Below are 181,282 nucleotides of genomic sequence, written 5' to 3'. Positions count from 1 at the left end.
ACGCTTCTTCACCTGGAGAGTGCTTCTTTCCGTGCAGCCAACAGGACCCTCGACAAGTCCCATCGTTGCAGGTCAGGAGCACTCTCCGCTTATTTAATCAAGCATCGGACACCCACCTCGCGAAAGCGCGAGGCTAGTGACGCCCTTCGTCTCCAGCTCGCCGGCGTCCCCCACGCTTCTCTTGAGCAGGACCTTGACCAGCTCCTTGTCCTTGCCCACAGCTGCTGCGACGCCCTGAAGCAACATTCCCGGCTGCTCAGTGACGGCGTGCACCACCGATAGGCGCTCCTCCTCGAACTGGTCCGCCGGACTCATCACACCGAGCTGGTCAATGACGATGCTCTCCACTTCCCGCACCAGGTCGTCCAGGTCTTGATACTGGAAGCGGTCCCATCCCTCAACATCGCTGGGCACGTTCTTTGCCGGAGTCACAGCCGGGTTGAACCCTATGAAGGCCCTGCGCCCCATCCCGAGGGCGAGGCCATACTCCAAGGTCACATTCGGATTCCAGCCAGTGAAGTCGTAGATCCCGAACGCCGCAGAAGCGATCATCCCCCTGATCTTGTCCAGCACCGTTCCTGACGACAAGGACACCTCGGCGAACTGGAACTTCACCTGGAACCCTTTTTCAACCTCCTTGAGAGCCCTCTTGTACTCTGGTCGGCTCGGTCGAACCAAGGTCCACGGGTACGCCACGAAAATCGTCCGATGTGTTGGTGCCTCCACCATGGCTCCTCCTGTGCCGGCACCCCGATCACCAGTACGCCACGCCAGGCATGCCCGCGCACGCTGGGGGGCGTGCCGCAGGTCAGCAGCTCGTATTGAACGCCAGCGCTGAGGAAATGGCACGGAAGCTGAGATAGCTGACGGGTGCCACGGCGCGAGACGCCAGACAGAACCGCAGGTCACAGCGTCGCCGTATGACACGCGGCTTGAGAACCTACAACAGCGAAGTTAGTCGGGGGCGACTCTCTGATCTGCGGCGACTGGATTGGATGTCAAACGCCGTGGTCAGGTTCGCGCACGCGGGAGCAGGCGATCCAGCTCTTCACGGGCCCAGCGGCAGTGGTCCACACCGCAGGGGGTCAGACCACGCGCCTCTGCTTCGGACTCGAACTGCGTGTGGAACGAGTCAGGATGCCGCCCGGCACCGGAGACGCGGCCGCAGCTCATGCTGTAGTGGTAGATCTTGAGGGCAGCGCCGATGGTGGTCCGGGTCCAGACAACGGGGTCGTTCCAATGGGCCCTTAAGCTTGCCTCCCGCGCTTCGAGGGCTTGACGTTCACTGGGGATCGGGTCGAGGGCGGTAGCGAAGTCCGCGCGTGCCAGTCCTCGAACGCGCTGGCTCTCTCCGCTGTCTTGGAACAGGAGGCGGTCGGCGTCGGTCTCGTGAGTCATGCACCGCTCGCGGATAGCTTGCGCTGCCTGACTGCGCCGCCGCTCGTAGGCTTCCCGATCCGCGAGAAGCTGCTTGAGCTGGCGCCCTCGGTGTTCGTTACGCCAGACGAGTAGGTCCGAAGTACTGATGACGTCCACGGTGCTTATCCCCCTGATGCGCGTTGTGCGCGCGAGCGTACATCGCGAGCCGAGGACGGGGCCGGGAACGTCCAGGTCACAGCGTCGGTATCTGACACCGAGAACGAGAATCCACAACATGGCTGTGGGATCTCAGATGGCGTGGCCAAATCTCGCGGCCAATGGCCACCTCGTGGCCGATTGGCCACGGAACTGAGCTTTCCGGCCACTCTGTTCGCTCTGGGGATGAACGCGAGGTGGCGCAGCCGTTGCTGGAGAGTCGCTCGGCAGGGCCGAGACCATCCACGCAGTTACGAATGGCCCGGGCGGTGAGCACGGGTCCTCGCGTTTTTCAGCCGGAGCAGCGCCCGCCGGACAACCACGTGACCGCTCACTCATGAATGCCGGCACCTACTGGCCGGGCTGAACCTTCACGATGTTGATGTCGCGGTTCTACGCGCTGGGCAGGTCGTGGCTCACCGCCGACGTGCGCTTCTTACCGTCCTGTACCCACTGGACCGGGAAGTTGCTCCCCTCGCCAGCTTGGTGTGCGACGACCAGCCGCGGTTCCGCAACCTCGCATCCAGGGCTGAATGCGTGGCCCTGCCCTGGTCAGAATGGGCCGGGCACCGCGGCAGCGGCGGTGGGGCCAGACCGTCGCAGGGCTCCGAAAATCAAAGTGATCACTTCCTTGTCCCCCCTACTCTGCCGGACACCGACAGCCCCTGCTTACGAGGACGCCCCAATGACGAGCAACCCCACCGTGCGCCCTGAGATCATCGACTTCTACACCCGGTCCGACGAAGCGGCACGACTGCAGACCACCGCCACAGGCGCCCTGGAGTTCGCGCGCACCCGCGAGTTACTGCGCCGCCACCTCCCACCGGCACCGGCCCGCGTGCTCGATGTCGGCGGTGGTCCCGGAACGCACGCCCGGTGGTTGGCCGGCGACGGCTACACGGTGCATGTCGTGGACCCGTCCGCAAGCACGTCACCCAGGCAGCCGCCATCGACGGCGTGACGGCCGAGGTGGGCGACGCCGGCCGCCTCACCGCCGCGGACCGGACGTACGACGTCGTTCTGCTTCTCGGCCCGCTCTACCACCTCCACGACAAGACCGACCGGATCTCCGCGCTGACGGAGGCGGCCCGCGTGGCCCGGCCTGGCGGACTCATCGCCGCAGCGGCGATCTCCCGCTATTCACCCCTTCTCGACTACATCGCGACCACCGGTATCACCGAGTCCGCGATCCAGGACGGGGTCCGTGCCACCCTGCCCGAGGGCCGCTACGCCGGACAGCGCGGCTTCACTGTCGCCTACTTCCAGACCTCCTCCGAGCTGCGCGCGGAGGTCGCGGAGGCCGGTCTTACCGATCCCATCCTCTACGGAATCGAAGGACCCGGCTGGGTGGCGGTCAAGGCCATCGAGAAGTACACCAGCGCCAACCTCATGGGCACGGACATATACGAAGCGGCCCTCGCCGCGGCGCGCATCGCGGAACCGCACGCGGCCCTCACCGACGCCTCCGCCCACTTTCTCGCCATCACCGGGCCCTGACCGGTCTGGGGTGTCGCCTCATGACGCTGCTGAATCATGGGTGGGTCCGGGTTCCTGGGCACCGAGCTGGTCCGGCAAGCGGTATAGGCGGGGCGCACGACGGCCGCGACCTATACGACCATCCGCGGCGGTGCTCCGGATCACAGTACGCAGGCGCAGCCGAGCCAACGACGAGCCCCTCCAACTAGGTAATTCGCCACCACCTGCAGAAGGGTGGCTCCGAAGGCGGTAAGCTGAGAGTGGCCGTACGGGAGTGTTCTTGGTCACACTTGAATCGCATCCGTGCGGCCTTTTGCATGCCCTGCACCTTGTCGATCTTGAGGCGAAAAGCCAGGCAAGTGTAGGGACGCCGGGCCCATAGAATGGCCGTCGTGACCGACAACACTCAGCGCCCCGACAGCGGGCCGAACAGCGCCCCCGAACTGCCGACCCAGTACACGCCGGCCGAAGTAGAGGAGACGCTGTACGAGCGCTGGGTAGAGCGCGGTTACTTCGAGGCTGACGCGAAGAGCGACAAGCCCGCGTACACCATCGTCATCCCGCCGCCGAACGTCACCGGTTCCCTCCACCTCGGCCACGCCTTCGAGCACACGCTGATCGACGCCCTCACCCGCCGCAAGCGCATGCAGGGCTACGAGACGCTGTGGCAGCCCGGCATGGATCACGCCGGTATCGCCACCCAGAACGTCGTCGAGCGGGAGCTCGCCAAGGAAGGCAAGTCGCGCCACGACCTGGGCCGTGAGGCGTTCGTCGAGCGGGTCTGGCAGTGGAAGGCCGAGTCCGGCGGTCAGATCGCCGGGCAGATGCGGCGCCTGGGCAGCGGCGTCGCGTGGAGCCGCGACCGGTTCACCATGGACGAGGGCCTGTCCCGTGCCGTCCAGACCGTCTTCAAGAAGATGTTCGACGACGGCCTGATCTACCGCGCCGAGCGCATCATCAACTGGTGCCCGCGCTGCCTGACGGCGATCTCGGACATCGAGGTCGACTACCAGGACGACGACGGCGAGCTCGTCTCCATCAAGTACGGCGAGGGGGACGACACGGTCGTCGTCGCCACCACGCGTGCGGAGACCATGCTCGGTGACACCGCCGTCGCCGTTCACCCGGATGACGAGCGCTACAAGCACCTCGTCGGCCGGCGCATCGCGCTGCCGCTGACGGGCCGCACGATTCCCGTCGTCGCCGACACCCACGTCGACCCGGAGTTCGGCACCGGTGCCGTCAAGGTCACTCCCGCCCATGACCCCAACGACTTCGCCATCGGCCAGCGCCACGGCCTGGAGTCGCTGACCGTCATGGACGAGCGCGGAGTCATCACGGTCCACGGGCCCTTCGAGGGGCTTGACCGCTTCGAGGCGCGTTCCGCGATCGTCGCCGCGCTGCGCGCCGACGGCCGGATCGTCGCCGAGAAGCGGCCGTACGTCCACTCGGTGGGCCACTGCTCTCGCTGCAAGACGACCCTTGAGCCCCGACTGTCCCTGCAGTGGTGGGTGAAGGTCGAGACGCTCGCCAAGGCCGCCGGTGACGCGGTCCGCGACGGCCGGGTGGACATCCACCCCGCCGACCTGTCGCAGCGGTACTTCGACTGGGTCGACAACCTCAACGACTGGTGCATCTCACGGCAGTTGTGGTGGGGCCACCGCATCCCGGTCTGGCACGGCCCGAACGGCGAGACCGTGTGCGTCGGCCCCGACGAGCAGCCGCCGAGCGGCGAGGGCTGGGAGCAGGACACCGACGTCCTGGACACCTGGTTCTCGTCCGGCCTGTGGCCCTTCTCCACCCTGGGCTGGCCCGAGAAGACCGCGGACCTGGCCAAGTTCTATCCGAACTCGGCCATGGTCACCGGCTACGACCTGATGTTCTTCTGGGTCGCCCGGATGATGATGTTCGGCCTGTACGCGATGGACGGCGAGATCCCCTTCCACACCATCGCCTTCCACGGCATGGTCCGTGACGAGCACGGCAAGAAGATGTCGAAGTCGTTCGGCAACACGGTCAATCCGCTCGACTGGATGGACAAGTACGGCTCCGACGCCCTGCGCTTCACGCTCGCGCGCGGCGCCAACCCCGGCACCGACGTGCCGATCGGCGAGGACTGGGTCCAGGCGTCCCGGAACTTCGCCAACAAGATCTGGAACGCGACGCGGTTCGCGCTGATGAAGGGCGCTACGGTCGAGGGCGAGCTGCCCCCGGCCGAGCAGCTGTCGGCCACGGACCGCTGGATCCTGTCCCGGCTGAACACCGTCGTGGCCGAGGCGGACGCGCACTACGACGACTACCAATTCGCGAAGCTCGCTGATGCCCTGTACCACTTCGCGTGGGACGAAGTCTTCGACTGGTACGTCGAGCTGTCCAAGACGACGTTCATGGCCGGCGGCGACGCGGCCAGGGTCTCGGCACGCGTCCTGGGCGAGGTCCTGGACGTGACGCTGCGCCTGCTGCATCCCATCGTTCCGTTCGTGACGGAGACGCTGTGGACCACGCTCACCGGACGTGAGTCCGTTGTGATCGCCGACTGGCCGACGGACAGCGGGTTCCGCGATGCCGCGGCCGAGGCGGAGATCGAGAGCCTCCAGCAGGTGATCACCGAGGTTCGGCGCTTCCGCTCGGACCAGGGGCTGCAGCCCGGTCAGAAGGTCCCGGCTCGCCTGGACCTGTCGGGTACGCAGCTCGCTGCCCACGAGGCCGCCATCCGTCAGCTGCTGCGACTCCAGCCGGAAGGCGACGGCTTCAGTGCCACCGCGACCCTCCCGGTCGCCGGCGCCACGGTCGCGCTCGATCTGTCCGGCACGATCGACGTCGCGGCCGAGCGCAAGCGGCTGGCCAAGGATCTTGCCGCGGCCGAGAAGGAAAAGACCCAGGCGGAGGCCAAGCTCGGCAACGAGGCGTTCTTGGCGAAGGCGCCGGACAACGTGGTCGAGAAGATTCGGACCCGTCTCGCGAAAGCCGAAGGGGACATCGTCCGGCTGCAGAACCAGATCAGCAACCTGCCGCCGGCGTAGTAGCCAGAGCAGTGAAGGAAGCCCCGGACGATCGTCCGGGGCTTCCTTCATACGTTGGGCACTGCTACGGAATTCCCAAGCCCTCGAAGGGGCTCGACAGCGAGAACTGCCGCTGGCAGGCGACCTTCAGGGCCTGTTCGAGGTCGAACTCGGCCATCCGGATCAGGTCGACGAGCCGGGAAGGCTTCGAGGCGAGGACGAGACGCGTGATGTCCTCGGCCGTGTCATCGCGGTTGAAGTGGTGCCGGAACAGGTCGAGGTTCTTCGCCACCACCAGCAGGGTCATGTCGAACTCGGAGATCTCGGCGTTGGAGACCCGTCGTGTGCGCGAGTGGACCCGGTATTCGTGCAGCGGGCCGGCGATGCACACGATGTGGTTGGCCTCGCCTCTGCGGAATCGTCCGGCGAGGAGGTTCACGGCGAACGCCCAGTCCCCCCACTTCCGTACGTCCGGGTCGTAGAGACCGCCGTGAACGGCGTCATCGCGGCGGTAGACGATCGACGTGGGCACGTGATGCTTGCGCAAGACCAGTTCTTCGCGGCACGGGTAGGAGGAGATGGTGAGCCCGTCGAAGTCGCCGATCATCCGCGACATGGTGTGGACGAAGGCCACGTGCTGGTGCGTCTTGAGGAGCTTGACGGCTCGGTCCGGGTAGCTGCCGGCCTTCAGCAGCTCGGGTTCAGTGGCGAGCCGGTCGTCGGCGTCGAGCTGCATCACGTACGCGAAGGACGCGGCGTCGATGCCGGCGTTCCTGGCGGCATGGTGCCCGCTGTGCTCCTGGCGAACGATACGGACCCCGGCGCGCTCAGCGTACTGCGCGACAGCACGAAGCGTGGGCTGGTCGTCGGAGCCGTCATCAACGATCACGACTTCGTACGGGAACGTGTGGGGCTGCTGGATCAAAGACTCGACGGCCTCCAGGAGGTAGCCCCCCGAGTTGAAGCAGGGGATGACGAAGCTGATCCCCTCGGGCATGCTCGACTTCACGGCATTCTCCCTGTCCATGATCAGGCTGTCCGGTTGGCGGCGATGACGGTGGCCCGGGTCGCCTCGAAGCAGTTGCGTCCGGTTCGGCTGTCCTGTTCGGCGTGCTCGGACCACAGCACCGTGAGGTCCCAGCCGTCGTAGATCCGCTCGATGACCTGTCGGAAGGCGTCCGGTGAGTAGTCGGCCTCCCCTTCGATACGCAGCAGTCGACCGTCCGCGGACCTGCGGGTGATCCCCGTGAAGACTTCGAGGTAGTGGTAGTTCGCCCCGCGCGCGTGAGCGATCGCGCTGGCGAGGAGGGACTCGACGTCGCGTCTCGTGAGGTAATGCAGGACGTCCTTGGCGACGACGACTCCGAAGTCCTCATCGAAGGCGAAGTGTTCGGCGAGGCATTCCCGTGCTTCGATCCGGTGTGCCCAATCACTTCCGCCGTCGATCCGCTGAAGAAGCGAGTTGCTGGGGATCTGATCGACGGCTACGACTCGGAATCCTGCGCGCGCTAAGGCGATGGTGTAGGTGCCAGCCCCGTACCCCAGATCCAGCGCGGTACGTGGGGTCCCGTCTCCGATGGATTCCAGGAGCGTGTTGAACCGCTCCGAGGTGGCGGCCTGGAGGTTCTCCGCGGTGTTCCGGCCGCGTCGGATCGCGTCCGCGTAGAAGGCATGCACGGATGCCCTCGAAACTGGCTGATTCATGGGTAACTCCTCTGTGAGCTGGTTGGTTTGGAGCAGCCGGTGCCTAGAAGGGCACCGCAACCAGGCGCCCCGGGGTGAGCACCGACGAGGCGAGGGCCTCGGTGACCTGCATGGGCCGCAGATGGCTCGCGAGAGAGCTGCGCTGCTCGGAGCCGCGCAGCCAGTGCTCCATCAGCTGGCGGTTGCTGTCGCTGTGGAACAGCCCGTCGAACGACTCCTCCGACACGTACTGCTCCTCGGGGAGAAGCGCGGCGTTAGCGCGTGTGGTGACGCGGGCGAAGGCGTCGATCCCGTCCGCGCTGACGCCGCGGGGGATGTCGTAGCAGTGGACGTGAGTGGAGAACAGCGTCGAGAGCTGGGCCTCCAGATCGACGCTCGACGTGCGGCCGTTGACGTTGTAGAGGCTGTCCGGGAGTTCGCCCCAGCTCCGGATGGAGGGGGTGGTCTGCTCAAAGGACAAAGTCCCGAGCGAGATGGTCCTACCCGTCGCCGCATCCACAAGGCGGAACGCGGAGGTCACATCGGTCTCACCGAAGCGGAAGCCCGCATCCGAGTCCGCCGACCACCGCGCACCGTCGTCCTGGAACCCGCTGGCGATCGGCTGCGAGATACGCTGGTATTGGTCGATCGGAAACGCGCCGAAGGAGCTGACTTCCAGCTTGAGTTGGCGCTCGGGGAACACTTCCGCGTTGAGCGACAGGATCTGGGTCGCGAGATCCACGTAGTGGTACGCGCCGTGCATCATCATCCCGTAGCCGTACTTGTACGGGTGATCATCGCGGCTCTCGAACTCCCGCTGGAGGTTCCACACACCGCCGGCGGCCCGGAGATGGAAGGAAGTCAGGGGCGCTTCCCACCGCTCCATCCGCTCCCTGAGCGACGCAACGACCTTCTCGTTGTAGATCTGGTGGTACCGGCTCAGCGTCATCACCGAGTGCTCCGCGGGGGAGTCGGCAGCAACACCGATGAGCTCCTCCATGGTCTTCGTGATGTACGACGGCTTGAACCGGCCGTCGACAACCGGAGCCAGTACGGGTTTCTCGACCAGCGAACTGATGTGGTTCTCCACGCAGAACCGGAGGTATGCCTCGTGAGCCCGTACCTCCGTGGCGATGTACACCTTCGTCGGCACGCCGGGTACTCGCAGGCGTTGGACGGCGGCCGCAATGAGCTCTTGCGGTGTCTCCCGTACGCGGTCGCCGGAATCCGGCAGGTAGACGACTCCACGCGGCTTCACACTCGCCGCCTGTATTCGCCTGTCAATTTCCGTCCGCTGCGACTCCAGGTCGATGATGGAATAGGAGTCGATGTGGCCAGACTTGATGGCATCGCGAATGCACGGCAGGTACTTGTTGGCGACGATCTCATCGAAACCGATCACGATGAGATGATGTATGGGTATCACGGGAACACCTTCCTGCTGGTCGAATTGGATGGATGCTGTGGCCGCTTTTTGGGCGCACACCAGTAGGGGTTGAATTGCGCGATGCGTAACTGGCCCGAGCTCAACGGCTGGGTATTCTCTGCCTGCCGCCCCGTCTCCTCCGGAGCTGCTCCTCAGGGGATGACGACTTGGGGTTCCTGTGGCTGCACCAACTGCCGAGGCTGCGACGACTTCACGTGCGGATCGACGAGGTAGGGCGGCTTGGCCGCTACGAGCCCGAGGATCCCGTCCTGCGCCACTGCCTCAGGGACACAGGCAGCGTGCTCACAGCCTCAGCCCCGACAGGAACTTTGCGAGGGACGCCGTGACGTCCTGCACGAACGGCCCGACGCTGTGGGTGCCAGCGAGGTAGAGGCCGAAGACCGTACACACCACGGCGTGACCAGCTTTGAGCCCACCGCCCCGGCATGAGAAGACGATCACGATGCCGAGGATCAGCAGGACAGCAACTTCGACAGCCATCACGGAGCCCTCTTCGATCTCGTACGGATACTGGAGACCGAGGCGGGTATTCGACGACCGCGTCGGTGTGACCATGACAGCGGTCCGGACGCGCTCGGAGTATCACGAGCCGTTGCCGGAGCTGCTCATCATCGGCTCATGGTTTGTTGGTCTGACTTTTCAACATCCGCTTATACGCGCGCTCATGAGAGGCTGACCTAGGCTCCGGATCATGACCAGAGATGGGCAGGCGGTAGGCGCGGTGGGGAAGAGTCGGCCGGGCTGGCGCCCGGACAGATTGAGGCAGCAACGCGAAGCCCACGGCCTGACGTTGGAGGGCGCGGGCGAGCAGCTGCGCGAGGTGGCGCGGGCCGCCGGTCTCGCGGTGCCGGCCGCCAACTTCCAGACGCTGTGGCAGCACGAGCAGGGTGAGATCTATCCCGGGCCGCACTACCGTCGCGCGTACTGCCTGTTGTATCGCGCGACCGAGCCCGAACTCGGCTTCCGCAATGCGCTGCCCGACGAGGCCAGAAAGCTAAAGTTCACCGCGTCGGACGAGCCGCACAACGGGGCCCACGTGCTGGCCGTGGAGCGCGCGTTGCTCCAGCTCTCGCCGGGTACGGAGGAAGCCGACGGGCAGGGCGTACAGCAGCGAATCCTCGACGCCTGGAAACGCCGTCACACCGGCGGCGACCCGAACAAGCCGACACTGCTGATGGTCGGCGGCTACGCAGGCAGCGGGAAATCAGAGTTCGCCCGCTTCATATCCCAGCTCACTGGGTGGCCCGTCCTCGACAAGGATCCGATCACGCGTCCACTCGTCGAGCGCCTTCTCATAGAGATGGGCAGTGACCCCAACGACCGGCACACCGACCTCTACCGGGAGAAGGTTCGCCCGCTGGAGTATCAGTGCCTGCTGGAGACCGCGTACGCGAACGTCGACTGCGCAATCAGCACGGTCCTCAGTGCGCCATTCATCACCGAGAGCACCGACCCTCGGTGGATGGGCCGCCTGATCAATCGCTGCGAGGCGCGCGGCGTCACCGTGGCCGTCGTCTGGATTCAGTGCGACCTGGACACGATGCACGAGTACATCACCTTCCGGTCCGCCGCCCGGGACAGCTGGAAACTCCAGAACTGGGACACGTACGCCGCCGGAGTCGACCCCGAACTGCGGCCCGTCGTACCGCACTTGGTTGTCGACAACCGGCTCGGCGCCGCGATATCGCTCACGGACCAGGTGCGCCAGGTCTTCGGCACGGTGTTCCAGTGAGGCAGGGCATCCTGCTGTACGGGCCGCCGGCGGCAGGCAAGGACACGATCACGGCAGCACTGACCGAACTCGACGAGCGATACGTGCCGTTCACCCGTCTGAAGATCGGAACCGGAAAGACCCAGGGCTACCGTATGGGCACACCGGAGCAGCTGGCCGCCCTGGAAGCACTCGGCGACGTCATCTACCGCAACGACCGATACGGCAACGTCTACGTCGTCGACCGCCCCGGCCTCGACGAGGCCATGGAGGGCGGCAGGACTCCCGTCGTTCACCTCGGCCAGATGGCGGGGATGGAGCAGGTGACCGCCCTTTTCCCGGCGCATTGGGTGCGCGTTCTGTTGTGGTGCTCCAAGGAGACCACCGCCCGACGCTCACCGCAGCGGGGGGACTCAGACACGGCGGCGCGGCTGGCCGCTTGGGATGCCACTCGGGCCGACCTTGCGGATCACCCGCGGGCTCAGTGGGAACTGCGCGTGGACACGGATGCGATGGCACCAGGTGAAGCCGCACTGGGGATCGACGCCATAGTCCGCACCACGTCACCTCGCTCCTGACGGCAAAGACGTCAGCAACCCAGCCGGATGCCACCCGCTCAACTCGGGTTGTTCAGGCCCCCCTCGACGCGCAGGGCTTCCAAAGCCTCGGCGACATCCAGCCGCTCGTCTCTGTTGCCGTCCCACCGGGCGAGGGTCACGGCAGCGGCGCGCATGAGTTCGTCGGGCAACCCGGCATCAGCGAGCAGTGCCGCCGCATCCTCAAGCTCTGGGCCCCAACGCCAGGCTCGGGCAGCGGTCTTGGGGATGTAGTCGGTCTCCACGAGGTAGCTGCGGGTGCGCTTGGCCGCGATCTCCAGTAGCTCGTCCGCGACACCGTACGAGTCCGCCGCCCCGTACGCGACGGCTGCCAGCACGCGGGAGACCTTTTGGTAGCTGGAGTATGCGAGCTTGAGTGCGGAGGCTTTCCCAATGCTGTCGCCCAGGACGTGAGGCCGCACATCGGTGCCGGCGAAGAGTTCGGCGATCCGGTCGGCTTGCTTGCCTGGGCCGGACAGATAGAGCGTCGGGTACTTGCCGCCCACCGGAGGCGATCCGACCACGGCGGCGTCGACGAATGCCAACGGGGCCAGGCCGTCGGCGATACGCTGCACGCGCGATGGCGAGACGGCGTTCGCTTCAACGTAGATCGTGCCCCCGCCGGACATACAAAGCTCGGCAACCTGGGCGGCGGTCTCCTCCGCTGCGGCGGGAGGGCACAGGGAGAGCAGCACGTCGGAGCGAGAAACGAGCTCAGGCAGTGCCTCGGCTTCGAGGCCCGCATGTTCGGCCCGGCGACGGGTCGTGTCGCTGCGTCCGACGGGGCACCACAGCACGATGTGGCCGCGGGCGCGCAGCTGGGCGCCGAAGGCTGATCCCATGCTGCCGGGGTGCAGCAGCCCGATGGTGTACGTCATGTCGTGGTCCTCGTGTGGCCGGCGGAGTGCAAAAGCAGCAGGTCGACGGCGGCGCGCGCATGCGGCACCGTGTGATCCGGCCCGGGATCGTTCGGCGGCCAGGAGCGGTCGTGGCCGATCCAGATAGTGCTCAGCCCCGCGGTGCGTCCGCCGCCGATGTCGTTGACGGGGTTGTCGCCGACCATCCAGCCACCGTCGCCCAGCTCGGTGCCGCAGCGGGCCGCAGCCAGGGCGAAGTGCCGGGTCTGCGGCTTGCGCGCATCGGCCTCCCCGGAGACGAAGACACCGTCCACACGCTCGGCGATACCGGCAGCCCGCAGCTTGGCGCGCTGGATGTCCACCGCGCCGTTGGTCGCCACCCCCACTCGCCAGCCGGCCGCACGCAGCTCGTCCAAGCCGTCGAGGACCTCGGCCTGGCAAGACACCAAGGCCGCGATGTCGGTGCAGTACGCACGCCACAACTCCGCAGTCGAAATAGGTAGCCGGTACCGAGTGCGGATCACGTCAAAGGTAGACGGATAGGCCCGCTCGGCCACCATGTCTAGGACGTTCGCCTGATCTTCGTCCCCCAGTCCGTGCTGGGCGGTGAACCCTGCGGTCCAGTCGGCGAGCGCTCCCCGCCGGTCCACGAGGGTGTTGTCGAGGTCGAAGAGAACCAGAGGCGGCTGCACATCCCGCACCCTAATGCGCGGCGGTCAGCTGTGTGCTCGGGCTACAGGGAGGATCGAGTGATCCTCCCCGCTGCACTCCGCGCCGCGCATCGTTCCTCCATGCTGCCAAAGTGATCGATCTAGACCAACGGCGCCTACGCCTGCGCCGAGCCCAGGGCGGCATCCCTGTCCCGGCCGGCCCAGCTGTTGTGGGTGCGCCAGAGGAGGTGGACACCGTAGACGGCGAGCAGAGTTTCGGCGGCCCAGTCCTCGGCCGGTGGCTCGGTGAGGACCAGGTAGAGACGGTCTGCGGGGGCGGCCAGGGTGTGGTTGATCTCCAGGAGGCGGGCGGCACCCGAGCGGAGGTCGGTGTAGGCGGAGTGACCGGCGCCGAGGATCTCGTATAGGAAGTCGCCATCTTCGGCCGTGCGGCTGACGTCTACGACTTGGGATGACGTCGCCTGTTCGTCGGCCTCGAACAAGGCCGACATCAGGGCGTGGCGCACCGCTTCGTGCTTCTTGCACGTGCGGTCGGCGGCCGCGGTGGTCTCCAGCGTGTGCAGAAGATTCGTCGCGGACGGTGTCGTTACGGCGGTGTCCTCGGCGGATGCCATGGGCTCGGCTGCTTCCTGCTCGGGCTGCGGTGCGGAGGGTGTGGGTGCAGTCTCGGCTGTCGGCTCGGTCAAGGTGGTCATGCGGTGCTGAAGCGTCTCCCGGGCCTGGGCCAGAGAGGGGGACCAGTCCGTTCGCGCCAGGTTCTCGCGGAGACGACTCACGTCCAGGCTGTCGTCCTTGAGAGCGCGATTAGTTTCGGCGGCGAGGTCACGCAAGAGGTTCAGACGCTGTCTGTCGGGTGAGCCAAGCACTCGTCTTACGTCCACCCAGTCCGCCTGGTCGCGGCGGAGTACGCGGTTGGCCATGCCCTTGAGCTCGGAGAGCCGTTCACGGGCGTTCTCCGGTAGGGCGACGCCGTCGGCGGTCAGTTCGTCGAACACGCCGAGCGCCGCCAGGTAGCGCTCGGCCATCTTCGCCGAGATGGGCTGGCGTCCACGCTGGTCCGTCGTGAGCAGGCAGTGGTTCCTCTCCTGCGCGAAGACCCAGCAGTCCAGCTTCTCGCCGGGGCGGGGCGGAGTCGATCCGTGGCGAACGGTCAGGATCAGCGGGACCTTGACCGGCGGGGAGAGCGCTTTGACCTTGTAGCGGCCGCCTGTACCCCGGTCGAGAACGCGGACACGAATGTCGGTGCCGATCTCGGGGACGTCAGCGGCCGGCATCGACGGCTCGGTGGGGGTCATTCCAGGCCCGGGAGTATCGGTGGTGTCCATGAGGGCATCCGGGAGCGGGGAGGCGTGCAGGACGGTCAGGCTCTGGGTACTTCGGGTGAGGGCGACGTAGAGCTGGCGCAGCCCAGCCGGTCCGCGGTCGGCGATGGTGGCGGGTTCGACGACGAGGACGTGGTCGTACTCCATGCCCTTCGCGTGGGCGGCGGCGAGAACGGACACGGTGGCACGGTGCTCTTCGGTGAGGCCGGCGGTCTGGTCGAGATGACGATTGATCTCGTCGAGCCAGCCGGAGTCGTCGGGGACGATGACGGCCACGCGACGCAGGGTGTGTCCGTCGCTGGTGCCTACGAGCCGGATCGTCTGAGTGACGGTCTCGTCGAGCAGCGTCCACGGTTCGGCCGCCAGAGTCCGGACGCTGTCGGCGCCCGCTTCGCGCACCGCCCGCGGGTAGGGGAGCGAGGGGGAGATCGTGCGAGCCAGAGGTGCGACGAACTCCATGATTTCCGCCGGTACGCGGTAACTGGTGTTCAGTTCGGCGACGTGCCAGTCGCCGTGGTCGGACAGCAGAGTGCCGAGGCGGTCCCAGTCGGCGTAGGCATGCGGACCCGTGGCCTGGGCGAGATCGCCGAGTACGGTCATGGAGCCGTTGACCGCGATGCGTCGGCGTAGTGAGCGTGCCTGCATGGGGGTCAGGTCCTGGGCCTCGTCGATGACGATGTGCCCGTAGCGTTGTGGAGTCTCTCCGGTGATGAGGTAGCGCAGCTCCTCCAGGCAGACGCGGTCGTCGAGGGTCCAGAGGTCGGCGTCCGCCGTGGCTGCCCTCGGACGGCGAAGGGCTGCCTGCTCCTCCGGGTCGAGGACGCCGTCGGCGCAGGTGCGCAGGAGTTCGGGGGAGTCGTAGAGGCTTCGGAGGGCTTCCCTGTCACCGGGCGACTGCCAGACGCGTTCGATCAGCCGCTCGACCTGGCGGTTGCGTTCCAGGTCCCGGCGGATCGTGTCTCCTTGACTGCGGCGTGGGGCCAGAGCAACGAGTTCCTGCAGCAGTCGGTCCACGAGCAGACTGCGGAAGCGGTTGCGGCGCTCCCGGTAGGAGCCGTCGCCCTCGCGTGCCTCCTGGAGAAGGACGAGAACCTCGGAACGCGGGATACGCAGAGTGGTACTGCCAGCAGTGACCGCGAGTTCGGGCTTGGCGTCCTTGTACGTGGGCGTACTGGTGAATTCGTCGATCGCGTCGGGGCGACACTCGTGTTCCACGCGTCGGCGCAGGACGGCGGCCATGCGGTCGTCGGACTTGACCAGTCGCGCGCGTGGGGCGTCGGTGCCGAGGACATCGCCGTCCCAGAGGCGGTTCATCTGAACCGCGTTGATGTTCCGGGTGCCGAGCGTCGGGAGGACCTGGCCGACGTAGTCGAGGAAGCGCTCGTGCGGGCCGATGACCAGGACGTCCTGCGCCTTGAAGTGGTCGTTGTTGACGAGCCACGTCACGCGGTGCAGGCCGACCGCGGACTTTCCGGTGCCCGGGCCGCCCTGCACGACAAGGATGTCGGCGGGAGAACCGGTGACGAGATCCATCTGATCGCGGCGGATGGTCTCGACGATGTCCCGCATGCTGCCACTGCGGGAGCGCTGGAGCTCTCGCAGGAGGAAGTCATCGGGCGGCTGTTGTCTCTGCCGATGGAGCTGGGCGACATCGGACGGGGTAGGAGCCGGCGGGACCGCTGGCGTCTCGGACGCCGCGACCTTGGAATCGTCCTGGACCCCCACTTCGGGCACAGTGCCATCGATGACAGACGGCGTGGTGGGAGAAACGACGGAGATTTCATCGACGTACGCTTCGACGACGTTCTTCGCGCAGCGCAACTGTCTCCGCAGGAGCACTTCACCTGGCGCCTCGGGCAGGGCCTTCGCCCACTTCTCCGCCACCGGGGCGGTCCACAGCACTACGACGGTCTCGCGGGTCTCGACGTCGGAAACGGCACGGCGGCCGATGTAGAAGGTGTCCGACTCTTCGCCCAGCTGGACCTTGACGCGGCTGACGACCAGCGACGCGTCCCCGAGGCCGGCGTATTCTGCGGCCTTCTCCTCGGCGTCCTTCCGGTTGGCGACGCTGTCCTTGCCGCTGGCGGAGGCCGCGGCGATCGAGCCGCCGCTCAGTTCGGCCAGTCGCTTCTCATAGCAGTCGTAGGCGCGGTCCACCGCCTTCTGCTCTTCGGCGATGATCTCGTCGCGCATGGTGGTGCTCATGTACGTCCCCTCCCCCTGCGGCGCCCCAAGAGACGCCGCGCGCCGGGAATATGCCCGGCCCCCGGCAAAAGACTTATCAGACGCATGGGCCAACTGTGAATATTCGGTCAACGAGGCAATTCCCGTACCAGTTCGCTGACTTCCGCACGCCATGAGTGGACCTGGTCTCGGGTAGGGCCGATCTCGTACTGGTGGTAGTGGCACCCGAGGCAGAGGTGCGACCAGACGGCGTTGGCCCTGCGGGCGGTGGTCGCGGCGGTGTAGCAGCGCAGGCAGAGCATCTTCGCCCGCGTGGTGATGCCGGCCAGTCCCGGCATCGCGGCGTCGAGCGTGCGGTCGACCGCGATCTCCAGGGCGGTCCGCAGCGCTAGGGAGGCTCCACGGTGCCGACCGGCTGCCGAGGCTTCGACGCTGGGGTCGGAGAGCAACTGGTCGGCTGTCAGCAGCAGCTCGTCGATCGAAGTACTTGCGGCGCCGGTCACTTTGCCACCTCCGTCTTGCGCACCTTCTGCGTGAGCTCGCTGATCTCGGTCACGAAGCGGTGCGCGTCGGCGATGCGGGTTCCCGTGGCGTGGGCACCGCTCTGACACTGCTTGAGGAGGTCCACCGCACGCGGGCCGCAACGGGTGCGGAGCTCCCGGTAGACATCGCCGGTGCGGCCGATGTCCCCGAAGAAGGCCAGCGCGGCCATCTTCATGAGCTTGTCCGCGTCGGCCATGGCGGACTGCAGATCGTGCTCGGAGCCCCCGGAGCGGAGGTGCTGGACCCAGGCCGCCTCGACGAAGGCGTTCTCCAGCGCGATCCGGCACAGTGCGGGGAGCACGTGGGTGCGGGCCGCCTCCGGAAGACTCTCGGTACTGGCGAGAGCCCTGGCATCCGCGATCGCCTGGCGGACCGGATCGGTCACCGCCTTGACGTTCACCTTGGACGCCTTGCCCCGCTCGACCTCGAACACCGTGACCGGCAGCTCCTGGGTCGTGAAAGCGCGCTGAAGCCGGGTGTCGTGGGTGAACACGACCACCTGCCGGTGCTCGCCGAGCTCGTGCAGGACCTGGGCGAGCCCGTTGACCTTGGCCGGGTCCATGGACTGCACGGGGTCATCAATGACGATGAAGCCGAACGGGCTGTCGGCGGTGGCCGCACGGGGCAGGAACAAGGACAGCGCGAGAGAGTGCTGCTCTCCCTGGCTCATGACGCTCAGCGCCGAAGCCTCCTCCCCGTCGACGGTGACGTCCATGACAAGCTTGCGGACGTTGGCCCTTTCGCTGCCCTGGAGGCTCACCGACTGGAGGTCAATGTCGCCCTCCTGGCGAAGCTTCTCCCAGATGCGCTGGGAGTGGCCGGTGAAGCCCTCCATACGTCTCTCCCGCAGCTCCGCGGTGAGCGTCTTGACCCAGGTGCGGGCCTTCCTGACAAGGCCGAGTCGAGGCTCGGCGTCTGCCGCGGTGCGGGCCATTTCCGTCCAGCTCGCCAGGCGCGTGACGAGCTGACGCCACCGTTCGTCCCGCTTCTCCAGCTCCCGGACGGCGTTGTCCTTCACGGCGGCGCAGGCGTCGGCCAGGGTCAAGGCGGTGTCGTGGAAGCGCTGCACGAGCTGTGCCGGATCGCTGATCGCACGGCAGGCAAGCCATTCGTTCCAGGGATCGGTCAGGGCGACCGGCATCCGCTGAGGCGTCTCGATGAGGTTCTGAGCCGCCCGTGCCGCCGACCGCAGTTCGCTGCGCGCGTCCTCGGCGGTCTTCGCCTCCTGCCGGAGCAGGGCGATCTGGGCACCGGCGTCGGCGGCCCACGCGGCGTCGAGGACCCGTTCCGTGCCGCAGACCGGGCAGGACCCTTCGTCGGGATGACGGTTGCTGTGGGCCAGAGCCTTCTCCAGCAGGCCGGCGCGCTGCAACGCGTCCTCGGCCCCGCTCAGACGCACGTCCTCGACTCCGGCGAGTGCCTCGCGCAGCCGGTCCACCGCTGCTCCGACCTGCTCCAGGTCAGGTCCCCGCATGTCGACCGCGGCACGCAGTTCGGCGAGGAGACCGTCATCGTCGGAGGGCAGGCCCGCCACGAGTCCGTCCAGCGCCTCGAAGTCAGGCCGGCCCTTCGTCTCAATGGCGACGAGCGCCTGGACCGCACGCTCGTCGTCCTCGAGTGCGTATAGCGCGGCCGTGATCTCCGGCAGCTCGTTCTTCGCCGCCTTGACCGCGTCGCCCAGCGCCTTCTCCTGCAGCCCAAGGTGGTTGTACGCAGCGCTCAGATGCCCGAGTCCGAGGATTGTCGCGATGGAGTCATACATCTGGGAGGGCTTGCCGCTGATCATGCGGCCGAGGTCGACATACGACAGAAAGGGACGGTAGTCCGTCAGGGCCTGCTTCCACGCCGCCTGGTCGAGGGGGACTGAGCCGTGTCCTGGACGCCGGAACGTGCCCACGCAGTCGGTGATGTCGTGGCCGGTCCAGGCGCGAGTGAGCGTGCTCCGGCCGGAGTCGCCCTCGACCGTCAGCTTGACCTCGATCTCCGTCTTGGCGCCATCGTGCAGGTTGCGCCAGTTGCTGGTGCGCGTCGCATCCTGCCCGAGCCAGCGCATGTTCGTGCCGGTGAATGCCGTCTCGATGGCTTCGGCGATGCTGGACTTTCCCGAGCCGTTGCGGCCCACGACGAGCGTGACACCCGGGCGGGGGCTGAGGTTCAGCCAGGTCCGGGGGCCGATGCCGCGGAATCCTTCCACAGAGACGGAGTCGAGGAAGATCCGGCCGATGGGCGAGTTCCCCGGGGTCTGCGCGCTGCCGAGTGCCTCGGTCAGGAGCGCCTTCACGGGTTCGCCGAGGGGTGCAGTGGCCAGACGTGTCTCCACCAGGTCTGCGAGCGGCACGGACTCGGCGGCAGGGGCCTGTGGGGCGGGGGGCGTGGAAGGGGACGCGGCAGGCTCGTTCTGTTCCGAACTGGTCATGGGAGTGCTCCTTGATCCGGTACTTGACTGGGGAGTGGCGCAACAGCTGTGCTGCGGGGGCGCCGGGCTATCCGCTTGCGTCGGTTCCGATGAACTCGACCCCCAGAGATGTCGGAGATGACGAAGTCGACAGGGGCGGCGGTCGGTCGCCGATGACGTGCGCGCGTCGCACTTACGCCGGTGGGCGGTTCCCCGTCAGCGGTCAGCCGCCGAGGGTGTACTCGAGGCCGTCTGTTCGAAGGGCGGCCTCCGTCCGCGTGAGAGCGCCGTGACGGGACACCTCTCAGGCGGCCGGGGAGGGAGACTCCTCGACGTCAGCCGACCTTCTGCCAGTCCTGGCAGCCGCTGGTCTTGAAGTACTCGCCCTTGTTGACGGTGACGCGGCCCTGCCCCTGGATGTTGTCGTTGGCGATGATCGCGTCGAACTCGCCGGAGGCGTTCTTCAGTCGGGCCCAGTAGCAGTTGGGGACGATGCTGTCCTTCTCCGGGCCAGAGGTCCGGTAAGTGCCGGCCTGGATGTCCTCGCCCACGAGGTACTGGCCTTCGCCCGAGAAGCTGCTCGGGGGGCCGGACTTCTTCACCGGCTTCGGCTTGGCGGTGACCGTCGCCTTGACCGTCTCGGTGACAGTCACGGCCGGCTTCGGTTCACCCGCGGCGGCCTTGGTGACCGTGACGGCCGGGGCGGGACCCGAGGAGCCCGCCGTAGCGCCGGCCTCTCCGCCGCCACCGATCGCGGCACCGAAGATCAGCGCGACGAGCGCCGTCGCGCCGTGGGTGAGCCAGACCTTGCGCCGCGAAGGCGTGCGCCCGGCGGGCGGCAGGCCCGGCACCGGCGGCTGGGTGAACGTGTGCGGCGTCGCCTGCGGAGGCACCGTTGCCCAGCCGGGGCCGGGGCCCATGCCTTCCGAAGGCTGGTGGGCGGGCGGCATCGAGGACATGTCAGTCATGGGGAGACCTCCGGATCGCGACTGCGGCGAGCACCGGGTGTCGGTGCGCCGAACGAGCACCAGAGTGGGACCGGAAGGCCCGGAAATTTGTTGGAGATGCTGATAACCGGGGTTATCAGCTTTCCTCTCTTGACCTTTTCCCCTTCGCTGTAGGGTTCTGCCTGCCTCGTGGCCCGCTGATCGGCCGGTGAGGATGCCCGAACAGGACTGGTACGGAAGGGGGAGTGGAGCGAGTGACCAGCACACGCGAAGGGACCGTGTCGCCCATCGTGCCCGAGCCGTCGGCCTGGCGGATCACATATGCGGAAATCGCCACCCTCGCCCAGGTGCGTCGACCCGTCCCCACCACCTGGAGCCGCAGGCACCCCGACTTTCCCGCTCCCGTAGCCCACGAAGAAGGGCGGCCCCTGTTCGACGCCCGCGCGGTCGTCGATTGGCTGATGACGACGGGTCGCGGCAACGCCGAACCCCGCCGCCTGCAGGCCGAACTGGCCCTGTACACCCTCGCCGCCTGGCGGACGCCTGCCCTTTCCGCCTCCGTCCTGGTGGGGGCACTGACCGCGCTGATCTGCCTGCGCCAACAACTTGACGTTCCTCTCTCGGGCCAGAGCTGGGACGCGGTCCTCACCCAGGCCGACGAGCTCGATCCCGAGAACACGTACATGTCGGCCGAGTTGAAGGCCGTCCCGCAGCCGGACCGCCTCGGTCCCGAGCTGGCCGCGTTGGCCGACGAGCTGACCGAGGCCGCCTACACCCCCGCCGAGGCTTTCGACTGGGTCCTGGAGGCCCGCCGCCGCCTCGGCTCCCACGACCTGGCGGCCGACGAGCCCACCCCGGCCGTGGTACGCGCCCTCGCTGCCCTGTCCGGCGTCGACACCCTCGACGAAGGCTCCGTCGTCGCCACCCCGCACGCGCGCTCCGGCGACCTGCTCGCCGCCCTGCACGCCCGGGCCGCCGAGGACTCCGGCCACACCTACCTCGCCGCCGACCCCGACCCGGTGCGGGCTCGCCTGGTCCGCCGCCGGATGCTCGTCCGAGGCGTGAACGAGTTCGACCTCGGCGTTACCGAAGGGGAGGACCTGCCCGTCGACGACTGGGGATATCCCCATCTGCTGGTCTCCGTCCTCCCCTACGAGTCGGGGGAGAACCGCAGCCCACAGGTCGTCCTGGAACAGGTGCAGGCACTCACCGACTACCTCGACGAAGGCTCGACAGCCGTCGTTCTCGGCCCCGCCGACGTGCTCGTACGCCCGTTCCCCCGGCACAGCGAGGCCGACCGTCTACGCCGGTCCTTCCTCCGGGACGGTTTACTCAAGGCCGCGGTGAGCCTGCCCGACGGCGCGTTCCCCTACCGTCCCGGCTACCGCACCGCCCTCTGGGTGCTGGCCCGCACCTCGGCGGAACACCGCACGGGCCTGGTCCTCCTCGCCGATTACTCCGCGCAGCCGCTCACCGACACGGTCCTTGACGTGCTTGCCGAGGACATCGCCATCTGGCGCGCCGCCCCCTGGCGCGGCGACCGCCGCCACGAACCCCGCCACGCGGTGATCGTCCCCGCGAAGGACCTCGATGACCGGCCGGGCGCTGCCTTCACCACCCAGCACCGCCCGCCCATGGCCCGCTACACCCGGGGTGTCATCGAGCGTCCGGTCCGCATCAGCGCCCTGGAGCAGCGCCTGACGGAGCTGCACGAGCAAGCCCGGCAGCGCGCCGACCTGCGCACGGCACTGAGCGCCCAGGTCGTGCTGCGCCCCGACGACCAGCCCGTGCGGCGCACCACCGTCCGCCGGCTCCTCGACGACCGGCGCCTGCGCCGACGCCCCGGGCACCGTTTCGCCGACGAACACCTCACGGCGGACGGCCACTACACGGTGCTCACGCCCGACGAGGTCCTCGGCATCGCCCGCCCGGGCGGACGCCGTATCGACCGCGGGGTGCTCCTCACCGGCTACGAACACGCCCTGTTCACCGAGCCGGGCGACATCGTGGTCACCACGAGCCCTCGCTTCGGCACCTACGTCGACGAGGCGGGCCTGTCCCTGGTGGCAGCCCCGGCCCGCATCCTCCGCGTCCACCCCGACGCCGACCCGCCGGTGCTGCCGCGGGTGCTCGCGGCTCTGCTGCGGGCGGCCGCCGCCGAGTACGCGCGCACCAGTGGCGCAGTGCGGGCCTCGCGAGGCGTCGAAGACCTCCTCATCCCCGACCTGAGTAGGCACGAGGCCGAGCGCTTCGACGCCGTGCTCGCGGAGATCGAGACCCGCGCGCACCTCCTGCGGGAGCAGTCCGCCGCCCTCGACGACCTGGTCCGCCTCACCGCCGCCGGCATCGCCGACGGCACGCTCACCCTCCAGAACCTCCCCGGAACCGACGACTGAAGGAGACGGTCTGCCTCATGGCTACCGCTGCGAAGAAACCCACTGAACAGGCGGAGTTGTTCAGCGCCTCCACCGCCAAAGAGATCCAGGCGATCCTGTGGAAGGCCGCTGACAAGCTGCGCGGATCTATCGACGCCGCGCAGTACAAGGAGTTCGTCCTTGGTTTGATCTTCCTGAAGTACGTCTCCGACGCCTTCGACGAGCGCCGCTCCGAGCTCGCCGCGGAACTCGCCGATGACGGCATCACCGAGGACCGGATGGACGACTTCCTGGAGGACCGGGACGAGTACACCGGTGCCCACGTCTTCTGGGTTCCGGAGACCGCCCGTTGGACGTGGATCGCCACCCACGCCAAGAGCCAGGGCGTCGGCAAACTCCTCGACGACGCGATGGACGCCGTCATGCGCGAGAACGCCTCGCTCACGGGCGTCCTGCCGAAGATCTTCAACCGCGACAACGTCGACCAGAAGCGTCTCGGTGAACTCGTCGACCTCATCAGCGACGCCCGCTTCGGCGGCAGCGGCGACAAGCCCGCGCAGGACGTGCTGGGCGAGGTGTATGAATACTTCCTCGGCAACTTCGCGCGGGCCGAGGGCAAGCGGGGCGGCGAGTTCTACACCCCGCAGTCCGTCGTCCGGCTGATCGTGGAGATCCTGGAGCCTTACGAGGGACGGGTCTACGACCCGGCGTGCGGCTCGGGCGGCATGTTCGTCCAGGCGGCCAAGTTCATCGAGGCCCACGCCGGGCGCGCCCACAAGGCCGACATCTCCGTCTTCGGCCAGGAACTCAACGAGCGCACCTGGCGCCTGGGCAAGATGAACCTCGCCATCCACGGCATCGACGGCAACCTCGCCCCCCGCTGGGGCGACACCTTCGCCGACGACAAGCACCCCGACCTCAAGGCCGACTTCGTCATGGCCAACCCTCCGTTCAACATCAAGGACTGGGCGAGGGACGAGAGCGACCCGAGGTGGCGGTACGGGGTACCGCCGAAGAGCAACGCCAACTACGCCTGGCTCCAGCACATGATCGCCAAGCTGGGCGAGCGGGGAACCGCCGGCATCGTCCTGGCCAACGGCTCCATGAGCTCCCAGCAGAGCGGAGAGGGAGAGATCCGCCAGGCGCTGGTGGAGGCCGACCTGGTGGCCTGCATGGTCGCGATGCCCTCCCAGCTGTTCCGCACGACGCAGATCCCGGCCTGCCTGTGGTTCCTGGCCAAGGACAAGACCCCGCAGGGCGCGAAGCGCCTGGACGACCGGCGCGGCGAGATCCTGTTCATCGACGCCCGGAACATGGGCGAGATGGTGGACCGGACGGAGCGTGTGCTGACGGAGGTCGACCTCGCGAAGATCGCCGGTGTCTATCACGCGTGGCGGGGAACGGCGTCGGCCCGCGAGGCGGGGCTTACATACGCGGATGAGGCTGGGTTCTGCTTCTCGGCCGACCTCGCGATGGTCCGGGAGTACGGGTACGTGCTGACGCCGGGGCGGTACGTGGGAGCTGTTGAGGCGGAGGAAGAAGGCGCAGAGGCGGTAGCGGAGCGGATCGCTGCGCTGACGGAGGAGTTGTACGGGCTGTTCGACAGGTCGGCGGAGCTGGAGAAGACGGTCCGAGTGCAGTTGGGGAGGGTCGATGTCTGAGTGGAACAGGGTCCCACTCGAATCCTTGTTGAAGAGTGGGGTCTCGTACGGAATTGTGCAGCCGGGATCGGCTGAGGCGACCGGGGTGCCGATCGTACGTGTCAAGGATGTACGCAATGGAAGAATCGATACAAGTGATCCCCTGCGCGTATCTCCTGACGTTGAGGTCAAATATTCGAGAACCCGTCTACAAGGCGGTGAGGTCCTCTTGACCCTGGTTGGGTCTACGGGGCAGGTGGCAGTCGCTTCAGATCGGCTTGCCGGGTGGAACGTAGCTAGGGCAATCGGAGTACTGCGGCCCATCTCGGACATTTCTCCTCGATGGCTGCAGTATTTTATTGAATCCGAGGTTGCTCAGCAGTACATTCGGGAACACCTGAACACAACAGTGCAGGCCACGCTCAATCTCAAAGACGTGCGTGTACTCCCGGTACCCCTTCCGCCGCGTCAAGAACGTGAAGGAATTATTTCCGTAATTGGGGCGCTGGATGACAAGATCGCCGTCAACGAGCGCATCGCGAACACCGCCAGCGAGCTGGCCAGTGCACACTTCAGGAGGCAGTTTGCTCTGGCCCTCAAGCACGTTTCCGACGGCACGCCCCCACCGCCTGAGTGGACTCTCTCGACTATCGGTGCTTCCGCTTCAATTGTCGAGACAGGGACACGTCCCAAAGGTGGCGTAGCGCAGTACACCTCTGGAGTGCCGAGCATTGGGGCTGAAAGCGTCATCGGGCTCGGAAAATTTGACTTCAGTAAGACCAAGTTCATTCCCGAAGAATTCTTCACTGCAATGCGTAGGGGAATTGTACAGGATCGGGACATCCTCGTTTACAAAGATGGTGGCAAGCCGGGAGACTTTAAGCCCCACGTCACTCTGTTCGGTAATGGTTTTCCGTTCCCTAAGATGTGTATCAATGAGCATGTCTATCGTGTGCGCTTGATGCCTAGCATCGGTCAGGAATTCTGCTACTATTGGTTGTCTTCCGAGCCACTTATGACGGAGATGCGTCGACGGGGCACGGGTGCGGCTATCCCTGGGATGAATTCGACAGCCTTCAAGAACTTGCCGTTGGTTATCCCAGCCCCCGAAATCATCGAGTCATTTACGCGTGTCGCTGCTCCTCTGGTGGACAGAGCGTTGATGTCGGCCGCTGAGTCCCGCACCCTCGCCGCCCTCCGTGACACCCTCCTCCCCCAGCTCATGTCCGGCCGCCTTCGCGTCAAAGACGCCGAGAAGATTGTCGAGGATCACACATGACGCACGACGGTGAGAGCGCAAGCAGAAGAAGCCAGAACCACCGCCCCCTGGAAGCCGACTGGGAGTTGCTCGCCCTCGATGAACTCGCCGAGCTGGCCTGGCGGCCTGCCTCCGGCAACGAGTTCGCGCCCGGATCCGGGCACCGCAAGTCGTGGGACGACCTGATCCTCTACCCCGACCTCCGTGAGGCGATCGAGCGGCTCAACCCCGAGCTGCCCCCGGACGCCGTGCGCGACGCCATCGCTGCTGCGGCGACCCCGGAGTCGCAGGACACGTACGAGGAGAACCGCACCGCCCACGGATACTTGACCACCGGCATCCGCTCCGTCGTCTACACCGACGCGTTCGGCGCCGAGCACAACCCGACCGTCCGTCTCGTCGACCTGACGAACCCGGACGGGAACACGTACCGCGCGCTGAACCAGGTCACCGTCGTCGACGGCGAGAAGCGGCGCCGCTTCGACATCGTCCTGTACGTCAACGGACTCCCGCTCGCCGTACTGGAGTTGAAGCGCGCCGGCGACGAGAACGCCACGCTCCAGGACGCGCACTCCCAGGTCTCCCGGTACGTAAAGGAGTTCCCGACCGCCTTCCGCTACAACGCGGTGGTGCTGCTCTCCGACGGCGTCACGGCGAAGTACGGCACGCCTTTCACCCCGTACGAGCACTTCGCGCCGTGGAACACGGATGAGTCCGGGGCCCGCGTCGACCCGTTCACCGCGGACGGCGATGGGGTGGCTGATTCGGGCCAGAACCTGGCGCTGCACGGGCTGTTCACCCAGCCCCGATTCCTCTCCCTCTGCCGGTCCTTCATCAACTTCGTGCCGTCCAAGCAGATGAAGCGCATCGCGAAGCCGCACCAGTACTTCGCGGTGACCCGGGCCGCGGAGAAGGTGCGCGAAGCGGCAGCTGGTGATGGGAAGGCCGGTGTTGTCTGGCACACGCAGGGCTCGGGCAAGTCCGAGGAGATGGTGCTCACCACGGCGATGGTGATGAGCGACCCGGCCCTGCTGAACCCGACCGTCGTCGTCATCACCGACCGCAACGACCTCGACGACCAGCTGTACTCCACCTTCCTGGAGAGCGAGATCCTCCCGGGTACTCCTCTCCAGGTCGCGACCCGGGCCAAGCTGCGGGAGGAGCTCGCGGCCAAGCGGACCGGCGGCATCCTCTTCACCACCCTGCAGAAGTTCGGCAAGACCAAGGAGGAGAAAGAAGCGGGGTCCGACCACCCGCTGCTCTCCGACCGGCGCAACATCGTGGTCGTCGTCGACGAGGCCCACCGCAGCCACTACGACAACCTCGACGGCTACGCCCGCCACCTGCGCGATGCCCTCCCGCACGCCACGCTTCTCGCCTTCACCGGAACGCCGATCTCCGAGGCCGACCGGAACACCCGCCAGGTCTTCGGCGGCTACATCGACATCTACGACCTCAAGAGGGCCGCCGACGACGGCGCGACGGTCAAGGTCTTCCACGAGGGCCGGGTCATCAAGCTCGTCCTCGGCAAGGACGTCGACCCGACGAAGATCGACGAGGAGGCCGACCGCATCACCGACGGCCTCGACGACACCGAGCGCCGACGGGTCGAGACGGCCGTCGCCACGATGAATGCCATGTACGGCTTGCCGGCCCGTGTCAGGGATCTCGCCGAGGACCTGGTGGCGCACTGGGAGGAGCGGCGCGAGCGGATGCGACCGTTCGTCGGCGTCTCCGAGAAGGGCGGGGCGGCCGGCAAGGCGATGGTCGTCTGCGCGACCCGCGAAATCTGTGTCCGGGTCTACGACGCCCTGCGCGAGCTGCGGCCGGAGTGGCACAGCGACGAGCCGTCCAAGGGCGCGATGAAGATCGTCTTCTCCTCGAACTCCCGCAAGGACGAGGACCACCTGCTCGACCACGCGCTGCCCGACGGCCAGCGCAAGGCGGTCATCAACCGGGCCAAGGACCCCGACGACGAGCTGGAGCTGCTCATCGTCAACAACATGCTGCTGACCGGCTTCGACGCCCCGCCGGTCCACACCATGTATCTGGACCGTCCGCTCAAGGGCGCCAACCTGATGCAGGCCCTCGCCCGGGTCAACCGCCGCTTCCGCGGTAAGGAGGATGGTCTGCTCGTCGGCTACGCGCCGCTGACGGAGAACCTGCAGAAGGCGATCGCCGAGTACACGGACGCCGACCAGGAGGACCGCACCCTCGGCCAGGACCTCGACCGCGCACTGGACGAGCTGCGCAACGAGTACGACATCCTCAGCGACATCCTGCGCGGCTTCAACTGGCGTGCGCGTCTTGAACAGCCGACGGCGAAGGCGTTCGTCAACGCCGCCGGCGGGGCCGCCGAGTACCTCCGGAACCCGCGTACCCCCGGCAACGACCCGGAGAAGCTCGACGACCCCCGCCAGACCGTCGGCCGGCGTTTCCGCGACCACTCCCACCGCCTGGAGCGCTTCTACGCGCTGTCCGCCAGCGCCACGAACATCGGCGAGCGTTTCCCGGACCACCCGACCTGGCGTCGGGACATCCAGTTCTTCGTCGAGGTCCGCGCCTACATGGCCAAGCTCGACGCCGCGGACCGCGAGGCGCGCGGCCTGCCCGTCGCCCGCGACGTCGAGCTGTACCTTGCCCAGCTGACCTCGTCCGTGGTCGAGACCGGCGGGATATCGGACCTGTTCGCCGAGGCCGGCCTGGAGATGGCCGACCTGACGCACCTCAACGACGCGCTCGTCGCCAAACTCCAGGGCAGCGACACCCCTCACCTCGCGGCGGAGGCGCTGCGTCGGCTCATCGAGCAGAAGATGCGCGAGGTCACGCGTCACAACATCGTCCGCCGCACGGCCTTCTCCGACCGTCTGCAGGACCTGATGGTCCGGTACACGCGGCAGCAGTACACGAGCGCCGAACTCATCGCCAAGCTGGTCGAGATGGCCAAGGAGGTGGTCGAAGACGCTCGGCGCGGCGAGAAGTTCGATCCGCCGCTGAACTGGCGCGAGCTCGCCTTCTACGACGCAGTGGCCGAGCACGACTCGGCGCAGGAACTCATGGGCGATGAGATCCTGGCGAGCATAGCCCGCGACCTCGTCGCGGAGGTCCAGAAGAAACTCAAGCCCGACTGGATCGCCCGTGAACCGGTCCGCGCCGGTCTCCGCAGCGCCATCAAGCGCCTGCTGGCCCGCCACGGCTACCCGCCGGACCGTCGTGCGGAGGCGGTGAACCTGGTCCTGAAGCAGATGGAGCACTTCGCCGACGAGTGGGCCACCACCGGTATGCCGGACAGCTGAGCCCGCGCGGCCGCGTTGGTGCAAGAGCAGTGCACCCACATCCCGACCGGGTCGGGGCCGAGGTCTCCCGCCTTTGGAAGACCCCGCCCGCGGACCGGCGATCACTCTGCGAACTCCGACCACCTTCGACGGCGAGAAGCCACTTCAGGAGCGGACCATGGACAACGAGATTCAGCTGATCAGCGACGGGGACGGGCTGACAGTCATGGGGAGCGCGAAGGATGTCGAAAACTTCCTCGCTTCGGAGGGACTGCCGTCCAAGAGCCTCGGACCGCGATGGTACAAGTCCGTCTTCGCCACGGGTGCTGCAGTCGCCGAGGCAGGATCGGAGATCGCCGCCAACTCCGCTCACTGGGTGAAGCTGACCCCGAAATCGGCGCTGCTTCTCAAGAAGTATGGCCTGAGGGAGAGCGCGAAGACGGGGCTCAGCACGGGTGTGCTGAAGGGGCAGAAGGGTCAGATCAAGGGATTCCTCGAGTTCGCGCACGCGCCCCGATCGCTCCTGTCCAACCCGGCGACTCTTGCCAACGCCGGAAAGTTCATGGCGCAGGTTGCGATGCAACAGACCATGGACGAGATCACTGACTATCTCGCCGCGATCGACAAGAAGGTCGACGACGTACTGCGTGCCCAGAAGGACGCTGTGTTGGCCCGCATGATCGGAGTGGGCTTCGTGATCGAGGAGGCCATGACCATCCGAGAGAAGCGGGGCAGGGTCGACGAGGTCACTTGGTCGAAGGTGCACGCCGCGCCGGCGACGATCGCGGAGACGCAGGCGTACGCGCTGCGTCAACTCGACGCGCTCGCGGAGAACATGGAGCGTCAGACCAAGATCGGCGATCTCGCCACGATGGTCAAGGAGGCTGAGGGCATCGTTCGAGAATGGCTCGCCGTTCTGGCTCGCTGTTTCCAGTTGCAGGACGCGATCGCCGTACTCGAACTCGACAGGGTGCTGGACGCGTCCCCCGATGAGCTCAACGGGCATCGCCTCGGCCTGAAGGCCGCCCGGCAGGGCCGTCTGGAGCACATCTCGCGGAGCACCGAAACCCTGCTGGCCAGGATGGACTCCGCTGCTGGCGTGGCCAACGCGAAGGTGTTGCTGCACCCGACCACATCCCCGGCTGTGGTCCAGTTGAGCAACCAGGTCGCGACCGGCGTCCATGACTTTCACGTGCGGCTCGGAATCGAGTCCGGTGGCGACTCATCTGAGGCGAGGAGATGGACGGAAGCTGCCCTGGAGGTGAGGGACAGAGCGTTGGAAAAAGGAGTAAATGGTGTTGGTGCTGCCCGAAGCCTTGGCAACGAGACCCTCGACCGGGCCAACTCGGTGAAAAACAAGCTCTCCAGCGGTATCGCCGAGCGAGCGCGTCGTCTGCGCGGGAACGACGAGCAAGGCGACAAGAAGACTGAGTGAGCGTCGACCATCCCGGTATGCAAAGGCGATGACCTCCTCGTCCGGCTCCAGCAGCGCTGGCATGGTGGCGACGATGGCCTCGGTCGCGCCGGCGGTAACCAGGACCTCGGTGTCGGGGTCGATGGAGAGGTCGTAGAAGCGCCGTTGGTCGTCGGAGATCGCGGCGCGCACTTCCGGGAACGCCCGGGCCGGGCGGGAACTGGTTGCCCTTCCCCTCCCGCAGGGCGCGGGCGGCGGCCTCGCGGATCTCCTCAGGTCCATCGGCGTTCTCACGCGAGTGCCTGTGGGCGGGAGCAGGAGTGCCCTACTCTTCCCGCTCGGCTGTCGGTTCCCGGAGGACACCGGCCTTCGCTGAGATGTCGTGCAGGAGCGCGTCCCGCAGAGTGTGCAGCGTCGCGATCTTGGCGACCAGGAGTCGCGTCACGGCGTGCAGGGGATCGGCCATAGTGTGGAATTCGGTGCGCGTGAACTGGTCCGGCCAGGTGACCTCCAGGCGCTTGAGGGCGCCGGCGGAAATTTCCCGGCCGTTCTGGCCCTGCGCCAGCCGTGCGATGTCGCTGCTCCTGCTCCTGAGTTCGTGGAGCAGCCACCAACCGTCCTCGTCCTCAATCGGTCGTACGGCCACGACGCCTCTGAGAGGTGTTGCTGGTCGGCGCGGAACAGCGATGTGTGCGCCGTCGGAACGGGTGCTCAGCATCAAGGTGCCGGGAGGATGTGCCTCGCCGTCGTTCCCCGGACTGTTCAGACGGAACCTCTGGACGTGGGGCACGGGGAGGTCGTACAGATCTTTAGGGGCGATTACATCGGTTACATCGGTGATGGGTTCTGTGGGCAACGGCGGAAGCGAGCGTTCGGACCCTTTGCCCGTCTTCGGTTTGGCGACCTTCGCAAGCGGTCGTGTCTCCCACGGTGGCATCGTCGAGGCCCAGTCGTCATGGAGCGCGTCGGCCAGTTCCACCGCCTTGCGCGCGGTCTCTTTGTAGAGGGCGGTCATCTCCTCGATGAGGCCAAAGGCCCGGTGGTATGCGCTGATGACGTCTGGCGGGGGCAGCGGAAACGGCATGCGGTGGAGGGTGTCGAGGCTGATGGTGGGCTCGACATGTGCCGTCACGTCCTCGTCGATGCGGGCCTTCGCCGTGGGTGTCTGTAGCCAGATACGCAGCCACCGCACTATGTGCGGGTCAGCGCGAATGATGCCGATCGACCTGGTCGCTGTACTTCCCGCGTGCTCGGCGGTGACAAGTGCGGAATCGCCCACCCGTCGGACGAGTACGACAGCCAGGTCGCCCTCCCTGAGGGTTGCCCGGTTGGGCGGGGACGCGCCCGGCCGACACTCGTTGGCCCTGGGCGAGAGGATCCTGCCGTCCTGGACGAACGTCGAGCTGACGACTCCCGCAGCCTGATCAGCAGCCGCGTCGTCGAGGAAACCGGAAGTGGTGTAGATGCGCCTGCGGATCCGCTCGACTTTGATGGAGGTCGTCTGCCAAGCCGCTCTACCCGAGGCGACCTGGTCGGCATTGGCTTCCATCAGATCTCCTCCAAGATGTCCAGCAGTCGGAGTTCCAGGTCGCGCATCTGGTCGAACTGATCGGCCAGTTCGAGCTTGAGCTGCTCGACCCGGCTCCGTGTGTCCCGCTCGGGGCTGGGAGGCTCCACAGCGTACGAAGTCGGCATCAGGCTGGACTCGCGGTCGGCGATCTCCTTGGTGGAGCAGCTTCGGGACCAGCCAGCTGCGTCGTTGTACGGCGCGGCCGTGGCACCGTCCTCGAAGAGGCCACGCCAAGCCGCCAGGGTGGCCAGGATCGCTGCCGTGTTCTTGTCGCCCAGCCTCCGTGCTCTCGAATTCGGTACCGGTTCGAAGGCTCGCCGCGCGTTGATGAAAAGCACCTGCTCGCGACGGTCCCGGACACCCCAGCCGGGGCGCGCGCTCTTGTCCTTGTTGAGCACCCACAGACAGGCGGGGGCTTTGGTGTGACCGAACACGCGTGGTGGCAGAGCGATTACGCACTCGACGAGATCGTCACGCAGGAGGCGTTCGCGGAGCCTTCGGGTGACGGGTTGTCTGCTGTTGGCCACGCTGTCGGCCATCAGGAAGACGGCACGTCCGGCCGGAGCCAGCGCGTGTGCGATGTGCTGGATCCAGGCGGAGTTGGCGGACCCTCGGGACGGCGGTTCCTCCGTCCACCGGGGATCGACAGGGAGCGTGGGAGCCGACAGGCGGGTACTCTGCTCCGTCTTGTCCTCCGGTGCCCAGTCGCGCTGGTTGAAGGGAAGGTTAGCCAGGACGATGTCGTGGGGCTCGAGTTCGGGCTCCGCGAGGCTGTCCCCGGGCGGGAAGACGTGAGCCGTGATCCCCCGTACCGCGAAGTTCATGCGGGCCACCTGTGAGGTGTGGGCGTGCTGTTCCTTCCCCTGCAAGGACATAGTCGGGTGCAGCTCGACGCGTTCGCGGACATAGCAGTAACTCTCGACGAGCAGTCCCCCTGAACCGCAGACCGGGTCCAGCACTCTGTGCCCGTCGCGGGGGACAGCCGCACCGACCATGAGACGCGCCATGTCACCCGGCGTGAAGTAGTGACTGCCGTCAGCCTGGGTCTGGTTCGCCGAGAGGTCACTGAGGCACTGTTCAAGCAGGGACCCGACTCGCTGGGTGGAGCCGATGGTCTGGATGAGAGCGTGCAGTGATCCTTCGGAACCGGAGGGCGGAACGGGCATCAGGCTCCCCGTGCCCGCGTCGGCGCCCTGTTCGTCGGCTGCGGGAAGCCAGTGGCTCAGACACTTGCTCACGGCAGCGCGGATTCCCGAACCGCGCCCTGCCGACTGACCCAGCAACCACGACCATGTCGGTACGCCGGTGCCGTGAGCGGCGTGCGCGGTCCGGCTCAGGTACAGGAGCCCGAGGACTAGGCGAGTCGCGTCATGGGCGTTCATCAGCCGCGAGAGGTGCGTGCGGTGTCGGCGCACCTTCGCAAGCACCTCATCCAGCGAGGAGTCACCCTCGGTCTGCACGTGTCCTCCAAGGGCACTCATGTCACTCACGAGCCCACCACACCCAGGGCGCCCATGACCACGATGAGGAGCGTCAGGGAGCCGCCAAAGGTCAGTGCTCCGGTCTTGAAGGCCGCCGTGGGACGCCCTCCCTCGACGACGGTCACGACGCTGCCGGCCAGAGCGGCGACAAGCGCAGTGAGGACCGCGATGATCACGTACATCAGCCTCAGTTGCACGTGGTTCCTTCCTGAGGTCGGGGGATCTCCCAGTGGACGAGTGAGCCGGTGATCCCTGGCTTCAGGAAGGACAGTAGAAGACGTAGGCCGCGCGCTGCTGGGTGCACGCCATTTGGGATTTCTTTAGGCGCGCGCCCAAGATACAAGCACTTCAGGCAAGTGCACGTCGTTTGGGAGTCAAGACAACGAGTCGGCGAGGAGGCGTATCCGGGCCTTCGACTCACGATCCGAATGGGTAGGCGAAAAGCCTTGACCCAGATCAGTGGACGCTCTGCGCAGGTACTGCGTCCAGGACACCTCGACGATGCCGTCCCATGACCACCAAAGCGGCCTGGTGCGAGCCGGATCTCGCCTGCGCCGCCTACGCCGCGTCAGCTGCCTCCGTCGCATCCGCAATCTGAAGCAGCCGGGCCAACTCTTCCCGCCCGCGCCTGATCAATTCGAAGGCCACCACCGGATCCATGTCCGACGGCAGCGGAGTATCGGTGAGGAGATCCGTAAAGGTGTACCTGCCGAGCAGCCACCGCTGCAGCGCCCGCCAGTCGGCACCCCGGTCAAGCGGTAGGCCGTCCGCCCACGGCAATGCCTCGTACTGGGTACCGTCGATGCCGTTGGCGTGGAGTAGCCCGGAGCGGCGCACGAGGCACGGAAAGCAGACGCCGCAGTTGGCGATGGGAGGGCCGCCGCTTCGGCGGGTTGGCGGCTTGCCGCAGCTCAGGGTGGACTCCAGGTCGGACGGCGTGAGCCCCGCATCACGTCCGGCCTTGCACACCTCGCCTTTCGTAAGCTGCGCCAAGGGGTTGATCACCTGCACCGCATTCTCCGTGTCACTCACGGCAGTCACCAAGGCGTTGAGACTGGCCAGCGTCCGCGGGTGTACGGAGCGCGTGGAGCAAGCGGCCGAACGTGCTGGTGTCAGCGGCGGATTGAGGGCGAGTTGGCCGTTCTCGGGGATGTGGACGGTACCCACCCCGTGCGCGGTGGCCGCGCGGATCGCGCCCGCCGCGTACAGCAGACCACGTGTACGGGAGGAGGTCTCCAGCCGCGACCCCGAGCCGTCGCCCGCCGGTGTCTGGCTCATCGGTAACAGCAGCACCGGCCGTGCTCCGTCCAATTGCTCGACAGCCTTGTATACCCGCTGCTGGAGACGCAGCAGGCCGATCTCGCGGAACATCACGAGCAGCAGCGGTCGGGAGTCGTCGGCGCGCGAACGGGTAGCGGCCCAGCTGAGGGAATCCAGTCCGCCGGAGAACAACGCGACTTCCGAGGCACGCGGGTCGTCGGGAGAGACCATCGCCTCCTCGACGTAGTGACCGGTGAGGGGACGGAAGTCCACGTTCCAGAGGTCCCCGGTGAGGACTTGGAGAAGCGCAGTGAGGTGGGTACGGACCGCTGCGCTTGCCCACCGCTCGTGTTCCGTGACGGGCACGGCGAGACTGATGCGGCGGGTCCACCTGTCCCGTACTCCGGTCCGGCGTACGTACTTGTCGGCGATGAAGGCAGCCCTGGCGACGCGGAACAGATCCTCGGCCCAGTCGGGGACGGAACCGGGCAGATGGTGCCGACCGGTGATGCGGCGCTCCTTTTCCTGGAAGGCTTCCTCGCCGATCTCCGTCCAACGGTCGCCACGAGGTCGGTCGCCCCGGGTGCCGCGCCACCACAGGAAGTCGTCGGAATCGGTCACGCTGCAGCTCCCTCTTCTCCGATGATCTCCTCAGTGATCAGGCCAAGCACCTTTCCGACCGCCCGCGGTACCAGCAGCTCGGCAATCTTGGGCAGTACGGCCGACGGATCCTGCACAGCGCCCACCACTGACTGCGCGGTATCCACAGCCTGTGCAAGGCCCGTCGCTTCGGCGGACTCCTCACAGGGACTCGGCACCAGGTCCACCACCTTGTCCGCGACCCAGCCGGCAATCCTTCCTTCCGGATCGGTCGCGATGAGCACCGGGACCGCCAGCTTGACGTGCTCGGCGACAACGGACCTGAGGAACTCCCCCACCATGTCGGCGAAGAACACCTGGTAGAGGTCGCACAGGATGTCCCAGGTGAAGCCGCCGCCGACGGCACCTCCGCCCATGGCGTCGTCCAGCTCGGGATGTCTGCTCCGAACATCGCGGACCGCCGCGGCCATCCCCCTGCGCGCCGCGGCGTCGGCGAGTGTGCCACCGTCCCCACCGACCTCCGAGACGAGACGCGCGACAAGCGCGTCCTCCGACTCCGCGCCCTCTACGGCCAGCGACCCCAGGGCTCCGGCGAGCCGTTCACCGGCCGCGCAAGCCGTGTCGTACAACCCGAAAGCCGATCGATCGGCACGGAGCGTCTCGTGCAGGGCGCTCAGGTGGTCCGCCGCGATCTCCTCCAGCCGCTGATCCGCGTTCCGCGAGTCATCCCGCCAGCGCGCCAGCCGCCTCCCTGCGGAGCCCCACTGATCGCCGTTCGGTCCCTTCCACCGCGTGGATGTCCCCACATCGCCCCCAACGATGGTGTCCGAACCAGCACTTCGTCCATGGCATCAGACCGGACGATCCCCAGGTAGGGCGGGACTCGGCCAGGGCGCCGCGCACCAACCAGGTGCTGAAACAGCCAGGGATATCACTTCCCGTGACGCCCACACCTAGAGGCGTGACGAGCCGTAGCGCTGAGTCACATACACCACGCAAGTCCCCATTCAGGGCAGGTCACGGGCTGGCAAGATTGGCCCTTGCGTCGCATGTCCTGTTGTTCATCCCCTCTGCAGAGGGGCTCACTGACGGCGTATCAAATCAGCAATCACTGACTGCCCACACCAGACGACATCAGTCGCTTGAAAACCGCTTGCGGTCCAAGTCCGGTCACAAGTCGTCATCGGGCACACGGGCAGCCGGCAGACGGGGCGACCACGCCAGCATGGATTCCACGGTCGTGCACGAGAACACGGTGCAGCGAAGGGTGGAGCCCATGGCCAAGCTCACGGAGGAGCAGAAGCGCCAACGAGCGGCCAAGCGTGCTCTGCGCTCGGCCCTCGAAGCCGAAACGGATGACCGTCGTCGCCGCGAGCGGGATGAGCGGTGGAAGCGAGAAGGTACGTGCCTCAGCTGGGCGGACTACATGGCCGGTGAGCCCTGTCGGGGCTGCGGAGACCCCATGTACGACGGACTGGGGGACTGGTATCCCCTCATGAAGCTGTCCGAGTCGGAGAAGCGCGAGTACGAGGAAGCCAACCAGAGGTTCCGCGAGCGGCACGCCGACTGCCGGGATGCTCGGTGGTCCGTCAGCGGTTCTCGGGTGACGCACTGCTGTTTTTGTTGCCCGCCACCGCCGATGGGGCCGAAGCAGATGGAGAAGCTCGCCAGGCTGTTCTCGTCCTGGCCCTCACGGGAGGAGAGCAAGAAAGACCTCGATACTTGGGACCTCACTCTCCGTTGCGACCATGTGGTGCCCCACATTCAGCATCGCGAGCACAGCCACGTTTCCACCCGCGTCGTCGACTGCCCGGAATGCGGAGAGCGTCGCGGAGTAGTGAGCACTGAGCGGGTAGGGCCCGCGTACCGCGACGACGGGACCATCCGTGAGCGCTCGGCAGCTGATCGAGAGCGGATCGCCCGGGAACTGGCAGCCGCCGAGGCGAAGATGACCCGTCAGCAGAAGAGCGCGGCGGCAACCCAACGGCGCATCGCCGAGCTCCAGGTTGAGCTCGGCAGCGAGTCTTGATGAGACGAAGCGCAGTTGGCGGCGCCGCGTCATTTCTCGGCATCGCTTCCCATGGGCTGCCGGCCGGGAGCCCTCGTGTACCGCGGTGTCAGGACTCAGCGGCCGAATCACGCCCCGGCCAGTGCTTCGGCGGGGCGACGGCCGGGTCCGTGATCCGGAGCCGGTTCTGCCGGGTCGGGTCGATCGATGTCAGGGCGACGAGACGTTGGCCGTCGGCTGTTTCGAGTTCGGACAGGGCGTGGGGAAGGGCAGCGCAGACGGTGGCGATCGCCGTGCCCAGGCCGACCAGGCCACCGTGCTTGTTGTTCTGGCGGTACTCGATGCGATGCAGGCCCGACTATGCGATGGCCGCCACTTCGAGTGGTCGGCTGAGTTGCTTGGTGTCGTTGGTGATGACGACGTCGAAGTCCTCGGCCTGGGCCCTGGCGTACAGCTCGATGTCCTTCGTGCCCTTCCAGCCCTTGAGGTCATGGACGTGGACGACGTCGTGTGCCTTCAGCAGGATCCGGACGATCTCGGTCATGGGGCGGGGCACGTTCTCGTCGAGCAGCAGTTTCAAGCGACGACCTGCCTGGGCTCGCTGCTGCCGTAGCTGTCGACGTACTCGCTGAAGTCGGCCGCGTCGCGGGCGGCCTCGGCCGTCACCCCTGGGTAGAACTCACCGATCTGGTCCGGTGGGACGCCGTCCCTCACGAGGGCTGCGACATCTGACGCGGGGATCCTGGTGCCTTGGATGACCGGTTCGCCGCCTCTGACCGACTCGTCGACCGCGACGTGCTCACGGGGGGCGAGCAGAGCGGGAATGCTGCGGCCGTCCTTGTAGAAGGGAGCGAGCACATCCACCATCTGGTGGATGACCACGTTGCCCCCCTTGATCAGGTCTACGGCGTGGTCAGGCTCGGCCAGATAGATGGTGTCCGGGCCCGCGACGAGTTTGTACGAGGAGAGGTGCTCCCACTCGCCGAGGTCTTCCCGGAGCGTGTTCAACGCACGGCGGATCTTCTGCAGCGAAGCCTCTTCGCGCAGCTGCACACAGATGCGGAGTGCGACAACGTCGCGGAACGAGTAGAGGATCGGCCTCTCGCTGGAGATCTCGGGCACGAGCACGGCGCCCTTGGGCCCGGAGGCTCGGCGCCAGTGGGACAGCTGGCGCAGCGTGGCACCGGAAAGAGCCGCGGCGAGTTTGGGCTCGTACGACACCGCGTGCCTCCTTCCGCCCCCATCGATATCGGCCTGAACGTACCCCATTCTCCTGGAGGCCACTCGGTACAGAAACCGAAGGGCCCATTCAGGGTGAGCCTGGCACGCTCCCTGCCATGACCGCCCTCGGCGTCGCGCTCCGTGAAGAGGCGACCCTCGAACTCCTGGTGGACGACCTGTCACGCTAGGCATAGGAACGTCGACGCCTCCGTGCCGGGCTTGGGAGCCATCTGGGAGCCGACCCGCTCCCGAAGCCCCCTCCACACCACCCGAGACCAACCGGGACCACCACCCTGACCTGTGCGAACACAATCCAGGCAGGCAAGATCACCAACCGAACCTCATTCGGGACGAAGAGGTCGTGGGTTCAAATCCCGCCACCCCGACAGTGAAGTACCAGGTCAGGGGCCTGATCCACCAAGTGGATCAGGCCCCTGACGGGTTTCTGGAGATCGTTTGGGAGAAATCTGGGAGAAGATCTTGGTCGGGCTCTCCCAGGGGGTGACTGGTGAGGCCGTCTCAAGTGCGACGGCTGAGGGCACTCGGACCTGCGCGTTCGCGAATCCAGCCTCGCGGTCGGCCGGGAACGCCATGCCAGCCCACCTCAACCGCCCCTGAGGATCACGACACATGGCATGCCATCACTCAGCGCGTCCCCACGACCACGCCCGCGCGCTCGCCCCTCGCGTGCGGGCCTGCGGGGAACGCTGACCCGGCTTGAGAGCGAGGGAGCGATCCAGCCGGGTTTCTTCACCGTCGGAGCGGTCGCCGAGGCACTTAAGATCTCCCTCGATGAGCGCTTCCGCGAATCCAAGGTCCCTCCCAGCCCCTGGTTCGCTGGATACGAAGGCCGGGACATCGACTCGTTCGTCGCCTCTCTCCTCGACAGCCGCATCGCTGTCGCGGCGGATGTACGACTCACGCCGATCAGCCGCAAGAGGTCGTGTCCCTCTTCGTGGTGTAAGCGACCTTGCTCGACGAGTTCCGGTAACCGCGCGTCGGCCACGCCATGGGACATGGCTCCGGGGTCGCGCAGCGGCTGACCTGCCGTCAGCGCCATGCGCGGCCCCGAACCGCACCGATGCGGCGATGACCTGCGGATTCCGGCGCCTTGATCCGCTACACCACCTGGCGGGACGCCACCCCGCAAGAAGGGCTTCAGTGCCCCCGGCCACCGAAATACGAAGAACTCGCTACGACTTCGATGAGCCCGAACGCTGTCACCGAGCTTGCCGCGGAGAAGCATCTCGCACTCCCATGCCGAAGCAGCGGCCCACGGAGCCTCGTGCCGACATGGGCATCCGCAGCACTGAGCCATGCCGCCCAAGGGGCGCCCGGCAGTGACGCGGGATGGCCATCGACCGCGCGCCTGTGAGGCTCGGATGCACCTTGTGAGGCCACAGACTCGCCGTCCCCTGCGGCGTGTCTGGTGTACCGGGTGGCGGAGACATCTCCGCCACCCGGTTGCGGCGATGCTGCGTCAACAACACCCCGCCGAGGGGTCCTGGTCCGGGTCGAGGCACAAGAAGCCCTGGTGCGCCGCGTGTTGTTCACACTCCACCGACGCTAGGGAAACGATGGTCTGCGGCGGGCTAACTACGCAACGGCTCCGTGGACACAGAGGGGCAGAGAAAGGCACCTGACCAGCCGATTTATACGAAGACCGAGTTCTTCAATTTGGGCTTCACGCTCCATTTCTCGAAGAACCAGGGTGCCGATTCTTCATCTTTCGTCTGAAGGGCTACCCCCTGTTGCCCTCGCCGGTAAAGATGTTCGTGGCAGGGCGTCCAGCGTCAACTGGCCCCTGTTGGCTCAACTTTGTCCGGGTCGTGGAGCTGGTCGTCGCTGACGCGAGGGCCTAGCTCCGTTTTAGGAATCGAGATCTCATGGCCATCATCCGTTCCCGAGCTCTCTCTCACGGGGAGCCTGCCTTCGGGCGCTATGTCCGTCAGGGTTCAGTGGCTACCGCCCTATGTATACGCAAGCCGCCAGCCTCCGCAGCCATTCTGGCTTTGGTGCTTGCGGGAGTGAACTTGCTGGTCATGGTCGGCTGCACACCTCACGTCGCTGTCGCGACGGTGGCCGCCAGCGGAATCGTCGCAGCCGACCTTCGCCTGCGCCTGTCCTGACCACGGTGGGCGCCGGGTACGCCCGGCGCCCCATCTCCAACGAAGGGAGGATGACCAGCCTTGGCACGTCCCAACAAAGAACTGCCCGATGAGCCAAGTTTTCCGTGTGTGGCGCTCGCTGTCGAACTGCGAGCGGTGCGGAAGCGCGCCGGCCTGAGCCTCAGCCGCCTATCACAGTTGTCGGGACTGTCGACCGGCACACTGTCAATGGCGCAAGGCGGAGTCAGCGTGCCCAGCGAAAAGACACTCAAGGCGTTCGTCGAAGCCTGTGGCGAGACGGACACGACTCCGTGGCTCGTCCGACGCGAGTCCGCCCTGCGTGGGGGACGTCCGGCATCGGCAGGCCCAAGCACCAAGCGCATGGCCCACGAGGACCGCATCCGTCCCGCGTGGCGGGGAACATGGCTGCGATGGGATAAGACCGGCAAACTGACCCCTCCTTCGCAGGCCACAGGTCCTCGAGCACTGCCCTTCTGGCTGTCGGGGCTGCGCGCTTACCGGTCGGTGTCGTTCCGCGCGATGGCCCGAGAGTGCGGCTACGCACACTCCACACTTGCCGCGATGGCTGGTGGACATCAGCCGGTGACGGTGCGTGGGCTGCTGGCCTTTCTCGACGCGTGCCGGGTGACAAGCTTCACGGAGAGGGTCGAGTGGCTGGATCTTTTGGAACGCACCTGTACGAGCCCTCGTCGCCGCCTTGATGCTGCGCGCGAACAAGTGCGTTTGCGTACTCTGATGTCCGGAAGAATCCCGGGTGCCTCCGACACTGTGGCTCCCGGCCAGCAGGAAGAGGGCGACGGCAGTGCGCGCGACTGGCCGGAGCTGCCGAGGCCCGCGTGGCCGAGGCAAAGGGCCGTACACGTCGACCGGCACCTTCTCAAGGTCGACTTGCAAGCGCTGAACCGTTACTACGGTGCGCAGTTCGTTCCCCTGCTCGCACGCCATACGGGCATCACTGTCACGACTCTGCAGCGCTACCTGCACAATGAAGTGGGCTTTCTCAGTGCCGACCAGATGAACCGGCTGGCAGCTGCCTTGGTGAGGCTGGGAAACACGCCACCGCCCCGAGATCGCCTTCATTCCGTCCTACTGCCCTTGGCCGACTGGAATCGGCGCCCCGCGCAACCTCGCCGCAGGCTCATCCCCTCACAGGCATAGGCCAGAGAGTCCGGCTGCCCTGGGAGCCGCTTGGGAGCCAACCCGCTAACGAATCCCCCGCCACGCCAACCGAGAGCAATCGAGACCTTGCCTCTGACCAGCGCAAACTCCACCCGCGCTGGCAGCTCGACCTGCACTTCCCGCCTTCACTCGACGGCGACCTGTGCGAAGCCGTCGGCCTGGAGCTGGAGCCGGCGGAGACAGGACAGCTCTCGGCCGCCGTGCGGAGGCGGCGGGATCCGCGGATGCGGGAACAGGTCCTGACAGCCTACGAGTATCAGTGCGCCTCCTGCGGCTACGACGGCAGAATCGGCACGGTGCCGGTCGGGCTGGAGGCCGCGCACGTGCGCTGGTGGGCGTTCGACGGACCGGACGACGTCGACAACGGACTGTGCCTGTGCTCGCTGCACCACAAGCTCTTCGACATGGGTGTCCTCGGTGTCGGCGAGGGCCACCGAATCCTGGTCTCCCAGCGCTTCGTCGGCCACAGCCCCGCCGCCCGCGAACACGTCATCGCGCTCGCCGACCGACCACTCATCGGACCTCAACCAGGCGCCCACCCCGTCGCGGCGATCCACCGCTCCTGGCATACCAGCCAGGTCTTCCACGGCAGTCCACGCCCCGCCACAGCCGCCTGATCGCTGAGCATCGATCACGCGCCCCACTGGTAAGAAGTACGATACCGAGAGTATGGTCTCTTGTATGGCGACGAAGAAGGTAACCGTGACGATCCCCGAGGATCTCCTGGACGAGATCCGCGCGGACGCGGCAGAGCGGGGCCTGTCGGCATACGTCGCCGAGGCACTGCGCTTCAAGCGCGACCGGGACCGACTCCGGGAACTGGCCGACTGGCTGCAGGAAGAACACGGACCCGTCACTGACGACGAGCATGCGGCTGCGCTCGACGAGCTCGAGGAACTCGACGCCGAACACGAGCGGCGCCGCGCCTCCGGACAGCACAACGCCGGAGAGGCTGCGTGAAGAAGCGCGCGGGTGAGCACCGACCGCGACCGCTCCGTGTCTTTGTACTGGACTGTGAAGCCCTGTCCCTCGCGGTACGCGGCGATCGGAAGATGATCGCCTGGCTCGACCTCGCGGCACGCGGAGAGGCCGAAGTGGTGACGTCGCCAATGACCCTGGTCGAGGCGTACGACGGCAGAACCACCGAACAACGCTGGGACTGGGTACTGTCCCGACTCCAGGTCGCCGACATCGGCAAGGACGAGGCTCGCCAGGCACGCCGACTCCTGGCCGACGCCAAGTTGCACGGCCACAAGTACGCGATCGACGCCGTGCTCGCCGTCATTGCGCAACAGCAGAAGGGACAGGTCACCGTCTTCACCTCGGACGTCGACGACCTGGAGAAGCTGGTCCCGGACACCATCGTCGTCAAGAAGGTGTGACCCGACCCGCGCCCCCTCCAGCACCCGCTCCGTCGCAAGCCGGAACGGCCCTGTCCCACCTCGCCCCCAGACGAATCGGTCATGTCCCCTGCGGTGGTGTAGCCGGGTGGTCGCGGGAGCGGCTCGCCAAGGAAGCCGGCATCGCTGTAGGAACGCTGGCCCGTCTGGAGAGCGAGCGATCCAGCCAGGTTTCCTGACCGTCGGAGCGGTCGCCGAGGCACTTGAGATCTCTCTCGATGAGCTCTTCCGGGAGACCAAGATCGCTCCCGGCCTCTGGTCCGCTGGATACGAAGGCCGGGACATCGACTCGTTCGTCGCCTCTCTCCTCGACAGCCGTATTGATGTCGTGGCGGACGTACGACCTACGCCGATCAGCCGCAAGAAGGGCTTCAGCAGGACCCGGCTCGGCAGGCGCTGGCCGAGGCCGGCACCGAAGCCCAGGGGCGCGAGCATGTCGGATTCGGTCATGGCGTGTGCGCCGGTCTGCGGGATTCGGTGTCGCCGCCGAACGCGGGATCTCGCCCTCTCAGTCGTCCTCTCACCGTAAGTCGTATGCCGCCGCACCGGCTGCGCTCGCTCACGAGCACGTCCCGGACCTCGGAGCGGCGTAGAGTGACGGCACCGGGAGTACTTCGCACACCGGCCGCCACGTCGGTGTTGTTCCCGGCGAGCAACAACACCGGCCTCCGGGGGGAGGCTCGGGGACAGGTCCGTGTCATGACCGCGACCATCGAACCTACGATCATCAAAGAGCGGCTGCCTTCGGCGTCGGCCCGGCTGTCCCTGACCCCGACCGGCTCGGTTCCAGGTCTCCTGGACGGTGCCTGGTGGCCCCGCTCCCGTGATCTCCTCCGGGAGATCCCCGCTCTGACGGACGCGCTGGACGTGTGCTGGGGCCGGATCACCCAGGTCACCGTGAACCCGGCCCACTGGCCCGTCATCCCGCGTAGGGTCCCCGTCACGGGGCACACAGTGCATGTCGGCTGGTTCACCGACGAGCAGGACCCGAACAAAGTGATCCTCTTCTCCTACACGGTGGGCCGCCTGGACCTGCTGGTGATCCCTCCGGAGACGGAGCCGGCCGCCGCCGCCCGGCTGATGGCAGCAGCAACCGTTCCGGGAGGTGTCCGCACGGCCAGCGGTCTGATGGCCGACGAGGCCATGAGCCACGACGCGGCGGAGACTCGGAGCCGGGAAGAGGAGTGGGAGACCGACGGCGGAGCCGCGACCGGGATCCTGAGTTCCGCCCCGAGGAGGTGAGGACGTGGAGGCAGCCGTCACCGTCGCCGTGATCACCATCGTGATCATCGTGGGAATGTTCCTGATCCACCGGCTCAACGCGCAGCATGACGAGAGGATCGGGGCGTTCCGCTACAGCGATGCCCTTCCGGGAATCGGTCGGCGGAACCGTAAGAGCCCACGTGGGACCGCGCCGAAGAGTCCTCCTGGCGACGCCACACGCCGTGAGCATCGAGACGGGAGCCGCTGATGACGCAGAGTCTGTATGAGCAAGGGGTCACCATGAAGGCACCGGAACTGCCGTCGGCCGGGCACGCGGAGTTCGTATCGTCGCCGCGGACCCGGAGGCGGCTCGCCCTGCCGCGGAGACTCTCCGCCGTTGTCTCACCGCCACCGAAGCACGCAGCTACCCCGCAGGCGCTGACGGCGGAACACGTCTCCACCTCACCGTGGACACCACGCGCATGGCGGCGCCGGTGCGCTCCTGGCTGTTGACCAGCCCGTCCTCCCCAGACGTACGGGTTTCCGTCGGTGTCGGCACGAGAGGCAGGCGACCATGGCGACACTGCACGAGCGGCAGCATTACCGCCAGGCGATCATGAAGCGCCTGTACGAGGCCATCGAAGGCAATCGCCTCCTCGGCCTCACCGGGGCGCAGCTGCGGGAGGGCCTTGCCATGCCCGAGGAGGACCTGGCCGCCGCCTGCACGTATCTGGCGGCCGAGGGACTGATCCAGGTCGACTGGGCGCGAGGAAACACACCCGCGATGGTCACACTGCTCCACAAGGGGATCCAGCTCATGGAGACCGAGGAGAAGGACAGTGACTGACACGGCCCAGGCCGCCCTCAGGGCTCCGGCCGGGCACATGACGGCCATGTCCTCCCATATGCGTGAAACGGCGCCCCGGGCCTATCCTGGTGAGTGGGTCTGCGCACTCTCACGTGCAACGACCCGGAAGGGCGGCCCCGGTGTGTATACGCCGGGGCCGTTGCGCACCACCTGCACATGACGCGGTGCTGTTTCTTCTGCTGCTCATCGGGGTGATGTCGTCGGCTTCGGCGCGTTCTTGCTGCTGGCAGCACTGGGTGCCACCGGTCGTCGCTGGACGGTTCGCCGGCGGTGACCGAGAACTCGGCGACCTCTTCCACACCCGCGAGCACGGCAACGTGAGCCGACGTCCAGGAGCGGTCCGTTCGGCCTCTTCGGGGAGTAGCGTGAATTCATCGGGAGCATTTCGCACACCGGCTCCGATGCCGGTTTCGTTCCCGGTGAGCAATCGACACCGGGCAGCTGCCCTCGCGCAGAGGTCCGGAGACGGGTTCGCGCGATGTCCGCGACCACCTCTCATCCCCCACTACGGGCCGTTCCCTTCAGGGCACCGACCGCACGAATCGCCCTGAAGGCCGTGAGTCCTTCACCAGGCCACGTCGAACTGGACGGTGCCTGGTGGCCTCGGTCACGTGACCTGACACACGAACTCTCCGCTCTGGCGGACGTGCTGGATCCGCTGTGGGGACGGATCACCCATATCGCCGTCAACCCGCGCCACTGGCCGATCCTCCCGCGCAAGATCCTCGTCAACGGCCATGTGGTGGAGGTCGGTTGGTTCACGTCGGAGCAGGATCCGCACAAGATCCTGCTGCTGTCCTATACGGCAGGCCGCTGGGCCCTCCTGGTGATACCCCCGGAGACCAGCGTCCCCTCCGCCGCCCGGCTGATGGCCGCCGCGAGCGCGAACACCGGCCCGCCGACGACCGCGACCGCCCTCCTGACGGCGGAACAGGCCGGCGAGACCTCCTCCTCGTACGAGGCCACCAGCGGCCGGCCCGGCCGGCTGGCGGTGGGGGTGTGACGGTCGCCGTCGCCGCCCCGGCCGTCGGTGCCTGATGATTCGCCGAGCAGTCCGTGGTGGGCCGGATCACACGTGACCACCTGCCGCGGCCGCCATGAGCGGTTCCGCTGTCTCCTCGGTCGTATCCGGAGGCACGACCAGCAGGTCCCAGCGCCCCCGGCCGGGGGCGAGCAGGACGATCGTGTGCGGGGCGGATGCCGCCACGGTCCTGCGCAGGCGTACGACCTGGTTGACGACGAGCATCCGGCCGGGCACCGCGGACCACGTCGCCCCGTTGACGGTGACGCTGGTGATGTGACCCCACGCACGCGGCAACCCGGCGAGCAGCCGGGGGAGTTCGGCGAGCAGGTCGTACGAACGGGGCCACCACGCTCCGTCGATGGGTCGGGGCATGCCGCTGCGGGCGGCGAGACGCAGCCGGAGGACGGGGTGGGAGGGAAGCGGGGACCGCAGTGCGGTGATCATGAAGGCTCCTGCCAACTGCCGTAAGTGATTGAGCGGTTGACGTCAGGCACGGCGGGCCGCGACCCGCTCCGCCGTCGGCCAGCGCACGTCGGACACCCAGCCGAGGCGTTCGAGGAGACGGATCACGGCAGCCGACGGGTCGAGCTGGCCGCGGTCGACGCCGTGCCGGGCGCTGGTGGGGTCGGCGTGGTGGAGGTTGTGCCAGCTCTCGCCGAACGAGAGCAGGGCGAGAGGCCACAGGTTGGTGGCCCGGTCGTGGCGCCGGGTGCGGAAGGGGCGCTCACCGATCAGGTGGCAGAGGGAGTTCACGCTCCAGGTGACGTGGTGCAGCAGGGCGATGCGGACAAGTCCCGCCCACAGCAGGGCGGTCACGCCGTGCACCCAGGTACCGCCGATGAGCCAGCCCGCCGCGAAGGGCAGGGCGAGGGTGAGGACGCACAGCACCGGGAAGGCGCGGGCGACGGCGCGGATGTCGCGGTCGGCGAGGAGGTCGGGGGCGTAACGCTCGGGCGGAGTACGGTCGTTGCCGAACAGCCAACCGACGTGCGCGTGCAGCAACCCGCGCAACTGGCCGCGTAGATGTGTGCCGTAGCGGTAGGGGGAGTGCGGGTCCCCCGGCCGGTCGGTGAAGGCGTGGTGGCGGCGGTGGGTGGCGACCCAGCCGATGACATCGCCCTGGAAGCTCATCGAACCGGCCACCGCGAGCGCGATCCGCACAGGACGGACGGCCCGGTAGCCGCCGTGGGTGAGACCGCGGTGGAAGCCGACGGTGACGCCAAGACCTGTGATCGTGTAGAGGACCAGGGCGATCACGATGTCGGCGGGATGGATGAGACTCCCCCACAGCAGCCAGCCGGCGAGACCGATCGCCATGAACGGCAGGACAACGATCACCGCGGTCACCGTGACGTACAGGCGTTCACCGCCGCCGCGCGCGGGCGCCGGGCCCTCGGGCGGGAACGGGGACGTCCCGTCGTAGCCCTGGGGCGGCGGGGCGGGGTCCGACGGTGTGACCGTCGTGGACGTGGTCGGACTGAGTGGCATACGTGCTCCTCGGCCTGGATGCGGATGGCGCGGCCGGGGTCACGGGCTGCCCATGAGATGGGAGTCGCGAGGGCGGAGCCGGTTCGGACACCGGCATACGAAGAGTCCCCGCTACCTCCACCGTACTCCCGCACGCTCCGGGACGAAGCGGGCCGGATCGCGTGGCCACCGCGTTGACACGAACCGTTGCCGGACGTTGACTGGCAGCACGGTGCCGGGCCGTGCAACTCCGGAACACACGGCGAAGCATTTCCGCCTTCCCGCCTCGCCCAGACCCCGCGGGAACCCATCTATCGGACAGCAGCGAGGCCGCCATGACCGTTTCACGGAGCATGAGGAACAAGGCGCAGACGATGAAGGGCAGGATCGCGGAAGAACTCGGCCGAGTCACCCACGACAGGCGACTGCAGCGCCGAGGCAGGACCGACCGGATCTCCGGAAGCCTGAAGCAGGCCGCGGAGAAGGCCAGGGTCGCCTTCAGGCGGAACAGAAGCGGTCCCCGGTGATGTACGACCAGACACGCGCCCAGCAGCCCGTGGGCAAGACCCGGGTCCCCGCCGAGCGCCGTACCCCAGGCCCTGAGCCGCTGCTCCCGTCGGCCGAGCAGGACAAGATCGTCCAGCGCCTCCGGCACGCCCTCAACACCTTCGCCGACACCCCGCTCAAGGCCCTGGAAGAGGCCGAGAGCGCCTATGACGAAGCGACCGCCCAGCTCGTGAACGCCCTCGCGGAACGGCGGCGTCTCCTGCGCGCCGGCTGGCAGGACCGGGATCCCGGGACGCAGTCCGAGGAACTCCGGCTCGCGCTGAGGCAGTACCGGGAGATCACCCAGAGACTGCTCCACATCTAGGCGGCCGGCACTCCGCGTCGCGGCCGAGCGCGGAGTAGTGTCGACAGTACCGAGGGCATTTCGCACACCGGCTTCCACGCCGGGTCGTTCTCGGCGAGAGATGAAACCCGGGCCGCCGCAGAGGCGGCCCGGAGACGGGTCCGCATCATGTCGGCGACCTTGCTTCCACCCCTGTCGCATCCCGAGCCCGTCACAGCCCCGGCCGCGCGTCTGGCACTGAAGACCGACGGCGCCTCCCGTGGCCTCCTGGACGGAGCCTGGTGGCCCCGCTCCCGGGATCTGCTGAGCGAACTTCCGGCGCTCACCGCCGTGTTGGACCCCTTGTGGGGCCGCATCACCCGCATCGCCGTCAACCCGGAACACTGGCCGGTCATCCCGCGCAAGGTTCCCGTGGACGGTCACATCGTCAAGGTCGGCTGGTTCACCCCGGAGATCGACCCGCACAAGCTGCTGCTGCTCTCCTACGGCACCGGCCGCTGGGACCTGCTGATCATCCCACCCGAGACCGGGGCGGAGTCGGCGGCCCGGCTGATGGCTGCCGCGTCCGACTACGACGGCCCGCCGCTGACCGCGAGCGCACTCATCGCCGCGGACGAGGCATGGGAGTACGAGGGCGGCGCCTCCGCGGTGTCAGCTGCCGTTCCCCACCAGACCGGTCCGCCCGACCGGGCCAGCCGACTGATCATCGGTATGTGACGTGGCCGCCATGAACACCTTCCTGACGGCCGCCGCCTTCGTGGTCCTCATCGCAGCGGCGGCATACGTGATCCACCGGCTCAACATCCAGCACGCCGACAGAATCGCCGTGCACCAGTACAGCTCCCCCCTGCCCGGCCGCCGCGGCCTGGGCACGCCGCAGCCCCCGGTGGGGCCGGACCGGTCCGAGTCGCCGACCGCCGGCGAACGACGGGACCACCGCGACGGGGGCCGGGGCCGCTTCCCGCCGCGCCGCCGCCGTAGCCGTACCACTCATCACAGGTGACCAGCCAGCTTCCGTCAGCGGCCTCGCGGACGGACCATCGACTTCACTCGTACCCACGCGTGTGCACTCGGGCCATGGACCGCATGAGGAGCGGCCGGGCCCCATGAACCGAGGCATCCGAACCGAGGCGTCATGACTCTTCCGCAGCTGAACATCTACCGGCACGACCGGGGCAGGCGAGCACTGATCACCCTGGCCGGTGAGATCGACCCGGCCACCGCACCCCAGGTACACGCCGCGCTGGAGCGATGCCTGTATGACGGCATCACCACCATCGACGTGGATCTGACTACCGTCGGCCGCTGCGACAGCAGCGGTCTGCGCGTCTTCCTCGACGCGTCGCGGCACGCCGCCGGGACCCACGCGTCCCTGCGGCTGCACCACCCGTCCCCCCAGACCGCGCGGCTCCTCGCGGACACCGGCTCCGATCTTCTGCTCCTGTGACGGCTCCGGGAGAGATGAGGTGCACAGCGGCACGGAGAGCCATCTCTTCTGATCATGTGTGACATGCCGTTCTCTGGCGTAATGGGCTGTTCGGGGTGATCGGCCACGTCACTCTGTGCGGGTTGATCACGGTCGTGTCAGGAGCCCGTGTGTCGGTGCGGGGCGCTGGACTCGCGGTACGAGGTGAGCATGGACACGGCAGCCGAAGCTTTGACGACGCCGGTGCGGGAGTGCGGTTATGGCGGGAGGTGAGCGCCGACCCGACGAGGGCGTGCTGGACAGGTCGGAAGGGTTCGGTGAGCGGCTGCTGGGGGTGCTGCTGGACCGGGCGCACGAGATGCCGCCGCAGCTGATCGCCCCGCTCATCGCGGAAGAGGTGGCCAGGGTCGGTGGCCGCGACGTCTCGATCCTGCTGCAGGACTACGGCCAGCTGGTGTTGGTGCCGTTGCCGGGCCGGCGGCTGATGGTCGGCGAGCCCGAGCCGATCGATGACTCTCCCGCCGGCACGGCCTTTCTGCACGCGACCACGGTCGAGGTGCCGAGGACCGACGGCGTCCGGATGTACCTGCCGTTGCTGGACGGCAGCGACCAGGTGGGCGTGATGGCCCTCACCATGGACACCGTCGATGACGACGACCGGCGACTGCTGCGCAGACTCGCCGGCCTGGTCGCCGACATGCTGGTCACCAAGCACAGCTACACCGATCAGTTCTTCCGCGCCCGGCGCCGTGAACCGATGAGCGTGGCCGCGGAGATCCAGTGGTCCCTGCTGCCGCCGCTGGCGATGTCCGTCCCGCAGGTCGCGGTGGCCGGAATCCTGGAGCCCGCCTACGACGTCGCGGGCGACAGCTTCGACTACGCCCTCAACGAGGACATCCTGCACGTGGCCATGGTCGATGCGATGGGCCACGGCCTGGACGCCGCCACGATGGCGACCGTCGCCGTCGGGGCCTACCGGCACGCCAGACGTGCCGACATCGGCCTGTCCGAGATCTACGCGTTCATGGACCGGGCCATCGCCGAGCAGTTCGGGCCCGACCACTTCGTCACCGCCCAGATGATGCGTCTGAACATCGCGACGGGCCACCTGCAGTGGGTCAACGCGGGCCACCCCGCACCGCTGCTGATCCGCGACCACCAGGTCGTCCGGCAACTGGCAGGCCCTACCACCCTGCCCGTCGGCTTCGGCGGTGAAGAACCTCGGATCAGCGGGCAGATGCTCCAACGCGGCGACCGAGTGCTGTGCTTCACCGACGGCCTGATCGAGGAACACGAAGCCGGCGAAGAACAATTCGGCGAAGAACAACTCATCCACTGGGTCAACCGCATCGAACACACCGAGAAGGGAGTACGAGCGGTGGTGCGCTCACTCTCCCACGCCCTCAAACAGCAACGGGGCGGCCGCACCACCGACGACGCGACCCTGTTCCTGATCGAATGGCGCGGGGGCGCCGCCGAACACCTCGCCCTCCTGGAATGAGCCGACCACCGCACCACCGAAGACAGGGCCGACGCCACAGAGACCCGCTGCCTGCCCAACCCCGGTACGCACTCGCCCCTGGCCGTCCGCCGGTGCGCCCCTGACCACGGCCACACACGGAACTTTCTCCACCGCCCCGTCCCCGACGGTCGCACCGTCCATATCTTGAGATCGGGCTGCTTCGGACGGTCCGTCACACGACGCGAGGACTAAGCTGCCGGCTAGACGTCCCAGACCCCGGCGGCACGCTGTTACTGAACACGGATGGCTGCCTGGTACGGACTCCTCGTCTGCCACCCGGCGCATCCCTGGAGGGAACTGGGTAGGTCCTCTGTCCTGCCGCGCAGGCTGTCGGACCGGACGTTGCTCTGCCTCCGCCGAAAGTACGCCCCTGCCGGAGCGCGCCCAGGAGCCGGAACCCCGCCCACCGTGCCCGCTGCCGGATGATCTTCCGAACCGAGGCGTCATGCCCCTCTCACAGCTCACCGTCCACCGCCATGACCGAAGGACACGAGCGCTGATCACCCTGGCCGGTGAGATCGACCTCGAATCCGCGCCGTTGGTGCGCGCATCCCTGGAACGGTGCCTGCGGGACGGTATCCGCGCCATCGACGTCGACCTCACCGCCGTCACCTTCTGCGACTGCAGCGGACTCAACGCATTCCTCCACGCCGCGCAGCAGACCACCGTGGTCGGCGGGACCCTGCGACTGCACTACCCGCCGAAGACGCTGGCTCGGATTCTCGACCTCGCCGGCTGCGGATTCCTGCTCCTCGGCCCTCCGCTCGGCCACCTGCCACCTCCTCTCGGCGACACCCCGGCCGCGCCCCGTCCAGCCCCACCGCACCGGTCCGTCCCACTTGCGCCTGTTCTCCGGGGCGATGCGCGATGACGGCCGAAACCGAGCGGGGACAGTCACGGCAGCCTGAGGACGGCGAGCCCTCCGCCATGGTTCCGGCGCGGTTGCGTCGGCTGAACCGCTGGCTGGTGGAGGACCTGCGTGATGATCTGGCTGACCTGTATGCCGAGTCCCGTACAACGGCGCCGGGTGATGCGTACCGCAGTCCCAGCCGCCAGAACTTACTGAACCGTCTCACCGCGGACATGCGCCGACCGGGATTCGCCATGGTGATCGCCGAGACGGACAGCCTGATGGGATGCGCCTTCGGATTCCCGGTTCGCGGCGACGGCTCGTGGTGGCTCGGCTTCGACGGGGCATTGCCGCGCGGCATCGAGCAACTCACCGTGTCCGGCAACGTCTTCGCGTTCGCCGACATCCTGATCCGGCCGCACCCGCAGGACCGGGAACTCGCCCGTCGTGTGCAGGAGCGGCTACTGACCGACCATCAGGCAACGCTCGGCGCCACCCTGGTGGACCGGGCCGATCACCCAACCCTCGCTGTCCTCCGCTCCTGGGGGTGGCTGGACATCGGAGAGCTTCGCAGGCCACTGGGCGCCACCACGTTCCGCGCGCTGGTGCTTACCCTCGGGGAACGCACCACGGCGAGGCTGGAGGGCCTTGTCACGATGCCTGGAGGCGGTGGCCCGGGTGGGGCCTGACAGGCGGTCGGCCCGCATTCGGATGCTGGTGGCCGAGCAGGCGGTCCGACGAGGTGCCCGGGTGAGTGTGGTGGACGTGTGCACCGCGGCCGTGGCCGCGCTGCCGGTCGGCGGGGCCGGGCTGTCGGCGATGTCCAAGGCCGCGGCGAGCCATCCGTTGTGCAGCACCGACGACATCAGCGAGCAACTGGAGGAACTCCAGCTCACGCTGGGCGAGGGGCCCTGCGTGGACGCCTTTGTACGCGGCTCGGCCGTCCTGACACCCGATCTGCTCGCCACCGGACTTCAGGATCACTGGGCCGTGTTCGCCGACGCGGCCCTGGAAGCCGGAGCCCGCGCGGTGTTCTCGCTCCCCCTGCAGAAGGGGGCGATCAGCCCGGGGGTTCTGGACCTGTACGCCAACATCCCGACCGTACTGGACACGGAGGAACTGGCCGACGCCTGGGCGTTCGCCGATCTCGCGACGCTGCTCCTGCTCGACACGAGGATCGACGAGACGGGCACGCCGACCGGCGAGCTTCCGACGCCGGACCGCAGCTTGGAGAACCTGGGCGCATACCGAGCGGAGATCGACCAGGCCAGCGGGATGCTCACGGTTCAGCTCGGAGTCGGCATCGAAGAAGCCTTCGTCCGGCTCCGCGGCTACGCCTATGCGCAGGGACGCCGGCTCGCCGACGTGGCCGCCGACGTGGTGGCCCGACGGCTTCGTTTCTCCCGGGACGCGGAGCCGGATCAGGCCGAGGAGGAACCCTGACGCATCGGTCCCGGCCAAGGAATGTGCCCTACTTCCCGTCCCCTCGGGCAGGGACTAGTCTCAATCGAGGGTGCCCACGATGGATCAACAGCTTCTGGCCACGACCTTCGTCGAGCTGGCCGACAACCTGGTCGCCGACTTCGACCTCATCGATTTCCTGCGCCTGCTGACCGACCGCTGCGTCGGCATGCTCGACGTAAGCGCCGCCGGGGTACTGCTCGCCGACCGGGACGGCAAACTCCGCGTCATGGCCGCCTCCGACGAACAGGTGCGCCTGCTGGAGCTCTTCCAGCTGCAGAACGACGAGGGCCCCTGTCTCGAGTGCTTCCGCACCGGCGTACCGGTGATCGTCTCCGACCTCGGTACGGTGACCGCCCGCTGGCCGCGCTTCGCGGTGGCGGCCCAGCGCAGCGGGTTCGGGGCGGTCCAGGCCCTGCCGATGCGTCTGCGGGACGAGGTCGTCGGCGCCCTGAACCTCTTCCGCACCGCACCCGGACCTTTCGACCCGGCCGCCGCACCCGTCGCCCAGGCCCTGGCCGACGTCGCCACCATCAGCCTGCTGCAACAACGCACCGCTCAGCGCAGCACGGTGCTCAACGAACAACTCCAGACGGCGCTGAACAGCCGGGTACTGATCGAACAGGCCAAGGGGAAACTCGCCGAACGCCAGGGCATCGACATGGAGCAGGCGTTCACCGCGCTGCGCGGTTACGCCCGCTCCCACAACCGACGCCTGGCCGATGTGGCCCGCGCCCTCATCGACGGCTCGGAACCCCTCGCCGGTCTGGGGTCCTGACCCACGCCCTTGCCGGGGCCCGCTCCGGCGCCGCCCGTGCCCCCGAGCGTCGTCACACTGCCCTCCTGCGATCGTGGGCCATCACCTGGTCGCGCAGGAGCGCACAGGTGCGGATGATCAGCCGGGAGACGTGCATCTGCGAGAGACCGAGCTGCAGGGCGATGCGGTCCTGCGTCATCTCGCAGAAGAACCGCATGTAGAGGATCTGCCGTTCGCGTTCTGGCAGGGCCCTCAGCAGCGGGCGGAGCGCTTCACGGTTGACGAGCATGTCGAAGCCTGGCTCCGTGCCACCGAGCGTGTGGGGTCAGGGGGTGACTGCGCTCGGAGCGGCCGACTACGGCGTCCAAGGACAGGGAGGTGAAGCTCCGCAGCACCTCCTGGCCCAGCCGCACCTCCGCCTCGGTGAGGCCGGTGTGCACGGCGATGTCGTGGACGGAGGGTTCGCGGCCGTAGAGCGAAGCGCACTCACGGCCGGCGGAGCGGACCTGGATACTCAACTCCTGTACGCGTCGCGGTACGTGCACACCCCAGAGGTGGTCACGGAAGTGCCGTTTCACTTCGCCCAGGATCGTCGGTACGGCAAAGCTCGGGAAGGCGTTGCCAAGGCTCGGGTCGAAACGAGTCACCGCCTTGATCAGACCGAGTTGGGCGACCTGCTCGAGGTCTTCGAAGGACTCGCCTCGATGACGGAAGCGCTGGGCGAGCCGTACGGCCATCGGCGCCCAGGCGCACACCACCTCCTGCCGCAGCGCGGTCCTCTCATGGCCGTCCGGCAGGGCTGCGATACGGCGGAACGCGGCATCGGTGTCCGGGGCGTCGTCATAGGGGTGTGCGCCTCGTGGCCTCTGGGTGCGTGCGTACGGCATGGGCACGCGACTCCTCATCGGTGGCGTCGCTCACCGTGGGAGCCGTCGGACCGCAGCGCACTGGGGAGCGGCGACAGCTGCTCCCACGGGCGTGCCTCCGGTCTGAAGCACATCGGACGAGTTCCCGGGCAGCCCGCTTCAAGCAGGGCGTCAGGAACGGACGAGGAACCGCACGACCGGTGTTCGAGATCCACGGGGCGGGCTACACAACACAGGCGTCCTACGGCCGTACTGGGCGAAGGCAACGGAGAGTTGAGTTCTCCGCTCCCGGTGCAGTCCGCCGGCCGCGTGCGCCGTCATCTCGGGTCCGCCTCGTGGAGGCGCCTCAGTGCTCGGCGCAGCTCCCGCTGTATCGGTTCCGGGAGCGCCTCGTCCGTCATCGTGGCGACCAGGGCGGCGGCCACGTCCCGGAGCTTGGTGTTGCAGTGCTGCGACGACACGTCCACCAGCAAGTCCCAGGCCCTGTCGCTGGAACACGGGGCCAAGGCCATCACCATGCCGCGTGCCTGGTCGATCGCCGCACGGCTCGCCAGCACCCGGCCCAACTGCGCCTTCCTGGTGCGCAGTTCAACGCCGCTGTTCCTCACGAGGCGGGGTCACCTGGTTAATGGTCCGTACCTCACAGGGCAGTCATCCCGTCCACAGGTCGTCAGCGGCGCGCCAGTTGCCGTTCGCCGGCCGCACCAGGCTTGTAGGGCAGTCCGTAGTGCTTGAAAACCGCTTCCTCCGACTCGGCAGGCAGCACATCGTCGGTGCCGATCGAAGGGGCCTGTGCCGCCCCTGCCCCCGGCAGCGTCGCACCGCCGGCACGCTTCCCAGAGGGCGCACCCTGCGCATCGGTGCCGGAACCTGCCACGTCGCGAGCGAGGCCGTTCCCGTACGCGCCCCTCGTCACGCGATCCCGGTCGCACCCCGATGTGCCCTGGGCAGGCACCGATCTGCTGCCCGCCGTGTCGCACGCATCCCACACCAGGCGGTACACATGTACGCGCTGATCCTTCCCGCTTCAACTCCCTTCGTCCTGCTCGCCACCGTGATGGCCCTGTCCTGGTGGGAGGACCACATCCTGCCGGCGCCGCCGCCCGAGCCGGTCGAAGCCGCCGCCGAGGGGCCGTTCCGGAACTCGGCGAGCGCCTCAAGCAGCACGGCTCCCTGACGAACAGCCGCTGTCGCCCGCGTTCCGCGAGCGTTACATGACATAAAGGGTTGTCATCCAGGAGCAGTTCGTCGCATCACCGCGGCAGGCCGTCACCGGCGGCAGACGCACTGCTGGCGCGCCTGGCAAGAGGCCGCGGCTTGCCCGGCGGAGAGCCGTTCGAGGACCGGATCGCCGCCCTCTCCCTCCGCCACGCCGAGGAAAAGCGCACCCCGATGCGCCCCGGGCAGGCACCGGTCTGCTGCCCGCCGTGTCGCGTGCGGCGGCACGATTGCCGATGCTCCGAGCGGCAGCCCCACGATGACGAACCCGCGGCCCAGGCGAAATGGCCGGTCGCAGGGCCGCATCCCCCTGATGCGCGGTCTCCTCCGGAACGACCCGGATCTCCTCGGCAGACTCGCCGGTTCAACAGACACCGCCCGCGACGACCGGCACGCCACCATGACGCACCGCTACTTCGAACTGCTCACCGGGCACGGCCTGTTGCGCGACGACATGTCTCTCGACGAACTCGCTCACGCATACCAGGCCACCTTCGAGGGCTTCCTCCGCGCCGAGAACCCGGCATTCAGCCCCGACCAGCGTGCGGAGCTTCTCGCCCAGACCACCCGACGAGCCTTCGAGCATCAGCAGATGCCACCCGACAGCACCCTCCACACCATCGCCGCCGCGACTGCGGCCCTACTCGACGAGCTGATCGCCGCCGACCGTGCGGAGTACGGAATCCCCGCGCCCTGACGAGCCGTGCGGGGAGCCCACGCGGCCTGCAGCAGCCCGTACGACAGCCTGCCGGTCACCCGGCGGGGCCTGTACGACAGCAGTCCGATCGCGGTCCAGACGCTGAAGTTGAGCCGCTGCCTCGTCCCCCAGACGTGTCACCCCGGCCGGTACGGCACACCTCGGCGCTGGCCGGCAACGCGGTCGGACATACAGTCGGCGGTCCCGTCCTGGAGGCCGGGCCGCCGCGTCGGGAACAGTCGGTCCGGTCGGTGCGGTTGCATCGAGCGAGGGACCGGTGCCGACCGGAGCGCGATACGCCCACCGCACCCTCGGATCACGACCTATTTCCGCAGGAGGACTTCTTCATGACTGACCGGCCCCTGACCCTCATGGCAGTGCACGCCCACCCCGACGACGAGGCCACCGGAACCGGAGGGGTCCTCGCGCGGTATGCGGCGGAAGGCATTCGCACGGTGCTCGTGACCTGTACCGACGGCGGTTGCGGTGACGGGCCGGGGGGTGTCAAGCCGGGCGATCCCGGGCACGATCCGGCGGCGGTCGCGCTGATGCGTCGGCAGGAGCTCGAGGCGAGCTGTGAGGTGCTGAAGATCAGCGATCTGGAGATGCTGGACTACGCCGACTCCGGGATGATGGGCTGGCCGAGCAACGACGCCCCCGGATCCTTCTGGCAGACCCCCGTGCAGGAGGGCGCGGCCCGGCTCGCCGAACTCATGCGGCACTACCGACCCGATGTGGTCGTCACCTATGACGAGAACGGCTTCTACGGCCACCCCGACCACATCCAGGCCCACCGCATCACGATGGCGGCGCTGGAGATGACCGCGCTGACACCGAAGGTGTACTGGACCACGATGCCCCGCTCGATGATGGGGCGGTTCGGCGAGATCATGCGCGAGTTCGGTGAGGACATGCCGGAGCCGGATCCTGCCGAGGCCGCCGCGCTGGCCGAGATCGGCCTCCCCGACGACGAGATCACCACGTGGGTGGACACCACCGCGTTCAGCGGGCAGAAGTTCGACGCGCTGGCCGCGCACGCCAGTCAGGGCGAGAACATCTTCTTTCTCAAGATGGGCAAGGAGAGGTTCGGCGAGCTGATGGGTGTGGAGACCTTCGTACGTGTCCAGGACGCCACCGGCGCGGCCGTACCCGAGAAGGATCTCTTCGCCGGGCTGCGCTGATCGGCCCGCCCGGCCAATGCGTCGAGACGCCGGTCACAAGATTGCGCAAGCTTTAAACTGTCCGCGTGGAAGCGGTGGAAGCAGTGGAAGCAGCGCAGACAGTGGAGACGGCGGACGTGACCGGGTGGGAAGTCGCCGTTCTCGATGGTGGGCCGGCCGACGGGATGCGGGTCAAGGTCACCGACCGGCCTCGGGTGGTGCAGGTCACGTATCCCTGCCAGGCGGACGGGGCGGCGGCGGGCGTGCGGGTCGAGGGGGTCTATGTCTATCGGCTCGATCACGGGGTGACGGAGGAACCACTTCGGTACGGGTTCGACATCGCCTGCCCCTGACCCCGTCACCCCCCTACCCACTCAACCCCCTGATCCCCTGACCCCCTGCCCCGTCAGTTCTCAGGTTGCGCAACTGTCCCCGCCCCGCCCCGGCGCTCGTAGCGTTTCCTCGCCGCCGTCAGGGCCACCGCGTACAGGGCCAGTACGGCAGCCAGCAGTGCGTAGTACACGGCGGGCAGGGCGGTCAGGCCCAGGGCCGCGCCCGGCGGGGTCGCGGGCAGGAGCAGGGCGGTCGCGGTGAGGCCGGCGGCGGACCACGTCACCGGGCCCGGCCGCCCGCCGCGTCCGGCGGGGCCGACCGACAGCAGGATCATCACCAGCGCCTGCGTCAGCAGGTTCTCCGTGAACCAGCCCGAGTGGAACAGCGCCTCGTCGTCCCCGGGACCCCGTAGCGCGAACGCCAGGACGCCGAACGTCGCCAGGTCGGCCACGGCGTTCAGCGCGCCGAATCCGACGAGGAAGCGGAGGAGCTCCCGGGGGTCCAGGACGCGCGGCCGGCGCAGGGCCGACGGGTGGGGACGGTCGTACGCGAAGGCCAGTTGGGCCGCGTCGAAGCACAGGTTCTGCACCAGGACCTGGGCCGGGAGCATCGGCAGGAAGGGCAGGAGGAGGCCCGCGGAGAGCATCGCGATCACGTTGCCGAGGTTGGAGGAGAGCGTGATGCGCAGATACGTGGCGATGTTGCCGCCCGCGTGACGGCCCGCGGCGACCGCGTGGCCGATCGCGGTGAGGTCCTTCCCGGCGAGGACGACGTCGGCGTTCGCGCGGGTCACGCCGGCCGCGTCGCGCGGGGCGATGCCGACGTCGGCGGTGCGCAGGGCGGGCAGGTCGTTGACGCCGTCGCCGAGGAAGCCGACGGTGTGGCCGCCGGTCTGGAGGGCCCGGGTGATGCGGGTCTTGTGCTCGGGGGTGCAGTGGGCGAAGACGGTCGTACGGCGGGCCAGTTCGGTGAGCTCGGGGCCGGTGAGGGTGTCGAGGCGGTCCGCGGTGACCACGCCGGCGGGCTCCGGCACCAGGCCCAGCTCGCGGCAGGCGCGGACCGCGGTGCCGGGGTGGTCGCCGGTGAGGACCTTGACGGTGACTCCCCCGGCGGCGAGTGCGGCCAGTGCGTCCGCGGCGGTGGGGGCGAGGTCGTCCCGGAGGGTGACCAGGCCGCGGAACCTGAGATCGCGCTCCGCCCCACGGCTCCCGGCGGGGCGTTCGGCCGTGGCGAGGGCCAGTACCCGCAGACCGTCCGCCGCCTGCGCGTCGGCCAGGTCGCGGACGCGGGAGCGTTCGTCGTCGGGCAGGACGCAGCGTCGTAGTACGGCGTCCACGGCGCCCTTGGTGATCAGGGTGTGCGTGCCGAGCCGGCCGGGGGTGCGGACCGCGACGGTGGCCAGGCGGCGGGCCGGGTCGAAGGGGAGGGCCGTGATGCCGTCGTACGACGTCAAGGCGTCCTCGTCCGCCGCGGCGAGCAGTGCCTCGTCCAGGGCGTCGGGGGCCGGGAGCTCGGCGAGTTGCAGCGACCACCAGGCGGCCGCCGCCGCGAGGCGCAGTACCTCGGGGTCGTCGTGGCCCTCGGCGTCCAGTGCGCGGTGGACGACCGGGCGGTCCTGGGTGAGGGTGCCGGTCTTGTCCACGCACAGGACGTCCATGGCGCCGAGGTCGTGCAGGGCGGGGAGCCTTCTGACGATGACGCCGTGGGTGCGGGCGAGGAGGGCGGCGCCGCGGGCCAGGCAGGCGGTGACGAGGACCGGCAGCATCTCCGGGGTCAGACCGACCGCCACCGCGACGGCGAAGGGGAGGGTCTCCAGGCCACGGCCGCGCAGGGCGGCGTTGGCCATGAGCACCAGGGGCGGGGTCAGCAGGGCGAAGCGGATCAGGATCCAGGAGACGCCCTGGACGGAGCGTTCGAAGGTGGTCGCCGGGGGTTTGCCGGTACGGCGGTGAGCTGCGGCGACACGGGTGTGGCCGCCGGTCCCGGTGACCACGGCGGTGGCGCTGCCGGAGGCGACGCTGCTGCCCAGGAAGCAGAGCCGGGGGTTCTGGAGGACACCCGTGCCGGCGTCCCTGTCGTCGGACACGGACTTCTCCACCGGCGCCGACTCCCCGGTGAGCGCGCCCTGGTGGACCGTCAGGCCGGTCGAGCGCAGCAGCCGTACGTCCGCGGGGACCAGGTCGCCCGGGCCCAGTCGTACGACGTCGCCGGGGACGAGTTCCTCGACGGGGATCTCCCGGGTGGCGGGTGCCTCGTCCTCGTGGGTCCGGCGCTGGACCGTGACCGTGGTGGCCACCAGGCGGCGCAGTCCTGCCGTGGAGCGGTCGGCGCGGTGTTCGCCGGAGGCGCGCAGGAGGCAGCTCACGACGACCAGGAGGAGGATCACCGAGGCGGTGCCCCAGGCGAGGACCGCCGCCGACACCAGGCCCAGACAGAGCAGCACCGCGGTGAACGGATCACGCAGGCTGCGGGCGAACAGCCGCGGCCAGGAGGGGTCGCGGTCGTCCGGGACGACGTTCTCCCCGAACCGCTCCAGCCGCTCCTCGGCCTGCGCCTCGGTCAGCCCGCGCGGGCCGCTGTCGAGCCGGCGGAAGACCTCTAGGAGGGTCGGGGTGGGGGTGCCGGCGGAGCGGTTGGGGGCGGAAGCGGAGGGGTCGGGGGCGGAAAGGGTGGCCGGGATGGTCTCTGGGGTGCCCGCCTCCGGTTCCTCAGACACCGGCCTCGCGCAGTCGGGCCGTCGGTGTGGAGGTGGAGAAGGCGGAGCTCTCGCGGGCCGTCAGTTGGCCGACCATGACCCGGACCACCGTCACGATGTCGGGGTCGTCGACGTAGTAGACCTGCCTGCGACCCTCGCGGCGGGCCCGGACCAGCCCGGCGAGCTTCAGTTTCGCCAGGTGCTGGCTGACCGCGGGCAGCGCCCCGCCGACCCGGTCGGCGAGGTGGGTGACATCGCTCTCGCCCTGGGACAGCGCCCACATGATGTGCAGCCGGGCGGAGGAGGCGAGCAGTCCGAACGCGGCGGCCGCCTCGGCGAGCACCTCCGCCGACGGGTCCTGCAAAGCGCCGACGACCTTCGCCACAGCCCTCTCCGTCCTCCGCCGCGTATGTCCGGCCCAGTGTAGGGGCGGGACGGTGATCGTCCCGCTTCGTCCGGTACCGGTCCCTCCCCTCGTGGGGACCGGTACCGGAGGAAGCGGGTGGCCGTGGGCGGAATGCGACCGGGGTACGGCGCGCTGGTGGGAGCGTGGGGCGCCGGGCCGGTGGGCTGTCAGGGCGTCGTCCGATGACTGCGCCGCAGGGTCGTGATCCTGCCAGCCGAGGGGCCGACAGAGGAGGTTCCGGTGCTGGAGGAAGTGCGTTACCGCAGGTCAGCCATATAAAGTGAGTTTTCCGGTCCGGATTCACCGCGAGGGAAGTAAGGGGTGGAACCTTGAGTTCCGACTCAGGGGCACGCACGGCCTTCGCGGAGCGTCTCGCGCTGTTGTACAAGGAGGCGGGAAACCCGCCCCTGAAGCGCGTGTCCGAGGGCGTCGGCCGACTCCAGCGTGTCGACGAGCGGGGGCGGCCCGTCCGGGTGTCCGCGCAGCGGATCAGCGACTGGCGGCGGGCCCGGAACGTACCCGCTCAGTTCACCGCGCTCGCGGCCGTCCTGCACATCCTCATTCCCGAGGCCCGGCGGATCAGTCCCACCCCCGTCTCGGCCGGACTGTACGACCTCGGCCAGTGGCAGCGGCTGTGGGAGCGCGCGGTGGCACCGGAAGAGGACGAGGGGCCCCAGCCGGAGACCCCCGCCGGGGTCTGCCCGTACCGCGGTCTGGCCTCCTACCGGCAGGAGGACGCCCGCTGGTTCTTCGGCCGGGAGCGGAGCACGGAGGCGCTCGTCAAGCTGCTGCGCTCGACGGCCGACTCCGGCACCGGCGGTCTGGTGATGCTCGTGGGCGCCTCGGGCGCGGGCAAGTCCTCGCTGCTCAACGCGGGTCTGGTGACCGCGCTGGAGGGGGGCGCACTGGACGGTGACGGCGAGACCGGCGGCCGTACGATCCTCCAGCTCGTGCCGGGCGCCGATCCGCTCGCGGAACTGACGGGTCGCATACCCGAGCTGGAGACCGTGGTTTCCGGCACTGAAACCGACCAAACCGACGAAACCGACCATCCTCCTCCGGAGTTCGCGTCCGCCGTGCGGGCAGCGGTCGCCTCGTGGGCTCAGCGCGAGGCCGCCGCCCGGCCGGTGGTGATCGTGGACCAATTCGAGGAGGCGTTCACGCTCTGCTCGGACGAGACGGCCCGGCACACCTTCGTACGGCTGCTGCACGCCGCCTGTACGCCCGCCGGACCGGACGAGAGCGCCCCCGCCCTCGTCATTCTCGGCGTCCGCGCCGACTTCTACGAGCGCTGCCTCGGCCACCCCGAGCTGGCCGACGCGCTCCAGCACCGGCACATGGTGCTCGGGCCGCTGACCAGCGCGGAGCTGCGCGAGGCCGTGACCGGTCCGGCCCGGGCCGTGGGACTGGAGCTGGACCCGGGGCTCGCGGAGCTGATCGTGCGCGAGGTGAGCGCCGACGGCCCGCGCGGGGCCCATGACGCGGGCGTGCTGCCGCTGCTCTCGCACGCCCTGCTCGCGACCTGGCAGCGCCGCAAGGCGGGCCGGCTGACGCTGGCCGGCTATCGCGCGGCCGGCGGTATCCAGGGCGCGGTGGCGGCGACCGCCGAGCGGGCCTGGTCGGGTCTGGACCCGGCGGCGCGTACGGCGGCCCGGCTGCTGCTGCTCCGCCTGGTGCGCCTCGGCGAGGACACCCAGGCCACCCGCAGGCGCGGCACCCGGCGTCAGCTGGCCGCCGAGGCGGCGGACCCCGGCAAGACGCAGGAGTCCCTGGAGGCGCTGGTGCGGGCCCGGCTTGTGACCCTGGACGCGGAGACCGTGGAGATCACCCACGAGGCGCTCCTCACCGCGTGGCCGCGGCTGCGCGAGTGGATCGACGAGGACCGCGGCGACCATCTGCTGCGCCAGCGCATCGAGGAGGACGGCCGGTCCTGGGAGGGCGCCAACCGCGACTCCTCGCTGCTGTACCGGGGCTCGCGACTCGAACAGGCACGCACCTGGGCGAAGTCCGCCGGGGACACCTATCTGACCCGCAGCGCGGTGGAGTTCCTGGCCGCCTCGGTCCGGCTGCGCCGGCGTACCGTCCTGATCGCCCGGGGCGCGGTGGCCACCCTGGTCGTCCTCGCGATGGTGGCCGTCGGTTCGGCGGTGGTCGCCTGGCAGCAGCGCAACGACGCCGTGTTCGAGCAGGTCGTCGCGGAGGCCGACCGCGTCCAGTCCACGGACCCCTCGCTGTCCGCCCGGATCGACCTGGTGGCGCACGGCCTCAGGCCCGACGACGAGGGCACCAACACCCGGCTGATCTCCATCGTCAACGCACCCCTGGCCACCCCCCTCACCGGCCATACCGGTGCCGTCTACCTCACCTCGTTCAGCCCGGACGGCAGGCTCCTCGCCACCGCCGGCTACGACCGGACCGTCCGCCTGTGGGACGTCGGCGACCGCAGTCACCCCAAGGCGCTGGGCCAACCGCTCACCGGCGGCACGAGCTGGGTGAGCAGCGCGGTCTTCAGCCCCGACGGCAGGACCCTGGCCAGTGCCGGGGACGACGGCGGGATCCGGCTGTGGGACATCCGGGACCCGCGTCACCCGAAGCCCCTCGGCGCTCCCCTGACCGGGCATCGCGGCACGATCTACCTGATCGCCTTCAGCCCGGACGGGCGCACGCTGGCCTCCGCCGGTGAGGACAGGACCGTACGGCTGTGGAACATGCGTGACCGGGAACAGCCTCCGACCGAGCTCACCGGTGCCGGGGCCGCCGTGCGGTCCGTGGCGTGGAGCCCCGACGGACACACGCTGGCCGCCGGTGGTGACGACGACACGATCTTGCTGTGGAACGTCACCGACCCGCGTCGTCCGAAGCCGTACGGGACACCGCTGAGCGGCCACACCGCCCTGGTGCACTCCGTCGCCTTCAGCCCGGACGGCCGGACCCTGGCCAGTGGCAGCGCCGACGACACCGTCCGGCTGTGGGACGTGGCCGACCCCGGGCGGCCGAGCGCGATCGGCTCGGCCCTCACCGGTCACACCGGACCCATCTGGTCCGTGGCCTTCAACTCCGCCGGGACCATGCTCGCCGCCGCCAGCGCGGACAGCACGGCGAGCCTGTGGAACGTGACCGACCCGGCGTACCCCTCGCAGATCGGCGAGCCCCTCGCCGGCAGCAGCGGTGAGATGTACGCGCTGGGCTTCAGCCCCGACGGCCGGACCCTCGTCACCGGCAGTGGCGACAGCAAGGTGCGTCTGTGGTCGATCCCGGCGGGGGACCTGGTGGGCAGGAGCGGGGCGTTCCGGCGGGACGGCGAGGTGCTCGCCACGGCCGGGCGGGACGGGCGGATCCGGATGTGGAACGTGACGGACCCGGCCGGGCCCGTGGCCCTGGGCGAGCCGTTCACACCCGTGGTGCGCGACCCCGACTCCCAGGTGCTGTTCTCCCCCGACGGCCGCACCCTCGCGGTGCTCACCACCGGCCGGGTCCAGCTGTGGAACGTCACCGATCCGGCCCACCCCGTCCCCTACGGTCCGGCGCTCGTCCTGCGCTCCCGGTTCATGGGTCCGGCCGCACTGGCGTTCAGCCCGGACGGACGCACCCTGGCCACCGCCTACGACGGCCGCAGACTCCAGCTGTGGGACGTCACCGACCCGGCCCACCCGGTCTCCCACGGGCCGATCGCCGGCCACAAGGGGTACATCGACGGCCTTGCCTTCAGCCCGGACGGCCGGACCCTGGCCAGTGGCAGCGCGGACGGCACGATCCGGCTGTGGAGGGTGACGGACCCGGCCCGTCCGACCCCGCTCGGCAAGCCGCTCACCGGCCACACCGGCCCCGTCAACGTGGTGGTCTTCAGCCCGGACGGGCACACCCTGGCCAGCGGCGGCAACGACGACACGGTCCGGCTGTGGAACGTGGCCGACCCCGCGCACGCCGAGCGGACGGGCACCGCGCTCACCGGGCACACCGAGGCGGTCGTGTCGCTGACGTACAGCCGTGACGGTTCCACGCTGGCCAGCGGCGGCAACGACAACACGGTCCGGCTCTGGGACGTGGCCGACCCGGCCGCGGCCGGCCCCATCGGGCAGTCGATGAGCCCCAGCGCCAAGACCGGCAGCTTCCTCTCCTTCAGCCCCGACAGCCGCATGCTCGGGGTCTCCAGCGGCGCGGACACCGTCCGGCTGTGGGACCTGGACGTCGACGACGCGATCAGGCGTGTCTGCGCCACGACTGCGAACGTGCTGACCCGCCAGGCCTGGGAGGAGTACCTGCCGCGGCTCTCGTACGATCCGCCGTGCGACTGAAGCGCATCACGTGATCCCGATCACAACTCCTCACCACAGCCGAGCCGTCCGCTCCCGCTGTTCCTGCGGCCTTGTTAGTGTTGGCCATAGCCCGACCGCTGGTGCATCCCCCGTCGCCAGCGGTCGGGTCTTTTCGTGCACGGCTCCCGCGAGGTGCACCCACGGGCCGGGCGTCACCCGAACCATCGCGCTCGCGCACCCGACGGGGCCGTACGTGAAGGTCCTGGACGCCGACGACCTGCTCACCCCGGGTGCGGTCGCCCGGGGCCTGACCGTGCTGGGGGCCGGTCCCGCGCTCGGCCGGGCGCCTTCCCGCGCCTTGGGGCTCCCCCGCGGCCCGGACGAGGGCCTCCTGGCACCCGGCGCGCTGTTCGCCCTCGGCGGCTGGATGGCCCTGCCCGCCGCCAAGGACACCGGCCTGCTGCCGGCCGTGACTGAAGCGCGAGCGCCGGACGCCCTCGGCCGGAGCCGCTGACAGGGCTGTCGGGCTACCGGTCGAAGTCGAGGTCCAGCATCCGGATCGCGTTCCCCCGCAGCAGCTTGTAGGTCACGTCCTCAGACAGGCCGGCCACGTGCTCCTCGGCGACCTTCTTGGTGTGCGGCCAGGTCGAGTCGACGTGCGGATAGTCGGTCTCGAAGGTGGCGTTGTCGACGCCGACGGTCTCAATGGCCTCGATGCCGTGCTTGTCCCGGAAGAAGCAGCAGAAGATCTGCCGGTAGTAGTACGTCGACGGCGGCTCCGGGATCAGGTCCTTGACCCCGCCCCAGGCCCGGTGCTCCTCCCAGACGTCGTCGGCGCGTTCGAGGGCGTACGGGATCCAGCCCATCTGGCCCTCGCTGTACGCCAGTTTGAGCCGCGGGAACTTCACCAGGACCCCGGAGAACAGGAAGTCCATCATCGAGGCCATGGCGTTGTTGAAGGACAGGGAGGCCTGCACGGCGGGCGGGGCGTCGGGGGACGCGGCCGGCATCTGCGAGCTGCTGCCGATGTGCATGTTGACGACCGTCCCGGTCTCCTCGCACGCGGCGAAGAACGGGTCCCAGTAGCCGGAGTGGATCGACGGCAGCCCCAGATGGGTCGGGATCTCGCTGAAGGTGACGGCCCGTACGCCCCGCTCGGCGTTGCGCCGGATCTCCTGAACCGCCAGCTCGACGTCCCACAGCGGGATCAGGCACAGCGGGATCAGCCGGCCCCCGCTGTCCCCGCACCACTCCTCGACCATCCAGTCGTTGTAGGCGCGCACACAGGCGAGCCCGACCTCCTTGTCCTTGGCCTCGGCGAAGGTCTGCCCGCAGAAGCGGGGGAAGGTGGGAAAGCACAGGGAGGCCTCGACATGGTTCATCTCCATGTCCTCCACCCGGGCCTTCGGGTCCCAGCAGCCGCGCCGCATCTGCTCACGGGTGATCCCGTCAAGGGTCATCTCGTCCCGTGAGAAACCGACGGCCGCGATGATCCGCTTGTACGGGAACAGGTCGCCCTCGTACTCCCACCAGTCCGTGAGCTGCCCTTCCGGATCGGTGGTGAAGCGGTACTTCCCCCCGACGTACGCGAGGTCCCCGATGCCGGCGGTGAGCGGCTTCGGCCCCCGGTCCCGGTACTTGGCGGGAAGCCAGGTCTCGAAGAGGTGCGCGGGCTCGATCACGTGATCGTCCACGCTGATGACTTTGGGGATGTCCCGGGTGCCCGGTCCGGTTCCGCTCTCGGTGGTGACGGCCATTGCCTGCCCCCTAGCCGGTATCTGATGGATCGTCAGATTCAGGCTAGAGGGGGGAAGTTGCGACGGCAAGTGACGGAAGCCCTCCAGGGACGACACCCCGCCCGGAAGGGGTCGGCTCGGCGGCGTGCGCGTCCTGGCCTGCGTGGTGAGGGCCTGCGACGGCGAATGGGGCTTCGGCGAGTCCCGCGAACCGGGCGGCGGCACCCGGATGTCGGCGGTGCTGTCGCGAGCCGGCGGCTGTGCCTACCTGGACGCGCACGTATGAGTGAAGGCGCTCGCAAACATGGACGGCCACTTCTCGGGACGTCCTACGTTCGCGGAGTGATCGAACCGTACGTGATCGAACTCGAGCCAGAAGTGAGGGCCTGGCTGGAGAGCCTGCCCCCACAGCACTATCGCCTCGTGGAAGAGAAGGCCGAACTTCTTGCCCGGTCTCCGACGACTCTGGGCGAACCCCATGCTCGTAACCTGGGAGAAGGCGTGCGTGAGCTGCGATTCATTCTGCGTGGTAATGCCATGCGGGTGACCTACTGGCTCGCGCCAGGCCGACGGATCGTCCTGCTCACGGTCTTCCGGAAGACCAGAATGCAGGAAGAGACGGAGGTCAAGCGCGCCAAACTGGCGAAAGAGCTGTGCGAGGCTGAGCATGGTCCCGCGCATGACGAGTTCACTCGCGAGTTCCGGGAGGAGCTGTGAACCACACCCGCTGGAAGCTGTCGCGGGAACGCAAGACCAACGAGGGCTACGTCGAGCCTCCCGATGTGGTCGCTGAGCGTGAGCAGATCCGGCTGGCGCTCGCACTCGGACAGCTGGTGTACGACCGTCGGGTGACTCTGGGGCTGACGCAGGCGACGCTCGGTGAGCGCCTGGGAATGAGCTCCGACGACGTAGAAGCCGTTGAACTGGGCGGAATGCTGCCCATCACCGCGGATCTCCTCGTCAGGCTGGCGGCGGCCCTCGACGTCACCGTGGAGTTGCATGTGGTGGCCGACGGCCGCAACAGCGTGGCGTTCGAAGAACACGCCGCATGAGCTGACGGGCCGCCCGCGACGCTGTGCGACGGGCGGGTCGACATCAAGGTCCGACCGGGCAATCCGCCGGGACCACCGAGCGGGCGTGATGCCTGGTCGCATCACGCCCGCTGGGGGCCTGGGCTGCATCCGGCTGGCTACTGCTGGGGCGGCCACTGGCCGTGGGGCGGGGTGGGCGGCTGCTGGTACGGATTTTGCTGCGGCGATACGGGCTGCTGCTGGTACGGGTACTGCTGCGGCGGGACGGGCTGCTGGCTGTACTGCGGGTAGCCGACCGGGCCGCCGGGGCCGCCGTTGTTGTTCTTGTCGCGCCGGGAACGCTTGACGATCAGGAACACGACGAGGGCGAGCACAGCCAAGGCCACGACGCCGGCGATAGCGAGAAAGAGCATCTGCTTCTGGTCTGCCTGTTCGGCCTCTGCGGCGTAGTCGGCGTCGGACTTGCTACCGGCGCTCGGAGCGGCGGAGGGGCTCGCTGTCGCAGACGCCGACGTCGGAGCCTTGAGGGGCCCGTACTTCGAGCCTGCGGCGATGTCTTCCGTCAGCGCGGCGAGCGGGCGGATTTCTCCGTAGCCGTACTTCTCATCGGGGAGGGAAAGTCCCTTGGCGGAGTCTGGCAGCACGGCCGTCTTTGTGAGGCGGTTGGCGATCTGGCCTGCGGCGAGGTCGGGGAACTTTGATCGGAGCAAGGCGGCAGCTGCAGACACGTTTGCAGTGGAGTTTGAGGTTCCGTCGGAGATGCGAAGCTTATCGCCAGGCCATCCAGTACTTACGATGCGGGTGGCCGGGGCCGTCAACAAAACTTCAGGGCCAGAGTTCGACCCTTTCCAGAATTCTCCATCCTGCGTCACCCCGCCAACAGCCAGAACACCTGGATACTTTGCGGGATAGAGAATTTCCGGGGCTTTATTCTGATTTCCGGCGCCAGCCACGATCAACGCATTGTGCTTCAGGGCATACGCGACTGCTTCGCGATCCGCAGCGCTATCCTCGCTGACATATGCCGAAATATTGATGACGGACGCACCCTGATCCACTGCGTATCGGATCTCGTCCGCAAAACTGAAATCACTCGAGGTGTTGTCACGGATCGGAAGGATCTTGGCTTCCGGCGCCAAACCCATCACTCCATCGGCGGCACCTGCGCCATGTCCGTGCCCTGCGATGATTCCGGCCATTTCCGTACCGTGGGTGGACTGCTCCTCTCCAGTTGCAGGCGAAGCATCGTCGTCCCCGTCGACGAAATCCTTGCCCTTCAGGACATTACCCGTGACCCATCTTCGCTCACGCCCTGCCCACGCCACCAGTCACTCAGGACCCGTCCGCCCGCCCCGGCCAGGGAGTTCACGGCGCATCAAGTGATCATCTCAGCCCTCGGCCACGTGTGATTCCGGGGGACAGGACATCGACAAGGCGGAGCCCGGTGGGGTCGGCACGCCGATGCCCCACCGGCGCCCGGAAAAGAACCTCAGTTGTTCCAGGTTTCGTCGTAAGGGTCGTGCGGGGTCGGGACCGGCTTGGACTCCGTGATCTCCAAGTACGGGATCGGGCCGCCGTTCACGGCGTCCTTGGTCCGCTTGGGCGTGTACGTGCCGGTGACCTGGAGCCAGCCGTCCGGCTTGAGGACCGGCGGGATCTCGCCGGTCAGGGCGACCTTGACCGGCTGGGCGTCCGCCGCACAGCAGTTGAGGGCCATGCGGACCAGGTAGGGCGCCCCGGAGTGGTCCAGGGCGACGAACCCGGTGATGGTGATCTGCCGTCCGGCGAGGCCCCGGCCGTGCTCGTAGACCGCGCGGCCCGCGTAGTCGGCGAGGCCGAGCCGCAGGGGTCCGCTCTCCGGGAGCTTCGTATAGCCGTACGCCTGCTGCAGGGCCGTACCCGTGCGCATGGCGCTGTAGGAGCCGAGGGCGGGCGGGGCGACCAGGATCAGGGCGAAGAGCGGGAGGACCAGGAGCCAGGAGACGCGGGGTTCGGGGTGGTTGTGCTCCTGCTGGTGCTTCCTGGACCGCCACTCGTACCAGGCCGTCGCCAGCGCCGTGACGACCAGGACGACCCCGGCCGCAAGCACCAGTGGGCGCAGGCCCGCCTTGACGTAGCGCAGGTAGAGGTCGGTCGAGCCCGCGTGCAGCAGGGCCGAACCGAGGAGGAACAGGACCGCCGACTGTGCCTGCCGGTTCACAGCATCACCAGCCCGGTCAGGACCGACAGCACGATCGCCAGGGCGAGGGTGGCGGGGGCGAAGCGCAGGGCGAAGGCTCGGCCGAAGGTGCCGGTCTGCATCGCGAACAGCTTCAGATCGATCATCGGGCCGACGACCAGGAAGGTCAGCCGCGCGGTCAGCGAGAACTGGGTGAGCGAGGCCGCCACGAACGCGTCCGCCTCCGAGCAGATCGACAGCACCACGGCCAGCGCGGCGAGCGCGAGCACGGCGATCACCGGGTTCTCCGCCGCCGTCCGCAGCCAGGTCTGCGGGACCACGGCCTTCAGGGTCGCCGCCGCCATCGCGCCGACGACCAGGAAGCCGCCCGCGTGCATCACGTCGTGCCGCACCGAGCCCCAGAAGGCGGCGCCCTTGCCCTGACCCTCGTACGCGTGCCGGGCCGGCGGCTTCAGCAGGTCGGTACGGCCGAGGCGCAGCCACAGCCAGCCCATCGCGCACGCCACCAGCAGGCTCGCGACGAGACGGGCCACGACCATCTCCGGGTTGCGCGGGAAGGCCACGGCGGTCGCGGTCAGCACGATCGGGTTGATCGCCGGGGCGGAGAGCAGGAAGGCGAGGGCCGCGGCCGGCGTGACGCCCCTGCGCACCAGCGCCCCGGCCACCGGCACGGACGCGCACTCGCAGCCCGGCAGCACCACGCCCGCCACCCCGGCCACCGGCACCGCGAGGGTGGGGTTCCTCGGCAGCGCGCGGGCGAAGAACGACGGCGGCACGAACACCGCGATCGCCGCCGACAGCAGCACCCCGAGCACCAGGAAGGGCAGCGCCTGGACGAGCACGGCGACGAACACCGTCATCCAGCTCTGCATGACCGGCGCGCCCAGCGCCGCCCGGATCGGGCCCTGCGCCAGCACCACCAGGAGCATCAACAGGGTCAGCACGAGGGGGGAGTTGAGGCGCCGGTCGGCCTGGACCGGTGGCGCCGGGCGCCGGTCCTCGCCGGTGTCCCGCGTGGGCGGAGGTGCTTTGGTGACGGCCACGGCCGGGATCCCTCCGGTGGTGAGGTGCTGGTTTCCCCGCTGATGCGTACGGCGGCGCAGGTCCGTTTGTTCAGTGTGCGCGGGGGTTTGGGGATTTCTTGGGGAAGGCTGGCCACCACATGACACCACCCCGGACCCCGGCCGTGGCACCACTCGTCCCGGTGAGGCAGTCTTCTCCCTCGTGGGGAGCGTTCCGAACCAGAGTCCCGGACTGCCGGGCGACACGGCCGCGCACATGGTGGTGTGCGGGGACGACGGGCTCGCACACCGGCTGGCGGCCGAGCTCAGACATGTCTACGGCGAGCAGGTCACGCTGGTCGTCCCGGCCTCCGAACGCTCGGTGCGGACACCGGTCGTCGGACGGGCCCGGGCCGCGTCCGCGCTGCTCGACCGGATGGTGACCGCGGCCGTCGGCCTGACCGGCAACGGCACCGCCACCACCGTCAGCGAACCCCCGGGCGGGATACGGCTGATGGAGGCCTCCGAGCCCAACGAGGCCGCGTTCACCGAGGCGGGCGTGGAACGGGCCCACGCGCTCGCGCTCGTGTACGACGACGACGAGACCAACATCCGCGCCGCCCTCACCGCCCGCCGCCTCAACCCCCGGCTGCGACTGGTCCTGCGGCTCTACAACCGGCGGCTCGGCCAGCACATCGAGGAACTCCTCGACCAGGCCGCCGCACTGGCCTCCGGCGACCCGGCCGACGGCACCGGCTTCGACGCCTCCACAACCGTGCTCTCCGACGCCGACACCGCCGCGCCCGCACTGGCCGCCACCGCCCTCACCGGCACCAGCAAGGTGCTTCAGACCGGCGGTCTGCTGCTGCGTGCGGTCGAACGGCCCCCGGCGCGGACCGGGGTGAGCGCGCCTCCCGGGCTGGCCACACTGGCCCTGCTCTCGCCGACCGAAGCCGCCGGTCCCGGCGGGGACCGCGGGGACCGCGGGGACCAGGGACCCACACTGCTGCCGGACGCGGCGGCGGTACGGGACGGCGGCGACCGCGGGACCGTGGTCCTTGAGCAGGTGTCGTACGCCGGGCCGTCGTTGCCCGACGGACGGGGTGTGATGCCGTGGTTCACCTCGCTGTTCTCCCGCCGGCTGCGGTGGTCGCTGGCCGGGATGGTGGGGTGTGTGGTCGCGCTCGCCGTCGCGTTGTGGCTGGTGACCGGGATTCATCCGCTCCGCGCCTTCTATCTGACCCTGTTGGACCTGTTCGCCATCGACGACCCCGCCATCGGCGAGTCCGTCGGCCGCCAGATCCTCCAACTCCTCTCCGGACTGGCCGGGCTGCTCCTCCTTCCGGTACTTCTCGCCGCGGTCCTCGAGGCGCTCGGCACTTTCCGCACCGCGTCCTCCCTGCGCAAGCCGCCCCGGGGCCTGGGCGGACATGTCGTGCTGCTCGGACTCGGCAAGATCGGCACCCGGGTGCTGACCCGGCTTCGGGAGCTGAACATCCCCGTGGTGTGCGTCGAGTCCGACCCCGAGGCCCGCGGACTCGCCACGGCCCGGCGGCTGCGGGTGCCGGTGGTGCTCGGCGACGTCACCCAGGAGGGGGTCCTGGAGGCCGCCAAGATCCACCGCGCGCACGCGCTGATGGCGGTGACCAGCGCGGACACGACGAACCTCGAGAGCGTGCTGTACGCGCGGGCCGTGCGGCCCGATCTGCGGGTGGTGCTGCGGCTGTACGACGACGACTTCGCGACGGCGGTGTACCGCACCCTGCGGGCGGCACATCCCCGTGCGTCCACACGCAGCCGAAGCGTCTCCCACCTGGCCGCCCCCGCGTTCGCCGGAGCGATGATGGGGCGGCAGATCCTGGGGGCGTTCCCGGTCGAGCGGCGGGTGCTGCTGTTCGCGGCGGTGGATGTGGGCGGGCATCCCCAACTGGAGGGGAAGACGGTGGGCGAAGCCTTCCGAGCAGGGTCCTGGCGGGTCCTTGCGCGGGAGGAGTCCGGGGACGCGCCGGGACTGGCGTGGGATCTGCCCGACACGTATGTGTTGCAGGGGTCGGATCGGGTGGTGTTGGCGGCTACTCGGCGGGGGTTGGCGGAGTTGCTGGGGCGGCGGGGGCGGGTGGGGATGTAGCCGTGCCTGAGGGTCGGGTCGGGTCGTTGTGCGGCTGCGGGCGGGTCGCGCAGTTCCGCGCGCCCCTAAAAGACATGGCCTGATCGCTCCTTCAGGGGCGCGGGGAACTGCGCGACCCGCCACAACGAACCCGCAGCCGACAACGCTCCCGCCTACCCCAAATACCTCGCCGCGAAGTCCAGTTCCAGCTTCACCTGCTTGATCCGCTCGTCCACCACCAACGACCCGTGACCCGCGTCGTACCGGTACACCTCGTGCACCGCCCCCCGCCCCTCCAGCCGCTTCACGTAGTTGTCGACCTGCCGGATCGGGCACCGTGGGTCGTTCACCCCAGCCGAGATGTACACCGGTGCCTTGACCTGGTCGACGTACGTCAGCGGTGACGACGCCTCGAACCGCTCCGGCACCTCCTCCGGCGTGCCGCCCAGCAGCGTGCGGTCCATCGCCTTCAGCGCCTCCATCTCGTCGTGGAACGCCGTGACGTAGTCCGCGACCGGCACCGCCGCGATCCCCAGGGTCCACGCGTCCGGCTGGGTGCCCAGACCGAGGAGGGTGAGGTACCCGCCCCAGGAACCGCCGGTGAGAACGAGACGCGCGGGATCGGCGAGACCCGAGCTCACCGCCCACTCCCGTACCGCCGCGATGTCCTCCAGCTCGATCAGCCCGACCCGGTGCTTCAGCGCGTCGGTCCAGGCCCGCCCGTACCCCGTCGAACCGCGGTAGTTGACCCGGACGACCGCGTACCCGTGGTCCACCCAGGCCGCGGGACCCGCCGCGAACGCGTCGCTGTCGTGCCAGGTCGGACCGCCGTGGATGTCGAAGACCGTCGGCAACGGCCCCGTCGCCCCCGCCGGCTTCTGGACCAGGGCGTGGATCCGGCCGCCCGGGCCCTCCACCCACACGTCCTCCACCGGCACCGAACCGGGGGACTTCATGCCCGGCGGATCGAGCACGACCTCACCCGTCGTCGAGCGCACCACGGACGGCTCGGCGGCCGACGACCACAGGTACTCCACGCTGCCGTCGGGGCGGGCCGTCGCCCCGGAGACCGAGCCGGGCGGGGTGAGGACCTTCTCCAGCTTGCCGCTCTCCAGGTCGTACCGGAAGAGCTCGCTGCGTGCCTCGAAGCTGTGCGCGATCAGCAGTCCGGTGCCGTCCGGGTACCACTCGGCGCCCACGTCACCGGGCAGGTCCAGGGCGAGGTCGGTCTCCTCGCCGGTGGCCACGTCCCACACCAGCGGCTCCCAGCGACCGCGCCGCTGGTGGCCGATGAGCAGCCGGGTGTCGCCGTCGACGGGCGCGAAGCCCAGGACCTCCAGGCCCAGTTCCTCGGTACCGCCCCGGGTGTCGTCGAGCTCGGCGACCGCGGTGCCGTCGGGGCGTACGACCCTCAGCGCCGAGTGCATCGCGTCGCCGTGCTCGGTGTGCTCGACCGCGATCAGCGAGCCGTCGTGGGAGAGGTCGCCGACCCCGGCCGACTCGCGGTGCCGGTAGATCTCCACCGGCTCCTCGCCGGTGCGCACGAGGTGGATGGAGGTGCCCTCGTCGTCGGTCGAACGGCCCACGACCGCCGTACGGCCGTCCCGGCCCAGGGCCACGCCCGCCGGGTAGGAGGCGTCCAGGCCCGGTGCGGCGGGCTCGTCCGCGCCGCCCTCGAAGGGCTGGCGGCGCCAGACACCGAACTCGTCGCCGTCCTTGTCGTCGAACCACCAGATCCAGGCGCCGTCCGGGGAGAGCACGCCGTCCGTGGTGCCGTTGGGCCGGTCCGTCACCTGGCGCTGCTTGCCCGTCGCCCGGTCCCAGGCGTACAGCTCGTACGTCCCCGTGGCGTTGGAGACGAACAGGGAGCGGTCGGGCGCATCCTCCGCCCAGTCGGGCAGGGACACCCGGGGCGCCCGGAAGCGCTTCTCCCAGTCCGGCATCTCGTCGTTCCGCTCGGCCGCGGCGGACCCGTTGCTCTCAGTCATGACCCCATACTGCCTGCCTTCACAGACAATCCGCAGACGAGGTCCCCAGCCTGTGGAAAACTTCTACCGGCCGCTTACCCGAACCCCTTCCCACCAGGGCGGAAGGCCAGGCCCGGGCCGATTGTCAGTGGCGGGGTGCAGACTCGTCCCCATGACCGATCTGCGCAAGACCGTCGAGAGTTTCTGGGCCGCGGCCGAGGCCCGCGACTGGAGTGCGTTCGCGGACACCCTCGCCGAGGACGTCGTCTACACGCTCCCGCAGACCCGCGAGCGCATCCGCGGCCGGGACCGGTACGTCGAGTTCAACCGGGAGTACCCGGGCGACTGGCACCTGCGGATCGAGCGGATCGTCGCCGAGCCGGAACAGGTCGTCACCTGGGCCCACTTCACGGTGGGTCTCGAGGAGATGTACGCCATCACGTTCTTCACCGGGGACGAAAGCGGCCGTATATCCACCGTCACCGACTTCTGGCCGGAGCCGTACGAGCCCCCGGCGGGCCGGGACCACCTCACCGAGCGGTACTGACCGTTCCCCCGCTGCCGGTGTTGGGCACCCCACCGGGAGGTGCAGGCCGGATCAACGGCGCCGACGGGAATCCCGAGCTCGGCCGCCTGAGCAGCTTCTCGTCCCCGGGCGGGCACCGCACGCAACGAGCACCCGCCGTAGAGGTCACGCAGTCGACGCAGCAGTTCCCAACCCCGCGCCCCTGTGCCCGGGAGCGGCCCCGTACCGTGGGAGTGTGTACCGGTTTCTGCTCACACCCCGCTGGTTTGGCATCAACGTCTTCGTGCTGCTCGCCATCCCGTTCTGCATCTTCATGGGGTCGTGGCAGCTGAGCCGGTTCGAGGACCGTATGACGGAGAGCCGGGACGCCAAGCAGGCGGTCGTCAGCGACGAGCGGGAGGCCGCGCGGCCGCTGACCCAGCTGCTGCCGGTGGACAAGGCGACCTCGGGCAAACAGGTCACCGCGACCGGCCGGTACGCCGAACAACTGCTGGTCCCCGACCGGCAACTCGACGACCGCGAGGGCTACTACGTCCTGACGCTGCTGCGCACCGACGGCGGCAAGGCGCTGCCCGTGGTCCGGGGCTGGCTGCCGGGCTCCGCCGACCCGGCGAAGGCCCCGGCCCCGCCGAAGGGCGAGGTCACCGTCACCGGCGCGCTCCAGGCCTCCGAGACTCCGGGGGACAACGGCGTCAGTGCGCAGGGCGGGCTTCCGGCCGGGCAGACCGCGGCGATCAGCGCGGCCTCACTGATCAACCTCGTGCCGTACGGCGTGTACGACGCGTGGATCACCCTCAACACCGGTGACTCCGGGATGAAGGCCGTACCGGCGACCGCGCCCGCCGACAGCGGTCTTGACCTCAAGGCGTTCCAGAACCTCGGCTACACCGGCGAGTGGTTCGTCTTCGCCGGCTTCGTGGTCTTCATGTGGTTCCGTCTGATGCGCCGCGAGGTGGAGTTCATCCGGGACGCGGAGCTGGGGATCCTCCCGGACGACGAGCAGCGGGAGCGGGAGCAGCCCCAGGAGAAGGCGACCGCCTGAGGCCAGCGCGAGCGGGACACCGGCACGCCGCGGCCCCGGCCGCCGTCATGACGAGGTCAGCAGGCCCGTCCAGTACACCGTCCCCGCGCAGGCGTTGGACACCGTCGTCGACACCGACGGGGTGCCGCCCTCCGCGCTGTACGTCACCAGGACGCTTCCGTCGGTGGAGCCGTCCTCCGTGACCAGCTGGGTGGAGATGCCGGTGTCGCCGCCGGTGGAGGAGCCCTCGCCGGTGGAGGCGTCCGGGGAGGTCGAGGGATCAGGGGTGGGGTCGGTCGAGGGGTCCGAGGTGGGGCAGGTTTCGGACGGCACCCAGGCGAACTTCACGTCGTAGGAGGACCCCGGCTGCAGCAGCAGCTGGGCGACCTCCGTGGACGGGTCGGGCAGGCCGGCCGCCACATCGCCGGAGACATGCCGGACGGTGCCGATCTTGCTGCTGTCGGCGGCGCCCTGCGCGGTCGGGGTCACGGTACCGGGACCGGTGACCGTACAGCCGGCGGTGGAGCCGTTGGTGATGCGGAAGGTGCCGTAGACCGTCCCCGTGGAGTCGGCCGCGTCGGCGGTGGCCGTGGGCGTGCCCAGCTGTGCGGCCGTACAGACCGGGGCGCTCGCGGCGGTCGAGGCGGACGGGTCGGCGCCGCTGCTGGAGCCGCTGGTGGCACCGGCGGTCTTGCCCTTGTCCTCCTCCTTCGACTCGCCCTTGCCCTTGTCCTCGACCTTGCCCCCGGAGCCGCCGGAGGTGGACTCGCCGCCCTCCGCCTCCTTGCCCTGACCGGCGCCGCCCTGCGTCTGGGAGGCGTGCCCGGCGTTGGAGGTGTTGGCGCTGGTGTTGGTGGTGGACACATGCACCACCGCGGGGATCGCGGTGCCGATGAAGAGGGCCGCGGCCGCCATGCCCACGGCGGCCTGTCGCTTGCGCGCCCGCCGGGCGGGGACCGCCTTGCGCAGATGGTCCAGGGTGCCGTCGCGAGGCTCCACGTCCTGGACCGCCTGCTGCAGCATCCGTCGCAGTGCCAGCTCGTCCGAGTCGAACTCCCCCGTGGAGCTCTGATCGTCGGGGCCGTGGTTCACAGTTCCGTTCCCAGCGTGCGATTGCTTCGGCTCTTGCTTGCCGACCCATGTCGGCTCATGCCACTCGTACGGTTCATGGCGCCGTTCCCCGGAGTCTTCGGACCCGCTCATACCGGCTCCTCCATGGCGACCCGCAGCGCGGCGATCCCCCGGGAGCCGTACGCCTTCACGGAACCGAGCGAGATGCCGAGCGTATCGGCGACCTGGGCCTCGGTCATGTCCGCGAAGTAGCGCAGGACCAGGACCTCGCGCTGGCGGCGCTGGAGGCCCTTCATCGCCTTGATGAGCGAGTCGCGCTCCAGCTGGTCGTAGGCCCCCTCCTCGGCGCTCGCCATGTCGGGCATCGGCTTGGACAGCAGCTTGAGTCCGAGGATGCGCCGGCGCAGGGCCGAGCGGGAGAGGTTGACGACCGTCTGGCGCAGGTAGGCGAGGGTCTTCTCCGGGTCGCGGACGCGTTTGCGCGCGGAGTGGACGCGGATGAAAGCCTCCTGGACGACGTCCTCGCAGGAGGCGGTGTCGTCGAGCAGGAGGGCGGCGAGCCCGAGGAGCGAGCGGTAGTGCGCCCGGTAGGTCTCGGTGAGGTGGTCGACGGTGGTCCCGGCCGCCGCGGCTTCCTCGGCGCCGTCACGCTGACTGGGTATGCGGGCGGGCCGCGCTGCGGGCATCGGCGCGATCACCGGCATGCCACCGGGCACCCCGGGCCTGCGGGGCCGGAGGACAGCCGCGCCGCTCGGCGCGGCAGGGAAGTCGAGTACCTGAGCCACGCAAGTTGGACTGCCTCACCCCCATAAGGGTTGTACGCGAACGTCCGTCTTCTCTCAGGCAGCACAACTGACCGTGCGTCAAACGCGCTCATGCCCTACCCGCTCTTCCCCTGTGTCCCGAATGCCCGGAACGTCCCCACGCTCCGTAAATGCGACCCGCGCCCCCTGAATGGGCGTCCGCAAAGACGCTCCCCGCCCACCGCGCGGTTGCGGAGGACGGGGAGTGAAATTTTCGGACGCCGAAGCGCAAGGTTCAAGTGGTCCGGACCATCGTCCCGATCACACCTGCTCCGTAGATCGTACAAACGAATCGGGCAATGGCCGGGAAAATTTTCGGTAAGCACACCTACGCGGAGAGCTCGGCCGCGACCAGCTCCGCGATCTGCGCGGTGTTGAGCGCCGCGCCCTTGCGCAGGTTGTCCCCGCACACGAAGAGTTCGAGCGCCGTGGGGTCGTCGAGCGCGCGCCGGACCCGCCCGACCCAGGTGGGGTCGGTGCCGACGACATCGGCGGGGGTGGGGAACTCCCCGGCCGCCGGGTCGTCGAAGAGGACGACCCCGGGAGCGGTGGCGAGGATCTCGCGTGCCTTGCGGACGGTGACCTCGCCCTCGAAGCGGGCGTGGACGGTGAGGGAGTGCACGGTGACCACCGGGACCCGTACACAGGTCACGGCGACCGGCAGCGTGGGAAGACCCAGGATCTTGCGGGACTCGTCCCGCACCTTCATCTCCTCCGAGGACCAGCCGTCCTCGCGCAGCGAACCGGCCCACGGTACGACGTTCAGCGCGACCGGCTCCGGGAACGGCCCGGTGTTGTCGCCGACGGCCCGCCGTACGTCACCGGGATGCGTCCCGAGCTCGGTGCCCGCGACCAGGGACAGCTGCTGGCGCAGCGTGTCGACGCCGGCCCGCCCGGCCCCGCTCACGGCCTGGTAGCTCGACACCACCAGCTCCCGCAGCCCGAACTCGGCGTGCAGCGCGCCCAGGGCCACGATCATGGAGAGGGTCGTGCAGTTGGGGTTGGCGATGATCCCGCGCGGCCGCATCCGGGCCGCGTGCGGATTGACCTCGGGCACCACGAGGGGCACGTCGGAGTCCATCCGGAAGGCACCGGAGTTGTCCACGACGACAGCGCCCCGCGCGGCGGCGACCGGCGCCCACTGCGCGGCCACCTCGTCGGGTACGTCGAACATGGCGACGTCGACCCCGTCGAAGGCCTCCTCCGCCAGGGCCACCACCTCGACCTGCTCCCCGCGCACGGCCAGCTTGCGGCCGGCCGAGCGCGGAGAGGCGATCAGTCGGATCTCGCCCCAGATGTCCGCGTGCTGGGACAGGATCTGGAGCATGACCGTGCCGACGGCTCCGGTCGCTCCTACGACCGCGAGCGTCGGACGTACGGTCATCGGCCGGTGCCCCCGTAGACCACGGCCTCGTCGCTGTCGGAGTCGAGTCCGAAGGCGCTGTGGACGGCGCGAACGGCCTCGTTGACGTCGTCGGCGCGGGTGACGACCGAGATGCGGATCTCGGAGGTCGAGATCAGCTCGATGTTCACGCCGGCGTCGGAGAGGGCCTGGAAGAAGTCGGCCGTGACACCCGGGTTGGTCTTCATGCCCGCGCCCACGAGGGAGATCTTGCCGATCTGGTCGTCGTAGCGCAGCGAGTCGAAGCCGATGCCGGACTTGTTCTTCTCCAGTGCGTCGATGGCCTTGCGGCCCTCGGACTTGGGGAGCGTGAAGGAGATGTCCGTCAGCCCGGTGGAGGCGGCGGAGACGTTCTGCACGATCATGTCGATGTTGATCTCGGCGTCCGCGATCGTGCGGAAGATCACCGCGGCCTCACCCGGCTTGTCCGGCACGCCGACGACCGTGACCTTGGCCTCGGAGGTGTCGTGCGCGACACCGGAGATGATGGCCTGCTCCACCTGCTTGTCCCCTTGCTCGATCGGCTCACTGCTGACCCAGGTGCCCTGCAGCCCGCTGAAGCTGGACCGGACGTGGATCGGGATGTTGTAGCGGCGCGCGTACTCCACACAGCGGTGGAGCAGCACCTTCGAACCGGAGGCGGCGAGCTCCAGCATGTCCTCGAAGGAGATCCAGTCGATCTTCTTCGCCTTCTTCACCACACGCGGGTCGGCGGTGAACACGCCGTCGACGTCGGTGTAGATCTCGCACACCTCGGCGTCGAGCGCGGCGGCCAGCGCGACGGCGGTCGTGTCGGAACCACCGCGCCCCAGCGTGGTGATGTCCTTCTTGTCCTGGCTGACGCCCTGGAAGCCGGCGACGATGGCGATGTTGCCCTTGTCCAGCGACTCCCGGATACGGCCGGGCGTGACGTCGATGATCCGGGCTTTGTTGTGGACCGAGTCGGTGATGACGCCGGCCTGGCTGCCGGTGAAGGACTGGGCCTCGTGGCCCAGGTTTTTGATCGCCATGGCCAGCAGCGCCATGGAGATCCGCTCCCCGGCGGTCAGCAGCATGTCGAACTCACGCCCGGCAGGCATCGGCGATACCTGCTCGGCGAGATCGATCAGCTCGTCCGTCGTGTCGCCCATCGCGGAAACGACGACGACCACCTGGTGGCCGTTCTTCTTCGCTTCGACGATTCGCTTGGCGACGCGCTTGATGCCCTCGGCATCGGCTACGGAGGAGCCTCCGTACTTCTGCACGACAAGGCCCACGTGCGCTCCTCGCTCAGTCCGTGTGTGTCGGCTCAGTTTAACGAGCGCCCGATTTTCACCTCCGCGATATCGCATGGTGAGACATCGCGGGGTTCGGACACCCAGGTCAGCGCATGCCCAATTCGGTCCCTCCGGAAAAGTGCACCGCGTCACACGGGCGCGTGGGGCCCGTGTGGCAGCTGTGAATTAAGTTTCAAGGATTAGGGTGCGGCTGTGCGCGTACTTCTGGTGGAAGACGATGAGCCGGTCGCCCAGTCCCTGAGACGAGGCCTGATCCGGTACGGCTTCGAGGTCGAGTGGGTCTCCACCGGCGGGGCCGCGCTGAGCCACGAGGGCCCCTACGACGTCGTACTCCTCGATCTCGGTCTGCCCGACACCGACGGCCTCGACGTGTGCAGGGCGCTGCGCGAGCGCGGGGACGTGCCGATCATCGTGATCAGCGCCCGCAGCGACGAGACGGACCGGGTGGTCGGCCTGGAGCTCGGCGCCGACGACTACGTGTCCAAGCCGTTCGGGGTCCGGGAGGTCATCGCGCGGATACGAGCCGTGATGCGGCGCGCGCAGCCCCGTACCGAAGCGGTCGCGGGCCCCGACACCTACGGCTCGCGCCTCACCGTCGACCGCAAGGCGGCCCGGGTCCGGCTCGACGGCGAGGAGGTGCCCCTCGCGCCCAAGGAGTACGACCTGCTGGCCTTCCTCACCGAGGAGCCCGGGGCGCTGATGTCGCGCGAGCAGATCATGGAGGCGGTCTGGGACGCGAACTGGTTCGGGCCGACCAAGACGCTGGACGTGCATGTGGCGGCACTGCGGCGCAAGCTCGCCGGGGCGGTCGTCATCGAGGCGGTCCGAGGTGTGGGCTTCCGGCTGGAGATCGCCAAGGACGACGGGGCTTCATGAACCGGCAGCTCATCCGGAGCTACATCCTGCTGGTGGCGGTGGCCATCCTGCTGTTCACGGTGCCGGTCGCGTTCACGCTCACCGACCAGCTGCGCGACGACACGGAGTCCTCCGTCAAGCGCGAGGCGAACACCATGGCCCTGCTGCTGGGCAACGGGGACAGGGCGTCGTGTGAGGCGCTGGCCAGGGTGGCCAAGGCGTACGGCAACGTGCAGGCGACCCCGACCGCCAGCTGCGACCCGCACCTGAAGACGCCCGCCAAGGACGCGGCACTGACCCGGGCCGTGGCGGAGAACGAGCCGACGACCGACTGGGGTTCGCACTTCGTCTGGGGCAAGCACCTGACGGTCACCGTCCCCGCCGACGGTGACGCGGCCGTGCGGATCGTCTACTCGACGTCGGACATGACCACGCGGCTCTGGCAGATCTGGGGCTTCCGGGCCGGACTCGCCGTGCTGGTCCTGGGCGCGGCCGCCGCGATCGGCGCGTATGCCGCCCGCCGGATCACCGCACCCCTGCGCGAACTCAACTCCATGGCCAGCAAGTTCAGCGACGGCGACCTTACCGCGCGCTCCCCGGTGACCGGACCGCCGGAGACGCAGACCCTCGCGCGCACCCTGAACCAGGGCGCGGAACGGCTGGACACGCTGGTCGCCTCGCAGCGGATCTTCGTGGCGGACGCGTCCCACCAGTTGCGGACGCCTCTGACCGCGTTGCGGCTGTCGCTGGACAACATCGCGGACGGCGTGGACGACGAGTTCGTACGGGAGGACGTCGAGCAGGCGACGGCGGAGGTGGTCCGGATGAGCCGCCTGGTCAACGGCCTGCTGGTGCTGGCGCGGGCCGAGGCGAAGGTGACGGCGGCGGAGCCCCTGCCGTTGCGGGACATCGTGGACGAACGGCTGACGGTGTGGAGGCCGGCCGCCGACGAGCGCGGGGTCACCATCGCGCTCAGGGGGAGTGTTGTCGACGACCGGCCGTCTGTGCTGGCCAGCCCCGGTCACCTGGACCAGGTGCTGGACAACGTGCTCTCGAACGCCCTGGAGGTCTCGCCGGACGGCGGGAGGATCACCGTCGAGGTCGAGTCCCGGGCGGATTCGGTGGTGCTGTCGGTGCGGGACGAGGGACCCGGTATGTCGGACGCCGAGAAGTCCCGTGCCTTCGACCGCTTCTGGCGCGGTCAGGGCCTGACCGGGCGCTCCGGCTCGGGTCTCGGCCTCGCCGTCGTCAAGCAGTTGGTGACCGACGACGGCGGGACCGTGACACTGGCGGACGCGCCGGGAGGCGGGCTGAAGGTGCAGATCAGCCTTCGGGCATCGCCGAGGAGTGGTGGTTGACGATCTTCCACACGCCGTTCTCCTTCTCGTACGTGTACGAGTAGCGGGCCTCGACGACACGCTTGTCGCCGCTCTTCGGGTCGGTGAGCGTGAACTCGTAGACGCCGGTGTCGATGGCGGAGTCGCTGTCGAGGACGTTGACGACCGTCTGGACCTTCTTGCCGACCGGCTTGTTCTGCAGGAAGTGCTCGAAGTAGTCGACGATCTCCGCGTGGTCGGTGCGGACCTTGTTGGAGACGGTGGGCAGAAGCACCGCGTCCTTCGCGTACAGCTTCGCGACCTTGTCGGCGTCGCCGGTCTGCAGGGTCGCGTTCCAGGTGTCGAAGAGGGTTGCGATCTGCTTCTGGGAGGGCTTCTTCGCCTGCTCGGGACCCGCGGTGGCGACGACGGTACCGACGGTGCCGAGCGCGACCACGGCGGTGGCGGCGACGATGGCTGCGCGCTTGGTTATGGAACGACGGGTCATCGCTGTCTCCAGTGCGGTGAGAGGCTGGGCTGTGAACTGACTCCAGCCTCTCTTTGCGCTGGTTAGGGCCCGTGCAGCCGAGATACAGGGCAGAGACAGCGGATGCCCAATTCACGCCGTGCGACGGCCCGGTCGCTGTCCGCGCAGCAGTCCGACCCCGGCCCCCACGGAGACCACACCCATCCCCACGGCGGTCATCACACCCTGCGCCCGTCCACGACGAACGGCGCGGCCGCGGCGACGACGAGGTTGAACAGGAAGAGGAACCACAGGACGGGGGTGGAGGAGAGCAGGGACTTCATGGCGGTCTTCCTTCGGTGCGGGGTGGGTGACCTGGCTTCGCTTGCGAGATCAACGATCCCGTTTCGTGGGGGCCGTCACGAGGGGGTGCTCTCCCGGACCGGGGGTGTAGTGGGGTACACCCTGACCGTGATGGCAGATGCGCTTCTGACGGCGATCGTGCTGCTCGGTTCCTCCGTGCAGTGGCTCACGGGTATGGGTTTCGCCCTGGTCGCCGTACCCGCGCTGATCCTGCTGCTCGGCCCTGCGCAGGGAGTCGTCCTGGCCAACTGCGCGGCCGGAGCGATCTGTCTCGTGGGCCTGGCCGGCGGGTGGCGACTGGTGCGGCCGCGGGCGATGGTGCCCCTGTGCCTGGCAGCGGCCTGCACGGTCCCGGCCGGCACCTGGATGACCCGTCAACTCCCCCAGCCCTGGCTGCTGTTGGCCATGGGCGGCCTGGTGACTGTGGCGGTGCTCCTCGTCATGCGGGGCGCGCGGGTGGCCACTCTGCGCGGCACGCGGGGTGCGGTGTTCGCGGGCGCGGCGGGCGGGTTCATGAACTCCGCGGCGGGGGTCGGCGGACCGCCGTTCTCCCTCTACGCCCTCAACGCGGGCTGGACGGTACGCGAGTTCGTCCCGAACGCCATGTGCTACGGCGTGATCGTGAACGCGTTCTCGGTGGCGTCGAACGGGGTGCCGCGGCTGACCGGGACGCAGTGGGTCCTGGTGATCGCGGCGATGGGGGCGGGCGGACTGATCGGCAGGGGGCTCACCTCCCGGATACCGGAGGGGCGGGCCCGACTGCTGGTGTTGTCGCTGGCCCTGATGGGCGGGGTCACGGCTGTGGGCAAGGGGCTGTGGGGGCTGTGATCGCAGGAATCCTCGACCGCGTCGATGATCAGCCGCTCCGTGATGCCGGGTCCCGGCCCCAGTGAGATCCAGTGGCGCTTGTCGAGGTAGCGGTGACGATCAGGAGGCGGTCACCGGCCGCGCTCACCGGGCCCCCTCGTGCCGGTGCCGTAGGTGTGCGGGTCGACGGGCCGCTCGGCCTTGGGCAGGTGGGCGACGACGAGCCGGTAGGAGTCGGTGACGAGCTCCGTGACGAGCTCCTTGTCGACGCCCTTTCCGCCCTCCAGGGTGATCCAGTGCCTCTTGTTCATGTGATAGCCGGGGGTGATCTGGCTGTACTGCTCCCGCAGGGCGTGGGCCTCTCCGGGGTCCGCCTTGAGGATCACGACGGGCCGCCCCGGGACTTCGGTCATGAGCATGAACACCTTGCCGCGCACCTTGTAGACCTCCCAGTCGGGGCCGAAGGGGTGCTCCAGCCGGGCTCCGGGGAGTTCCTCCGCGCAGTCCGCGGCGGTCTTGTGCAGGGCCGATCCGTTCATGGGGCGTTGCCTTCCTCAGGTGGTGACGGGCTGCGGCATCGAAGGACGCGGAGGTCGCGCCGAGCGGGCGCGGTGGCACGTCCCATCCTTTCGCCGCAGCCGACCGGAAGGGCGGTAGGCTGCGGACACGTGATGGTCGACAAGCGACACTCCGGGCCGAGCAGGCAGGCCGGGCCGGCTGCGGTTCCGCTGTTCGGTTTCCAGCCCCCGGTCGGTACCCCGTACGGCCTTGAGGTGAGTACGGTCGAGGATTTCTTCGTCCAGCACGACGACTGGCCGTGGAACCCGCCCCGTCCAGGCCGTGCGACCTTCCACTACCTGATCGCGGTCACCGAGGGTGAGCTGCGGCACGATGTCGACCACGTCACGCGGACCGTCTCCCCCGGCCAGTGGCTGTGGGTGCGACCCGGGCACGTGCAGTGCTGGCATCCGCCCGGCGCGGCCCGCGGCCCGTTCATCCTGTTCGAACCGGACGTGCTGCGGCCCGACCTCGCCCGTCTCCTGGCCCCGCTCACCGCGCACGAGGCCCCTGCCGTGCTCAGCCCGCACCCCGAGGACGCCGCCTGGCTCCATCGGACGGCACTCCAGCTCCTGGACGAACACCGGGCACTGGGGCGCCGCCCCCTCGACATCCACCACGCCCTGCGGCGAAGCCTGCTCGAATCGCTGCTGCTGCGCCTGGCCAACTCCCCGGGGATCACACCCATCGGCACAGCCACGGTCGGCACGGGCCGCGCCGACCGGTACGGGCGCTTCCTGGACGCCTTGGAGCTGCACTTTCGCGAGCTGCACCAGGCCGCGGACTACGCCGAGTTGCTCGGCTGCTCGGTCCGCACCCTCAGCCGTGCCGCCCGGGACGCCACCGGCAAGGGAGTACGCGAGCTCATCGACGAGCGGCGTCTCCTGGAAGCCCGGCGCCTGCTGGGAGTTGCCCGGTGGGATGCCCGGACTGTGGCCCTCCACCTCGGTTTCACCGATCCCGCGAACTTCGGCCGCTTCTTCCGCGACCGCACCGGTCTCACCCCCGCAGCCTTCGCTGCCGACGAGGCCGTCGGAACTGGGTGACTCGCGCGATCGACGAGCGGCGCCTCCTGGAAGCCCGGTGTCGTTTCTCAGTCGCCCATCTCAGTCGCCCAGGACGACGACGTGCTTGCCCGGCGTGGTGCCGGACTCGACATCGGCCTGGGCGTCACGGACCTGTTCCAGGCCGTGGTAGACCTTCGCGACCGGGACTTTGAGACGCCCAGCGGCGATGGCCTGGAGCTGGCGGGCGAAGACGTCGGCCGGGAGGTCGGCGGCCTGACCGCCGTAGGACGTCAGCCGCACCCCGCCCGGGATCATGAACGGGGTGAAATCGGGGATCGTCCACTGGCCCGCGAGGGCTCCGGTGAAGCAGACCGTGCCGTGCCGGCGGACGGTGCGGAGGGTGTCGGCGAGGACCGAGCAGCCGACCAGTTCCAGTACGGCGTCGACGCCGTCCGGCATCAGCTCGCTCACCTGGTCGGCGATCGTGCCGCTGTCGACGAGGGGATGGTCGACGCCCGCGGCCCGCAGATCCCCGGCTCGTTCCGGGCTGCGGGTGGTGGACAGCACGGTGGCTCCGAGGTCCTTCGCGATCGTGGCCGCGCTCAGCCCGACCGTGGAGGTGCCGCCGCGGATCAGCAGCGTCTGCCCGGCCTTGAGGTCCAGGCCGGTGGTCAGTGATCCGTAGGCGGTCTGGAACATCTCCGGAAGCGCGCCGGCCACTTCCCACGGGAGACCGGTCTCGAACGGGATGACCTGTCCCGCGGGGACGGTCACGTACTGCGCGTACGAGCCGTCGAAGGACCGGCCCATGCCGCCCATCATGGTCGCCACCTGCTGTCCCGGCCGCAGCCCGCCGTCCTCGTCGGCCTCCTCGACCATGCCGACACCCTCGATGCCGGGTACACGCGGGTAGGTGACCTCCGCGTCCGACTCGCCCTTGCGGGTGGTGACTTCGGACTCGTTGACGCCGAACGCCTTCACTCTGATCCGCACCCAGCCGGGCCTGCGTGCGGGCACCGGCACATCCTTGATCTCCAGTGCGTCGAGGCCGCCGGGCCGGGCGACGACGACGGCCCGCATCGTCCCCGGTGCGGCGTCGCCGGCTGCTGGCTGTCGGCTCATGTCCAGTTCCTTACTCTGTTGTGTCCGACACCCGTCAGGGGCGGGCAATGCTCTCGAACAGGTCGAGGACCGCCTGGTGGTGGGCGCTGGGCTCGTGGGGAGGGTTGCCAACGCTTCCCGAGGTGGGCCGGTCCGAGACGGCGGGCCACAGACGGGTCTGCTCGCCGGTGACGAAGTCGAGGACGATGTCGCGGATACGCGTGTCACGGGCGGCCTGTTCGGGGCTGCGACCCGGCCGTTCCTGGCCGACCAGCGCGTACATCTCGGTGCCGTGCACGGCCGGCGCGCCCTCGGCGGGCCCGATCGCGAGGAGACGGGCGGTGCCGCCCGCGGCGGCGTGGGCCAGCGCACCGCGGGCTGCGGGGAGCGTGAAGATGTAGTCCGTCAGGGACGCGGCGCGGACCTCGGCAGGGGTGCGGCCGCCCTGGTCGTAGAGGTCGACGATCTTCCTGGCGCGGGAGCGGGGAATGCGCCACCCCGCGAATTCGTCGGTGACGCGGTCGACGGTGTGCGGGTCGAACCGGTCGAGGTCGTTCGCCACCCACCAGCCCATCTCGTCACTGGCCGTGCTCAGCAGCACGTCGATGTCCCGGTGCGAGCCCGAGGCCAGGACATCCAGGGGGTGGGCGTGCACCACCGAGCCGGGCTGTCCGGCGTCCAGGACGACCCCGAGACTCTTGTTGTCCATCCCGCCACGGACCCCGAGATCCGTCGGACAGACCTTGCGCAGAGCGGCCACCAGAGAGGCCGCGTCGAGATCGATCAGCTTGTCGGGGTTGCCCGCGACACCGAGTTCGGTGACGAACCGCTCCGCGAGCTCCTCGGCCCACCAGGCCGGGACGAGACGCGAGGGCGCACCGGAGAACCCGGCCAGCCGCCGGTACAGGCCGTCAGCGGAGGAGGCCCCGAGCAGGCCGAGAGTGGAGTAGGCGCCTGCGCTGTGGCCGAAGACGGTGACGTTGTCGGGATCGCCGCCGAAGTGGGCGATGTTCCGCTGGATCCAGGTGAGCGCGGCGATGACGTCCTGGAGGAAGAGGTTGCTGGCCTCAGCCAGGGCGCCGCCATACTGGGAGAGCGAGAGCGCGCCCAGCGCACCGAGCCGGTAGTTGACCGACACACCCACCACGCGCCCTGTCGTGGCGAGTCCGGCGGCGTTCGAGGTGATCTGTGTGTTCGCTCCGTATTCGAATCCGCCGCCATGGATGTACACGGCCACCGGAAGCGCCTTCCCGGCCGGCTGCTCGGGAGCCCACACGTTCAGGTTCAGGCAGTCCTCGCCCATCCCGCTGTCCGCTTCGAGCCAGTCGCCGCTGTCGGGCTGGACAGCGACGACGCCCTTGCGGTCGTAGGGGCGGTCCGGATCGAAATCCGCGACCAGAGGGCGGCAGTACCGCTCGGCGGTGGCGTACGGGATTCCCCACCAGGACCGCACCCCTGGTGCAGTCGGAGCCTTGGGCGCGGTCGCGTTCATGGCGTGGGATTCCTTCCGGTCGGTGGGGGTGGGTTCGCGCGGCGTGTCGGCGGCTGATCGCTCGCGGTGACGCTGTCCAAGCATTCCCTGGACTCCGACAAAGTGCCGTGCGGACAGCGGTCACCTGGTGGTCAGCAGGTGACACCTCTGAGGGGCTGCTGGTGTTGTCATTTGCCCTGACGGGCGGGGTGACAGCCGTCGGCAAAGGCCTTTGGGGTCTCTGATCAGCCCGCGAACTCCGACGGTGGCGCCGAACGGCAGCTTCTCCTCGTGCCGGTACCGGCCGTCCTCGGGTTGGTTGTAGACCACGACCGAGCAGTCGTCGCGGTCGATGAGGAGGTAGACGGGGATGCCGGCGGCGGCGTAGCCGTCGGGTTTGACCATCCTCATGAACCAGTCCGTATCCGGATCACGCGCAGTGACTTCGACGACCATGAGGACCCCCGCGGAGTCGCTCAATCACCGTGCGCGACGAAGTGCCGCATGGGTGCGAGTACACCGTCCGGGCGGGCTCGCCCCGCATCATCGGCTTCCGTACGCAAGCCCCGGTGCGCGTAGAGCCACGGCCCCGCTGCTCGCCCCGCCCACAAGCGCTGCAACCAGGCGATGATCTCGCTCCGGTTGCCGTCCGGCCCGCGTTTCACCGTCAACCGACCTCCGACGAACTCCAGCCACACCGTCTCCGGCGCCCGGTGAGCAAGCTCCTCGAACTCCTCGACGGACATCTGGGGCTGCCGCCCCGTCACGGTCTCTCGACGCGGATGCGCCTGCGGTTCGCGCAGTCGGCCAGAGCGCGGATGTCGCCCAGGTCGTCGGTCAGGATCGGGGCCTCGTCGTACGCGATGGAGGCGAGCACGACGCTCGCGTCGATGACATCGGACGTCTTGTTCTCCTGGCAGAGCACTGCGGCCGCTTTCGCGCCAGTCTCCGTCAGCGGCACCACCAGGCAACCGCTCAGCACCCAGTGCAGTATCGCCGCAGAGGCACGCACGTCCCAGCACTGCGCCAGCACGCCCGCGGGGACGATCGGAATTCCGCCGCTCCGCAACAGCGCCTTGTGGCGGCCCAGGAACCGCCGGTCGTTTTTAGCGGCAGCAATGAGCACGCCACTGTCGTACACGACATGACTCATGCGCTGCGCCGTTCCCGTCGCGTTTCCCCGAAGAGGTCGTCGACCCAGGCATCTGCTTCAGCCATCTCCTCCGCGGAGAACGACCCGTACTCCGCCTCGTACTCGTCCATCGCCCGCAGCCCCTCACGAATGAGGCGACGATGGCTCAGATACTGCTCCAGCGCCCGGCTGACCACAGCCGAGATCTGCTCGTCCTCAGCCTCGGCGCACTGCCGCAGCGCCTCGCCGAGCTCGGCATCAAGACTCACGCTGAACTTCACCTTCTCTGCCATATTACGAATGTAATCCGGGAAGGTCGTAGTCACCAGTTCCAGCGCCTCGTCGAGAGCCCGTTCGCGATGCGGTCGCGGTTGTCGCGGAAGTGGTAGAAGACGAGGTCCTCGATGGGCACGGGGCGGAACGTGTCGGGCACCGGGCCGCCCGTTTTCCGTTCCAGCTTCCGCTTGAGGAAGTAGGCCGACTTGATGCCCAGGTGGGCGATCTCCTCGAAGCCCTTCGCGATGTCCTCGTCGCTCGTCGGGTTCTCCGCCTCCTCCTTGCGGCAGTCCTCGCAGATACCCCGGTCGATCTTCACAGTGCGTTCGTCCTGGTCACAGGTGGCGCAGGCCATGATCACGCGGGTGACTCGACCACGGAGGGGGCGGGTCTCGGCCTGGACGGTGTCGGTGTCGCTGTGCTGCGGGGGCATCTTGGCCTCCAGTCGTTTGCGGGCGAACCCGCCCGGGTTGGTGACAGTGGGTGGGAGCCCGTCGGTCAGGGCTCGGGTGATGCCGTTCGGCGTCGCACCGCGGGACAGCCACTCCGCGGCGAGGGGTTCGAGGGATCGGCAGTCCGCCTCGGACAGGGGCAAACGGGAGTCGGCGGCGCGAAGCCCGGCGAGGGTGCGGTAGGCGGCGCTGGGCCCGTCGGGAGCCGGCTCGTCCTGCGCGGCTTCGGGAGCCGGCTTTGACGCCGGGTCCTCGACGCGGGCGAGACCCGGCCGGTAGTCCGTCACGTCCTTGCCGTCACGCTCTCGCGCGAAGTCCGCCCACCACTGCGGCGACCTGGGGGTACGCGACCAATACGTCCGGGTTACCCACCGCATCGAGTTGTCCTCGACAGTGATGTGCTCCTTGATCCAGCGCAGGTGGCCGGCTTCGGTGAGGCGGTTCAACGACGAACGCATCGACTGCTGGCCGTAGCGGGGGTGTTCCGCCGCGAGCACCTTGTGGCCCATTGCGTGGCCGTTGTCGAGGTGGTCGATGAAGACGGCAACGTCGGCGTCTCGCGGGAGCAGGTGTGCGAAGTCCGGGTCGGCGTGCGGGTCTTCGTCACCGGCGGAGCGTTTGCCGTAACCCGTTTTGGCCATGGGGTGGGACGGGGACGGCAGGGCAGGACTAGGCTGGGTGCAAGCCACGATCGAGTCGCTTTCGATCTGTAGGTCAGGCCCCGGAGCCGGTGTTGGCGCACCGACCGGGGCCGAACTATTTGGTCGTTTGCCGCGAACCTAGAGCGGCTTTACGTTCCGACGCAAGCCGATCACGGAACGTCACCCTTTCGAGCTACGACGCCCCAACTCACCTTCAGACTCGGTTGGTTGGGTTGGATTTCACCCAGCCCAGAACCCAAATGGAAGAGCTCGGAGCCCGAGGCTCAAGCCCCGGGCCGACCTGCGGAAACGAAGGCCTTCCAGGCGGGGGCGGTGAGGTGGAGTTCGGGGCTGGAGGAGAGCTTTGAGTCGCGGATGTGGATGTGGGTGTCGAACGCGACTTCGACGCAGTCGCCGCCTTCGTTGTCGCTGTAGCTCGACTTGAACCACGTCAGCTGGTCACTCGTCACTGATCCACCATCCGCTCGATGAAACGGGCTGACTCAACAGGGCTGAGCGCTTGCGCGCGGATCATGTTAAGCCGCCCGTCGACACGGCTGACAACGTCAGGATCGGCCGACAGTTCACTGGCGAACGGGCCCTCGGTGAAGGCGAACCGCTCGTGATCACGGGTTTCCAGCAACACCATGGGCCCGATGAGGGCATCGCTGAAGGCCCGTTCGAAGGGGAGCACCTGCAACACGACGTTCCGCAGGTGGGAAACTGCCAGCAGGCGGCGCAGTTGCTCGTTGTCCACCTGCGGGCTGCGCAGCACCGCCTCGTAGAGGACGAAACTCAGACCCACCGGCGGCTTCGGCTCGGTGAGAATGGCCTGCCGCTCCATGCGTGCCGCGATCCGCTGCTCCACGGTCTCCTCGTCCAGAGGCGGGTAGCGGTTCTCGATCAGTACCCGCGCATACCCCGGTGTCTGCAACAACCCGGGGATCAGGGTGACTTCGTAGGACCAGCGGCTGATCGCCTCCTTCTCCCGCTCCATGAAGTCCTGCGCCCGCGCCGGAAACTTCTCCCGCTGCAAGTACTCCTTGGCCGCGCTCAGCAACCCCTCCGCCCGGCACAACTCGTCCGCCACATCCAGCACACGCGGCGTCGGCATCCGTACGCCCTGTTCCATGGACTTGATCGTGTCCGGGGAGTAGTTGGAGGCGGCGGCCAGCTCCTCGCGGGTCACGTTGGCCTTCATGCGCCACCGCTTCATCTGGTTGCCGCCGTAGCGCCAGTTCACCGGCGTCTGGGACACAGAGCGCACCTCCGACCGATACAGCCCGGCATGTACCACCTCAGTCACTACCGAGCGTAGCCCGGTACACGCCACCGTGTGACCATGACGAACGCAATCGACCCATTCCACTGGGTCCCGGCCTCGGGCCACCAACTCCGCCTCGCAGGCGTGCACTTCGACGCCGTACGGATCGAGGGGGTACGTGGGGAGCTGGCCGCCGCCCGGCTCATCGAGGCGGCCGACGGGGACGCGGGGCCCGTCGTGTGCGAGGTGACCGGATACCGGTGGATGTACTTCCTGCTGGCGCCGGGTGAGGTGCGCAGGCACAACTGGCCGCTGGGCGTGCAGCGGTTCGGCGAGCGACGTTCACGCGCCGTGACGTACATCGGGATCCCGGCGCTGGACGGCAACACCTGGCCCCTGCGCTGGTACAGCGAGCCGACGCTCACGGCGCCTCACGTCGAGGCGGGGCTCTTGCGCAAGGCCCTGGCTCCGGCCGCGCTCGGGTGACCCGCGTCACGCCGACACGGCATGTCACAGGCAGACAAGCTCGTACACGTGGGACCGGTGGCGGACGCGTGGGCGCTCGACCGCGAGTTCAGGCTCCGGCGATGAACGCCCACCGCCGCCCACCGCCGTGCACCGACCCTACGTCGGCCCTGAGGTGCTGATCCCCCCCATCGCGCTGCGCTCAGCGGCGTAGGGCCTCCGCGGGCTGGATGCGGGAGGCCCGCCAGGCCGGGTAGAGGCCGGCGAGTACGCCGGTGACCAGGCCGATGAGGGGGGCGGCCAGGACCGTGGCCGGGTGGACGACAGGGGTCCAGGTGCGCGCCGCGGCCACCCCCACCACCGTGATCACGCCGAGCGAGGTGCCGACCAGTCCGCCGAGCGCTCCGAGCGCTCCGGACTCGGCCAGGAACTGGGCCGTGACGTGACGGCCCCGGGCACCGAGCGCGCGCCGTAGGCCGATCTCCCCGGTGCGTTCCAGTACGGCGACGAGGGTGGTGTTGGCGATCCCTACGGCGCCGATGACCAGGCAGATCGCGGCGAGCAGGAGGAAGAGCCGGTTCAGGTCGCCGCTCACACCGGAGCGCAGGGCCTTGGGGGCGGGTGGCGGTACGGCCTTCAGGTACTCGGGGTGGTCGGGCCGCAACGCGGTCGGGGCCAGCCGGGCGACCTGCTGCGCCGCGCCGAGTTCGGTGGCCACCAGCATCGACGCGTCCCCGGCGTCGGGCTCGCCCCACACCTTCTCGGCGGTGGTGCGCGGTACGACGACCGAGAGGAGCAGGTCGGCCTTGCGCTCGGTGTCCTTGATGATGCCGGTCACGGTGAACGGCTGGTCGCCGATGAAGACCGCGGGCCGGGTCTCCAGCGTGGTGATACCGAGCCTGGACGCGGTGCCCTCGCCGATCACGGCGACGAACTCGGCCTCGTCGCTCATCCGTCGGTCGTAGAGGCGCCCCTGGGCGAGCGTGGGCTCGGCGGCCTCCAGCACCCCCGGGGAGGCGGCGACGACGTCGGTGTCGGTGCCCTGCGCGGCGCTGCCGACCGGGGCGGCGCGCACGACGGTGCTGCTGTCGGTCCGCACCGACCAGTAGACGCCCGCCGCTCGGACCCCGCTCAGCGCGGTCACCCGCTGGTCGGCGTCGGCGGGGAACGCCATCGTGGCGTACTCGTTCTGCTCGGCGGCCACGTCCTCGACGGTCACCTCCGTCGCGGTCAGCGCGTTGAAGCGCGCGTCGATCTGCGAGGAGGTCGTCGCGGTCAGGCCGAGGATGGCGACGAAGGTGCCGACGCCGAGCACGGTGCCCAGCGCGGTGAGCGCCGAGCGGCCGGGGCGTTGGAGCATTCCGGCGAGTGCCTCGGCGAGCAGGTCGCGCAGGGGGAAGACGGACAGCCGTACCGCCGCCGTCGTACGCACCCGGCGCTTCGCCCTGATCATCGCTTCTCCCCCTTCCCCGCCGCGATCTGCTCCCGCAGCACGCCGTCCCTGATCGCGACGGTGCGGGCGCCCAGTTCGGCCACGCCCGGGTCGTGGGTGATGACGAGGACCGTCATGCCGTCGGTGTGCAGCTCCTCCAACAGGGCAAGCACGGAACGGGCGTTGACGGTGTCGAGGTTGCCGGTCGGCTCGTCGCACAGGAGCAGGGAGGGGCGGGCCACCAGGGCGCGGGCGATGGCGACCCGCTGCCGCTCGCCGCCGGAGAGGCGGGTGGGTACGGAGGCGGCACGGTGGCCGAGTCCCACGCGTTCCAGGGCTTCCAGCGCGTCGGCCCTGCGTCGGCCCCGCGGGGTGCCGTTGTAGACGAGCGCGAGGGCCACGTTCTCCAGGGCGCTGCGGTGCGGCAGGAGGTGGAAGGACTGGAAGACGAAGCCGATCCGCCGTCCCCGCAGGGCCGTGCGCTCGGCGTCCCGCAGTGCGGAGGTGTCCAGTCCGTCCAGCAGGTAGTTGCCCGAGGTCGGGCTGTCCAGCAGACCGACGATGTTCAGGAACGTCGACTTTCCGGACCCCGACGGCCCGACCACGGTGACGAACTCCCCCCGCCCGACGGTCAGATCGCACGGTTTGAGGGCGGGCACCGGAGGCGGGCCCGGGTAGGTGAGACCGACCTGCCGGAACTCGATGACAGGTTCGTCGTTCACCGGGACGCCCCGCCCGTCGCCGCCGTGTCCTCATCGACGCCGGTGACGACCTTGTCGCCCGCCTTGAGGGACCGCTTGTCCACCGGCTCGACGGCGACGTACCCGTCGCCGCTGGTCCCCGGCCGGACCTCCACCCGCCGCTGCGCGCCGCCGACCGCCACCACCGTGACGACGGTACGGCCGTCCGCGCCGGACGTGATCGCGGTGACCGGCACCACCAGCGCCTTGCCCCCGGTGGACGCCGCCTCGATGGTGAGCCGGACGTCCTGACCGGTCAGCTGGGGGTCAAGTGCTTTGTCGGGGGTGATGCGCACCAGGTAGCCGGCCGCACCGCCGGCGGCGTCGCCGTCCCCACCCGCCGCGGAGGTGTCGCCGGATGTCTCGTCGGCCGTACTCATGGTCTCGGCGACCGAGGTCACCTCGCCCTCGGCGGTCACCCCGCTCACCTCGGAGTGGATCTCCACGCGCCGACCGGCACGCAGCAGCCCCTTCTGGTACTCCGGCACATAGGCCTCCGCCAGCAGACGTCCCGCCGAGACGGTCATGACCGTGCCCGACACCTGGTCGCCGACCCGGCCCTGCACCCCGCCGACCCGGGCCGGGAAGCTCTCCAGGAACACCGCCTCGCCCGCCGGCAGCATCGGCCCGGACTCCGCCTGCGCCTCGGCATACGCGGTCCGTGCCTTGGTGAGGTCCTCCTTCGCCCGGTCAACGGCCTTGCCGAGCGCGCCGTCGGGGTCGCTGTCGGCCGCGTCCCGGGAGTCCTCGGCGTCCTCCACGGCCCGTTCCGCGCCGGTCACCGCTTCGGCGGCGGCGTCGAGGGCGGCACCGTCGTCGTCCTGGGCGGGGCGCGGGTCGTAGCCGATCGCCGCGTAGAACGCGGTCAGCGCCGCCTTCGTACCCGCCCCGAAGGTACCGTCCGGGTCACTGCCGGTGCCGTGTCCGAGTCCGCGCAGGGCGCGCTGGAGCTGGGTGACGTCCTTGCCGGTGGCACCGGGGCGCAGATCGCGGTAGACCGGCAGCTTGCCGCGCAGCGCGAACACCGGGCGGCCGGAGATCTCCAGCAGGACCTGGCCGTTCCTGACCCCGGATCCGGCGGTCGCCGCGATCTTCGTGATGACGGCGCCGGAGCCGCCCTCTCCGTCCGAGATCTGCGGCGCCACCCGCACGGTCTGCCCGGCCACCACCTCGCCCCGCGTGATGATCGAGGACACCAGGACCCGGTGCTCCACCTCGGCCGTCAGCACGTCCTGCGCCGGAGCCTCGGCCTCCGCCGCCACCTGGGCGGGCGACTTGATGACGAGCGAGGCGCCGAGCCCGCCGAGCGCGAGCAGCGCGGACCCGACCGCCACGGCGAGCGCCCAACGCCGACGGCGCCCCATGCCGTCCGGATTCCGCGGGGACGTTCCGGAACTCTCGACGCTGTCGCGGTCGTCGGAACTCTCCACGGTGTCGCGGTCGTCGGAGCTGATGGCCACGCTGTTCCCTTCTCCGCCCTGTTCCCGTGCCGCCCGCTCAGCCCTCGCTCACGCCGTCATTGGTGCCACTGCCGGGGGTGCACTCCTGGAGGGCCGCCAGCAGGTCGGGGTCGCTCTTGGCCGCGGCAGCGGCGTCCTGTGGAACCTCGCCGGTCGTCGGGTTGGGGTCGGGGTAGTCGGCGATCCCCTTCTCCCTTACGCACGCGCTCAGTTCGCGAGCCGCGGCCAGCTCCTTGTCGGAGATGGCGGACGCGGCCGGGGCCGGGGCCGGCAGGAGATCCTTGCACTTCCGCTCCGCCGCGGGGACGGCGGACTCGTCGTTCTTGTCCTTGTCGACGCGGGGTTCGCCCGCGTCGGTGGTTTCGAGGGTCAGGCCGTTCTTCTCCAGACAGGAGTAGTACGCCACTATGTCGGCGCTTACCGTGGCCTTCGAAGACGCCTTCCCCGAGGCCGAGTCGCTGTCGCCGCCGGAACAGCCCGTCAGGGCCAGGGCCGCCAGAGCGCACAGGGCCACGGCGGCGCGGGGGACGGCAGGGGCAGTACGCATGTGGGGGCTCCTGGAGACAACTCGGCTGCACGATAAGCGACTTGGCCGACGGAACCTATCCCTGCTCCTCCGCTACGTCTACTGTCCCCGAGGACAGTAGACACCGCACGCCCCCGTTGTTTGGATCACGATCGGCGCACACCTCGGTGCGCGCATCCAGCCAACGGGAGGAATCGACATGTCTCACACCTCTGGGAAGCGAAGAGTCGTTACGGTCGCCGCCGCGGCCCTCGCCGCCACGAGCCTGGCCCTCGCCGCCGCGCCGGTCGCCTCCGCCGCGACCGGTAAGAACGGCGCCCTGGAGTCCAGGGAGTTCGGCCTCTACTACAACACGAACCGCGGCGGCTGCGTCTTCGACCTGCTGGTCGAGGACACGAACTTCTCGGGCGACTACTTCAAGGGCAGCGGCTGCAACGGCCTGGGCCAGTCGACCAACGACAACGCGGCGTCGTATTGGAACCGCGACACGTACACCTGGTACGTGTACACAGACAAGAGCGCGGGCGGCGTCGAGGGCTGGCTGGACGGCAACACCTACAGCAACGCCTCGGAAGACTTCAAGAACGAGGTCTCCTCGTCCTACTACTGGGACGCGAACTGACACTCCATCACGCAATATCTGAGTGAGTAAGCAGCCGCTGTTCCGCCCGTAAGCGCCGGGCGGAACAGCGGCTGCCCCATCGTACCCGCGCGCGAAGGACCCCCCATGCGACCGCTTCACGGCCGGCGGACCGGCACCCTGCTCTCGGCACTAGCACTCAGCACCTGTGCACTGCTGCTCACCGCGTGCTCCGGTGAAAGCACAACGGACGAGTCCGGCAGCGAGCCGGAACTGGGCGAGATTCCCCTGATGCTGGAGACCGCCGGGCTGGAGTTCCCCCTGGACGGATACGAAGCCACGGTCGCGGAGCGCTCGGCACTCGTCCAGGCCCGGAAGAAACTCACGGTCCAGTGCATGGCGCGCTACGGCTTCACCTACACGCCCCCGGCGGAGCCGGAGACGGGCAGCGGTAAGGCCAACGCCCGCCTCTACGGCGTGGTCAGCGCCAAGGTCGCCGCCCAGTACGGATACCAGAACCCAGGCGCCGCCTCCGCCCCGCAGAAGACGGCGACAGCGCCGCTCACCGAGGCCGAGGAACTCGCGTTGAACGGTGAAGACCTGTTGGACCCGGCCGACCTTCCGGCGAGTCAGGAAGACGCCGAACGCAAGGGCGGCAGCAAGCAGAAGATCGGCGGAAAGGCCGTACCAGTGGGCGGCTGCGGCACTGAGGCGTCCCTCAAGCTCTACCGGCCGAAGGCGAACGCCGTAGACATGCTGTACGTCTTCAACCTCAAGAGCAAAGCACAGTCCCTGTCCCGCGCCGACTCCCGCGTCCGCGAGAACACCGAGAAGTGGTCGGCGTGCATGCGCAAGGCCGGATACTCCGCCACCGACCCGATGGATGCCGCCGACGAACTCGGCTACACGGATGACGAGTTGTCCTCTTCAGCCGCGATCACAGCTGCCAAGGCGGACGTCGCGTGCAAGAAGGAGGTCAACCTGGTCGGCGTGCGCTACACGGTTGAAACCGCGTACCAGAAGCGCCTGATCGACAAGAACGCCGAGACGCTGAACCTGGCCCAGCAGCAGCTGGAGGACCGCCTCAAGCTCGCCGCCCGGCTGAACGGATGAGCCGCCGCACACCGGTCCTCACGGGTTCAAAATCATTGAACGAATGAATCATCAACGCTTTACCATGTGAGGAGAAAGGGTTTTCCAACTCCGTCCCCACTGTCGCGGATGGTGCCTGAGCAGTGCCTGTCTCTGGGGGGAGATGCATGCCGACCACCGACCCGATCACCACGGCCATGACCCGAATCGGCTTACTGACCGGGCGTGAGCGCGAGATCTTCGACCTCCTGGGCCGCTCCCAGTCCACCGCGGAGATCGCCGGGCGGCTCGGCATCAGCGCCCGCACCGTGAAGTTCCACATCGCGAACATCCGCACAAAGCTGGGCGGCCTCAGCCTCCACCTGCTGTGCGCCGCGTCCTACCTGCACGCCACCGGACCGGCGGAAGCACCCGCCGAACCCTGCGCCGCCCAGATCTAGCCGGGCGGCGCCCACTTCGACGGGTTGCCCGCTACTTCAGTTCCAGTCCCAACGGCCCCGCGATCTCCTCCGACATCACCTTGCCCGCCTCGAACTCCAGCGTCTCGTCGCCGATCGCCTGGTCCGTGTCGAGGCCGTCCAGCTCCTCCAGGGGCTGGTTCAGGCGGACGTGGGCCACCACCGACTGCAGGGCGCGCAGGGTCGCGGACGCCGTGGAGCCCCAGTTGGAGAAGTACGAGAACTGCCACCACCACAGGGCCTCCGTGGTGCGGCCCGAGCGGTAGTGGGCCATGCCGTGGCGCAGGTCCGCCATGACGTCGGCGAGGTCGTCGGAGATCCGGGCCGGCACGGGGGCCTTGCGGGGCTCGTAGGGGTCGAAGACCTCGGAGTAGACGTCGATCGGCTCCAGCAGGCGCGCGAGGTTCTCGCGGAGCTCGTCCACGTCGGCCTCCGGGCCCAGGTCGGGCTCGTAGCGCTCGTCGGGAACGATGTCCTCGTGCGCGCCGAGGCGTCCGCCTGCAAGGAGGAGCTGGGAGACCTCCAGGAGCAGGAAGGGGACGGCCGAGTCGGGCTCGTCGCCCTTCGCCACCTCTGTGACGGCCACCAGGAAGCTCTCGACCTGGTCGGCGATCTGGACCGCGAAGTCGTCCGGGTCCTGGGCGCTCGCGTGCAGTGTGGCGTCAGACATCTAGGAGTCGTCTCCCCTCGAAGGCGCGGCCGAGGGTCACCTCGTCCGCGTATTCCAGGTCGCCACCCACCGGGAGGCCGCTGGCCAGGCGGGTGACCTTGAGGCCCATGGGCTTGATCATGCGGGCGAGGTAGGTCGCCGTGGCCTCGCCCTCCAGGTTCGGGTCGGTGGCCAGGATCAGCTCCGTGACCGTCCCGTCGGCCAACCGCGCGAGGAGTTCTCTTATCCGCAGGTCGTCCGGACCGACACCCTCGATGGGGCTGATCGCGCCGCCGAGCACGTGGTACTTGCCACGGAACTCACGGGTGCGCTCGATCGCGACGACGTCCTTCGGCTCCTCCACCACACAGATGACGGAGGGGTCGCGGCGGGGGTCACGGCAGATGTTGCACAGCTCTTCCTGGGCGACGTTGCCACAGGTGGCGCAGAAGCGGACCTTCGCCTTGACCTCCATCAGGCACTGCGCGAGACGCCGTACGTCCGTCGGCTCGGCCTGCAGGATGTGGAAGGCGATCCGCTGGGCGCTCTTGGGACCGACGCCGGGCAGCCGCCCCAGTTCGTCGATGAGGTCCTGCACCACGCCTTCGTACAACGGACTGCCGTCCTTCCTGGGGTTCCTTGCACTGCATACGCTAGTTGGCCGACGCCCGTCTTAGAAGGGCAGCCCGGGGATGCCGCTGCCGCCGAGTCCCTGGGCGAGCGGGCCGAGCTTCTGCTGCTGGAGGGCCTGGGCGTTCTCGTTGGCCGCCTGGACGGCCGCCACGATCAGGTCGGCGAGGGTCTCGGTGTCCTCGGGGTCCACCGCCTTCGGGTCGATCTTCAGCGCGCGCAGCTCGCCGGCGCCGGTGACGGTGGCCTTCACGAGACCGCCGCCCGCCTGACCGTCGACCTCGGTCCTGGCGAGTTCCTCCTGCGCGTCCGCCAGGTCCTGCTGCATCTTCTGGGCCTGCTGGAGCAGCTGCTGCATGTTGGGCTGGCCACCACCGGGGATCACGATCAGCTCCTGTGCTTTCCGCCTTGAGACTTCCGTCTGTCCCGAGCCTACGTGTTCCACGCACCCGTCGCCCCGGCACTCTTTCGAGTGAGTCCATGGAGAGGCCTATACCTGATCAAGGCCCCCTTCCGAGCGGAAAAGAGAGCAAAGCGCCCCCTTCGCCACCCATTGGGCGGTAGGAAGGGTCCGGCACATCAGCATCAGGCGTCACGCAGGGTGACCGATCAGTAGGGAGCGCCGGTGGGTCAGCCGGAGATGCAGCCCGAGGGTCCGCCGCAGGACGGGCGGGCCGATCTGGCCGGGCGGACGTTTCCGCTCGGGGACTGGGGCGAGCCCGCCGTACGGCTGGACGAGCTGTACCGGTGGGTGGAGTGCGGGGCGCTGGAGACGGCGGCCTGGTATCTCACGGACCGGGTGTGGAAGCGGCGCGGCGCGCGGGCCCTGCGGGGCGGGGCCGCGGCGGGGGCGGTGACCGGGGCCCTGTTGCCGTTGCTGGACCTGACCGGCGTGGCGGATGCCGGCCTCGCGCCCTGGGGGTATCTCGCGCTGCTGCTCGCGGTGGCCTGTGTGGCCGTGGACCGGTACTTCGGGGTGACGGCCGGCTGGATAAGGGACGTGGCCACCGCGCAGGCCGTGCAGCGGCGGCTCCAGGTGCTGCAGTTCGACTGGGCCTCGGAGAGTGTGCGGGAGGTGCTCGGGCCGACGGAAGGGACGGCCGCGGAGGCCACGGAGCGCTGTCTGGGGGTGCTGCGGCGCTTCTCGGAGGACGTGACCGAGCTGATCCGGGTCGAGACGGCGGACTGGATCGTGGAGTTCCGCAACGGTTCGACTCCCATGGGGATCCAGGGGGCGGTGACGTCCGGGGGGCGGCAGGATCCAGGGGCCGCGCAAGGCCGTTTTCCGCTGCCTCCGGGTCCGCCCGCCCGGCCGAACATGCCTCGGCAGCGGCCGCCGGAGCCGAGGTGAGCTGGTGGTCCTCACACGCCGGACGGGCTGAATGAACCCGGCAGGTGCCCCTGTTCGCGGATCACGTCGGTGGGACTTCAGGGCGTGATCGCCGTCGGGGGAGCGGTCGGTGCCACCCGGGGAGCGTCGTCGTCCAGGACGGCGTGGACCGTACCGCCGGCGCCTATCGCCACCACCAGCGCGACGGCGACGAGGGCGGCCGTGACGGGACGGCTGCGGCCCGACTCCCCTTCGGGGTCCGGGGCGTACGGCGTCATGTACGTGCCCGGCGAGGAGCGTTCCCGCGAGTGGTGGTGTTCGGGCCCGGCAGAGGCGTGTTCCTCGGGACTCTCCATCGCGGGCCCTCCCCCGGGACCGAGACCGCACCTGCACGGCAGAAGTCCAGTGTCTACGTCCGTCCGCCACCCGTCGAGAGCTGGTCGAGCACCTTGGACAGCCGCTCCAACGCCCCTACGGCCTCGGCGAGTTCGGCCTCTCCGAAAGCCTCCGCGAGCCGGTCGGCGAAGGCCGCGTGGCCGGGGTCGATCCGGTGCACGGCGGCCAGCCCCTCCTGCGTCGGCGCGAGGAGCTTGGCGCGGCGGTGGGCGGGGTTGGGCCGGTACTCGGCCAGGCCCCGCTCCACCAGCAGATCGGCGATCCGCTGCACGCTCTGCCGGGTGATGCCCATCTCCCGGGCGATTCCGGCGACCGGAAGCGGCTCCCGGCGCACCGCGCCGAGCACCTGCCACCAGGCGGCGGTGAGTCCGGAGGGCCCGGCCAACTCCTCGGCCACGCCCAGGAACTGCCCGTTGAGCCGGAACACCCCGAGCGCGCCGCGGCTGAGCAGGTCCTGCCGCTCCCGGCTCACTCTCCGGCCGCCTTCTGCAGCACGGCGTACGCCTGCGGGTCGGAGTCGTGGAACAGCCGGTACCAGGCGTCCAGCACCTCACCGTCGTACACCCCGAGCAGCCGGAAGATCTCCCGGGCGAACGCGACGGGCTCGGTGGGCCCGGCGGTGATCAGCGGGCCGTCGGTCACGGCGTCCGCGTCGACGTACCGCTCGCCGCCGCCGTATCCCGTGGCCGCGAGATAGAAGGACACGGCACTGGTGTGCGCCCGGTCGTCGAGCAGCCCCTCGCGCGCGAGCCCCACGGTGGCCCCGCAGATCGCGGCGACGGGCACCCCGGCGTCGAGGAACTCCCGCGCCTTGCGGGCGAAGGGGGCGAGGTCGTCGCCCGCGTCCCAGAGATCGGCGCCCGGGAGGATCAGCAGGGAGCTGTCGGAGGGTCGTACGTCGTCCAGGGCGCACGCGGGCTGGACCCGCAGCCCGCCGACGGAGGTCACCGCCTCCCCCGAGGGCCCGACCGTCCGGATCTCGTACCCGGCGCGGGCGAGATAGGCCGTGGCGTGGCCCGTCTCCCAGTCGGCGTAGGTGTCGTACACGGCGAGATGCACGGGTTTGGTATTCATGACAACATGCTGTCATTTCGACAGTGTGCTGTCAATGGCTCCGGGCTGGACAACCTGTCGCGGAAAGCCGCCTTCCACAGACAGGACGCCGATACCGCTTCCGTATCGCGGACACCTACGCTCGGGCGCATGACCCCTCAGCCAGACCCCCAGGTCGGCGCCGCCGTAAAGGCCGCGGACCGTGCTCATGTGTTCCACTCCTGGTCCGCGCAGGAACTCATCGACCCGCTCGCCGTCGCCGGTGCGGAGGGGTCGTACTTCTGGGACTACGACGGGAACCGCTATCTCGACTTCACCAGCGGGCTCGTCTACACCAACATCGGCTACCAGCACCCGAAGGTCGTCGCCGCGATACAGGAGCAGGCCGCACACCTGACCACCTTCGCGCCCGCCTTCGCCATCGAGGCGCGGTCGGAGGCGGCCCGGCTGATCGCCGAGCGGACGCCGGGGGACCTGGACAAGATCTTCTTCACCAACGGTGGCGCGGACGCGGTCGAGCACGCCGTGCGCATGGCCCGGCTGCACACCGGGCGGGCCAAGGTGCTCTCCGCCTACCGGTCGTACCACGGGGGTACTCAGCAGGCCGTGAACATCACCGGCGACCCTCGCCGCTGGGCCTCCGACAGCGCCTCCGCCGGGGTCGTGCACTTCTGGGCGCCCTTCCTGTACCGGTCCCGCTTCTACGCCGAGACGGAGGAGCAGGAGACCGCGCGGGCCCTGGAGCACCTGGAGACGACCATCGCCTTCGAGGGGCCCGCCACCGTCGCCGCGATCATCCTGGAGACCATCCCCGGCACCGCCGGGATCATGGTGCCGCCGCCCGGCTACCTCGCAGGGGTCCGTGAGATCTGCGACAAGTACGGGATCGTCTTCGTCCTGGACGAGGTCATGGCCGGGTTCGGGCGCACCGGTGAGTGGTTCGCCGCCGACCTGTCCGGGGTCGTACCCGACCTCATGACCTTCGCCAAGGGCGTCAACAGCGGATACGTGCCGCTCGGCGGTGTCGCCATCTCCGGCGCCATCGCCGAGACCTTCGGCAAGCGGCCGTACCCCGGCGGGCTCACCTACTCCGGGCACCCCCTCGCCTGTGCCGCCGCCGTCGCGACGATCAACGTCATGGCGGAGGAGGGCGTCGTCGACAACGCCAGGCACCTCGGTACGGCCGTCCTGGAGCCGGCGCTCAAGGAACTCGCCGAGCGGCACCCGAGCGTCGGCGAGGTGCGCGGCGTGGGCATGTTCTGGGCCCTGGAGCTCGTGAAGAACAAGGAGACCCGCGAGCCGCTGGTGCCGTACAACGCGGCCGGTGAGGCGAACGCCCCGATGGCCGCGTTCGGGGCCGCCGCGAAGAAGCAGGGCATCTGGCCGTTCGTCAACATGAACCGGACGCATGTGGTGCCGCCGTGCAACGTCAGCGAGGCCGAACTGAAGGAAGGGCTGGCCGCGCTGGACACCGCGCTCTCCGTGGCGGACGAATACACGGAGTAAGCCCTTGCGGCTTTCGAACGCGTAAGGTGGCGTGCTCGTAGACATGTACGAGCACGCCATTTGCACACGCGCGAGGGAGGCGCCCCGACGATGCCCGGCAGCAGTGGCAACGGCGCCGTCACCCGCAGCACGCTGCGGCAGCAGATCGCGGACGCGCTGCGCGACGAGGTACTGGCCGGGCGGCTCCAGCCGGGGCAGGAGTTCACGGTGAAGGAGATCGCCGAGCAGTACGGCGTCTCCGCGACCCCGGTCCGCGAGGCCCTCGTGGACCTGTCCGCGCAGGGGCTCCTGGAGGCCGACCAGCACCGCGGCTTCCATGTGCACGAGTACTCGCTCGACGACTTCCGGGGCATGATCGAGGCCCGCAGCCTGGTCACCGAGGGCATGTTCCAGTCCCTCGACGCCGGGCACCGCGTCCTCCAGGAGCTCGAAGAGCCCCGTACCGCCGCGGCCGTGGCGGGCGTGCGGCGGCGCGGCGAGGAGGCGCAGCGGGCCGCCGTCGCGGGCGACCTGACCGTACTGATCGGCTACGACCTGCGCTTCTGGCGCGAACTGAGCGTCCTGTTCGGCAACCCCTATCTCGCCGACTTCCTGCACCGGCTGCGGGTGCAGACCTGGGTGTGCACGGTCCAGCACCTGCGCCGGCTCACCGATCTGCGCGGGCGCCTGTGGGCCGGGCACACCGAGGTCTACGACGCCCTCTACCAGCGGGACACCACGACCGCCCGCAAGCTCCTCATCGCCTACAACGGCCACTATCTGACCCTCATCGAGGGCCTCAGCACCGACTGAGCGCGCCGGGCACGGGTACAACGTGCACTACAGGAGCCACCCGGGCGCCCCAGCGACTACCCTGCCTTGACCACCGTACGAAGACATCCGCGCACCGCGAGTATCCGAGGAGTTGTCTTTTGGCCTGTGACCTGTGGCTGGTGCCTCTCGTCGACGTGTTGTGCCACACCCCGGACAACCCGTTCGCCGAGGAACTCGCGCAATACAACAAGGTGCTCGCCGAGGCCGGGTTGCCGCCGGTGCCGGTGTACCAGTACATGCCGGGCCTGTCCGGCGACGTCGCCCCGGTCGCCGGCTTCGACTACGACGCCCTGCACTTCCTGCGCCGCGCCTATCTGCTCCAGGTGTGCGGGCTGCCGGTCACCCCGGTCGACGAACTCGGCGGTGACTACGAGCAGTTGCTGGAGATGTTCGAGACGACGGCCCAGCAGTCGCACCTGGTCTGGCATTACGACCACGCGGGCGCGTATGTCCCCGTCGACTTCCCGCACCCCCTCGCCAACGACGAACTGCTCGCGGGCGGCGGCCCGTTGGGCTCCGCACAGACCCTGCTGCGGGAACTGGAGTTCGTGGCCCCGGTGATCGGCATCGATCCGGCCAATCCCCCGGCACCCCCGGAACCGCCGCGTGCCCCCACGGAGCTGGAGGAGCCGGCCGTCCCCGCGCCGTACGACCCCAGCCCCTTCGCCCGCGAACGCCATGTCTGGCTGGGGCTGCACGCGGCGGCGACCCGGAGCCTCGCACAGGGCTCGATGATCATCTTCAGCTGAGGGTCAGCGACCCAGCTGGGAGAGGCCCTTCTGGACGTCCTCGTAGTTCATCACCGGGGTGTAGGTGATCTTCGCCCCGAGGTGCATGAAGAACGGCTCAGCGATCACCGGCATCTGTGAGCTGTCCTGCATGTCGAAGACCAGGTAGGCGGTGCGCTGACCGTTCTCGGCGGTGAAGTAGGCCGCTTCGGGCTTGAGCTGTTCCAGCGACGCCTCGATCAGCTTCGGCAGGGTGCCGTTGCTGATGGCCTCGTTCGCCTTCTCGGTGTCCATGGACGCTTTGAGCAGTACGCGCATCGCACTCACCTTCTCCGGATCGACAGACGCCGATGCACGCTCCCAGCGTATTCCCATATGCGGCATTTCTCCCTTCCTGGACCTCCTCCACCGACAGCCTGGGTATCCGGCTCGGCGAGGTTGAGTACGGCTACTCACGCGGCCGTCGGCGCGCTCGCGGCATCGTGGTGAATCACAGACAGACGACCTTCTGGGGGCTCCCGATGGACCGCGTGCGCCACTTCCTCAACCCGCTCTCCCTCGGCTACCTGCTCGTCGTGGCCGCGGTCGTCGTATGGGTGGGCGTGGACGCGCTGTTCGTCGAGCACGCGGACGCGAGCCTCGCCGGTGTCTGGGCGTTCCTGGTCACGGCCCCGGCGTCGCTGCTGTTCGTGATGCTGCCGGGCGCCCTGGCGTGGGCCGGGATCGTCGCCGGGGCCGTCGTGAACGCGGCGGTGCTCGGGGCGGCGTACCGCAGCGTCACCGGCCGCCGCCCGCGCCCCGCGGCCTGAGGTCCTACGGCCCCGGTGGCCGCCCAGCAGTCAACTGCCGGGCGGCCACCGGGGTTTTGTGCGTCCGTGGCACCGGCAGACGTTGATCCACTGAACGGGTGAATACCCTCATACGCCCACAAAAGCCTGGGCATGCAGCGCGCATGCGCTCCGCCTTGATCACGACGGTCCTGCTCGCCGCCCTCGCTCCCCTCGCCGCCCCGCCCGCCCAAGCCGCCGCTGCCGTACCGCCGGGGCATGTCCACTTCTGGGCGGAGCCCGGGCAGATGGGACCGGGCGGTGCCTGGGACTACGCGCCGCCGGGGTACCAGGAGGCGGAGCCGCGGGTGAAGCGGCACGCGTACTCTTCGACTCGCACGCCCCCGTCACCGTCTACGCGATCGGCTTCCAGGGCGGCGGCGCCTGTGTGTACCGGGCGATCCGGCCGGACGACTACTCCGACAACTGGGAGTGGGCCACGAAGTTCGACGGGGTCAGTGACACCACGATGGGCTGCCAGGCCGGCTGATCCGCTCATGCGCGCCCATACGGCGACGGCCCTGGCCGTCCTCACTCTCCTCACCGGATCCGCCTGCGCCGCGGGGGCCGCCCGCCCGGCACTCCCGGCCGACGACGTCATCAAGGCGGCCACCCGCGAACTCACCGACGACTGTCTGACCCGGCGGGGCCTCACCCCGGAGTCGGACCAACAGCGGGTGTCCGAGGCCCTGTTCGGCGCAGGTCGGCCCGAGCTGTCACTCCGGCTGCCCACCGGCTACACGGTCCGCGCCCACACCGACGGCTGCCTCGCGGCCGCGCAACGGCGGCTCTACGGCGACCAGGACCGCTGGTTCCGTACCTCGGTCGTCGTCAACAACCTGAAGCCCGAGGCCGCCAGGACCGGCCGCCCGCTCTCCGAGGTCCGTGCCACGCACCGCGCGGAGATCGCGGAGTGGCGGCGGCTGCGCGCCCACGCCCTCACCACAGCGACCGCCCTGCTGGAGGGCGGCGGGATCACCCGGTCAAGCACCACCCACCCGAAGGGAAACCAGTGAAGCGCTTCATCGCCGTCCTGTCCGCCGGACTGCTCGCCACCGGACCGTCCTCGCCACCTCGGCCTCGGCCCAGGCGGCGGCCTGCGGCAGCGGGAACTTCTGCGCGTGGACGGACGCCAACTACCAGGGCCAGAAGATCGAGTGGACCGGCGACGACGGCTGGTGGGAGAGCAACATCGCCGACCAGGACTCGTCCTGGGCCAACCACGGCATCTCCGGCCCCGGCATCAAGGACTACGTCCGGGTGTACGCCTCCGCCAACCAGCTCGGCCCGATGACCATCTGCCTCGCGCCCGGCCAGGAGGCCGGCTACAACGGCGTGGCCAACGACCGCGGCGACTCCCACACCTGGGCGACCGGCTGCTGACACGCCGGCCGCCCGTGCGGCGGGGCTCCGGTCAGAAGACCGGGGTCCCGTCCTGCGTCAGCCTCCAGTTGGTGACCGCGAAGTCCTTCGGGTCGAGGGCACCCTTGGACGTCACGTAGTCGATCATCAGCTGGCGGATCTCGTTGGTGGAGCTGTAGGCGATGTCGGCGGCGGCGATGTGCGGGTAGCCGGAGCCGCCGTTGGCCCGGTAGTTGTTGACGGCGACGACGAAGACCTGGTCGTCGGTGACCGAAGTGCCGTTGTAGGACAGGTTCTTGATGCGGGAGCCCTCGGCCGCCGCGATGTCGATGTCGTACGAGACGCCGGCCGCCGTGTCGTACATGTAGTCCCAGAAGCTGTTGGCGTTGGTCAGCGTGGCGGTGTCCACGGCCGTGCCCGCCGGCACCCGGTGGTAGTACTTCGCCGCGTACTCCAGGTAGTCCTTGAGCTGGGCGCCGGTGAGCTTCTTGCCGTACAGGGTGTTGTCGTAGATGTAGAGCCCGGCGATGTCCTTGATGGTGACGCTGCCCGCGGGGATGTCGGCGGTGCGGGAGAAGGGCGCGGCGACCGAGATCAGCGGGAGGGCCGCGTCGGAGGTGGACAGCCCTGCCTTGACCGTGTCCATCTGGACCTGGTGGATGAAGTCCATGATCGGGACGTCCTTCCAGCAGGAGTCCGCCGCGGAGAGGTCCTCGGTGCAGGTGCCGACGGCCGTGTTGACGTACTTCACCACCAGCTCGTGGTCGGCCTCCAGGAGCTTCCTGATCTCCGGGTCCTCGTCGACCGTGTTGGGGTTCAGGGTCTGGGCGGTCTTCTTGGTGACCTTCCACTGCCCGCGCACGAGTACCAGCTCGAAGTCGAAGACGCTCAGGCGGTAGCCCCAGCAGTACGGCTCGGAGAGCAGCACGTCCTCGCCGGTCTCGTCGTTCTTCACCGTGTACGACGGCACCTCGACGTGGGTGTGGCCGACCAGGATCGCGTCGATGCCGGGGACCTGCTGGGCGACGAGGTTGGAGGCGTTCTCGACGTACGGGAGCTCGTCGCCGTACGACGAACTGCCGTCCAGGCCCGAGTGGTCGGTGAGGAAGACGACGTCACAGCCGAGGGCGCGCAGCCGGGGCACGTACTTCTTCGCCTGCTCGACCAGGCCCGGGAAGACCATCTTGCCGCTGACGTTGTCCTTGTCCCACAGGGCGATGCCGGGGTTGGTCAGGCCGAGGATGCCGACCTTGATGTCGGGGGCGCCGGGGACGCAGATGCGCTTCACGGTGTACGGCTGGAAGGCGGGCTTCAGTGTCTTCGCGTCCAGCGCGTTGGCGCCGAGCAGCGGGAAGCGGCACTGGCTCTCGAACTTCCTGAGCACCTCGATGCCGTAGTTGAACTCGTGGTTGCCGAGGGCGGCGGCGTCGTAGCGCATGTGGTTCATGGCGACGGCCATCGGGTGCTTGGGCGCGCCCTTGTCGGTGATGGGCTGCACGCGCGCGAAGTAGTAGGCGAGGGAGGTGCCCTGGATGATGTCGCCGGCGTCGACGAGCAGGACGTGCTCCTCGCCCTTGGCCGCGCGCTGCTGCTTGATGAGGGTGGCGACTCTGGCGACGCCGACGGAGTTGCCCTTGGCGTCGGAGTAGGCCTTGTCGAGGTAGTAGTCCCAGTCGAAGACGTGGCTGTGCAGGTCGGTGGTGCCGAGGATGGAGAACGTCCACGTCCTGTTGCCCTTGGCGGGCTTGTGCTCGGCGGCCTGGGCGGCGGGTGCGCCCGCCGCCCCCGCGACGGCCACGGCGGCACCGGTGACGGCCGACTTCTTCACGAAATCCCGGCGGTTGAGGGGGCTGACGGACATGGGCGGACTCCTGGGGAGGGCGGGAGCGAGCGTGAGCCGGCTGTGACTACACGCGTAGATCGTGACTGCCGGCCACTGCCGTCGAAACCAGGAGTTATCCAACTCTGGGTCAAGTAAAGGAAATGAGCGGGGTTCCGAAAAGGAGAGGGCCCGGTGTCCTCGGACCCTCACTTTTCAGCCGAGGACTTCTCCGGCGACCTTCGACTGCCGGAGCTGGAGGCTCTTCCAGCCGGGCAGTACCTCGGGGTTCTCCGTCAACCACTTCGACTGCGCCGCGGCCAGTCTGGCATAGGAAATGGCCAGATAATCCGTTTCGCCCTTGCACCGCAGATCCGCCAGTGCCGCCGGGTGCTTACGGAGGTCCGTGTCGGCGGGCAGGGACTTCACCAGGGTCACCGGGTCCGTCGTCTCGACACCGGCCCGTAGCACGCATTCCCGCCACCGTTCGTTGACCGCGCGGAACTGCTTGTCATGGTCCAGCCGTTCCAGCGACTCGTTCTGCCCGTCGTGGAGCTGAAGCCGCAGCCGCAGATAGCTGAGCCGCCCTTCCGTGCCCCCGAGCAGCCGCCGCTCCGCCTCGGCCTGGCAGCCGTTCGCCGGCCGGGACACCTGGAGAGACGCGCCCTTCGCGGAGATCTTGTCGTCGGGATCGCCGTAGAGCGCACGCGTGAACGCCTCGCTCCGGGGCTGCTCCGGGGGCAGCGTCTGCGACGGCTCGGCCCGGCGCGGGGGAAGGGACTCCAGGCCGAACGGTGACGGCCGCTCGGCGGTCCCGTCGGTCACCTCGGCCACCGGGGCGGGTTCATAGCGGAAACCGTGCTTCGCCATGCACCCGACGATGAGACGCTGCTTGGCCAGCGCGACCCGGCGCTGCGGTTCGGTCCACCGGTAGAAGACTCCGTTGATCGCCGGCCGCAGGGCCAGGCGGGCCGCCGACTCCTTCGACCGGTCCGGCACCGGCGCCGGCTCTCCCGGCCGTGCCGCGTACGCCCAGGCCGCCGCGCCCAGGACGAGGACGACCACCAGCGGCGCGACGAAACGACGTATTCGTGCGGGCACTGCCTCTCCCCTCCTTCTCGTCCTTCTCGTCCTTCTCGCCAGTTCTTCGAGCAGGTCCGGCCCGGTGGTGCACCGGGCCGGACCGGGTTCGTCGATCCGTGGCCGCTGTTACCAGCAGTCGATGGACGTCGTCCCGCGCAACTGGAGGGAGCTCGCCCGCTGGCGCAGGCTGCTGGTCAGTCCGCTGCCGTTCGTGGTGCTGGTGTTTCCGCCGTTGCTGGCGGTGGAGGCGATGTAGTCACCGGGATTCACACAGAACAGGAATCCCGAGTAGCTCGCACCGTCGTAGTAGTGGCTCTCGTAGCCACCGGTGCTGGAGTTGCTGGCGGACCACACGTTGTTGTTCACGGCCGCGCCGTAACCGGCACCCCCGCTCACCTGGTTGAAGGTGTCGCCGCTGAAGTTCGAGTCGCTGTTGAAGTACGAGTGCCGGGCGGAGTCGATCGTGGTGTAGAAGACGCAGTGGTAGCCGGAGGCGCAGTTGGGTCCCGCCGAGGCCGGAGCCGCGACGACCGCACCGCCGACGGCCACCATGGCGGTCAGACCGGCGAGGAGCCCGAGCCGCCGGCGCACACGTGACGTCCCATTCCGTACAGGCATTTGCCTTTCCGTCCTTCCGTTGATTCGACCCGTTAACCGGGCTGCCCGAACCGCATTCGAGATATCGGCGCCGGAATTCAGGGCCGCTGTCTCGAAGTGGTCCGTGAGATCAACGGAACTATTGCCGAGCAAGTCGGGCTCGGCCATGCTGTGTCGCCCGGTGGCAAACACCAAGGCCTTGGGGGAGAACGAGATGCTCCGTATCCACTTCACCGACCGGGATCTCGCCCGGATCCGCGTGGCCACCAATCCGGATCCACTGTGGGAGATCGCCACGAGCCTGCACCGCTTCCAGAGCCGCCGTGGCCGCTGGGCCTACGCGGCCTGGCATCGCGTCAGCAGGGCCCGGCTGCGCGAGAGACGGCTGGACCGTGTCCTGCGGACCGGGCTGCTGCCGCTGTTTCCTAGAGCCGCGTACTACCCGGACTTCCTGAATCCCGCCGAGTCCGCCGACGGGCTCGGCCCCGGCCTTGAAGCCATCCTGGCCACACCGCCGCACCGGGTCCTGCACGAGATGTCGATCCTCGACCGCCGCGTCGGTGCGCCGTCCTGGGCTCCGCGGCTGGCCGACACCGAGACCCGCAAGGAGCTGGTCGAGGCGATCCGCGGCTATCACGAAGCCGTCATCGCCCCGCACACCGACCACATGCGGGCCCGTTTCGAGGCCGACCGGTCGGCCCGCTGCCGGGGGCTTCTCGACGGCGGCGTCGAGGGCATGCTCGCCGGGCTCGCGCCCACGATGAGATGGCGCCGCCCCGTCCTGTACGTCGACTACCCCGCCGACGAACGGGACCTGCGCCTGAACGGCCGCGGGCTGGTGCTCGTCCCCTCGTACTTCTGCTGGCACACCCCGATCGGTCTCGCCGACCCCACGCTGTCGCCGGTCCTGGTCTACCCGATCCTGCACAAACCGGCCTCCACGCCGGACGCCCTACCGGCCTCCTTGCGGGCCGAGGCCTTACCGGACGGCTCGGTACCGGCCCCGCTGAGCACCCTCCTCGGGCGCACCCGGGCCACCGTCCTCTGTGTCACCGCCACCGGTGCCACCACCGGCGAGATCGCCCGTGCCGCCGGGGTGTCCAGCTCCTCCGCCAGCAAGCACACCACCGCCCTGCGCGACGCCGGGCTGATCACCAGCATCCGCCACGCCACCAGCGTCCTGCACACCCTCACCCCGGCCGGGATCTCGGTGCTGCGCGCCACCCGCCGCTGACTCCGCGCCGGCGACGCCGACAGCTCCGAGAAGCCGTCGGCGTCGCGAAAGCGGGTACTACAGGAACGAGTTGATCTCGATCGTCTCGTCCCGGCCCGGGCCCACGCCGATCGCGGAGATCGGGGCGCCGGACATCTCCTCCAGCGCCTTCACGTAGTCCTGGGCGTTCTTCGGGAGGTCAGCGAAGGTCTTGGCCTTCGTGATGTCCTCGCTCCAGCCCGGCAGGTACTCGTAGATCGGCTTCGCGTGGTGGAAGTCGGTCTGGGAGTACGGGAGTTCCTCGACGCGCTTGCCGTCGATCTCGTAGGCCACACAGACCGGGATCTGCTCCCAGCCGGTGAGGACGTCGAGCTTGGTGAGGAAGAAGTCGGTGAGGCCGTTGACGCGGGTCGCGTAACGGGCGATCACCGCGTCGAACCAGCCGCAGCGACGGTCACGGCCGGTGGTGACACCCCGCTCACCGCCGATGCGGCGCAGCGCCTCGCCGTCCTCGTCGAACAGCTCGGTCGGGAACGGGCCCGAGCCGACCCGGGTCGTGTAGGCCTTCAGGATGCCGATGACCCGGCTGATCTTCGTCGGACCGACACCGGCGCCGGTGCAGGCACCGCCCGCGGTGGGGTTCGACGAGGTGACGAACGGATACGTGCCGTGGTCGATGTCCAGGAGCGTGCCCTGGCCGCCCTCGAAGAGGACGACCTTGTCCTGCTCCAGGGCCTGGTTGAGCACCAGGACGGTGTCGGCGACGTACGGCTTCAGCCGGTCCGCGTAGCCCAGCAGCTCCTCGACGACCTGCTCCACCTCGATGGCGCGGCGGTTGAAGACCTTGGTCAGGAGCTGGTTCTTGCCGTCGAGGGCCGCCTCGACCTTCTGGGTCAGGATCGACTCGTCGTACAGATCCTGGATCCGGATGCCGACGCGGTTGATCTTGTCCGCGTACGTCGGCCCGATGCCGCGACCGGTGGTGCCGATCTTGCGCTTTCCGAGGAAGCGTTCCGTCACCTTGTCGACGGTGACGTTGTACGGCGTGATGATGTGGGCGTTACCGCTGATCAGGAGCTTGGAGGTGTCGACGCCGCGGTCGTTCAGTCCGTTCAGCTCGGAGAACAGGACCGACGGATCGACGACGACACCGTTGCCGATGACCGGGGTGCACCCCGGAGACAGGATTCCGGAAGGGAGGAGGTGGAGGGCGTACTTCTGATCGCCCACGACTACCGTGTGGCCGGCGTTGTTGCCGCCCTGGTAGCGCACCACATAGTCAACGGATCCGCCTAGCAGGTCCGTCGCCTTTCCCTTGCCTTCGTCACCCCACTGAGCACCGAGCAGCACAAGTGCGGGCACGCGCGTACACCCCTTCCGGGCGGGGCATGTCCAAGGTCAGGGGTGTACGCGTACGGTTTGCCGTCGCGTGCACCAACGGCCGTCGTCGGCCGCTGCCCGTCGGACCCGGATGCCCCGGAATAGACGAAGCCCCTGGCGCAATAGCGCAAGGGGCTCTTGCACAAAGATGCTACCCGAGGAAGCGAGGCATGGCCGAGGTGGCGACTTCCGCGACTTCCGATCAGCTGCTCGTGGTGATCGATCCGGTCGCCCGGAGGACGGACGGCGAGTCCGTACGGATCGTGAAAGACGTGCTCAGCGCGGGTGCGGCGACGAAGGTGTGTCTGCCGGAGGGGCCCGAGGAATTCGCCCGGGCACTGGCCCGGCGGGGCTCCCGGCGGCCGGTGGTGGTCGGTGACGACCGGGCGCTGATGCGGGCGGTGGTGCAGTTGCACCGGCAGCGGGAGCTGGCCGAATGTGTGCTGTCGGTGGTGCCGGTGGGCCCTGCCCTGGGCGTCGCCCGCGCGCTCGGGGTGCCCACGGGGCCGGTGGCGGCCGCGCGGGCGGTCCTGGACGGCGCCGAGCGACGCCTGGACATGCTGGTGGACGACAGCGACGGGGTGGTGCTCGGTGCGCTGCGGATTCCCGCCCTCGTCGCCCGCGAGGAGCCGGTGGAGGCGGCGCGGCCCTGGCTGCGGACCTGCCAGTCCCTCGTACGGACCCTGGTGCCGGCCCGTCCCGGCCGGGAGACCGCGCTCGCCGTTCCCGGGCCCTCGCGGCTGCGGGTAGTGGTCGACGGGGTGACCCTGGTGGACCTGGACCAGCCCCTGGAGGCGGTCTCGGTGACCCCGGGCCACGGCGGCGGCCTCGCCTCGGTGGAGGTGCGCCCGCTGTCGGTGGGTGCGGAGGCGTCCCCGCTGCTGGCCACGGGGAGGACGGTGACCGTGACGGGCGCGGATTTCCGGTACCGGGGGGACACGGGGGTGGCGGGGCCGGTGCGCAGGCGGACGTGGACGGTGCGGGAGGGGGCGTTGCGGCTCACTGTGCCGCGGTGAGCCCCTCGGCGCGCGCGGAGTCACCACCGGGTAAGCCCCTCGGAACGCCCGGAGCCACCACCGGGTGAGCCCCCCCGGAACGCCCGGAGCCACCACCGCGTAAGCCCCCCGGAACGCCCGGAGCCACCACCGCGTAAGCCCCCCGGAACGCCCGGAGCCACCACCGCGTAAGCCCCCCGGAACGCCCGAGGTTACCGCGCCGCGGTGGGCCCTTCGGGGCGCTCGGGGTTACCCTGCGGTCACTTCCTCGTGGTCGCGGTCGTCCTTGAGTTCCACCCCGGTCCGCCCCAGCTCCCGCGCCCGCCCCATCAGCCCCGCCAGCTTCCCCGCCGCCCCTTCGTACGACAGCCCCAGCGGCGGGCGGATGTTGGACAGGCAGTTGCGGTCGGCGTCGGTCGTCACGCCCGGCTTCGGACCGTACGTCAGGTACGCGCCCAGCGAGTCCGCCGCCGACATACCGGGCCGTTCACCGATCAGCACCACCACGATCGCCGCGCCCATCGCCGCCGCCACGTCGTCGCCGAGGGCCACGCGGGCCTGTTCGGCGAGGACGACCGGGGCGATCCGCCAGCCCTCCAGCCGTGCCGTCGTCCCGCGCACCACCGCCGCCGCGTGCTCGTGCACCGCCCGGCTGGAGAGCCCGTCGGCGACGACGAAGACCACGTCCCAGTCCCCCGTGGGCAGATGGGCCCGGTCCGTGGGATCGAGACGGCGGCCCAGGTCGGGGCGCTGGAGGTAGGTGAGCCGGTCACCCGCCGCGCTGCGGACCCGTATCGTCGCCGTGCCGGGCAGCCCCGCCGCGATCACGTCCGGTTCGAACGGCGAGTGCACCGCGTCCCGGGCCGCCGCGTGGGCCGCCTGGAGTTCGAGGCGGTGCCGGGTGGGAAGGGCGGAGCCGGCGCGGCCGAGACCGATGCGGGCCTGGGTGCGCTGCCGCAGCGCCGACCACAACTCACCTGTCTGCACGGTCACTTCAGTCATGCCGCGAGCTCCTTCCCGATCGCCGTCAGCGGATGTGAGGCCACTTCGCGGATCCCGCCGCGCTCGTCCAGCAGCCCGATCGAGTCGAGCCATGCCTCGAACTCCGGTGCCGGGCGCAGCCCGAGGACCTCCCGCAGGTACAACGCGTCGTGGTACGAGGCGGACTGGTAGTTGAGCATGATGTCGTCGCCGCCCGGAGTGCAGATCACGAAGGACGCGCCGGCCACGCCGAGCATGGTCAGCATGGTGGCGATGTCGTCGTCGTCGGCGTCCGCGTGGTTGGTGTAGCAGATGTCCAACCCCATGGGCAGGCCGAGGAGTTTGCCGCAGAAGTGGTCCTCCAGCGCGGCCCGCAGGATCTGCCGGCCGTCGTAGAGGTACTCCGGGCCGATGAAGCCGACGACCGTGTTCACCAGCAGCGGGTCGTAGCGCCGGGCCACCGCGTACGCCCGTGTCTCCACCGTCTGCTGGTCCACCCCGTGGTGCGCGCCCGCCGAGAGGGCGCTGCCCTGGCCGGTCTCGAAGTACATGACGTTCCGGCCGACCGTCCCCCGGTCGAGCGCGAGTGCCGCCTCGTACGCCTCGTCCAGCAGGCCGAGCGTCACGCCGAAGGAGGCGTTGGCCGCCTGCGTGCCCGCGATCGACTGGAAGACCAGGTCGACGGGGGCACCCTTCGCCATCAGGTCCACGCTCGTCGTGACATGGCACAGCACACAGGACTGGGTGGGGATCGCGTACCGCTGGATCACCCCGTCGAGCAGCTCCAGCAGGTCCCGTACGGCCTTGGGGCTGTCCGTCGCCGGGTTGATGCCGATCACCGCGTCGCCGGAGCCCAGCAGCAGGCCGTCCAGCAGGGCCGCGGCCACGCCCGCCGGGTCGTCGGTGGGGTGGTTGGGCTGGAGGCGGGTCGCGAGGCGTCCCGGGAGGCCGATGGTGGAGCGGAAGGCCGTCACGACCCGCACCTTGCGGGCCACGGCGACCAGATCCGCGTTGCCCATCAGCTTGGAGACCGCCGCGACCATCTCGGGCGTGAGCCCGGGCGACACGGCGGCCAGCGCCCCGGCATCGGTTCCGGGAGACAGCAGCCACTCCCGGAACCCGCCGACCGTCATCGAGGCCACCGGCGCGAAGGCCACGGGGTCGTGCGTGTCGAGGATCAGCCGGGTCACGTCGTCGGTCTCGTACGGGATCAGCGGCTCGGCGAGGAAGTCCGCCAGCGGCACCTCCGCCAGCGCCCAGCGCGCGGCCACCCGCTCCCGTTCGGAGTCGGCCGCAAGACCCGCCAGCCGGTCCCCGGACCGCTCGGGGCTCGCGGCGGCGAGCAGTCGGGCAAGGGTGTCGAAGCGGTAGCGGTGACCGCCGAGAACGGACGTGTAGCTCATGCCGGTGACGCTACGAGCCGCATATTGCCGCCAGATTTCTAAAGGTCTGGTTGACAAACATTTAACGCCCCGAGACCCTTGCTCGACTCATTCGGGCTACAGAGTTCCGGTTCGACACACAGTGGACGGGCAAGAAAGGGGCCACCCGATGGCAGTGGACGAGGGAGTCGCCCCGGCGGCGAAGACGGACGGCGAGGGCACGGTTCACCGGCTGAAACCCAATGCCATCGGCTTGCTCGGCGTGGTCTTCATGGCCGTGGCGACCGCCGCCCCGATCACCGCGATGACGGGCAACGTGCCCTTCATGGTGTCGGCGGGCAACGGCATCGGCGCCCCCGCGAGCTATCTCGTCGCAATGGTCGTCCTGGCAATCTTTTCCGTCGGCTTCACCTCGATGGCGAAGCACATCACCTCGACCGGCGCCTTCTACGGCTTCATCTCCTACGGCCTCGGCCGCACCGCCGGTCTCGCGTCGGGACTGCTCGCCACCTTCGCGTACGTCGTCTTCGAGCCGGCGCTCATCGGCATCTTCTCGACGTTCGCGACGGGGACGCTGAAGGACCAGACCGGGGTGCACATCCCCTGGTGGGCGTTCGCGATCCTGATGCTCGCGGTCAACGCGACGGGCACCTGGTTCGGCGTCTCGGTCGCCGAGAAGCTCCTCGTCGTGCTGCTGGCCACCGAGGTGACGATCCTCGCCGCGATGGCGATCTCGGTCGCCTTCCACGGCGGCGGCCCGGACGGCTTCAGCCTGGACCCGGTCAACCCCGTCAACGCGTTCAAGGGCACGTCCGCCGGTCTCGGCCTCTTCTTCGCCTTCTGGTCGTGGGTCGGCTTCGAGTCCACGGCGATGTACGGCGAGGAGTCCCGCAACCCGAAGAAGATCATCCCCAAGGCGACGATGATCTCCGTCCTGGGCGTCGGCGTCTTCTACGTCTTCGTCTCCTGGATGGCCATCTCGGGCACCGGCGAGTCCAACGCCGTCAAGGTCTCCACCGACAACCCCCTTCAGCTCTTCTTCGGGCCCACCGAGCAGTACGTCGGCCACTGGGCCGTCGACGTCATGCAGTGGCTGATGATCACCGGCTCGCTGGCCTGCGGCATGGCCTTCCACAACTGCGCCGCCCGCTACATGTACGCGCTGGGCCGCGAGGGCGTCCTGCCCTCGCTGAAGAACACGATCGGCCGCACCCACCCCCGGCACGGCTCACCGCACATCGCGGGCCTGGTGCAGACCGTCGTGACGGCCGTACTCCTGCTGGCGTTCTGGGCGGCCGGCAAGGACCCGTACTCCGGCACCTACGTCCTGCTCGCGATCCTCGGCACCATGGCGATCCTGATCGTGCAGGCCGTGTGCTCCTTCGCCGTGCTGGTGTACTTCCGCAAGCACCACCCCGAGAGCCGGCACTGGTTCCGGACCCTCACGGCCCCGCTGGTCGGTGGCATCGCGATGCTCGCCGTGGTCGTCCTGCTGGTGTCCAACATGAGCGCGGCGGCGGGCACGGAGTCCGGTTCGCTGGTGCTGAAGGCCACACCGTGGCTGGTGGCGGCGGTCGCGGCGCTGGGCATCGGGTACGCGCAGTACCTGAAGCGGCGCTCGCCGGAGCGGTATCTGCTGCTGGGGCGGACGGTCCTGGAAGAGACCAAGGAGCGCTAGGGGGCGCCTCAGGGCGCGCCGAACAGCTTCTCGCGGTGCACCCGCCACCGCTCCATCATGGCCGCGACCTCGCCCTCGACGAACTCGAAGAAGGCGAGCGTCTCGGCCATGCGGCGTCCGGCGGGGGTGTCGGCACCCAGGCTCGCGACACCCTCCCGCAGGGCCCCCTCCCACCGCTTGATGACCGCCTCACGGTTGGTCAGGGCCTCGTACCACTGGTCGCCGTGCACCCGGTAGCGCTCCCGGCGTGACCCGGGCTCCCGCTCCCGCGAGACCATGTGCGTCTGGGCGAGGTAGCGCACCGCCCCGGAGACCGCGGCCGGACTGATCCGGAGCTGCTCCCCCAGCTCGGCGGAGGTCATCGTGCCCTCGTCGGAGGACAGCAGCGCGGCGAAGACCCGGGCCGGCATGCGCTGCATCCCGGCCTCGACGAGCTGGGCCGCGAAGCTCTCCACGAACTTCGAGACCGCCTCCTGGTCACGCCCCGCCGACCCCACCGCATCCGTCATGGTCACCACCCTAACGGGGCTTCATACGCTTCCTTAACTTCACAAATTTCTGAAAGAAGCGTACGTTCTGAAGCATGACGAAGGCAATCACGGTCTCCGGGCTCCACAAGTCGTTCGGCGCCACCCACGCCCTCGACGGCCTCGACCTGGAGGTGCGCACCGGCGAGGTGCACGGCTTCCTCGGCCCCAACGGCGCCGGCAAGTCCACCGCCCTCCGCGTCCTGCTCGGCCTGCTGCGCGCCGACTCCGGCGCCGCGCAGGTGCTGGGCAGGGACCCGTGGGCCGACGCGGTCGAGGTGCATCGCCGGATCGCCTACGTCCCGGGGGACGTGACGCTGTGGCGCAACCTCTCCGGCGGCGAGGTCATCGACCTCTACGGCCGGCTGCGCGGCGGTCTCTCCGCCACGAGGCGTGCCGAGCTGATCGAACGCTTCGAGCTGGACCCCACCAAGAAGGGCCGCACCTACTCCAAGGGCAACCGCCAGAAGGTCGCCCTGGTCGCCGCGTTCGCCTCGGACGTGGACCTGCTGATCCTGGACGAGCCGACCTCGGGACTGGACCCCCTGATGGAGGAGGTCTTCCAGCGCTGTGTGGAGGAGGAGCGCGAGCGCGGCCGTACGGTCCTGTTGTCCTCGCACATCCTGAGCGAGGTCGAGGAACTCTGCGACCGGGTCAGCATCATCCGGCGCGGTCGCACGGTCGAGTCGGGTTCACTGGCCGAGCTGCGCCACCTCACCCGCACCAGCGTCACCGCCGAACTCGCGGGCACGCCCAACGGGTTGGCGCACCTGCCGGGCGTGCACGACCTCGACGTACAGGGCCACCGGGTCCGGCTCCAGGTGGACACGGACAAACTCGACGCGGTGCTAAGGCAGTTGACCGACTTGGGCGTGCGCTCGCTGACGTCGACTCCGCCGACGCTGGAAGAACTGTTCCTGCGGCACTACCAGGAGGCGTCGTGACCTCCCTGGCCGGTACCGGCGTACTGCTCCGCTTCAACCTCCGCCGCGACCGCCTGATGATCCCGGTGTGGGTGGCGGTGAACGCCCTGATGGTCCTGTCGATGCCGAACACCCTCAAGGGCCTGTACGGCACCGAGGCCGAGCGGACCGATCTGCTGCACCAGGTCGCCACCAACTCCTCCTTCCGCGCGCTGATCGGCCCGGTCTTCGACGACTCCCTCGGCGCCCTCACCGCCTGGCGGGTCGGCGTCTACGCGGGGGCGCTCGCCGCCGTCACCGGCCTGCTGGTCGTCGTACGCCACACCCGTGACGAGGAGGAGAGCGGCCGGCACGAGCTGATCGCCTCCGCCGCGGTGGGGCGGCGCGCCTCGCTGACGGCGGCGCTGCTGGCGGCGGCCGTGGCGAGCGGGGTGCTGGCCCTGTTGGTGACGGCGGGGCTGGCGGGCCAGGGAGCGATGGGCGCGCTGGCCTTCGGTCTGGGTCTTGCCGCCGTGGGCATGCTCTTCGCGACGACGGCCGCGATCGTCGCGCAGCTGACGGAGAGCGCGCGGCTGGCGCGGGGGCTGACGGCGGGGGTGCTGGGTGCGGCCTTCGTCCTGCGGGCGGCGGGCGACTCGGCGTCAACTGAGGGCTCGTCGGTGTTGACGTGGCTGTCGCCGCTGGGCTGGCTGTCGCAGCTGCGTCCCTTCGCCGGTGAACGCTGGTGGGTGCTGCTGCTGTTCGCCGCGGCGATCGCGGTACAGGCCACGCTGGCCTACGTACTGGCGGGCCGCAGGGACGTGGGCATGAGCTTCGTGCCCACCCGCCCTGGACCTGCTGTCGGCCGCCTGGGCACGGCGGAAGCGCTGGCCTGGCGGCTGCAGCGGGGCGGTGTGCTCGGCTGGTCGATCGGCTTCTTCCTGGCCGGGGTGGTCTACGGCGGTCTCACGGACGGCGTGGCCGACCTGGTCGGTGACAACGAGAAGGCCCGCGAGATCTTCGAGCGGATGGGCGGACAGTCCGGCATCACGGACGCGTTCCTCGCCTCGATGACCGGGATGCTGGGACTGGTGGCCGCGCTGTACGTGGTCGCGTCGGTGCTGCGGCTGCACGGCGAGGAGACGTCGATGCGGGCGGAACCGGTGCTGGCGAACGCGGTGGGCCGAATGCGGTGGGCAGCCGGCCATCTGCTGATCGCCTTCGGCGGCACGGTACTGATCATGCTGCTCGCGGGCCTCGGCTTCGCCGCGGGCTACGGCAAGGAGGTCGGCCCGATCCTGGGCGCGTGCCTGGTGCAGGTGGCGGGGGTGTGGGTGATCGGCGGACTGACGGTCCTGCTGTACGGGCTTGCCCCACGGCTCGCTCCCCTGTCCTGGGCAGTCGCCGGTGCGGTGCTGCTGATCGGCTGGGTCGGCCCGGCCCTGGACGTCCCCCGGACGGTCCTGGACCTCTCCCCCTTCGGCCACCTGCCGAAGCTGCCGGGCGGGGGGATGGAGTGGGGGCCGGTGCTGGTGCTGCTCGCGCTCGCGGTGGTTCTGGTGGCGGGGGGTCTGGCGGGGCTGCGGCGCCGGGATCTGACGACCTGAACCGCGCGTCCGGCCGCGCGCGTCCTTGTCTCCATGGAGCGGAGAGTGGACGGAGTGACCTGCGGCGGCTGTGCGCTCTCCGCGGCGGGTGCGATCGCGGCACCCGCACTGTGGCTGTCCCTGCCCCGCACCCGGCGGCACCTGGGCGGAGGCTTCGAGAACGAGGGCATGGACTGGACGGTCCTGCTCACGGAGCTGCCGTTCGTGGTGCTGGGGGGAGCTTTGCTGCCGCTTCTCGTCCTCACCCTGCTGATGCGGCTGGTGGGCGGGCGGCGGCCCCGGCCGGACCGACCGGGCGGGATCAGGCCACCGTGAAGTCGGCCGCCTTGGTGTCGAGGGTCGTGTCGCCGTCCTTGGCGGTGACCAGGACGGCCACGTGCCACTGGCCCCGCGGGGAACCGTCGGCGTCGGCCTGGGTGACGGGGACCTTGTAGGTGCACCGCTCGCTGTCCCCGCCCGAGGGCTTGCAGACGGCCGAGTCGACGGAGGCCATGTCCTTGGCCGTCAGCCCCTTCTTCGCGAAGGACGAGTTCGCCGGCCAGGCCAGCACCTTCACGCTCTTGACCTCGGAGGACGCCGTGACGTCGGTCGTGAAGGTCAGCGAGCCGTCGCGGTCGGCGGCGGGAGCGGTGTAGCGGGCCGTGCTGTGCGCGAGCGTCGGCGACTGGTCCCCGGCGTAGGCGAGGGCGAAGGCACCGGCACCACCGAGGACGACGACACCGGCGGCAGCAGACAGAACGATACGACGCGACATGAGAAATTCTCCTGCGAGGCTCAGTTGGATCCCACCGGCGCTCTTGGCGGCGCCGTGCGTCCCATACTGTCCGCGCGGCGAGCGCCGGGTATGAGCACGCGTACTCAACTGGAGCCTGAGTAACGGCCGTTGCGTCCTTGCACGTACCTACGGGACGGTGTGCACGCGCAGCCCCTCCAGCCCCCGGATCACGAAGTTCGGCTTGCGCTCCGGGTCCGCCGCCAGCGTGAGCGTCGGGGCCTTCTCCAGTACGGCCGTCATGGAGGCGGCCAGTTCGATACGGGCCAGGGGGGCGCCGATGCAGTAGTGGATACCGGCGCTGAAGGAGATGTGCGGGTTGTCGCTGCGGGTGAGGTCGAGGCGCTCGGGGTCCCGGAACACGGCGGGATCGTGGTTGGCGGAACCGAAGAGCATGGCGATCTCGGCGCCGCGCGGGATGGTCGTACCGTCGATCTCGATGTCGTCCAGGACCCAGCGTTCGAAGAGCTGGAGGGGGGTGTCGTAGCGCATGAGCTCTTCGACGGCCTGGGGCACCAGGGAGTGGTCCGCGCGCAGTGCGGCGAGCTGCTCCGGGTGGCGGAAGAGGGCGTACCAGCCGTTGACCGTGGAGTTCACGGTGGCTTCGTGACCGGCGTTGAGCAGCAGCACCGCTGTGGAGATCATCTCCTGCTCGGTGAGCCGCTCGCCCTCGTCGTGGGCGGCGATGAGCCCGGAGATGAGGTCGTCGCCGGGACGCTTGCGCCGCTCGGCGATGAGTTCGCGGAGGTAGTCGGAGAACTCGACGGAGGCCCGCACCGCCCTTTCGGCCACGTCCTGCGGCGGGTTGAGCTCGTACATCCCGCAGATGTCGGCCGACCAGGGCCGCAGCGGCGCCCGGTCCTCCTCGGGGATCCCGAGCATCTCGGCGATCACCGCGACGGGGAGCGGCTCGGCGACATCGGTGAGCAGATCACCGCCGCCCTCCGCGACGAGCCGGTCCACCAGCTCACCGGCCAGCTTGGTCACGTACGGCTTGAGCTGTTCGACCGTGCGCGGGGTGAACGCCTTCGACACCAGACGCCGGATCCGGGTGTGGTCCGGCGGCTCCAGGTCGAGCATGCCGTGGTCGTTGAGCGTGTGGAACGGCTCGTGCGCGGCGGGCGGCGCGGTCCGCCCGAAGTCCTCGTGCGAGAACCGGTGCTGATACGTCCGCCCGAGCCTGCGATCCCTGAGCAGCGCGGAGACGTCCGCGTGGTGCGGGACGAGCCACTGGTCGGTCGGCTCGAAGTACTGCACCCGGCCTTGGGCGCGGAGCTCGGCGTAGGCGGGGTACGGGTCGGCGAGGAAGGCCGGGTCCCAGGGATCGAAGGCTGCCATGGGGGGACGCTAGCCCGACGGCACCGCCTCTGACCAGGGGGGTCTCACGGTCACGGGGTTGCGCCGCGTATGGGCTTGATGATCTCGTCGGTGAGCCATCGGGCGGCTTGGGAGGGATAGGGGCTCCGCAGGCTCAGCACGATGTGCGTCATGCCCGCGGTGATGAGCTCCGTGATGACTTTGCGGTCGGTGGCCGGGTCGTCGTAGGAGACGATGTACTGCACGGAACGGGTGATCGTCCGTGGATCACGGCCGATGGCGGCGCAGTGGTCGTCCAGAACGGCACTCCGCTCGGCGATGTAGGCCGGCGTGTTGTGCGGCGGTCCGGGGATGTTCCAGATGTCGGCCTGCTCGGCGACCAGGCGCAGTGTCCTGTTTCCCCAGCCGCCGATCAGCAGGGGTGGGCCTGGCCGCTGGACGGGTTTCGGCTCGTTGTGGTTGCCGGTCAGGGTGTAGTAGCGGCCGTGGAAGTCGAAGACGTCCCGCGTCCACATGCCCCGGAGGATGGTGATGGTTTCCGCCAGGCGGGCGATGCCTTCGGCGGGCGGGACCAGTGTGAGGCCGTAGGCCGCGTACTCCGCGGCGGCCGGGTTCTCGCCGGCGATGCCGCCCGCGTCGGGTGGCTGCACGGTGCCGCCCACGCCGAGCCCCATGATCAGACGGCCCCCGGAGATCACGTCGACCGTGGTGGCGATTTTGCCGAGGACCGCGGGCAGGCGGATCCGGTTGCTCGTCACGAGCAGGCCCAGGCGCAGCCGCTGGGTCCTGGCGGCCAGGGCGCTCAGCAGCGTCCACCCTTCGAGGATCTGCCCGTCTTTCGGGCCGGCGATCGGCATGAGGTGGTCCCAGAGCCAGGCGTCCGCGATGTCGGGCAGGTCGTCGGCCTCCTGCCATACACGGAGGATGTCCTGGTAGGGGACCCGCATCGGGGTGGTCTTGATTCCGAAGGTTACGGAGGGTACGGAAGGAAGGTGCTGGTCGGACATGGTGATCGGGCGCCCCTCAAGTCGACGCGCCGCCATTGACGGCCTCGCTATCATCAGCCTAGCTGATCGTCAGCAGAGCTGACCATCAGTCTCCGGATACGCTGCGACCATGACTCGCGACGCGCCGCCCGAAGTCCTCACCTCCCGCCTCGGCTATCTGTTCAAGCACGCCTACCTGCGGCTGACCGAGGAGTCCGCGCGGGCCTTGGAGCCGCACGGAATCGACGGCCGTGAACTGGCGGTTCTCGCCGTCCTCGACGCGCATGACGACCTGTCCCAGCTGGAGGCGGCGGGCAAGCTGGCGATCGACCGCACCACGATGGTGGCCCTCGTCGACGCCTTGGAGCGCAAGGAACTCGTCGAGCGGCGCCGCAGCGCCAAGGACCGACGCAAGAACATCGCCCAGCTGACGCCGACCGGACGCGAGCGCCTACGCGACGCCGAACACGCCCGCCAGGCGATGGAACGGCAGTTCCTCGCCCCGCTCTCCAGCGCGGACGCCGCGTGTTTGGTCCGCACGTTGCAGTCCCTCGTGGGGGCCCCGACGCGCGCCGACGATACTTCTGACTCGGCGTGACGGACGAGGGGTTCGACAGGCGACCTCATCAGCCCGGCGTGACCAGCCGCGCCTCATACGCGAACACCGCCGCCTGGGTCCGGTCCCTCAGGCCCAGCTTCACCAGGACGCGGCTGACGTGGGTCTTGATCGTGGACTCGGCGACCACCAGGCGTTCGGCGATCTCCGAGTTCGACAGACCCTGGGCGATGAGGACCAGGACCTCTGTCTCGCGGTCGGTCAGGTCGCCGTAGGCGCCGTGGGACGAGGTCATGAGGCGGGGGGACTCGGAGAGTTTGGAGAACTCCGTGATCAGGCGGCGGGTGACGGAGGGGGCGAGGAGGGCCTCGCCGGACGCCACCACCTTTACTCCCTCGGCGAGTTGGCGGGCCGAGGCGTCCTTGAGGAGGAAGCCGGAGGCTCCCGCGCGCAGGGCCTGGTAGACGTACTCGTCGAGGTCGAAGGTCGTCAGCACCAGGACCTTCGCCGTGGTGTCGGACGCGACGATCTCCCTGGTCGCCTCGATGCCGTTCAACTCCGGCATGCGGATGTCCATCAGGACCACGTCGGGGGCGAGTTCACGCACCCGTTCCACCGCCTCGCGGCCGTTGACGGCCTCGCCGACCACCTCGATGTCGGGCATCGCGTTGAGGAGGACGGAGAAACCCTCGCGGACCATCATCTGGTCGTCCGCGACCAGTACACGGATGGTCATGCCTCGTCCTCGCCCACGTGCGGCACCGGCAGGAACACCGCCACCTCGTACCCTCCCTCGTCCGTGGCACCCGCCGTCATCTCGCCGTTCAGCATGGAGACCCGCTCCCGCATACCGGTGATGCCGTGCCCCGCGCCGGGCGAGGGCTTCACCAAGGACGGTTCGGGCAACGGGCCGTTGACTATGCGCAGGCCCAGGCCGCCCAGGACATATCCGATCTCGACCCGGGCGCTCGCCCCGGGGGCGTGGCGCAGGGTGTTGCTCAAGGCCTCCTGGACGATCCGGTACGCCGACAGCTCCACACCCTGCGGGAGTTCGCGCACCGCCCCGGTGACCGCCTGCTCGACGCTCAGGCCCGCCCCCCGCACGTTGTCGAGCAGCGAGTCCAGGTCGGCGAGGGTGGGCTGCGGGGCGTCCGGCGCCTCGTAGTCCTCGGCACGGACCACTCCGAGGACACGGCGCAGCTCGGTCAGGGCCGCCACCGCGTTCTCCCGGATGGTGGCGAACGCCTTCTCCAGCTCCGGCGGCGGGTTCTCCACCCGGTAGGGCGCGGCCTCCGCCTGGATGGCGACGACCGACATGTGGTGGGCGACCACGTCGTGGAGCTCGCGGGCGATCGTCGTGCGCTCCTCCAGCAGGGTGCGGCGGGAACGCTCGTGCGCGGTCACCGTCTGCTGGGCGGTCACCGTCTGCACGGCGTCCCGGCGTATGTGCCAGACGCTCACGACGAGCAGGGCGAGGGCGGAGATGAACAGCATCTCCACGGTGTTGGAGCGGTAGTAGTGACTGCTGCCGAGGCCGCCCTGCCATAGCAGACCGTAGGCCCCCGTCAGCAGCCACATCCAGGCCGCCGTGCGCGGCCTGGTGCGCACGGCCACCACCGTGAGTACGACGAGGTGGCAGGCGAAGCCGCCTGGCAGCCACGGCCAGTCCTGCTGCCAGGAGTTGACGAAAACCACCGGATAGGTGACCGCGGTCGCGGCCAACGACAGCCAGAAGGCCATGACCGGCCGCACCATGGTCAGCAGGATCGGGACCAGGGCGGACATACCGACGAAGAGGTTGGTGGCCGCGCCGCGGCCGCTGTTGCCCGCGCCGATGAGCATGGCGAGCAGGCCGGCCACGGTGATCAGCGTGTGGGGCGTCCAGACCGCGTACTCCCGCAGCCGGCCGGACAGCACGCGGGAGAGCCCCTTGTCGACGGGCGTCGGAGGCAACGGACGGTAGGCGAAGGCGTCACTGATCAGGTCGTGCCGCAGGCCGCGCAGGGCTTCCACGGCGGCTCTGAACTCCGGGCTGCGGAACTTGTACGCGTCGTACCCGCCGCTGCCGCCGTGCGGGGGTGCCATGTGCGTCTCGGTCGTATCGGTCACATTCAGAACCGTAGGTGTGGGTGCGGGTCGCCGTCGTCACCAGTGAGAGGGGTCCTTCGCCATCCCTCTCAGGTACTACAGGTACCGCAGGCCTGGCGATCAGTAGCCCGACGGCCGCACCAGCCCCGACTCGTACGCGAACACCGCCGCCTGCGTCCGGTCCCTGAGGCCCAGCTTCACCAGGATGCGGCCCACATGGGTCTTCACCGTCTGCTCGGCCACGACCAGCCGCTCGGCGATCTCCGCGTTCGACAGGCCCTGCGCGATCAGGGCGAGGACCTCCGTCTCCCGCTCGGTCAGCTCGCCGACCCGGCTCTTGAGCGGGGAGCGGGGCCGGTTGTCGAGGCGGGAGAACTCGGCGAGCAGCCGCCGGGTGATGCCGGGCGCGAGCAGGGCGTCCCCGGCCGCCACCACCCGCACGGCCTCGGCGAGCTGCTCCGCGGAGGCGTCCTTCAGCAGGAACCCGGACGCGCCGGCCCGCAGCGCCTCGTAGACGTACTCGTCGAGGTCGAAGGTGGTCAGCACCAGGACCCTGATCTCCGGGCGCTCACCCGTGATGCGGCGGGTGGCCTCGATGCCGCCCAGCTCGGGCATCCGGATGTCCATCAGGACGACGTCCGGGACGAGTTCGGCGACCTTGGCGATCGCGTCGAGTCCGTCGACCGCCTGCCCGATCACCTCGATACCGGGCTGGGCGCCCAGCAGCACGCTGAAGCCCTGCCGGACCATCTGCTGGTCGTCGGCGATGAGTACGCGGATACTGCCACTCGTGCCGCTCGTCATGCGGTGTCGTCCTTCGGGTCGGTGAGCTGGTCGGTCGCGCCCGGGGGTGCCGTCGGAAGATACGCGGCCACCTCGTAGCCGCCGTCGGGCCGGGGGCCGGCGCGCAGGGTGCCGCCGAGCATCGCGGCCCGCTCCCGCATGCCGAGCAGGCCGTGCCCCGCGCCCGGGGAGGACGGCACGCTGCGGGTGGGCCGTGAGTTGACCACCCGCACGTCCACCCCGTGCACGTAGTGGACGAGCGCGACGGAGGCGGTCGCGCCGGGCGCGTGGCGCAGGACGTTGCTCAGCGCCTCCTGCACGATCCGGTACGCCGACAGGTCCACGCCGGGCGGCAGCGGCCGCCGGACACCTCGCACGTCGACGTCCACGGTCAGTCCGGCCGCCCGGGTGTTCTCCACCAGCGCGTCGAGCCGGTCGAGGGTGGGCTGCGGGGCGTGCGGGGCGGTGCCGGTGGCGGGGTCGGCGGACTGCTCCACCGTGTCGGGGTGCTCGGCGCGCAGTACGCCCAGGACCCGGCGCAGCTCGGTCAGGGCTTCCAGCGCGTTCTCCCGGATGCCGGCGAGGTTCTCCTGGAGTTCGTCGGACGGGTTCTCCACGAGGTGCGGGGCGACCTGCGCCTGGATCGAGATGACGGACATGTGGTGGGCGACGACGTCGTGCAGCTCGCGCGCGATACGGCTGCGCTCCTCCAGCAGGGTGCGGCGGGCCCGCTCCTCGGCGGTGAGGGTGGTCTGCTCGACGAGCGCCTTGCGGGCCTCCCGTCGGCCGCGCAGGGCGGTGCCGAGCACCACCACCACGGTGAACAGGATGGCTGCGAGCACCCCGGTGGGCTGGAAGTCGGCCGCACCCAGCACGCCCTCGATGAGGTACGTGAGAAGCAGGGTCACCGCCAGCGCCTCGACGGCCACCCGCGCAGGCACCCGCAGGGCGAGCAGCAGCAGTACGGCCATGTGCCCGATGAGTCCGGCGGAGCTCCAGGGCCAGGTGAATCCGTGCGCGCCGCCGGCCAGCAGTTGTCGGCGGACCTCGATGGCACCGACCACCATGGCCACGGACGAGACCCACCACGCGGGGACCGGCCGCCACAGCGCGAACACGACGGCTGCACCCTGTGCGAGGCCGATCGCGAAGGCGAGCGTGAGCCCTGCCCCGCCGCCGTCCGAGAGTTCCCCCACGGCGCCGACCGTGACCCCGAAGGCCACCATGCACACCACACCGTGCGGCAACCACCGCAGCCACACCGACGGAGGCAGCGGATCGGCCCGCAGCGTGCACAGGTCGGTGCGCAGCGCTCCCAGCCAGCGCTGGAGACGTCCCACGACCACCTGCTGGACCCCCGTATCCCTCACGCCGACCACCCTAGGCACGATGCGCCTCCTTCGCTGCGGCCGCCTCCGTACGGCGGTGGACGCGGATCACCCGGGACGGACGGCCCCCGACCCTGCGCGGCCCCTGCTCGAAGGACCGGAAGGCCGACCAACACACCGCCAGGGCGAGGACGAACACCGGGAGCCAGGCCAACCGGGCCGCCACCCAGCCCAGTCCGTCGGGGACGGTGTGCAGGCCGGGCAGCCGGCCCGCGGCGAGGCCGGTGGCCGTGGTGGCCATCAGCGCCGTCTGATGCCAGAGGAAGATCGTCATCGCGGAGAGGTTGACGAACGCCACCGCCGCCCAGACCGGAGGACGTCGCATACCCCGGCGCAACCGGTCGCGCAGCAGCAGGGCCAGACCGCACTGGGCCAGACCGAAGGTGACGGCGGCCAGCGTCGGCGGGTTCAGGTTGGAGACGGAGGCGCCCGGCACCCCGACCATCGACGCCGGATACCCCGCCCACAGGACGAGCACCGCGGTCACCACCGCACCGCCGCCGAGCAGCAGCCATCCGGCGCGCCGCCCCTCCAGCTCACCCCGCGTCCAGGCCGCGCCCAGCGTGTACGGCACCAGCCAGCCGGCTGCCAGGTTCACCCAGCCGAGCCAGTCCGGGCCGCCGAGCCCGAAGCGCACGATGTCCACATGCAGGACGACGGCCAGCGGCCACAACGGGTGGAGCCGCAGCAGCAGCGGGGTCGCCGCCGTCAGAGCGCTGAAGACCAGGAGGAACCACATCGGGGACAGTGCGAGTTTGACCAGCGTGCGGACCGTCTCGAACTGAGCCCCCCTCAGCAGCAGGGCCGTCGCAGCCACCGTCCACAGGGCGAGAAGGACGGCCACCGGCTTGAAGAGCCGTGACAGACGGCTCGTCAGCCACTGTCCGTACGTCGTCCCGCGCGCGCGTGCCGAGGTGTAACCGCGTGTCGCCACATGGCCGCCCACCAGGAAGAACACGGCCAGCGTCTGGAAGGCCCAGGAGATCGGGGCCAGCCAGGGCATGTGCTGCAACGGACTCGCGGTGTGCAGGGCGCCGCCGTCGGCGACCAGGGCCGTCACCAGCCAGTGGCCGAGGACGACACCGAGGATCGCGAAGGCGCGCAGGGCGTCGACGGCACGGTCCCGCTCCGGGGGTGTGGCCGCGTCGATCTGGGCGGCGGCCCGGCGTATGCCGTCGGCGCCTCGGCGAAGGCCATAGTCGGTCTCAGGCACGGGTCACCTCCGCGGTGTCTCCGAGGACGATCCGGGCGAGGTTGGTCAGGGAGACCGAGCCCGGGCTGAAGTAGTCGCTGTGGCCGCCCTCTCCGGCGGCGAAGACGTGGGCGCCGAAGGCCGGGGAGACCGGGTCGGTGCCGAAGCCGACGGTGACGCCGAAGAGGTCGGTCCTCACATGGGGGACCTCGCCGACCCAGTCGTCCTGACCCCTGGCCGCCCAGATCCGGGCGGGGGTGTGCAGGGCCGCGGCGGTGTCCGCGCCGGTGCCCGGGCTGCCGACCAGGGCCAGGTCGTCGATGTCCAGGTGGCTCACGGCCCTTCCGCAGACGACCGTGCCGTAGGAGTGGCAGACGAGGGAGACGGTGGTGTGACGGCCTACGACGCCCTGGAGCCGGCGTATGAACGCGCGCAGGTGGGGTGCCGCTTCGTCCGCCCTGTCCGTGGTCAGGACCGTGGTGCTGACCGTGTCCGGGGTGCGGTAGCCGAGCCAGGCGACCACCGCGGTCCGGGTGCCGTGGGGAGCGGTGCGGGTGAGTTGCCGCTGCAGGGCCGCCGCCGTCGCCCGGAAGCGGTCGTAGGTGTCCAGGGAAGTGTCGGAGCCGGGCACCAGGACGGCCACGTGGTCGGCGCGGGCGAGATCGCCGAAGACCTCTGTCGCCCTTCCCGGGCCCCGGCCGTCGAAGGTGAGCAGGTGGCGGGTGGGGGCGGCCAACTCCCTGTCCATCGCGGCGCGGTGGTCGTCGCCGTGGGCCGCGGCCATGCGGGCGGCCTCGGTGGCGTTGGCACTGTTGGCGGCGTAGATCTCGGCGAGGTTGGTGGCGGTGGGCTTCGGGAGGGTGGCGGGGGACGGGGACGGGATCTCGGGGCGGGCCGCTGCGGAGAGAGGGGCCACCACGGCCGCGGTGATGAGGGTGGCGAGGAGGGCCCGGCGCCATCTGTGGGATCGCCGGTCGTCCCCCCTGTGCCGCCGCGCGTCACCGCGGCCCTCGCGCCAACCCCTCCAGCTGCTCCCCACAGTCCCCGCCCCTTCCCGTCCGCCCGGCCATCGGGCTTGTCTGGAAGGGAAGTTACGGAGCGGCGGCTGTCGTCCGCGTCCCGCCAGGGAGCTCTTTGGAGTCGTAGCTCTCAGGTATTACGGGTATCACCGGGAGGGCGCGGACACGCGCCGGGAGGGCGCGGACACGCGCCGGAAACCGTCGTCACCACGCCAACTGCGCGATCTCCTCCGCCACCACCGCGCACGCGTCCGCCGCCGGGTCGATCAGCGGAAAGTGTCCGACGTCCTCGAGCAGCGTCAGGCCCACCACCTCGCCCGCCCTGGCCGCCGCGTCCGCGTAGGCCTCGGCGACCGCCTGCGGGACGACCGTGTCGGTGCGGCCCTGGACGAGGGTGGTCGCGATGCCGGTGGGCAGCAGGAGCGCGGGGTCGGCATAGGACAGACGAGCCGCGAACCCCTCCTCCCCGCCCAGGAGTTGACGGCAGGCCCCGCCGCACACGTCCAGCTTCTCGGCGACCGTGAAGTCGGCGATCGGGGCGAGGGCGACGACACCGCGCAGGGGCGCCGGACGGTCGGTGCGCCACGCGGCGTCGTCCGGCAGAAGGTGCCGGGCCGCGGCCCACAGCGCGAGGTGACCGCCCGCGGAGTGACCGGTGACCACCATGCGGCGCGGGTCGGCCTGCGGCAGGAACTCCCGTACGAGCGCGGGAAGGGCGTCCATCGCGGCGGCCACGTCGTCGAAGGTCTCCGGCCAACGCCCGGCGACGGGGCCGACGTCACCGGCCCCGGCGGCAGCGCCCCGCCGGTACTCCACGTTGGCCACCGCGAACCCCCGCCGCGCCAGGAAGTCCGCGAACGGTGTCACATGGCGCCGGTCGTACGGCGCCCGCCAAGCCCCGCCGTGCAGGACGACGACCAGCGGCGCGAGACCGCCCCCGGGGGACACAGCCTCGCGCGGGGCGTAGAAGTCGATCACCTGATCGGGATCGTCGCCGTACGCCGCGGTGACGTCGGGGTCGACCGCCGCGTGCGAGAAGGCCGACTCCTCCTCGGCCGCGGCGCGGGCTCCTGCGGCGGCACGGGCTGCGGCGTCGTCCGGCATGCTCCAACCTCTCAGCGGTGAAACGGATCTGACGGACCGTGAAAGATCCTGCAAGAGAATCCGGCCGTTGGCCGGGACGCTATCAGGCCGATGACGTGCGCGGACACGCGTGCCGAACCGGGCACCGTCCGTCCCGGAGGGCGTACCGCGCGTGTCCGTACGGCTGAGGCGCTGCGGCACTTCCGCGACGCCGCCACCGAACGCGCGGCGGTAACGGCGGCGAAGGCCGGGGTGCCCGTCACCCCGGCCTCACGCCACGACGAGCGATCAGCGGGCGAGCGTCTCCCCCAGCACCCGCGCCGCCCGCTCCACGTCCGCGAACCCGACGTACAGCGGCGTGAAACCGAACCGCAGCACGTCCGGCTGCCGGAAGTCGCCCACCACACTCCGCTCGATGAGCCGCTTCATCACCGCACCCGCGTCCTCGCAGCGCAGCGCGACCTGGCTGCCCCGCTCCCCGTGCGCCAGGGGTGTCACGCACTCGACGCGCCCCTCACCGACGTACGCCGAGACGCACTCCAGGAAGAAGTCCGTCAGGGCGAGTGACTTGGCGCGCACCGACTCGACCGGCACCCCGTCCCAGACCTCGAGGGCCGCCTCCAGGGCCAGCATGGAGAGGATGTCGGGCGTGCCGACCCGGCCCCGCAGCGCGCCCGGCGCCGGATCGTAAGAAGGCCGCATCCCGAAGGGCTCCACATGGGAGTTCCACCCGGGCAGCGGGGAGTCGAAGCGGTCCTGGTGCTCGCGGCGGACGTACAGGTACGCCGGTGAACCCGGGCCGCCGTTCAGGTACTTGTAGGTGCAGCCGACCGCGAGGTCCACGCCGTGCGCGTCGAGCCCGACCGGCAGGGCGCCCGCGCTGTGGCACAGGTCCCAGACGGCGATCGCGCCCGCCGCGTGCACGGCGGCGGTGAGTCCGGGCAGGTCGTGCAGGCGCCCGGTGCGGTAGTCGACGTGGTTGAGCAGGACGGCCGCCGTACGGCCGCTCAGTACGTCCGGCACCTCCGCCGGGGTCACCGCACGCACCGTGCAGCCGGTCATCCGGGCCGCGGACTCGGCGATGTACCCGTCCGTGGGGAAGGTGGTCGCGTCGACGATCACCTCGTCACGACCGGAGGCGGACCCGGAATCCGGACCACCCGCGAGCCGTACCGCCCCCACAAGTGCCTTGAAAACATTGACACTTGTCGAGTCGCCGACCACGATCTGCCCGGCCGCCGCCCCGACCAGCGGAGCGATCAGGTCACCGATCCGCTCCGGCGCGGTCCACCAGCCGCTCTCGTCCCAGGACCGGATCCTGAGCGACCCCCACTGACGGCGTACGACGTCCTCGACGCGCCCCGGGACGGCGGCCGGGAGCGCGCCCAGCGAGTTCCCGTCCAGATACACCACGTCGTCGAGCACGAACCGCGAGCGCACGCCCGCCAGTTCGTCGGCCGAGTCCAACTTCTCCGCGCGCAAGGTCAGTTCAGACATGGGACCGCGCCGTCCACAGCTCCGGGAACACGTTCTTCTGCGCGCGCTTCTCCAGCCAGGCCACCCCGGCGGAGCCGCCCGTGCCGGCCTTGGCGCCCATCGCGCGCCGGGTGGCGACGAGATGGTCGTTGCGCCAGCGCCACACCAGCTCGGCGACATCGGTCAACGCCTCGCCGAGACGGGCGAGTTCGTCGTCCTCGGGGCCGGAGTAGAGGGCCGTCCAGGCGGCCTCGACCTCCTCCGACGGCTCGTAGCGGCGCGAGACGTCACGCTCCAGCACGGCGGACGGGATCGCGTGCCCGCGCCGCGCGAGCAGCCGCAGCACCTCGTCGTACAGGCTCGGCTCGTGCAGCGCCTTCTCCAGCTCGGCGTGGACGCGGGGCGCGCCCCGGTGCGGGACGAGCATGGACGCGGACTTGTCGCCGAGCAGGAACTCCATGCGCCGGTACATCGCCGACTGGAAGCCGGAGCCCTCGCCGAGGGCGCTGCGGTACGAGTTGAACTGCGCGGGGGTCAGCTGGCCGAGCGGCTTCCAGGAGGCGTTCAGTGCCTCCAGTTCCCGTACGGAACGCTTCAGCGCGGCGACCGCGGTCGGCACGTCGTCGCAGCGCAGGGCGACCGTCGCGGTCTCCCACTCGTGCACGATGACGGTGAACCACAGCTCCATCACCTGGGTCGTGACCAGGAAGACCATCTCTCCGGGATCGTCGGAGAGGGTGTGCTGGAGGTGGGTGAGCACGTCCGCCTTGACGTAGTCCTCGTACGGCGTCGTGCCTTGGAAGTCGAGATGCGGGGTCTCGGGCTCCTGCGATTCCTGAGCCTCATGGGACGACATCGCTGTCTCCTGAAATACTCCGGGTAGCGGTCCGCCCCTGCCGTCTTCGACAGGACGCCCCGGTCCCCGCGGCAAATCCTCTTCGATGGTCCCGCAAAAAGGCAAGGTCCGCCTGAGCAGTCAGACGGACCTCACACTCCAGGACACTCCGAGGACGATCAGTGGGAGGGACCACGGTATGACCGAGCAGGAGTGGCTGGACAGCGTCGCGGCGCAGTTGCCGGAGCGGAACCTGGAATGGGTGGCGGACCTTGCCAGGACCTGCTCCACGGAGTGGGCGGGCGACAAGCCTCCGACGGGCGAGGTTCGCGAACCTGCCGCGCCAAGTGCCGCTGCCCATGACGGCGGCGATTCGAGGGCCGCCGGCGAGTCGAGGGGGTTTCCAGGGTCCCGCTCAAGGCGGCGGGATCCAAACTCACGACCTCTTCGTCCCGAATGAGGATCGGGTGGAGTCTGTACCGGGTCGATTGCTGTGTGGCCTGGTCAGGATGTTGGGGCGCGGCGGTGTCAGGTGGTTTGGAAGGGGCTTGGGGGGCGAGTTGGCTCCCGAGGAGTGCAGCCGTCGCACCCCAGGCCCGTGGTGCATTGCGGTTGGCCCCGGTCAGCAACTCAGGATGCATCACGATGGCGCCGTCCCAGGTGCCATTGGACGGTGCTCTGAAAGGTCAAGTGGTGATCTGCCACGTCAAGCGTCCGTCAGCCGTTGTCGGCAGGCGTCGTTCCAGTGGCGTGCTGGTCTCCAGCGCGGTGGCGACGGAATCGAGCAGATGGCTCAGGGATTCCCACATTACGTGCGGGGGGTAGGTCGTGGTGCCGAGCTCATCGTGCCATGCAATTCTGCGGGTTGCGTCATGGGGCTTGGTATCGAGTACCCAGTGGCTACCGCCGGCGTTGCTGGCGAAGGGGAGATCGTTTGGGTGCCAGAGGGCGTAGCCGTCACGGAGAATGAAGTGGGCGGCTCGGCCTTCGCGCTGTGTCTCCTCTTCGAGCCGGGTTGCGAACTGGCGTGTTGACACGATCTCCCGCGTACTCATGAGCTGGAAAGCGCCCAGGACGTCGAAGTACCCGCTGCCGTCGTGACGGAGGAGGGATTCGGCCAGTTCAGCGGGAAAGCGCTGCCCCAGAAGGGCTTGCGCGGCGTCGATCGCTCCTTGATCCGCAGCCGGAGGCAGCGAGGCAAAGGTTCGCGGTGCGTGTGCGGCGAGCCACCTCTCAAGGCGGTCCCATGAGCTGTTGATGGGCCTCGGTGTCATGGGCCCCCATGATGGCACCGGCACCTGTTGGGTGCCGGTGCCATCGAGGATTTCAGCGTGGAACCCCCATGCAGAAGGAGCATCCCAGGGATGGGAGGGGATCCCACGCGGAGAGACGCGAGCCGCCGCTTTCACTGGTGGCGGTGGCGGTCGTGTCCGAGGGGTCTTGCATCGTGAAGGCCGAACTCGACCGCAATGTGCCGGATTCAACCAGCCGGAAAGAGACGAACCGCGGCTTGTAGATGCTGGGATCGCGGTAGTGCGCCCCGGCCTCGCTCACCCGGCTGTCGAAGCTGTTGACGTTGTACGACAGGGTCCAGGTGTCGCCGGACGTGAGCGCGGGGTGGACGTGGGCGTTGTAGGTGAAGGCCTGGCCCTCTTCGCCGTAGGTGCCGTAGGGGCCGGCCTCGGGGGTGTAGTAGATCTCGTCGTGGTCGACCCAGTATCCGAACGGGCCGTAGGGATCGCAGCCCGACCAGACGCGGATCTTGGCGCTGAACGCCTGCGTGGTGTCCTGGCTGACGAGGGCGAAGTCGCCGTGCCAGGGCGTGACGCTGTACTCGTTGGAGATGCCGGAGAGCACGTCGTTCGCTTCGGTCTCGCCCCGCATCCACGCTTGTTGGCCGGTGTTGAGGTACTGCCACGCGTCGGTCCGGGACAGGTCGCTGCCCGCGACCCGTGCGACGCGCATCTTCTTGTTCACCGGGGCGTCGGAGACGCCGTAGATGTAGGTGTAGCCGTCGCCGCTCATCGAGGCGGGCAGCAGGCCGGCGCCCCACTGGGTGCCGGAGTCCGAGGGGATGGGGTCGATGGCGACGGGCTTCTTCAGGTTGCTGAGCGAGAAGGTGGCGACGACCATCCGGCTGATCTCGAAGTCCCACAGATCGGGGCCGAACTTGTGCCACTCGTGGAAGATGATCTGAAGGTAGTCCGTACCGCCGATGTTCGCGATCATGCCGTCGCCGAGCCAGTACCAGTACGAGGCTTCGGGCGAAGGCATCAGCGCCTGAGGACTCGCCGAGGTGCCGCCGGTGACGGTGGTGAGCTGTCCGCCGTTCTTGATGACGAAAAAGCTGTTGACCAGGGGTGCGCTCAGGGGGCGGGTGCCGTTGGCGTTGAGCGGGCCGAGGAAGGTGTCGGAGAACAGGAACAGCGTGCGTCCGTCGGGCAGTTTCACCGAGTACGTGGAGTCGCCGCCGGTCCATCCGTCCGGGGTCGTGGCGGCGTAGTCCAGCAGCTGGCCCTCCGGTGCCGCGTGCGGGCTGACGTTCTGGACCGCAGGCAGGCCGCTGCTCTGGCACTGGTGGTAGGTGACCGGCGCTGCGACTCCGGCCGGAGCGGTGGGTCCCAGATAGGTGCCGCCGCTGCCGTTGAGCAGGGTGACGAAGACGTCGTCCTCGCCGTACAGGATGAGCTGGGCGCCGTACCAGGCGCCGAGCCGGCTTCCCACCACGCGGTTGTGCGTGTAAGTCAGGGGTTTGACGGCGTAGTGGGCGTTGCCCGGGCCGCCGTAGTAGGAGCCCTGCTGGGTGGACTGGAAGGGGAACTCGTCGCAGTCGAGGGTGCCGCCCTTGGTGTATCCCTCGCCCCAGTATTTGATGCACTGGGCGCGTGACAGATCGTGGTTGTCGTCCTTGAGGTCGCTGTCGAGGCGGGTCAGCGACTTGCTGACGCTACCTCCCGGGATCTCCTTGGCCAGGGTCGAGAACGGCAAGCGGCGCATCAACCTCGACGAGGCCATCGGTTTCGCCGAGGTCTTCGGCATCGACCTGCGTAACCTCGTCGGGCCCCTCGCAACTCGCCGCCCAGGCCCGCGCCATGGAACTCATCGACGCCGTCGTGGACGCGTTCCGCGAAACCCAGCGCGCCAACGCCGCCTACACCCAGGCCCGTGACGCCCTGGACGCCTACCTCGCCGAGGACCCCGACATCCGCGAGGAAGCCGACGTGATGGTCTCCAACGCCATGGCCGAGGCGTCCGCCAAGCACCTCCTGGAGGCATACGGACCGCCGCCTACCCACCTGGACGAGGCCGACACCTCAGACGAGGCATAGCCACCGCTTTCCATCCACTCCCGCCCTGGGCCCGCAAACCCCCAGCACGGGCACCTCACCCCATCCCCAGTGATCGACCGGCGGACCGGTGTTGCCGCACCGACACCCGCCAGAAGAGGACCCACCCCTTGCGCCAACCCGCAACACGCCCTGCCTCCGCACCCACCCCGCGCACCGACTCCGCCCTCCCTCCCCGCATCCCGCCATCCCGTTCCCGTCCAACCGGCGGCCACAGCGGCGCGGCGCGGGCGGGGGAGGTTCTGCCGAAGACGAATGGCTGCGCCGAGTTGAGGCTCAGCTCCCCGCCCGCGACGAAGAGTGGGTCGACGACCTGCTCCGCATCTTCGGCATAGACCGGTCATGAACGAGCGGAGCCGGGTCCCCAGCCACAACGGGGACCCGGCATCCTCGTATCACCGGAGCACCGGCTCGATATCCGCCGGATCGAAGATCGGCCCGTTGGACGCGGGCTTGATGATGACCGCGCGGAAGACCTTGAGAACAGCGGCACGCCGCTGCTCGATCGCCAGCTTCTCCCACCGCTCCCGGATGTCTACGGGACCGGCCGCGAAAGTCGCGGCCTCGGCGCGGTGCAGGGCGCGTTCCCGATGCAGTTCCGCGACCTGCTTCTCCAGATCCTCTGTAAGCGCGATGTAGCGGGCAGCCGACATGCGGTGCTCCTGCCACGCCTGTTTGAACTCGGCCATGTCCCGTTCCAGGGAGGCCAGTTGTTCCTCCTTACCCCATTCCGGTGCGCGCACACGGACGTTCGCCGGCGCCCTGTCCGAGCTGAGGAACACAGCGTTCCTGATGAGGCGGTCGACTGGTTCGCCCGCCCTGGCCACTCCCCCACATCCACCGTCGTTCTTGCCGGGGCACGCGTACCTGAACTGGGATGACGTCTTCGACTTCCGGTATGACGGGAAGGCCCGCATCTTCGCACCACACCGCCCGCACCGGGCAATGCCCGAGAGCAGGTACTTGGTGGCGTAGTCCCTTACAGCTCGTCCCTCCGACTCACGCTGGATCTTCTCCGTGAGCAGATACCAGTGGTCGGGGGTGATGATCGGCTCCCAGTCGCCCACGACGGGCTCACCACTCTCGTCCAGGAACAACTCACCCTGGTGCATCCGGTAGCCACAGATCCGCGGGTTGATCAGCATCCGCTTGATCTTGGAGTCGTCGAAGAAGCCTCCACTGTGCGACCGGATCCCCTTGTCCCGCCACTCACGCGCGATCGACGCCCAACGGATGCCCCCCAGGAAGTCCTTCACCGCCTTTCGGAGGTTCTCGGCCTCTTCCTCCACCAGCGTCCTGCGGTCCTCGCGGTTCCATCCGTACGGCGCCCGACCACCAGGGAGCTTGCCCTTCGCCGCCAGTTCCAGGTGCTTGCGCCTTGTCCGCTTCGAGGTGTCCGCCGACGACTTGTTGGCGATGGTCACCTTGATCCGCGCGATGAACCGACCGTTCTCCGTGGACAGGTCGATGTCCGACGCCGAGACGGAATCGAAGACGAGCTGTCGCTTCCGGCGCTCGGCATCCTCGTACTCGTCGATCCACGCCTCCAGTTCACGCGGCTGGCGTGTGAAACGGTCGATGTCCCAGGCAACGACTCCGTCGATCCGCCCGGCCTTGAGGTCCTCCAACATCTGGCGGAACTGCGGGCGCACGGTCTTGCGCTTGTACGCCGAGAGGTCGTTGTCCTCGTAGACCCGGGCCACCTCCCAGCCCCTGGCGGCACAGTGCCGTCGGCAGTCCTCCTCCTGACGCGCGACGCCCAGCCCCTCGACCTCGTCGTCCTTGCTGATCCGGGTGTAGATGCCCACCCGTACGGCCCTGGAGGCCCCCCGTCGTGCTGCCATGCGCCGGATCGTCGCACATCGCGATCAGATACATCAAGCGCCATTCTCACTCGACCTCGATCCACGGCCGTTCTCTCCCGTAGACGTCCCGGATGGCGGGCCACAAGTGGCAGACTGGCGACATGACGACGCACAAGAACCTGCTCGGCGGCCCGGAGCCGACCTTTCTGCCAGAGAACGAAGAGGCGTACTCCCTGCTGGGCGAGGAGTCCCTGGCACCGACCGAGGTCGCGGCGAAGCATCCGACGTTCTCGCTCGCCTGGGCGATGCTCGCGGACGATGCCTTCGAGGCAGGGCGAGTGGTCGAGTCGTACGCGTACGCACGCACCGGCTATCACCGGGGGCTGGACTCGCTGCGCCGAGCCGGGTGGAAGGGGCACGGCCCCATCCCTTGGGACCACCGCGCCAATCGCGGCTTCCTGCGCTGCCTCGCGGCCCTCGCCCGCGCCGCCGGCGCGATCGACGAGAAGGACGAGACGGAGCGTTGCTGGCAGTTCCTCAAGGACAGCAGCGCCGAGGCGTATGCCGAACTGAAGCGGTAATCACCGCAGTCGAGACGTCTGTGCCGCCGTCACTCAAGCAGTGGTGGCGGCATGGAATGCAGAAATTGAACGATCACATGTAGCTCCGTTCCCTCTCCTCCGGGACCGAACTCTGGCCCGGGTTTTCGGCTGCGGGACCGTCGTGGCTGGTCGCGCCCACGCGGCGGAGCCGCATATCGATACAGCCCCGCGCCCCCAAGGTGGGTACAGCTGAACCGGCCTTCGCTGCCCCACCGGCCCGCGGCCGACCTACGACAGCCGCCTCCGAGCCCTCTCCCCCTCCAGCGGAGGTGCCAGAACGGCTCCATACGTCCGGCACTCCGGCCGACGGCACCCCGGCGGCAGCGACCGTACCGACGCGAAGGCGACCACCGCCCCCACCACCAACACCCCCGCACACACCGTCATCGCCCGTCCGAACGCGTCATCGAAGGCCGAAGCCGATCGATAGGCCTCCTCCCCCATCCCCGCGACCAGCGGCAACGCGGCCACCGCGATCAGCCCCGCCGCCCGGGCCGCCGCGTTGTTGATACCACTGGCGAGCCCGGCCCGCGAGGCGTCCACCGACCCCAGCACGGTCGCCGTCAGCGGTGCGACCAGCGTGACCATGCCGGTGCCGAGGACGAGCAGCGCGGGCACGACGTCCACCACATAGGACGCCCCCGGCCCGACCCGCAGCATCAGCAGCATCCCCGCCGCGCACAGCAGCGGGCCCACGGTGAGCGGGATGCGCGGTCCGATGCGGTCGGCGAGGGCACCCGAGCGGGCCGAGAACAGCAGCATGAGGGCGGTCGTCGGCAGCAGGGCCGCACCCGCCTGGAGGGCCGAATAGCCGACCACCACCTGGAGCTGGAGCGCGGCGAGGAAGAAGAAGCCGCCGAAGGCCGCGTAGACGCACAGGGTCACCACGTTGACCGCGGTGAACTGCCGGGACGCGAAGATCCCGAGCGGCATCATGGGGTCGGGACGGCGCTTCTCGACGGCGACGAAGGCCACCCCGGCCGCCACGCCCGCGACCGCCGTGGCGGCGACCACCAGGGAACCGGAGCGGGCCTCGATCAGCGCGTACGTCACCAGCGCGAGCGCCAGCGCGCCCAGCACCGCGCCGAGCACGTCGAAGCGCCCGTGATCGCTACGGCCGTCCGCGGACTCCGGAACATGCCGTACGGCGATCGGCACGCACACCAGCGCCAGCGGGACGTTGAGCAGGAACACCCACCGCCAGCCCGGCCCGTCCACCAGCCAGCCGCCCACGAAGGGCCCCACGGCCGCCCCGATGCCGCCGAACCCGGACCACAGGCCGACGGCCCGGCCCCGGTCGTCGGGATGGAAGGAGGCCTGGATCAGGGCCAGGGACCCGGGCGTGAGCAGGGCGCCACCCACCCCCTGGAGGGCCCGCGCGGCGACGAGGACACCGGCGTTCGGGGCGAGGCCGCACAGCAGGGAGGCGGCCGCGAACCACACGACACCCACCACGAAGACCTTGCGGCGGCCGTACCGGTCCCCGAGGGAGCCGCCGAGCAGGATCAGCCCGGCCAGCGTCACCATGTACGCGTTGACCGTCCACTGCAGGGCGCCGAGGTCCGCGTCGAGGTCACGGCCGATGCGCGGCAGGGCGACGTTGACGACGGTCGAGTCCAGCAGCGCCATGCTGGAGCCGAGGACGGTGGTGAGCAGGATCCACTTGCCTTGCGGCGAGGCCAGCCGGACGTCGGACATGCCCCAGGTATACAGCGAGCCCGGTGCCGTAGCACCGGGCTCACCGTAATCAGCCGTAAGAAGGCTTACTTGATCTTCGTGCCCGCCGAGCGCAGGTTCTGCGTGGCCTCGATGACACGGGCGGCCATGGAGGCCTCCGCGAGCTTGCCCCAGGTGCGCGGGTCGTAGGTCTTCTTGGAGCCGACCTCGCCGTCGACCTTCAGGACGCCGTCGTAGTTGCGGAACATGTGGTCGGCGACCGGACGCGTGAAGGCGTACTGGGTGTCGGTGTCGATGTTCATCTTGACGACGCCGTTCTCCAGCGCGGTGCGGATCTCCTCCTCGGTGGAGCCGGAGCCGCCGTGGAAGACGAAGTCGAACGGCTGCGACCCGGCCGGCTTGCCGAACTTGGCGGCCACGCCGTCGTTCAGCTCCTTCAGCAGGTCGGGGCGGAGGACGACGTTGCCCGGCTTGTACACACCGTGGACGTTGCCGAAGGAGGCGGCCAGCAGGTAGCGCCCCTTCTCACCGAGGCCGAGCGCCTCGACCGTACGCACCGCGTCGTCGACCGTGGTGTACAGGGAGTCGTTGATCTCGTGCGAGACGCCGTCCTCCTCGCCGCCGGTCGGGGTGATCTCGACCTCAAGGATGATCTTGGCGGCGCGGGCGCGCTCAAGCAGCTCCTGCGCGATGGAGAGGTTGTCGGCGAGGGTCTCCGCCGAGCCGTCCCACATGTGCGACTGGAACAGCGGGTTGCCGCCGGCCTTCACCCGCTCCTCGGACACGGCCAGCAGCGGGCGTACGTACCCGTCGAGCTTGTCCTTGGGGCAGTGGTCGGTGTGCAGGGCGACGGTGACCGGGTACTTCTCGGCGACGATGTGCGCGAACTCGGCGAGGGCCACGGAACCCGTGACCATCTCCTTGCTGTACTGACCGCCCAGGAACTCGGCACCGCCGGTCGAGATCTGGATGATGCCGTCGCTCTCGGCCTCAGCGAAGCCGCGCAGCGCAGCGTGCAGGGTCTGGGTCGAGGTCACGTTGATGGCCGGGTAGGCGAACTTGCCCGCCTTCGCCCGGTCCAGCATCTCGTTGTAGACCTCGGGGGTTGCGATCGGCATGTGTCCGCTCCTTGTATCTGCGGGTTGGCGTACGGCGTGCTTACGGCCCTGACCTAGACCTTGTGTGGGGGTTCGACGTCATCGTCGGCCTCATCTTTCCAGACTTGGCCGGATGGTCCATCCCGCGGTCGGTCCGTGGTCGGTCCGTGGTCAGTCCAGCCCCAGCTCGTCCTTCGAGTACGCGAAGAGGTACGGCACACCCGCGCCCTGCTCGATCTTCTCGGCGGCTCCGGTCGCCCGGTCCACGATGGTCGCCACGGCGACGACCTCGGCGCCCGCCTCGCGTACGGCCGCGACCGCTTCGAGCGGGGAGCCACCGGTGGTGGAGGTGTCCTCGACGACCACCACCCGGCGGCCCGCGATGTCCGGGCCCTCCACCCGCTTCTGCATGCCGTGCGCCTTCGCCGCCTTGCGTACGACGAAGGCGTCCAGCCTGCGCCCGCGCGCCGCGGCGGCGTGCAGCATGGCCGTGCCGACCGGGTCCGCGCCCATGGTGAGGCCGCCGACCGCGTCGAACTCCAGGTCGGCGGTCAGGTCGAGGAGCACCTGTCCGACCAGGGGCGCGGCCTCGCCGTCGAGGGTCACCAGACGGAGGTCGACGTAGTAGTCGGCCTCCAGGCCGGACGACAGGGTCACCTTGCCGTGCACCACGGCCTTGTCGAGGATCTGCTGCTTCAGGGCGGCGCGTGCGTCAGTCATGCCTGTCAGCTTAGAGGCGGCGCCAGCTCCAGGTCGTCGAGGCCTCCAGCGGCTCCAGGGGCGTGACCAGGCGCGGCAGTGTGTTCAGGCCGTTGGGCGGCCCGGTCTGCGGTTCCACGCAGACGGCGGCCTCCTGCTCGTCGTAGACCACGACCCATTCCTCGCGGCTCGTGACCTTCAGCTCCAGCTGCGCGGGCCAGGTGAGCGTGACGTCGACGCCGTCGGGCATGCCGAAGCAGTCGTCCCAGGGGCTCGGCTTCGGGTCGACGCGGTGGCCGGTGGGCAGGTGGTCCTCGCCGCGCTCCTCCTGCCAGGCGGCGGTGAAGTCGAGCCGCACGGGCTCGCCGCCGTCGAGGGTGCGGTTGAACCAGGGGTGCCAGCCGATCTGGGCCGGGAAGGAGGAGTCGTACGTCTCCACGGACATGGTGAGTGTCAGGGCGTCCGGCGTGAGCGCCGCGATCTGGGTGACGCGGCCCGGGTAGGGCCAGGGCTCGACGAGGTCGTACGTGATCACCGCCTCGTCGCCGCTGCTGCGGGCGACGGTCCAGGCGCCGTCGCGTGCGGTGCCGTGGATGGCGTGGGGTGGGGAGTTGAGCGGCATCTGGTGTGTGGTGGCGCCGTCGCGGAAGCGGCCGTCGCGGATCCTTCCGCACCAGGGGACCATCGGGAAGCAGCCGAAGCGCTCGCCCTGCCGCAGCAGTTCGACACCTCCGACCCGAAGTCCCCCGACCCGTCCACCGTTTCCCGGCTGCAAGGTCACTTCCGCATCGCCCGCGGTCAGTGTGATGTCTTCGTGGCTCACGGGACGACACTACTCAACGGCGTTTTCTCAGTACCCGGGTCACCACGATCGCCGATGCCAGGACGGCTGCCGCCGCCGGTGCCGCCCAGCGCAGGGTCGCGCCCGGGGCCACCGTCTGGGGGGTCGGGACGGGGGCGTAGCGGCCCCTCGGGGGTGCGTGGTCGACCTCCTCCGCGCTGCGGCCGATCATCGTGCGGCGGGCGTGGGCGGCCTCGGCCGGGGGGACCGCGGGTTCGGTGAAGTCCTCGGCGACGGGTGCCGAGGACTCCTCGGGGGGTTCCACCGCCTCCGGGAGTTCCACGGGCTCCGGCGCCTGCGCCGGCTCCGGTTCCTCCTCGGGCGCGGCCAGGGCCTCCGCGAAGCGGTTCAGCAGGCGTACGACCGCGGCGCCCACCGCGTCCTGGGGCAGTTCCGTGACGCGGCCGTCGGCCGTCGCGGTGCCGTCGAAGGTGAGGGTCGTGCCGCCGTCCGTGTCGCGCAGCCGCAAGGCGAGGGCGAGGGTGACCGAGCCGGTGCCGCGGGTCTCGGTGGCGTCGCCCTCGACGGCGTAGGAACCGTCGTCCCGGCCGGAGACGTGGACCGTGCCCCGGTAGGTGATGGAGTGGCTGCCGACCCGCACCTTGAGGCGCCCGGTGACGGGTTCCGCGCCGGCGTCCTGCTGGAGCCCGGGAACCGCCCGGGCGACCCTGACGGGGTCCCCCAGGGCCTTGCGCAGCCGCTCTACCGGAACCGGAACGAACACCTCATGCTCCATGGTTGCCGAGCCTACCCAGGGGTGGCCGCCACGCACCCTCGTTGGTGGAAAGTGACCGCGCCGGTCCGTCTCAGTAGCGCGGATGCACCAGCGTCGAGGGCGCCAGGCCCCTGATCCTCGTCGTCTCCGCGGCCCTCGCCGCCGCTCGCAGCGACTTGCGCCCCAGGCTCGCGGAACCGGCGCCCCGCGGGTCCGTGCCGAGCTCGGGGCGCGCTCCCTGTGACGCCAGCACGAAGCCCCAGTCGCGCGGGGCGCGGGTCGCCGTGCGGTCGGGGCCCGCGGCGAATCCGGAGTCGCGGCCGCCGACCCGGTAGGGCGTGGTGTGCAGTCCGGCCGCGCGGACCGTCGTCTCGACCGTCCAGAAGACACGGGAGCGGGAGGCGACCGGACCGGCGTGCACGACGAGCCGTCCGCCGGGGGTCAGGGCGCGGCGGACCAGGCCGTAGAACTCCTGCGAGTACAGCTTGGTGCTCGCGGTGATGCCGGGGTCGGGCAGATCGGCGATCACCACGTCGTACGACGACTCGGGCGCCGCGGTCCGCAGCCACTGGAACGCGTCCGCCGTGCTCACGTGGACGCGCGGGTCGCCGTACACATGGCCGTTGAGCCGGGAGAGGGCGGGGTCCCGGCGGGCCAGGTCCACCACCACGGGGTCGAGTTCGACGACGTCGACCCGGCGTACGCCCGGATGGCGCAGCACCTCGCGGGCGGCGAGGCCGTCGCCGCCGCCGAGGACGAGCACGCGCGCGTGGGGGCCGTTCATCGCGGGGTGGACGAGGGCCTCGTGGTAGCGGTGCTCGTCGCGGCCGCTGACCCTCAGGCGGCCGTCGAGGAAGAGGTCGAGGGGGCGGCCGTGGGTGCCGCCGGTGAGGACGACCTCCTGGACGCCGGTCTGCACCGCGACGCGTACGTCCTTGCCGTAGACGGCCTCGCGGGCGGCTCGTTCGAAGTCGTCGACGAGGACGGCGGCGGTGGCGAGGACACCGAGCACGGCGAGGTTGGCGGTCAGCAGCAGCCAGCGGGCCCGGCGGGTGAGGTCGCGGCGGAACAGGCCGAGGACGAGGGCGCCGCCCGCGATCGCGTTGACCGTGCCGATGAGCATCACGCCGGTCAACTGGCCGAGGAGGGGCAGCAGGAGGAAGGGGAAGGCCAGGCCGCCGACCAGCGCGCCGACGTAGTCCGCGGCGAACAGGTCGGCGACCGCGCCGCCCGCGTCCTGGCGGCGGATGCGCTGGATCAGCTCCATCAGCAGGGGGACCTCGGCGCCGATGAGCAGGCCGATGGCGAGGGAGAAGGCGACCAGGAGCCAGCGGGGGCCGCTCGCCCACAGGCCGCCCCAGTCGCCGGTCCACGCGAAGACGGCGTACAGCGCCATCGCACTGCAGCCGCCGACCAGGGCGAGCAGTGCCTCCAGCACGCCGAAGGCGGCGGCCGCCCGCCAGCGCAGCCGTTTGGCGACGAGCGAACCGATGCCCATCGCGAAGACCATGACGGACAGCACCACGGAGGCCTGGGTGACCGAGTCGCCGATCAGGTACGAGGCGAGGGCGACCAGTTCGAGTTCGTACACCAGTCCGCAGGCCGCGCAGACGAAAACGCAGGCCAGGACCAGGAACCGCCCCGTCCCCTGCCGCACCGGCAGCCGCGGGGGCCCGGGCCAGGGCGGTGGAGCGCCGGGTGGGGCGGGAGCGTGCGACTCGATCACGCTGCGACGTTACGTCACGGCTACGGCACGCTTCGTCACCCACACGTGTGGAACTGAGGGTCAACCGGGAAATCGGGTTTGCGTGGCTCAACCCGATGGCTCAACCCGATGTCGCCACCGCGACCCGAACCCCCACCCGGGTCCGTGTGGCCACCAACTGCCCGTCCTGCGGATACGCGTGCCAGGTCCGCCAGTGCACCTGTCCCTCGTACCGCTGCGCCAGCATCGCCGTGAACGCGTGCGGGCTGCCCGGGAAGACCCCGGCAAGCCCGTTCGGATGGTCGGACACCAGCGCCAGCAACTCCTGTGCCCGTCCGGCGAACTGACCCGGTGACAACGCCTCGACCCGGGCGGCGAACTCGTACCCCCAGTCCCCCACCCGCTTGGCCACTCCCAGCGGCAACGGCGTACTGCTGCCGGCGATGCACGCCACCGTCTCCGAGCATGTGCCCCGCCGCTCCTCGAGGAGTACCTGGTGGGAGGCGCCGAGGAGTCTCAACTGAAGCTTCGCCCCGGCGAGTTCCAGGTCGAGCGTGGCGAGGGCGGGCAGCGGCTCGCGCCCCAGGGCCCAGGCGAGGTCGGCCGCGCGCGTGTCGGTGTAAGAGGTTTTGAGGGTCGTGAGCATGGATCGGCTCCGCTAGCACGCAAAAGAAAAGGGGAGGTGTGGTTCCGGCGCACCCGGGGCGACACCGGGATTCGGCCCGGTCAGCCCAGTCGGCAGGTCAGGAGAGGTGTCCGTGCGACGTCCGAGGGGCTGCGTTGGTGATTTAGAGGGAATCATGAACAGTGGCGCCGCCACAGGTTTTTTACCCAACTTCGTGGGGTTTCCATCCCTCCGTGGGCTCCACAGCTCAACTGTTCAACCACGGCGCACGCCACGGCGGCCGGAGCGTACGCCGGAGCACCGGAGTGAAAAACCGACAAGCGGGGGCGTGCGTCCCGACCCAGGTCCGGACCCACGCCCCCGCGTTCCCCCGCTCCCCCGTACGCGGATGCGGTTCCCCCTGCTGGAGCTCAGCTGCCCCGTGTCAGCTGCCTCCCCCGCATCCGCCTCCGCCGCCGCAGGACGACCCGCCACCACAGGACGACCCACCGCCGCAGGAGTGACCCCCGTGGTGACCCCCGGAATGCCCGCCGGAGTCCCCACCCGACGAACCGCACGACGAGACCCCACCCGCCGTACCGCCGGCCCACCAGCTGTCCTGGTGCCCCCGGGACCGGCCACCGCGGACGGGCTTGACCAGCTTGACGCTCTTCTTCCTGTTCGAGGCGGACACAAGGGCCCCGACGAACAGGACCGCGAACACCGCCAGGATGATGCCGATGACCATGGCTCACCCTCCTTCCGTTACCCCCCGAAGCGACCCCCCGTGGGCGCCTCGCTGGTTGCGTGAGCTGGAGATGCCCCTCCGTCTCACGGGCCAAAGCAGAGTTGAGGAACTCCAGAGCTTGGGCGCAGGATGACCGGCATGACCTCCAGTGCGCGCCCCCTGCTCAACCGCCGTCTCGCCGAGTTCGGGACGACGATCTTCGCCGAGATGTCGGCCCTGGCCCTGAAGACCGGGTCGATCAACCTCGGCCAGGGCTTCCCCGACACGGACGGCCCCGAGGAGGTCCGGGAGGCGGCCGTACGGGCGCTGCGCGACGGGCGCGGAAACCAGTACCCGCCGGGCCCGGGCGTCCCGGAGCTGCGTACGGCGATCGCCGCGCACCAGGAGCGCCGCTACGGCCTGTCCTACGACCCCGACACCGAGGTCCTGGTCACGGCCGGCGCCACGGAGGCCATCGCGGCCGCGCTGCTGGCGCTGGTCGAACCGGGTGACGAGGTCGTCGCGTTCGAGCCGTACTACGACTCCTACGCGGCCTGTATCGCGATGGCGGGCGGGACCAGGGTCCCGGTGACCCTGCGGCCCCACGACGACAGCTTCCGCCTCGACCTCGACGAGCTGCGCGCCGCGGTGACGGACCGCACCCGGCTCCTCCTGATCAACACCCCGCACAACCCGACCGGCACGGTCCTCACCCGCGAGGAGCTCACCGCGATCGCCGAGCTGGCCGTGGAGCGGGACCTGCTGGTGGTCACGGACGAGGTGTACGAGCACCTGGTCTTCGACGAGGCCGAGCACCTGCCCCTCGCGACCTTCCCGGGGATGCGGGAGCGCACGGTCTCGATCGGTTCCGCCGGCAAGACCTTCTCCTTCACCGGCTGGAAGGTCGGCTGGATCACGGCGGCACCCGGACTGGTCTCGGCGGTCCGCTCGGCGAAGCAGTTCCTGACGTACGTCTCCTCGGGACCGTTCCAGTACGCGGTCGCGGAGGCGCTCGCGCTCCCGGACAGCTACTTCTCCGCCTTCCGCGAGGACATGCTCGCCAAGCGGAACCTGCTGGCGAACGGCCTGGCGGAGGCCGGTTTCGGGGTCTTCAGGACCGCCGGCACCTACTTCATCACCACCGACATCGGCCCCCTCGGCGAGACCGACGGCTTCGCCTTCTGCCGCGCGCTGCCCGAGCGCGCGGGAGTCGTGGCCATCCCGAACGCCGTCTTCTACGACCACCGGGAGGCGGGGGCGCCCTTCGTACGGTTCGCGTTCTGCAAGCGCACGGAGGTCCTGGCGGACGCGGCGGAACGGCTCCGCAAGGCGTTCACGGGCTGACCGCTGCTCGACGACGAGCGGCCTCGCCCCGCGAAGACATGCGCTGGCGCCCGCCGCGAAGTAGCAGCCCATACGGGAGGACGCCGAGGGGCGCCCTCCCGTCACGGCCAGGTGCGCTCGACGCGGTCGTGTCGTACGGCGTAGGCCGCCGGGCCGCCCTTCTCGACGGCCCGATGGATCGCGTCACAGCGTGCGACGAGACGCTCGACCATCTCAACGCTGCGAAGCTGCTGGTTGTCCAGGTAGAACAGCACCGCCTCGCGCTCCAGGACGGGCTGGATCTCCAGGTCCCGGGTCTTGATCCGCCCGTCCTTCGACAACGGGACCCAGGACCGGTCGAGACCATGAGTGATCCACTCTTCGTCCGGAACGTCCTGCCCGTCGTCAGGAAAGACGTCCCCGATGCGGTGAACCGTCCACCCGCAGGCCCTCAGTCCTTCCGCGACACGGCGACCGAGATTCCGGTCGAGGAAGAACTCAGGCCGCAAGGTGCACCACGGCCCGGCAGAGCGCGTCCACCTGCTCAGGCGTCATGTCGTAGTCGTACGCGATGTCCTCGACCGTTTCCCCGGCCTCCCACAGGTCGGTGATGGCCTGGACTGTGACGCGGTTGGCGGCCACCACCGGGAGACCGTGACCGAACCTCGGATCGATCACGACGGGGACGGAGGCCGGGTACTGCCTCAGCCGCAGGCTGGAGGGGAAGTCCTCGCCCGGCTCCCAGGTGAGGTAGCGGAGATAGTCGGAGACCACTTCGTGGATGGGGACCTGGCCGTCGCGGGCTCTGCGGAGATCTCCCCACCCGTGCTCGATGAAGATGTCCACGCCATCCGTGGCGATCCGCTTCGACACGAGGCCGTAGGGAGTGTCGAAGGCGTCGCGTACGGCGGCGGCTGCCTCCCTGATCTCGCTCATGCGAAGCCCCAGGGAACGCAGAGAACGAAGAACGTGCGCCTCGGCCACCGCGATGAACGGCACCGAAGGCTGCCCCTTCCCCACCGGCTCGACCTGGTGGACCAGCGGCGCTCCGGCGGCCTTGCCCTTCAGCCACGAGGTGAGGGTCGACTGCGGAATCGCAAGGTAGGAGGCGGTCTCCGCGGGCGTCAGAAGTCCGTCGGTGAACCTGTCGACCATGCCCCACCTCCTCTTGGCGCCAGATTTCGCATCGTGCCACATCAAGCCTCCCACCTGCGGGTGGACCGCACACCCGGTCATCGGCTCAGCCGGCGGCACGGAGTTGCTCCCCGGACCGGCAGCCCCGACAACGGCCGGGTTCCGCTGAACGGAATCCCCGGTCGCAGCCGTCGCAGTTACGCATGGGCACGACCGTCGGACGTGCGGGGGGTTCTGAGCCTCTGGCCGGTACCGGCAGGGGAGTCTCCTTGAGCCGGTAGGCGAGGATGCCGACCGGGCGGGTGAGGAAGTGGGCCGGGAGCCGTGCGGTGAGGTGGTCCGTGATGTGTGTGGGCAGAAGACCCGCCGCCAGCCACCGGGCGACGGCCGGGGCGAGGCGGGCGGTTTCCTGCGCGGACAGAATGAGGCGGGGGTCGACCCGGCGCAGGGAGGTGAGTACGGCGACGGCTCGGGGGTCGGCGTCGGAGAGCGGGATCGGTGTCTCCGCCTCGGCCTGGGGGGACAACGCCTGCGCCGTTTCCGGTACGGCCGCCGACTGGGGCGAAACAGCCGCAGTGCAGGTTGGCTTCCGGGGCCGACGCGGTTGGGGCGGCTCGGGATCGCCGCCGGGGACGTCGTAGAAGTATGTGCGGGTACGGACCTGCCCGGTGGGCGTCCGCTCGCGGCGACGCTCCAGGTAACCGGCCGCCTCCAACTCCCTGAGCGCCCGTGAGATCAGGATCTCGCCCTCGCTGAAGTGCGCGCACAGGGCCGGGATGGTCACGGGGGTGCTGTCGGGCAGTGAGGAGATGTACGCCGCGACACCGACCGTGACCGCGCTGCCGCGCCGCTGGGCGAGGGCGTTGGAGATCACCGTGAAGTCGGCCGTGAGGCGGGTGCGGACGTGGATCACTCCGGAGGTCGGAGCTCCGGCGTCGGCGCGCGACGGCGCGTTAGACTGCGGGTCAGCCATCGGGAAGGTCTCTTCTTCCTGATCGGTCAGGCCCTCGTTCGGGATTGCCGTCCCGGCGGGGGCCGAAGTCTGTGTGCTGTTGTCGCGGCGAACGTAACCGCCCTCATCCCGCGTCTGCAAGCCGGTCACTCGGACGAGTGACGCGAGCCGTGCGGCCGGGGAGGGTGGGTGGGCGGGTAGTTCTTTCCCCCGGTTCTTTGGGGAGGCCAGCGGCCTACCGGGCCCTCGCGGACAAGGGTCCGGTGAGCCCGGCGGCCTCAGTGACGGTGGCCTCCGGCCTTCAACTCGCCTATGAAGACGGTCCAGGCGGCGGCTTCGAAGCACAGCGCCGGACCGTGCGGGACCTTGCTGTCACGGACGGGGACGACGGTGTCCTGGAACCCGTCGGCCACCTCCACGCAGTCGCCGCCCTCCTGATTGCTGTAGCTGCTCCTGCGCCAGACGGCGCCGTTCAGTTCGGGACGGGAGATTCGAGCCACGGCGGTTGTCCTCCAGCACGGATCGGATCATGTCCAGTGACATGAGCGGGGGCAGGGCTTCTGCCCGCAGTCGATCGTAGGCCAGCGAGCAACGCTTGACCTCGTCCGGATCCTCGATGAGTTGGCCGTAGTGCGCGCCCTCCGTGTAGGCGATCTCCGAGCCGTCCGGCATGGTGAGAACGGTGAGCGAACCGCCCATCACGTCGTGCTCGCCCTGGTCGAACGGCAGTACCTGCACGGTGATGTGACGGTCCCTCCGAGTCGCCAGCAGTTGTTCCAGCTGCTCACGCATCACCGCCTGGCCGCCGACCGGACGCCGGAGCACCGCCTCGTCGAGGACCACCCACAACTCGGGCCGGGCGGGCGTGCGGAGGCGCTCCTGCCGACCCATGCGAGCGGTGACCCGCTCCTCCAACTGCTCCTTGCCGCCGAGCGTCAGACCGACACTCAGCACCGCCCGCGCGTACGGCTCGGTCTGCAACAAGCCCGGCACCACATGCGCCGCGTACTGCCGAATGACCACCGCCCGCTCCGAGTACTCCATGAACCTCCGCGACCAGTCCGGAAACGCCTCCCGGTACACATACGGCCACAGCTCCACCAGCAGATCGTCCGCACCGAGTGCCACATCCAGCGCCCGCGCCAGTTCCAGCGTCGGCTTCGCTCCGGACGACCGCTCGATCTGCGTGATCCGCGTACCCACCACGTGGACCTTGTCGCCCAGTTCGGTCTGGGTCAGTCCGGCCGCGAGGCGAAGTCTGCGGACCCGCGCGCCGAACAGCGCGGCCATCGACGTACTGGGGTCAATTCCGTTGGCCAAAGCGTCACTTCCGTTCCTTACGAGTCGAAAAGTAAGGCCGAGTCACCTGTTGAGCGTAGGGCGACCGGACGACTCTTGAGTGCGGAACGTGACGACTTGCGCACGCCACGCCACTTCCCCCTGCTCGACAGCCAAGGACGGAACACGCGGTGCTGACAGAAACGACGGACCTGCAGAGCGAACTACCGCCTCTTGTCGCACAGTTCGCCTCATCGCCCCGGGGTGCGCGACTGGCCCGGCAGCTCGCCGTACGGCACCTGGAGGAGCGGGGGTATCCGCCGGCGTCGGACGCGTCGTGCGCGGTCGCCCTCGTGGTCGCCGAACTCGCCGCGAACGCCGTGCTCCACGGCCGGGTGCCAGGACACGACTTCGGTCTCCGGGTCGCTCTCGACCCGGTGGCGGGCCTGGTCCGCGTCGAGGTCGCCGACGCGGCCTCGACGAAACGGCCCCCCGCGAACCCGCCGTCGTCGGCCCCCGAGGGCGAGTCGGGCCGAGGACTGCTCCTGGTGGACACCCTGGCCGTGCGCTGGGGATCGGCACCGCGCCACCCGCTGGGCAAGACGGTGTGGGCGGAAGTATCCATCGCCCGTCCAACTGTCGGCATTGAAACGTGAGTTGTGCGGGTGAGGACGAGCGGTCCAGGGCCGTCCGATCCGGGGGACTTCGTCAGCGGGCGTCTGCCTCGGTCTCCGGGAGCGGGAGTTCGTCGAGGTCGAGGGTGAAGGTGCGGCCGTCGGCCAGGGGGATGGGGAGCTTGCCCGTGCCGTACTTGTGCGTGTGTGCGCGTACGGGTCCACGACCAGGTAGATCGGGATGCCGTAGCGGCCGTACTTCGCGGTGCAGTGGCGGTCTTCGCATGGCGCCCGAGGGACACGATCGTGTCGTACTGCATCGACTTGAGAGCCCGGCGATACGGCTGTGAGATCGTCCCTGACACCCGAACACCAGAAGCGCAATGCTCGCTTATGACTGATTTCTTATGCAATGTGCTGATGTGACCCACGCCAGCACCCACGCCCGCACGCTCGCGCCCTCCCTCGTCACAGGCGACCGCAGCATCGTCCGGCACCCCCTGGCGGCAGCCCTCGGCCTCTTCGCCGCCGCCCGTCTCACCGGCCTCGCCGTCCTCGCGGTGACCGCCTGGGCGACCGGGCACGGGCCGCTCGCGCTGCTCGGGCGGTCCTGGGACTCGCGGTGGTATCTGGGGATCGCCGCGCACGGGTACGGCCGTACGCTGCACGTCCGGCCGGGGGTCGTCTTCGATGACCTGGCGTTCTTCCCGCTCTACCCGGCACTGGTCCGGGCCGTGACCGCGCTGACCCCGCTCGGCGGGGGCGCGGCGGGCCTGGTGGTGTCGTGGACCGCGGCCGCGGTGGCCGCCGCGGGCATCCACGCCGTCGGCCTACGCCTGCACGGACGTGCCGTGGCCGGTGCCCTGGTGCTGCTCTGGGGCCTGCTGCCGCACTCGGTGGTGCTGTCGCTGGCGTACACGGAACCGGTCCTGACGGCGTTCGCCGCGTGGTCGCTGTTCGCCGTGCTGACGGGGCGGTGGGTGTGGGCGGGGGCGCTGGCAGCCCTCGCGGGGCTCTCCCGGCCCAACGGCGTCGCGGTCGCCGCGGCGGTCCTCGTGACGGCGGCGTACGAGATCTGGCGTCGGCGGGAAAAAGTTACCCACAGGCTGTGGACGGGCCTCGCGCTCGCCCCGCTCGGCTGGCTCGGGTACGTGCTGTGGGTCGGTCACCGCAGGGGCGATCTGCTCGGCGGCTACTTCGAGGTGCAGCGCCGCTGGGGCTCCCGCTTCGACCTCGGCCGGGGTTCGCTCCGCTTCGTACGCCACCTGGTGCTGCACGGCGACCGGCTCGTCTTCCCGATGGCGATACTGCTGGTCGCCGCCGCCGTACTCCTGTACGCCCTGCTGCTCGCCGACCGTGCCCCGCTCCCCCTGCTGGTGTACACCGGCGTGCTGCTGCTGATCGCGCTCGGCGGGTCGGGGTTCTTCGCGTCCAAGCCGCGCTTCCTGCTGCCCGCCTTCCCGCTGCTGCTGCCGCTCGCGCGGGCGCTGGTGCGGACGGCGAGAGCCCGGCCCTGGCACGCGGCCGTGGTGGCCGGTGCCCTGGCCGGGCTCTCGTTCGTGTACGGGGCGTATCTGGTCGTGATCGCCGATACGCCCCTGTGAGCTGGAGGACGCCTACTCGTCGTCCTCGGGCTTCTCCGCGTCGTTGACCTCGTCTTCGAGGCCGAGCTGCTCGACGAGCCACTTGTCGAACTCGATGGCGGCGCGCACCCAGCTGACGGTCGAGGAGACGAAGTGCTCCAGAGCGACGCCGGTGCCGATCAGCATCTGCGCCTCACCGATCAGACGGACGGTGCCGTCGTCGTGGGTGTGGCTGTAGACCTTGGGCCACAGGGTGCGCCGGTTCCAGTCGTCGATCGACTCCAGCAGCTGCGGCTTCTCGTCGATCTGGTGGGGCCGGTCGTAGAACGTGCGCACCGAGAAGACCTGCTGGTCACCTTCGCCGCGGAACATGAAATACGTACGGAACTGCTCCCACGGCGCCGCGAGGTCACCCTCGTCGTCGACGACATACTTCAGCTCCATCTGGTCGAGGAGCTGCTTCACAAGATCCTGATCCGGGACGACGGGGCCCGCCGGTCCTTGCTGCGGCTCGGGCTGGCCCCCGAAGTTCGGAATCGAGGACGGGTCGATGGTCACCGTGAATTTCCCTTCGTACGGATTCCGCCATCCTCTCCCATCCGGGGAGGGGGGTGGCAAGCCCCGACAGACCCTGTCCTCCCAGGGCTGACATGATCCGGACAGCCACAGAAAGCACATGTCGAGGAAACGGGGAAGACATGACACTGACGCCGACCGAAACGGTGGCGGAACAGGCCGAGCCGGGCAGGACCAGATGGGGGGTCTTCCTGGCGATCCTGGCCGTGCCGACGCTGGTGGTGGCGGCCCTGCTCGCGCTGCTGATCGCCTGGCTGTTCACGGACGACTCCGTCGCCGCCGACGTGAAGAAGACCTCGTGCGCCGAAGCCCTGGCCTTCGGCGGGGCGAAGCTGCCGGCGGGGGCGCGCGACACCTGGTGCGGGCTCCAGGCCGGGCCGGAACCCCGCTACGAGGCCCGCTTCCGGATGCCACGCGCCGAGATCGACGCCTGGGTGGCGGCCGGCTTCCCGCAGGGGCCGAAACTGCGGACCACGCAGTGCGGCGAAGCCCAGGTCGACGCGTGCCTGAACGCGGGCCCGGTCGCGGGAGAGCGGGCCTTCGTGCAGATCGAGATCACCCACGACAGCCGCAAGTGGTCCGAGGTGCGGTTCGTGGCCTTCACGGGGTGAGGAGGGGGCGCCACCGCCCCCTCGTCACCACCGCGCTCAGAGCGTCTTGCCGGTCGTCGGACCCACGATCAGGCCGTCCCCGAAGGCGTCCACCCGGACCGTGTCGCCGTCACCGCTCCTCCATCCGCTCGACCAGCCGCCATACGTTGGTGGACGGATTCCGTTCATGTCGCTCACCAGTCGGATCGAGCCCACGGGCGCGCTCCGCGGCGGCAGCCCGGCCGTCCGCGTAGTGGACGAAGTCGACACGCGCCTTGTCGTATCCGGGCACGTGCTTCTGCAGGAGGGGAAGCAGCTTCCGGTACGTCGGGATGTGTGCCGTCTGCGGGGCGAAGTGGAGCAGGAGCCAGAGCTCGAAACAGGGGTTGGAGACAGCCACCTTGATGTTCGCTCTGCGCGCGGCCACGACGGCTTCGGCGACGTCGACGAACTGGTCCACGTCGAAGACGCACCACACCTCGTCGAAGCTGCCCTTGGTGAGTTCCCGCTGCTTGCGCGCGTAGGCGACAAGCTGGGTCGGCGCGCAGGCCTTGCCGCGTACGACGACGGAGACAGCGGGGTTGCGGAGGTGCTCCCGCAGTCCCTGGAGGTACTGCCGCTCGGTCTCCCTGCTGCCGCAGACGACGAGGATTGTCCGCGCGGATCTGCGGGTGGGGCCGCGTCGACGGCCCGACCCCTCACGCGGAAACGGCCTTGGCATGTGCCCCCCAGTACTCCCGCACCACGTCCTCCAGCGCGGTCTCCGGCAGCACCGGTACCGCGCCGTAGCTCCCCGCCAGATAGCGCCGCTCGAAGTTCTCCCCCTTGCGCGGCTTGAAATCGCTGAGCGGGTAGAGCTCGGAGGCGGCGGTCTCGGAGCTCTTCTCGACGAACCAGATCTGGTCGCGGCGCAGCACCTCTTCGCCGAGCATCGTGCCGAGGAGGGCCGCGTCGTGGGTGGTGAAGATCAGCTGGGCGCCGTGGGGGTTGAGTTCGGGGTTCTGGAAGAGTCCTACGAGCTTGGCGGTGAGGAGCGGGTGCAGGCTGACGTCGATCTCGTCGATCCACAGCTGACGCGCGTCCACAAGGACCAGCAGCGCCATGCTCACCAGGTTCAACCAGGTCTTGGTGCCGGCCGACTCGTCCTGTGCCCGCAGCAGGAACTCCTGCTCCCCCACCCGGTGCACGAACTGCAGAGAGCGCCCGAGAGCCTCTTTGATGTCCTCCGACGCGTCCGCCCATTCACGGCCGAGCTGCCGCCCGGTGGAGTCCTCGCCCCGGCGGACCCCGTGCACTCCCAGATCCGCTGCCGCCAGGACGTCGGCGGCTCGCGCGATTCCCAGGTCCTCGAAGTACTCGAGAACCTTCGTGACGGCCGCCCCGTGATCGATGAGTGCGTGCCGTTGCCGGTCACGGACGACCCAGGATTCCTTGATGTCACGCCAGACAGCACCCAGTTCCTCGTGAGCCGTCTGCGCGGCAGCCGACAGATACAGACTGTTGGGCCGCATCACCCGCTCGGCGGTTGCCCTCTCGCCCCCCAGCGAGTTCCCGAACGTCACGTCCGTCCTCCGGCGCTCGAACAGGACCCGCTTACGGCCCTTGGGATACGAGTACAGCCATTCCTCCTCGACCTCGGTGTCCGAGACCGCGAAGCCGTACACATACCGCACCCCGCCGATAACCAGATCCGCCGCGTAGGTCGACGGTTCGCCCCGGCTCTCGTGGTCCAGCAGAAACGGCCGCCGTTCGATGCGGGCGCCGGGCAGCCACTTGGCCTGGGACTCCTCCACCGCCTCGCGGAAGAACCGGTACGCGTCGATGACCGTCGACTTGCCCGAGGCGTTCGCCCCGTAGATCGCCGCGACGGTCAGCGCGGGCCGCTCGTCCTCATAGACCGGCACGAGGTTCAGCTCCTGCGGCTCACGCAGTGACCCATGATTGGCCACCCGGAAGCTCAACAGCATGCCGTACACCCCGTTTCCTGGCCTTGTGAACAAGTGAAATGCAAATAGGGCCGATACCAAATGTTAGCTTCGCGCCCCCAACCCGAACAGGCCCGCCACCCACCAGGGTGACGGGCCTTGCTGCCGTTACAGCGTCTTGCCGGTCGTCGGACCCACGATCAGGCCGTCCCCGAAGGCGTCCACCCGGACCGTGTCGCCGTCCTTGACCTCGCCGGACAGGATCTCCTTGGCGAGGCGGTCGCCGATCGCGGTCTGGACGAGGCGGCGCAGCGGGCGGGCGCCGTAGGCCGGGTCCATGCCCTCGACGGCGAGCCAGTCCAGGGCCGCGTCGGTGACCTCCAGGGTGAGCCGGCGCTCGGCGAGCCGCTTGGCGAGCCGGTTGATCTGGAGGCGGGCGATCCGGCCGAGTTCGTCCTTGGTGAGGGCGGAGAAGACGACCAGGTCGTCGAGCCGGTTGAGGAACTCCGGCTTGAAGGAGGCCCGGACCACCTCCAGGACCTGTTCCTTCTTCTCCGACTCGCTGGTGATCGGGTCGACGAGGAACTGGCTGCCCAGGTTGGACGTCAGCACCAGGATCGAGTTGCGGAAGTCGACCGTACGCCCCTGACCGTCCGTCAGACGCCCGTCGTCCAGCACCTGGAGCAGGATGTCGAAGACCTCCGGGTGCGCCTTCTCCACCTCGTCGAGGAGCACGACGCTGTACGGCCGCCTGCGCACCGCCTCCGTCAACTGGCCGCCCTCCTCGTAGCCGACATACCCGGGGGGCGCGCCGACGAGCCGGGAGACGGTGTGCTTCTCGCCGTACTCGCTCATGTCGATGCGGACCATCGCCCGCTCGTCGTCGAAGAGGAAGTCGGCGAGGGCCTTGGCGAGTTCGGTCTTGCCGACGCCGGTGGGGCCGAGGAAGAGGAAGGAGCCGGTGGGCCGGTCCGGGTCGGCGATCCCGGCTCGGGTGCGCCGTACGGCGTCGGCGACGGCCTGCACGGCCTCGCTCTGGCCGATGAGCCGCTTGCCCAACTCCTCCTCCATGCGCAGGAGTTTCTGGGTCTCGCCCTCCATGAGGCGGCCGGCCGGGATGCCGGTCCAGGCGGCGACGGTGTCAGCGATGTCGTCGGCGCCGACCTCCTCCTTGACCATGGTGTCCTTGGCGGCCTCCTCCTCGGCCTCGGAGGCGGCCTCCAGGTCCCTTTCCAGGGTGGGGATCTCGCCGTACAGCAGCTTGCTGGCGGTGTCGAAGTCGCCGTCGCGCTGGGCGCGTTCGGCCTGGCCGCGCAGCTCGTCCAGCTTCTCCTTCAGTTCACCGACCCGGTTGAGGGACTGCTTCTCCTTCTCCCAGCGGGCGGTCAGGCCGCGCAGCTCCTCCTCCTTGTCGGCGAGGTCGCGGCGCAACCGCTCCAGGCGCTCGCGGGAGGCCGGGTCGGTCTCCTTGACCAGCGCGAGCTCCTCCATCTTCAACCGGTCGACACCGCGCTGGAGTTCGTCGATCTCCAGGGGCGAGGAGTCGATCTCCATACGCAGGCGTGAGGCCGCCTCGTCGACGAGGTCGATGGCCTTGTCGGGCAGGAAGCGGGAGGTGATGTACCGGTCGGAGAGTGCCGCCGCGGCCACCAGCGCGCTGTCGGCGATCTGGACCTTGTGGTGAGCCTCGTAGCGTCCCTTGAGCCCGCGCAGGATGGCGATGGTGTCCTCGACCGTCGGCTCGGCCACCAGCACCTGCTGGAAGCGCCGCTCCAGGGCGGGGTCCTTCTCGATCCGCTCGCGGTACTCGTCGAGGGTCGTCGCACCCACCATCCGCAGCTCACCGCGGGCCAGCATGGGCTTGAGCATGTTGCCGGCGTCCATGGAGGAGTCCCCGCCGGCGCCCGCACCCACGACCGTGTGCAGCTCGTCGATGAAGGTGATGATCTGCCCGTCGGAGTCCTTGATCTCGGCGAGGACGGTCTTGAGCCGCTCCTCGAACTCACCGCGGTACTTGGCGCCGGCCACCATGGCGCTCAGGTCGAGCGAGACGAGCCGCTTGTCCTTGAGCGACTCGGGCACGTCCCCCTTGACGATCCGCTGGGCGAGGCCCTCGACGACGGCGGTCTTGCCGACGCCGGGCTCGCCGATGAGGACGGGGTTGTTCTTCGTACGACGGGACAGCACCTGCACGACCCGGCGGATCTCCTGGTCGCGGCCGATGACGGGGTCGAGCTTGCCGTCCCGTGCGGCGGCGGTGAAGTCGGTTCCGAACTTCTCCAGGGCCTTGTACTGCCCCTCGGGGTCGGCGGTGGTCACCCTGCGCCCTCCTCTGGCCTTCTGGAAGGCGTCGATCAGCTTCTTCGGGGTGGCGCCCTGTCCGGTCAGCACCTCGGCGGCCGGTCCGCCCTTGGCGGCGATGCCGATGAGCAGGTGCTCGGTGGAGAGGTACTCGTCGCCGAGATCCTTGGCGCGGGCCTGCGCGTCGGCGATGACGGCGAGCAGGTCGCGGTTGGGCTGCGGGGGCGCCACGGTGGACCCGGTCACGCTGGGCAGTGAGCCGAGCACCTTCTCGGCCCCGGCCCGCACGGCGGCCTGGTCGGCGTCGACGGCGGCCAGCAGATCGACGATGTTCTCGTTGTCCTGCCCCTGGAGCAGAGCGAGGAGCAAGTGGGCGGGGGTGAGGTCCGGGTGCCCCTCGGTCACGGCCCGGTTGCTGGCCGCGTTGATCGCGTCCCGGCTCCGGTTGGTCAGCTCGGCATCCACGTGTCCGTACTCCTCCTCGGTGTCAGCTCCTGTACCGACCCTGTGCTGACTCAGTCAGCGTACATAAAGTTGAGTCTATTCCACTCAAGGCGGTGTTCGGGAGGGATGAGGGGACTAGCGTCCCCGGCATGACCTCCTACGCCCAGGATCCGGGTGCCCCGGACCCGTCATTCCTCAGCTTCTGGCGAGAACGGCATCTGTGCACACTGACCACCCTCCGCCGGGACGGGAGCCCGCACGTGGTGCCCGTCGGGGTGACATACGACCCCGAGGCCCGCCTTGCTCGGGTGATCGCGAGCCGGACGAGCGCGAAGGTACGGCACGTACTGGCGGCCGGGGAGGGCGGGGCTCGGGTCGCGGTGTGCCAGCTGGAGGGGCGGCGGTGGGCGACGCTGGAGGGAGTGGCGCGGGTGCGCACGGAACCCGAGCAGGTCGCGGAGGCGGAGCGGCGGTACGCAGAGCGCTACGAGCGAACACCGCGGCCGAACCCGGCCCGGGTGGTCGTCGAGATCTCACTGACCAGGGCGATGGGCCATTTTTGAGCCACCACTCGATCATCTGATACTCGGAAATATCCCCAGAAAACTGCAGCGGCGTCACCGTGTTCAGGTCACGGTGACGCCGCTGCGGGGGGAAGCGCCTGAGCGATCTGTTACGACGGGGGAATCGCGTCAGGCACTGCGGGGGGTGGCTGAGATGGTCCGGGGGGTGGGGGTTTCCGGTTCCACCAGCCGATGGTCTCGTTGGTCAAGATTCACAAAGATCATTCCGTACCGGATGGCACACCGAACAGGCTGCGGCGCCCCCCGAGGCCGCCGCAGACACCGGTACGCCCGTACGTCCTCGTCCTCGTCCCGAGTGACGACCACCGGTTCGCCGAAGACGGTCACCATCAACGAGTCACCGGGGTGGGGGATCGCGGTGACGAGGTCGATGAAGTGCCAGCCGGAGCGGTAGGCGGTGGCCATTTCTCTGCGGAAGGAGCGGTCGTCGGGTGGAGTAGTCATGTCAAGACCAGATGGTGTCGGCCGGGAAGAGCTCGGCATTCTCGTCGGACGCCACTACCACTGACTTCACATCGCTTGTGTGCGCGTCACTCTTCACAGCAGAGAGGCCACTCAGCGTGCCGAAGGCCACAACGGCGGAGAAGGCGGCGACAAGCACCGAGCGAAGCATTCTCTTACCCATAGTCGGCTTCGTCCTCACTTGAAGGTCCCTCTTCCCCCGTCGGATAAGACGATGGCTCATTCAGACACGTCATGGCCACAGAGTCAGTGCATCATGTTCCTGCATGTTCAGGACCCTGGGGGGTGGAGATTTGACAACAAATCGGACCAACGTAACGCATCCCCATGCGATTACTGAACTATGTGAGGAGGGGAGCCGCCTCTACGCGAACGCTCTGCGCACCGGACGTATCGCCCGCTCGGACGTGGAGACCGCCCCGTGTCTCATGCAGTTCGCCCTCCTGCACCCCGACCCCGACGACGCGAACTGGCTGCGCCCGATCCCTCCCTCGGTCGCCCTGGCCCAGCGGCTGAACCCGATCGAGCGCGAGATATCCGAGCAGCGGCGCACATCGGTCCAGCTGGCCGAAGTCTTCGAGCCGTTCATGGCACTGAGCGCCCAGGGCACGGCGCCCACCCACTCGATCACGGTGCTGGAGGGGCTGGACCGCATAAACGCGGCTCTCGACCTGGCGACGACCCAGTGCCAGAACGAGGTACTCACCGTCCAGCCGAGCGCCCGCCACCCCGAACGCAGGGTCATCGAAGGGTTGGAGCGCGACAAGACCCTCACCGAGCGGGGGGTGCGCATCCGCACGCTGTACCAGCACACAGCCAGGTACAGCCCCGAACGGCTGGCGTACGTGGACCGGTTCACGAGCGGGAAGGCGGAGTACCGCACCATCGACGAACTGGTCGAACGCCTCATCGTCTGCGACGAGACCGTTGCCTTCATCCCGGTCCGGGAGGACCGGCAGGTCGCTCTCGAGATCCGGCACCCCGGTCTCGTCCGGTACTTGATCAAGATCTTCGAGTTCATGTGGAACCGAGCGGTCCCGCTGAGCGCCGGCGCTCCCTACGAAACGGCCCCTGACGGCATCACCGACATCCAGCACTCCATCGCCAAGCTCCTCGTCGAGGGCCACGTCGACGAAGCGATAGCCCGCCGCCTGGGCATGAACGTACGCACCTGCCGAGCCCATATCGCCAAACTCGCGACCGCCCTCGGCAGCGGCAGCCGCGCACAACTCGGCTTCCTCATAGCGCAGTCGGGCATCCTGCAGCCCGACCAGCCGATACCCGGGGGAGAAGACCACCCATGACCGGGGCGCACACACACGGAGCCGAGGACCGAGTGACCCCGGTGCCGCATCCGGAGCACGGCGTGGAAAACCTGTGCGCGGCGGGGACGGAGCTGTACGCACGGGCCCTGCGGGAGGGGTACGTGCTCGGTGTCGACGCCGAAGACGCGCCCTGCCTGGTCGACTTCGGGCTCCTGCATCCCGCCGTCACGGACCCGGACCGGCTGGAACCGGTCGCCCCGGCCGTCGCCCTGCACCGCATGCTGCGGATCACGGAGGAGCGCATCGCGGACGAACGGCGGCGTGAGGCCCGGCTGGCCGAGGTGTTCGAGCCGCTGTTGCGGATCGACGGCCGCCGTACGGGCGCCGACGACTCCTCGATGATCAGCGTCCTCAGCGGGCTCGATCTCATCAGCCGGGTCATCGGTCAGACCATGGCCGCCGCCTCCGAACTGCTGGCCATCCAGCCGAACACCAGCGACAGACACGCCCGGACACCCCCCACCGTGCTCGTCGAGGCCTTCGACCGCGACCAGGCCCTGCTCGACCGGGGCGGCCGTATCCGCACCCTCTACCAGCACACCCAGCGCCACGCCCCCGGCGTCGTGGCCCGCTACGAGCGGCTGCGGGGCGACGTGGAGGCCCGTTCCCTGGACGAGGTGACGGAACGCCTGATCATCGTGGACCGGACCGTGGCCTTCATCCCCGCCAACAAGGACCGCACCCTGGCCCTGGAGGTCCGCCACCCGGCCCTGATCTCCTTCTTCGTGACCGCCTTCGACCGGCTGTGGCGCCTGGCGACCCCGATGTACCCGGAAGCGGTTCAGCCGCCCTCCCCCGACGGCATCACCCCGCGCCAACGAGCCATCGCCGCCCTCCTCGTCGAGGGCCACACCGACGCCGTCATCGCCGACCGCCTCGGCATGAACATCCGCACCGCCCGCGTCCACATCGCCAAACTCGCCGCCACCCTCGGCAGCGAGAGCCGCGCCCAACTCGGCTATCTCATCGGGCAGTCCGGCATCCTCGGCCAGGAGGACCCGACCGAGTGACGACCGCGGCGGCCGGCCACCCGGCGCACGGGCCGGACGACCCCTGCCCGGCAGGCATCGAGCTCTACGAACGCGCCCTGCGCGAGGGCGGGGTCAGCAAGCGGGAGGCCTCCGCCCTGCCCTGTCTCGAAGAGACCGGACTGCTCCACACCGACCCGCGGGACCCCGCCCGGCTGGAACCCGTCTCCCCCGCCCTCGCCCTGCACCGCATGCTCCGCTCCACCACCGACCGTGTGGTGCACGAACGGCGGCGTGCGACGCGGCTGGCCGAGGCGTTCGTACCGCTGCTGCGGATCGACGGACGGGGTGCGGCGGCCGCGGAGCACCCGGCGATCAGGGTCCTCAGCGGCACCGGCCCGATCAACGAGGCCATCACCGAGGCCATGGCCGGCGTCGTGCGCGAACTGCTGTGTGTGCAGCCGAACGTCCACTACAGCGACAGCCGGGGCGCCGCGGCGCAGGTGGTGGCGATGAGCCGGGACCAGGCGCTCCTCGACCGCGGCGGCCGTATCCGCACCCTGTACCAGCACACCCAGCGCCATATGCCGCTGGTCCTCGCCCGCTACGAGCAGCTCCGCGGCGACGCCGAGGCCCGCTCCCTGGACGAGGTCACCGACCGGCTCATCGTCGCCGACCGGGACGTCGCCTTCGTGCCGGCCGGCGGGGACGGCACGCTCGCGCTGGAGGTCCGGCACCCGGCCCTGGTGGAGTTCCTGGCCCACACCTTCGACCGGCTGTGGTGGCAGGCCACACCGATGTATCCGCAGACCGTCCACCGGCCCAGCCTGAACGGGATCACGCCCCGCCAGCGCGCCATCGCGGGGCTGCTCGTCGAGGGCCACACCGACGCCGAGATCGCCGACCGGCTCGGCATGAACATCCGTACCGCACGCGTCCACATCGCCAAGCTCGCGGTGACGCTGGGCAGCGAGAGCCGCGCACAGCTCGGCTATCTCATCGGACGGTCCGGGATTCTTGACCGGGGAGCGTGAGCGGGGTGACGGACGTCGGGCGGTCCAGGCCCACCTGCGCTATCCGGACGCCCAACTGCGTGCGGCTGGCCGCCCCGAGGGTCTCCGAGAGGCGGGCGATGTGGGCCCGGCAGGTGCGGACGCTTATGCCGAGGCGTTCCGCGATCACCGCGTCCTGATGCCCCTCGGCGAGCAGGGCCGCGATGGACTGCTCGCGGTGGGAGATGCCCTCGATGCCGGTGTCGGGGAGGGGGGCGGTGAGGGGGATCGCGAGGCGCCACAGGCGTTCGAAGACCGTCACCAGGTATGCCACGAGGGCGGGGTGCCGTAGCTCCAGGGCGAGGGTGCGGTCGGCGTTCGCGGGGATGAAGGCCACCGTGCGGTCGAAGAGGATCAGCCGGTCGATGACCTCGTCGAGGGTGCGGGCCTGGACCGAACCGCCCATCAGTTCCAGGTAGTTCAGCAGGCCCTGGCCGTGCCGCGCCACGTGGGTGTACAGGTCCCGCATGCGCACGCCCCGGCCGCGCAGCGCGAGCGCCCGGTGCAGGCCCTCCGTCAGTTCGTGCTCGGGGCGGATTCCGCCGGGCTGGACGGTGAGGACCTCCGTGGTGCACGCCTCGGTCGCCTCGTCCATCGCGGCCTGGATGCGCGAGAGGCCGTCCAGGACGCGGATCGCGGTGCCCTCCCCGGCGCCCGCGACGACACTGGGCCCGAGGCCCGCGTACCGCTCCACCGCCGCGACCGCCGCGCCCACCCGCCGCTGGCTCTCGCTGACCTCGTCGTGGACCCCGCGCAGCAGCCGGGTCATGACCTCCTGCGGGGCGGTCGGGACCAGCCAGTCCATGTCGTCGGGGTCCGGGTGCAGCAGCGCCAGCTCCAGCAGACAGGGCACCGGTTCGGCGTCGGCGCGCGGCACCCGGCCGCGCCGTACGGCCCGGGAGTACACCCGGTCCCCGGTCTCGCACAGCCGGTCAGCACCGTGTGGATGGTCGTCCGCCCCGTACCCGGCCATTCCCCATCCCACCCCCGGTTCCAGCGTCTACCGCCCTCTTGTCCTGTTTTCCCCTCAGGGCGGCGAAGCCCACTCGGCCCCGCAACTATGCGCGGCCCCGACCCGCTCCGCAACACGGCTCCTCGGGCCAGGGCAGGGGAATACGGCCGATATGCACCACTGCATCCAGGCCTCCCCGCACCCGCCTGCAACAAGCTGCGGGCCGGTGGGTACAGCTGAACGGACCTTCACCGCACCCACCCAGGGGCGCGGGGAACTGCGCGCCAAGCCCCCACCGGCCCGCAGCCGCACCACGACCGACCGACCACACCGGCCCCCCGCGGAGCGACCCGCTCCGCGTGTCAACTCCCGGAAATCCCGCAGTGATCAACCCGTTACGTGCCGCACTTAACGTCAGGTCATGGCGGACATATTTGACGCGTACGCGTTGGCCGACGCGTGGGACGAGATGTTCGAGCGGCCAGGTGAGGTCAGGACCGCCTATGAGCCGGTGCTGGCTGCGCTTCAGCCGATCGAACCGAGTGAACTCAGGTTCCGGGCCGACCAGATGGCCCGGGCGTTCACGGACAGAGGCGTGACCTACGCCTTCGCGGGCGAGGAGCGGCCCTGGCCGCTGGACCTCGTGCCCAGGATCCTCGACGCCCTCGAATGGGATCTCATACAACGCGGGGTGAGCCAGAGAGTCAGGGCCCTGGAGGCCTACCTCGCCGACGCCTACGGACACGCCCGTGCCTTCGAGGACGGCGTCGTGCCCTGGCGGCTGCTGCTGAACTCACCGCACTTCCACCGCGCCGCCCACGGGATCGAGCCGGTCAACCGGGTGCGCATCCATGTCGCCGGCATCGACCTCGTACGGGACGAGCAGGGCGACTTCCGGGTCCTGGAGGACAACGTCCGGGTGCCCAGCGGGGTGTCGTACGTCATCGAGAACCGGCGCGCGATGACCCGTGTCTTCCCGTCCCTCTTCGCCGAACAGCATGTGCTGCCCGTCGACGGCTACGCGCAGAAGCTGCTCGCCGCCCTGCGCGCCGCCGCCCCCGACGGGGCCCAGGACCCCCGGGTCGTGGTCCTCACCCCCGGCCCCAACAACGCCGCCTACTTCGAACACGCCCTGCTCGCCCGGCTGATGGGTGTGCAACTGGTCGAGGGACACGACCTGGTGTGCCGCAACAACCGGGTGTGGATGCGGACCACCCGTGGCGAGGTGCCCGTCCATGTCGTATACCGGCGCCTGGACGACGACTTCCTCGATCCGCTGCACTTCCGCCCCGACTCGGTGATCGGCTGCCCGGGCATCCTCGGGGCGGCCATGGCGGGCCATGTCACCCTCGCCAACGCGGTGGGCAACGGCATCGCGGACGACAAGCTGCTGTACACCTACGTCCCCGACCTGATCCGCTACTACCTCTCCGAGGAACCGATTCTCCCCAACGTGGAGTCGTTCCGCCCGGACGAGCCGGGGCAGTTGGAAGCAGTGCTCGACCAGATCGACCAGCTGGTCGTGAAGCCCGTCGACGGGGCCGGCGGCCAGGGCATCGTCATCGGCCCGAAGTCCGACCGCGAGACCCTGGAGAAGACCCGCGAGGCGGTCCGCAAGGACCCCCGCGGCTTCATCGCCCAGCGCCCGGTCGCCCTGTCCACCTCCCCCACCCTCGCGGGTGAACGCATGGCGCCCCGCCACATCGACCTGCGACCCTTCGCCGTCAACGACGGCAACGACATCTGGGTCCTGCCCGGCGGCCTGACCCGGGTCGCCCTCCAGGAGGGCAACCTGATCGTCAACTCCAGCCAGGGCGGCGGCTCCAAGGACACCTGGGTACTCGCCGAGGGCCCCGCCGAGCCGCCCAGGCTCGCCGACCGCAACGCCCTCCTGGACATCGCCCCGCGTCAGCACGGTCCCGACGGCACCTCCACCGTCGTACAGGAAGGGGCCCAGCAGTGAACGACGTGATCCTCTCCCGGATAGCCGAGGCCCTCACCTGGACCGGCCGCTACGTCGAGCGGGCGGACGCCACCGGGCGGATTCTCGACGCCTACCTCCACCGGATGCTGGAGGACCCGTGGCGCGACGAGGACGTGGCCTGCCGGTCGCTGTACGCGATCCTCGGCGTCGACGCGGGCGGCACCCGGGTCGACATGCAGCAGGTCCTCGACCAGCTCGCCTTCGACGCCCGCTCCACCTGCTCCATCGAGGGCGCGCTCGGCGCGGCCCGGCTCAACGCCCGCAGCGCCCGTGAGGCCGTCTCCTCCGAGATGTGGGAGTGCCTGAACTCCACCTGGCACGCGCTCGCCGACCAGCGGCTCGCGGCCCGCCGTACGGGCCCCTACGCCTATCTGGAACTCGTACGGCGCCGCGCGGCCCTCTTCTTCGGGCTCGCCGACTCCACCATGAGCCGCGACGACAGCTGGCGTTTCGTGGTCCTTGGCCGGAGCCTGGAGCGGGTGGACATGACCGTACGGCTGCTGTCGGTCCGCGTCCTGGACGCGGCCCACGCGCCCGACTGGCCGACCCTGCTGAGCGCTTCGGGCGCCGACGAGGCGTACGCGCGCGTGTACAGCGGTTTCGGCGACACCCCGCGGGTGGCCGAGTTCCTGCTCCTGGACCGGGACTTCCCGCGCTCCGCGCTGCACGCCCTGACGACGGCGGAGGAGTGCCTGACCGCGCTCGGCCGCCCCCGCCAGGACCCCGCGCGCCGCCCCATCGGCCGGATGCGCACCCGCCTCGAATACCTCGACCTGGCCGCCCTGGAGGATCAACTACCCCTGCTGCTGCGGGACTTGCAGACCGCGTGCATGGCCTCCGCGGAGGCGGTGGCGGAGCGGTTCTTCCCGTACCAGGGGCCCGTCGAGTGGGCCCAGGAAGGAGCCGGACGATGACCCGCCTCCGGATCAAGCACGTCACCAAGGTGGCGTACGCCCAGCCCGCGGCCTCGTCCCACAACGAGGTCCGGATGACCCCGCTGACCCTGCCCGCCCAGACCACCCTGGACGCCCGGGTCACCGTCAACCCGACCACGCCGACCTGGTCGTACTGGGACTACTGGGGCACCCAGGTCACCGGCTTCGACCTGATGGACCCGCACGGCCATCTCACCATCACGGCGTCCAGCCTGGTCGAGACGTCCCCGCCGGAGCCGCTGCCGGCCGCGCCCACGTGGGCCGAGGTGGCCGAACGCATCGCGGGGACCCGCCTGTTGGAGTTCGCGCACCCGACGGGCCGTACGACGGTCCCGCCGAAGCTGGTCAAGAAGGCACGGAAGGCGGCGGCCGGCCTCGACCCGCACGAGACGGCGGTCGCGGTGTCGGCGCTGGTCGCCGACCGGGTGTCGTACCTCCCCGGCACGACCAGCGTGAACACCTCCCCCGCGGAGGCCTGGGAGCAGGGCGCCGGCGTCTGCCAGGACATCACCCATCTCACCGTCGCCCTGCTGCGGGGTGCCGGCCTCCCGGCCCGCTATGTCTCCGGCTACCTCCACCCGGAACGCGAGGCCGAACTCCACCGGCCCGTCGCCGGGGAGAGCCACGCCTGGATCGAGTACTGGGCGGGCGACTGGTGCGGCTACGACCCCACCAACCGGGTCCGCGCCGACGAGACCCATGTGGTGGTGGCCCGGGGCCGTGACTACGACGACGTGACCCCGCACAAGGGGATCTACCGGGGTGTCGCGGGCGGGTCGCCGGAGGTGACGGTGGAGTTCACGCGGGTGGCGTGAACAGCGGTGAGGGGCCGGAGGGGACTCCCCTCCGGCCCCTCACCGTGTCGACTACTTCAGGCCCGCCGCCGCGCAGGCGCTCTTGTACTGCGAGGTGCAGATGTCCTTGACGGTGTAGATGCCGTCCTTGACGACCGTGCTCTTGATGTTGTCCTTGGTCAGGGCGACGACCTGGACGAGCTGGGCCGGGATGTCCTTGTCGGTGGGGCTGTCGACGCTGTCCGTGGCGAGGGCGTCGAACTGGATGGACTTCCCCTGGATCTTCATCACGGCCATCTCCGCGGCGGCCTCGGCCTCGCCCGGGTACGGCTTGTAGACGCTCATGTACTGCTGGCCGGAGACGATCCGCTGCACCGCGGCCAGCTCCGCGTCCTGGCCGGTGATCGGCGGGATGGTCGTCATGCCCGCGTCCTGCATCGCCTGGATGGCGGCGCCTGCCATGGCGTCGTTGGCGGAGTACACGGCCTTGATGTTGCCCTTGCCGATCGCGCTGATCGCCTCGGCCATGTCCTTCTGCGCGGTCTCGGGCTTCCAGCCGTCGACGTCGTAGGACTTGGCGATGGTCACCTTGCCGTTGAGCTCGGACATCGCGCCCGCCTTGAACTGTCCGGCGTTCGGGTCGGACGGCGAGCCGTTGATCATGACGATCTTGTCGGAGGTGTCGATGTCCGAGCCGAGCGCCTCGATGAGGGAGCGGCCCTGGACCTCGCCGACGAGTTCGTTGTCGAAGGAGACGTACGCGTCGATCGGGCCCTCGGCGAGCCGGTCGTAGGCGATGACCGGGATGCCCGCGTCCTTGGCCTTGGTCACCATGTCCGCGATGGCGTGCGAGTCCACCGCGTCCAGCAGGATCACGTCGACCTTCTCGTCGATCATCTGCTGCATCTGCGCGGCCTGCTTCTTGGCGTCCGCCTCGCCGTTGGCGTAGATGGTCTTGCCCTGCTTGTCGGTGAGCTCGGCGACCTTCTTCTGGATGATCGGGTAGTCGAACTCCTCGTAGCGGGTGTTCGTCTTCTCCGGCATCAGCACACCCACGGTGATGTCGTTGCCCTTGGTCGGGCTCGCCTCGGTCCCGCTCGCGGCGCCGAGCGCCCCGCAGGCGGCCAGCGAGAGGGTCATCGTGGACGCGGCCACGGCTATGGCGATACGACGCATGGGGCTGCTCACTTCTGGTGCTTTCCGGACGCGGGCGCGGCATTGCGGCCCATGTGTCTGAAAAGCCAACGCGGGGCCGCCCACCGACGTCAAGCGGAATCACTTAACGAGTGCGCAACGCCACTCTCCGCCGATGGTGTGAAGACTTGGCGGGAACACTAGTACAACCAACTTCACACCTCATGAGTCGTGATCACCGCAGCCCCACAACTGCCGTCCCGCGTCCGACCAGAGGATCGAATGAAGTCAGCCAGACGCACGACCGCCACCGCCGTCGTGCTCGCCACCGCCGGCACCCTCGTCACCCTGACGACGTCCCCCGCCGCCGCGGCCGTGTCGTGCGCCTCTCCCGTGTTCAAGCGGCAGTTCTACGCGAACACGTCCTTCTCCGGCACCCCGAAGAAGACGGACTGCGACAACGCGATCGACCAGAGCTGGAGCGGCGCCCCCGTCTCCGGCCTCCCGAAGGACAACTTCGGCGTCCGCTGGACCGTCACCCGCGACTTCGGCTCCGGCGGCCCCTTCGCCCTGAACGCCACCGGCCTCGACGGCATCCGCGTGTACCTCGACGGCGTACGCAAGATCGACCTCTGGAAGAACGTCTCGACGACGGTGAAGAAGACCGCCAACGTCACGATCCCCTCCGGCAAGCACACCCTGCGCATCGACTACGCCAACTGGACCGGCGCCGCCAAGGTCAAAGTCACCTACACGCCCAGGACTTCGCCAGACATCGACAAGGTCAAACCCCTCGTCCCCACCGGCACCTCCGTGACGTACGACAAGACCACCGGCAAGGCCAAACTCACCTGGACGAAGAACAAGGAGATGGACCTCGCCGGCTACCGCGTCTACCGACGCCTCAAGGGCACGTCGTTCCCGGCCGCGCCGCTCGCGACGACCGCCCTCACCTCGTACACCGACAGCACGCTGCCGGTGACCGGCGAGACGTACTACTACGAGCTGCGCGCCTACGACAAGGCGCGCAACGAGTCGACCGGCACCGCCGACCAGCCGGTGGCCACCGTCGACCGGATCGCGCCGGGTGTGCCCGTCATCACGAGCGCGAGCGGCGAGGTGCGGCCCGGCGGCACCGGCACCGGCGGCCTTGAGGTCGTGTGGGACCAGGTCACGGGCGCGACGGCCTACCGCGTCTTCAGGGCGACGAGCGAGAACGGCACGTACACCGCCGTCGGCCGCACCGAACTGCCCTCCTACCTGGACACCTCGGCCGCCGAGAGCACCGTGTACCACTACCGTGTCTCGGCCGTCGACGCGGCGGGCAACGAGTCCGCCCGGTCCGCGCCGCAGGAGGGCCGGATCTGGGACAACGACCCGCCGCCGCTTGTCACCGGCCTCGACGTGACCCCGACCGAGTACGGCTTCGAACTGACCTGGGACAAGAGCCCGGCGACGGACCTGCGGTACTACACGGTCCACAAGGGTGAGCTCGTGGGCGACGAGGACGAACGGGTCTGCTACGGCGGCCTGGTGGACTACGTCTCGCCCGACACGACGTCCTACACGTACACCACTCTCCCGGACGGCGACGAGGTCTGCTTCTTCATCGACGCCGTGGACGACGAGGGCAACTCCGCCAACAAGTGGAGCGACGACCTGGCCAGGGCCGTGGTTGTCACCGAGCTCGACATGACACCGAGCGTGGCCACCCCCGAGGGCTCGCCGCTGGACCTCTCGGTGGCCGAGGACGGCGAGGGCAACCGGCTCACCTGGTCGGGGGGATCCGCGCAGGGCTTCCGCGTCTACCGGTGGAACCCCGCCACCTCCTCGTACGAGCGGATCGCCGACCTCGCCGGCACCGCCTCGCAGTACCTCGACACCGGCGCGCGGCGCGGCACCACTTCCTACTACTGGGTGACCGGCGTCCTGGCCGACGGCACCGAGACCCTGCCCGCGGGCGGCTGGGCGGTCACCGCACCGGCCGGCGGTACAACCCTCACCTCCACTCGCGAGTCGTGATCTTCATGAACCCAGCCAGCCGCACGACCGCCGCGGCCGCCACGGCGGTCGTGCTCGCCACCTCCGGCGGTCTGCTCGCCGTCACCACGGCCCCCGCCGCCGCGGCCGTGAGCTGTACTTCCCCTGTCTTCAAGCGGCAGTTCTACGCGAACACGTCCTTCTCCGGCACCCCGAAGAAGACGGACTGCGACAACGCGATCGACCAGAGCTGGAGCGGCGCCCCCGTCTCCGGCCTCCCGAAGGACAACTTCGGCGTCCGCTGGACCGTCACCCGCGACTTCGGCTCCGGCGGCCCCTTCGCCCTGAACGCCACCGGCCTCGACGGCATCCGCGTGTACCTCGACGGCGTACGCAAGATCGACCTCTGGAAGAACGTCTCCACGACGGTGAAGAAGACCGCCAACGTCACGATCCCCTCCGGCAAGCACACCCTGCGCATCGACTACGCCAACTGGACCGGCGCCGCCAAGGTCAAAGTCACCTACACGCCCAGGACTTCGCCAGACATCGACAAGGTCAAACCCCTCGTCCCCACCGGCACCTCCGTGACGTACGACAAGACCACCGGCAAGGCCAAACTCACCTGGACGAAGAACAAGGAGATGGACCTCGCCGGCTACCGCGTCTACCGACGCGCCAAGGGCACCGCCTTCCCCGCCAAGCCGCTGGGGACGACCGCCTCCACGTCGTACACGGACACCACCCTCCCCAAGTCGGGCACGACCTTCTACTACGAGGTCCGGGCCTACGACAAGGCGGGCAACGAGTCCGGCGGGACCGCCGACCAGGGCGTCACCACGGTGGACCGCCTGGCGCCGACGGTGCGTGACTTCGAGGTCCTCAGCGAGACCCCCCTGGACGGGGTGCTGCTGTGGTGGATGTCCGACGAGGGGTCGTTGAACTACCAGGTGCTGAGGGCCAGTTCGCCCGACGGGCCGTTCGAGGTGGTCGTCGGCAGCGCGAGCAACTCGGCGACCGATGCCACCGCCCCGTACGGGGAGACCTCCTACTACAAGATCGCGGCGACCGACGCGGCGGGCAACACCGGATACTCATCGGTCGTCTCGATCGCCCGGCCGCTTGCCAAGCCGTACTTCCACAACCTCCAGAACCGGCCGGAGGACGGTGGCGGCGTCGACCTGTCCTGGAAGGTGTCGCCGCACGCGCCGCAGGAGTTCCGGGTGCACCGCCTGGAGCAGCGTTACGACAGCGCGACCGGCACCTACGTCGTCCTCGACGACCGGGTGGTGCCCTGCGCTCCGAAGCTCACGGACACCGCGTACGGCACCCAGTACACCTACACCTGCACCGACGCCACGGCCGTGCCGGGCAGGGAGTACACCTACGGAGTGAGCACCGTCGACGCGCTCGGCCGGGAGTCGGAACAGGCCACCCTGGGGATCACCTACGGTGACCGCACCGCACCGCCCCTCGTCACCGGGTTCACGGCCACCGCCACGGAGTACGGCACGGTCCTGGACTGGGACGACAGTCCGGCCGCCGACATCGCCGAGTACCACGTGTACCGGCGCAGCACGGTGGACGACGGCAGCGGGACCACCTACGTGGGCCGGGTCGCGGCGGGCAGCAGCCGGATCGTCGACTCGGCGAACCTCCAGGACGGCGAGACCCAGACCTACTTCGTGGACGCGGTGGACACCTCGGGCAACAACACCAACGTCTCCGCCGAGACCGAGGTGTCCACCACCGTCACCGAGCTCGATCTGCGGCCCACCGTCGAGACCCCGTCGGACTGGCTGGTCGACGCGGACGCCGAGGCCGCCGCCGACGGTACCAGGGTCGAGCTGTCCTGGCGGCTGTCCACCTCGTACCACGGGACGGACATCACCGGCTACCGGGTCCACCGCTGGAACCCGGCCACCGCCGCCTACGAGCCGCTGACCGCCGAACCGGTCACCGGCCTGTCGTACACCGACACCACGGCCGCGGCCGGCACCACCCACTTCTACTGGGTGACCGCGGTGCACGCCGACGGCACGGAATCCGCCCCGGACGACGCCTGGGTGGCCCTGGCCCCTCGGTCCGAGTGAGCACGGTGTGAGCACCGTCTGAGCACGGCGAAGGGGCCCGGAGATCTCTCCGGGCCCCTTCGCACGACTGCTCGGCGCCGCCTAGTCCTTGGCCTTCTTCGGCCGCCACACCACCAGCGCGCTGGTCTGCTGCACCTCCTGGTACGGCACCAGGTCACGGCGGTACGACGCGTGCACCGCCGCCTCGCGCTGCTGGATGGCCGCGGCGGCGCCCTCGACGGCGGCCTGGAGATCGGCCACCCTCGACTGGAGCGCGGCGACCTGGTTCTCCAGCTCGATGATGCGCTTGATGCCGGCGAGGTTGATGCCCTCGTCCTGCGACAGCTGCTGGACGGTGCGCAGCAGTTCGATGTCGCGGGCCGAGTAGCGCCGGCCCCGGCCCGCGGTGCGGTCCGGGGAGACCAGGCCCAGGCGGTCGTACTGGCGCAGCGTCTGCGGGTGCAGGCCGGAGAGCTGGGCCGCCACCGAGATGACGTAGACCGGGGTCTCCTCGGTCAGTTCATACGGGTTGCGTCGACGACCGTCCATCTCGAATCATGCTCCCTTCGCGGCCTGGAACAGCTCCGCCCGCGGATCCTCACCCGCGGTCGCCTCGCGATACGCCTCCAGCGCGTCACGAGCCTTCCCCGACAGCTCGGTCGGGACACTCACCTCGACGGTGACCAGCAGATCGCCCCGGGTGCCGTCCTTGCGGACCGCGCCCTTGCCCCGCGCCCGCATGGTGCGGCCGTTGGGGGTGCCCGGGGGCAGCTTGAGCGTCACGGCCGGTCCGCCCAGGGTCGGGACCCTGACCTCGCCGCCGAGCGCCGCCTCCGAGAAGGTCACCGGGACCGTCACCGTGAGGTTGTCGCCCTTGCGGCCGAAGACCGGGTGGGCGTCCACGTGCACGGTGACGTACAGGTCACCGGACGGGCCGCCGCGCTCGCCGGGAGCACCCTTGCCGCGCAGCCGGATCCGCTGGCTGTCCGACACCCCGGCCGGGATGCGGACCTGCATGGTCCGGGAGGACTTGGCCCGCCCGGAGCCCTTGCAGATCTCGCAGGGGTTCTCCGCGATCAGGCCGCGGCCCTTGCAGTCCGGGCAGGGGTCGGTGAGCGAGAAGCCGCCGCCGGAACCCCGCGCCACCTGTCCGGTGCCGACACAGGTCGGGCACACGCGCGGGTTGCCGTTGGCGTCCCCGGTGCCCGAGCAGGCCTTGCAGGGGGCCTGCGAGGACATCCTCAGCGGAACCGTCGCACCCTCGATCGCCTCGGTGAAGCTGAGGGTGACCTCGGTGTCGATGTCCTGCCCGCGCCTCGGCTGGACGCGCGTAGTTCCCGAGCTGCCCCGGTTGAACAGGCCCCCGAAGACGTCTCCGAGTCCGCCGCCGAAGCCACCGGCTCCCTGCTGGCCCCCGCCCTGGGCGCCGCCTCCGAAGAGGTCGCCCAGGTCGAAGTTGAAGGAGCCGCCCGCCCCGCCCGGCCCCGGACGGAAGCCGCCGTTGCCGAAGAGGGCGCGGGCCTCGTCGTACTCCTTGCGCTTCTTGGGGTCACCGAGGATGTCGTTCGCCTCGGAGATCTCCTTGAAGCGCTCCTCGGCCTTGGTGTTGCCCTTGTTGGCGTCCGGGTGGAACTCGCGGGCGAGCTTGCGGTACGCCTTCTTGATCTCGGCCTCGGTGGCGTCCTTGGGGACGCCGAGGACCTTGTAGTAGTCCTTCTCGATGAAGTCCTTGGTGCTCATCCTCAGCGTCCCTCCTTCCGCTCGTTCCCTGCGATCTCAGCCCTCCTCAGGGCCGTTGTCCTTCTCCTCGCCGGCCTCGGACTCGTCCTTGACCGTCTGCGCGCCCGGCTGCGGTTCGGCGACCGCCACCCGCGCGGGGCGGATGGTGCGCTCGCCGATGCGATACCCCGGCTGGAGAATCGCCACGCACGTCGTCTCGGTGACGTCGGGCGCGTAACTGTGCATCAGGGCCTCGTGGATCGTCGGGTCGAAGGGCTCGCCCTCCTTGCCGAACTGCTGAAGGCCCATCTTCGCCGCGACGGTCTCCAGGGACTCCGCGACGGACTTGAACCCGCCGAGCAGTTCCCCGTGTTCCCGGGCGCGGCCGATGTCGTCGAGCACGGGCAGGAGTTCGGTCAGGAGGTTCGCGATGGCGATCTCCTTGACCGTGATCCGGTCCCGCTCCACCCGGCGGCGGTAGTTCTGGAACTCGGCCTGGAGCCGCTGGAGGTCCGCGGTGCGCTCGTCGAGCGCCTTGCGCGACTGGTCCAGCTGGGCCGTGAGGCCGGCGATCTGCGCTGTTGCGTCCCCGGCCGGGGCCGCCCCCGCCTCCGAAGAGGGGGCGGCGGCCTTCGGCTCGGCGTCGTCGGGGGTGGCGCCGGAGGGGACGTCGGGCTTCTCGTCGAAGCCCGGGGTCTCCTCCGTCACGCGGCACCGTCCTTGCGCTCGTCGTCCACGATCTCGGCGTCCACGACGTCGTCGTCCGCCCTGGGCGCCTCCGCACCGGCGTCGCCGCCGGCGGCCTGGGCGGCCTGCGCGTCGGCGTACATGGCCTGGCCGACCTTCTGGGAGACCGCGGCGACCTTCTCGGTCGCGGTGCGGATCTCGGCGGTGTCCTCGCCCTTGAGCGCGGCCTTCAGCTCCTCAACGGCGGCCTCGACCTCGGTCTTGACCTCGCCGGGGACCTT

General features: G+C 69.4%; 174 protein-coding genes and 10 pseudogenes (1 of these 184 running past the window's edge). 79 read left to right on the top strand and 105 right to left on the bottom strand.

The genetic code is table 11. The features are described from left to right. Nucleotides 1-93: 93 nt before the first annotated feature. A complete protein-coding gene (locus AB0D34_RS31060; protein ID WP_362667360.1) occupies nt 94-729 on the bottom strand; it encodes a hypothetical protein in 636 nt (211 codons plus the stop codon). 282 nt (nt 730-1,011) lie between these two features. After that, nucleotides 1,012-1,536: a hypothetical protein gene (locus tag AB0D34_RS31055; RefSeq protein ID WP_329321628.1), complete on the bottom strand. Its 525-nt coding sequence runs from the start codon at nt 1,534-1,536 to the stop codon at nt 1,012-1,014. A gap of 724 nt (nt 1,537-2,260) precedes the next feature. Here AB0D34_RS31055 and AB0D34_RS31050 point away from each other — a divergent pair. The 3 genes from AB0D34_RS31050 (at nt 2,261) to AB0D34_RS31040 (ending at nt 6,074) form a co-directional block, all read left to right on the top strand. After that, nucleotides 2,261-2,536, top strand: a complete 276-nt coding sequence (locus AB0D34_RS31050; protein ID WP_362667357.1) for a class I SAM-dependent methyltransferase — start codon at nt 2,261-2,263, stop codon at nt 2,534-2,536. Further along, nucleotides 2,533-3,072, top strand: coding sequence for a class I SAM-dependent methyltransferase (locus AB0D34_RS31045; RefSeq protein ID WP_362667355.1), 540 nt, complete (start codon nt 2,533-2,535; stop codon nt 3,070-3,072). Before AB0D34_RS31050 ends, AB0D34_RS31045 begins: the two co-directional genes overlap by 4 nt. Before the next feature lie 371 nt (nt 3,073-3,443). Next, nucleotides 3,444-6,074, top strand: a complete 2,631-nt coding sequence (locus AB0D34_RS31040) for a valine--tRNA ligase (RefSeq protein WP_362667352.1) — start codon at nt 3,444-3,446, stop codon at nt 6,072-6,074. Nucleotides 6,075-6,138: 64 nt separating this feature from the next. Here the strand turns inward: AB0D34_RS31040 and AB0D34_RS31035 are convergent, their stop codons facing one another. From AB0D34_RS31035 to AB0D34_RS31020, 4 genes are all read right to left on the bottom strand, one after another. Next, a complete protein-coding gene (locus AB0D34_RS31035) occupies nt 6,139-7,062 on the bottom strand; it encodes a glycosyltransferase family 2 protein (protein WP_362667350.1) in 924 nt (307 codons plus the stop codon). A gap of 20 nt (nt 7,063-7,082) precedes the next feature. Then, the gene (locus AB0D34_RS31030) at nt 7,083-7,757 is read right to left on the bottom strand and encodes a methyltransferase domain-containing protein (RefSeq protein ID WP_362667347.1); all 675 of its coding nucleotides are present in this window, start codon (nt 7,755-7,757) and stop codon (nt 7,083-7,085) included. A 43-nt stretch (nt 7,758-7,800) separates the two neighbouring features. Then, nucleotides 7,801-9,138: a hypothetical protein gene (locus tag AB0D34_RS31025; protein WP_362667344.1), complete on the bottom strand. Its 1,338-nt coding sequence runs from the start codon at nt 9,136-9,138 to the stop codon at nt 7,801-7,803. A gap of 327 nt (nt 9,139-9,465) precedes the next feature. After that, on the bottom strand, nt 9,466-9,738 hold the full coding sequence (locus tag AB0D34_RS31020) for a hypothetical protein (protein ID WP_362667341.1): 273 nt from the start codon (nt 9,736-9,738) through the stop codon (nt 9,466-9,468). A 136-nt stretch (nt 9,739-9,874) separates the two neighbouring features. Between AB0D34_RS31020 and AB0D34_RS31015 the strand changes: the two genes are divergently transcribed. Together AB0D34_RS31015 and AB0D34_RS31010 are read left to right on the top strand one after the other, a co-directional pair. Continuing rightward, the gene (locus tag AB0D34_RS31015) at nt 9,875-10,915 is read left to right on the top strand and encodes an AAA family ATPase (protein WP_362667339.1); all 1,041 of its coding nucleotides are present in this window, start codon (nt 9,875-9,877) and stop codon (nt 10,913-10,915) included. Beyond that, nucleotides 10,912-11,472 carry a guanylate kinase gene (locus AB0D34_RS31010; RefSeq protein ID WP_362667337.1) on the top strand — a complete coding sequence of 187 codons (561 nt, stop codon included), beginning with the start codon at nt 10,912-10,914 and terminating at the stop codon, nt 11,470-11,472. The genes AB0D34_RS31015 and AB0D34_RS31010 overlap by 4 nt, the downstream gene beginning before the upstream one ends. Nucleotides 11,473-11,510: 38 nt before the next feature. Here the strand turns inward: AB0D34_RS31010 and AB0D34_RS31005 are convergent, their stop codons facing one another. The 6 genes from AB0D34_RS31005 to AB0D34_RS30980 form a co-directional block, all read right to left on the bottom strand. Continuing rightward, nucleotides 11,511-12,368, bottom strand: a complete 858-nt coding sequence (locus AB0D34_RS31005) for a DUF1932 domain-containing protein (RefSeq protein ID WP_362667335.1) — start codon at nt 12,366-12,368, stop codon at nt 11,511-11,513. Continuing rightward, nucleotides 12,365-13,039 carry an HAD family hydrolase gene (locus AB0D34_RS31000; protein WP_362667333.1) on the bottom strand — a complete coding sequence of 225 codons (675 nt, stop codon included), beginning with the start codon at nt 13,037-13,039 and terminating at the stop codon, nt 12,365-12,367. The genes AB0D34_RS31005 and AB0D34_RS31000 overlap by 4 nt, the downstream gene beginning before the upstream one ends. Before the next feature lie 134 nt (nt 13,040-13,173). Continuing rightward, nucleotides 13,174-16,545, bottom strand: a complete 3,372-nt coding sequence (locus AB0D34_RS30995) for an AAA family ATPase (RefSeq protein ID WP_362667331.1) — start codon at nt 16,543-16,545, stop codon at nt 13,174-13,176. Between the two features lie 107 nt (nt 16,546-16,652). Continuing rightward, nucleotides 16,653-17,027 carry a hypothetical protein gene (locus tag AB0D34_RS30990; RefSeq protein ID WP_093681760.1) on the bottom strand — a complete coding sequence of 125 codons (375 nt, stop codon included), beginning with the start codon at nt 17,025-17,027 and terminating at the stop codon, nt 16,653-16,655. Beyond that, nucleotides 17,024-19,483, bottom strand: coding sequence for an AAA family ATPase (locus AB0D34_RS30985; RefSeq protein WP_362667328.1), 2,460 nt, complete (start codon nt 19,481-19,483; stop codon nt 17,024-17,026). The genes AB0D34_RS30990 and AB0D34_RS30985 overlap by 4 nt, the downstream gene beginning before the upstream one ends. A gap of 314 nt (nt 19,484-19,797) precedes the next feature. After that, on the bottom strand, nt 19,798-20,430 hold the full coding sequence (locus AB0D34_RS30980) for a hypothetical protein (RefSeq protein WP_362667326.1): 633 nt from the start codon (nt 20,428-20,430) through the stop codon (nt 19,798-19,800). 233 nt (nt 20,431-20,663) lie between these two features. Between AB0D34_RS30980 and AB0D34_RS30975 the strand changes: the two genes are divergently transcribed. The 5 genes from AB0D34_RS30975 (at nt 20,664) to AB0D34_RS30955 (ending at nt 30,392) form a co-directional block, all read left to right on the top strand. Further along, the gene (locus AB0D34_RS30975) at nt 20,664-22,805 is read left to right on the top strand and encodes a hypothetical protein (protein ID WP_362667324.1); all 2,142 of its coding nucleotides are present in this window, start codon (nt 20,664-20,666) and stop codon (nt 22,803-22,805) included. A gap of 17 nt (nt 22,806-22,822) precedes the next feature. Further along, a complete protein-coding gene (locus tag AB0D34_RS30970; protein ID WP_362667321.1) occupies nt 22,823-24,445 on the top strand; it encodes a class I SAM-dependent DNA methyltransferase in 1,623 nt (540 codons plus the stop codon). Next, nucleotides 24,438-25,703, top strand: a complete 1,266-nt coding sequence (locus AB0D34_RS30965; RefSeq protein WP_362667318.1) for a restriction endonuclease subunit S — start codon at nt 24,438-24,440, stop codon at nt 25,701-25,703. Before AB0D34_RS30970 ends, AB0D34_RS30965 begins: the two co-directional genes overlap by 8 nt. Continuing rightward, a complete protein-coding gene (locus AB0D34_RS30960) occupies nt 25,700-28,978 on the top strand; it encodes a type I restriction endonuclease subunit R (protein ID WP_362667316.1) in 3,279 nt (1,092 codons plus the stop codon). Before AB0D34_RS30965 ends, AB0D34_RS30960 begins: the two co-directional genes overlap by 4 nt. Before the next feature lie 157 nt (nt 28,979-29,135). After that, entirely contained in the window at nt 29,136-30,392 is a 1,257-nt protein-coding gene (locus AB0D34_RS30955; protein WP_362667313.1) for a hypothetical protein, read from the top strand. 24 nt (nt 30,393-30,416) lie between these two features. On the opposite strand, the pseudogene AB0D34_RS30950 reads toward AB0D34_RS30955, so the two are convergent. The 6 genes and pseudogenes from AB0D34_RS30950 to AB0D34_RS30925 form a co-directional block, all read right to left on the bottom strand. Next, nucleotides 30,417-30,660: pseudogene (locus tag AB0D34_RS30950) on the bottom strand (aminotransferase class I/II-fold pyridoxal phosphate-dependent enzyme); the annotation flags it as partial. A gap of 36 nt (nt 30,661-30,696) precedes the next feature. Next, nucleotides 30,697-31,920, bottom strand: a complete 1,224-nt coding sequence (locus tag AB0D34_RS30945; RefSeq protein WP_362667311.1) for a hypothetical protein — start codon at nt 31,918-31,920, stop codon at nt 30,697-30,699. Further along, the gene (locus AB0D34_RS30940) at nt 31,920-33,179 is read right to left on the bottom strand and encodes an N-6 DNA methylase (RefSeq protein ID WP_362667309.1); all 1,260 of its coding nucleotides are present in this window, start codon (nt 33,177-33,179) and stop codon (nt 31,920-31,922) included. The genes AB0D34_RS30945 and AB0D34_RS30940 overlap by 1 nt, the downstream gene beginning before the upstream one ends. A gap of 248 nt (nt 33,180-33,427) precedes the next feature. Next, on the bottom strand, nt 33,428-33,619 hold the full coding sequence (locus AB0D34_RS30935; RefSeq protein ID WP_362667307.1) for a hypothetical protein: 192 nt from the start codon (nt 33,617-33,619) through the stop codon (nt 33,428-33,430). A gap of 361 nt (nt 33,620-33,980) precedes the next feature. Further along, nucleotides 33,981-35,303, bottom strand: coding sequence for a 7-cyano-7-deazaguanine synthase (locus AB0D34_RS30930; RefSeq protein WP_362667304.1), 1,323 nt, complete (start codon nt 35,301-35,303; stop codon nt 33,981-33,983). Continuing rightward, nucleotides 35,300-36,088 carry a hypothetical protein gene (locus tag AB0D34_RS30925; RefSeq protein ID WP_362667301.1) on the bottom strand — a complete coding sequence of 263 codons (789 nt, stop codon included), beginning with the start codon at nt 36,086-36,088 and terminating at the stop codon, nt 35,300-35,302. The genes AB0D34_RS30930 and AB0D34_RS30925 overlap by 4 nt, the downstream gene beginning before the upstream one ends. Nucleotides 36,089-36,558: 470 nt before the next feature. On the opposite strand from AB0D34_RS30925, the gene AB0D34_RS30920 reads away from it, so the two are divergent. Further along, entirely contained in the window at nt 36,559-37,311 is a 753-nt protein-coding gene (locus tag AB0D34_RS30920; protein WP_362667299.1) for a hypothetical protein, read from the top strand. 337 nt (nt 37,312-37,648) lie between these two features. On the opposite strand, the gene AB0D34_RS30915 is transcribed toward AB0D34_RS30920, so the two are convergent. Together AB0D34_RS30915 and AB0D34_RS30910 are read right to left on the bottom strand one after the other, a co-directional pair. Then, nucleotides 37,649-37,870: a DUF5615 family PIN-like protein gene (locus AB0D34_RS30915; RefSeq protein WP_362667297.1), complete on the bottom strand. Its 222-nt coding sequence runs from the start codon at nt 37,868-37,870 to the stop codon at nt 37,649-37,651. Continuing rightward, nucleotides 37,867-38,511: a DUF433 domain-containing protein gene (locus tag AB0D34_RS30910; protein WP_362667294.1), complete on the bottom strand. Its 645-nt coding sequence runs from the start codon at nt 38,509-38,511 to the stop codon at nt 37,867-37,869. The genes AB0D34_RS30915 and AB0D34_RS30910 overlap by 4 nt, the downstream gene beginning before the upstream one ends. 2,189 nt (nt 38,512-40,700) lie before the next feature. Between AB0D34_RS30910 and AB0D34_RS30905 the strand changes: the two genes are divergently transcribed. The 10 genes and pseudogenes from AB0D34_RS30905 to AB0D34_RS30860 all read left to right on the top strand — a co-directional run bounded on the left by AB0D34_RS30905 (nt 40,701) and on the right by AB0D34_RS30860 (nt 46,293). Continuing rightward, nucleotides 40,701-41,798, top strand: coding sequence for a helix-turn-helix transcriptional regulator (locus tag AB0D34_RS30905; RefSeq protein ID WP_362667292.1), 1,098 nt, complete (start codon nt 40,701-40,703; stop codon nt 41,796-41,798). Between the two features lie 125 nt (nt 41,799-41,923). Further along, nucleotides 41,924-42,436 (top strand): annotated as a pseudogene (locus AB0D34_RS30900) (phosphorothioated DNA-binding restriction endonuclease); the annotation flags it as partial. A gap of 64 nt (nt 42,437-42,500) precedes the next feature. Continuing rightward, nucleotides 42,501-42,779: a CopG family transcriptional regulator gene (locus tag AB0D34_RS30895; RefSeq protein ID WP_362667289.1), complete on the top strand. Its 279-nt coding sequence runs from the start codon at nt 42,501-42,503 to the stop codon at nt 42,777-42,779. Beyond that, on the top strand, nt 42,776-43,201 hold the full coding sequence (locus AB0D34_RS30890; RefSeq protein WP_362667286.1) for a PIN domain-containing protein: 426 nt from the start codon (nt 42,776-42,778) through the stop codon (nt 43,199-43,201). The genes AB0D34_RS30895 and AB0D34_RS30890 overlap by 4 nt, the downstream gene beginning before the upstream one ends. A gap of 50 nt (nt 43,202-43,251) precedes the next feature. Further along, nucleotides 43,252-43,630 (top strand): annotated as a pseudogene (locus AB0D34_RS30885) (helix-turn-helix domain-containing protein); the annotation flags it as partial. Between the two features lie 288 nt (nt 43,631-43,918). Next, entirely contained in the window at nt 43,919-44,461 is a 543-nt protein-coding gene (locus tag AB0D34_RS30880) for a DUF5994 family protein (protein WP_362667394.1), read from the top strand. A 4-nt stretch (nt 44,462-44,465) separates the two neighbouring features. Next, complete coding sequence (locus tag AB0D34_RS30875; RefSeq protein WP_362667283.1) at nt 44,466-44,690, top strand: hypothetical protein; 225 nt, start codon at nt 44,466-44,468, stop codon at nt 44,688-44,690. Nucleotides 44,691-44,722: 32 nt separating this feature from the next. Continuing rightward, nucleotides 44,723-45,042, top strand: a pseudogene (locus AB0D34_RS30870) (hypothetical protein). Next, complete coding sequence (locus tag AB0D34_RS30865) at nt 44,997-45,269, top strand: hypothetical protein (protein ID WP_362667280.1); 273 nt, start codon at nt 44,997-44,999, stop codon at nt 45,267-45,269. The pseudogene AB0D34_RS30870 and the gene AB0D34_RS30865 overlap by 46 nt, the downstream one beginning before the upstream one ends. A gap of 499 nt (nt 45,270-45,768) precedes the next feature. Then, a complete protein-coding gene (locus AB0D34_RS30860; RefSeq protein WP_362667278.1) occupies nt 45,769-46,293 on the top strand; it encodes a DUF5994 family protein in 525 nt (174 codons plus the stop codon). 66 nt (nt 46,294-46,359) lie between these two features. Here the strand turns inward: AB0D34_RS30860 and AB0D34_RS30855 are convergent, their stop codons facing one another. Continuing rightward, on the bottom strand, nt 46,360-46,758 hold the full coding sequence (locus AB0D34_RS30855) for a DUF5994 family protein (RefSeq protein ID WP_362667275.1): 399 nt from the start codon (nt 46,756-46,758) through the stop codon (nt 46,360-46,362). A gap of 42 nt (nt 46,759-46,800) precedes the next feature. Further along, a complete protein-coding gene (locus tag AB0D34_RS30850; RefSeq protein ID WP_362667272.1) occupies nt 46,801-47,802 on the bottom strand; it encodes an acyl-CoA desaturase in 1,002 nt (333 codons plus the stop codon). Between the two features lie 502 nt (nt 47,803-48,304). Here AB0D34_RS30850 and AB0D34_RS30845 point away from each other — a divergent pair. From AB0D34_RS30845 to AB0D34_RS30805, 9 genes are all read left to right on the top strand, one after another. After that, complete coding sequence (locus AB0D34_RS30845; RefSeq protein ID WP_362667270.1) at nt 48,305-48,652, top strand: hypothetical protein; 348 nt, start codon at nt 48,305-48,307, stop codon at nt 48,650-48,652. A 147-nt stretch (nt 48,653-48,799) separates the two neighbouring features. Next, on the top strand, nt 48,800-49,348 hold the full coding sequence (locus AB0D34_RS30840) for a DUF5994 family protein (RefSeq protein WP_362667267.1): 549 nt from the start codon (nt 48,800-48,802) through the stop codon (nt 49,346-49,348). Between the two features lie 10 nt (nt 49,349-49,358). Continuing rightward, on the top strand, nt 49,359-49,634 hold the full coding sequence (locus AB0D34_RS30835) for a hypothetical protein (RefSeq protein WP_362667264.1): 276 nt from the start codon (nt 49,359-49,361) through the stop codon (nt 49,632-49,634). Between the two features lie 132 nt (nt 49,635-49,766). Continuing rightward, on the top strand, nt 49,767-50,078 hold the full coding sequence (locus tag AB0D34_RS30830) for an STAS domain-containing protein (RefSeq protein WP_362667262.1): 312 nt from the start codon (nt 49,767-49,769) through the stop codon (nt 50,076-50,078). Between the two features lie 238 nt (nt 50,079-50,316). Beyond that, complete coding sequence (locus tag AB0D34_RS30825; protein WP_362667260.1) at nt 50,317-51,558, top strand: PP2C family protein-serine/threonine phosphatase; 1,242 nt, start codon at nt 50,317-50,319, stop codon at nt 51,556-51,558. A 466-nt stretch (nt 51,559-52,024) separates the two neighbouring features. Then, a complete protein-coding gene (locus AB0D34_RS30820; RefSeq protein WP_362667258.1) occupies nt 52,025-52,450 on the top strand; it encodes an STAS domain-containing protein in 426 nt (141 codons plus the stop codon). Next, the gene (locus tag AB0D34_RS30815) at nt 52,447-53,118 is read left to right on the top strand and encodes a hypothetical protein (protein WP_362667256.1); all 672 of its coding nucleotides are present in this window, start codon (nt 52,447-52,449) and stop codon (nt 53,116-53,118) included. Before AB0D34_RS30820 ends, AB0D34_RS30815 begins: the two co-directional genes overlap by 4 nt. A gap of 61 nt (nt 53,119-53,179) precedes the next feature. Next, nucleotides 53,180-53,872 carry a GAF and ANTAR domain-containing protein gene (locus AB0D34_RS30810; protein WP_362667255.1) on the top strand — a complete coding sequence of 231 codons (693 nt, stop codon included), beginning with the start codon at nt 53,180-53,182 and terminating at the stop codon, nt 53,870-53,872. Between the two features lie 79 nt (nt 53,873-53,951). Next, the gene (locus tag AB0D34_RS30805; protein WP_362667253.1) at nt 53,952-54,668 is read left to right on the top strand and encodes a GAF and ANTAR domain-containing protein; all 717 of its coding nucleotides are present in this window, start codon (nt 53,952-53,954) and stop codon (nt 54,666-54,668) included. 52 nt (nt 54,669-54,720) lie between these two features. Here the strand turns inward: AB0D34_RS30805 and AB0D34_RS30800 are convergent. From AB0D34_RS30800 to AB0D34_RS30790, 3 genes and pseudogenes are all read right to left on the bottom strand, one after another. Next, nucleotides 54,721-55,534: pseudogene (locus tag AB0D34_RS30800) on the bottom strand (SigB/SigF/SigG family RNA polymerase sigma factor). Between the two features lie 296 nt (nt 55,535-55,830). Continuing rightward, a complete protein-coding gene (locus AB0D34_RS30795) occupies nt 55,831-56,121 on the bottom strand; it encodes an ANTAR domain-containing protein (RefSeq protein ID WP_362667251.1) in 291 nt (96 codons plus the stop codon). A gap of 62 nt (nt 56,122-56,183) precedes the next feature. After that, nucleotides 56,184-56,306: pseudogene (locus AB0D34_RS30790) on the bottom strand (PRC-barrel domain containing protein); the annotation flags it as partial. A 210-nt stretch (nt 56,307-56,516) separates the two neighbouring features. On the opposite strand from AB0D34_RS30790, the gene AB0D34_RS30785 reads away from it, so the two are divergent. The 4 genes from AB0D34_RS30785 to AB0D34_RS30770 all read left to right on the top strand — a co-directional run bounded on the left by AB0D34_RS30785 (nt 56,517) and on the right by AB0D34_RS30770 (nt 58,941). Further along, the gene (locus AB0D34_RS30785) at nt 56,517-56,690 is read left to right on the top strand and encodes a hypothetical protein (RefSeq protein ID WP_362667248.1); all 174 of its coding nucleotides are present in this window, start codon (nt 56,517-56,519) and stop codon (nt 56,688-56,690) included. A 354-nt stretch (nt 56,691-57,044) separates the two neighbouring features. Next, nucleotides 57,045-57,428, top strand: coding sequence for a hypothetical protein (locus AB0D34_RS30780; RefSeq protein WP_362667246.1), 384 nt, complete (start codon nt 57,045-57,047; stop codon nt 57,426-57,428). Nucleotides 57,429-57,775: 347 nt separating this feature from the next. Further along, nucleotides 57,776-58,609: a PIG-L family deacetylase gene (locus AB0D34_RS30775; RefSeq protein ID WP_362667243.1), complete on the top strand. Its 834-nt coding sequence runs from the start codon at nt 57,776-57,778 to the stop codon at nt 58,607-58,609. Between the two features lie 101 nt (nt 58,610-58,710). Next, nucleotides 58,711-58,941: a hypothetical protein gene (locus AB0D34_RS30770; RefSeq protein WP_362667391.1), complete on the top strand. Its 231-nt coding sequence runs from the start codon at nt 58,711-58,713 to the stop codon at nt 58,939-58,941. A gap of 53 nt (nt 58,942-58,994) precedes the next feature. On the opposite strand, the gene mgtA is transcribed toward AB0D34_RS30770, so the two are convergent. Both mgtA and AB0D34_RS30760 read right to left on the bottom strand, forming a co-directional pair. Beyond that, on the bottom strand, nt 58,995-61,601 hold the full coding sequence (gene mgtA, locus AB0D34_RS30765) for a magnesium-translocating P-type ATPase (protein WP_362667389.1): 2,607 nt from the start codon (nt 61,599-61,601) through the stop codon (nt 58,995-58,997). 28 nt (nt 61,602-61,629) lie between these two features. After that, nucleotides 61,630-62,001, bottom strand: a complete 372-nt coding sequence (locus tag AB0D34_RS30760; protein WP_362667241.1) for a metalloregulator ArsR/SmtB family transcription factor — start codon at nt 61,999-62,001, stop codon at nt 61,630-61,632. 350 nt (nt 62,002-62,351) lie between these two features. Between AB0D34_RS30760 and AB0D34_RS30755 the strand changes: the two genes are divergently transcribed. Continuing rightward, nucleotides 62,352-66,317: an AAA family ATPase gene (locus AB0D34_RS30755; protein WP_362667238.1), complete on the top strand. Its 3,966-nt coding sequence runs from the start codon at nt 62,352-62,354 to the stop codon at nt 66,315-66,317. A 163-nt stretch (nt 66,318-66,480) separates the two neighbouring features. Continuing rightward, nucleotides 66,481-66,750: pseudogene (locus AB0D34_RS30750) on the top strand (glycosyltransferase family A protein); the annotation flags it as partial. A 55-nt stretch (nt 66,751-66,805) separates the two neighbouring features. Here the strand turns inward: AB0D34_RS30750 and AB0D34_RS30745 are convergent. After that, complete coding sequence (locus AB0D34_RS30745) at nt 66,806-68,035, bottom strand: amidohydrolase family protein (RefSeq protein WP_362667235.1); 1,230 nt, start codon at nt 68,033-68,035, stop codon at nt 66,806-66,808. A gap of 124 nt (nt 68,036-68,159) precedes the next feature. Between AB0D34_RS30745 and AB0D34_RS30740 the strand changes: the two are divergent. From AB0D34_RS30740 to AB0D34_RS30730, 3 genes and pseudogenes are all read left to right on the top strand, one after another. Beyond that, a pseudogene (locus AB0D34_RS30740) lies at nt 68,160-68,300 on the top strand (ATP-binding protein); the annotation flags it as partial. Between the two features lie 56 nt (nt 68,301-68,356). Continuing rightward, complete coding sequence (locus AB0D34_RS30735; protein ID WP_362667233.1) at nt 68,357-68,731, top strand: type II toxin-antitoxin system RelE/ParE family toxin; 375 nt, start codon at nt 68,357-68,359, stop codon at nt 68,729-68,731. After that, nucleotides 68,728-69,066, top strand: coding sequence for a helix-turn-helix transcriptional regulator (locus tag AB0D34_RS30730; RefSeq protein WP_362667231.1), 339 nt, complete (start codon nt 68,728-68,730; stop codon nt 69,064-69,066). The genes AB0D34_RS30735 and AB0D34_RS30730 overlap by 4 nt, the downstream gene beginning before the upstream one ends. Nucleotides 69,067-69,203: 137 nt before the next feature. On the opposite strand, the gene AB0D34_RS30725 is transcribed toward AB0D34_RS30730, so the two are convergent. The 3 genes from AB0D34_RS30725 to AB0D34_RS30715 all read right to left on the bottom strand — a co-directional run bounded on the left by AB0D34_RS30725 (nt 69,204) and on the right by AB0D34_RS30715 (nt 72,267). After that, nucleotides 69,204-70,370: a S8 family serine peptidase gene (locus AB0D34_RS30725; RefSeq protein ID WP_362667229.1), complete on the bottom strand. Its 1,167-nt coding sequence runs from the start codon at nt 70,368-70,370 to the stop codon at nt 69,204-69,206. A 164-nt stretch (nt 70,371-70,534) separates the two neighbouring features. Then, nucleotides 70,535-71,245, bottom strand: a complete 711-nt coding sequence (locus tag AB0D34_RS30720) for a TIGR03943 family protein (protein WP_362667226.1) — start codon at nt 71,243-71,245, stop codon at nt 70,535-70,537. Then, complete coding sequence (locus tag AB0D34_RS30715) at nt 71,242-72,267, bottom strand: permease (RefSeq protein WP_362667224.1); 1,026 nt, start codon at nt 72,265-72,267, stop codon at nt 71,242-71,244. The genes AB0D34_RS30720 and AB0D34_RS30715 overlap by 4 nt, the downstream gene beginning before the upstream one ends. A 235-nt stretch (nt 72,268-72,502) precedes the next feature. Between AB0D34_RS30715 and AB0D34_RS30710 the strand changes: the two genes are divergently transcribed. After that, a complete protein-coding gene (locus tag AB0D34_RS30710; protein WP_362667387.1) occupies nt 72,503-74,353 on the top strand; it encodes an NAD-binding protein in 1,851 nt (616 codons plus the stop codon). Nucleotides 74,354-74,505: 152 nt separating this feature from the next. Here the strand turns inward: AB0D34_RS30710 and AB0D34_RS30705 are convergent, their stop codons facing one another. Next, nucleotides 74,506-76,320 (bottom strand): prolyl oligopeptidase family serine peptidase, encoded by a 1,815-nt coding sequence (locus AB0D34_RS30705; protein WP_362667221.1) that lies wholly within the window; start codon nt 76,318-76,320, stop codon nt 74,506-74,508. A 151-nt stretch (nt 76,321-76,471) separates the two neighbouring features. On the opposite strand from AB0D34_RS30705, the gene AB0D34_RS30700 reads away from it, so the two are divergent. After that, complete coding sequence (locus AB0D34_RS30700; RefSeq protein WP_362667218.1) at nt 76,472-76,846, top strand: nuclear transport factor 2 family protein; 375 nt, start codon at nt 76,472-76,474, stop codon at nt 76,844-76,846. Between the two features lie 214 nt (nt 76,847-77,060). Beyond that, the gene (locus tag AB0D34_RS30695; RefSeq protein ID WP_362667216.1) at nt 77,061-77,867 is read left to right on the top strand and encodes an SURF1 family protein; all 807 of its coding nucleotides are present in this window, start codon (nt 77,061-77,063) and stop codon (nt 77,865-77,867) included. A gap of 45 nt (nt 77,868-77,912) precedes the next feature. On the opposite strand, the gene AB0D34_RS30690 is transcribed toward AB0D34_RS30695, so the two are convergent. The 4 genes from AB0D34_RS30690 to AB0D34_RS30675 all read right to left on the bottom strand — a co-directional run bounded on the left by AB0D34_RS30690 (nt 77,913) and on the right by AB0D34_RS30675 (nt 82,378). Then, a complete protein-coding gene (locus AB0D34_RS30690; protein WP_362667214.1) occupies nt 77,913-78,938 on the bottom strand; it encodes a hypothetical protein in 1,026 nt (341 codons plus the stop codon). 107 nt (nt 78,939-79,045) lie between these two features. Next, entirely contained in the window at nt 79,046-79,702 is a 657-nt protein-coding gene (locus tag AB0D34_RS30685; RefSeq protein WP_362667212.1) for a SigE family RNA polymerase sigma factor, read from the bottom strand. Between the two features lie 346 nt (nt 79,703-80,048). Beyond that, the gene (locus AB0D34_RS30680) at nt 80,049-81,104 is read right to left on the bottom strand and encodes an aspartate-semialdehyde dehydrogenase (RefSeq protein ID WP_362667210.1); all 1,056 of its coding nucleotides are present in this window, start codon (nt 81,102-81,104) and stop codon (nt 80,049-80,051) included. Next, nucleotides 81,101-82,378, bottom strand: a complete 1,278-nt coding sequence (locus AB0D34_RS30675) for an aspartate kinase (protein WP_362667207.1) — start codon at nt 82,376-82,378, stop codon at nt 81,101-81,103. Before AB0D34_RS30675 ends, AB0D34_RS30680 begins: the two co-directional genes overlap by 4 nt. Before the next feature lie 213 nt (nt 82,379-82,591). Here AB0D34_RS30675 and AB0D34_RS30670 point away from each other — a divergent pair, with 213 nt between their 5' ends. Together AB0D34_RS30670 and AB0D34_RS30665 are read left to right on the top strand one after the other, a co-directional pair. Continuing rightward, nucleotides 82,592-83,275, top strand: coding sequence for a response regulator transcription factor (locus AB0D34_RS30670; RefSeq protein ID WP_362667205.1), 684 nt, complete (start codon nt 82,592-82,594; stop codon nt 83,273-83,275). After that, nucleotides 83,272-84,612 carry a HAMP domain-containing sensor histidine kinase gene (locus tag AB0D34_RS30665; protein WP_362667204.1) on the top strand — a complete coding sequence of 447 codons (1,341 nt, stop codon included), beginning with the start codon at nt 83,272-83,274 and terminating at the stop codon, nt 84,610-84,612. Before AB0D34_RS30670 ends, AB0D34_RS30665 begins: the two co-directional genes overlap by 4 nt. Here AB0D34_RS30665 and AB0D34_RS30660 read toward each other — a convergent pair. Further along, nucleotides 84,578-85,078 carry an SgcJ/EcaC family oxidoreductase gene (locus AB0D34_RS30660; protein WP_362667202.1) on the bottom strand — a complete coding sequence of 167 codons (501 nt, stop codon included), beginning with the start codon at nt 85,076-85,078 and terminating at the stop codon, nt 84,578-84,580. The two genes, AB0D34_RS30665 and AB0D34_RS30660, sit on opposite strands and share 35 nt — an antisense overlap. 432 nt (nt 85,079-85,510) lie before the next feature. On the opposite strand from AB0D34_RS30660, the gene AB0D34_RS30655 reads away from it, so the two are divergent. Beyond that, a complete protein-coding gene (locus tag AB0D34_RS30655; protein ID WP_362667199.1) occupies nt 85,511-86,227 on the top strand; it encodes a sulfite exporter TauE/SafE family protein in 717 nt (238 codons plus the stop codon). Nucleotides 86,228-86,337: 110 nt separating this feature from the next. Here the strand turns inward: AB0D34_RS30655 and AB0D34_RS30650 are convergent, their stop codons facing one another. Then, nucleotides 86,338-86,745, bottom strand: a complete 408-nt coding sequence (locus tag AB0D34_RS30650; RefSeq protein WP_362667197.1) for an MmcQ/YjbR family DNA-binding protein — start codon at nt 86,743-86,745, stop codon at nt 86,338-86,340. Between the two features lie 129 nt (nt 86,746-86,874). On the opposite strand from AB0D34_RS30650, the gene AB0D34_RS30645 reads away from it, so the two are divergent. Next, nucleotides 86,875-87,810: an AraC family transcriptional regulator gene (locus AB0D34_RS30645; RefSeq protein WP_362667194.1), complete on the top strand. Its 936-nt coding sequence runs from the start codon at nt 86,875-86,877 to the stop codon at nt 87,808-87,810. 60 nt (nt 87,811-87,870) lie between these two features. On the opposite strand, the gene AB0D34_RS30640 is transcribed toward AB0D34_RS30645, so the two are convergent. The 9 genes from AB0D34_RS30640 to AB0D34_RS30600 form a co-directional block, all read right to left on the bottom strand. Next, on the bottom strand, nt 87,871-88,893 hold the full coding sequence (locus AB0D34_RS30640; protein ID WP_362667192.1) for a zinc-binding dehydrogenase: 1,023 nt from the start codon (nt 88,891-88,893) through the stop codon (nt 87,871-87,873). Between the two features lie 34 nt (nt 88,894-88,927). Next, entirely contained in the window at nt 88,928-90,364 is a 1,437-nt protein-coding gene (locus tag AB0D34_RS30635) for a carboxylesterase family protein (RefSeq protein WP_362667190.1), read from the bottom strand. A 120-nt stretch (nt 90,365-90,484) separates the two neighbouring features. Beyond that, a complete protein-coding gene (locus AB0D34_RS30630) occupies nt 90,485-90,799 on the bottom strand; it encodes a Uma2 family endonuclease (RefSeq protein WP_362667187.1) in 315 nt (104 codons plus the stop codon). A 20-nt stretch (nt 90,800-90,819) separates the two neighbouring features. Then, complete coding sequence (locus tag AB0D34_RS30625) at nt 90,820-91,089, bottom strand: hypothetical protein (protein ID WP_362667184.1); 270 nt, start codon at nt 91,087-91,089, stop codon at nt 90,820-90,822. Between the two features lie 17 nt (nt 91,090-91,106). Further along, a complete protein-coding gene (locus tag AB0D34_RS30620; RefSeq protein ID WP_362667181.1) occupies nt 91,107-91,496 on the bottom strand; it encodes a hypothetical protein in 390 nt (129 codons plus the stop codon). After that, on the bottom strand, nt 91,493-91,768 hold the full coding sequence (locus tag AB0D34_RS30615; RefSeq protein ID WP_362667178.1) for a hypothetical protein: 276 nt from the start codon (nt 91,766-91,768) through the stop codon (nt 91,493-91,495). Before AB0D34_RS30615 ends, AB0D34_RS30620 begins: the two co-directional genes overlap by 4 nt. Nucleotides 91,769-91,797: 29 nt before the next feature. Beyond that, nucleotides 91,798-92,844, bottom strand: coding sequence for a hypothetical protein (locus AB0D34_RS30610; RefSeq protein ID WP_362667176.1), 1,047 nt, complete (start codon nt 92,842-92,844; stop codon nt 91,798-91,800). Between the two features lie 284 nt (nt 92,845-93,128). Further along, the gene (locus tag AB0D34_RS30605; RefSeq protein WP_362667173.1) at nt 93,129-93,314 is read right to left on the bottom strand and encodes a DUF397 domain-containing protein; all 186 of its coding nucleotides are present in this window, start codon (nt 93,312-93,314) and stop codon (nt 93,129-93,131) included. Next, the gene (locus tag AB0D34_RS30600) at nt 93,311-94,060 is read right to left on the bottom strand and encodes a helix-turn-helix transcriptional regulator (protein ID WP_362667385.1); all 750 of its coding nucleotides are present in this window, start codon (nt 94,058-94,060) and stop codon (nt 93,311-93,313) included. The genes AB0D34_RS30605 and AB0D34_RS30600 overlap by 4 nt, the downstream gene beginning before the upstream one ends. Nucleotides 94,061-94,180: 120 nt before the next feature. Here AB0D34_RS30600 and AB0D34_RS30595 point away from each other — a divergent pair, with 120 nt between their 5' ends. After that, entirely contained in the window at nt 94,181-94,594 is a 414-nt protein-coding gene (locus tag AB0D34_RS30595; RefSeq protein ID WP_362667171.1) for a hypothetical protein, read from the top strand. A 181-nt stretch (nt 94,595-94,775) separates the two neighbouring features. Here the strand turns inward: AB0D34_RS30595 and AB0D34_RS30590 are convergent, their stop codons facing one another. From AB0D34_RS30590 to AB0D34_RS30575, 4 genes are read right to left on the bottom strand one after another with little or no spacing between them, the layout of a single operon-like run. After that, on the bottom strand, nt 94,776-96,026 hold the full coding sequence (locus tag AB0D34_RS30590) for an ABC transporter permease (protein WP_362667169.1): 1,251 nt from the start codon (nt 96,024-96,026) through the stop codon (nt 94,776-94,778). After that, entirely contained in the window at nt 96,023-96,727 is a 705-nt protein-coding gene (locus tag AB0D34_RS30585; protein ID WP_362667167.1) for an ABC transporter ATP-binding protein, read from the bottom strand. The genes AB0D34_RS30590 and AB0D34_RS30585 overlap by 4 nt, the downstream gene beginning before the upstream one ends. Continuing rightward, the gene (locus AB0D34_RS30580; RefSeq protein WP_362667164.1) at nt 96,724-98,205 is read right to left on the bottom strand and encodes a peptidoglycan-binding protein; all 1,482 of its coding nucleotides are present in this window, start codon (nt 98,203-98,205) and stop codon (nt 96,724-96,726) included. Before AB0D34_RS30580 ends, AB0D34_RS30585 begins: the two co-directional genes overlap by 4 nt. A 37-nt stretch (nt 98,206-98,242) precedes the next feature. Beyond that, nucleotides 98,243-98,752, bottom strand: a complete 510-nt coding sequence (locus AB0D34_RS30575) for a hypothetical protein (protein WP_362667161.1) — start codon at nt 98,750-98,752, stop codon at nt 98,243-98,245. Nucleotides 98,753-98,930: 178 nt separating this feature from the next. Between AB0D34_RS30575 and AB0D34_RS30570 the strand changes: the two genes are divergently transcribed. From AB0D34_RS30570 to AB0D34_RS30560, 3 genes are all read left to right on the top strand, one after another. Then, on the top strand, nt 98,931-99,353 hold the full coding sequence (locus tag AB0D34_RS30570) for a peptidase inhibitor family I36 protein (protein WP_362667159.1): 423 nt from the start codon (nt 98,931-98,933) through the stop codon (nt 99,351-99,353). A 105-nt stretch (nt 99,354-99,458) separates the two neighbouring features. Beyond that, nucleotides 99,459-100,424, top strand: a complete 966-nt coding sequence (locus AB0D34_RS30565) for a hypothetical protein (protein ID WP_362667156.1) — start codon at nt 99,459-99,461, stop codon at nt 100,422-100,424. 146 nt (nt 100,425-100,570) lie between these two features. After that, entirely contained in the window at nt 100,571-100,843 is a 273-nt protein-coding gene (locus tag AB0D34_RS30560; protein ID WP_362667153.1) for a helix-turn-helix transcriptional regulator, read from the top strand. A 31-nt stretch (nt 100,844-100,874) separates the two neighbouring features. Here AB0D34_RS30560 and AB0D34_RS30555 read toward each other — a convergent pair whose 3' ends face one another. Genes AB0D34_RS30555 through AB0D34_RS30545 form a run of 3 tightly spaced genes read right to left on the bottom strand, consistent with a single transcriptional unit; the run spans nt 100,875 to nt 102,525 of the window. Then, nucleotides 100,875-101,531, bottom strand: coding sequence for a DUF5063 domain-containing protein (locus tag AB0D34_RS30555; RefSeq protein WP_362667151.1), 657 nt, complete (start codon nt 101,529-101,531; stop codon nt 100,875-100,877). After that, complete coding sequence (gene recR, locus AB0D34_RS30550; RefSeq protein WP_164424767.1) at nt 101,524-102,123, bottom strand: recombination mediator RecR; 600 nt, start codon at nt 102,121-102,123, stop codon at nt 101,524-101,526. Before recR ends, AB0D34_RS30555 begins: the two co-directional genes overlap by 8 nt. Nucleotides 102,124-102,183: 60 nt before the next feature. Continuing rightward, entirely contained in the window at nt 102,184-102,525 is a 342-nt protein-coding gene (locus AB0D34_RS30545; protein ID WP_362667148.1) for a YbaB/EbfC family nucleoid-associated protein, read from the bottom strand. 240 nt (nt 102,526-102,765) lie between these two features. On the opposite strand from AB0D34_RS30545, the gene AB0D34_RS30540 reads away from it, so the two are divergent. Continuing rightward, entirely contained in the window at nt 102,766-103,491 is a 726-nt protein-coding gene (locus AB0D34_RS30540) for an SLATT domain-containing protein (RefSeq protein WP_362667145.1), read from the top strand. 77 nt (nt 103,492-103,568) lie between these two features. Here AB0D34_RS30540 and AB0D34_RS30535 read toward each other — a convergent pair whose 3' ends face one another. The 3 genes from AB0D34_RS30535 to AB0D34_RS30525 are packed head-to-tail and all read right to left on the bottom strand — an operon-like array spanning nt 103,569 to nt 104,940. After that, complete coding sequence (locus tag AB0D34_RS30535) at nt 103,569-103,826, bottom strand: hypothetical protein (protein WP_362667143.1); 258 nt, start codon at nt 103,824-103,826, stop codon at nt 103,569-103,571. Nucleotides 103,827-103,879: 53 nt separating this feature from the next. Then, on the bottom strand, nt 103,880-104,338 hold the full coding sequence (locus tag AB0D34_RS30530; RefSeq protein WP_362667141.1) for a helix-turn-helix domain-containing protein: 459 nt from the start codon (nt 104,336-104,338) through the stop codon (nt 103,880-103,882). After that, nucleotides 104,335-104,940 (bottom strand): type 1 glutamine amidotransferase family protein, encoded by a 606-nt coding sequence (locus AB0D34_RS30525; protein WP_362667139.1) that lies wholly within the window; start codon nt 104,938-104,940, stop codon nt 104,335-104,337. The genes AB0D34_RS30530 and AB0D34_RS30525 overlap by 4 nt, the downstream gene beginning before the upstream one ends. A 129-nt stretch (nt 104,941-105,069) precedes the next feature. Here AB0D34_RS30525 and AB0D34_RS30520 point away from each other — a divergent pair, with 129 nt between their 5' ends. The 3 genes from AB0D34_RS30520 to AB0D34_RS30510 all read left to right on the top strand — a co-directional run bounded on the left by AB0D34_RS30520 (nt 105,070) and on the right by AB0D34_RS30510 (nt 107,987). Next, a complete protein-coding gene (locus tag AB0D34_RS30520; RefSeq protein WP_362667137.1) occupies nt 105,070-106,425 on the top strand; it encodes an aspartate aminotransferase family protein in 1,356 nt (451 codons plus the stop codon). Between the two features lie 90 nt (nt 106,426-106,515). Next, nucleotides 106,516-107,217 (top strand): GntR family transcriptional regulator, encoded by a 702-nt coding sequence (locus AB0D34_RS30515; RefSeq protein WP_362667135.1) that lies wholly within the window; start codon nt 106,516-106,518, stop codon nt 107,215-107,217. A gap of 119 nt (nt 107,218-107,336) precedes the next feature. Beyond that, nucleotides 107,337-107,987: a hypothetical protein gene (locus tag AB0D34_RS30510; protein ID WP_362667133.1), complete on the top strand. Its 651-nt coding sequence runs from the start codon at nt 107,337-107,339 to the stop codon at nt 107,985-107,987. A gap of 3 nt (nt 107,988-107,990) precedes the next feature. On the opposite strand, the gene AB0D34_RS30505 is transcribed toward AB0D34_RS30510, so the two are convergent. Then, nucleotides 107,991-108,284, bottom strand: a complete 294-nt coding sequence (locus AB0D34_RS30505; protein ID WP_362667131.1) for a hypothetical protein — start codon at nt 108,282-108,284, stop codon at nt 107,991-107,993. 203 nt (nt 108,285-108,487) lie between these two features. On the opposite strand from AB0D34_RS30505, the gene AB0D34_RS30500 reads away from it, so the two are divergent. The 3 genes and pseudogenes from AB0D34_RS30500 (at nt 108,488) to AB0D34_RS30490 (ending at nt 110,176) form a co-directional block, all read left to right on the top strand. Then, on the top strand, nt 108,488-108,775 hold the full coding sequence (locus AB0D34_RS30500) for a hypothetical protein (RefSeq protein WP_362667129.1): 288 nt from the start codon (nt 108,488-108,490) through the stop codon (nt 108,773-108,775). 515 nt (nt 108,776-109,290) lie between these two features. Next, nucleotides 109,291-109,809, top strand: coding sequence for a hypothetical protein (locus tag AB0D34_RS30495; RefSeq protein WP_362667126.1), 519 nt, complete (start codon nt 109,291-109,293; stop codon nt 109,807-109,809). Next, nucleotides 109,806-110,176 (top strand): annotated as a pseudogene (locus tag AB0D34_RS30490) (peptidase inhibitor family I36 protein). The gene AB0D34_RS30495 and the pseudogene AB0D34_RS30490 overlap by 4 nt, the downstream one beginning before the upstream one ends. A 31-nt stretch (nt 110,177-110,207) precedes the next feature. Here AB0D34_RS30490 and AB0D34_RS30485 read toward each other — a convergent pair. The 3 genes from AB0D34_RS30485 to AB0D34_RS30475 form a co-directional block, all read right to left on the bottom strand. Beyond that, nucleotides 110,208-112,016, bottom strand: coding sequence for a 5'-nucleotidase C-terminal domain-containing protein (locus AB0D34_RS30485; protein WP_362667124.1), 1,809 nt, complete (start codon nt 112,014-112,016; stop codon nt 110,208-110,210). A 174-nt stretch (nt 112,017-112,190) separates the two neighbouring features. Next, entirely contained in the window at nt 112,191-113,075 is an 885-nt protein-coding gene (locus AB0D34_RS30480) for a hypothetical protein (protein ID WP_362667122.1), read from the bottom strand. A gap of 108 nt (nt 113,076-113,183) precedes the next feature. Beyond that, nucleotides 113,184-113,675: a hypothetical protein gene (locus AB0D34_RS30475; RefSeq protein WP_362667120.1), complete on the bottom strand. Its 492-nt coding sequence runs from the start codon at nt 113,673-113,675 to the stop codon at nt 113,184-113,186. A 193-nt stretch (nt 113,676-113,868) separates the two neighbouring features. Here AB0D34_RS30475 and AB0D34_RS30470 point away from each other — a divergent pair, with 193 nt between their 5' ends. Next, nucleotides 113,869-114,888, top strand: coding sequence for an ArsR family transcriptional regulator (locus AB0D34_RS30470; protein WP_362667383.1), 1,020 nt, complete (start codon nt 113,869-113,871; stop codon nt 114,886-114,888). A 57-nt stretch (nt 114,889-114,945) separates the two neighbouring features. On the opposite strand, the gene AB0D34_RS30465 is transcribed toward AB0D34_RS30470, so the two are convergent. Beyond that, complete coding sequence (locus AB0D34_RS30465; protein ID WP_362667117.1) at nt 114,946-116,229, bottom strand: adenylosuccinate synthase; 1,284 nt, start codon at nt 116,227-116,229, stop codon at nt 114,946-114,948. A gap of 188 nt (nt 116,230-116,417) precedes the next feature. Between AB0D34_RS30465 and AB0D34_RS30460 the strand changes: the two genes are divergently transcribed. After that, nucleotides 116,418-117,263, top strand: coding sequence for a diacylglycerol kinase family protein (locus AB0D34_RS30460; protein ID WP_362667115.1), 846 nt, complete (start codon nt 116,418-116,420; stop codon nt 117,261-117,263). 228 nt (nt 117,264-117,491) lie between these two features. Here AB0D34_RS30460 and eutC read toward each other — a convergent pair whose 3' ends face one another. Further along, on the bottom strand, nt 117,492-118,244 hold the full coding sequence (eutC, locus tag AB0D34_RS30455) for an ethanolamine ammonia-lyase subunit EutC (protein WP_362667113.1): 753 nt from the start codon (nt 118,242-118,244) through the stop codon (nt 117,492-117,494). Beyond that, nucleotides 118,241-119,626 carry an ethanolamine ammonia-lyase subunit EutB gene (locus tag AB0D34_RS30450; RefSeq protein WP_362667111.1) on the bottom strand — a complete coding sequence of 462 codons (1,386 nt, stop codon included), beginning with the start codon at nt 119,624-119,626 and terminating at the stop codon, nt 118,241-118,243. Before AB0D34_RS30450 ends, eutC begins: the two co-directional genes overlap by 4 nt. Before the next feature lie 148 nt (nt 119,627-119,774). Here AB0D34_RS30450 and AB0D34_RS30445 point away from each other — a divergent pair, with 148 nt between their 5' ends. Beyond that, entirely contained in the window at nt 119,775-121,283 is a 1,509-nt protein-coding gene (locus AB0D34_RS30445; protein WP_362667108.1) for an APC family permease, read from the top strand. Between the two features lie 8 nt (nt 121,284-121,291). Here the strand turns inward: AB0D34_RS30445 and AB0D34_RS30440 are convergent, their stop codons facing one another. Beyond that, a complete protein-coding gene (locus AB0D34_RS30440; RefSeq protein ID WP_362667105.1) occupies nt 121,292-121,792 on the bottom strand; it encodes a MarR family transcriptional regulator in 501 nt (166 codons plus the stop codon). Nucleotides 121,793-121,866: 74 nt separating this feature from the next. Between AB0D34_RS30440 and AB0D34_RS30435 the strand changes: the two genes are divergently transcribed. From AB0D34_RS30435 to AB0D34_RS30425, 3 genes are read left to right on the top strand one after another with little or no spacing between them, the layout of a single operon-like run. Then, nucleotides 121,867-122,754 (top strand): ABC transporter ATP-binding protein, encoded by an 888-nt coding sequence (locus tag AB0D34_RS30435; RefSeq protein WP_362667103.1) that lies wholly within the window; start codon nt 121,867-121,869, stop codon nt 122,752-122,754. Further along, a complete protein-coding gene (locus AB0D34_RS30430) occupies nt 122,751-124,319 on the top strand; it encodes an ABC transporter permease (RefSeq protein WP_362667101.1) in 1,569 nt (522 codons plus the stop codon). The genes AB0D34_RS30435 and AB0D34_RS30430 overlap by 4 nt, the downstream gene beginning before the upstream one ends. 45 nt (nt 124,320-124,364) lie before the next feature. After that, on the top strand, nt 124,365-124,634 hold the full coding sequence (locus AB0D34_RS30425) for a hypothetical protein (protein ID WP_362667098.1): 270 nt from the start codon (nt 124,365-124,367) through the stop codon (nt 124,632-124,634). Here the strand turns inward: AB0D34_RS30425 and AB0D34_RS30420 are convergent. The 3 genes from AB0D34_RS30420 to AB0D34_RS30410 all read right to left on the bottom strand — a co-directional run bounded on the left by AB0D34_RS30420 (nt 124,621) and on the right by AB0D34_RS30410 (nt 127,415). Continuing rightward, nucleotides 124,621-125,073, bottom strand: a complete 453-nt coding sequence (locus tag AB0D34_RS30420; RefSeq protein ID WP_362667095.1) for a DUF5707 domain-containing protein — start codon at nt 125,071-125,073, stop codon at nt 124,621-124,623. The two genes, AB0D34_RS30425 and AB0D34_RS30420, sit on opposite strands and share 14 nt — an antisense overlap. 147 nt (nt 125,074-125,220) lie before the next feature. Beyond that, nucleotides 125,221-126,429: a cytochrome P450 gene (locus AB0D34_RS30415; RefSeq protein ID WP_362667093.1), complete on the bottom strand. Its 1,209-nt coding sequence runs from the start codon at nt 126,427-126,429 to the stop codon at nt 125,221-125,223. Between the two features lie 50 nt (nt 126,430-126,479). Beyond that, the gene (locus AB0D34_RS30410; protein WP_362667091.1) at nt 126,480-127,415 is read right to left on the bottom strand and encodes an LLM class flavin-dependent oxidoreductase; all 936 of its coding nucleotides are present in this window, start codon (nt 127,413-127,415) and stop codon (nt 126,480-126,482) included. Nucleotides 127,416-127,524: 109 nt separating this feature from the next. On the opposite strand from AB0D34_RS30410, the gene AB0D34_RS30405 reads away from it, so the two are divergent. Beyond that, on the top strand, nt 127,525-127,992 hold the full coding sequence (locus tag AB0D34_RS30405; RefSeq protein WP_362667088.1) for a MarR family transcriptional regulator: 468 nt from the start codon (nt 127,525-127,527) through the stop codon (nt 127,990-127,992). Between the two features lie 28 nt (nt 127,993-128,020). On the opposite strand, the gene AB0D34_RS30400 is transcribed toward AB0D34_RS30405, so the two are convergent. From AB0D34_RS30400 to AB0D34_RS30350, 11 genes are all read right to left on the bottom strand, one after another. Then, nucleotides 128,021-128,686, bottom strand: a complete 666-nt coding sequence (locus AB0D34_RS30400) for a response regulator transcription factor (RefSeq protein WP_362667085.1) — start codon at nt 128,684-128,686, stop codon at nt 128,021-128,023. Continuing rightward, a complete protein-coding gene (locus AB0D34_RS30395; RefSeq protein ID WP_362667082.1) occupies nt 128,683-130,059 on the bottom strand; it encodes a histidine kinase in 1,377 nt (458 codons plus the stop codon). Before AB0D34_RS30395 ends, AB0D34_RS30400 begins: the two co-directional genes overlap by 4 nt. A gap of 99 nt (nt 130,060-130,158) precedes the next feature. Beyond that, the gene (locus AB0D34_RS30390) at nt 130,159-130,842 is read right to left on the bottom strand and encodes a response regulator transcription factor (protein WP_329229653.1); all 684 of its coding nucleotides are present in this window, start codon (nt 130,840-130,842) and stop codon (nt 130,159-130,161) included. After that, nucleotides 130,839-132,161: a sensor histidine kinase gene (locus AB0D34_RS30385; RefSeq protein WP_362667381.1), complete on the bottom strand. Its 1,323-nt coding sequence runs from the start codon at nt 132,159-132,161 to the stop codon at nt 130,839-130,841. The genes AB0D34_RS30390 and AB0D34_RS30385 overlap by 4 nt, the downstream gene beginning before the upstream one ends. Before the next feature lie 40 nt (nt 132,162-132,201). Continuing rightward, nucleotides 132,202-133,422 carry an acyltransferase gene (locus tag AB0D34_RS30380; RefSeq protein ID WP_362667079.1) on the bottom strand — a complete coding sequence of 407 codons (1,221 nt, stop codon included), beginning with the start codon at nt 133,420-133,422 and terminating at the stop codon, nt 132,202-132,204. Continuing rightward, on the bottom strand, nt 133,415-134,440 hold the full coding sequence (locus AB0D34_RS30375) for an alpha/beta hydrolase (RefSeq protein ID WP_362667077.1): 1,026 nt from the start codon (nt 134,438-134,440) through the stop codon (nt 133,415-133,417). The genes AB0D34_RS30380 and AB0D34_RS30375 overlap by 8 nt, the downstream gene beginning before the upstream one ends. 184 nt (nt 134,441-134,624) lie before the next feature. Further along, nucleotides 134,625-135,524, bottom strand: coding sequence for an alpha/beta hydrolase (locus tag AB0D34_RS30370; protein ID WP_362667075.1), 900 nt, complete (start codon nt 135,522-135,524; stop codon nt 134,625-134,627). A 267-nt stretch (nt 135,525-135,791) separates the two neighbouring features. Beyond that, entirely contained in the window at nt 135,792-137,000 is a 1,209-nt protein-coding gene (kynU, locus tag AB0D34_RS30365; RefSeq protein WP_362667072.1) for a kynureninase, read from the bottom strand. Beyond that, complete coding sequence (locus tag AB0D34_RS30360) at nt 136,993-137,835, bottom strand: tryptophan 2,3-dioxygenase family protein (protein ID WP_362667069.1); 843 nt, start codon at nt 137,833-137,835, stop codon at nt 136,993-136,995. Before AB0D34_RS30360 ends, kynU begins: the two co-directional genes overlap by 8 nt. 665 nt (nt 137,836-138,500) lie before the next feature. Next, nucleotides 138,501-139,088: an SMI1/KNR4 family protein gene (locus AB0D34_RS30355; protein ID WP_362667066.1), complete on the bottom strand. Its 588-nt coding sequence runs from the start codon at nt 139,086-139,088 to the stop codon at nt 138,501-138,503. A gap of 52 nt (nt 139,089-139,140) precedes the next feature. Continuing rightward, entirely contained in the window at nt 139,141-140,802 is a 1,662-nt protein-coding gene (locus AB0D34_RS30350) for a hypothetical protein (protein ID WP_362667063.1), read from the bottom strand. Between AB0D34_RS30350 and AB0D34_RS30345 the strand changes: the two are divergent. Then, nucleotides 140,777-141,143: pseudogene (locus tag AB0D34_RS30345) on the top strand (helix-turn-helix transcriptional regulator); the annotation flags it as partial. The gene AB0D34_RS30350 and the pseudogene AB0D34_RS30345 overlap by 26 nt on opposite strands. Nucleotides 141,144-141,556: 413 nt before the next feature. Here AB0D34_RS30345 and AB0D34_RS30340 read toward each other — a convergent pair. Then, entirely contained in the window at nt 141,557-143,005 is a 1,449-nt protein-coding gene (locus tag AB0D34_RS30340) for a recombinase family protein (RefSeq protein WP_362667061.1), read from the bottom strand. A gap of 122 nt (nt 143,006-143,127) precedes the next feature. On the opposite strand from AB0D34_RS30340, the gene AB0D34_RS30335 reads away from it, so the two are divergent. Next, a complete protein-coding gene (locus AB0D34_RS30335) occupies nt 143,128-143,547 on the top strand; it encodes a DUF3151 domain-containing protein (RefSeq protein ID WP_362667058.1) in 420 nt (139 codons plus the stop codon). A 249-nt stretch (nt 143,548-143,796) separates the two neighbouring features. On the opposite strand, the gene AB0D34_RS30330 is transcribed toward AB0D34_RS30335, so the two are convergent. The 7 genes from AB0D34_RS30330 to AB0D34_RS30300 form a co-directional block, all read right to left on the bottom strand. Then, complete coding sequence (locus AB0D34_RS30330; protein WP_362667054.1) at nt 143,797-145,266, bottom strand: MFS transporter; 1,470 nt, start codon at nt 145,264-145,266, stop codon at nt 143,797-143,799. Nucleotides 145,267-145,331: 65 nt separating this feature from the next. Beyond that, complete coding sequence (gene fbaA / locus AB0D34_RS30325; RefSeq protein WP_362667051.1) at nt 145,332-146,363, bottom strand: class II fructose-bisphosphate aldolase; 1,032 nt, start codon at nt 146,361-146,363, stop codon at nt 145,332-145,334. 150 nt (nt 146,364-146,513) lie between these two features. Then, on the bottom strand, nt 146,514-147,062 hold the full coding sequence (gene pyrE / locus AB0D34_RS30320) for an orotate phosphoribosyltransferase (RefSeq protein WP_362667048.1): 549 nt from the start codon (nt 147,060-147,062) through the stop codon (nt 146,514-146,516). Nucleotides 147,063-147,072: 10 nt separating this feature from the next. Then, entirely contained in the window at nt 147,073-147,864 is a 792-nt protein-coding gene (locus tag AB0D34_RS30315; RefSeq protein ID WP_362667045.1) for an aldose 1-epimerase, read from the bottom strand. 13 nt (nt 147,865-147,877) lie between these two features. Next, nucleotides 147,878-148,618, bottom strand: coding sequence for an SRPBCC domain-containing protein (locus tag AB0D34_RS30310; RefSeq protein WP_362667042.1), 741 nt, complete (start codon nt 148,616-148,618; stop codon nt 147,878-147,880). 70 nt (nt 148,619-148,688) lie between these two features. Then, the gene (locus AB0D34_RS30305; protein WP_362667039.1) at nt 148,689-150,323 is read right to left on the bottom strand and encodes a polyamine aminopropyltransferase; all 1,635 of its coding nucleotides are present in this window, start codon (nt 150,321-150,323) and stop codon (nt 148,689-148,691) included. A 100-nt stretch (nt 150,324-150,423) separates the two neighbouring features. Then, a complete protein-coding gene (locus AB0D34_RS30300; RefSeq protein ID WP_362667036.1) occupies nt 150,424-150,948 on the bottom strand; it encodes a DUF2617 family protein in 525 nt (174 codons plus the stop codon). Nucleotides 150,949-151,783: 835 nt separating this feature from the next. Between AB0D34_RS30300 and AB0D34_RS30295 the strand changes: the two genes are divergently transcribed. Further along, nucleotides 151,784-152,977 carry a pyridoxal phosphate-dependent aminotransferase gene (locus AB0D34_RS30295; RefSeq protein ID WP_362667033.1) on the top strand — a complete coding sequence of 398 codons (1,194 nt, stop codon included), beginning with the start codon at nt 151,784-151,786 and terminating at the stop codon, nt 152,975-152,977. 101 nt (nt 152,978-153,078) lie between these two features. Here AB0D34_RS30295 and AB0D34_RS30290 read toward each other — a convergent pair whose 3' ends face one another. From AB0D34_RS30290 to AB0D34_RS30270, 5 genes are all read right to left on the bottom strand, one after another. Continuing rightward, nucleotides 153,079-153,465 carry a toxin-antitoxin system, toxin component, PIN family protein gene (locus AB0D34_RS30290; protein WP_362667030.1) on the bottom strand — a complete coding sequence of 129 codons (387 nt, stop codon included), beginning with the start codon at nt 153,463-153,465 and terminating at the stop codon, nt 153,079-153,081. Continuing rightward, complete coding sequence (locus AB0D34_RS30285; protein ID WP_362667027.1) at nt 153,455-154,111, bottom strand: DUF433 domain-containing protein; 657 nt, start codon at nt 154,109-154,111, stop codon at nt 153,455-153,457. Before AB0D34_RS30285 ends, AB0D34_RS30290 begins: the two co-directional genes overlap by 11 nt. Nucleotides 154,112-154,196: 85 nt before the next feature. Continuing rightward, the gene (locus AB0D34_RS30280; protein ID WP_362667024.1) at nt 154,197-155,063 is read right to left on the bottom strand and encodes a hypothetical protein; all 867 of its coding nucleotides are present in this window, start codon (nt 155,061-155,063) and stop codon (nt 154,197-154,199) included. A 257-nt stretch (nt 155,064-155,320) separates the two neighbouring features. Beyond that, the gene (locus AB0D34_RS30275) at nt 155,321-155,455 is read right to left on the bottom strand and encodes a DUF397 domain-containing protein (protein WP_362667379.1); all 135 of its coding nucleotides are present in this window, start codon (nt 155,453-155,455) and stop codon (nt 155,321-155,323) included. Beyond that, nucleotides 155,415-156,332 carry a helix-turn-helix transcriptional regulator gene (locus AB0D34_RS30270; RefSeq protein WP_362667376.1) on the bottom strand — a complete coding sequence of 306 codons (918 nt, stop codon included), beginning with the start codon at nt 156,330-156,332 and terminating at the stop codon, nt 155,415-155,417. The genes AB0D34_RS30275 and AB0D34_RS30270 overlap by 41 nt, the downstream gene beginning before the upstream one ends. A gap of 179 nt (nt 156,333-156,511) precedes the next feature. Here AB0D34_RS30270 and AB0D34_RS30265 point away from each other — a divergent pair, with 179 nt between their 5' ends. After that, complete coding sequence (locus AB0D34_RS30265) at nt 156,512-156,976, top strand: ATP-binding protein (protein ID WP_362667020.1); 465 nt, start codon at nt 156,512-156,514, stop codon at nt 156,974-156,976. Between the two features lie 52 nt (nt 156,977-157,028). On the opposite strand, the gene AB0D34_RS30260 is transcribed toward AB0D34_RS30265, so the two are convergent. Continuing rightward, nucleotides 157,029-157,220 carry a hypothetical protein gene (locus AB0D34_RS30260; protein ID WP_362667017.1) on the bottom strand — a complete coding sequence of 64 codons (192 nt, stop codon included), beginning with the start codon at nt 157,218-157,220 and terminating at the stop codon, nt 157,029-157,031. Nucleotides 157,221-157,419: 199 nt separating this feature from the next. On the opposite strand from AB0D34_RS30260, the gene AB0D34_RS30255 reads away from it, so the two are divergent. Further along, nucleotides 157,420-158,538, top strand: coding sequence for a hypothetical protein (locus tag AB0D34_RS30255; protein WP_362667373.1), 1,119 nt, complete (start codon nt 157,420-157,422; stop codon nt 158,536-158,538). Between the two features lie 12 nt (nt 158,539-158,550). Here the strand turns inward: AB0D34_RS30255 and AB0D34_RS30250 are convergent, their stop codons facing one another. Beyond that, nucleotides 158,551-159,075, bottom strand: a complete 525-nt coding sequence (locus AB0D34_RS30250; RefSeq protein ID WP_362667014.1) for a YbjN domain-containing protein — start codon at nt 159,073-159,075, stop codon at nt 158,551-158,553. Nucleotides 159,076-159,215: 140 nt separating this feature from the next. Here AB0D34_RS30250 and AB0D34_RS30245 point away from each other — a divergent pair, with 140 nt between their 5' ends. Beyond that, the gene (locus AB0D34_RS30245) at nt 159,216-159,704 is read left to right on the top strand and encodes a hypothetical protein (protein WP_362667011.1); all 489 of its coding nucleotides are present in this window, start codon (nt 159,216-159,218) and stop codon (nt 159,702-159,704) included. A 109-nt stretch (nt 159,705-159,813) separates the two neighbouring features. Here the strand turns inward: AB0D34_RS30245 and AB0D34_RS30240 are convergent, their stop codons facing one another. The 3 genes from AB0D34_RS30240 to clpB form a co-directional block, all read right to left on the bottom strand. Next, nucleotides 159,814-160,404, bottom strand: a complete 591-nt coding sequence (locus AB0D34_RS30240) for an RloB family protein (RefSeq protein WP_362667008.1) — start codon at nt 160,402-160,404, stop codon at nt 159,814-159,816. Next, the gene (locus AB0D34_RS30235; RefSeq protein ID WP_362667005.1) at nt 160,382-161,650 is read right to left on the bottom strand and encodes an ATP-binding protein; all 1,269 of its coding nucleotides are present in this window, start codon (nt 161,648-161,650) and stop codon (nt 160,382-160,384) included. Before AB0D34_RS30235 ends, AB0D34_RS30240 begins: the two co-directional genes overlap by 23 nt. Nucleotides 161,651-161,776: 126 nt before the next feature. Continuing rightward, complete coding sequence (clpB, locus tag AB0D34_RS30230; RefSeq protein ID WP_362667002.1) at nt 161,777-164,374, bottom strand: ATP-dependent chaperone ClpB; 2,598 nt, start codon at nt 164,372-164,374, stop codon at nt 161,777-161,779. Nucleotides 164,375-164,502: 128 nt separating this feature from the next. Here clpB and AB0D34_RS30225 point away from each other — a divergent pair, with 128 nt between their 5' ends. Further along, nucleotides 164,503-164,916: a TIGR03618 family F420-dependent PPOX class oxidoreductase gene (locus AB0D34_RS30225; RefSeq protein ID WP_362666999.1), complete on the top strand. Its 414-nt coding sequence runs from the start codon at nt 164,503-164,505 to the stop codon at nt 164,914-164,916. Between the two features lie 129 nt (nt 164,917-165,045). On the opposite strand, the gene AB0D34_RS30220 is transcribed toward AB0D34_RS30225, so the two are convergent. Together AB0D34_RS30220 and AB0D34_RS30215 are read right to left on the bottom strand one after the other, a co-directional pair. After that, the gene (locus tag AB0D34_RS30220; RefSeq protein WP_028809089.1) at nt 165,046-165,381 is read right to left on the bottom strand and encodes a hypothetical protein; all 336 of its coding nucleotides are present in this window, start codon (nt 165,379-165,381) and stop codon (nt 165,046-165,048) included. A 1-nt stretch (nt 165,382) separates the two neighbouring features. After that, nucleotides 165,383-165,580 (bottom strand): hypothetical protein, encoded by a 198-nt coding sequence (locus AB0D34_RS30215; protein WP_362667396.1) that lies wholly within the window; start codon nt 165,578-165,580, stop codon nt 165,383-165,385. A gap of 112 nt (nt 165,581-165,692) precedes the next feature. Here AB0D34_RS30215 and AB0D34_RS30210 point away from each other — a divergent pair, with 112 nt between their 5' ends. Genes AB0D34_RS30210 through AB0D34_RS30200 form a run of 3 tightly spaced genes read left to right on the top strand, consistent with a single transcriptional unit; the run spans nt 165,693 to nt 168,726 of the window. Further along, nucleotides 165,693-166,703: a helix-turn-helix transcriptional regulator gene (locus AB0D34_RS30210; RefSeq protein WP_362667371.1), complete on the top strand. Its 1,011-nt coding sequence runs from the start codon at nt 165,693-165,695 to the stop codon at nt 166,701-166,703. Between the two features lie 32 nt (nt 166,704-166,735). Then, the gene (locus tag AB0D34_RS30205) at nt 166,736-167,734 is read left to right on the top strand and encodes a helix-turn-helix transcriptional regulator (RefSeq protein ID WP_362667368.1); all 999 of its coding nucleotides are present in this window, start codon (nt 166,736-166,738) and stop codon (nt 167,732-167,734) included. Then, nucleotides 167,731-168,726 carry a LuxR C-terminal-related transcriptional regulator gene (locus AB0D34_RS30200; protein WP_362666996.1) on the top strand — a complete coding sequence of 332 codons (996 nt, stop codon included), beginning with the start codon at nt 167,731-167,733 and terminating at the stop codon, nt 168,724-168,726. Before AB0D34_RS30205 ends, AB0D34_RS30200 begins: the two co-directional genes overlap by 4 nt. On the opposite strand, the gene AB0D34_RS30195 is transcribed toward AB0D34_RS30200, so the two are convergent. Continuing rightward, nucleotides 168,689-169,717, bottom strand: coding sequence for a LuxR C-terminal-related transcriptional regulator (locus AB0D34_RS30195; protein WP_362666993.1), 1,029 nt, complete (start codon nt 169,715-169,717; stop codon nt 168,689-168,691). The two genes, AB0D34_RS30200 and AB0D34_RS30195, sit on opposite strands and share 38 nt — an antisense overlap. 400 nt (nt 169,718-170,117) lie before the next feature. On the opposite strand from AB0D34_RS30195, the gene AB0D34_RS30190 reads away from it, so the two are divergent. The 3 genes from AB0D34_RS30190 to AB0D34_RS30180 are packed head-to-tail and all read left to right on the top strand — an operon-like array spanning nt 170,118 to nt 173,430. Next, nucleotides 170,118-171,659: a circularly permuted type 2 ATP-grasp protein gene (locus tag AB0D34_RS30190; RefSeq protein ID WP_362666990.1), complete on the top strand. Its 1,542-nt coding sequence runs from the start codon at nt 170,118-170,120 to the stop codon at nt 171,657-171,659. Then, on the top strand, nt 171,656-172,594 hold the full coding sequence (locus AB0D34_RS30185) for an alpha-E domain-containing protein (RefSeq protein WP_362666987.1): 939 nt from the start codon (nt 171,656-171,658) through the stop codon (nt 172,592-172,594). The genes AB0D34_RS30190 and AB0D34_RS30185 overlap by 4 nt, the downstream gene beginning before the upstream one ends. Next, entirely contained in the window at nt 172,591-173,430 is an 840-nt protein-coding gene (locus AB0D34_RS30180) for a transglutaminase family protein (RefSeq protein ID WP_362666984.1), read from the top strand. The genes AB0D34_RS30185 and AB0D34_RS30180 overlap by 4 nt, the downstream gene beginning before the upstream one ends. Nucleotides 173,431-173,481: 51 nt before the next feature. On the opposite strand, the gene AB0D34_RS30175 is transcribed toward AB0D34_RS30180, so the two are convergent. Continuing rightward, nucleotides 173,482-174,585, bottom strand: a complete 1,104-nt coding sequence (locus AB0D34_RS30175) for a substrate-binding domain-containing protein (RefSeq protein WP_362666981.1) — start codon at nt 174,583-174,585, stop codon at nt 173,482-173,484. A 240-nt stretch (nt 174,586-174,825) separates the two neighbouring features. Between AB0D34_RS30175 and AB0D34_RS30170 the strand changes: the two genes are divergently transcribed. Further along, nucleotides 174,826-176,565, top strand: coding sequence for a PA14 domain-containing protein (locus AB0D34_RS30170; RefSeq protein WP_362666977.1), 1,740 nt, complete (start codon nt 174,826-174,828; stop codon nt 176,563-176,565). Nucleotides 176,566-176,570: 5 nt separating this feature from the next. Then, a complete protein-coding gene (locus AB0D34_RS30165) occupies nt 176,571-178,616 on the top strand; it encodes a PA14 domain-containing protein (RefSeq protein ID WP_362666974.1) in 2,046 nt (681 codons plus the stop codon). 81 nt (nt 178,617-178,697) lie between these two features. Here AB0D34_RS30165 and AB0D34_RS30160 read toward each other — a convergent pair whose 3' ends face one another. The 4 genes in view from AB0D34_RS30160 to dnaK are tightly spaced (at most 36 nt apart) and all read right to left on the bottom strand, a layout consistent with a single transcriptional unit that may run on beyond the window. After that, nucleotides 178,698-179,144 (bottom strand): helix-turn-helix transcriptional regulator, encoded by a 447-nt coding sequence (locus AB0D34_RS30160; protein ID WP_362666971.1) that lies wholly within the window; start codon nt 179,142-179,144, stop codon nt 178,698-178,700. A gap of 6 nt (nt 179,145-179,150) precedes the next feature. Next, nucleotides 179,151-180,335: a molecular chaperone DnaJ gene (gene dnaJ, locus AB0D34_RS30155; RefSeq protein WP_362666969.1), complete on the bottom strand. Its 1,185-nt coding sequence runs from the start codon at nt 180,333-180,335 to the stop codon at nt 179,151-179,153. Between the two features lie 36 nt (nt 180,336-180,371). Beyond that, nucleotides 180,372-181,022, bottom strand: coding sequence for a nucleotide exchange factor GrpE (gene grpE, locus AB0D34_RS30150; protein ID WP_362666966.1), 651 nt, complete (start codon nt 181,020-181,022; stop codon nt 180,372-180,374). Beyond that, a protein-coding gene (gene dnaK, locus AB0D34_RS30145) for a molecular chaperone DnaK (protein WP_362666963.1) crosses the window boundary here: on the bottom strand, nt 181,019-181,282 show its end. 1,578 nt of this gene lie beyond the right edge of the window; the window shows 264 of its 1,842 coding nt (coding positions 1,579-1,842); its start codon lies beyond the right edge, outside the window; the stop codon is at nt 181,019-181,021. Before dnaK ends, grpE begins: the two co-directional genes overlap by 4 nt.

It is taken from the genome of Streptomyces sp. NPDC048420, from assembly GCF_040651535.1.
GTDB lineage: Bacteria > Actinomycetota > Actinomycetes > Streptomycetales > Streptomycetaceae > Streptomyces.
Note: the sequence above shows the minus strand (reverse complement) of the source record. Positions and strands in the feature narration are given on the sequence as shown.

What these genes read in the sequence shown, in the direction of transcription:
- AB0D34_RS30665 (WP_362667204.1), top strand. Translation starts at nt 83,272, where the DNA reads ATGAACCGGCAGCTCATCCGGAGCTACATCCTGCTGGTGGCGGTGGCC.
- AB0D34_RS31020 (WP_362667341.1), bottom strand. Translation starts at nt 9,738, where the DNA reads ATGGTCACACCGACGCGGTCGTCGAATACCCGCCTCGGTCTCCAGTAT.
- AB0D34_RS30635 (WP_362667190.1), bottom strand. Translation starts at nt 90,364, where the DNA reads ATGAACGCGACCGCGCCCAAGGCTCCGACTGCACCAGGGGTGCGGTCC.
- AB0D34_RS30435 (WP_362667103.1), top strand. Translation starts at nt 121,867, where the DNA reads ATGACGAAGGCAATCACGGTCTCCGGGCTCCACAAGTCGTTCGGCGCC.
- AB0D34_RS30340 (WP_362667061.1), bottom strand. Translation starts at nt 143,005, where the DNA reads ATGGCAGCACGACGGGGGGCCTCCAGGGCCGTACGGGTGGGCATCTAC.
- AB0D34_RS30650 (WP_362667197.1), bottom strand. Translation starts at nt 86,745, where the DNA reads ATGAACGGATCGGCCCTGCACAAGACCGCCGCGGACTGCGCGGAGGAA.
- AB0D34_RS30440 (WP_362667105.1), bottom strand. Translation starts at nt 121,792, where the DNA reads ATGACGGATGCGGTGGGGTCGGCGGGGCGTGACCAGGAGGCGGTCTCG.
- AB0D34_RS30515 (WP_362667135.1), top strand. Translation starts at nt 106,516, where the DNA reads ATGCCCGGCAGCAGTGGCAACGGCGCCGTCACCCGCAGCACGCTGCGG.
- AB0D34_RS30710 (WP_362667387.1), top strand. Translation starts at nt 72,503, where the DNA reads ATGGTGGTGTGCGGGGACGACGGGCTCGCACACCGGCTGGCGGCCGAG.
- AB0D34_RS31050 (WP_362667357.1), top strand. Translation starts at nt 2,261, where the DNA reads ATGACGAGCAACCCCACCGTGCGCCCTGAGATCATCGACTTCTACACC.
- AB0D34_RS30815 (WP_362667256.1), top strand. Translation starts at nt 52,447, where the DNA reads ATGACGGCCGAAACCGAGCGGGGACAGTCACGGCAGCCTGAGGACGGC.
- fbaA (WP_362667051.1), bottom strand. Translation starts at nt 146,363, where the DNA reads ATGCCGATCGCAACCCCCGAGGTCTACAACGAGATGCTGGACCGGGCG.
- AB0D34_RS30830 (WP_362667262.1), top strand. Translation starts at nt 49,767, where the DNA reads ATGACTCTTCCGCAGCTGAACATCTACCGGCACGACCGGGGCAGGCGA.
- AB0D34_RS30220 (WP_028809089.1), bottom strand. Translation starts at nt 165,381, where the DNA reads ATGACTACTCCACCCGACGACCGCTCCTTCCGCAGAGAAATGGCCACC.
- AB0D34_RS30640 (WP_362667192.1), bottom strand. Translation starts at nt 88,893, where the DNA reads ATGAGCCGACAGCCAGCAGCCGGCGACGCCGCACCGGGGACGATGCGG.
- AB0D34_RS30535 (WP_362667143.1), bottom strand. Translation starts at nt 103,826, where the DNA reads ATGGAGAGTCCCGAGGAACACGCCTCTGCCGGGCCCGAACACCACCAC.
- kynU (WP_362667072.1), bottom strand. Translation starts at nt 137,000, where the DNA reads ATGTCTGAACTGACCTTGCGCGCGGAGAAGTTGGACTCGGCCGACGAA.
- AB0D34_RS30570 (WP_362667159.1), top strand. Translation starts at nt 98,931, where the DNA reads ATGTCTCACACCTCTGGGAAGCGAAGAGTCGTTACGGTCGCCGCCGCG.
- AB0D34_RS30920 (WP_362667299.1), top strand. Translation starts at nt 36,559, where the DNA reads ATGGCCAAGCTCACGGAGGAGCAGAAGCGCCAACGAGCGGCCAAGCGT.
- AB0D34_RS30165 (WP_362666974.1), top strand. Translation starts at nt 176,571, where the DNA reads ATGAACCCAGCCAGCCGCACGACCGCCGCGGCCGCCACGGCGGTCGTG.
- AB0D34_RS30745 (WP_362667235.1), bottom strand. Translation starts at nt 68,035, where the DNA reads ATGGCCGTCACCACCGAGAGCGGAACCGGACCGGGCACCCGGGACATC.
- AB0D34_RS30620 (WP_362667181.1), bottom strand. Translation starts at nt 91,496, where the DNA reads ATGAGTCATGTCGTGTACGACAGTGGCGTGCTCATTGCTGCCGCTAAA.
- AB0D34_RS30160 (WP_362666971.1), bottom strand. Translation starts at nt 179,144, where the DNA reads ATGGACGGTCGTCGACGCAACCCGTATGAACTGACCGAGGAGACCCCG.
- AB0D34_RS30460 (WP_362667115.1), top strand. Translation starts at nt 116,418, where the DNA reads ATGGCCGAGGTGGCGACTTCCGCGACTTCCGATCAGCTGCTCGTGGTG.
- AB0D34_RS30300 (WP_362667036.1), bottom strand. Translation starts at nt 150,948, where the DNA reads ATGCTCACGACCCTCAAAACCTCTTACACCGACACGCGCGCGGCCGAC.
- AB0D34_RS30655 (WP_362667199.1), top strand. Translation starts at nt 85,511, where the DNA reads ATGGCAGATGCGCTTCTGACGGCGATCGTGCTGCTCGGTTCCTCCGTG.
- AB0D34_RS30600 (WP_362667385.1), bottom strand. Translation starts at nt 94,060, where the DNA reads ATGAAGCGGTGGCGCATGAAGGCCAACGTGACCCGCGAGGAGCTGGCC.
- AB0D34_RS30400 (WP_362667085.1), bottom strand. Translation starts at nt 128,686, where the DNA reads ATGACCATCCGTGTACTGGTCGCGGACGACCAGATGATGGTCCGCGAG.
- AB0D34_RS30780 (WP_362667246.1), top strand. Translation starts at nt 57,045, where the DNA reads ATGCGCGGTCTCCTCCGGAACGACCCGGATCTCCTCGGCAGACTCGCC.
- AB0D34_RS30495 (WP_362667126.1), top strand. Translation starts at nt 109,291, where the DNA reads ATGCGCGCCCATACGGCGACGGCCCTGGCCGTCCTCACTCTCCTCACC.
- AB0D34_RS30470 (WP_362667383.1), top strand. Translation starts at nt 113,869, where the DNA reads ATGCTCCGTATCCACTTCACCGACCGGGATCTCGCCCGGATCCGCGTG.
- AB0D34_RS30880 (WP_362667394.1), top strand. Translation starts at nt 43,919, where the DNA reads ATGACCGCGACCATCGAACCTACGATCATCAAAGAGCGGCTGCCTTCG.
- AB0D34_RS30630 (WP_362667187.1), bottom strand. Translation starts at nt 90,799, where the DNA reads ATGGTCGTCGAAGTCACTGCGCGTGATCCGGATACGGACTGGTTCATG.
- AB0D34_RS30980 (WP_362667326.1), bottom strand. Translation starts at nt 20,430, where the DNA reads ATGACTGACATGTCCTCGATGCCGCCCGCCCACCAGCCTTCGGAAGGC.
- AB0D34_RS31005 (WP_362667335.1), bottom strand. Translation starts at nt 12,368, where the DNA reads ATGACGTACACCATCGGGCTGCTGCACCCCGGCAGCATGGGATCAGCC.
- AB0D34_RS30850 (WP_362667272.1), bottom strand. Translation starts at nt 47,802, where the DNA reads ATGCCACTCAGTCCGACCACGTCCACGACGGTCACACCGTCGGACCCC.
- AB0D34_RS30450 (WP_362667111.1), bottom strand. Translation starts at nt 119,626, where the DNA reads ATGAGCTACACGTCCGTTCTCGGCGGTCACCGCTACCGCTTCGACACC.
- AB0D34_RS30865 (WP_362667280.1), top strand. Translation starts at nt 44,997, where the DNA reads ATGGCGACACTGCACGAGCGGCAGCATTACCGCCAGGCGATCATGAAG.
- AB0D34_RS30945 (WP_362667311.1), bottom strand. Translation starts at nt 31,920, where the DNA reads ATGGAAGCCAATGCCGACCAGGTCGCCTCGGGTAGAGCGGCTTGGCAG.
- AB0D34_RS30680 (WP_362667210.1), bottom strand. Translation starts at nt 81,104, where the DNA reads ATGACCGTACGTCCGACGCTCGCGGTCGTAGGAGCGACCGGAGCCGTC.
- AB0D34_RS30415 (WP_362667093.1), bottom strand. Translation starts at nt 126,429, where the DNA reads ATGGCAGCCTTCGATCCCTGGGACCCGGCCTTCCTCGCCGACCCGTAC.
- AB0D34_RS30960 (WP_362667316.1), top strand. Translation starts at nt 25,700, where the DNA reads ATGACGCACGACGGTGAGAGCGCAAGCAGAAGAAGCCAGAACCACCGC.
- AB0D34_RS30280 (WP_362667024.1), bottom strand. Translation starts at nt 155,063, where the DNA reads ATGGCTGACCCGCAGTCTAACGCGCCGTCGCGCGCCGACGCCGGAGCT.
- AB0D34_RS30170 (WP_362666977.1), top strand. Translation starts at nt 174,826, where the DNA reads ATGAAGTCAGCCAGACGCACGACCGCCACCGCCGTCGTGCTCGCCACC.
- AB0D34_RS30330 (WP_362667054.1), bottom strand. Translation starts at nt 145,266, where the DNA reads ATGTCCGACGTCCGGCTGGCCTCGCCGCAAGGCAAGTGGATCCTGCTC.
- AB0D34_RS30895 (WP_362667289.1), top strand. Translation starts at nt 42,501, where the DNA reads ATGGCGACGAAGAAGGTAACCGTGACGATCCCCGAGGATCTCCTGGAC.
- AB0D34_RS30235 (WP_362667005.1), bottom strand. Translation starts at nt 161,650, where the DNA reads ATGCTGTTGAGCTTCCGGGTGGCCAATCATGGGTCACTGCGTGAGCCG.
- AB0D34_RS31030 (WP_362667347.1), bottom strand. Translation starts at nt 7,757, where the DNA reads ATGAATCAGCCAGTTTCGAGGGCATCCGTGCATGCCTTCTACGCGGAC.
- AB0D34_RS30370 (WP_362667075.1), bottom strand. Translation starts at nt 135,524, where the DNA reads ATGCCGGACGACGCCGCAGCCCGTGCCGCCGCAGGAGCCCGCGCCGCG.
- AB0D34_RS30965 (WP_362667318.1), top strand. Translation starts at nt 24,438, where the DNA reads ATGTCTGAGTGGAACAGGGTCCCACTCGAATCCTTGTTGAAGAGTGGG.
- AB0D34_RS30785 (WP_362667248.1), top strand. Translation starts at nt 56,517, where the DNA reads ATGTACGCGCTGATCCTTCCCGCTTCAACTCCCTTCGTCCTGCTCGCC.
- AB0D34_RS30985 (WP_362667328.1), bottom strand. Translation starts at nt 19,483, where the DNA reads ATGACCAGTTCGGAACAGAACGAGCCTGCCGCGTCCCCTTCCACGCCC.
- AB0D34_RS30820 (WP_362667258.1), top strand. Translation starts at nt 52,025, where the DNA reads ATGCCCCTCTCACAGCTCACCGTCCACCGCCATGACCGAAGGACACGA.
- AB0D34_RS30660 (WP_362667202.1), bottom strand. Translation starts at nt 85,078, where the DNA reads ATGACCCGTCGTTCCATAACCAAGCGCGCAGCCATCGTCGCCGCCACC.
- AB0D34_RS30565 (WP_362667156.1), top strand. Translation starts at nt 99,459, where the DNA reads ATGCGACCGCTTCACGGCCGGCGGACCGGCACCCTGCTCTCGGCACTA.
- AB0D34_RS30860 (WP_362667278.1), top strand. Translation starts at nt 45,769, where the DNA reads ATGTCCGCGACCACCTCTCATCCCCCACTACGGGCCGTTCCCTTCAGG.
- AB0D34_RS30575 (WP_362667161.1), bottom strand. Translation starts at nt 98,752, where the DNA reads ATGCGTACTGCCCCTGCCGTCCCCCGCGCCGCCGTGGCCCTGTGCGCT.
- AB0D34_RS30705 (WP_362667221.1), bottom strand. Translation starts at nt 76,320, where the DNA reads ATGACTGAGAGCAACGGGTCCGCCGCGGCCGAGCGGAACGACGAGATG.
- AB0D34_RS30615 (WP_362667178.1), bottom strand. Translation starts at nt 91,768, where the DNA reads ATGGCAGAGAAGGTGAAGTTCAGCGTGAGTCTTGATGCCGAGCTCGGC.
- AB0D34_RS30560 (WP_362667153.1), top strand. Translation starts at nt 100,571, where the DNA reads ATGCCGACCACCGACCCGATCACCACGGCCATGACCCGAATCGGCTTA.
- AB0D34_RS30825 (WP_362667260.1), top strand. Translation starts at nt 50,317, where the DNA reads ATGGCGGGAGGTGAGCGCCGACCCGACGAGGGCGTGCTGGACAGGTCG.
- AB0D34_RS30355 (WP_362667066.1), bottom strand. Translation starts at nt 139,088, where the DNA reads ATGACACCGAGGCCCATCAACAGCTCATGGGACCGCCTTGAGAGGTGG.
- AB0D34_RS30505 (WP_362667131.1), bottom strand. Translation starts at nt 108,284, where the DNA reads ATGCGCGTACTGCTCAAAGCGTCCATGGACACCGAGAAGGCGAACGAG.
- AB0D34_RS30485 (WP_362667124.1), bottom strand. Translation starts at nt 112,016, where the DNA reads ATGTCCGTCAGCCCCCTCAACCGCCGGGATTTCGTGAAGAAGTCGGCC.
- AB0D34_RS30285 (WP_362667027.1), bottom strand. Translation starts at nt 154,111, where the DNA reads ATGGTCGACAGGTTCACCGACGGACTTCTGACGCCCGCGGAGACCGCC.
- AB0D34_RS30390 (WP_329229653.1), bottom strand. Translation starts at nt 130,842, where the DNA reads ATGACGAGCGGCACGAGTGGCAGTATCCGCGTACTCATCGCCGACGAC.
- AB0D34_RS30405 (WP_362667088.1), top strand. Translation starts at nt 127,525, where the DNA reads ATGACTCGCGACGCGCCGCCCGAAGTCCTCACCTCCCGCCTCGGCTAT.
- AB0D34_RS30225 (WP_362666999.1), top strand. Translation starts at nt 164,503, where the DNA reads ATGACCTCCTACGCCCAGGATCCGGGTGCCCCGGACCCGTCATTCCTC.
- AB0D34_RS30610 (WP_362667176.1), bottom strand. Translation starts at nt 92,844, where the DNA reads ATGGCCAAAACGGGTTACGGCAAACGCTCCGCCGGTGACGAAGACCCG.
- AB0D34_RS30840 (WP_362667267.1), top strand. Translation starts at nt 48,800, where the DNA reads ATGTCGGCGACCTTGCTTCCACCCCTGTCGCATCCCGAGCCCGTCACA.
- AB0D34_RS30525 (WP_362667139.1), bottom strand. Translation starts at nt 104,940, where the DNA reads ATGAATACCAAACCCGTGCATCTCGCCGTGTACGACACCTACGCCGAC.
- AB0D34_RS30310 (WP_362667042.1), bottom strand. Translation starts at nt 148,618, where the DNA reads ATGGAGCATGAGGTGTTCGTTCCGGTTCCGGTAGAGCGGCTGCGCAAG.
- AB0D34_RS30180 (WP_362666984.1), top strand. Translation starts at nt 172,591, where the DNA reads ATGACCCGCCTCCGGATCAAGCACGTCACCAAGGTGGCGTACGCCCAG.
- AB0D34_RS30190 (WP_362666990.1), top strand. Translation starts at nt 170,118, where the DNA reads ATGGCGGACATATTTGACGCGTACGCGTTGGCCGACGCGTGGGACGAG.
- AB0D34_RS31060 (WP_362667360.1), bottom strand. Translation starts at nt 729, where the DNA reads ATGGTGGAGGCACCAACACATCGGACGATTTTCGTGGCGTACCCGTGG.
- AB0D34_RS30835 (WP_362667264.1), top strand. Translation starts at nt 49,359, where the DNA reads ATGAACACCTTCCTGACGGCCGCCGCCTTCGTGGTCCTCATCGCAGCG.
- AB0D34_RS30445 (WP_362667108.1), top strand. Translation starts at nt 119,775, where the DNA reads ATGGCAGTGGACGAGGGAGTCGCCCCGGCGGCGAAGACGGACGGCGAG.
- AB0D34_RS30700 (WP_362667218.1), top strand. Translation starts at nt 76,472, where the DNA reads ATGACCGATCTGCGCAAGACCGTCGAGAGTTTCTGGGCCGCGGCCGAG.
- AB0D34_RS30175 (WP_362666981.1), bottom strand. Translation starts at nt 174,585, where the DNA reads ATGCGTCGTATCGCCATAGCCGTGGCCGCGTCCACGATGACCCTCTCG.
- pyrE (WP_362667048.1), bottom strand. Translation starts at nt 147,062, where the DNA reads ATGACTGACGCACGCGCCGCCCTGAAGCAGCAGATCCTCGACAAGGCC.
- AB0D34_RS30420 (WP_362667095.1), bottom strand. Translation starts at nt 125,073, where the DNA reads ATGTCGCGTCGTATCGTTCTGTCTGCTGCCGCCGGTGTCGTCGTCCTC.
- AB0D34_RS30475 (WP_362667120.1), bottom strand. Translation starts at nt 113,675, where the DNA reads ATGCCTGTACGGAATGGGACGTCACGTGTGCGCCGGCGGCTCGGGCTC.
- AB0D34_RS30590 (WP_362667169.1), bottom strand. Translation starts at nt 96,026, where the DNA reads ATGATCAGGGCGAAGCGCCGGGTGCGTACGACGGCGGCGGTACGGCTG.
- eutC (WP_362667113.1), bottom strand. Translation starts at nt 118,244, where the DNA reads ATGACTGAAGTGACCGTGCAGACAGGTGAGTTGTGGTCGGCGCTGCGG.
- AB0D34_RS30995 (WP_362667331.1), bottom strand. Translation starts at nt 16,545, where the DNA reads ATGAGCACCACCATGCGCGACGAGATCATCGCCGAAGAGCAGAAGGCG.
- AB0D34_RS30520 (WP_362667137.1), top strand. Translation starts at nt 105,070, where the DNA reads ATGACCCCTCAGCCAGACCCCCAGGTCGGCGCCGCCGTAAAGGCCGCG.
- AB0D34_RS30295 (WP_362667033.1), top strand. Translation starts at nt 151,784, where the DNA reads ATGACCGGCATGACCTCCAGTGCGCGCCCCCTGCTCAACCGCCGTCTC.
- AB0D34_RS30500 (WP_362667129.1), top strand. Translation starts at nt 108,488, where the DNA reads ATGGACCGCGTGCGCCACTTCCTCAACCCGCTCTCCCTCGGCTACCTG.
- AB0D34_RS30805 (WP_362667253.1), top strand. Translation starts at nt 53,952, where the DNA reads ATGGATCAACAGCTTCTGGCCACGACCTTCGTCGAGCTGGCCGACAAC.
- AB0D34_RS30625 (WP_362667184.1), bottom strand. Translation starts at nt 91,089, where the DNA reads ATGTCCGTCGAGGAGTTCGAGGAGCTTGCTCACCGGGCGCCGGAGACG.
- dnaJ (WP_362666969.1), bottom strand. Translation starts at nt 180,335, where the DNA reads ATGAGCACCAAGGACTTCATCGAGAAGGACTACTACAAGGTCCTCGGC.
- AB0D34_RS30260 (WP_362667017.1), bottom strand. Translation starts at nt 157,220, where the DNA reads ATGCGAAGACCGCCACTGCACCGCGAAGTACGGCCGCTACGGCATCCC.
- AB0D34_RS30195 (WP_362666993.1), bottom strand. Translation starts at nt 169,717, where the DNA reads ATGGCCGGGTACGGGGCGGACGACCATCCACACGGTGCTGACCGGCTG.
- AB0D34_RS30335 (WP_362667058.1), top strand. Translation starts at nt 143,128, where the DNA reads ATGACGACGCACAAGAACCTGCTCGGCGGCCCGGAGCCGACCTTTCTG.
- AB0D34_RS30970 (WP_362667321.1), top strand. Translation starts at nt 22,823, where the DNA reads ATGGCTACCGCTGCGAAGAAACCCACTGAACAGGCGGAGTTGTTCAGC.
- AB0D34_RS30360 (WP_362667069.1), bottom strand. Translation starts at nt 137,835, where the DNA reads ATGTCGTCCCATGAGGCTCAGGAATCGCAGGAGCCCGAGACCCCGCAT.
- AB0D34_RS31015 (WP_362667339.1), top strand. Translation starts at nt 9,875, where the DNA reads ATGACCAGAGATGGGCAGGCGGTAGGCGCGGTGGGGAAGAGTCGGCCG.
- AB0D34_RS30855 (WP_362667275.1), bottom strand. Translation starts at nt 46,758, where the DNA reads ATGATCACCGCACTGCGGTCCCCGCTTCCCTCCCACCCCGTCCTCCGG.
- AB0D34_RS30955 (WP_362667313.1), top strand. Translation starts at nt 29,136, where the DNA reads ATGGACAACGAGATTCAGCTGATCAGCGACGGGGACGGGCTGACAGTC.
- AB0D34_RS30270 (WP_362667376.1), bottom strand. Translation starts at nt 156,332, where the DNA reads ATGGCCGCGCTGTTCGGCGCGCGGGTCCGCAGACTTCGCCTCGCGGCC.
- AB0D34_RS30240 (WP_362667008.1), bottom strand. Translation starts at nt 160,404, where the DNA reads ATGCCAAGGCCGTTTCCGCGTGAGGGGTCGGGCCGTCGACGCGGCCCC.
- AB0D34_RS30410 (WP_362667091.1), bottom strand. Translation starts at nt 127,415, where the DNA reads ATGTCCGACCAGCACCTTCCTTCCGTACCCTCCGTAACCTTCGGAATC.
- AB0D34_RS30775 (WP_362667243.1), top strand. Translation starts at nt 57,776, where the DNA reads ATGACTGACCGGCCCCTGACCCTCATGGCAGTGCACGCCCACCCCGAC.
- AB0D34_RS30555 (WP_362667151.1), bottom strand. Translation starts at nt 101,531, where the DNA reads ATGTCTGACGCCACACTGCACGCGAGCGCCCAGGACCCGGACGACTTC.
- AB0D34_RS30245 (WP_362667011.1), top strand. Translation starts at nt 159,216, where the DNA reads ATGACACTGACGCCGACCGAAACGGTGGCGGAACAGGCCGAGCCGGGC.